The 215,891-nt window shown below is 72.1% G+C and carries 231 protein-coding genes, 8 tRNA genes and 19 pseudogenes (2 of these 258 cut by a window edge); 133 read left to right on the top strand and 125 right to left on the bottom strand.

Going from position 1 to position 215,891, the window contains the following annotated elements; genetic code table 11:
• The 6 genes and pseudogenes from P0R35_RS09365 to P0R35_RS09340 form a co-directional block, all read left to right on the top strand.
• A protein-coding gene (locus tag P0R35_RS09365; protein WP_284012231.1) for a DUF5611 family protein crosses the window boundary here: on the top strand, positions 1-18 show its end. The gene continues 363 nt to the left of window position 1, outside the view; only the last 18 of its 381 coding nucleotides appear in the window; its start codon lies beyond the left edge, outside the window; it ends in the stop codon at positions 16-18.
• Between the two features lie 226 nt (positions 19-244).
• Positions 245-691 carry a universal stress protein gene (locus tag P0R35_RS09360; RefSeq protein WP_284012230.1) on the top strand — a complete coding sequence of 149 codons (447 nt, stop codon included), beginning with the start codon at positions 245-247 and terminating at the stop codon, positions 689-691.
• A gap of 139 nt (positions 692-830) precedes the next feature.
• Complete coding sequence (locus P0R35_RS09355) at positions 831-1,790, top strand: ROK family protein (protein WP_284012229.1); 960 nt, start codon at positions 831-833, stop codon at positions 1,788-1,790.
• An 80-nt stretch (positions 1,791-1,870) separates the two neighbouring features.
• Positions 1,871-3,373: an LVIVD repeat-containing protein gene (locus P0R35_RS09350; RefSeq protein ID WP_284012228.1), complete on the top strand. Its 1,503-nt coding sequence runs from the start codon at positions 1,871-1,873 to the stop codon at positions 3,371-3,373.
• Positions 3,374-3,497: 124 nt separating this feature from the next.
• Positions 3,498-3,818, top strand: coding sequence for a NifU family protein (locus P0R35_RS09345; RefSeq protein WP_284012227.1), 321 nt, complete (start codon positions 3,498-3,500; stop codon positions 3,816-3,818).
• Positions 3,819-3,879: 61 nt separating this feature from the next.
• Positions 3,880-4,433: pseudogene (locus tag P0R35_RS09340) on the top strand (sugar O-acetyltransferase).
• 28 nt (positions 4,434-4,461) lie between these two features.
• On the opposite strand, the gene P0R35_RS09335 reads toward P0R35_RS09340, so the two are convergent.
• Together P0R35_RS09335 and P0R35_RS09330 are read right to left on the bottom strand one after the other, a co-directional pair.
• Positions 4,462-5,967 carry a ribonuclease FAU-1 family protein gene (locus P0R35_RS09335; RefSeq protein WP_284012226.1) on the bottom strand — a complete coding sequence of 502 codons (1,506 nt, stop codon included), beginning with the start codon at positions 5,965-5,967 and terminating at the stop codon, positions 4,462-4,464.
• A complete protein-coding gene (locus P0R35_RS09330; protein WP_284012225.1) occupies positions 5,964-6,338 on the bottom strand; it encodes a DUF7532 family protein in 375 nt (124 codons plus the stop codon). The genes P0R35_RS09335 and P0R35_RS09330 overlap by 4 nt, the downstream gene beginning before the upstream one ends.
• A gap of 131 nt (positions 6,339-6,469) precedes the next feature.
• Here P0R35_RS09330 and P0R35_RS09325 point away from each other — a divergent pair, with 131 nt between their 5' ends.
• Positions 6,470-7,489 (top strand): PrsW family intramembrane metalloprotease, encoded by a 1,020-nt coding sequence (locus tag P0R35_RS09325; protein WP_284012224.1) that lies wholly within the window; start codon positions 6,470-6,472, stop codon positions 7,487-7,489.
• A 22-nt stretch (positions 7,490-7,511) separates the two neighbouring features.
• Here P0R35_RS09325 and P0R35_RS09320 read toward each other — a convergent pair whose 3' ends face one another.
• Positions 7,512-7,868: a cell division protein SepF gene (locus P0R35_RS09320; protein ID WP_276239413.1), complete on the bottom strand. Its 357-nt coding sequence runs from the start codon at positions 7,866-7,868 to the stop codon at positions 7,512-7,514.
• 193 nt (positions 7,869-8,061) lie between these two features.
• Here P0R35_RS09320 and P0R35_RS09315 point away from each other — a divergent pair, with 193 nt between their 5' ends.
• Both P0R35_RS09315 and P0R35_RS09310 read left to right on the top strand, forming a co-directional pair.
• Positions 8,062-8,778: a DUF1028 domain-containing protein gene (locus P0R35_RS09315; RefSeq protein ID WP_284012223.1), complete on the top strand. Its 717-nt coding sequence runs from the start codon at positions 8,062-8,064 to the stop codon at positions 8,776-8,778.
• Positions 8,779-8,818: 40 nt separating this feature from the next.
• Positions 8,819-9,157, top strand: coding sequence for a DUF8070 family membrane protein (locus tag P0R35_RS09310; protein ID WP_284012222.1), 339 nt, complete (start codon positions 8,819-8,821; stop codon positions 9,155-9,157).
• 63 nt (positions 9,158-9,220) lie between these two features.
• Here P0R35_RS09310 and P0R35_RS09305 read toward each other — a convergent pair whose 3' ends face one another.
• Positions 9,221-9,715, bottom strand: a complete 495-nt coding sequence (locus P0R35_RS09305) for an RNA-binding protein (protein WP_284012221.1) — start codon at positions 9,713-9,715, stop codon at positions 9,221-9,223.
• 158 nt (positions 9,716-9,873) lie between these two features.
• Here P0R35_RS09305 and P0R35_RS09300 point away from each other — a divergent pair, with 158 nt between their 5' ends.
• Together P0R35_RS09300 and P0R35_RS09295 are read left to right on the top strand one after the other, a co-directional pair.
• Positions 9,874-10,203, top strand: a complete 330-nt coding sequence (locus P0R35_RS09300; RefSeq protein WP_284012220.1) for a DUF7562 family protein — start codon at positions 9,874-9,876, stop codon at positions 10,201-10,203.
• Between the two features lie 114 nt (positions 10,204-10,317).
• Complete coding sequence (locus tag P0R35_RS09295) at positions 10,318-11,646, top strand: RNB domain-containing ribonuclease (protein ID WP_284012219.1); 1,329 nt, start codon at positions 10,318-10,320, stop codon at positions 11,644-11,646.
• Positions 11,647-11,688: 42 nt separating this feature from the next.
• On the opposite strand, the gene P0R35_RS09290 is transcribed toward P0R35_RS09295, so the two are convergent.
• The 8 genes from P0R35_RS09290 to P0R35_RS09255 form a co-directional block, all read right to left on the bottom strand.
• Positions 11,689-11,874 carry a hypothetical protein gene (locus P0R35_RS09290; RefSeq protein ID WP_284012218.1) on the bottom strand — a complete coding sequence of 62 codons (186 nt, stop codon included), beginning with the start codon at positions 11,872-11,874 and terminating at the stop codon, positions 11,689-11,691.
• A gap of 269 nt (positions 11,875-12,143) precedes the next feature.
• A tRNA-Ala gene (locus tag P0R35_RS09285) sits at positions 12,144-12,215 on the bottom strand.
• Positions 12,216-12,278: 63 nt separating this feature from the next.
• A complete protein-coding gene (locus tag P0R35_RS09280) occupies positions 12,279-12,887 on the bottom strand; it encodes a rhomboid family intramembrane serine protease (protein WP_284012217.1) in 609 nt (202 codons plus the stop codon).
• Positions 12,888-13,013: 126 nt separating this feature from the next.
• Complete coding sequence (gene rpsJ / locus P0R35_RS09275) at positions 13,014-13,328, bottom strand: 30S ribosomal protein S10 (protein ID WP_277553849.1); 315 nt, start codon at positions 13,326-13,328, stop codon at positions 13,014-13,016.
• A complete protein-coding gene (gene tuf / locus P0R35_RS09270; protein ID WP_284012216.1) occupies positions 13,329-14,594 on the bottom strand; it encodes a translation elongation factor EF-1 subunit alpha in 1,266 nt (421 codons plus the stop codon). It abuts the gene before it with no gap.
• A gap of 252 nt (positions 14,595-14,846) precedes the next feature.
• Positions 14,847-15,821 carry a homoserine dehydrogenase gene (locus P0R35_RS09265; RefSeq protein WP_284012215.1) on the bottom strand — a complete coding sequence of 325 codons (975 nt, stop codon included), beginning with the start codon at positions 15,819-15,821 and terminating at the stop codon, positions 14,847-14,849.
• Positions 15,818-16,438: an amino acid-binding protein gene (locus tag P0R35_RS09260; RefSeq protein WP_284012214.1), complete on the bottom strand. Its 621-nt coding sequence runs from the start codon at positions 16,436-16,438 to the stop codon at positions 15,818-15,820. The genes P0R35_RS09265 and P0R35_RS09260 overlap by 4 nt, the downstream gene beginning before the upstream one ends.
• 386 nt (positions 16,439-16,824) lie before the next feature.
• Complete coding sequence (locus P0R35_RS09255; RefSeq protein ID WP_284012213.1) at positions 16,825-19,017, bottom strand: elongation factor EF-2; 2,193 nt, start codon at positions 19,015-19,017, stop codon at positions 16,825-16,827.
• Positions 19,018-19,181: 164 nt separating this feature from the next.
• On the opposite strand from P0R35_RS09255, the gene P0R35_RS09250 reads away from it, so the two are divergent.
• Positions 19,182-19,949 (top strand): DUF5781 family protein, encoded by a 768-nt coding sequence (locus P0R35_RS09250; protein WP_284012212.1) that lies wholly within the window; start codon positions 19,182-19,184, stop codon positions 19,947-19,949.
• Between the two features lie 54 nt (positions 19,950-20,003).
• Complete coding sequence (locus P0R35_RS09245) at positions 20,004-20,510, top strand: hypothetical protein (protein ID WP_284012211.1); 507 nt, start codon at positions 20,004-20,006, stop codon at positions 20,508-20,510.
• 41 nt (positions 20,511-20,551) lie between these two features.
• Here P0R35_RS09245 and P0R35_RS09240 read toward each other — a convergent pair whose 3' ends face one another.
• Positions 20,552-20,968 (bottom strand): hypothetical protein, encoded by a 417-nt coding sequence (locus tag P0R35_RS09240; protein WP_284012210.1) that lies wholly within the window; start codon positions 20,966-20,968, stop codon positions 20,552-20,554.
• 116 nt (positions 20,969-21,084) lie between these two features.
• The gene (locus P0R35_RS09235) at positions 21,085-21,711 is read right to left on the bottom strand and encodes a GNAT family N-acetyltransferase (RefSeq protein WP_284012209.1); all 627 of its coding nucleotides are present in this window, start codon (positions 21,709-21,711) and stop codon (positions 21,085-21,087) included.
• A gap of 119 nt (positions 21,712-21,830) precedes the next feature.
• Here P0R35_RS09235 and P0R35_RS09230 point away from each other — a divergent pair, with 119 nt between their 5' ends.
• The 5 genes from P0R35_RS09230 (at position 21,831) to P0R35_RS09210 (ending at position 24,213) form a co-directional block, all read left to right on the top strand.
• Complete coding sequence (locus tag P0R35_RS09230) at positions 21,831-22,550, top strand: ribulose-1,5-bisphosphate 5-phosphatase (protein ID WP_284012208.1); 720 nt, start codon at positions 21,831-21,833, stop codon at positions 22,548-22,550.
• The gene (locus P0R35_RS09225; RefSeq protein WP_284012207.1) at positions 22,547-23,209 is read left to right on the top strand and encodes a ribulose-1-phosphate aldolase; all 663 of its coding nucleotides are present in this window, start codon (positions 22,547-22,549) and stop codon (positions 23,207-23,209) included. The genes P0R35_RS09230 and P0R35_RS09225 overlap by 4 nt, the downstream gene beginning before the upstream one ends.
• 78 nt (positions 23,210-23,287) lie before the next feature.
• A complete protein-coding gene (locus P0R35_RS09220; protein ID WP_284012206.1) occupies positions 23,288-23,437 on the top strand; it encodes a hypothetical protein in 150 nt (49 codons plus the stop codon).
• A 49-nt stretch (positions 23,438-23,486) separates the two neighbouring features.
• Positions 23,487-23,816 carry a DUF7344 domain-containing protein gene (locus P0R35_RS09215; RefSeq protein ID WP_284012205.1) on the top strand — a complete coding sequence of 110 codons (330 nt, stop codon included), beginning with the start codon at positions 23,487-23,489 and terminating at the stop codon, positions 23,814-23,816.
• A gap of 103 nt (positions 23,817-23,919) precedes the next feature.
• Positions 23,920-24,213, top strand: a complete 294-nt coding sequence (locus P0R35_RS09210) for a hypothetical protein (protein ID WP_284012204.1) — start codon at positions 23,920-23,922, stop codon at positions 24,211-24,213.
• Positions 24,214-24,233: 20 nt separating this feature from the next.
• On the opposite strand, the gene P0R35_RS09205 is transcribed toward P0R35_RS09210, so the two are convergent.
• The 10 genes from P0R35_RS09205 to P0R35_RS09160 form a co-directional block, all read right to left on the bottom strand.
• The gene (locus P0R35_RS09205) at positions 24,234-24,956 is read right to left on the bottom strand and encodes a helix-turn-helix domain-containing protein (protein ID WP_284012203.1); all 723 of its coding nucleotides are present in this window, start codon (positions 24,954-24,956) and stop codon (positions 24,234-24,236) included.
• A gap of 126 nt (positions 24,957-25,082) precedes the next feature.
• Complete coding sequence (locus tag P0R35_RS09200; protein WP_284012202.1) at positions 25,083-25,721, bottom strand: 30S ribosomal protein S7; 639 nt, start codon at positions 25,719-25,721, stop codon at positions 25,083-25,085.
• A complete protein-coding gene (locus P0R35_RS09195) occupies positions 25,721-26,149 on the bottom strand; it encodes a 30S ribosomal protein S12 (protein WP_284012201.1) in 429 nt (142 codons plus the stop codon). Before P0R35_RS09195 ends, P0R35_RS09200 begins: the two co-directional genes overlap by 1 nt.
• 180 nt (positions 26,150-26,329) lie before the next feature.
• Positions 26,330-27,235, bottom strand: coding sequence for a mechanosensitive ion channel family protein (locus P0R35_RS09190; protein ID WP_284012200.1), 906 nt, complete (start codon positions 27,233-27,235; stop codon positions 26,330-26,332).
• Between the two features lie 88 nt (positions 27,236-27,323).
• Entirely contained in the window at positions 27,324-27,749 is a 426-nt protein-coding gene (locus tag P0R35_RS09185) for a NusA-like transcription termination signal-binding factor (protein ID WP_284012199.1), read from the bottom strand.
• A gap of 2 nt (positions 27,750-27,751) precedes the next feature.
• Positions 27,752-28,996, bottom strand: a complete 1,245-nt coding sequence (rpoA2, locus tag P0R35_RS09180; protein ID WP_284012198.1) for a DNA-directed RNA polymerase subunit A'' — start codon at positions 28,994-28,996, stop codon at positions 27,752-27,754.
• The gene (locus P0R35_RS09175) at positions 28,989-32,048 is read right to left on the bottom strand and encodes a DNA-directed RNA polymerase subunit A' (protein WP_284012197.1); all 3,060 of its coding nucleotides are present in this window, start codon (positions 32,046-32,048) and stop codon (positions 28,989-28,991) included. Before P0R35_RS09175 ends, rpoA2 begins: the two co-directional genes overlap by 8 nt.
• 2 nt (positions 32,049-32,050) lie before the next feature.
• Positions 32,051-33,877, bottom strand: a complete 1,827-nt coding sequence (gene rpoB / locus P0R35_RS09170) for a DNA-directed RNA polymerase subunit B (RefSeq protein ID WP_284012196.1) — start codon at positions 33,875-33,877, stop codon at positions 32,051-32,053.
• 3 nt (positions 33,878-33,880) lie between these two features.
• The gene (locus tag P0R35_RS09165; protein WP_284012195.1) at positions 33,881-35,446 is read right to left on the bottom strand and encodes a DNA-directed RNA polymerase subunit B''; all 1,566 of its coding nucleotides are present in this window, start codon (positions 35,444-35,446) and stop codon (positions 33,881-33,883) included.
• Positions 35,443-35,673: a DNA-directed RNA polymerase subunit H gene (locus tag P0R35_RS09160; RefSeq protein WP_284012194.1), complete on the bottom strand. Its 231-nt coding sequence runs from the start codon at positions 35,671-35,673 to the stop codon at positions 35,443-35,445. The genes P0R35_RS09165 and P0R35_RS09160 overlap by 4 nt, the downstream gene beginning before the upstream one ends.
• A 288-nt stretch (positions 35,674-35,961) precedes the next feature.
• On the opposite strand from P0R35_RS09160, the gene P0R35_RS09155 reads away from it, so the two are divergent.
• Positions 35,962-36,034, top strand: a tRNA-Asp gene (locus P0R35_RS09155).
• Between the two features lie 150 nt (positions 36,035-36,184).
• Positions 36,185-37,096: a GAF domain-containing protein gene (locus P0R35_RS09150; protein ID WP_284012193.1), complete on the top strand. Its 912-nt coding sequence runs from the start codon at positions 36,185-36,187 to the stop codon at positions 37,094-37,096.
• Positions 37,097-37,118: 22 nt separating this feature from the next.
• On the opposite strand, the gene P0R35_RS09145 is transcribed toward P0R35_RS09150, so the two are convergent.
• Positions 37,119-37,256 (bottom strand): hypothetical protein, encoded by a 138-nt coding sequence (locus P0R35_RS09145; RefSeq protein WP_284012192.1) that lies wholly within the window; start codon positions 37,254-37,256, stop codon positions 37,119-37,121.
• A 64-nt stretch (positions 37,257-37,320) separates the two neighbouring features.
• Positions 37,321-38,407, bottom strand: a pseudogene (locus tag P0R35_RS09140) (ATP-binding protein).
• A 167-nt stretch (positions 38,408-38,574) separates the two neighbouring features.
• Here P0R35_RS09140 and P0R35_RS09135 point away from each other — a divergent pair.
• Genes P0R35_RS09135 through P0R35_RS09125 form a run of 3 tightly spaced genes read left to right on the top strand, consistent with a single transcriptional unit; the run spans position 38,575 to position 39,920 of the window.
• Positions 38,575-39,015 carry a DUF7382 domain-containing protein gene (locus P0R35_RS09135; protein ID WP_284014592.1) on the top strand — a complete coding sequence of 147 codons (441 nt, stop codon included), beginning with the start codon at positions 38,575-38,577 and terminating at the stop codon, positions 39,013-39,015.
• Between the two features lie 57 nt (positions 39,016-39,072).
• A complete protein-coding gene (locus P0R35_RS09130; protein WP_284012191.1) occupies positions 39,073-39,612 on the top strand; it encodes a hypothetical protein in 540 nt (179 codons plus the stop codon).
• A 50-nt stretch (positions 39,613-39,662) separates the two neighbouring features.
• Positions 39,663-39,920, top strand: a complete 258-nt coding sequence (locus P0R35_RS09125; RefSeq protein WP_284012190.1) for a hypothetical protein — start codon at positions 39,663-39,665, stop codon at positions 39,918-39,920.
• A gap of 53 nt (positions 39,921-39,973) precedes the next feature.
• Here the strand turns inward: P0R35_RS09125 and P0R35_RS09120 are convergent, their stop codons facing one another.
• Positions 39,974-40,273, bottom strand: coding sequence for a HalOD1 output domain-containing protein (locus P0R35_RS09120; protein WP_284012189.1), 300 nt, complete (start codon positions 40,271-40,273; stop codon positions 39,974-39,976).
• 379 nt (positions 40,274-40,652) lie between these two features.
• Between P0R35_RS09120 and P0R35_RS09115 the strand changes: the two genes are divergently transcribed.
• Together P0R35_RS09115 and P0R35_RS09110 are read left to right on the top strand one after the other, a co-directional pair.
• Entirely contained in the window at positions 40,653-41,609 is a 957-nt protein-coding gene (locus P0R35_RS09115) for a VOC family protein (RefSeq protein WP_284012188.1), read from the top strand.
• The gene (locus P0R35_RS09110) at positions 41,609-42,280 is read left to right on the top strand and encodes an alpha/beta hydrolase (RefSeq protein ID WP_284012187.1); all 672 of its coding nucleotides are present in this window, start codon (positions 41,609-41,611) and stop codon (positions 42,278-42,280) included. Before P0R35_RS09115 ends, P0R35_RS09110 begins: the two co-directional genes overlap by 1 nt.
• A 28-nt stretch (positions 42,281-42,308) precedes the next feature.
• Here the strand turns inward: P0R35_RS09110 and P0R35_RS09105 are convergent, their stop codons facing one another.
• The 5 genes from P0R35_RS09105 to P0R35_RS09085 all read right to left on the bottom strand — a co-directional run bounded on the left by P0R35_RS09105 (position 42,309) and on the right by P0R35_RS09085 (position 46,736).
• On the bottom strand, positions 42,309-42,485 hold the full coding sequence (locus P0R35_RS09105; RefSeq protein WP_284012186.1) for a hypothetical protein: 177 nt from the start codon (positions 42,483-42,485) through the stop codon (positions 42,309-42,311).
• Positions 42,486-42,656: 171 nt separating this feature from the next.
• A complete protein-coding gene (locus P0R35_RS09100) occupies positions 42,657-43,064 on the bottom strand; it encodes an SHOCT domain-containing protein (RefSeq protein WP_284012185.1) in 408 nt (135 codons plus the stop codon).
• 59 nt (positions 43,065-43,123) lie between these two features.
• Positions 43,124-44,410 (bottom strand): phenylacetate--CoA ligase PaaK, encoded by a 1,287-nt coding sequence (gene paaK / locus P0R35_RS09095; RefSeq protein WP_284012184.1) that lies wholly within the window; start codon positions 44,408-44,410, stop codon positions 43,124-43,126.
• 72 nt (positions 44,411-44,482) lie between these two features.
• The gene (locus P0R35_RS09090; RefSeq protein ID WP_284012183.1) at positions 44,483-45,976 is read right to left on the bottom strand and encodes a TrkH family potassium uptake protein; all 1,494 of its coding nucleotides are present in this window, start codon (positions 45,974-45,976) and stop codon (positions 44,483-44,485) included.
• 121 nt (positions 45,977-46,097) lie between these two features.
• Positions 46,098-46,736, bottom strand: coding sequence for a helix-turn-helix domain-containing protein (locus tag P0R35_RS09085; RefSeq protein WP_284012182.1), 639 nt, complete (start codon positions 46,734-46,736; stop codon positions 46,098-46,100).
• An 84-nt stretch (positions 46,737-46,820) separates the two neighbouring features.
• Here P0R35_RS09085 and P0R35_RS09080 point away from each other — a divergent pair, with 84 nt between their 5' ends.
• The 6 genes and pseudogenes from P0R35_RS09080 to P0R35_RS09055 all read left to right on the top strand — a co-directional run bounded on the left by P0R35_RS09080 (position 46,821) and on the right by P0R35_RS09055 (position 49,912).
• Complete coding sequence (locus P0R35_RS09080; RefSeq protein ID WP_284012181.1) at positions 46,821-47,759, top strand: Phenylacetic acid catabolic protein; 939 nt, start codon at positions 46,821-46,823, stop codon at positions 47,757-47,759.
• A 2-nt stretch (positions 47,760-47,761) separates the two neighbouring features.
• Positions 47,762-48,103, top strand: coding sequence for a 1,2-phenylacetyl-CoA epoxidase subunit PaaB (gene paaB, locus P0R35_RS09075; protein ID WP_284012180.1), 342 nt, complete (start codon positions 47,762-47,764; stop codon positions 48,101-48,103).
• An 84-nt stretch (positions 48,104-48,187) separates the two neighbouring features.
• Positions 48,188-48,960 (top strand): annotated as a pseudogene (gene paaC / locus P0R35_RS09070) (1,2-phenylacetyl-CoA epoxidase subunit PaaC).
• Positions 48,961-49,401, top strand: coding sequence for a 1,2-phenylacetyl-CoA epoxidase subunit PaaD (paaD, locus tag P0R35_RS09065; RefSeq protein WP_284012178.1), 441 nt, complete (start codon positions 48,961-48,963; stop codon positions 49,399-49,401).
• Positions 49,401-49,583: a 1,2-phenylacetyl-CoA epoxidase subunit PaaE gene (paaE, locus tag P0R35_RS09060; RefSeq protein ID WP_284012177.1), complete on the top strand. Its 183-nt coding sequence runs from the start codon at positions 49,401-49,403 to the stop codon at positions 49,581-49,583. Before paaD ends, paaE begins: the two co-directional genes overlap by 1 nt.
• A gap of 71 nt (positions 49,584-49,654) precedes the next feature.
• Positions 49,655-49,912: a hypothetical protein gene (locus P0R35_RS09055; protein ID WP_284012176.1), complete on the top strand. Its 258-nt coding sequence runs from the start codon at positions 49,655-49,657 to the stop codon at positions 49,910-49,912.
• Between the two features lie 18 nt (positions 49,913-49,930).
• Here the strand turns inward: P0R35_RS09055 and P0R35_RS09050 are convergent, their stop codons facing one another.
• Complete coding sequence (locus P0R35_RS09050; RefSeq protein WP_284012175.1) at positions 49,931-50,110, bottom strand: hypothetical protein; 180 nt, start codon at positions 50,108-50,110, stop codon at positions 49,931-49,933.
• A 124-nt stretch (positions 50,111-50,234) separates the two neighbouring features.
• Here P0R35_RS09050 and P0R35_RS09045 point away from each other — a divergent pair, with 124 nt between their 5' ends.
• Entirely contained in the window at positions 50,235-50,978 is a 744-nt protein-coding gene (locus tag P0R35_RS09045; RefSeq protein ID WP_284012174.1) for a PHP-associated domain-containing protein, read from the top strand.
• A 4-nt stretch (positions 50,979-50,982) separates the two neighbouring features.
• Here P0R35_RS09045 and P0R35_RS09040 read toward each other — a convergent pair.
• Positions 50,983-51,469: pseudogene (locus tag P0R35_RS09040) on the bottom strand (MaoC family dehydratase).
• 151 nt (positions 51,470-51,620) lie between these two features.
• On the opposite strand from P0R35_RS09040, the gene P0R35_RS09035 reads away from it, so the two are divergent.
• On the top strand, positions 51,621-52,079 hold the full coding sequence (locus P0R35_RS09035; protein ID WP_284012173.1) for a hypothetical protein: 459 nt from the start codon (positions 51,621-51,623) through the stop codon (positions 52,077-52,079).
• Between the two features lie 91 nt (positions 52,080-52,170).
• Here the strand turns inward: P0R35_RS09035 and P0R35_RS09030 are convergent.
• Positions 52,171-52,571, bottom strand: a pseudogene (locus tag P0R35_RS09030) (DUF5788 family protein).
• Between the two features lie 183 nt (positions 52,572-52,754).
• Here P0R35_RS09030 and P0R35_RS09025 point away from each other — a divergent pair.
• The 5 genes from P0R35_RS09025 to P0R35_RS09005 all read left to right on the top strand — a co-directional run bounded on the left by P0R35_RS09025 (position 52,755) and on the right by P0R35_RS09005 (position 57,727).
• Entirely contained in the window at positions 52,755-53,987 is a 1,233-nt protein-coding gene (locus tag P0R35_RS09025) for a histidine kinase N-terminal 7TM domain-containing protein (protein WP_284012172.1), read from the top strand.
• Positions 53,984-54,541 carry an ATP-binding protein gene (locus P0R35_RS09020; RefSeq protein WP_284012171.1) on the top strand — a complete coding sequence of 186 codons (558 nt, stop codon included), beginning with the start codon at positions 53,984-53,986 and terminating at the stop codon, positions 54,539-54,541. The genes P0R35_RS09025 and P0R35_RS09020 overlap by 4 nt, the downstream gene beginning before the upstream one ends.
• Before the next feature lie 57 nt (positions 54,542-54,598).
• Entirely contained in the window at positions 54,599-55,603 is a 1,005-nt protein-coding gene (locus tag P0R35_RS09015) for a Gfo/Idh/MocA family protein (protein ID WP_284012170.1), read from the top strand.
• Between the two features lie 208 nt (positions 55,604-55,811).
• The gene (locus P0R35_RS09010; RefSeq protein WP_284012169.1) at positions 55,812-57,416 is read left to right on the top strand and encodes a PAS domain-containing protein; all 1,605 of its coding nucleotides are present in this window, start codon (positions 55,812-55,814) and stop codon (positions 57,414-57,416) included.
• The gene (locus tag P0R35_RS09005) at positions 57,350-57,727 is read left to right on the top strand and encodes an ATP-binding protein (protein ID WP_284012168.1); all 378 of its coding nucleotides are present in this window, start codon (positions 57,350-57,352) and stop codon (positions 57,725-57,727) included. The genes P0R35_RS09010 and P0R35_RS09005 overlap by 67 nt, the downstream gene beginning before the upstream one ends.
• Positions 57,728-57,734: 7 nt before the next feature.
• On the opposite strand, the gene P0R35_RS09000 is transcribed toward P0R35_RS09005, so the two are convergent.
• Positions 57,735-59,447, bottom strand: a complete 1,713-nt coding sequence (locus tag P0R35_RS09000; protein WP_284012167.1) for an alpha-amylase family glycosyl hydrolase — start codon at positions 59,445-59,447, stop codon at positions 57,735-57,737.
• Between the two features lie 67 nt (positions 59,448-59,514).
• Positions 59,515-60,286 (bottom strand): annotated as a pseudogene (locus tag P0R35_RS08995) (protein-L-isoaspartate O-methyltransferase family protein).
• Between the two features lie 131 nt (positions 60,287-60,417).
• On the opposite strand from P0R35_RS08995, the gene P0R35_RS08990 reads away from it, so the two are divergent.
• Positions 60,418-60,711: a MarR family transcriptional regulator gene (locus P0R35_RS08990; protein WP_284012166.1), complete on the top strand. Its 294-nt coding sequence runs from the start codon at positions 60,418-60,420 to the stop codon at positions 60,709-60,711.
• Between the two features lie 280 nt (positions 60,712-60,991).
• Here P0R35_RS08990 and P0R35_RS16840 read toward each other — a convergent pair whose 3' ends face one another.
• From P0R35_RS16840 to P0R35_RS08975, 5 genes and pseudogenes are all read right to left on the bottom strand, one after another.
• Positions 60,992-61,189 (bottom strand): hypothetical protein, encoded by a 198-nt coding sequence (locus P0R35_RS16840; RefSeq protein ID WP_490396513.1) that lies wholly within the window; start codon positions 61,187-61,189, stop codon positions 60,992-60,994.
• A 248-nt stretch (positions 61,190-61,437) separates the two neighbouring features.
• Positions 61,438-62,217: pseudogene (locus P0R35_RS16835) on the bottom strand (ATP-binding cassette domain-containing protein); the annotation flags it as partial.
• Positions 62,218-62,452: 235 nt separating this feature from the next.
• Positions 62,453-63,445, bottom strand: a pseudogene (locus tag P0R35_RS08980) (ABC transporter ATP-binding protein); the annotation flags it as partial.
• 240 nt (positions 63,446-63,685) lie between these two features.
• Positions 63,686-63,946: pseudogene (locus P0R35_RS16645) on the bottom strand (ABC transporter permease subunit); the annotation flags it as partial.
• A gap of 68 nt (positions 63,947-64,014) precedes the next feature.
• Entirely contained in the window at positions 64,015-64,644 is a 630-nt protein-coding gene (locus P0R35_RS08975) for a hypothetical protein (protein WP_284012164.1), read from the bottom strand.
• Between the two features lie 294 nt (positions 64,645-64,938).
• Here P0R35_RS08975 and P0R35_RS08970 point away from each other — a divergent pair, with 294 nt between their 5' ends.
• Together P0R35_RS08970 and P0R35_RS08965 are read left to right on the top strand one after the other, a co-directional pair.
• Positions 64,939-65,586: an ABC transporter permease family protein gene (locus P0R35_RS08970; RefSeq protein ID WP_284012163.1), complete on the top strand. Its 648-nt coding sequence runs from the start codon at positions 64,939-64,941 to the stop codon at positions 65,584-65,586.
• A complete protein-coding gene (locus P0R35_RS08965) occupies positions 65,532-65,891 on the top strand; it encodes an ABC transporter permease subunit (RefSeq protein WP_284014591.1) in 360 nt (119 codons plus the stop codon). The genes P0R35_RS08970 and P0R35_RS08965 overlap by 55 nt, the downstream gene beginning before the upstream one ends.
• Positions 65,892-65,956: 65 nt before the next feature.
• Here P0R35_RS08965 and P0R35_RS08960 read toward each other — a convergent pair whose 3' ends face one another.
• Both P0R35_RS08960 and P0R35_RS08955 read right to left on the bottom strand, forming a co-directional pair.
• Positions 65,957-66,880, bottom strand: coding sequence for an SAM-dependent methyltransferase (locus P0R35_RS08960; RefSeq protein WP_284012162.1), 924 nt, complete (start codon positions 66,878-66,880; stop codon positions 65,957-65,959).
• A gap of 105 nt (positions 66,881-66,985) precedes the next feature.
• A complete protein-coding gene (locus P0R35_RS08955; RefSeq protein ID WP_284012161.1) occupies positions 66,986-67,639 on the bottom strand; it encodes an HVO_0476 family zinc finger protein in 654 nt (217 codons plus the stop codon).
• A gap of 193 nt (positions 67,640-67,832) precedes the next feature.
• Here P0R35_RS08955 and P0R35_RS08950 point away from each other — a divergent pair.
• A pseudogene (locus P0R35_RS08950) lies at positions 67,833-68,728 on the top strand (ATP-grasp domain-containing protein).
• A gap of 30 nt (positions 68,729-68,758) precedes the next feature.
• Here the strand turns inward: P0R35_RS08950 and P0R35_RS08945 are convergent.
• Positions 68,759-69,142: an Hsp20/alpha crystallin family protein gene (locus P0R35_RS08945; RefSeq protein ID WP_284012160.1), complete on the bottom strand. Its 384-nt coding sequence runs from the start codon at positions 69,140-69,142 to the stop codon at positions 68,759-68,761.
• Positions 69,143-69,281: 139 nt separating this feature from the next.
• Here P0R35_RS08945 and gap point away from each other — a divergent pair, with 139 nt between their 5' ends.
• Positions 69,282-70,340 (top strand): type I glyceraldehyde-3-phosphate dehydrogenase, encoded by a 1,059-nt coding sequence (gene gap, locus P0R35_RS08940; RefSeq protein WP_284012159.1) that lies wholly within the window; start codon positions 69,282-69,284, stop codon positions 70,338-70,340.
• Positions 70,341-70,394: 54 nt separating this feature from the next.
• Here gap and P0R35_RS08935 read toward each other — a convergent pair whose 3' ends face one another.
• The gene (locus P0R35_RS08935; protein WP_284012158.1) at positions 70,395-72,101 is read right to left on the bottom strand and encodes a sensor histidine kinase; all 1,707 of its coding nucleotides are present in this window, start codon (positions 72,099-72,101) and stop codon (positions 70,395-70,397) included.
• A 150-nt stretch (positions 72,102-72,251) separates the two neighbouring features.
• Here P0R35_RS08935 and gcvT point away from each other — a divergent pair, with 150 nt between their 5' ends.
• The 3 genes from gcvT (at position 72,252) to P0R35_RS08920 (ending at position 74,948) form a co-directional block, all read left to right on the top strand.
• Positions 72,252-73,367 (top strand): glycine cleavage system aminomethyltransferase GcvT, encoded by a 1,116-nt coding sequence (gene gcvT, locus P0R35_RS08930; protein WP_284012157.1) that lies wholly within the window; start codon positions 72,252-72,254, stop codon positions 73,365-73,367.
• A gap of 114 nt (positions 73,368-73,481) precedes the next feature.
• Positions 73,482-73,856 (top strand): glycine cleavage system protein GcvH, encoded by a 375-nt coding sequence (gcvH, locus tag P0R35_RS08925; RefSeq protein WP_284012156.1) that lies wholly within the window; start codon positions 73,482-73,484, stop codon positions 73,854-73,856.
• 78 nt (positions 73,857-73,934) lie between these two features.
• Positions 73,935-74,948 (top strand): hypothetical protein, encoded by a 1,014-nt coding sequence (locus tag P0R35_RS08920; RefSeq protein WP_284012155.1) that lies wholly within the window; start codon positions 73,935-73,937, stop codon positions 74,946-74,948.
• Here P0R35_RS08920 and P0R35_RS08915 read toward each other — a convergent pair whose 3' ends face one another.
• Positions 74,949-75,152 carry a hypothetical protein gene (locus P0R35_RS08915; protein ID WP_284012154.1) on the bottom strand — a complete coding sequence of 68 codons (204 nt, stop codon included), beginning with the start codon at positions 75,150-75,152 and terminating at the stop codon, positions 74,949-74,951.
• Between the two features lie 197 nt (positions 75,153-75,349).
• Between P0R35_RS08915 and gcvPA the strand changes: the two genes are divergently transcribed.
• A complete protein-coding gene (gene gcvPA / locus P0R35_RS08910) occupies positions 75,350-76,690 on the top strand; it encodes an aminomethyl-transferring glycine dehydrogenase subunit GcvPA (protein ID WP_284012153.1) in 1,341 nt (446 codons plus the stop codon).
• A gap of 52 nt (positions 76,691-76,742) precedes the next feature.
• Complete coding sequence (gene gcvPB, locus P0R35_RS08905) at positions 76,743-78,257, top strand: aminomethyl-transferring glycine dehydrogenase subunit GcvPB (protein WP_284012152.1); 1,515 nt, start codon at positions 76,743-76,745, stop codon at positions 78,255-78,257.
• 10 nt (positions 78,258-78,267) lie between these two features.
• On the opposite strand, the gene P0R35_RS08900 is transcribed toward gcvPB, so the two are convergent.
• From P0R35_RS08900 to P0R35_RS08885, 4 genes are all read right to left on the bottom strand, one after another.
• A complete protein-coding gene (locus P0R35_RS08900) occupies positions 78,268-79,785 on the bottom strand; it encodes a carotenoid oxygenase family protein (protein ID WP_284012151.1) in 1,518 nt (505 codons plus the stop codon).
• Between the two features lie 124 nt (positions 79,786-79,909).
• Positions 79,910-80,350 carry a universal stress protein gene (locus P0R35_RS08895; protein WP_284012150.1) on the bottom strand — a complete coding sequence of 147 codons (441 nt, stop codon included), beginning with the start codon at positions 80,348-80,350 and terminating at the stop codon, positions 79,910-79,912.
• Between the two features lie 94 nt (positions 80,351-80,444).
• Positions 80,445-80,822 (bottom strand): fluoride efflux transporter FluC, encoded by a 378-nt coding sequence (locus P0R35_RS08890; protein ID WP_284012149.1) that lies wholly within the window; start codon positions 80,820-80,822, stop codon positions 80,445-80,447.
• Positions 80,819-81,214, bottom strand: a complete 396-nt coding sequence (locus tag P0R35_RS08885; RefSeq protein ID WP_284012148.1) for a fluoride efflux transporter FluC — start codon at positions 81,212-81,214, stop codon at positions 80,819-80,821. The genes P0R35_RS08890 and P0R35_RS08885 overlap by 4 nt, the downstream gene beginning before the upstream one ends.
• Positions 81,215-81,573: 359 nt before the next feature.
• Here P0R35_RS08885 and P0R35_RS08880 point away from each other — a divergent pair, with 359 nt between their 5' ends.
• From P0R35_RS08880 to P0R35_RS08870, 3 genes are all read left to right on the top strand, one after another.
• Positions 81,574-81,786 (top strand): hypothetical protein, encoded by a 213-nt coding sequence (locus P0R35_RS08880; protein WP_284012147.1) that lies wholly within the window; start codon positions 81,574-81,576, stop codon positions 81,784-81,786.
• Positions 81,783-82,826, top strand: a complete 1,044-nt coding sequence (gene aceA / locus P0R35_RS08875; RefSeq protein WP_284012146.1) for an isocitrate lyase — start codon at positions 81,783-81,785, stop codon at positions 82,824-82,826. The genes P0R35_RS08880 and aceA overlap by 4 nt, the downstream gene beginning before the upstream one ends.
• A gap of 111 nt (positions 82,827-82,937) precedes the next feature.
• Positions 82,938-83,567, top strand: a complete 630-nt coding sequence (locus tag P0R35_RS08870) for a DUF2391 family protein (RefSeq protein ID WP_284012145.1) — start codon at positions 82,938-82,940, stop codon at positions 83,565-83,567.
• Positions 83,568-83,582: 15 nt separating this feature from the next.
• Here P0R35_RS08870 and P0R35_RS08865 read toward each other — a convergent pair whose 3' ends face one another.
• A complete protein-coding gene (locus P0R35_RS08865) occupies positions 83,583-83,753 on the bottom strand; it encodes a DUF7838 family putative zinc beta-ribbon protein (RefSeq protein ID WP_284012144.1) in 171 nt (56 codons plus the stop codon).
• Between the two features lie 84 nt (positions 83,754-83,837).
• Here P0R35_RS08865 and P0R35_RS08860 point away from each other — a divergent pair, with 84 nt between their 5' ends.
• The 5 genes from P0R35_RS08860 to P0R35_RS08840 all read left to right on the top strand — a co-directional run bounded on the left by P0R35_RS08860 (position 83,838) and on the right by P0R35_RS08840 (position 87,363).
• On the top strand, positions 83,838-84,359 hold the full coding sequence (locus P0R35_RS08860) for an HPP family protein (protein ID WP_284012143.1): 522 nt from the start codon (positions 83,838-83,840) through the stop codon (positions 84,357-84,359).
• Between the two features lie 30 nt (positions 84,360-84,389).
• A complete protein-coding gene (locus P0R35_RS08855) occupies positions 84,390-84,776 on the top strand; it encodes an acyl-CoA thioesterase (RefSeq protein ID WP_284012142.1) in 387 nt (128 codons plus the stop codon).
• Entirely contained in the window at positions 84,773-86,005 is a 1,233-nt protein-coding gene (locus P0R35_RS08850) for an MFS transporter (protein WP_284012141.1), read from the top strand. Before P0R35_RS08855 ends, P0R35_RS08850 begins: the two co-directional genes overlap by 4 nt.
• 167 nt (positions 86,006-86,172) lie before the next feature.
• Entirely contained in the window at positions 86,173-86,367 is a 195-nt protein-coding gene (locus P0R35_RS08845; protein ID WP_222606984.1) for a cold-shock protein, read from the top strand.
• Between the two features lie 138 nt (positions 86,368-86,505).
• Entirely contained in the window at positions 86,506-87,363 is an 858-nt protein-coding gene (locus P0R35_RS08840; protein ID WP_284012140.1) for an extracellular solute-binding protein, read from the top strand.
• A 167-nt stretch (positions 87,364-87,530) separates the two neighbouring features.
• Here the strand turns inward: P0R35_RS08840 and P0R35_RS16640 are convergent.
• Both P0R35_RS16640 and P0R35_RS16635 read right to left on the bottom strand, forming a co-directional pair.
• A pseudogene (locus tag P0R35_RS16640) lies at positions 87,531-87,617 on the bottom strand (hypothetical protein); the annotation flags it as partial.
• A gap of 220 nt (positions 87,618-87,837) precedes the next feature.
• A pseudogene (locus P0R35_RS16635) lies at positions 87,838-88,506 on the bottom strand (putative sulfate exporter family transporter); the annotation flags it as partial.
• A gap of 234 nt (positions 88,507-88,740) precedes the next feature.
• Here P0R35_RS16635 and P0R35_RS08825 point away from each other — a divergent pair.
• Positions 88,741-88,983, top strand: a complete 243-nt coding sequence (locus tag P0R35_RS08825) for a glutaredoxin family protein (RefSeq protein ID WP_284012139.1) — start codon at positions 88,741-88,743, stop codon at positions 88,981-88,983.
• Between the two features lie 3 nt (positions 88,984-88,986).
• Positions 88,987-89,523 (top strand): cob(I)yrinic acid a,c-diamide adenosyltransferase, encoded by a 537-nt coding sequence (locus P0R35_RS08820; protein WP_284012138.1) that lies wholly within the window; start codon positions 88,987-88,989, stop codon positions 89,521-89,523.
• A gap of 31 nt (positions 89,524-89,554) precedes the next feature.
• Here P0R35_RS08820 and P0R35_RS08815 read toward each other — a convergent pair whose 3' ends face one another.
• Positions 89,555-90,448, bottom strand: coding sequence for an NmrA/HSCARG family protein (locus tag P0R35_RS08815; RefSeq protein ID WP_284012137.1), 894 nt, complete (start codon positions 90,446-90,448; stop codon positions 89,555-89,557).
• Between the two features lie 174 nt (positions 90,449-90,622).
• On the opposite strand from P0R35_RS08815, the gene P0R35_RS08810 reads away from it, so the two are divergent.
• Positions 90,623-90,889, top strand: a complete 267-nt coding sequence (locus P0R35_RS08810; protein ID WP_284012136.1) for a DUF7553 family protein — start codon at positions 90,623-90,625, stop codon at positions 90,887-90,889.
• A gap of 25 nt (positions 90,890-90,914) precedes the next feature.
• On the opposite strand, the gene P0R35_RS08805 is transcribed toward P0R35_RS08810, so the two are convergent.
• Positions 90,915-91,160, bottom strand: coding sequence for a DUF7120 family protein (locus P0R35_RS08805; RefSeq protein WP_284012135.1), 246 nt, complete (start codon positions 91,158-91,160; stop codon positions 90,915-90,917).
• A 102-nt stretch (positions 91,161-91,262) separates the two neighbouring features.
• Here P0R35_RS08805 and P0R35_RS08800 point away from each other — a divergent pair.
• From P0R35_RS08800 to P0R35_RS08790, 3 genes are all read left to right on the top strand, one after another.
• Positions 91,263-91,337 (top strand) — tRNA-Val (locus P0R35_RS08800).
• Between the two features lie 108 nt (positions 91,338-91,445).
• Positions 91,446-91,751, top strand: coding sequence for a DUF1330 domain-containing protein (locus P0R35_RS08795; RefSeq protein WP_284012134.1), 306 nt, complete (start codon positions 91,446-91,448; stop codon positions 91,749-91,751).
• Between the two features lie 49 nt (positions 91,752-91,800).
• Positions 91,801-92,523 (top strand): M48 family metallopeptidase, encoded by a 723-nt coding sequence (locus tag P0R35_RS08790; RefSeq protein ID WP_284012133.1) that lies wholly within the window; start codon positions 91,801-91,803, stop codon positions 92,521-92,523.
• Between the two features lie 27 nt (positions 92,524-92,550).
• Here the strand turns inward: P0R35_RS08790 and P0R35_RS08785 are convergent, their stop codons facing one another.
• Positions 92,551-92,913 carry a response regulator gene (locus tag P0R35_RS08785; protein WP_284012132.1) on the bottom strand — a complete coding sequence of 121 codons (363 nt, stop codon included), beginning with the start codon at positions 92,911-92,913 and terminating at the stop codon, positions 92,551-92,553.
• A gap of 101 nt (positions 92,914-93,014) precedes the next feature.
• On the opposite strand from P0R35_RS08785, the gene P0R35_RS08780 reads away from it, so the two are divergent.
• From P0R35_RS08780 to P0R35_RS08770, 3 genes are all read left to right on the top strand, one after another.
• On the top strand, positions 93,015-94,589 hold the full coding sequence (locus P0R35_RS08780) for a globin-coupled sensor protein (protein ID WP_284012131.1): 1,575 nt from the start codon (positions 93,015-93,017) through the stop codon (positions 94,587-94,589).
• Positions 94,590-94,660: 71 nt separating this feature from the next.
• The gene (nikR, locus tag P0R35_RS08775) at positions 94,661-95,080 is read left to right on the top strand and encodes a nickel-responsive transcriptional regulator NikR (RefSeq protein ID WP_284012130.1); all 420 of its coding nucleotides are present in this window, start codon (positions 94,661-94,663) and stop codon (positions 95,078-95,080) included.
• Between the two features lie 255 nt (positions 95,081-95,335).
• Entirely contained in the window at positions 95,336-96,478 is a 1,143-nt protein-coding gene (locus tag P0R35_RS08770; protein WP_284012129.1) for a CBS domain-containing protein, read from the top strand.
• Between the two features lie 62 nt (positions 96,479-96,540).
• Here the strand turns inward: P0R35_RS08770 and P0R35_RS08765 are convergent, their stop codons facing one another.
• The 4 genes and pseudogenes from P0R35_RS08765 to P0R35_RS08750 form a co-directional block, all read right to left on the bottom strand.
• Positions 96,541-97,377 carry a hypothetical protein gene (locus P0R35_RS08765; RefSeq protein ID WP_284012128.1) on the bottom strand — a complete coding sequence of 279 codons (837 nt, stop codon included), beginning with the start codon at positions 97,375-97,377 and terminating at the stop codon, positions 96,541-96,543.
• Positions 97,378-97,383: 6 nt separating this feature from the next.
• Complete coding sequence (locus tag P0R35_RS08760) at positions 97,384-98,451, bottom strand: actin-like salactin (RefSeq protein ID WP_284012127.1); 1,068 nt, start codon at positions 98,449-98,451, stop codon at positions 97,384-97,386.
• A 2-nt stretch (positions 98,452-98,453) separates the two neighbouring features.
• Positions 98,454-98,912, bottom strand: a complete 459-nt coding sequence (locus P0R35_RS08755) for a FlaD/FlaE family flagellar protein (protein WP_284012126.1) — start codon at positions 98,910-98,912, stop codon at positions 98,454-98,456.
• 147 nt (positions 98,913-99,059) lie between these two features.
• A pseudogene (locus tag P0R35_RS08750) lies at positions 99,060-99,820 on the bottom strand (alanyl-tRNA editing protein).
• Positions 99,821-99,999: 179 nt separating this feature from the next.
• On the opposite strand from P0R35_RS08750, the gene P0R35_RS08745 reads away from it, so the two are divergent.
• The gene (locus P0R35_RS08745; RefSeq protein ID WP_284012125.1) at positions 100,000-100,698 is read left to right on the top strand and encodes an HD domain-containing protein; all 699 of its coding nucleotides are present in this window, start codon (positions 100,000-100,002) and stop codon (positions 100,696-100,698) included.
• A gap of 47 nt (positions 100,699-100,745) precedes the next feature.
• On the opposite strand, the gene P0R35_RS08740 is transcribed toward P0R35_RS08745, so the two are convergent.
• The 6 genes from P0R35_RS08740 to P0R35_RS08715 all read right to left on the bottom strand — a co-directional run bounded on the left by P0R35_RS08740 (position 100,746) and on the right by P0R35_RS08715 (position 106,401).
• Positions 100,746-101,738 carry an NAD-dependent epimerase/dehydratase family protein gene (locus P0R35_RS08740; protein ID WP_284012124.1) on the bottom strand — a complete coding sequence of 331 codons (993 nt, stop codon included), beginning with the start codon at positions 101,736-101,738 and terminating at the stop codon, positions 100,746-100,748.
• A gap of 92 nt (positions 101,739-101,830) precedes the next feature.
• Positions 101,831-102,823: an NAD-dependent epimerase/dehydratase family protein gene (locus P0R35_RS08735; protein WP_284012123.1), complete on the bottom strand. Its 993-nt coding sequence runs from the start codon at positions 102,821-102,823 to the stop codon at positions 101,831-101,833.
• A 96-nt stretch (positions 102,824-102,919) separates the two neighbouring features.
• Positions 102,920-103,372, bottom strand: a complete 453-nt coding sequence (locus P0R35_RS08730; protein WP_284012122.1) for a DUF7313 family protein — start codon at positions 103,370-103,372, stop codon at positions 102,920-102,922.
• Positions 103,373-103,472: 100 nt separating this feature from the next.
• Complete coding sequence (locus P0R35_RS08725; protein WP_284012121.1) at positions 103,473-104,180, bottom strand: NAD(+)/NADH kinase; 708 nt, start codon at positions 104,178-104,180, stop codon at positions 103,473-103,475.
• A gap of 108 nt (positions 104,181-104,288) precedes the next feature.
• Positions 104,289-105,635 carry a M28 family peptidase gene (locus P0R35_RS08720; protein ID WP_284012120.1) on the bottom strand — a complete coding sequence of 449 codons (1,347 nt, stop codon included), beginning with the start codon at positions 105,633-105,635 and terminating at the stop codon, positions 104,289-104,291.
• Between the two features lie 124 nt (positions 105,636-105,759).
• On the bottom strand, positions 105,760-106,401 hold the full coding sequence (locus tag P0R35_RS08715) for a DUF420 domain-containing protein (protein WP_284012119.1): 642 nt from the start codon (positions 106,399-106,401) through the stop codon (positions 105,760-105,762).
• A 121-nt stretch (positions 106,402-106,522) separates the two neighbouring features.
• Here P0R35_RS08715 and P0R35_RS08710 point away from each other — a divergent pair, with 121 nt between their 5' ends.
• Both P0R35_RS08710 and P0R35_RS08705 read left to right on the top strand, forming a co-directional pair.
• Complete coding sequence (locus tag P0R35_RS08710; protein WP_284012118.1) at positions 106,523-107,038, top strand: NUDIX domain-containing protein; 516 nt, start codon at positions 106,523-106,525, stop codon at positions 107,036-107,038.
• A gap of 61 nt (positions 107,039-107,099) precedes the next feature.
• Positions 107,100-107,837 carry a M48 family metallopeptidase gene (locus tag P0R35_RS08705; RefSeq protein ID WP_284012117.1) on the top strand — a complete coding sequence of 246 codons (738 nt, stop codon included), beginning with the start codon at positions 107,100-107,102 and terminating at the stop codon, positions 107,835-107,837.
• A gap of 12 nt (positions 107,838-107,849) precedes the next feature.
• Here the strand turns inward: P0R35_RS08705 and P0R35_RS08700 are convergent, their stop codons facing one another.
• The 5 genes and pseudogenes from P0R35_RS08700 to P0R35_RS08680 all read right to left on the bottom strand — a co-directional run bounded on the left by P0R35_RS08700 (position 107,850) and on the right by P0R35_RS08680 (position 112,442).
• The gene (locus P0R35_RS08700) at positions 107,850-108,896 is read right to left on the bottom strand and encodes an NAD(P)-dependent glycerol-1-phosphate dehydrogenase (RefSeq protein WP_284012116.1); all 1,047 of its coding nucleotides are present in this window, start codon (positions 108,894-108,896) and stop codon (positions 107,850-107,852) included.
• 76 nt (positions 108,897-108,972) lie between these two features.
• Complete coding sequence (locus P0R35_RS08695) at positions 108,973-109,686, bottom strand: LysE family translocator (RefSeq protein WP_284012115.1); 714 nt, start codon at positions 109,684-109,686, stop codon at positions 108,973-108,975.
• 57 nt (positions 109,687-109,743) lie between these two features.
• On the bottom strand, positions 109,744-110,454 hold the full coding sequence (locus P0R35_RS08690; RefSeq protein ID WP_284012114.1) for a TMEM165/GDT1 family protein: 711 nt from the start codon (positions 110,452-110,454) through the stop codon (positions 109,744-109,746).
• Positions 110,451-111,167 (bottom strand): metal-dependent transcriptional regulator, encoded by a 717-nt coding sequence (locus tag P0R35_RS08685; RefSeq protein WP_284012113.1) that lies wholly within the window; start codon positions 111,165-111,167, stop codon positions 110,451-110,453. Before P0R35_RS08685 ends, P0R35_RS08690 begins: the two co-directional genes overlap by 4 nt.
• A gap of 85 nt (positions 111,168-111,252) precedes the next feature.
• Positions 111,253-112,442 (bottom strand): annotated as a pseudogene (locus tag P0R35_RS08680) (threonine synthase).
• 147 nt (positions 112,443-112,589) lie between these two features.
• On the opposite strand from P0R35_RS08680, the gene P0R35_RS08675 reads away from it, so the two are divergent.
• Positions 112,590-113,882 carry an NAD(P)/FAD-dependent oxidoreductase gene (locus tag P0R35_RS08675; protein WP_284012112.1) on the top strand — a complete coding sequence of 431 codons (1,293 nt, stop codon included), beginning with the start codon at positions 112,590-112,592 and terminating at the stop codon, positions 113,880-113,882.
• Between the two features lie 27 nt (positions 113,883-113,909).
• Here P0R35_RS08675 and pdhA read toward each other — a convergent pair whose 3' ends face one another.
• Both pdhA and P0R35_RS08665 read right to left on the bottom strand, forming a co-directional pair.
• Positions 113,910-115,043 (bottom strand): pyruvate dehydrogenase (acetyl-transferring) E1 component subunit alpha, encoded by a 1,134-nt coding sequence (pdhA, locus tag P0R35_RS08670; protein WP_284012111.1) that lies wholly within the window; start codon positions 115,041-115,043, stop codon positions 113,910-113,912.
• A gap of 109 nt (positions 115,044-115,152) precedes the next feature.
• Positions 115,153-116,193, bottom strand: a complete 1,041-nt coding sequence (locus tag P0R35_RS08665; RefSeq protein ID WP_284012110.1) for an NAD(P)-dependent alcohol dehydrogenase — start codon at positions 116,191-116,193, stop codon at positions 115,153-115,155.
• A 116-nt stretch (positions 116,194-116,309) separates the two neighbouring features.
• Here P0R35_RS08665 and P0R35_RS08660 point away from each other — a divergent pair, with 116 nt between their 5' ends.
• Both P0R35_RS08660 and P0R35_RS08655 read left to right on the top strand, forming a co-directional pair.
• On the top strand, positions 116,310-117,380 hold the full coding sequence (locus P0R35_RS08660) for an amidohydrolase family protein (protein ID WP_284012109.1): 1,071 nt from the start codon (positions 116,310-116,312) through the stop codon (positions 117,378-117,380).
• Positions 117,380-118,195, top strand: a complete 816-nt coding sequence (locus tag P0R35_RS08655) for a metal-sulfur cluster assembly factor (RefSeq protein WP_284012108.1) — start codon at positions 117,380-117,382, stop codon at positions 118,193-118,195. The genes P0R35_RS08660 and P0R35_RS08655 overlap by 1 nt, the downstream gene beginning before the upstream one ends.
• Positions 118,196-118,219: 24 nt before the next feature.
• On the opposite strand, the gene P0R35_RS08650 is transcribed toward P0R35_RS08655, so the two are convergent.
• Positions 118,220-118,438, bottom strand: a complete 219-nt coding sequence (locus P0R35_RS08650; protein ID WP_284012107.1) for a hypothetical protein — start codon at positions 118,436-118,438, stop codon at positions 118,220-118,222.
• Positions 118,439-118,480: 42 nt separating this feature from the next.
• Positions 118,481-119,230 carry a metallophosphoesterase gene (locus tag P0R35_RS08645; protein WP_284012106.1) on the bottom strand — a complete coding sequence of 250 codons (750 nt, stop codon included), beginning with the start codon at positions 119,228-119,230 and terminating at the stop codon, positions 118,481-118,483.
• 93 nt (positions 119,231-119,323) lie between these two features.
• Between P0R35_RS08645 and P0R35_RS08640 the strand changes: the two genes are divergently transcribed.
• Positions 119,324-120,748, top strand: a complete 1,425-nt coding sequence (locus P0R35_RS08640; protein WP_284012105.1) for a dihydrolipoyl dehydrogenase family protein — start codon at positions 119,324-119,326, stop codon at positions 120,746-120,748.
• A gap of 9 nt (positions 120,749-120,757) precedes the next feature.
• Here P0R35_RS08640 and P0R35_RS08635 read toward each other — a convergent pair whose 3' ends face one another.
• Positions 120,758-121,297, bottom strand: coding sequence for a phosphate-starvation-inducible PsiE family protein (locus P0R35_RS08635; protein ID WP_284012104.1), 540 nt, complete (start codon positions 121,295-121,297; stop codon positions 120,758-120,760).
• 115 nt (positions 121,298-121,412) lie between these two features.
• On the opposite strand from P0R35_RS08635, the gene P0R35_RS08630 reads away from it, so the two are divergent.
• Together P0R35_RS08630 and P0R35_RS08625 are read left to right on the top strand one after the other, a co-directional pair.
• Positions 121,413-121,922: a DUF6663 family protein gene (locus P0R35_RS08630; RefSeq protein WP_284012103.1), complete on the top strand. Its 510-nt coding sequence runs from the start codon at positions 121,413-121,415 to the stop codon at positions 121,920-121,922.
• The gene (locus P0R35_RS08625) at positions 121,910-122,296 is read left to right on the top strand and encodes a DUF6663 family protein (protein WP_284012102.1); all 387 of its coding nucleotides are present in this window, start codon (positions 121,910-121,912) and stop codon (positions 122,294-122,296) included. The genes P0R35_RS08630 and P0R35_RS08625 overlap by 13 nt, the downstream gene beginning before the upstream one ends.
• Before the next feature lie 39 nt (positions 122,297-122,335).
• Here the strand turns inward: P0R35_RS08625 and P0R35_RS08620 are convergent, their stop codons facing one another.
• From P0R35_RS08620 to P0R35_RS08600, 5 genes are all read right to left on the bottom strand, one after another.
• A complete protein-coding gene (locus tag P0R35_RS08620) occupies positions 122,336-123,307 on the bottom strand; it encodes a C-terminal binding protein (protein WP_284012101.1) in 972 nt (323 codons plus the stop codon).
• 75 nt (positions 123,308-123,382) lie between these two features.
• On the bottom strand, positions 123,383-124,231 hold the full coding sequence (locus P0R35_RS08615) for a hypothetical protein (protein WP_284012100.1): 849 nt from the start codon (positions 124,229-124,231) through the stop codon (positions 123,383-123,385).
• A gap of 109 nt (positions 124,232-124,340) precedes the next feature.
• Positions 124,341-124,772, bottom strand: coding sequence for an ester cyclase (locus tag P0R35_RS08610; protein ID WP_284012099.1), 432 nt, complete (start codon positions 124,770-124,772; stop codon positions 124,341-124,343).
• A gap of 75 nt (positions 124,773-124,847) precedes the next feature.
• Positions 124,848-124,951, bottom strand: a tRNA-Ile gene (locus P0R35_RS08605).
• 107 nt (positions 124,952-125,058) lie between these two features.
• A tRNA-Asn gene (locus P0R35_RS08600) sits at positions 125,059-125,131 on the bottom strand.
• 137 nt (positions 125,132-125,268) lie between these two features.
• Here P0R35_RS08600 and cca point away from each other — a divergent pair.
• Both cca and P0R35_RS08590 read left to right on the top strand, forming a co-directional pair.
• The gene (cca, locus tag P0R35_RS08595; protein ID WP_284012098.1) at positions 125,269-126,702 is read left to right on the top strand and encodes a CCA tRNA nucleotidyltransferase; all 1,434 of its coding nucleotides are present in this window, start codon (positions 125,269-125,271) and stop codon (positions 126,700-126,702) included.
• 67 nt (positions 126,703-126,769) lie between these two features.
• Positions 126,770-127,093, top strand: coding sequence for a DUF8000 family membrane protein (locus P0R35_RS08590; protein ID WP_284012097.1), 324 nt, complete (start codon positions 126,770-126,772; stop codon positions 127,091-127,093).
• 9 nt (positions 127,094-127,102) lie between these two features.
• Here the strand turns inward: P0R35_RS08590 and P0R35_RS08585 are convergent, their stop codons facing one another.
• From P0R35_RS08585 to P0R35_RS08570, 4 genes are all read right to left on the bottom strand, one after another.
• Positions 127,103-128,116: a histone deacetylase gene (locus P0R35_RS08585; protein WP_284012096.1), complete on the bottom strand. Its 1,014-nt coding sequence runs from the start codon at positions 128,114-128,116 to the stop codon at positions 127,103-127,105.
• A gap of 2 nt (positions 128,117-128,118) precedes the next feature.
• A complete protein-coding gene (locus tag P0R35_RS08580) occupies positions 128,119-128,553 on the bottom strand; it encodes a histone (RefSeq protein WP_284012095.1) in 435 nt (144 codons plus the stop codon).
• A gap of 151 nt (positions 128,554-128,704) precedes the next feature.
• The gene (locus P0R35_RS08575; protein WP_284012094.1) at positions 128,705-130,117 is read right to left on the bottom strand and encodes a single-stranded DNA binding protein; all 1,413 of its coding nucleotides are present in this window, start codon (positions 130,115-130,117) and stop codon (positions 128,705-128,707) included.
• 116 nt (positions 130,118-130,233) lie between these two features.
• Positions 130,234-130,797 (bottom strand): hypothetical protein, encoded by a 564-nt coding sequence (locus P0R35_RS08570; protein WP_284012093.1) that lies wholly within the window; start codon positions 130,795-130,797, stop codon positions 130,234-130,236.
• 130 nt (positions 130,798-130,927) lie between these two features.
• On the opposite strand from P0R35_RS08570, the gene P0R35_RS08565 reads away from it, so the two are divergent.
• Positions 130,928-131,000, top strand: a tRNA-Arg gene (locus P0R35_RS08565).
• A 46-nt stretch (positions 131,001-131,046) separates the two neighbouring features.
• Complete coding sequence (locus P0R35_RS08560; RefSeq protein WP_284012092.1) at positions 131,047-131,778, top strand: DUF309 domain-containing protein; 732 nt, start codon at positions 131,047-131,049, stop codon at positions 131,776-131,778.
• 19 nt (positions 131,779-131,797) lie between these two features.
• Here the strand turns inward: P0R35_RS08560 and azf are convergent, their stop codons facing one another.
• Positions 131,798-132,601, bottom strand: a complete 804-nt coding sequence (gene azf, locus P0R35_RS08555; protein WP_284012091.1) for an NAD-dependent glucose-6-phosphate dehydrogenase Azf — start codon at positions 132,599-132,601, stop codon at positions 131,798-131,800.
• A gap of 138 nt (positions 132,602-132,739) precedes the next feature.
• Between azf and P0R35_RS08550 the strand changes: the two genes are divergently transcribed.
• Positions 132,740-133,096: a dihydroneopterin aldolase family protein gene (locus P0R35_RS08550; RefSeq protein WP_284012090.1), complete on the top strand. Its 357-nt coding sequence runs from the start codon at positions 132,740-132,742 to the stop codon at positions 133,094-133,096.
• 118 nt (positions 133,097-133,214) lie between these two features.
• Positions 133,215-133,664 carry a DUF5790 family protein gene (locus P0R35_RS08545; protein ID WP_284012089.1) on the top strand — a complete coding sequence of 150 codons (450 nt, stop codon included), beginning with the start codon at positions 133,215-133,217 and terminating at the stop codon, positions 133,662-133,664.
• A gap of 56 nt (positions 133,665-133,720) precedes the next feature.
• Here P0R35_RS08545 and P0R35_RS08540 read toward each other — a convergent pair whose 3' ends face one another.
• Positions 133,721-134,485 (bottom strand): creatininase family protein, encoded by a 765-nt coding sequence (locus P0R35_RS08540; RefSeq protein ID WP_284012088.1) that lies wholly within the window; start codon positions 134,483-134,485, stop codon positions 133,721-133,723.
• A gap of 122 nt (positions 134,486-134,607) precedes the next feature.
• Here P0R35_RS08540 and P0R35_RS08535 point away from each other — a divergent pair, with 122 nt between their 5' ends.
• Positions 134,608-135,291 (top strand): methyltransferase domain-containing protein, encoded by a 684-nt coding sequence (locus tag P0R35_RS08535; RefSeq protein WP_284012087.1) that lies wholly within the window; start codon positions 134,608-134,610, stop codon positions 135,289-135,291.
• Positions 135,292-135,325: 34 nt separating this feature from the next.
• Here P0R35_RS08535 and P0R35_RS08530 read toward each other — a convergent pair whose 3' ends face one another.
• The 4 genes from P0R35_RS08530 to P0R35_RS08515 form a co-directional block, all read right to left on the bottom strand.
• Positions 135,326-135,460 (bottom strand): hypothetical protein, encoded by a 135-nt coding sequence (locus P0R35_RS08530; RefSeq protein ID WP_284012086.1) that lies wholly within the window; start codon positions 135,458-135,460, stop codon positions 135,326-135,328.
• A complete protein-coding gene (locus P0R35_RS08525) occupies positions 135,433-135,642 on the bottom strand; it encodes a hypothetical protein (protein ID WP_284012085.1) in 210 nt (69 codons plus the stop codon). The genes P0R35_RS08530 and P0R35_RS08525 overlap by 28 nt, the downstream gene beginning before the upstream one ends.
• The gene (locus P0R35_RS08520) at positions 135,624-135,809 is read right to left on the bottom strand and encodes a hypothetical protein (RefSeq protein WP_284012084.1); all 186 of its coding nucleotides are present in this window, start codon (positions 135,807-135,809) and stop codon (positions 135,624-135,626) included. The genes P0R35_RS08525 and P0R35_RS08520 overlap by 19 nt, the downstream gene beginning before the upstream one ends.
• Positions 135,810-135,891: 82 nt before the next feature.
• Positions 135,892-137,196: a DUF7096 domain-containing protein gene (locus P0R35_RS08515; protein WP_284012083.1), complete on the bottom strand. Its 1,305-nt coding sequence runs from the start codon at positions 137,194-137,196 to the stop codon at positions 135,892-135,894.
• A 159-nt stretch (positions 137,197-137,355) separates the two neighbouring features.
• Here P0R35_RS08515 and P0R35_RS16630 point away from each other — a divergent pair.
• The 7 genes and pseudogenes from P0R35_RS16630 to P0R35_RS08490 form a co-directional block, all read left to right on the top strand.
• A pseudogene (locus P0R35_RS16630) lies at positions 137,356-137,916 on the top strand (DUF7345 domain-containing protein); the annotation flags it as partial.
• A gap of 396 nt (positions 137,917-138,312) precedes the next feature.
• Positions 138,313-138,607 (top strand): annotated as a pseudogene (locus P0R35_RS16625) (helix-turn-helix transcriptional regulator); the annotation flags it as partial.
• Between the two features lie 113 nt (positions 138,608-138,720).
• Complete coding sequence (locus P0R35_RS08510) at positions 138,721-139,512, top strand: electron transfer flavoprotein subunit beta/FixA family protein (RefSeq protein ID WP_284014590.1); 792 nt, start codon at positions 138,721-138,723, stop codon at positions 139,510-139,512.
• Positions 139,509-140,461 (top strand): annotated as a pseudogene (locus tag P0R35_RS08505) (electron transfer flavoprotein subunit alpha/FixB family protein). The gene P0R35_RS08510 and the pseudogene P0R35_RS08505 overlap by 4 nt, the downstream one beginning before the upstream one ends.
• Before the next feature lie 77 nt (positions 140,462-140,538).
• On the top strand, positions 140,539-141,381 hold the full coding sequence (locus P0R35_RS08500; RefSeq protein WP_284012082.1) for a polyprenyl synthetase family protein: 843 nt from the start codon (positions 140,539-140,541) through the stop codon (positions 141,379-141,381).
• A 228-nt stretch (positions 141,382-141,609) separates the two neighbouring features.
• On the top strand, positions 141,610-142,362 hold the full coding sequence (locus tag P0R35_RS08495) for a hypothetical protein (RefSeq protein WP_284012081.1): 753 nt from the start codon (positions 141,610-141,612) through the stop codon (positions 142,360-142,362).
• A 198-nt stretch (positions 142,363-142,560) separates the two neighbouring features.
• Positions 142,561-142,806, top strand: coding sequence for a DUF8593 domain-containing protein (locus P0R35_RS08490; RefSeq protein WP_284012080.1), 246 nt, complete (start codon positions 142,561-142,563; stop codon positions 142,804-142,806).
• 195 nt (positions 142,807-143,001) lie between these two features.
• On the opposite strand, the gene P0R35_RS08485 is transcribed toward P0R35_RS08490, so the two are convergent.
• Positions 143,002-143,868, bottom strand: coding sequence for a 2-oxoacid:ferredoxin oxidoreductase subunit beta (locus tag P0R35_RS08485; protein WP_284012079.1), 867 nt, complete (start codon positions 143,866-143,868; stop codon positions 143,002-143,004).
• Entirely contained in the window at positions 143,865-145,634 is a 1,770-nt protein-coding gene (locus P0R35_RS08480; protein ID WP_284012078.1) for a 2-oxoacid:acceptor oxidoreductase subunit alpha, read from the bottom strand. Before P0R35_RS08480 ends, P0R35_RS08485 begins: the two co-directional genes overlap by 4 nt.
• Before the next feature lie 305 nt (positions 145,635-145,939).
• Between P0R35_RS08480 and P0R35_RS08475 the strand changes: the two genes are divergently transcribed.
• Positions 145,940-146,566 (top strand): FAD-dependent oxidoreductase, encoded by a 627-nt coding sequence (locus tag P0R35_RS08475; RefSeq protein WP_284012077.1) that lies wholly within the window; start codon positions 145,940-145,942, stop codon positions 146,564-146,566.
• 34 nt (positions 146,567-146,600) lie between these two features.
• Here P0R35_RS08475 and P0R35_RS08470 read toward each other — a convergent pair whose 3' ends face one another.
• Entirely contained in the window at positions 146,601-147,947 is a 1,347-nt protein-coding gene (locus P0R35_RS08470; RefSeq protein WP_284012076.1) for an alkaline phosphatase family protein, read from the bottom strand.
• 178 nt (positions 147,948-148,125) lie between these two features.
• Between P0R35_RS08470 and P0R35_RS08465 the strand changes: the two genes are divergently transcribed.
• A complete protein-coding gene (locus P0R35_RS08465; RefSeq protein ID WP_284012075.1) occupies positions 148,126-149,463 on the top strand; it encodes an MFS transporter in 1,338 nt (445 codons plus the stop codon).
• Between the two features lie 53 nt (positions 149,464-149,516).
• Here P0R35_RS08465 and P0R35_RS08460 read toward each other — a convergent pair whose 3' ends face one another.
• Entirely contained in the window at positions 149,517-149,951 is a 435-nt protein-coding gene (locus P0R35_RS08460) for a hypothetical protein (protein ID WP_284012074.1), read from the bottom strand.
• A 196-nt stretch (positions 149,952-150,147) separates the two neighbouring features.
• On the opposite strand from P0R35_RS08460, the gene P0R35_RS08455 reads away from it, so the two are divergent.
• Both P0R35_RS08455 and P0R35_RS08450 read left to right on the top strand, forming a co-directional pair.
• On the top strand, positions 150,148-150,414 hold the full coding sequence (locus P0R35_RS08455; RefSeq protein ID WP_284014589.1) for a DUF7536 family protein: 267 nt from the start codon (positions 150,148-150,150) through the stop codon (positions 150,412-150,414).
• A gap of 101 nt (positions 150,415-150,515) precedes the next feature.
• Positions 150,516-150,902: a hypothetical protein gene (locus tag P0R35_RS08450; RefSeq protein WP_284012073.1), complete on the top strand. Its 387-nt coding sequence runs from the start codon at positions 150,516-150,518 to the stop codon at positions 150,900-150,902.
• Positions 150,903-150,927: 25 nt separating this feature from the next.
• Here P0R35_RS08450 and P0R35_RS08445 read toward each other — a convergent pair whose 3' ends face one another.
• From P0R35_RS08445 to P0R35_RS08430, 4 genes are all read right to left on the bottom strand, one after another.
• On the bottom strand, positions 150,928-152,208 hold the full coding sequence (locus P0R35_RS08445) for a potassium channel family protein (protein WP_284012072.1): 1,281 nt from the start codon (positions 152,206-152,208) through the stop codon (positions 150,928-150,930).
• 65 nt (positions 152,209-152,273) lie between these two features.
• Entirely contained in the window at positions 152,274-152,729 is a 456-nt protein-coding gene (locus P0R35_RS08440) for a PaaI family thioesterase (protein WP_284012071.1), read from the bottom strand.
• Positions 152,730-152,790: 61 nt separating this feature from the next.
• Positions 152,791-153,492 carry a DUF502 domain-containing protein gene (locus tag P0R35_RS08435; RefSeq protein WP_284012070.1) on the bottom strand — a complete coding sequence of 234 codons (702 nt, stop codon included), beginning with the start codon at positions 153,490-153,492 and terminating at the stop codon, positions 152,791-152,793.
• 99 nt (positions 153,493-153,591) lie between these two features.
• Positions 153,592-154,431, bottom strand: a complete 840-nt coding sequence (locus P0R35_RS08430) for a proline dehydrogenase family protein (RefSeq protein ID WP_284012069.1) — start codon at positions 154,429-154,431, stop codon at positions 153,592-153,594.
• Between the two features lie 176 nt (positions 154,432-154,607).
• Between P0R35_RS08430 and P0R35_RS08425 the strand changes: the two genes are divergently transcribed.
• From P0R35_RS08425 to P0R35_RS08360, 14 genes are all read left to right on the top strand, one after another.
• A complete protein-coding gene (locus P0R35_RS08425; RefSeq protein ID WP_284012068.1) occupies positions 154,608-155,165 on the top strand; it encodes a CDP-2,3-bis-(O-geranylgeranyl)-sn-glycerol synthase in 558 nt (185 codons plus the stop codon).
• A gap of 102 nt (positions 155,166-155,267) precedes the next feature.
• Positions 155,268-155,780, top strand: coding sequence for a hypothetical protein (locus tag P0R35_RS08420; protein ID WP_284012067.1), 513 nt, complete (start codon positions 155,268-155,270; stop codon positions 155,778-155,780).
• A 69-nt stretch (positions 155,781-155,849) separates the two neighbouring features.
• Complete coding sequence (gene pyrE, locus P0R35_RS08415) at positions 155,850-156,392, top strand: orotate phosphoribosyltransferase (RefSeq protein ID WP_284012066.1); 543 nt, start codon at positions 155,850-155,852, stop codon at positions 156,390-156,392.
• Positions 156,393-156,510: 118 nt separating this feature from the next.
• Positions 156,511-157,224 carry a phosphoribosyltransferase family protein gene (locus tag P0R35_RS08410; protein WP_284012065.1) on the top strand — a complete coding sequence of 238 codons (714 nt, stop codon included), beginning with the start codon at positions 156,511-156,513 and terminating at the stop codon, positions 157,222-157,224.
• Positions 157,225-157,440: 216 nt separating this feature from the next.
• Positions 157,441-158,862, top strand: a complete 1,422-nt coding sequence (locus P0R35_RS08405; RefSeq protein WP_284012064.1) for an NCS2 family permease — start codon at positions 157,441-157,443, stop codon at positions 158,860-158,862.
• 110 nt (positions 158,863-158,972) lie between these two features.
• Positions 158,973-160,391 (top strand): aryl-sulfate sulfotransferase, encoded by a 1,419-nt coding sequence (locus tag P0R35_RS08400; protein WP_284012063.1) that lies wholly within the window; start codon positions 158,973-158,975, stop codon positions 160,389-160,391.
• 176 nt (positions 160,392-160,567) lie between these two features.
• Positions 160,568-160,900 (top strand): ATP synthase archaeal subunit H, encoded by a 333-nt coding sequence (ahaH, locus tag P0R35_RS08395; RefSeq protein WP_284012062.1) that lies wholly within the window; start codon positions 160,568-160,570, stop codon positions 160,898-160,900.
• A complete protein-coding gene (locus P0R35_RS08390) occupies positions 160,887-163,136 on the top strand; it encodes a V-type ATP synthase subunit I (protein ID WP_284012061.1) in 2,250 nt (749 codons plus the stop codon). Before ahaH ends, P0R35_RS08390 begins: the two co-directional genes overlap by 14 nt.
• Before the next feature lie 199 nt (positions 163,137-163,335).
• Positions 163,336-163,590, top strand: coding sequence for a F0F1 ATP synthase subunit C (locus P0R35_RS08385; protein ID WP_284012060.1), 255 nt, complete (start codon positions 163,336-163,338; stop codon positions 163,588-163,590).
• A 21-nt stretch (positions 163,591-163,611) separates the two neighbouring features.
• Positions 163,612-164,196, top strand: coding sequence for a V-type ATP synthase subunit E (locus P0R35_RS08380; RefSeq protein ID WP_284012059.1), 585 nt, complete (start codon positions 163,612-163,614; stop codon positions 164,194-164,196).
• The gene (locus P0R35_RS08375; RefSeq protein WP_284012058.1) at positions 164,189-165,241 is read left to right on the top strand and encodes a V-type ATP synthase subunit C; all 1,053 of its coding nucleotides are present in this window, start codon (positions 164,189-164,191) and stop codon (positions 165,239-165,241) included. The genes P0R35_RS08380 and P0R35_RS08375 overlap by 8 nt, the downstream gene beginning before the upstream one ends.
• Entirely contained in the window at positions 165,238-165,561 is a 324-nt protein-coding gene (locus P0R35_RS08370; RefSeq protein ID WP_284012057.1) for a V-type ATP synthase subunit F, read from the top strand. Before P0R35_RS08375 ends, P0R35_RS08370 begins: the two co-directional genes overlap by 4 nt.
• A gap of 2 nt (positions 165,562-165,563) precedes the next feature.
• Positions 165,564-167,327, top strand: a complete 1,764-nt coding sequence (locus tag P0R35_RS08365) for an ATP synthase subunit A (RefSeq protein WP_284012056.1) — start codon at positions 165,564-165,566, stop codon at positions 167,325-167,327.
• 3 nt (positions 167,328-167,330) lie between these two features.
• Positions 167,331-168,758: an ATP synthase subunit B gene (locus tag P0R35_RS08360; RefSeq protein ID WP_284012055.1), complete on the top strand. Its 1,428-nt coding sequence runs from the start codon at positions 167,331-167,333 to the stop codon at positions 168,756-168,758.
• Between the two features lie 65 nt (positions 168,759-168,823).
• Here the strand turns inward: P0R35_RS08360 and P0R35_RS08355 are convergent, their stop codons facing one another.
• Entirely contained in the window at positions 168,824-170,074 is a 1,251-nt protein-coding gene (locus P0R35_RS08355) for a 5'-nucleotidase C-terminal domain-containing protein (RefSeq protein WP_284012054.1), read from the bottom strand.
• Between the two features lie 97 nt (positions 170,075-170,171).
• Between P0R35_RS08355 and P0R35_RS08350 the strand changes: the two genes are divergently transcribed.
• The 3 genes from P0R35_RS08350 to P0R35_RS08340 all read left to right on the top strand — a co-directional run bounded on the left by P0R35_RS08350 (position 170,172) and on the right by P0R35_RS08340 (position 172,321).
• A complete protein-coding gene (locus P0R35_RS08350) occupies positions 170,172-170,891 on the top strand; it encodes a V-type ATP synthase subunit D (RefSeq protein WP_284012053.1) in 720 nt (239 codons plus the stop codon).
• 70 nt (positions 170,892-170,961) lie between these two features.
• Entirely contained in the window at positions 170,962-171,375 is a 414-nt protein-coding gene (locus P0R35_RS08345; protein WP_284012052.1) for a DUF6276 family protein, read from the top strand.
• 58 nt (positions 171,376-171,433) lie between these two features.
• Entirely contained in the window at positions 171,434-172,321 is an 888-nt protein-coding gene (locus P0R35_RS08340; protein ID WP_284012051.1) for a DMT family transporter, read from the top strand.
• Between the two features lie 57 nt (positions 172,322-172,378).
• Here P0R35_RS08340 and prf1 read toward each other — a convergent pair whose 3' ends face one another.
• Positions 172,379-173,644, bottom strand: coding sequence for a peptide chain release factor aRF-1 (gene prf1, locus P0R35_RS08335; protein WP_284012050.1), 1,266 nt, complete (start codon positions 173,642-173,644; stop codon positions 172,379-172,381).
• Positions 173,645-173,840: 196 nt separating this feature from the next.
• On the opposite strand from prf1, the gene P0R35_RS08330 reads away from it, so the two are divergent.
• Positions 173,841-175,127 (top strand): P-loop NTPase, encoded by a 1,287-nt coding sequence (locus P0R35_RS08330; protein ID WP_284012049.1) that lies wholly within the window; start codon positions 173,841-173,843, stop codon positions 175,125-175,127.
• Between the two features lie 47 nt (positions 175,128-175,174).
• Positions 175,175-175,321 carry a hypothetical protein gene (locus tag P0R35_RS08325; protein ID WP_284012048.1) on the top strand — a complete coding sequence of 49 codons (147 nt, stop codon included), beginning with the start codon at positions 175,175-175,177 and terminating at the stop codon, positions 175,319-175,321.
• Between the two features lie 45 nt (positions 175,322-175,366).
• Here the strand turns inward: P0R35_RS08325 and P0R35_RS08320 are convergent, their stop codons facing one another.
• Both P0R35_RS08320 and argS read right to left on the bottom strand, forming a co-directional pair.
• Positions 175,367-175,579: a hypothetical protein gene (locus tag P0R35_RS08320; RefSeq protein WP_284012047.1), complete on the bottom strand. Its 213-nt coding sequence runs from the start codon at positions 175,577-175,579 to the stop codon at positions 175,367-175,369.
• A 42-nt stretch (positions 175,580-175,621) separates the two neighbouring features.
• Positions 175,622-177,385, bottom strand: a complete 1,764-nt coding sequence (gene argS, locus P0R35_RS08315; RefSeq protein ID WP_284012046.1) for an arginine--tRNA ligase — start codon at positions 177,383-177,385, stop codon at positions 175,622-175,624.
• Between the two features lie 242 nt (positions 177,386-177,627).
• Here argS and P0R35_RS08310 point away from each other — a divergent pair.
• The 3 genes and pseudogenes from P0R35_RS08310 to P0R35_RS08300 all read left to right on the top strand — a co-directional run.
• Positions 177,628-178,326: pseudogene (locus P0R35_RS08310) on the top strand (DUF120 domain-containing protein); the annotation flags it as partial.
• A gap of 49 nt (positions 178,327-178,375) precedes the next feature.
• Positions 178,376-179,050, top strand: a complete 675-nt coding sequence (gene ribB, locus P0R35_RS08305) for a 3,4-dihydroxy-2-butanone-4-phosphate synthase (RefSeq protein ID WP_284012045.1) — start codon at positions 178,376-178,378, stop codon at positions 179,048-179,050.
• A 102-nt stretch (positions 179,051-179,152) separates the two neighbouring features.
• Positions 179,153-180,085, top strand: a complete 933-nt coding sequence (locus P0R35_RS08300) for a branched-chain amino acid transaminase (protein ID WP_284012044.1) — start codon at positions 179,153-179,155, stop codon at positions 180,083-180,085.
• Between the two features lie 66 nt (positions 180,086-180,151).
• On the opposite strand, the gene P0R35_RS08295 is transcribed toward P0R35_RS08300, so the two are convergent.
• From P0R35_RS08295 to P0R35_RS08275, 5 genes are all read right to left on the bottom strand, one after another.
• The gene (locus P0R35_RS08295; protein WP_284012043.1) at positions 180,152-181,165 is read right to left on the bottom strand and encodes a cupredoxin domain-containing protein; all 1,014 of its coding nucleotides are present in this window, start codon (positions 181,163-181,165) and stop codon (positions 180,152-180,154) included.
• Positions 181,166-181,388: 223 nt separating this feature from the next.
• Positions 181,389-182,453, bottom strand: a complete 1,065-nt coding sequence (meaB, locus tag P0R35_RS08290; protein WP_284012042.1) for a methylmalonyl Co-A mutase-associated GTPase MeaB — start codon at positions 182,451-182,453, stop codon at positions 181,389-181,391.
• A complete protein-coding gene (locus tag P0R35_RS08285; RefSeq protein ID WP_284012041.1) occupies positions 182,453-182,878 on the bottom strand; it encodes a cobalamin B12-binding domain-containing protein in 426 nt (141 codons plus the stop codon). Before P0R35_RS08285 ends, meaB begins: the two co-directional genes overlap by 1 nt.
• Before the next feature lie 86 nt (positions 182,879-182,964).
• Complete coding sequence (locus P0R35_RS08280; RefSeq protein WP_284012040.1) at positions 182,965-184,035, bottom strand: GAF domain-containing protein; 1,071 nt, start codon at positions 184,033-184,035, stop codon at positions 182,965-182,967.
• 229 nt (positions 184,036-184,264) lie between these two features.
• Positions 184,265-186,100 (bottom strand): S9 family peptidase, encoded by a 1,836-nt coding sequence (locus tag P0R35_RS08275; RefSeq protein ID WP_284012039.1) that lies wholly within the window; start codon positions 186,098-186,100, stop codon positions 184,265-184,267.
• A gap of 105 nt (positions 186,101-186,205) precedes the next feature.
• On the opposite strand from P0R35_RS08275, the gene P0R35_RS08270 reads away from it, so the two are divergent.
• Together P0R35_RS08270 and P0R35_RS08265 are read left to right on the top strand one after the other, a co-directional pair.
• Positions 186,206-187,267: a glycosyltransferase gene (locus P0R35_RS08270; protein WP_284012038.1), complete on the top strand. Its 1,062-nt coding sequence runs from the start codon at positions 186,206-186,208 to the stop codon at positions 187,265-187,267.
• 340 nt (positions 187,268-187,607) lie between these two features.
• Complete coding sequence (locus tag P0R35_RS08265; protein WP_321170455.1) at positions 187,608-187,988, top strand: plastocyanin/azurin family copper-binding protein; 381 nt, start codon at positions 187,608-187,610, stop codon at positions 187,986-187,988.
• 24 nt (positions 187,989-188,012) lie between these two features.
• Here P0R35_RS08265 and P0R35_RS08260 read toward each other — a convergent pair whose 3' ends face one another.
• The 5 genes from P0R35_RS08260 to P0R35_RS08240 all read right to left on the bottom strand — a co-directional run bounded on the left by P0R35_RS08260 (position 188,013) and on the right by P0R35_RS08240 (position 194,074).
• Positions 188,013-188,834: a pre-peptidase C-terminal domain-containing protein gene (locus tag P0R35_RS08260; protein ID WP_284012037.1), complete on the bottom strand. Its 822-nt coding sequence runs from the start codon at positions 188,832-188,834 to the stop codon at positions 188,013-188,015.
• 249 nt (positions 188,835-189,083) lie between these two features.
• The gene (pstB, locus tag P0R35_RS08255; protein ID WP_284012036.1) at positions 189,084-190,004 is read right to left on the bottom strand and encodes a phosphate ABC transporter ATP-binding protein PstB; all 921 of its coding nucleotides are present in this window, start codon (positions 190,002-190,004) and stop codon (positions 189,084-189,086) included.
• Positions 190,001-191,644 (bottom strand): phosphate ABC transporter permease PstA, encoded by a 1,644-nt coding sequence (pstA, locus tag P0R35_RS08250; RefSeq protein ID WP_284012035.1) that lies wholly within the window; start codon positions 191,642-191,644, stop codon positions 190,001-190,003. The genes pstB and pstA overlap by 4 nt, the downstream gene beginning before the upstream one ends.
• Positions 191,644-192,774: a phosphate ABC transporter permease subunit PstC gene (pstC, locus tag P0R35_RS08245; RefSeq protein ID WP_284012034.1), complete on the bottom strand. Its 1,131-nt coding sequence runs from the start codon at positions 192,772-192,774 to the stop codon at positions 191,644-191,646. Before pstC ends, pstA begins: the two co-directional genes overlap by 1 nt.
• A 91-nt stretch (positions 192,775-192,865) precedes the next feature.
• Positions 192,866-194,074 (bottom strand): PstS family phosphate ABC transporter substrate-binding protein, encoded by a 1,209-nt coding sequence (locus tag P0R35_RS08240; RefSeq protein WP_284012033.1) that lies wholly within the window; start codon positions 194,072-194,074, stop codon positions 192,866-192,868.
• Positions 194,075-194,291: 217 nt separating this feature from the next.
• Between P0R35_RS08240 and P0R35_RS08235 the strand changes: the two genes are divergently transcribed.
• Positions 194,292-195,263: a hypothetical protein gene (locus P0R35_RS08235; protein ID WP_284012032.1), complete on the top strand. Its 972-nt coding sequence runs from the start codon at positions 194,292-194,294 to the stop codon at positions 195,261-195,263.
• A gap of 288 nt (positions 195,264-195,551) precedes the next feature.
• Here P0R35_RS08235 and P0R35_RS08230 read toward each other — a convergent pair whose 3' ends face one another.
• On the bottom strand, positions 195,552-196,604 hold the full coding sequence (locus P0R35_RS08230) for a M42 family metallopeptidase (RefSeq protein ID WP_284012031.1): 1,053 nt from the start codon (positions 196,602-196,604) through the stop codon (positions 195,552-195,554).
• Positions 196,605-196,732: 128 nt separating this feature from the next.
• Here P0R35_RS08230 and P0R35_RS08225 point away from each other — a divergent pair, with 128 nt between their 5' ends.
• Positions 196,733-196,993: an MTH865 family protein gene (locus tag P0R35_RS08225; protein WP_284012030.1), complete on the top strand. Its 261-nt coding sequence runs from the start codon at positions 196,733-196,735 to the stop codon at positions 196,991-196,993.
• Between the two features lie 73 nt (positions 196,994-197,066).
• Here the strand turns inward: P0R35_RS08225 and P0R35_RS08220 are convergent, their stop codons facing one another.
• Positions 197,067-197,315: a DUF8075 family protein gene (locus P0R35_RS08220; protein ID WP_284012029.1), complete on the bottom strand. Its 249-nt coding sequence runs from the start codon at positions 197,313-197,315 to the stop codon at positions 197,067-197,069.
• A gap of 73 nt (positions 197,316-197,388) precedes the next feature.
• On the opposite strand from P0R35_RS08220, the gene P0R35_RS08215 reads away from it, so the two are divergent.
• On the top strand, positions 197,389-198,057 hold the full coding sequence (locus tag P0R35_RS08215; RefSeq protein ID WP_284012028.1) for a J domain-containing protein: 669 nt from the start codon (positions 197,389-197,391) through the stop codon (positions 198,055-198,057).
• Between the two features lie 18 nt (positions 198,058-198,075).
• On the opposite strand, the gene kdgK1 is transcribed toward P0R35_RS08215, so the two are convergent.
• Together kdgK1 and mutL are read right to left on the bottom strand one after the other, a co-directional pair.
• Complete coding sequence (gene kdgK1 / locus P0R35_RS08210; protein WP_284012027.1) at positions 198,076-199,029, bottom strand: bifunctional 2-dehydro-3-deoxygluconokinase/2-dehydro-3-deoxygalactonokinase; 954 nt, start codon at positions 199,027-199,029, stop codon at positions 198,076-198,078.
• A gap of 75 nt (positions 199,030-199,104) precedes the next feature.
• Positions 199,105-201,474, bottom strand: a complete 2,370-nt coding sequence (mutL, locus tag P0R35_RS08205; RefSeq protein ID WP_284012026.1) for a DNA mismatch repair endonuclease MutL — start codon at positions 201,472-201,474, stop codon at positions 199,105-199,107.
• A 96-nt stretch (positions 201,475-201,570) separates the two neighbouring features.
• Between mutL and P0R35_RS08200 the strand changes: the two genes are divergently transcribed.
• The 3 genes from P0R35_RS08200 to P0R35_RS08190 all read left to right on the top strand — a co-directional run bounded on the left by P0R35_RS08200 (position 201,571) and on the right by P0R35_RS08190 (position 202,940).
• Complete coding sequence (locus P0R35_RS08200) at positions 201,571-201,708, top strand: hypothetical protein (RefSeq protein WP_284012025.1); 138 nt, start codon at positions 201,571-201,573, stop codon at positions 201,706-201,708.
• 88 nt (positions 201,709-201,796) lie between these two features.
• Positions 201,797-202,426 carry a DUF7504 family protein gene (locus tag P0R35_RS08195; protein WP_284012024.1) on the top strand — a complete coding sequence of 210 codons (630 nt, stop codon included), beginning with the start codon at positions 201,797-201,799 and terminating at the stop codon, positions 202,424-202,426.
• 64 nt (positions 202,427-202,490) lie between these two features.
• The gene (locus tag P0R35_RS08190; RefSeq protein WP_284012023.1) at positions 202,491-202,940 is read left to right on the top strand and encodes a DUF6653 family protein; all 450 of its coding nucleotides are present in this window, start codon (positions 202,491-202,493) and stop codon (positions 202,938-202,940) included.
• Between the two features lie 9 nt (positions 202,941-202,949).
• On the opposite strand, the gene P0R35_RS08185 is transcribed toward P0R35_RS08190, so the two are convergent.
• Positions 202,950-203,897, bottom strand: a complete 948-nt coding sequence (locus tag P0R35_RS08185) for an aminopeptidase (RefSeq protein WP_284012022.1) — start codon at positions 203,895-203,897, stop codon at positions 202,950-202,952.
• A gap of 176 nt (positions 203,898-204,073) precedes the next feature.
• Here P0R35_RS08185 and P0R35_RS08180 point away from each other — a divergent pair, with 176 nt between their 5' ends.
• Positions 204,074-205,150, top strand: a complete 1,077-nt coding sequence (locus P0R35_RS08180) for a type II glyceraldehyde-3-phosphate dehydrogenase (protein ID WP_284012021.1) — start codon at positions 204,074-204,076, stop codon at positions 205,148-205,150.
• 79 nt (positions 205,151-205,229) lie between these two features.
• Here P0R35_RS08180 and P0R35_RS08175 read toward each other — a convergent pair whose 3' ends face one another.
• The gene (locus P0R35_RS08175; protein WP_284014588.1) at positions 205,230-205,721 is read right to left on the bottom strand and encodes a metallophosphoesterase; all 492 of its coding nucleotides are present in this window, start codon (positions 205,719-205,721) and stop codon (positions 205,230-205,232) included.
• A gap of 95 nt (positions 205,722-205,816) precedes the next feature.
• On the opposite strand from P0R35_RS08175, the gene P0R35_RS08170 reads away from it, so the two are divergent.
• Positions 205,817-206,131, top strand: coding sequence for a hypothetical protein (locus P0R35_RS08170; protein ID WP_284012020.1), 315 nt, complete (start codon positions 205,817-205,819; stop codon positions 206,129-206,131).
• Here P0R35_RS08170 and P0R35_RS08165 read toward each other — a convergent pair.
• The 4 genes from P0R35_RS08165 to P0R35_RS08150 form a co-directional block, all read right to left on the bottom strand.
• On the bottom strand, positions 206,096-207,325 hold the full coding sequence (locus tag P0R35_RS08165; RefSeq protein ID WP_284012019.1) for a phosphoglycerate kinase: 1,230 nt from the start codon (positions 207,323-207,325) through the stop codon (positions 206,096-206,098). The two genes, P0R35_RS08170 and P0R35_RS08165, sit on opposite strands and share 36 nt — an antisense overlap.
• Before the next feature lie 63 nt (positions 207,326-207,388).
• Positions 207,389-207,796, bottom strand: a complete 408-nt coding sequence (locus tag P0R35_RS08160) for a hypothetical protein (RefSeq protein WP_284012018.1) — start codon at positions 207,794-207,796, stop codon at positions 207,389-207,391.
• 81 nt (positions 207,797-207,877) lie between these two features.
• Positions 207,878-209,809 carry an ABC transporter ATP-binding protein gene (locus tag P0R35_RS08155; RefSeq protein WP_284012017.1) on the bottom strand — a complete coding sequence of 644 codons (1,932 nt, stop codon included), beginning with the start codon at positions 209,807-209,809 and terminating at the stop codon, positions 207,878-207,880.
• Positions 209,810-209,909: 100 nt separating this feature from the next.
• A complete protein-coding gene (locus P0R35_RS08150; protein ID WP_284012016.1) occupies positions 209,910-210,404 on the bottom strand; it encodes a DUF192 domain-containing protein in 495 nt (164 codons plus the stop codon).
• Between the two features lie 82 nt (positions 210,405-210,486).
• On the opposite strand from P0R35_RS08150, the gene P0R35_RS08145 reads away from it, so the two are divergent.
• The 4 genes from P0R35_RS08145 (at position 210,487) to P0R35_RS08130 (ending at position 212,224) form a co-directional block, all read left to right on the top strand.
• Positions 210,487-210,559 (top strand) — tRNA-Val (locus P0R35_RS08145).
• A 298-nt stretch (positions 210,560-210,857) separates the two neighbouring features.
• Positions 210,858-211,433 carry a hypothetical protein gene (locus tag P0R35_RS08140; protein WP_284012015.1) on the top strand — a complete coding sequence of 192 codons (576 nt, stop codon included), beginning with the start codon at positions 210,858-210,860 and terminating at the stop codon, positions 211,431-211,433.
• Positions 211,434-211,493: 60 nt separating this feature from the next.
• Positions 211,494-211,567: transfer RNA gene (locus P0R35_RS08135), tRNA-Phe, on the top strand.
• Between the two features lie 231 nt (positions 211,568-211,798).
• Entirely contained in the window at positions 211,799-212,224 is a 426-nt protein-coding gene (locus tag P0R35_RS08130) for a DoxX family protein (protein ID WP_284012014.1), read from the top strand.
• 27 nt (positions 212,225-212,251) lie between these two features.
• On the opposite strand, the gene P0R35_RS08125 is transcribed toward P0R35_RS08130, so the two are convergent.
• Complete coding sequence (locus P0R35_RS08125; RefSeq protein WP_284012013.1) at positions 212,252-213,169, bottom strand: polysaccharide deacetylase family protein; 918 nt, start codon at positions 213,167-213,169, stop codon at positions 212,252-212,254.
• A 288-nt stretch (positions 213,170-213,457) separates the two neighbouring features.
• Here P0R35_RS08125 and P0R35_RS08120 point away from each other — a divergent pair, with 288 nt between their 5' ends.
• The 5 genes and pseudogenes from P0R35_RS08120 to P0R35_RS08100 all read left to right on the top strand — a co-directional run.
• Positions 213,458-213,772 carry an EthD family reductase gene (locus P0R35_RS08120; RefSeq protein ID WP_284012012.1) on the top strand — a complete coding sequence of 105 codons (315 nt, stop codon included), beginning with the start codon at positions 213,458-213,460 and terminating at the stop codon, positions 213,770-213,772.
• A gap of 128 nt (positions 213,773-213,900) precedes the next feature.
• A complete protein-coding gene (locus P0R35_RS08115; protein ID WP_073307057.1) occupies positions 213,901-214,095 on the top strand; it encodes a cold-shock protein in 195 nt (64 codons plus the stop codon).
• A 173-nt stretch (positions 214,096-214,268) separates the two neighbouring features.
• A complete protein-coding gene (gene nucS, locus P0R35_RS08110) occupies positions 214,269-215,012 on the top strand; it encodes an endonuclease NucS (protein WP_284012010.1) in 744 nt (247 codons plus the stop codon).
• Positions 215,013-215,114: 102 nt separating this feature from the next.
• A complete protein-coding gene (locus P0R35_RS08105) occupies positions 215,115-215,645 on the top strand; it encodes a 50S ribosomal protein L16 (RefSeq protein ID WP_284012009.1) in 531 nt (176 codons plus the stop codon).
• A 175-nt stretch (positions 215,646-215,820) separates the two neighbouring features.
• Positions 215,821-215,891 (top strand): annotated as a pseudogene (locus tag P0R35_RS08100) (thiolase domain-containing protein); it runs 1,095 nt beyond the window's last position.

Genomic DNA, 215,891 nt, shown 5'->3' with positions numbered 1-215,891 from the left:
GACGCGCCCGACTACTGACCGCCGCTCACACCGACCCTTCTCCCGTGAGGGGCCGTCGCCGCGACGGATCCCCCCTCCGACCGGACGGCGACACCACCCGTCGCATCTCCCCGGCTCCAGCGCGTGGTCCGTGGTCACACTCCACCACACACCCGATGTCCGCCGGTATAGTCCGTGATAAACAGTTACTCGGGTTCGAGTAAATCCCCGTCACACTTTTGACCTCGGGGGGAGTACGGAAGGTATGAGCATCGAGACGATCCTCCTGACAGTGAAGCGCGACGACGGCGACCGCCTCGAGTACATGGTCGAGGAGGCGATCGGCCTCGCGACCCAGACGGGCGCGTCGATCGTCGTGGCCCACGCCTTCGAGACGCAGTCCGACGTCGACGACGCCCTGTCGGCGCTCGAGGGCGTCGACGGGACGCCCTCGGACGTGGCGCGGCGCCTCGGCAGCGTCAAGCGCGTCACGAAGGCGATCGAGGACGCCGGCGTCGAGTACGAGGTGGAGGGCGTCGTCGGCGACCCCGGCGAGGCCATCGCCGCGTTGGCCGAGCGCGTCGACGCCGACCGCGTGTTCGTCGGCGGCCGCAAGCGCTCGCCGACCGGGAAGGCGGTGTTCGGGTCGACCGCCCAGCAGATCCTGCTGTCGGCGCCGTGCCCCGTGACGTTCGTCCGCGAGGCGGAGTAACCCCGCCGCGCGGCTCCCCCGGAGCCGTTCGCGTTCCTCCGTTCCCTCCGTTCCCGCGCCCGCCGAGCGACGGCCGTCTCGCGGGCTCCCGTGTGAGAAAGCGGTATCCGTAAGTGGTGCCGCCGTCACACCGCGAACGATGGCCTACTACGTGGGCGTGGACCTGGGGGCCACGAACCTCCGCGGCGTCGTCGGCGACGACGAAGCCGACATCATCGCACGGGCCGAGACCGAGACGCCGCACACCTCCGGCATCGCGATCACCGAGGCCGTCCTCCGCGTCGTCCGCGAGGCGTGTGCGACGGCCGACGTCGCCCCCGGCGTCGTGGCGGCCGCCGGGATCGGCTCGATCGGCCCGCTCGATCTGGCCGCGGGGACCATCGACGGCCCCGCCAACATCCCCGACGTCGGCCGCGTCCCGCTTGTCGGCCCGCTGAGCGAACTGCTCGACACCGACCGGGTGTACCTCCACAACGACACCAACGCGGGCGTCATCGGCGAGCGCTTCCTCAGCGACCGCAACCCCGACGACATGGCGTACGTCACCATCTCCTCGGGGCTGGGCGCGGGCGTGTGCGTCGACGGCAACGTCCTCTCGGGGTGGGACGGCAACGCCGGCGAGGTCGGCCACATGGTCGTCGACCCCGACGGCGCGATGACGTGCGGCTGCGGCCGCGAGGGGCACTGGGAGGCGTACTGCTCGGGCAACAACATCCCGAAGTACGCCCGCCACCTCGCCGACGCCGAGGACGTCCACACGGACATGCCCGTCGACGCCCCCGACTTCTCCGCCGTCGACGTGTTCGAGGCCCACGGCGGTGACCCCCTCGCCGACCTCGTCGTCGACCGCGTCGCCGACTGGAACGTCGTCGGCTTCACCAACCTCGCGAACGCGTACGCGCCGTTGATGGTGCGCGTCGGCGGCGCCGTCGCGCTCAACAACCCCGACCTGATCCTCGACCCCGTCCGCGAGCGGCTGGAGGAGACGACGTTCGTCAACGTCCCCGACGTCCGGATCACGAACATGGGCGACGACGTCGTCGTCAAGGGCGCGCTCGCGTCCGCCATCACCGGCGGCACCGGCGAGCGGACCGCGTAGCCGGCTCACGGGACCGTCCCGTCGCCGCCGCCCTCCCACCCCGCCGCTACCCCTATCAGCGTCCGCGCCCAGATGCCCGTATGCGACGACGCCACGCCCTCCGCGTCGCCGGGGCCGCCCTCGGAGCGGGCGTCATCGGTCGCGCCGCCCCCGGCCGCGCGCGGTCGGCCGACGAGGGGTACGGGCCGCTCGGCTCCGTCGCCGTCGGGGGCACCCGCGAGGCCGTCGTCTCCGCCGACGGCGCGACGGCGTACCTCGCGCTCGGCGACGGCTACGCGACGGTCGACGTGTCGGACCCCGCCGCGCCCGCCGTCCTCACCGAGCGCCGCGACCTGCTCGCGGACCGCGCGGACGGGCCCCTCCGCCTGCTCAACGACGCGAAGGTGTCCGGCGACCGGCTCGTCGTCGTCGGCCCCGCCCACCCCGGCCGCGACGTCCCTCACGGCGTCCTGATCGTCGACGTGTCGGAGCCGGACGCCCCGGTCGAGGAGGGGTTCTACGGGACGGAATTCCCGATCCACAACTGCGCCCTCGACGGTCGCTACTGCTACCTCACCGGCAACGACGGCGAGACGAACCCGCTCGTCGTCGTCGACCTCGACGCGGGACGCGAGGTCGCGCGCTGGTCGATCGCCGACCGCGACGACGACTGGACCGACGTGCGGTCGGGGCTCCGGACGGTCCACGACGTGACCGTCCGCGACGGCACCGCCGCCCTCGCGTACTGGGACGCTGGCACGTACCTGCTCGACGTGTCCGACCCGACGGCGCCCGTGTTCCTCGGAAGCGTCGACCCCGGCGACCCCGCCGCCCTCGCGGACGCCCACCCGCGCGAGGGCGTGATCCCGCCGGGCAACCACCACTACTCGCTGCTCGCTCCGGGCGGCGACCTCCTCGCCGTCGGGCGCGAGACGTGGGCCGTCGAGTACGACGGCGCGGTGCTCGGCGGCCCCAGCGGCGTCGACCTGTACGACGTGTCCGACCCGACGGCCCCCGTCCGCCGCGCGACGGTGGCGCCGCCGGCCACCTCCGACCCGACGTTCGGCGGCCTGTGGACGACCGCGCACAACCTCGACCTCCGCGGGGACGTCCTCTACACCTCGTGGTACCAGGGCGGCGTGAAGCGCCACGACGTGTCCGACCCGAGCGACCCGGTCGAGGAGACGTGGTGGGCGGCGCCGGACCGCACGCGCTTTTGGACCGCCCGGCTCGCGGTCCCCGGCGAGTCGTTCGTCGCGTCCTCGATGGGCGTCCGCGGGGACGGCGGCGCGGACGCCGGGCTGTGGACCTTCCCGGACGCGCCGGGGCTCGGCGGCGACCGCTCGGCGATGACCGCGGCCGCGACCGGCTCGGCGGCGTCGACCGGGATGCAACGCCCGACGACCGAGCCGACGGCGCCCCCGACGGAGGGGCCGGCCGCCGCGACGGAGGCGTCGCCCCCGACGACGGCGACCGGCGAGTCGCGGACCGCGACGCCGGGGTTCGGCGCCGTCGGCGGGGTCGCCGGCCTCGCGGCCGGGGCGGTGCTGGCGGCGCGACGGGCACGACGGGCACGACGGACACGGCGCCGCGACGACGGGTGACCGCCGTCGCAGCCGGCCGTCGCCGGACGGATCCGTCTCGAACGACCGTGACGGAGTTTCTTCCGGGGGTGGGGGGTGTCGCGGAACCGCAAGCTTTCAACCCTCTCGTACCCAACCCCGTGGTATGAGCGACCTCGCGGAGCGCGTCGAGACGTGGATGGTCGGGCAGATGCCGATCATCCAGATGCACGGCGGGACGAGCGTCGTGCGCGAGGCCGACCCCGAGGAGGGGGTCGTTGTCGTCGAACTCGGCGGCACGTGCTCCGGCTGCGGCATCTCGGACATCACCGCACAGAACATCAAGCGCGACCTGATCATGGACTTCGACGAGGTGCAGGAGGTCCACGTGAAGGTGCCCGACACCGGCGACATGGGCTCCAGCACCGTTGAGGGCGGCCGCGGCGGCGACCTGCAGTTCTCCTCGGAGTCGGCCGACCACTTCTGACCGGGCGCTCCGCCCGGCCGCGGCGCGTGGTTCTTTCTCCCCCGGGCGCGAGGTCGGTGCCGTGCCGAGCGAACGCGAGCGCATGACCGCCGGCGAGCCGTACGACCCCCACGACCCCGAGCTCGTCGCCGACCGGCGGCGTGCCCGGCGGCTCACGGGCGCGTACGAGGACACCGCCCCCGGGGAGTCGGGCCGCCGCCGCGACCTCCTCGCGGAGCTGTTCGGCTCCCTCGGCGACGACGTCGCCGTCGAGCCGCCGTTCCGCTGCGACTACGGCTACAACGTCCACGTCGGCGACGCCTTCTACGCGAACTTCGACTGCGTCGTCCTCGACGTCGCGCCCGTCGAGTTCGGCGACCACTGCCAGTTGGGGCCGGGCGTCCACGTCTACACCGCCACCCACCCGCTCGACGCGGCGGCGCGCCGGGGGCGGGAGTCCGGCGAGCCGGTCACGGTCGGCGACGACGTCTGGGTCGGCGGGCGCGCCGTCCTGACGCCCGGCGTTGCCGTCGGCGACCGCGCCGTCGTCGGCGCCGGCGCGGTCGTCACCCGCGACGTGCCGGCGGACACGGTCGTCGGGGGAACCCGGCGCGAGCGATCCGGGAGCTGGAGTGAGTGGCCGGACGGCGACCGCCGGCGCCCGCTACAGCGCCCGCTCCAGCGCCGACGCCACGCTGCGGGCCTTCTCCGCGAGCTCCTCGGTGAGTTGGCCGCGCGCGACCGCCTCGTCGAGTTCGTCGTCGTCGACGCGCTCGACGCGGCCGTCGGCGTGTTTCACCACGTCGACGTGGAGGTCGACGTACCTGACCGTGTCCGGGAACACCTCGACGGGCGTGCAGACGTTCACGTACGTCCCCTTGCGCTCGCCGTCGGCGTTCCGGTAGACGGTCGGGTACCACCACCGCCCCTCCCGGACCGTCGTCGTCGCCACGTCGCCGGACTCGCGACGAACGTCCAGCGCGTCGTACGTGCCGCCCGCGCTCATCCGCCGTTCGAGCGTGAGCGACCCCTCGACGGGGTCGAGCGCCGTCACGTCGCCGCGGCCGAGGACGATGAGCCGGCCGTCGGGCTTCCCGTGGCCGATGGCGACGCGGTCGCCCTCGGTCGGCCCGAACTGGTCGGTGACGACGCCGAACGGGAAGTCGGTACCGCCGTCGTCTTCGTCGCCGTCGTCGCCGTCGTCGCCGTCGTCGCCGCGCCCGCCGAACGAACACAGCGCCTCGGCGAGGTCGACGCCGGCGGAGGCCGACCGGGAGGCCGCCTTCGTCCGGTGGTGGCCCGGCATCGTACCGGTCACCCGTCCGCGCACGCCGTCGAGGGCGAACCGACACGCACGGCCGAACCACACCCACGCGCCCGCCGTCGGCGACGCGAGCCGGCCGGGCTCCCCGGCCGGCTCGTCGAGGGCGTCGTCGAGCGTTCGCGCGCGGTCGCTCGCGCGCTCGAGCGCGGCCGACAGCGCGTCCATGTCCGCCTCGCGGGCGTCGCGCGACCACTCGATCCCCCAGCCGTCGGGGACGTCCGGCGAGAGGAGGTCGGTCATCCCGGCGAGTTCGCGGGCGTCGGCGTCGTCGGCGCCGCTCACGCGCACGCCGTCGCGCCCGGGGACGAGCGTCGCCAGCCCCGTCATCGCCCGGACCCGGGTGTCGAGCGTCGGGCGGTCGTCCGCCCACGGCGCCGTCGGATCCAGCACCTGCACGCGGACGAGGTCGTCCGCGGCGACGTGGTCGTCGGCGTTGCCGTACGGGAGGAACCCCTCCCCGCCGTCGCCGAGGTCGACGACCGCGCCGCTCCCCAGCGTCTCGGCGACGACGCCGTCGAACACCGCGCCGAGGGGGGCCGGGTCGTCCCACGCGAGCGCGTCGATGCCCACGCCGAGCAGGTGGTCCCGGAGGTCGCTCACGGCGTCGGGGTCGCCCGCGACGCCGACGCCCTGCCGGTCGTCGGTCGTGTCGACGCTCGCGTCGTGGTCGGCCGCCGGGAGGGCGGCGTCGAAGCGTCGCCGGATCGGCGGGCTCGCCTGCACGACCTCGTGGCCCGCGTCGAGGAACGACCGCGTCAGGGCCGTCGCGTAGATGCCGCGAACCCGGACGCTGTGTCCCCCGGCACGGTCGTCGGCCCCGCCCCCGTCGCCATCGGCGCCGCTCATAGCGCTTCGGGGTCGGTCGCGAACCTGACGCGGTCGTGGATCGACGGGCCGAGCGTCAGTTCCACCGTCTCGTCGTTCAACACGCGGCCGTCCTCGACGGGGACGCCCCAGCGGTCGAACTTCAGGTACCCCCGCAGGTCGGCGGCGTGGGTGTACACGTCGAGGTGGTCGACGGCGTGTTCGCGGACGCCGCCGTCCGAGTGGGCGGTGTCCATGTCGGAGTAGTACGTCCCGCCGCCCTCGAAGAAGTCGGCGAGGTCGGCCGCGGCGTCGTCGACCGCGTCGGCGACGCGCTCGGAGGCCGCCCGGAGGTCGTCGGTGTCGAGCCCGACCTCGCGGAGCGCGGCCTGTTCGCGCGGGTCGAAGTGCATACGCCGGCTTGGGGGGGCGGTGTGTCAAACGTACCGGTCGTGTGTGACGCGGCGTGTCCCGGCGGCGTCCCCGTCGCCGGTCCCCATCGGATAAGACACAAGTCGCAGGCGCGTGTCTCACCCGGCACACGATGGCCAAGAAGGAACGGACGGACCCCATCGAGGAGCGGGCGGACGCCTCGGTGGACCTGTACGACGTGGCGACCTGGGAGGAACGGACGTCGCTGGACGGACTCGCCGTCGCCATCTACCGGCTCCTCTCGGGCTCGGCGCGGGTGGCGGTGATCCTCACGGCGTTCGTCCTCCTCCTGGCGATCGGGGGGTTGTCGGCCGTGTCGACGCCGGGGATCGGCGTGTTGACCGTCCTGTCGGCGGTGCCGGCGCTGGCGCTGGCGGCGTACGTCTACCGCACGGACATCACGACCAGCGAGCCGCTGAGCATCCTCGTCGCGACGTTCCTGCTGGGCGTGCTCACGGCCAACTTCGCGGCGATCCTCAACTCCGTCGCCCAGCCGTACTTCCAGCCGATCGGGTTCCTCGGGACGGTGCTGTTCTTCTTCCTGATCGTCGGGCCGGTCGAGGAGACGGTGAAGCTGCTCGCGGTGCGGCTGTACGCCTACGGCCACGACAGCTTCGACTCGGTGCTCGACGGCGCGGTGTACGGGGCGATGGCCGGCCTCGGCTTCGCGTTCATCGAGAACGCGCTGTACATCTCGCGGGGGATCGAGGGGACGGGCGGGCTCGACCTCGGGCTGGGTCTCATCGGCGTCGGGGGCGGGATCACCTTCACCCGGGCGCTGGCGGGGCCGGGGCACGTCATCTACTCGGCGTTCGCGGGCTACTACCTCGGGTTGGCGAAGTTCAACCCCGAGAACCGCGGCCCGATCGTCGTGAAGGGGCTGCTCATCGCCGCGCTCATCCACGCGACGTACAACTCCACGGTGGGCATCGGCTCGGCCGTGGTCAACTCCGTCGTCGGTCTCCCGTCGCTGGCGTCGTCGTTCGTGTACATCGCGCTGTTCGACGGGCTGTTCGCGCTGGTGTTGCTGCGGAAGATCAACCGCTACCGCGCGGCCTACCGCGCGGCCCACGAGTCGGACACGTCGCCCGACGAGGCGCGCCGCTCGGAGCTGACGGAGTTCGACGCCTGAACGCGGGAGAACCGGGGTCGGCCTACTCGCCGAGCTTCTCGCGGCTGACCGTCACGCCCGTCGGCGTGATGATCAGCTGGTCGTCGCCCTTCTGGACGATGTCGCCGTCGACCTCGCCGACGACCTGGCGCAACTCGTCGATGATGCGCTCGACCGTCTGGTCGGTCGTGGAGTGGCGCGTGATGTCCGCGATGACGAAGTCGCCGTCGTAGACGGCGTCCTTGATGTCGATCACGTCGCGCTGGTCGGCGATCTCCGCGATGTGCACCTGCATCCCCGCGCCGCCGCGGGCGCTCTCGAAGTCGTCGAGGTCCAACTCGACGTAGTCCTCGGCGCTGTGGGTGCCGCCGCCGCCGAGGATCTTGCTCATGATGCCCATGTACACTTGTGAAAACCCTCCACCCATAAGTCTGTACGTCGGACACGCCGCACACGCGCGTCGGACGCGCGACGACGCCGCGCCGTTCCGCCGGCGTCGCCGACCGACACCGCGCCGCAGGGGCGCCCGCCCGCGGTCGGACGGCTTCCGGGACCCCCGGACTTTTGCGGCGACCGGCCCGACTCGCGCCCGAATGACCTTCAGCATCTGCGTCCGCGAGGAGTACACCGACGACGACGGCGAGCGACAGACCCGCTTCGGCGTCGCCGTCACCACCCGGCTGCCGGGCGTCGGCACCCTGTGCCCGTTCGCCTCGGAGCACGGCGCGGTGGCGACGCAGTCGCTCGTGAACGTCGAGTTGGGCCGCAAGGGGATCGCGTACCTCGACGACGGGCTCGCCGTCGAGGACGCGCTGCAGTCGCTGCTCAACGCCGACGACGGCGCCGCACAACGACAGCTCCACGGCGTCGACGCCGACGGGACGTTCACCTTCTCCGGCGAGGAGTGTCAGGGCTGGTACGGCCACACCGGCGGCGAGAACTACACCGTCGCGGGGAACCTCCTCGCCGGCGAGGCGGTGATCGAGGCGGTCGCGAGCACCTACGAGTCGGACGCCTTCGGCGACGCGCCGCTGGCCGAGCGACTGATCGACGCGCTCGAGGCGGGCCACGCCGAGGGCGGCGACAAGCGCGAGCACCTCCCGGTGCAGTCGGCGGCGCTGATCGTCGAGAACACCGAGGACGACCCGTTCGGCGCGTACTACGACGACCTCCGCGTCGACGCGACCGAGACGCCCGTGGCGGACCTCCGGGAGACGTACGAGACCGCCCGCCGCGGGCAGGAGATCCTCGAGGCGGAGTACGCCGAGGAGGCCGAGGACGACGTCGAGGGGGACGACGCCGGCGACTGACTCCCCCAAGGGATTTGGTCTTGCTCGCTCGTGTCGCCGTATGAACTGGCCGCTCGTCAGGCGCGGCGTGCTCCGCTACAGTGTGGTAGCCGCCGGCGGGGTCGTCGCGGCACTCGTCGCGGCGTTCGGTCCCTCCGTCGCCGTCGGGACGTTCGTCGCCGGGCTCGTGGCGCTGTTCTGGGCGACCGCGGGGGACGGGAACGTCCGCACGACGACGGCCGCCTCGAACGCGGACTCGATGGGCGTGACGGGAAGCGTCCGCGACGCGCGCGAGGACACCCCCGGCGCGCTCGACTCGGACGTCCGCGTGTTCTTCTTCGGCGTCGGCCTGCTCGTGTGCAGTCCGGTCGCCGTCGCCGTCGCCGTGGTTCTGCTGTGAGTCGGTCCGGGGCGGGGACGTGTCGCCGGTCGCGAGACGCGGCCGTGACGCGCCCCGTCGTCCTCAGACGGCGAACTCGAAGAGGTCGTCGCCGACGTGGTGGAGCGACTTCACGACCTTGCCGGCGTCGCCGACCATCTCGTCGCCGTCGACGAGCGCGCGGCCGACCCCGAGCACCTTCCCGTGGGTCTCCTCGGCGATCGCGACGAGGTCGCCCTCCCGGATGCCGTCGTCGGCCTCGACGATGCCCGGCCGCATCACGTCGGCGCCGTCGGAGACGAACGACACCGCGCCGGCGTCGACGGTGACGACGCCGCGCTCGGGCGGGTGGGCGTTCGCGCCGCTGACGGTGACGAACGGCTCGCGCCCGCCGTCGTCACCCTCGTAGTACAGCACGTCCGGGTCGCCGTCGACGAGCACGAGGTCGAACGGGGTGTCGGTCAACTCGACCAGCTCGAAGGAGTCGCCGGCGAGGTCGACCCCGAGGCGGTCGGCGAGCGCCTCGCGGATCTCCGAGACGGCGTCGCTGCGGAGGTGGTGCCGTGACTTGACCTGCATACTCCGTGGTGCGCGCGTGCGCCGGATAAATCGACCGCTCGGCGTCCCGACCGCTCCCGGACCGCCGCCGGCGGCGACCGGGGAGCATCGTGCTACGACACGACGCGAACGGCGGTCCCACGACAAACGCTAAGTCCGCCCGCGCCGCAGTACGTTCCATGTGGGGTTCCCGGCGGGACCGGGACCGGTCCGCCGTCGTCTGCATCGCCTGTGGGGAGTCGCTGGCCCGCGAGGACGCCCGGGAGTACGACAAGGAGGGCGACCGGTGGAGCCGACGCGACAAGGAGTTCGAGTACCTGTGTAAGGAGTGCTACCGCGAGCTGTCCCACCAGCCGCGCGGCGACCTCGAGGACCTCCTCGCGGACGTCGAAGCCGCCGCCGGCGGCGACTCCCAGGAGGCGTACGTCGCGGCCTACCAACACGAGGTCGTGCGCCGCTACGGCGACCCCGAGGCCGACGCCGAGGACACCGACCGCCAGAGCGACTGACCGCTTCTCGCGGGCGGAACGGCGCCGGAGCGCTCCCGCGGCGGCCGTCGCCTCGCGCCGGGCGGCGACGCGCCCCCCGAAACCCTCAGGTACCGCACTCCCGTACGCCGGCGCATGAGTGACGCACAGCAGGACGAGGAGCCGGACCCGGGCAGCGCCGAGGCGCAGGGGCCGGTGACGATCACCGAAGGGCTCGCGGACGCGCTGGCCGACAAGCGCGAGTCGCTGTTCGCCGAGTTCGAGATCCGCGACGAGTTCCCGCCGGCGGTGATGCGCGAGGCGAAGGACCGCACCGAGGGCGTCCAACAGGAGATCCGAGACGAGGTGGACGAGCGACGCGACCTCCGTGACCTGACGACGTGGACGACCGACCCCGCCGACGCGCAGGACTTCGACGACGCCATCTCCATCGAGGAGCACGACGACGAGTACCAGCTGTGGGTCCACATCGCCGACGTGAGCCACTACGTCCACCCCGACTCCGCGATGTGGGCCGAGGCCGTCGAGCGCGGCAACACGGTGTACCTCCCCGGCTACACCATCCACATGCTCCCGCCGATCCTCGCGGAGACGGTGTGCTCGCTGGTGCCCAACGAGGACCGCCTCGCCCACACCGTCGAGATGCACCTCGACAAGGAGACGCTGAGCTTCGACACGCTCGACATCTACAAGTCGGTGATCAACTCCGACGAGCGCCTCACCTACAAACAGTGCGAGCGCCGGCTCGAGGACCCCGAGGCCCCGCTGCACGAGAAGTGCACGCTCGCGTACGACGTGGCCGACCAGCTCCACGAACAGCGCAAGGCGGACGGCTCGCTCGTGCTCAACCCGAGCCGCGACCGCGCCCACACGATCATCGAGGAGTGCATGCTGAAGGCGAACAAGGCGGTCACCCACGAGCTGATGTGGAACCGCGGGGTCGAGGCGATGTACCGCGTCCACCCGCAGCCCACCCCCGAGCAGTGGAACAAGGCGCTCAAGGAGATCCAGGAACTCGACGGCGTCTCCATCCCCGGCGGCTCGTGGGACGACCCGCGCAAGGCGGTGAACGCCGCGCTCGAAGCGGCGCCCGGCCGCCAACTCAACAAGATCCAACGCGCCGTGCTGAAGGTGATGCCCCGCGCCAAGTACATGAACGACCCGTTCGGCGGCCACCACGCGCTCAACTTCGACATCTACGGCCACTTCACCAGCCCCATCCGCCGCCTCTCGGACCTCATCAACCACTGGATCGTCCACGAGAACGACGTGCCCGAGAACCTGATCGAGCTGTGTGACAGCGCCTCGGACAAACAGAAGGACGCCGAGACCGCCGAGCGGCTGTACAAGCAGTTCATGCAGGAGGTCGGCCTCGACCCGTACGCCGTGAACAACCGCGGCGTCGAGGTGATGGACGACCCCGAGGACGCCCAGTACGACCGCCCGGACACCGTCCCCGAGTAGCGACCGAGCGGCCGGCCGCTCGGCGCACGGCGCCGCGCTCGCCTACTGCTCCGCGACGACGACGAGGTTCGTCCGTCCGCCGCGGCGCTCGAGGTGGACCCGACAGTCGGTGCGGCGGACGAACGACTCGACCTCGTGGACGCTCGTCTCGCTCACGTCGATGCGCGCTCGCGTGCCTGTTTCGACCTCGACGCGTTCGGGATGGGCGACGACCGGACTCGTGCTCATACCTCGTCCCTGGACGGGAGGGGACTTGTACGCGAGCCACGCGGAGTGTAAGTGAAACCGGGGTACGGCGTCGACCCAACGCGAGCGGGCCGGGGCGGCGCCTCGGCGCTCGCCACGCGGCCGGTCCCGGACGCCGGTCGCACGCGTCCGTGCGAGGAGGTCCACCACCCGTGGTCTCCGTGCGTTCGCGGGACACGGCGACGACCGCAGTTGCTGGAAACCGACGACGGTCGTGTCGGCTCGACGGAACCGACACGGGAGAAGCGGGATGGACTCGCTGGGATTTGAACCCAGGGCCTCTTCCTTGCGAAGGAAGCGATCTACCACTGATCTACGAGCCCGCACTTTTCGAGAGTCCGGGACGCCACTTGAGGGTTCCGTTTCGCCCCGCCTCCGTGCGTTCTTCACACACGCAACAGCCGCAGACGGCCCGCGACGACGCCGAGGAGGAGCCCGACCAGGTGGGCGACCAGCGCGCTCCCGGCGGGGCTGAACGCGAGGGTCACGGCGAGCGCCGCGACACCCACCGCGACGACCACGACGCGCGGCGGGACGCCGAGCCGGGCCGCGACCCGGCCGAGCGCGTCGGCGGCGGGGTTGGCGGCGGCGACGTAGCCGACGAGCGCGAACGCGGCGCCGCTGATGCCGACGACGCCCGTCGGCGCCACGAGGCCGCCGATCCAGACCTGCGCGAGCCCCGCCAGCGCGCCGGTGCCGAGCACGAACGCGTGAAACCGGAGCCGGGTCGTCGCCGCGGCGACGGGCACGCCCGCGACGACGACTACGACCGCGTTCGAGAGGAGGTGGCCGACGCCGGCGTGGGCGTACACGCTCGTCGCGATCGTCCACGGGTGGGCGAGCGTCGGCGGCGACAGAACGAACAGGAACGCCGCGAGCGGCCGTGCGACCAGCCCGACGACCCAGAACACCGCCGACACCAGCGCCATCGCCACGAGCGTCTCGGCGACCGGGCGGAGGGAGCGAGACCGCGTCGAGGACCGGACGGCGGACATACCCACGCTGGGGGTCGCGTCGACAAAACCGTGCCGCCGCCCGACGGCGCAGACGCTCGCGAGGGCGAAAAACGTGAGAACGGTCGTCGGTGACGGGGGACCCGTACGGGTCCGGTGCGCCTCAGGTCAGTCCTCGAGGACGATCTCGATGGAGACGTCGTTCGGGACCTGGATCCGCATGAGCTGACGGAGCGCGCGTTCGTCGGCGTCGATGTCGATCAGCCGCTTGTGGACGCGCATCTCCCAGTGCTCCCACGTCGCCGTCCCCTCGCCGTCGGGGGACTTGCGCGACGGGACCTCCAGGGTCTTCGTCGGGAGCGGGATGGGGCCCGACAGCGCCACGCCGGTCTTGTCCGCGATCTCGCGGACGTCGGCGCAGATGTCGTCCAGGTCGTCGGGGCTCGTGCCCGCGAGTCGGACGCGCGCTTGCTGTCCGGGCATTTACCGCTCGTTGACGGAGAGCACCTTGCCGGCCGCGATGGTCTGACCCATGTCGCGGATGGCGAAGGAGCCCAGCTCCGGGATCTCGCTGGACGGCTCGATGCTGATGGGCTTCTGGGGGCGCACCGTCACGATGGCGGCGTCGCCCGACTTGATGAAGTCCGGGTTCTCCTCGGCGACCTCGCCCGAGGACGGGTCCAGCTTCTGGTCGATGGACTCGATCGTACACGCGACCTGCGCCGTGTGGGCGTGGAAGACCGGCGTGTACCCGGCCGTGATGACCGACGGGTGCTGCATGACGACGACCTGCGCCTGGAACGTCTCGGCGACCGACGGCGGGTCGTCGGCGGGGCCACAGACGTCGCCGCGGCGGATGTCGTCCTTGCCGACGCCGCGGACGTTGAAGCCGACGTTGTCGCCGGGGCCCGCGTAGTCGACCTCCTCGTGGTGCATCTCGATCGTCTTCACCTCGCCGCCCACGTCGGACGGCTGGAAGGAGACGTTGTCACCCGAGCGCATCTCGCCGGTCTCGAGGCGTCCGACGGGGACGGTCCCGATACCCGAGATGGTGTACACGTCCTGGATGGGCAGACGCAGCGGCGCGTCCGTCGGCGGCTCCGACTCCGGCAGGTTGTTGAGGGCCTCCAGGAGGATCTCGCCGTCGTACCACGACGTGTTGTCGGAGCGCTCGGCGATGTTGTCGCCCTCGAACGCCGAGATCGGGATGAAGCTCGCGTCCTCGGTGCCGAAGCGGACCTGCTTGAGGAGCTGCTTGACCTCGTCGACGACCTCCTTGTACGTGTCCTCGGAGTAGTCGACGACGTCCATCTTGTTGATGCCGACGATGAGCTCGTTGATACCCAGCGTGCGGGCCAGGAACACGTGCTCGCGGGTCTGGGGCGCGACGCCGTCGTCTGCCGCGACGACGAGCACCGCGTTGTCGGCCTGCGAGGCGCCCGTGATCATGTTCTTCACGAAGTCACGGTGGCCCGGGCAGTCGACGATGGTGAAGTAGTACTGGTCGGTGTCGAACTCCTGGTGGGCGATGTCGATGGTGACACCGCGCTCGCGCTCCTCGGCCAGGTTGTCCATGACGTAGGCGAACTCGAAGCCGCCCTTGCCCTTCTCTTCGGCCTCCTCTCGGTGCTGTTCGATCACGTGCTCGGGGACGCTCCCTGTCTCGAAGAGGAGCCGCCCGACGAGCGTGGACTTCCCGTGGTCGACGTGGCCGATGATGGCCAGGTTCTGGTGGGGTTTGTCGCTCATTGTGGAATCAAGCGCTGAGGCGCTCTGTAAGGACGTGTAACGTCCGAACGCCCTAAAACCATTTCGATACGGCAGGGAGGGCACCCCGACGCCCGCTTGCGATTAGGTCGTGTGTACCCCTCACGTGTGTGGTGGTTACACGGGTACTGACGGGTCCCCGTCGCTCCCCGATCTCGGCGTTCGATCCTGACGAGAACACTCGAAAACAACGCCCGCCGACCGGGCCCGCGACGGTCGGCGGCCACCGCGGGGTTACTCCAGTCGCGCCACGTCCGCCAGCACCGCACTCGCCGTCTCCTCGCCGCCGGCGCCGCGCCCGGAGATGGCGAGCCCGCCCGCGTACTCGTGGTCGATCTCGACGATGTTGCGCGTCCCCGTCACCGCGAGCGTGCCGTGCTCGGGGACGAGCCGCGGCCCGACGCTCACCCGGTCGCGGGTGGCTTCGCCGACGAGCCGGACGGTGCGCCCGTCCTCGGCGGCGAGATCGAGCGCGCTCCCGGGGATGTGCTCGATCCCCTCGACCTCGGCGTCCGCCAACGTCACCGCCGCGTCGCGCAGCTCCGCGAGCGAGTCGCAGTCGGCCTCGCGCAGCACGTTCGCGACGATGACGCACTTGAGCGCGGCGTCGGTCCCCTCGACGTCGAAGGAGGGGTCCGCCTCGGCGACGCCCAGGTCCTGCGCCTCCGCGAGGACGTGGTCGTAGTCGAGCCCCTCGGCGGCCATCCGCGACAGCACGAAGTTGGCCGTCCCGTTGAGGACGCCCCGCACCGCCGAGACGTGTTTCGCTCCGAGGTCGTCGACGGTCGCACACACCGGGATGGCGCCGCCGACGGTCGCCTCGAAGTACACGTCGCCCGCGGAGTCGGCCTCCAGTTCGCGCACGTCGGCGTACCGCTCGGCGACCGGGCCCTTGTTGGCGAGCACGACGTGGCGGTCGCGCTCCAGCGCCGCCCGGAGGTGCGAGAAGCCCGGCTCGGCGTCCCCGAGCGTCGTCGGCGTCGCCTCCACGAGCGCGTCGTACTCGGCCGCGAGCGCCTCGTCGGGCTCGGCGTCCCCGAGCGCGTCGCCGGCGTCCTTGCGCGCGAGCGCGGCGTCGGCGTCGACGCCGGCGGGGTCGACGACCGCCGACGAGGAGTCCGCCAGCGCCGTCACCTCGTGGCCGTACTCGCCGGCGAGTTCGGCGACCGACCGGCCGACCGCGCCGGCGCCGAGGACGGCCAGCCTCATGGCCGACCCTCCAGCGGGGCGATGACGTCGATGTCCTTCTCGGCGGCCACCTCGCGGACGGTCTCGACGACCGCGGGGATCTCCCCGGCGCGGGCGCGCAGCCGGAGTCGGGCGCTGGAGTGGGCCTCCGAGCCCGCCCCCGCCGGCGCCGACAGGTCGATGTCGGCGACCGACGCCCCCGAGCGGTTCTGGATGCTCTTGAGCGTGTCCGACAGGTCCGTGTCGACGAGGTGGCCGACGAGCACCAGCGTCACCTCGTCGCCGTACTCCTCGGCGTCGGCCTGGATCACGTTCACGCCGCGCTCGCGCAGGTCCTCGAGGATCGGCTCGAAGCGGGCGGGCGGACACTCGATGTCGACCTCCACGGGGATCCGGCCGCGCGGCGTGAGGCTCCCGCGCTCGTGGAAGATCGACAGCAGGTTCGCCCCGTTGTCGGCGATCGGCTCCAGCGCAGCGAGCAGCTGTCCCGGCTCGTCGACCAACTCGAGGCGGATCGTGTGCGCCTGCAGCGTCGTCTCGTGACCGCCGTCGGTCTCGGCGTCCTCGTCGTCGGCCGCCGCGTCGGCGTCGCGATCCACCGGCGGCTCGTCGGGGGCTGGCGTCGACTCCGACGGCATCTACCGCGCCCTCCGTTCCGCGCTCGGCTCCGGTGACGGCGCCCCGACCGGGTCGTCGCCCGCGGCCCGTGTCCCGGCGAGGGGTGTGGCGTCGACCCGAATAATTGTGATCGGCGTGCGGGGCTGGGTGGGCTGTCTGCAGCCGTCGCGCCGACCGTGGGTCGTGCCACTTGGCATACTGCATCCGTGTAGACGAGGAGGTGATAAGCCTTCTTCCGTGGCGATGCTTGCCAGTGTGTGAACGACCCTGTGAGATAGCCGACGATCCGTCGGCGGATCCGGCCCGTCGGCGAGGGTTCGACGGCGCCGGCGCGGTCGCTGGGCGGCGCGGCGTCGCGAGAACGGGAGGGACCGAGAGAGAACCGGCCGGGGGCGTCCCGGCTACCTCAGATGTAGTCGATCGACTGCGGCAGTTCGAGCTTCATGCCCTTGCGCTCGCGGATCTCCATGATCTTCTCGCGCTGGAGGTTGTCGACGAGCACGCGGAAGCCCGCGTTCTCCGTGTTCCAGGAGGCGCGGCCCTCGGTGGCCGAGCGGATGTCGCTGGAGAAGCCGATCATCTCCTCGACGGGCGCGATGCCCTCGATGACCATGAGGTCGCCCTCCTGGTACATGTCGTCGACGCGGCCGCGGCGGCCCTGGATCTCGCCGGAGGCGTCGCCCATGTGCTCGCTGGGCACGTCGATGCGGACGTCCTGGATCGGCTCCAGGAGGCGCACCTCGCCGTCGATGAGCGCGCGGTGGACGGCGTCGCGGACGGCGGGGATGACCTGCGCCGGACCGCGGTGGATGGTGTCCTCGTGCAGACGGGCGTCGTGCAGGCGCAGCAGCGCGCCCTGCACGGGCTCGGCGGCGAGGGGACCGTCGTCGAGCGCCTCCTCGAGGCCCTCGATGACCAGCTCCATCGTCTCGTTGAGGTGCTGGATACCCTTCGTGTCGTCGATGAGGATGTTCGTCCCGTGGATGTGCTCCACGTTCTGGGACGTGTCCTTGTCCATGCCGGCGTCCTGCAGCGCCTCGCGGCGCTCCAGTTCGGGCATGCTCATCGAGGCCTCGCCCAGCTGGATCGTCTCGACGATGTCGTCGGCGAGCGGCTCGACGGTGATGTAGAACTTGTTGTGGCGGTTCGGCGAGACGCCCTCGACCTCCCGGGACGCCTCCTGCGGCTGCTCGCGGTAGACGACGATCGGCTCACCGGTCTGCACCGGGATGCCCTGGTTCTTCTGGATCCGCTGGGTGATGACCTCGAGGTGGAGCTCGCCCTGCCCGGAGATGAGGTGCTCGCCCGTGTCCTCGTTGATCTCCACGCGGATCGTCGGGTCCTCCTTCGCGACCTGCTGGAGCGTCTTGATGAGCTTCGGCAGGTCGTCCATCGACTTCGCCTCGACGGACTTCGTGATGACGGGCTCGGAGATGTGCTCGATCGACTCGAACGGCGTCATCTCCTTGTCGGAGACCGTGGAGCCCGCGATGGCGTCCTTCAGGCCGGTGACGGCCGCGATGTTCCCGGCGGGGACGCCGCGGTCGAGCTCCTCGCGCTCGCCGCCCATGTAGATCCCGACCGACTGGACGCGGTTCTTGCCCGCGGTGCCGGAGACGTACAGCTCCTGCCCCTTGCGGAGCGTGCCGGAGAAGACGCGACCGGTCGCGATCTCGCCGGCGTGGGGGTCCATCCCGATGTCGGTCGCCATGAACACGATGTCGCCCTCGCGGTTGACCGTCCGCATGTCCTCGGCGATGTCGGACTCGTCGTCGCCGCGCCAGATGCGCGGGATACGGAACGGCTGCGCCTTGAGCGGGTTCGGGAAGTGCTCGGCGACCATGTCGAGCACGACGTTCGACAGCGGCGTGCGCTCGTGGAGCTCCTGCCGCTTGTGGTCCTGCTCCAGCTCGATGATGTCGGCGAACGACATGCCGGTGCGCTGCATCGACGGGAGCGAGACGCCCCACTTGTACAGCGCCGAGCCGAACCCGACGGTGCCCTCCTCGACGGAGACCGTCCAGTCCTCGGTGATGTCGTCCATCTCCTCGGTCATCCCGCGGATGAGCTCGTTGACGTCGGCGATGACGTCCTGGAGGCGCTTCTGCATCTCCTCGGGCCCCTCCTGGAGCTCGGAGATGAGGCGGTCGACCTTGTTGATGAACAGCGCCGGCTTGACGCCCTCGCGCAGCGCCTGCCGAACGACCGTCTCCGTCTGGGGCATCGCGCCCTCGACGGCGTCGACCACGACGAGCGCGCCGTCGACGGCGCGCATCGCGCGGGTCACGTCGCCGCCGAAGTCGACGTGGCCCGGCGTGTCGATGAGGTTGATGAGGTGGTTCTCGTCCTCGTACTCGTGGGTCATCGAGACGTTCGCCGCGTCGATGGTGATCCCACGCTCCTGTTCGTCCTCCTCGGTGTCCATCACGAGCTGCGTCGCCTCGTCCGCGTCGGCGATCATGCCCGCGCCGGCGAGCAGGTTGTCCGTCAGTGTCGTCTTTCCGTGGTCGACGTGAGCCGCGATGGCGATGTTCCGGATCTGCTCCGGCTCGTCCATCAGCTCCTCACATTCCTGTACGATTTTCTTTCGTCGGCCCATTACCGGCCGGTATTCTCCGCCCGGTCAAAAGGGTAGTGCTTTGCCGCCGCCGAAACCGCCGAATCCGGTGGCGACACTCCGTGGTACGCCGTCTCGTGGGTCGGATCGATCGCCACCGAACCGGCACAAGAGTCAAACCGATCCACACCGTGTCAACAGTACACATGGACATCCGAGTCCGCGGCGCCGTCCCCCCGGATCCGTTCCTCGGGGCGGCGTCGCTGTTCGAGACCGAACACGACCTCTCGCTCCCAGTCGAGGTCCGCGTCCGCGAGAACCCCGAGGAGCGGACGTGGGCCGGCCACTACGACGACCGCCACGTCCTCAACATCTCCCGGAAGGCGGCGACCTCCGCGATGGCGCGCGAACTCGCGCTCCACGAACTGTCGCACATGGCTCGCTACGAGGAGCCCCACCCGTCGCACCACCAGTCGACCGACGAGGCGCTGTTCCTCGCGCTGTCGGGCGCGTCCGTCGAACGCCGGAAGGTGCTCCACTGCTACCAGATCGCGAACCACATGAAGGACGTGTACGCCGACGACCTCACGCTCTCGGTCGGCCCGGGGGAGAAGCTGGTCACGTTCTTCGAGTCCCAACTCGCCGCGGCCGTCGCCGACCGCCCGCGCGACCACCCCCACCCGGAGTCGCGGCGGCTGACGCCCGGCTCGGACCCGGACATCACGGCGGTCAACGCCGCGTTCGCGCTGGCGATGTGCGAGCGCCACGGCCTCGTCGACGAGGGCCACCGCCTCCACGACCTCGTCCACGCGGCCGCCGACGACGCGCCCGGCGTCGACGTGGCGGCGTTCACGCGGCTGTTCCGGTCGCTGGCGCGCGACCCCTCCGAGTCGGAGTACCGCAAGTCGCTCGTCGACGCCGCCCGGCTGTACGCGGTCGACTCGACGGCGGACGGCCCCGCCGCGGCCGACTGAGCGGTCGCGTCGCTCCCCGCCAGCTACTTGTCCGCCGGCTGTGAAGTCGCGCGTATGGCCCCCGCCCCCTCCGCGGAGACCGACGACGGACCCGGCCGCGCGCCGTTCGCCCCGCGAACGCTGTTCGTCGACGGATCGGTCGCCGCGTTCGTCCTCACGGGACTGTACGCGCTGTTGTACGCCGTCCCCCTCCCCCCGTTCGGCGTCCCCGGCTACCTGTTGGTCGTCGCGTTCGACCGACTCGAGCAGGCGCTCCCGGGCGCCGGCTCCGCGGCGGCGTACGACGCGGGCTTCGCCGCGTTCCTCGCCGCCCTCGCCGTCGTCGCCGCGTTCGGGGCGTCGTGGGCGCGCTCGCGCGGCGCGGTCGCGGGGCGGTCCGTCGCCGCCGGCGCGGCCGTCTCCGTCGTCGGTGCCGTCGGTGCCGCCCTCTCCGTCGGGGTCTTCCTCCCGTTCGCGGCCGGCGACTACGCGCCGCTGCTGCTCGTGAGCGCGACGAGCGTCGCTCTCCTGTTCGGCGGGCGCTACCTCGCGGTCGGCCGGTTCGGCCGTCGCCCCGCCTGAGCGACCCCGCCCGACGGGCCGGGCGCGCGGCCGGCGGCGCCTCAGCCGACGACCAGCCAGCCGCCCGCGGCCGACGCCGTCAGCGTCGCGAGGAACCCGGCGAAGACGACGGTCGCGTCGACGCGCGCCTCGCCGGACGGCCGCCACTCGATACCCGCGGCCGGGAGCCACGCGGTCGCCGCGGCGACGCCGAAGGCGAACGGCAGCAACAGCGTGAGCGTGAGGCCGAACGCGCCGGTGCCGGCCGCGCTCTCGCCCGCGACGACGACCACGGCGGCGTACGCCACCGCCAGCCCGAGGTACACGCCCGCCGGGACGAACGGGTCCTCGCCGTCGGGGCCCGAGAGCCCGTCGACGGCGCGCCGACCCGTCCGCGTCAGCAAGAACGGCGCCCCGAGGGCCGCGCTCGCCAGCACCGCGGCGACGAGGGCGACGGCCGACATCGGCGTCTGCGACACATCCGGCGGGTCGACGATGCGGTATATAGCTCTCCTGACCCGTGTATCAACGCCGAGACCGCGGGTCCGGCCGGGGGCACTCCCCCGGTCGACCGACCGGGCCCGGGGTCGACGGCTCACCCGTCGTCAGGGAACCGGACGGCGGTGCGAGCGCCGTCGGCCTCGCGCCACTCCTCGCGTGCGATCGAGAACCGGTGGTGGTCCGCCGGTTCGTCGTACCGCCCCGCGTGGTTGCGAAGCAGCCCCTCGTAGCGCCCGCCGTGGCGGTCGACGTAGCGCTCCACCGCCCGGTACGATCGGTCGTTGTCGCCGTGGATCGGCACCGCCGCGACGCCGACGTCGAGCCGGTCGAACGCGACCCTCAGGAGCGCGTCGGCCCGCTCCCCCGAGTAGCGTCGCCCCCAGAAGGGCTTCCGCAGCCAGATCGCCGGCAACGCGAGGTCCTCGTCCCACCGACAGATCAGGCCCGCCGTCCCGGCGAACTCGCCGGCGCCGTCCTCGCCCTCCCGCGGCCGGATCGCCCACTCGGCGCGCTCGCGCTCCGCCCACTGTCGCTCGAACGCGGCGATCCGGTCCTCGGCGTCCCGGAGCGTCGCCAGCGGGGACCACGGGAGGTACTCGGTCTCCTCGTCGACGGTCGGGCTGCGGTCGGACGCGGCCTCGTACAGCGTCCGCGGGTCGACACGGTCGCGTGTGAGCCGTTCGAGCCGCAGGCGGTCCGTCTCGATGGTGTCGGGGAACACGTCCGCGGGTGTCGCGGCCGGCCCAAAGCCGTTGTCCCGGTTCGCGACCCGACCCCACGCTCCCCCGTTGCGCCGGCCCGGACGCCAACACCTATGCGGGGGCGTCCCGACCGGCCGGCATGACCGTCGACGCCGTGTTGTTCGACCTGGACGACACCCTCTACCCCTACGACCCGTGCAACGAGGCCGGCAGACGCGCCGCCTTCGAGACGTACCGCGACCGCGGGGGCGGTCTCGACGCCGACGCGTTCGAGGCGCGCCGCGCCCGCGCCCGCGCCGCGACCAAACGCGAGGTGCCCGCGACCGCCAGCAGCCACAACCGCCACATCTACTACGCGCGCGTCGTCGCCGACCTCCCCGGCCCGTTCGACGCCGGACTCGCGCGCGCCCTCGGCGACGCCTACTGGGACGCGTACCTCGACGAGATGCGGCCGTTCGACGACGCGCTCGACACGCTCGCGACGCTCCGCGAGGCCAACGTCGACGTGGCGGTCGTGACGAACCTCACGACCCGAGTGCAACTGCGGAAGCTCGCGCGCCTCGGCGTCGACCGTCACCTCGACGCGCTCGTCACCAGCGAGGAGGTCGGCCGCGAGAAGCCCGCCGCGCCCGTGTTCACGACGGCGCTCGCGCGCCTCGACCGCACGCCCTCCGAGGCGCTCGTCGTCGGCAACTCCCCCCGCAACGACATCGAGGGCGGCAACGCGCTCGGCATGGAGACGGCGCTGTTCAACGGCCCCGCGGACGCCACCGGCGGCGCCGGCGGCGACCCGGCGGGGCTCCGGACGCCCGACCACCGCCTCGACTCGCTGGCCGCCGTGACGGAGGTGGCGCTGTGACCGACCCCGCCCCCGGCGCGCGACCCGGCGTCCTGCGCGAGGCGCGCGAGGCGGTCGTCGACCACGCCCCGGCGCTCGCTCGACTGACGCCCGGCCGGACGGGCAACCTCAGCGTCCGCGACGGCGACCGCTTCGCCGTCACGCCCACCGGCGTCGCCTACGACGCGTTCGGGGTCGCGGACGTGCCGGTCGTCGACCTCGACGGCGAGCGCGTCGCCGGCCGGATGAAACCCTCCAGCGAGGTGCCGATGCACCGCCACATCTACCGCGGCTACGGCTCGGAGGCGATCGTCCACACCCACTCGCCGTGGGCGACGACGATGGCCGTGCTCCACCAGGAACTGCCGCCGATCCACTACATGATCGTCGCGGTCGGCAAGCGCGTCCCGGTCGCCGAGTACGCCCCGTACGGCACCGAGGCGCTGGCCGCGAACGTCGTCGCCGCGATGGAGGAGGCGGAGGCGACGGCGTCGTTCATCGAGAACCACGGCCTCGTGGTCACAGCCGGCGATATCGAGACGGCGCTGGAGCACACCACCCACGTCGAGGACCTCTCGCGGCTGTACCTCCAGTCGTCGGCGGTCGGGGAGCCGACGGAGCTCCCCGAGGCGGAACTCGACACCGCCATCGAGCAGTTCGAGGGGTACGGTCAGGACTGAGGCGGCCTCGGGGCCGACCGTTCCACGGCGCGCGAATCGTCGCCGAGGCTCATGGGTCCGGGCGTGGAATCCCCCGACATGCCGCCCGCGAGCGTCATCACCTGCGACGGCTGCGGCTTCGAGGCACCGACCGGCGACGACGCGTGGGAGCGCGTCGCCGACCCCACGCTCGGGACGCTCACGCGCTGTCCCGCGTGCGGCAGCACCGACGTCCACAACCGCGGGTGAGCGCGCCGCCCCGAAACGACAAAGTGGAATAGCGTGTAAACTCGGTATCATGTACGGGGATCGAAACGACTCGCCGCCCGGATACGATACGTGGTTCGAACTCCTCGCCGACGGCTTCCGTCGGCGGGTCCTGTTCGAGCTGTCGGATCGGTCCGCCGCTCCCTCCACGGTCACCGTCCCGGACGACGTGGTCCGCGAGGGCGAAGACGCCGAGACGGTACACCTCCACCTCAGTCACATCCACCTCCCGAAGCTCGCCGCCGCGGGCGTCATCGAGTGGGAGCCCGGATCGGGGACGGTCACCGCCGCCGAGGCGTTCGAGCAACTGCGCCCGCTCCTGCGGGCGGTCCGTGCACTCGAGGGGTTCGAGGGCGACTGACCCGATCGCGGTCGGGCGGCGGTCGGCGGGGGTGGGGGCGAGGACGACCTTCGCTTGGTGGACCAAGCAGTAGTGGTATGGCCGGACGGACCGTACGCGGCGCATGCGAGACGAGTGGTTCGGGCTGCTGGCGGACGGGTTCAGGCGCGACGTCCTCTTCGAGCTGCTCCGCCGCGGGGCGACGGCGTCGACGCCGGTGCCGGAGCGGTCGGTCGCCGCCTCCGACGCCGACCGCCTACGGCTGCGCCACGTCGACCTCCCGAAGCTCGCCGCGGCGGGCGTCGTCGACTGGGACGAGCGGACGGCGACGGTCGCGTGGGGCCCGAGCTTCGAGGAGTTCAGGCCGCTCCTCGAGGCCGTCCGGGCGGCGGACGACCCCGAACGCCGGCGTGCGTGACCCGCCCGGCGGCGGCGCGCTCACGGCGCGGCTCCCGACCCCGGCCCCGTCCCCGGTTCCGGGTCGTGCCCCACACCGTCGTCCGGCGGTCCGTCGGTCGTGACGGTGAGCACCGTGTGCTCGGTGAGCGAGACGATCGCCCGCCGTAGTCGCTCGGTCACTGCTTGATCGGAGACGCCGAACTCCTCGCCCAGCTCCCGCGTCGAGATGCGCCGCGGGATGGCGTAGTACCCCTCCCGCACGGCCGCCGAGAGGGTTCGCCGTTGTGCCTCGGTCAGGCCGTACCACGCGCTGCCGTCGAGCTTCGCGGGGTTGTACACCCGGCCCACGTCGAGCGGGATGCCCGCCTCCTGACACCGCGTCCGGAACCGGCCGAGCGCGTCGTGGCTCGGGAACCGGAGTTCGAACTCCCACGTCGCCGCCGTCGCGCCGGCGTTCAACACGGTGGCTTCGACCTCCCTGACGGCGGCGAACAGCCGGTCGGCGCCCGAGTCCCACGCGAGTTCGTACAGCGTGCGTCCCTCCCGCGACCCCACCCGGCGCACCGACGACACCGTCCCGTGGCGCGCCACCGCGGCCTCGAACGGCGCGGAGCCCCCGTCGTCGACCCAGAAGAACGGCACCGCGAGTTCGCCGAGCGGCACCATCGTCTCGAGGGCGACGGCGGCGTCGCCCGCCCGGCGGAGGATGCGTCCGAGTTCGAACGCGTCCGCGGGGACGCGCAGGTGGACGATGACGGTCATACGGTCCCGGAGGCGCGGCGACCGGATATACCGGACCCCTGCGCGCCGGCCACGCGGTCGCGTTCGGCGCGGCCGCGGCTGTGCGGGTGAGAACGGGGAGCGCCCACGAGGGGCGTGCCGGCGCCCTCAGCGGGCGGCGGCGGCGACGCGCTCGGTCTCCTCCTTCTGGGAGATCGAGTACGTCTGGACGTCGTAGCGGGCGGCGCCGATGAGCTGGTCCGCGAGCGCGTCGGCGGCGCTGGTCGTCGACTTGTAGCTGGAGCCCTGCACGCCCTGCGCGATGAACTTCAGGGACTGGTCGACGCGGCGCTGGGGCGCGACGTCGACGGCCTTCGGCACGGAGATCCCGCCGTACTTCAGGCGGACGGTCTCCTCGCGCGGCGCGGCGTTCTCGACGGCCTCGACGAGCGTCTGCACCGGGTTCTCATCGGTGCGCGAGTGGACGATGTCGAAGGCGTCGCGCACGATGCGCTGGGCCTGCTGCTTCTTGCCCGTGTTCTCCTCGGTCTGCATCAGGCGGTTGATGAGCCGCTCGACGAGCGAGACCTCGGACTTCTGGAACTGCTTGGAGGCGTGCCGGCCCATCGTGTGGGCGATGGGGGTCACGTTCATGTACTTCCGGGTGGACGGGTCGGAGTACTCGATCTCCGACACGTCCCACACGCCGAACAGGAGGGCGTTCTCGACGGCCTCCTCGGAGTCGGCGGGGGCGTCGGGGTCCGGTGCCTCGGCCTCGGCGTCGGCGTCTTGGTCTGCGTCGCTCATTATCGGACGGGCTTCTCCGCGTTGCCGCGGACGAGTTCGATCATCGAGACGCCGTTCACCTTCTCCACCTTGAAGTTGACAGCCGAGAGGTCGCCCATCGCGCGACCCTTCGCGCCGCCGATCCCCGCGATGGTGACCTCGTCGTGCTCGTCGATGAACGAGATCGCGCCGTCGCCGGGACAGAAGGCGGTGACCTGCTTGCCGTTCTTGATCAGCTGGACCCGGACGCACTTCCGGATCGCCGAGTTCGGCTGCTTCGCCTCGATACCGACCTTCTCCAGCACGATCCCGCGCGCCTGGGGGGCGCCCTCGAGGGGGTCGGACTTCTCGGACAGACCGCGTTCGCGTCGCGCGTACTCCGAGTCGGACCACCGCCGCTTCTGGCGGTCCTTCTTGAGCTTCCGCGCGGCGTATTTGCCGTTGGCCATCGTACTCCTGCGTTTTCTGTGGAGCTACGTAAGGGTTCCCTTTCGCGAACGGCGAGACGGCGTGAGAACGGAGTAGCGGTACCTCTCGCGGGATCTGAGGCGGTCTCGCGGATCGAGCGACGCCCGGAGCGAACGGGAGGGCGCCGATTCGGCCCGCTGCGCCCGTCGTTCGGGGCGGCCTCACTCCGGCCGCTCGGCCGCCTCACGCGGGGAGCCCTCGACGGTGACGCCGACGTCCCCAGTGAGTTCCCGCCCGGAGGGCGGCCCGAGCGTGATCCCGGCGTCGGCGAACGCGTCCATCACCCGGTCGCGAAACCGCGAGCGCACCCCGACGAGGTCGCCCCCGGCGGGGTCGTTCACGAGGAACTCCGCGCGCAGCGCCACCGTCCCCTCGGCGAGGTCGGCCACGCGGGCCACCGGCGCCGGGTCGGCGAGCGTCCGCGGCTCCGCCTCGGCGGCCTCGACGAGCAGCTCCCGCGCCCGGTCGACGTCGTCGTCGTACGCGAGGCGGACCGTCTCGGTCACGCGGAAGCGGTCGCGGCCGAACGGCCGGGTGATGGCGTTGCTCGTCAACTCGGTGTTCGGCACCGTCACCGTCTCGTAGTCGACCGTCCGGATCCGGGTGACGCGGAAGTCGACGGCCTCGACGGTGCCCTCGCCGCCGGGCCAGCGGATCCAGTCGCCGACGTTGAAGTCCGGGTCCGCGACGAGGAACAGCCCGCTCACGAGCGACCCGAGCACGTCGCGCCCGGCGGTGCCCACGGCGAACGTCAGCGCCGCGATCAGCAGCGCGGAGTCGGCGAACACCGCGCCGTAGCCGGCGGCGATCACCCCCGCGACGAGCGCGACCCCGGCCAACGCCACCGCGAGGTACGTCTCCGTCGCCGACTGGACGGTCGGGTTGTTGCGGTTGCGGGCGCGGACCGCGCGGACCGCCAGCGGGAACACGGTGGCACGGGCGAGGAGGTACACCGCGAGCGTGACCCCGAGGAACACGACCACGTCGAGCAGTTCGCCGCTGGAGTCGCGCAGCGCCGCCGGGATCGGAACGGGCGGGAGCCCCGACTGTGCGAGGAACAGGAGCACGCTCGCGTCGACTCGGGCGCGGTGGAAGAGCGTGACGGCGGGGCGGTCGGCCGCGACCGGCTCCCGTCCGTCGACCGTCGACGGCGGCCTACGCCAGTTGGACGTCGTCGACGTCGAAGTGCCGCTTGGCGAGCGTCCGGGCGGTCTCGATGTTGCGCCCGCCGGCGCCGATGGCGACGCCGCGGTCGGCCTCGACCACCTCGACGTACGCGACCGTGTCGCCCTGCCGGCTCACCGTCACGCCGCGCACCGCCGCCGGCGCGAGCGCGTTGGCGACGAACGCCTCGGGCGTGTCGGCGTCCTCGACCAGTTCGACGTCCGCGCCGAGGCGGTCCTCGACGCGGTCGACGGTCCGGCCGCCCGGACCGATCGCGTCGGCCATCTCCCCCGCGGGCACGAGGAAGACGAGTCGGTCGCCCCCCTCGAACACGAGGCAGTCGACCGGCGCGACGCCGACGAGGTCGTCGAACGCGCCGATGTAGCGGCGCGCCTCGTCGGTGATCTCGACGCGCACCGTCAGTCGTCCGCGGAGGTGGTGTCGGGCGCCGACCCCATCCGCAGGTCCACGTCGCCGGTGCCGATGGCGACCGGCTTGCCGACGATGACGTTCTCGATGACGCCGTTGAGGTCGTCCTTCTCGCCGTGGATCGCCGCGTCCAGCAGGTGGTTCACGGTCACCTCGAACGCCGCCCGCGCGAGCACGGACTCCTTCGACCCGGAGATGCCGTGGCGGCCGATGGACTCGACGGTGCCGCGGTTCGTCATGATGTCCGCCACGAGCATCAGGTGGCGGATGTTCACGTCGTCGAGCCCCTGCTCCTCCAGCGTCTCCATCGTCTCGTTGATGATGGTCTCGCGGGCCGCCTCGATGCCGAGGGTGCGGTGGATCTCGTGGATGTTGTTACACGTCGTGCGCGAGGCGTCGACGCCCTCGATCTCGAGGGCGTCGGCGAACGCCGACCCCTCGGTGTAGAGGACGTACTCCTCGTCGCCGGAGTCGACCTCCTCCTTCCGGATGACGACGCGGCTGACCTCCTCGATCCCCTTGAACACGATCTCGCGGAGCTGTTCGACCAACTGGAGCAGCTGGCGGTAGCTGGGCTCCTCGGGGCCGAACTCGATGGTCGTCCCCGTCAGGACCGTCTCGACGCCCAGCGAGTCCTGCACGATGTCCGAGACGACGCCCGCGACCTCCGTCGCGTCGTCGTACGTCGGCCACCGCTCCAGCAGCGTCTCCTCGTTGAGGTCGACGGTCACGCGCATGTCAGCGACGTTCGTGGACACGTCGCCCAGCGCGAGCACCTTCGTCGCCTCCAACTGCCAGACGACCTCGTGGGCCTTCTCGCGGTCGGTGGCGTGCTCCTCGTCGAGGTGGACGATCATGATCGGCGTGTCCGGGGTCTTGCGGGCGTCCACCAGCTCGATGAGCCGGGGGAGCCCCTGGGTCACGTCCATCTCCGCGACGCCCGCGTAGTGGAACGTGTTCATCGTCATCTGCGTCCCCGGCTCCCCGATCGACTGCGCCGACACCGTCCCGACGGGGTCGAGCGGGTCGACGCGGGTGTCGAGGTAGCGCGACTCGGCGGCCTGTGCGATCTCGTTGGCCTGCTCGGTCGTCACGCCGCCGCGGGCGTCGACGTTCTCGTAGATCTCGTCCCGCAGCCGCCGCGGCAGCTCGGTGTCCTCGACGACGAGGGCGATGTCCTCGGTCACCTGCTCGTGGCGGTCGACGAAGCGGTCGACTGAGCCGCCGTCAGTCATCGCTCACCCCCACGCCGCCCGCCTTGTCAAGGCCGGGGCCGGCGTACTCCGAGAGGTTCGTGGGCGCCTCGCGGCGGCCGAGGAACCGTTCCTTCTCCTCCTCGGAGCCGAACTCGGCGTCGACGATGCGGTCGGTGATGGAGCCGATGTCGATGGCGGACTCCTCGTTGGAGGACACCTTCACCGGCGAGGTGCCGTCCTCGCCGAACTCGAACTGGACGATGGTGCCGGAGGTGTCCCGCACCGTGCCGTCGTACTGCGCCTCCAGTTCGGACAGGGCGTTGATGAGCCGGCGCTGCAGGTAGCCGGACTTCGAGGTCCGGACCGCCGTGTCGACCAGCCCCTCGCGGCCGCCCATCGCGTGGAAGAAGAACTCCTCCGGCGTCAGGCCGGAGCGGTAGGAGTTCTCCACGAACCCGTGGGCCTCCGCCGAGAGGTCGTCGGCCTCGTAGTGGGCGAGCGTACGGTCCTCGTAGCCGCGGTTGATGCGCTCGCCGCGAACCGCCTGCTGACCGACGCAGCCGGTCATCTGGGTCAGGTTCAGCATCGACCCACGCGCGCCGGAGCGCGCCATGATGACCGCGGGGTTGTCGTCTTCGAAGTGGTCCTCGGCGATCTCGCCCGCGGAGTCGCGGGCCTTGCCGAGCGTCTGCATGATCTTCATCTCAAGCGTCTCGTCGATGGTGCGGCCGGGCAGGCTCTCGAGGTCGCCCGCCTCGTACGTCGAGATGAGTTCCTGGACGCGCTCGTACGCCGAGTCGATCGCCTCGTCGACCTGCTCGGTCGCCTCCGGCGGGATGGACTCGTCGTCGATCCCCAGCGAGAACCCGAAGTGCATGATGGCGCGCATCGCCAGCGACGCCACCTCGTTGATGAACACGCGGGCGCGCGTCTCGGAGTACACCTTCGTGAGCGTGTCGACGACCTCGCCGCCGAACGCGCCGACGGCGTCCTCGTCGATGGTGCCCTCGATCAGCTGGCCGTTCTCGATGATCACCGTGTCGCCCGTGGAGGACGTGAACTCGAGGCTCAGGTCGTCGGGCAGCAGCTCCGAGAAGACGGTGCGGCCGGTCCAGATCTCGCGGCCGGCCTCGTTGGTGCCGTCCGGCTCGGGCAGCTCGTCGACCGAGGTCGCACGCAGCAGGTCCAGCGCCTGCGTCTCGGTGAACTCGGGGTTCTCGTGGGTGAGCAGGTACGTCCCCGAGATGTGGTCCTGGATGGCGCCGATGATGTTCTCGCCGAAGCGCGGCGAGAGGATCTGCTCTTGCACCCGCATGAGGACGCGCGCCTCCGCGCGGGCCTCCTCGTTCTGGAGCGCGTGCATGTTCATCTCGTCGCCGTCGAAGTCCGCGTTGTACGGCGGGCAGACGACGGTGTTGAGCCGGAACGTCTTGTACGGCATGACCACGACCTCGTGGGCCATGATCGACATCCGGTGCAGCGAGGGCTGCCGGTTGAAGATCACGATGTCGCCGTCGACGAGGTGGCGGTTCACCTCCCAGCCGGGCTCGACCTTCTCGGCGAGCTCCTCGCAGTTCTTCTCGGTCACCTTCAGCCGGCGGCCGTCGGGCCGCTTCACGTAGTTGGCGCCGGGGTGGGCCTCGGGCCCGTTGCGGACGTACTGGCGGGCGCGGTCGATGTTGCGCTCGGAGACGTTCATCGTCTGGGTCATCTCCTCGGCGACCCGTTCGGGCACGCCGACCTCGTTCAGCGAGAGCGTCGGGTCCGGCGAGATGACGGTCCGCGCGGAGAAGTTCACGCGCTTCCCGGACAGCGAGCCGCGGAAGCGACCCTCCTTGCCCTTGAGGCGCTGGGACAGCGTCTTGAGGGGGCGGCCGGAACGGTGGCGCGCCGGCGGCGTGCCCGAGATCTCGTTGTCGATGAACGTGGTGACGTGGTACTGGAGCAGCTCCCACAGGTCCTCGATGATGAGCTGCGGGGCACCCGCCTCACGATTTTCCATGAACCGCTGGTTGATGCGGATGATGTCGACCAGCTTGTGGGTCAGGTCGTCCTCGGAGCGCTGGCCGTTGTCCAGCGTGATCGAGGGCCGGGTCGTGACCGGCGGCACCGGCAGCACGGTCAGGATCATCCACTCGGGGCGGGACTTCTGCGGGTGGATGCCGAGCGCCTCGAGGTCCTCGTCCGGGATGTCCTCGAACCAGTCGCGGATGTCGCTCGGCATGAGCTTGTCCAGGCTGGTGTCGATGAGGCGCTCGTCGTTACCGACGTTGAGGACGCGCTCGATGTGCTTGAGCAGCGTCGCGTCCCGGCGGTCGGGGCGCGTGCGGCCGCGGATGCCCTCGCCGGACATCAGCGACTGGATGTCGGCCGCCTCGACGGTCTCGACCTCGGGGTTGTCCGCGCGGCTCCCCATCGTGTCGTCGAGCCGGTCGCGCTCCTTGCGGAGCCGCTCGTTCACCTGCTCGGCCAGCTCCTCGGGCTTGACGACCTCCTCCTCGCCCTCCATCGCCGACGACAGGCGACGGTGGAGGTCCGACTGCGGCACCTCCAGTTCCTCGTAGTAGGTGGTCGGCTTCTCGTGTTTGATGTCGTACTGCGTCGTCGGCACCTCGCCCAGGTACGGGTCGGTGCTGGTACAGTAGCTACACTCGGAGCTCTTGCGGGCCTGCCGGACGGCCGCCTTCAGCACGTCCGTCGGGTCGCCGCCGAGGTCCTTCGTGCGCTGGAGCTTCTCCTCGAACTCCGCCTTCTCCTCGTCGCTGAGCGCGAGGCGGCCGCAGTTGCGGCACGTCGCGCGCAGCAGGCGGCGGATGAGCTTCGTGAAGCCGACGTGGATGACGGGCGCGGCCAGCTCGATGTGGCCGAAGTGGCCGTTACACGACCCCGAGTGCTTGCCGCAGGTGCGGCACTCCAGTCCGGGGTCGATGACGCCCAGCCGCGGGTCCATCAGCCCCATGTCGATGGGGTAGCCGTCGTCGTCGTACGTGTCCGCGGTGATGACCTTCGTCGCGGACATGTCCCGATACGTCTCCGGGTCCATCAGCCCGAAGTTGATGCCGCCGATCTCTTTGGGTGTCTGACCTGCCATTGTTAGACTGCGTCCTCCAGTTCCAGGGTCGGTCGAATGCCGAGCGCCTTCATCTCGTCGAGCAGCAGCTTGAACGCGTAGCTGATCTCGATCTCGTGGATGTCGTCCTCGTCGCCCGTGATGGGGTCGTAGATCCGACGCTGCTCCACGTCCTCAACCGCGACCATCCCCGTCTCCTCGGAGATGTACACCTTCTCCTTGTCCGAGGAGTCGAGGAGGCGCTCCTTCAGCGCCATCGCGGCGCCGTGTCCGATGAGCACCTCGCGCTCCATCTCCCCGACGCGGAGGCCACCCTCGCGGGCGCGCCCCTCGGTCGGCTGGCGGGTGAGCACCTGCACCGGCCCGCGCGAGCGGGCGTGCAGTTTGTTGCTCACCATGTGGTACAGCTTGTGGTAGAAGATGGTCCCGACGAAGATCTCCGCCTCGATCTTCTCGCCGGTGACGCCCGAGTACATGACCTCCTTCCCGGAGGACCGGTACCCGTGCTCCTCCAGCGACGAGCGGAGTTCGTCCTCGTTCTCGCCCTGGAACGCCGTCCCGTCGACGCGGCGGCCCTCCAGCGAGCCGACCTTGCCGCCGAGCATCTCCAGGACGTGGCCCACCGTCATGCGCGACGGGAGCGCGTGCGGGTTGAGCACCAGGTCGGGCACGAGGCCGTCCTCGGTGAACGGCATGTCCTCCTGCGGGGCCAGGTGGCCCACGACGCCCTTCTGGCCGTGGCGCGACGCGAACTTGTCCCCGAGTTCGGGGATCCGCTGGTCGCGCACGGACACCTTCGACAGCTTGGAGCCGTCCTCGCCCTCCATCAGCGTGACCGTGTCGACGACGCCGGACTCCCCGGAGCGCATCGTCACACTGGTCTCGCGCCGCTTCTGGGGGGAGAGGCCGCCCATGTCGTCCGGCTCCTCGAGGAACCGGGGCGGGCTCGTCTTCCCGAGCAGGACGGAGTTCTCGTCCACCTTCGTCTCGGGGTTGACGAGGCCGTCCTCGTCGAGGTGCGTGTACGCGTCCTCCCCGCGGGCGCCGCGCACGTCCTGCGACGGGATCTCGAAGCGGTCCTCCTGGCCGCCGGGGTAGCGGCGCTCCTCGCCCTCGTACGTGCGGAAGAAGTGCGAGCGCGACATCGCGCGGTCGACGCTCCCCTTGTTCATGACGAGCGCGTCCTCGATGTTGAACCCCTCGTAGGACATGACCGCGACGACGAAGTTCTGCGCCGCGGGGCGCTCGTCGAACCCGATCTGCTCGGTGGTCTGGGTCTTGACCATCGACAGCTGCGGGTAGTGCAGGAGGTGCTGGCGCGTGTCCGGCCGGATGCGGTAGTTGGCCGACGGCAGCCCGAGCGACTGCTTCATCATCCCCGCGCCCATCGTGATGCGCGGCGAGGCGTTGTGCTCGGGGTACGGGATCATCCCCGCGCCGATCCCGAAGATGAGCTGGGGGTCGATCTCCAGGTGGGTGGTGCGGGCGTTGACGTCCTCCTCGTCGGTCGCGACGTAGATGTCCTCCTCCTCCTCGGCGTCGATGAACTCGACGATGCCGTGTTCGACGAGGTCGTCGAACTCGATCTCGCCGTCCTCGAGCGCGTCGATCGTCTCGTCGTCGAGGAGCGGCTCCCCGTTCTCCACGACGATGAGCGGCCGCCGCGCGCGGCCGGCGTCGGCGTTGACGATGACCTCGTTCGTGCGGTCCTTGACCGAGACGTTCACCATGTCCGAGACGTCGCCGCGGCGGCGCGCCTCGCGGATCTGTGCGGCGAGCTGGTTCGGGTCCGGGTGGGTCCCGACCAGGCTGCCGTTGACGTAGACTTTCGCTTCTCGTGTGCTTGCCATGTGTTAGTCGTCCGCGGATGCGCGGTCAACGCCCTCGATGCCGGGGATCCCCTCGACACCCATGGACGCGAGTTCTCGCTTCAGTCCCTGTTCGTCCTCGATGTTCTGGGAGAGCTCCATCGCCTGCGCGAAGTTCTTCACCAGCCCACAGTTCGGGCCCTCGGGGGTCTCCGAGGGACAGATGCGACCCCACTGGGTCGCGTGCAGGTCGCGCGCCTCGAAGTGCGGCTGCGACCGCGACAGCGGCGAGCGGAGGCGACGCAGGTGCGACAGGACGCCCATGTAGTCCGTCCGGTCGACGAGCTGGGAGACGCCCGAGCGGCCGCCCACCCAGTTCCCCGTCGCGATCGGGTGTTCGAGGCGCTCGGTCAGCACGTCGGAGCGGACCACCGTGTTGACGGTGAGCTGCCGGTTGCGCATGTTGGCGCGCTCGAGCTGGTACTTCACGTCGCGCGCCAGCTTGTTGAGCGCCGTCCGGAACAGGTCCGTCATCAGGTCGCCGGAGACCTTGAGGCGCTTGTTGGCGTAGTGGTCCTTGTCGTCGGACTCGCGGCGCTGGAGCGCGAGTTCGAAGCACGCCTCCGCCATCCGGCAGAGGTAGTACGCCTTGTTGATGCGGACGTCCTCCTCGTCGACGCCCTCCTCGTGGAGGTGCGGCAGGAGGTAGCGGTCGATGACGTAGTTGGCCCGCTTCAGTTGGTAGTTCTTCCCCTGCCCGGAGGCGACGCGCTCGCCGAGGGTCTCGATGGCCTCCTCCTCGGTCTGGACCGACGCCTCCTCCAGGTTCTCCAGCATGAACTTCACGATCTCCGGGTCGTCGGAGACGCGGTGGACGATCTCCTCGTCGGACTCCAGCCCGAGCGCGCGCACGAGCGTGACGAAGTCGACGGAGCCGGACACCGAGGGGAACGAGACCTCGAGCAGCCCCTCGCGGTTGCGCTCACAGAGGACGAGCGCGCGGTAGCCGCGGCGCTGGGAGAACGTCTTGGCGACCTGGATCTCGTCGCCGTACTTCGAGTCGTACTCGGCGAGGATCTTGTTGGGCGCGAGGTCCTCGCTGGTCATGAGCACGCGCTCGGAGCCGTTGACGATGAAGTAGCCGCCGGGGTCGACGGGGTCCTCGCCGATCTCGACGAGTTCGTCGTCCGAGAAGCCGGAGATGTTGCACTTGTTGGAGCCGACCATGATCGGCATGCGGCCGACCTTCGTCTCCGTCTGGTCGACGACGGTCTCGGGCTCCTCCTCGCCGCCGCGGATGATCTTCATCTCCATGAAGACCGGGGCGGCGTAGGTGATGTTGCGGAGGCGCGCCTCCTGCGGGTAGAGCAGTTCCTCGGAGCCGTCGGCCTCGCGGACGCGGGGGGTCGTCATCCGCACGTCGCCGAGCTCGACGTAGACGGGCTCTTGGCCCTCCTTGTCGCCGATGTCCGTCTCGATGGTCTCCTTCTCGTCGACCACGCGCTGCATGCCGCGGTCGAGGAAGTTGTTGAACGAGCGGAAGTGGTGCTCCGCCAGTCGCTCCTGGGAGAAGTACTGTCGCGAGACGGCGCGTCGCTTCTCTCGGTTCATTCTACCACCAGTCGGTAGACGATCGCCGTGTCTGTCGTTCGGGAGTCCCGTTCGATCCGGATCACGTCGCCGGGTTCGGCGTCGCTGGGGAGCGCCGGGTCGGCGTGTTTGATCTTGGGGAGATCGGTGCGTTTGACGTCGAAGTCCGCGAGCACCTCCTCGACCGCGTCGTCGTCGTCGAGGAGCGTGTGCTCGGGCACGAGTTCGTGTTCGCTTACGTTTACCATGGCTGGATGAGGTTCGTAGTCGCGCGCGGCCGTGTTTGGGGAGAAGTCTTCACGAGATACTACGGCGGTCTATTCGACCCGTCCACATAACGCTTGTCAAACGCCGTGGGTACCGGTTGCTGGCCGCCCCACCGCCTGCAACGGTTCCACCGTTACGGCGGACACGTATGAACGTTACGGCGCACGGTATCGCGGGACACGGCGGCCCCGGATGAGAAGCCTTAATTATCTACCCGGGATACGATGAGATGCGCAGAGGCGAGGTGGAAACCCGCCGACGCGATGCACGCCCGGATGGTGTAGTGGCCCATCATACGACCCTGTCACGGTCGTGACGCGGGTTCAAATCCCGCTCCGGGCGCTTTCTGTTGCGACCGACCGCCGAGCCGCGGCCGTCGCGGCACACGGTTCCGGTCGCCCGCTCCCTCCGTCGCCACGGGCGGGTCCGGCGGCGGTCGTCCGGCGATCCGGCCAACAACCTCTTACGTCCCGCTGGCCCCCGGTGAGACGGATGACCGACCACCGACTCCTCCACGTGGACGCCGACGCCGACCGCCGCGATCGGGTCGCGGCCCGGCTGGCGGACGACGGGCCGTTCGTGACGGACCCGGAGCCGTGCGGGGAGGCGGCGGTCGACACGCTCGGCCACGAGTCGTACGACGGGCTCGTCGTCGGCCACCCGCTGCCCGACGGGACGGCGTCGTTCCTCGGCGTCGTCCGCGGGGGGTACCCCGACCTGCCCGTCGTCACGTACGGCGACGCCGACGCGTTCGACGCCCGGACGGTGCGCGCGCTGTTTCGCGCCGGCGCCACCGACCACCTCCCCGTCGCGGGGGCGGACGACCACGCGGCGCTCGCCGCCCGGCTGGAGACGGCGGTCGAGGCGTACCACGAGCGCCAGCGGAAGGACCGCGGGGCCGCGACCCTCCGACGGCTCGGCGACGCGATCGCCGGCGCGCCGACCGACGTGGACGCGGCGATCGACGGGGTGCTGGAGGCGGTTCGCGACACCTACGAGGTGGACTACGCCGGCTTGGCGCGGATCCGCGACGACGAGTTCCGGTTCGTGGCCGGCCGCGGTACGGCGACCCTGTGCGAGTCGCTGGCCGAGACGGTGCCGCTCGAGAACACGTACTGTGAGACCACCGTCGCCGAGGGGCGCACCGTCGCCTCGAACGCCGACGGGGGCATCGCCGACCGCGGCCGGCCCGCCATCGGCCGGCGGCTCGGGCTCCAGTGTTACCTCGGCACCCCGGTGTCCGTCGACGGCGACCTGTTCGGTACGCTGTGTGTCGTCGACCGGTCGCGCAGGCGGGGGTTCGCGGGCTGGGAGCGCACCGGGATCGAGGTGGCGGCACGCTGGATCGCCCGGGAACTCGAACACGACCGCGAGAAGGCACGACTCCGCCGGGAGCGCGACTGACGGGCGCCCTCGGGACGGCGCGTCAGGTGACGACGAGCACCAGTCCCACGAGGAACCCGGTCGCCATCACCAGCAGCAACACGACGAACAGCCCGAGCACCGGCTTCTCCACGGCGCCGGCGACGAGCCGTTCGCCGACCGACCGACCGTCGGCGCTCACTGGCGAGTCACGTCCATGGCCGCCGTTGGCGACGCCGAGAGTTAAACCCACGTCGACCGCGCCCTCAGTCCGGCCCGGCCGCGAGCGACTCCCGCGCCGCGTCCGACGCGCGGGCGCTCTCCCCGCGGTCGGGCGTCCGCCGTTCGCGGACGCCGACGGTCGTCGCCGCCCCCGTCGCGTCGTCGACGACGAGCGCCTCGCCCACGGCGTCGGGGAGTCGCGAGGCGAGGTCGTCGCCGAGCGCACGGGGTCTGGTCCCCGGAGCGCGTCGAGGTCGGCACGCCCGTGCAGCCGGTGGGCGACGAGCAGGTCGGCCTGCGAGACGGCGACGTCGGGGAGCGCCGCGGGACGCTGGGTGGCACACACCAGCGACACGCCCGGGGCGCGGCCGCGCGTGAGCAGCGTCGCGAGCGCGTCGCCGGCGACGCCGCCGAAGAAGGCGTGCGCCTCGTCGACGAACAGCCACGGCAGCCGGCGGATCGTCCCCCGGACGCGCGCGTCGTACAGCGCCCGCGCGACGGCCGCACACACCGCTGTCGCGGCCGCGGGCGGGAGCGCCGAACAGTCGAGCACCGTCGCGTCGCCGTCGGCGAGGTCGGCCGCCGTCAGCCCGTCCGGGTCGAACACGTCCCACCGCTCGGCGAGCGCGAGTTGGGCGTCGGCGCCCCGCCGCGCCGCCCGAGCGGCGTCGGCGTCCGCGACGTACTCCCGGGCGGCCGCGACCGTCGGCCGGTCGCGGTCGGCGACGGCCCGCCACACGAGCGACCCGACCGCGCCGGTCCGGTCGAGCCCGAACAGCCCGGGCCACGCCGCCGCCGGGAGCGCGTCCGGCCGGATCCGCGGCCGTCGGTGGACGGTCCCCCGCACTCGGCGAGCCCGCCGAGCACGCCCATCGGGTCGACGACGACCGGGGCGACCCCGCGGGCGGCGGCGACCCCTTCGGCCACGACCGCGAGGGTGTGGGTCTTCCCGCTCCCGCGCTTGCCGACGACCAGTCCCGCGTGGGGCCGGTCGGTGTCGAGGGCGACGCGGGCCCCGACGCTGCCGTCGTGCGCCCGGTACCGCCCCACCGGCGCACACCGCTCGGCGTCCTCGCCCGCCGCGGTCCCATCGTCGCAGCCGGTTCCGCTCTGTCTCCCGATGACGTGCACGGGGCGGGTGCCCCCGGCTCCGTACGAAAGGCCTCGGACGAAGGTTGAAGCCCGAGGCCGGGACCAGCCGGGGTGTGTCCACGGACCACCACTGTCCACGGCCGCGGGCCGTCCTCGCGGCGGCACGGGATCGGGTCGACTCGCGGCTCGCCGCAGAGCGCGCGTGGCTGGCGGCGCTGCGCCGCGACGAGCGCGCCATCGAGGGGTTGCCGGTTCGGCTCGTCGTCGCGCTCGTCGTCGGCGTCGCCAGCCTCAGCGTCATGCTCAACATGGTCTCCGGCGTGCAGGGGCTCGCCGTGACCGAACTCGACGTGCGCCCCGAGCCCGAGGTGACGACGCCGGGCGAACAGGAGCTCGCGCTGACGGTCGTGGGCCCCGACGGCGACCCCGTCGCCGGCGCCACGGTCGTCGTCTCCGGCGAGAGCGCGAGCCTCGACGGCGTCGCGACCGGTCGGACCGGTCCCGACGGCACCACGTCGGTGACGGTGGCGCCGAGCCTCGGGCCGAACCGCGAACAGGGGACGCTGTCGGTGACGATCAAGCCGCCCGCCGGCGGGCAGTACGCCGACCGTCGCGGCAACACGCGGGTGCTCGTCGTGGCGGCCTGACCCCCGGCACCGACGTGTTCCGAAACCGCCATGTCGGCGGCCGGACCACGTCACGGCGTGCCCTCCATCGCCACCCGCCTCGCAGACGGCGTCGGCGCGGCGCTCGCGAACCTCCCGCTCGCGCTCGTTCCCCTGGCGCTGGCCCTCACCGACGTGCAGAAGATCCGGGCCGTGTTGGCGTTCTCCGGGTTCCGGACCGGCGTCCGGTTCACCCTCCCCGCGTCGGTGCTCACGGTCTGGGGGTTCGTCTCCACCCCCGCCACCGGCGTGTCGGTGAACGCGGGCGTCCCGACCACGGGGCTGACGGACCCCGCGACCGTCGCCGCGGCCGCCGGCGGCCTCCTCGTGACGGCGGTGCTCTCGGCGGGCTACTTCGGGTCGGTCGCCGACGCGCTCGCCGGGCGGCGCTACCGCTTCGTCGAGCACGTCCGTCGGCACTTCCGGGCGTTCCTCGTCGTGACGGTCGCGCCGGTCGCGGTGTTCGCGCCGGCGGCGCTCCTCGTCGCCGCCGCCCCCGCGAGCGCGCCGGTCGTCCTCCTCCCCTGCTCGTCGTCGCCCTCGGCGCGGCGTACCTGCTGTTCGCGACGCCGTACCTGATCGTCCTCCGCGACACGGGCGCGCTGGCGGCGGCGCGGGCGTCCGTCGACTTGGCGCTCGCGGGCGGCGCCTACCTCCGGTACGCGGTCGGGTTCGTCGCCGCGGTCGCGGTCGTCTCCCCGCTGGTCACCGCGGTCGTCGTCTCGGTCCCGGTCGTCGGACTGGTCGTCGGCCTGCCCGCCGGCGCGGTCCTCGGACTGGCCGGGAACCTGGCGACGATGCGGTTCGTCGCCGACGCGGACGCGGAGACGACGGCGTTCGAAGAACGGAGCGCGGACGACGGCCCGACGGGTGCCGGCGACGAGTGACGGCGGCGAGCGACGGCGAGTCGGTCCGTCGCTCCTCGGAGTAGGTCGCCCGATCAGGCGGACTCGACGGGCGTCACCGTGATGTGGCCCCCGCTGCGGACACGGATCCGGTGATCGAGGTAGGTGAACTCGACGAGCGTGTCGTCGTCTCCCGAACAGATCCGGTCGAGGGCGTCGGGGTCGATCACCTCGAACAGCGGCGCGTGTCGGTCGGGCGCCGCGCTCCGGATCTCGGCGGTCGCCTCGATGACGGCGATGCTGGCGTCGACCCGCAACGGATCGAACGCGGCGACGTACTCGCCGGTGTCCGGGTCGTGCGTCACGTCGACGTCCTCGGCCGGGTCGCCGCTCACGGGCGCACACCCCCCCCTGGCGGTCGCACCGTCGCGGCGAAGCCACCGGGTCACCGCGGGGCGTCCCCGTCGAGGAGCCGACGGGTCGCGTCGATGGGCGGCCGCCCGTCGTCTCGTCGGGGGGAGTCGATCGCCCCCTCGTCCGGGTCGTCGAGGACCATATTCATCCGGTCGGCGGACCGCGGGTTTACTCTTTCGCAACAAACGAACGGAAGACCGGGAGTCGGAACTGGATGGACACAGAAATGACAGATAACACCCGCTAATCGACATGTCCGTTTACTTTCGTGCCTCGTTCCACAACGACGGCGAAACGACGACACGCGCTCGCCGGTGCCGAGAGGCCTAACACGGCGCGCGACGAACCCACGGCGTCCGAATGCTCACAGATACGCCGGGGATCCACCACGTCACCGCGATGGTCGGGGACGCGCAGGCGAACCTCGACTTCCTCGTCGGGACGCTCGGGCTCCGCCTCGTCAAACGGACGGTCAACCACGAGGACGTCCTCCGGTACCACCTGTACTACGGCAACGGCGCGGGCGACCTCGGCACGGTCTACACCTGCTTCCCCTACCCGAACGAACCGCCCGGCAGGCGCGGCAAACCCCAACTCACGGCGACGTCGTTCGCCGTCCCCGAGGGGTCGCTCGACTACTGGCGCGACCGGCTCGCGGACCGGGGCGTCGACGCGGAACGGGTCTCGCGCTTCGACGAGTCGGCCCTCCGGTTCGAGGACCCGGCGGGGACGCGCCTCGAACTCGTCGCCGCCGACCAGTCCGTCGCGCCGTGGGCGGGGGGGCCGGTCCCCGATCGCCACGCGGTCCGTGGCATCCACGGCGTGACCGCGCTCCCGACGAACCCGTTCGCGACGGCGAGCGTCCTCGACACGCTCGGCTTCGAGTACGCGGGCGAGGACGGCGACCGCGTCCGCTACCGGGCCGGCGGCGACCGCGCGACGGTCGTCGACCTCCTCGACCGCGAGGCGCCGTACGCCCGGGAGGGCGTCGGGAGCGTCCACCACGTCGCCGTGCGCGTCCCCGACCGCGACCAACTGCGCGAGTGGCACGACCTGTTCCGCGAGCGCGACGTTGACGTCTCCCGGATCCGCGACCGGCACTACTACCACGCGCTCTACGTGCGCGAGCCCGGCGGGATCCTGATCGAGCTGTCGACGGAGGGGCCGGGGTTCACGATCGACGAGGACCCGGCGACCGCCGGCGAGTCGCTCGTCCTCCCGCCGTGGGCCGAGGAGGACCGCGAGATGATCGAGGGACAGTTGCCGTCGCTGGCGCTCCCGGCCGCGGCCGCGGGCCGCGGGGACGACGACGGCTGATGTTCGGCGACGGCACGCTCCCGGACGACCTCCCCGGGCCGCACGCCGGCCGGCCGGTCGTGACCGCGGGCGCGCCGCGCGGCGGCGCACGGGCGGCGGTCGTCGCGCTCCACGGTCGCGGCGCCACGGCACAGGGGGTGCTCAACCTCCTCGACCCGCTCGCACGCCACGGCGTCGCGTTCGTCGCCCCCGCCGCCGAGCGTGGTCGGTGGTACCCGTACGCGGGCGACGAGCCGCGCGAGCGCAACGAGCCACACCTCGCCTCGGCGGTGGCGGTCGTCGACCGCGTCCTCGCTGAGACGCGCGAGACGCTCTCGCTCCCACCGGAGGCGGTGTTCCTCGTCGGGTTCTCGCAGGGGGCGTCGGTCGCCGCCGAGCACGCCGCCGATCGCGGCGGGGCCCACCCTATCGCGGTGCTCAGCGGCGGCCTCTTGGGGCCGAGCGTCGGCGCCGAGACCCGCACGGGCGATCTCACCGGAACGCCGACGCTGGTCGCGGGCGGCGCGGACGACGACCGCGTGCCGCCGGAACGGGTGCACGCGACGGCGGCGGCGTTGCGCGAACTGGGTGCGGACGTGACCGAGCGCGTGTACGACGGTGTCGGGCACGAGGTCACGGCCGACGAGTTCGCGTGGCTGAACGACCGGTTGGCGGCAGTCGTCGACGGGTGAGAACGGAGGGGGTGGCGACGCCGACCGGCTATCGCATCTCCTCGAGGGAGTGGACCGTGTCGGACATGAGGTACGCCTCCGGACAGTGGTCGTCGCAGATCTCGAGGGCGTCGAACGTCTCTCGCCCGTTGTCGAGCGTGATCCGGTAGGCGTGGCTCGAGACGGAAGTCGGCCGGTCGACGGGGTCGACGTCGGTGCGCGTCACACCGTCGTTTCCCGGTGGACGGGTATAACTGGCCCGATTCGGGCGCCAGAAGCCCGAACGCGCCGCTTTCTGGCGATCGTAGAAACGGCGAAATTCGCCGACTGGCTCTCGTCTGGCGATCCGACGGGGACGGTCGTCGACCGGTTGGTGTCACCGAACGCGCCGGATCGTTCAGCCCCGAGCGCGCTCGAGTTCCGCGAGCGTGTCGGGCGTCTCCAGCAGGCGGTCCAGCCGCTCCTCGAACTCGTCGTCGTCGATGGCTCCCTCGGCGTAGCGGCGTTTGAGCACGGCGAGCGGGTCCTCGCCGTCGTCCTCGGCGTGTCGTGTCGCCCGGTCGCTCCCGGCGCGGTCGCCGACCGACTCCGACTCGTCGGTCGATCCGGTGAACACGCCCTCCCAGAAGCGCCCCGCGTCGTCCCCGTCGAACAGGTCCAGGAACGCGAGCCACGCGATGCCGTAGAGGATCCAGAACCAGACCGTCGGCGCGCCGACCACGAGGCCGACGACGCCGACGACACCGAGGACGACCGCGACCACGTGTGCGAGTTTCGAGTCGAGGAGGCGATCGGCGTCGAGCATGGCTGCCCGACGACCGGGGCCCACATTACGCTACCGGACGCCCCGTCCGGCAGTCGGCCTCAGCGGTGGTCGAACACCCGCTGCACCTTCCCCGTCTCCGTGCGTTCGACCCCGCCCGGGTCGACGACGCGGACCTCGTCGGGGGTGATCCCCACGACGTTCCGGATCCGGTCGGCGATGCGCGACGCGAGCGTCGACGGGTCGACCGTCGCGTCCCCACGGCGCTCGACGGTGAGTTCGAACGTGTCGAGCGCGCCCTCGCGGCGGAGGTCGATCCGGTAGAAGGGGGCGACGGCGTCGAACTCCAGCACCACGTCCTCGATCTGGCTGGGGTACAGATTGACGCCCCGGACGATGATCAGGTCGTCCGCCCGTCCGGTGACGTTGTCCATGCGGACCATCGTCCGGCCGCACTCGCACCGCTCGGTCGTGAGCGTCGTCAGGTCGCCCGTCCGGTAGCGGAGCACGGGGACGGCCTCCTTCGTCAGCGTCGTGAGGACGAGTTCGCCCTCCTCGCCCTCGGGCAACGGCTCGCCCGTCCCGGGGTCGACCACTTCCGGGTGGAAGTGGTCCTCCCAGATGTGCAGGCCGTCCTGCGCGGCGACACACTCGTTGGAGACGCCGGGGCCGATGATCTCCGAGAGGCCGTAGATGTCGACGGCGGTGACGCCGAGTCGGTCCTCGATCTCCGCGCGCATCGGGTCGGTGCACGGCTCGGCGCCGACGATCACCGTCGACAGCGGCAGTTCGCGCACGTCGACGCCGCGCTCGGCGGCGCGCTCGGCGAGGTACAGCGCGTACGACGGCGTGCAGGTGAGGGCGTCGGATTCGAGGTCGACGAGGAGGTCGATCTGGCGGTCGGTCTGCCCGCCGCCGACGGGGATCACGGTCGCGCCGAGCTCCTCGACGCCGCCGTGGACGCCGAGGCCGCCCGTGAACAGGCCGTAGCCGTACGCGTTCTGCACGGTGTCGCCGGGGGCGACGCCCGCGGCCGTCAGCGACCGGGCCACCACCTCCCGCCACGTCGCGAGGTCGCCGTCCGTGTAGCCGACCACCTTCGGCTTCCCCGTCGTCCCCGAGGAGGCGTGGATCCGGCGGACCTCCCGGTCGGGGACCGCGAACAGGCCGTCGGGGTACTCCGCACGGAAGTCCTCCTTCGTCGTCGTCGGGAGCCGCCGGACGTCCTCGATCCCGTCGACGTCGTCCGGGTGGACCCCCGCCTCGTCCAGTCGCTCCCGGTAGAACGGCACGCGTTCGTACGCCCGACGGACCGTCTCGCGGAGTCGTTCGCCCTTCAGCGCCCGGAGCTCCTCGCGGCTCGCCGTCTCGACCTCGTTCCACGTCATCGTGTCACACGACGCGAACGGGGATCAAAGCAGTACCGCCGACGCCGGCCCCGGGGCCCGGTGTCCCCGGCGTCACGAGCGCCAGTAGCCCGGCGTGAGCAGGACGAGCACCGGCACGATCTCGATGCGGCCGATCCACATCAGGAACGTCATCAGGAGCTTCGTCGAGGCGGGGAACGGCTCGTAGCTGGCGAACGGCCCGGCGATGCCGAACGCCGGCCCGACGTTGAAGAACGTGGAGGCGGCGGCGCTCATCGCCTCGAACTCCGTGACCGCGACGCCGGACCGGGCGGCGTCGACGACGACGATCACCGTGGCGGCGATGAAGAACACGAGGCTGACGAGCGTGTACGCGTAGATGTCGCGGATCGAGTCCTCGCTCACGACCCGCCCGCTGAGTCGGACCGGCCGGACCACGTCGGGGTTGGAGGCGACGAACAGGTCGCGGCGGAACGACTTGAGCACGACCAGCCAGCGGAGCGTCTTCACCGAACAGGTGGTCGACCCCGCCATCCCGCCGATGAACATACAGACGAACAGCAGGTGCTTGGCGGCCGACGACCAGAGGTTGAAGTCGGTGCTGGCGTACCCGGTCGTCGTCACGATGGAGACGACCTGGAACGCCGCGTGGCGGGCGGTCGCCTCGCCGGTGGCGAACTGCGCGTCGACCGCGAGGACGGCCCCGACCGCGACGGCGAACAGCGCGAGGATGCCGACGTAGAAGCGGAACTCGTCGCTGCGGCGGAGGCGGTCGAAGTCGCCCGTGGTGACGAAGTAGATGAGCACGAAGTTCGTCGCGCCGGCGACCATGAACGGGATGGTCGCCCACTGGACCGCCGGCGAGAACGCCGCGAGGCTGTTGCCGCGCGGGGAGAACCCGCTCGTCGAGACGGCGGTGAACGCGTGGGCGACGGCGTCGTACAGCGTCATCTCGGGCGCGAGGCCGACGACGTGGAGGCCGTACAGCACCGCGACCATCAGCGCGGTCAGGCCGATGTACACCTGCCACAACAGCGCCGCAGTCTCGCGGATCCGGGGCGTGAGCTTCCGGACGTCTTGCGTCTGGGTCTCCGTCTCCATCAGCTGGGCGCCCCCGACCGACAGCTGCGACAGCAGCGCGATGGCGAGCACGAGGATCCCGAGCCCGCCGAGCCACTGGATGAGCGCGCGCCACATGAACACCGCCCGGGAGTGGGCAGCGAAGTCGACGACGACGGTCGCGCCGGTCGTCGTGACGCCGCTCATCGCCTCGAACAGCGCGTTCACCGGCGTCGCGAGCGTCCCGTTGCCCGCGAGGACGAACGGCACCGCACCCACGAGCGCGAACGACAGCCACGTGAGCGACACGAGCAGGAACGCCTCGCGCGCCCGGAGTTCGCGGTCGTCGGTTAGCCGCTCCAAGCCGAGCCCGACGACCGTGGTCCCGAGCATCGGCACGAGGAACGGCGCCAGCGCCGTCCCGTCGAGGACGGCGACGCCGAGCGGCAGCAGCATCGGCACCCACAGCCACTTGAGGAACGTGCCCAGCAGGCTCGCGCTGACGCGCCAGTCGATGCGGAGGGTCATCGGCGACCCACCCGCGGCTGGCCGGCGGTCGCGGTCGTCGCGTCGGGAGCGGGGTCGGGCACGCCGTGTCGGTGCCGACGAGGCGTGTCACCGCCGTAATGGCATCGGTCGCGGTGAGCGATCACTCCCCGAACAGCTCCCCGTACAGCGTCGCCTCCGCGCGCCGCAGGCGCTCCAAGAACGCGCTCTTCGACAGCCCCAGCGACTCGGCGACCTCCGCGGAACTCGCCTCCCGCGGCACCGCGAAGTAGCCCGCCGCGACCGCCGCGCGCAACGCCGCCGTCTGGGGCGGCGTCAGCCCGTACTGCTCGGTCACGGGCTCGGCCTCCTCGCGCAGCGGGTACGTCCGCGTCAACTGCACCCCGACGGTGTCCCCCGCGGTCTCCATCACGCCCCGGAGCACGTCGTGGCCGACGACGGCGCCCGTCACCGTCGCGTCGCCGTCGCGGTAGCGGACGTCCTCGACGAGCAGGCCGACCGAGACGAGTTCGTGGACGACGCAGGGGTGTTTCGAGAGACAGCGGTAGGTGTCGCGCTCGCCCGCGCGCGAGCGGTGGAGGTACCGGATCCGGTCGTCCGCGTCGAGGTGGGCCGCGAGGTCGTCGTCGCGGGGCGCGCCGAACCGGAGGAGGACGTTGCCGTCCGCGCGCAGTTGCGGCGGCTCCGCCCGCACGGGCGTCCGCGTCGCCGCCGTCGCCTCGGCGAGCGGGCAGTCGTCGCCGCTGACGCGCACCTCGACGACGAGACACTCCGCGATCATGCGGGGTGGTAGCGCGATCTACGTATAAAACCCGCGTATGAACGGGTGAACCGGTAAGGCGCACAACGCGAAGGATCGACCGTTATGGATATCGAGACGGTGAAGGAGCGCGCCGGGCCGCGCCAATTCGGGCCGAACGACGACATGCCCGAGGAGTACCGCAAGGCCGCGACGCGGATGATCCAGTTCCACGCGAACTCGGAGGTCATGGGCGGGTACCTCGACAAGGAGTTCACCCGCCACGCGCCCTCGCTCGACCGGAAGCTGGCGAACACCGCGAAGGTGCAAGACGAGATCGGGCACGCGCAGCTGCTGTACCGCGCGGCCGAGACCCTCGGCGTGAAGACGCGCGACGAGATGCTCGACGAACTGCAGAACGGTGAGGGGAAGTTCCTCAACTGCTTCCACTACCCGGTCGACTCGTGGTACGAGGCGCCGATGATCGACTTCTTCGTCGACGGCGGCGCGATGCGCCGACAGGCGACGCTCAAGTCCACGAGCTGGACGCCGTACGCCCACGCGATGGACAAGGTGTGCTTCGAGGAGGGGTTCCACGTGAAGCACGGCGAGTCGATCCTCCGCGAGCTGATGCGCGGGTCGAAGGCGACCCAGGAGCGCACGCAGGAGACGTTCGAGGAGTGGTGGCCACGGATCCTCCAGTTCTTCGGGCCGACGAACGACCAGTCCACGCACAACGACTTCGCGATGGACGTGGGGCTCAAGACCGTCACCAACGACGAACTCCGCAACTCGTTCCTCAACATGTACGTCCCGAAAGCCGAGAAGTACGGCCTCGAGATCCCCGAGTCCCCGCGCATCTTCGAGCGCGACGACGGGACGATGGCCGTCCGGGAGTCGGACCTCGACTGGGACGAGTTCTGGACCATCGCGAAGAACGACTCCGACGGGAGTCACGAACAGATCGGCTCGCGCGCCCGCCGGCAGGAGGCCGTCGCGTGGGTCCGCGACAGCCTCGACAACTGGGAGGGGAGCGCCGCGGGAACCCCGCAGGCGGCCGACTGACCATGATCTGGGAAGTGTTCAGACAGGAGAAGCCGGGCGACTACCACCGACACGTCGGCAACGTCCACGCGCCCGACCGCGACATGGCGAAGCTGTTCGCGCAGATCCAGCACGCCCGTCGGATGCAGACCAACTCGCTGTGGGTCGTCCCGCAGGAGGAGGTCGGTGAGGTCGACACCGAGGACGCCGCCTTCGGCGGCCGCACGGACAAGGCGTACCGCTGGGCGATGACGTACAACGACATCGACTCCTCGTTTGCCCAGGAGGTCGAGGACAGCGAGGCCGAACAGCGCGAGGCCGCGCGCAAGCGCCGCGAGCAACTGGAGTCGGAGGGGCAGCGATGAACGGCGACGCCGACGGGGTCACCGACGCGCCCGCCGCGGCCTCCCCTCGACCGCGGCGACCTCGCCCCCGACCAGCAGGTCGCGCTGGAGGAGAGCTCCTCTTCCGGCTGGCGGACGACGAGTTCGTGCACGCCGAGCGCCTCACCGAGTGGCAGATCTACGCGCCCACGCTGGAGTCGGACCTCGCGCTCGCCAACATCGCACAGGACGAGTTCGGCCACGCCCGCCTGTGGTACGACCTCCTGCAGGAGCTCGGCTACACCGAGGAGGAGTGCATCTGGCGGCGCGACCCGGACGACTGGACGCACGCGACGCTCGTCGAGTTGGCGTTCGCCGACGACGGCTGGGGCGACGCCGTCGTCCGCACGTACCTGTACGACACCGCCGAACGGCTCCGCCTGGAGGCGCTGGTCGACACGAGCTACGCCCCCCTCGCGGACCGCGTCGGCAAGGCGCTCGCCGAGGAGGACTACCACCGCGACCACGCCGTGAGCTGGCTCGAACGCCTCGCGAGCGACGACGACGCGCGGGCGCGCCTGCAGGCCGCCGTCGACGACCTGTTCCCCCACGCGCTGTCGCTGTTCGCCCCCGGCGCCCACGAGGACGACATCCGCGCGAACGGGTTCCGGCGGGCGTCGCTGGCCGACATGCGCGCGGAGTGGCTCGACACGGTCGTCCCGACGCTCGAGGGGTACGGCCTCGTCGTCCCCGAACCGGACGACGTGGAACGCCCCGCGGCCCGCGGCCGCGACCGCACCCACACCGACGACTGGGGCGACCTGCAGGCGGCGTTCACCGCGACCCACCGCGAGGTCGACTTCGACCGGCCCGCCCGGCTCCGGGGGGAGGAGGCGTAGATGCCCACCAGCATGCCGACGGACACGTCGGACGGCCCGCCCGCGGAGTCGGAGGCGTGCGCGTACACCGCCTACGAGGACGGCGAGGCGCCCGCCGAGTACCCGAAGACCGGCGCGGGCGCGACGGGCGCCGAGGCCGACGTGTGGGCGGCGCTGTACGAGGTCGAGGACCCCGAGATGCCCGTCAGCGTCGTCGATCTGGGGCTCATCTACGACGTGGCCGTCGACGAGGCGTCGGGCCTGTGCGAAGTGGAGATGACGCTCACGTACACGGGCTGTCCGGCGCGGGACATGATCCTGAACGACGTGCGCTGCGCCGCCGAGACGGCGCCGGGCGTCGACCGCGCGGACGTGCGGCTGCGCTACACGCCGGGGTGGACCGTGGCGATGGTGACCGACGCGGGCCGGGAGGCCCTGCGCGAGTTCGGGTTGAGCGTCTGATGCGCCGCAGCGCCCCCGACCCGAGCGTCGCCGCCGGCGTCGCCGGGAGCGACGACGACCCCGCCGAGTGCCCCTACTGCGGGTCGACGGACACCGAGCGCGAGCACCCGAAGGGGCCGGGACTGTGCCGCTCGATGCACTTCTGCAACGACTGTTCGGAGCCGTTCGAGCGGTTCGGGTAGGCGGCGGCCTCGCGAACCGTCCGGATACCCTCCCGAACCGTTATGACTCGTCGTAGAGAAGTCGAACAGGTATGTCCGTCGGCACTCCCGCTCGTCGTCTCCGCTACCCGCTCGCGCTCGTCGCCGTCGTCGCGGGCCTCCTCCTCCTCGAGTACCTCCTCGAGGTCACGCTGACCGGCTACGCGGCGACCGGCACGACGTGGCTGCCGACCGTGGGCACCATCGGTCAGACGATGGTCGCGTACACCCTCCCCGTGAGCCTCCTCGCGACGTTCGGAGTCCCGGTCGTGGCGTTCGTCTTTGGCGTCCGCTACGCTCGCGCCGCCTGAACGGCGACGGCGGGCGACTCACTCGTGGTGGTGGATCCACGCGCTCAGCTCGACGAACTCGCCGGACTCGCACACCGAACACGCGGTCGGCGGCTCGAAGGTGTGGCTGCCGCCGTCGTGGTGGATCGGCGTCCCCGCGTAGACCGCGTGGCAGTCTGCACAGACGTACTGTTTGACCGTCTCGGGTACGTGTGACATCCTCACACCTACGTGTCACCGAGGAATAGGGATTCCGACGGGTCCGGACGCGTCGGAACGCGCGCCGTCGCGCCGGCGTCCGCCGCCGCAACGCTTGGGACGCTGGAGCGGTAAGGCACCGACGATGAGCGAGCCGGCCGCCCTCCGGATCGACCCGCACGTCCACTCGGCGGCGTCGTACGACGGGCACGACCCGGTCGAACTCCTGTTGGAGCAGGCCAGCGAGATCGGGCTGGACGGCATCGTCGTCACCGACCACGACGAGATCGAGGCGTCGCTGCGGGCGGCCGCCCTCGCCCCCGACTACGGGCTCGTGGGGATCCCGGGCGTCGAGGTGTCGACGGCGGCGGGCCACCTGCTGGCGATCGGCGTCGAGGAGCGCCCGCCGCCCGGCCGGCCGTTCGACGAGACGGTCGCGACGGTCCGCGACGCGGGCGGCGCGGCGGTCGTCCCCCACCCCTTCCAGCGGACGCGCCACGGGGTTCGCCGGCGCCACATCGGCGACTGCGACGGGATCGAGGTGTACAACGCGTGGCTGTTCACGGGCTACCGGAACCGGCGCGCCCGGCGGTTCGCCGCGGCGCGCGGCCTCCCGGGCGTCGCCGCCAGCGACGCCCACCACGCGCGCTACATCGGCCGGGCGTTCACCGAGGTCGCCGTGCCCGGCGCGCGACGGGGTGCCGTCGACGGCGACGACGTGGTCGCGGCGCTGGCGGACGGCAACGGGTCGGTCCACGGGCGGCGCCAGCCAATCCCGCGGAGCGCACAGCACTACCTGTCGGGCGCGGGTCGGAAGGGGGCGTGGACGGCCGCGCGAGTCGGGCGTCGCGCCCCGGAGTTGGTGCAGGGGCTGCTGGGCGACGGCTGACGGCTCAGGCGTGCGGGTCGTCGGCCTCGGCGCGCGTCTTGATGAGGAACTTCATGTCGCCCTGGAGGACGACCGTGTCGTCCTGCTTCGTCACCTCGCAGTCGAGGACGACGAGGCCGGCGTCGTCGCGGCTGGAGAGGTCCTTCGTCTCGGTCACTTCCATCTCCATCGAGATGGTGTCGCCGATGAACACCGGGTTCGGGAGGTCCATGTAGTTCATCCCGAGGAACGCCAGCGCGGTTCGCTCGACGATGCCCGTCCGGTAGACGAACCCCGTCGCCTGCACGAACGTCATCGGGCCGTGGGCGATGCGCTCGCCGAAGGCGTTGTCCTCGGCGTACTCGGCGTTGGTGTGCAGCTAGCTCCGTCCAGTCGCCCGTCAGCGCCGAGTGCATCACGAAGTCCGACTCGGTGACGGTGCGCCCGACGGTGACGAACTCCTGACCGACCTCGAAGTCCTCGAAGTAGTGCGGCTCGTAGCTGTATGCCATATCGGAGGGACTCCGGATCGCGTGAAAGTCGTTTCGCGTGGTCGGGTGCCGCCCCCCCTCGGTGCGGCGCGCGACCCGCCGCGTTTGCCGGTGCTCTCGAACCGGGTGCTCTCCACCGGGCTTATGTGGAACACGGGACACGCACAGGCCTGTGAACCATCGGTCCCTACTCGTCTTGGGTGTTCTCCTCGTCCTCCTCGCCGGGTGCAGCGGCGTCCCCGTCGCGTCCTCCGACACGGCGACTCCCGAGTCCGACGCAGCCTGGAGCTACCGGATCGTCGTCGAGAACGGGTACGACACCCAACCGTACACGCTGACGGTCGCGACACCGACCGGCCAGACGGTGCTGAACGAGACGAGGTCGGTCGCCTCGGGCGACCGATGGGTCGCAACGACCCTGACGGAGGCCGAACACGGTGGCGAGACGTACGTGATCACGGTTCGACCGGAAGACGAGGACACGGTGGCGCGCTCGGAGTTCGACACGACGCCACGAGAGAAGGTGACGTACAGATCCGGCGCGAAGCTGTATCGGTTCGGCCCCGACGGGTCGGCGGTGCACCTCTGCGGCGGGAGCCCGGACTGCTACACGAACGTCACCACCGAGTAGCGGGGCACGTCAGCCGTCACCCGGCGGTGGATTGGACGAGCAGGAGGACTCCCCGACCCGAGTCGGTCGGTCCTCTCGGTCGGGTCGACCCTCACCGAAGCCGGTTCACCAGTCCCAGCCACTCCTCGTGCCCCTCGATCCGGCTGCGGCGCGCCTCCTCGCCGTAGCTCGCCTCGTCGAGACGCTCCAAGGCGTTGATCGCCCGGTCGAGGCCGATCACCGCGTCCGCTGCGCTTCCCCCTCCGCGACGGAGATGTCCCCCTCGGCGATGCGGCGTCGCCGCCGGATCCGTTCGCGCCGCAGGTGCCCGAGCAGGTCCGCGACCCGCTCGCGCTCGCCGTCCGGGATCGCGTCGAGGCTCCGGAGTTCGAACACGAGTCGCTTCAGCTCCACCGTCTCGCCGTCGACTTCGACCCGCTCGGGCATCCGTGCGCCGACCGTGCTCCCGCCCCGCAGCCGGTCGAGCAGTCGGCGCCGTTCGGATCCGTCCATCGCCGTTCGGTACCGAGCGTCGACACGTCAGTGTGGCGGCGGCGTCGGCGCCGCTCGCGGCCCCCGTCCGGGACCGGCGAAACGTCGCGCTCCCGACGTGTACCGCCTCGGAAGCCAATGTTCTTCCCTACGAAGCCGTAGACTGCAATAGCTTTGACCGGAGTGATCGGGAGTACGATCGTTGTGAGCACCGGCGCCGCCGGCGTCGGCTCCGCGGCGCTGGCGTGGTATCTCGACCGGCACCGCGGGTCGGCCGGCGCCGGCTGGCTGATGGCGACGCTCTCGGCGCAGGCGCTGTGGGCGCTCGCGTACGCCGTCGGCCTGCTCGCGACCGATCTCACGGTGCGAGCGTACGCGGAAGCCGTCGCGTGGGTCGGGATGGTGTGGCTCGGGCCGCTGTTCCTCGGGTTCGCGCTCGCGTACACGGGCCGGTCGGCGCTGCTCCGGTCCCGTGGGTTCCGGCTCCTGTTCGCGGTCCCGGCGTCGGCGTCGCTGCTCGCGCTCACGCACCCGCTCCACGACGTCCTGTGGCTGTTCTTCAGGCGGTCGCCGGAGTTCGGGATCACGACGGTCCGGTACGCGATCCAGCTCCCCGGGTACGCGGCCCTGCTGGTCGGCCTCGGGACCGCCGCCGTCGGCGTGCTCCTGTTGGTGGGAGCGATCCAGACGTACGGGCCGCTGTACCGTCGCGAGTCGACCGCGATCGCGCTCAGCACGCTGTTCCCGGCCACCGGCGTCGTCGTGTGGCTCGTCGGCGCCGGCCCGTGGCCCGCGGTGAACTTCGGGGCGCCGCTGCTGCTGTTCCACGTCGCCCTCGACGCGTACGCGTTCGTCGGGACGCGCCTCTTCGAGACGGCCCCGACGACGCAGCGGGCCGCAAAGCGCAGCGCCCTCGACGACCTGGCGGAGCCGCTGTTGGTCCTCGACACGGAGGCGGCCGTCGTGAACATGAACCGCCGGGCCGAGACCCTGTTCGACGTCGACGGGAGGGACGCGGTCCCGGTCCCGTTCGCCGACCTCGCGGGCGCGGACCTCGACGACGTCCGGGCGCGGGGGGAGCTCACGGTCGGCGGCCCCGACGGCGGGATCTTCGCCGTCTCGCACACGCCGCTGTCCGACCAGCGCGGCGACGACGTCGGCGGGCTGCTCGTCCTCTACGAGGTGACGGTCGAGCGGCGCCGCAAACAGCAGCTGTCCGTGCTCAACCGCATCCTCCGACACAACCTCCGGAACGAACTCACCGTCGCCCGGGGGGAACGCCCAGGCGATCCGGGCGAGCGCGGGCGACCCCGCCGTCCGGACGCAGGCGGGGGCGATCGTCGCGTCCAGCGACCGGCTGCTCGCGACCGCGCGGAAGGCGAAGCGGTTCGGCCGGATCCAGGGGGCGCGACCTCGACCTGTCGGTCGTCGAGGTGACCGACCTCATCAACGACGTGTGGCGGGAACTCTGCGAGTCGTACCCGCACGCCGACGTCGCCGCCGAGATCGAGACCGACCGGACCCGGGTCCGGACCGACGCGACGGTGCTCTCGATGGTGGTCTCGAACCTGATCGAGAACGCGATCGTCCACGCCGAGGACGCCGCGGACGGCCCCGCCCCCACGGTCGTCGTCCGGGTCACGGACGGCCCGGACGACCGGTCGGCCACCGTCGTCGAGGTCGCCGACGACAACCCCCCGATCGACGACGCGGAGATCGACGCGCTCCGCGCCGGCGACGAGACGGCGCTCGAACACGGCAGCGGGATCGGCCTGTGGATCGTCCACTGGTGCGTCACCGCGCTCAACGGGCGCATCGAGTTCGAGTACGACGACGGCAACGTCGTCCGGGTCACGCTCCCGACGCACGCGGCGGCCGACGAGCGCGCCGCGGTCGACGGCACGCGGACGCCGCACGGTCCCGAGGGGCCGCTCGTCGACGACGCGGTCGACGCGTCGTCGGACGGCGACCCCGCGGAGGCGGACGACTGACCGCCGCGGGCGTCCCGCGATGGCAACGCACATCCCGCCGCGGCCGAACCCGCCGGTATGTACGACGTGGGGATCGTCGGCTGTGGCGTCATCGGCACCCGGCTCGCGGAGTCGTTCGCCGACCACCCGGAGACGACCGTCGCGGCCGCCTGCGACGTCGACGCCGACCGCGCCGAGTCGTTCGCCGCCGAGCGCGACGCCGACGCCTACACCGACCACGGGACGATGCTGGCGACCGCGGACCTCGACGTGTTGTACGTCGGCGTCCCGCCGGTCCACCACCGCGAGATCGCCGCCGCCGGCCTCGACGCCGGCGTCGACGTGATCTGCGAGAAGCCGATCGCCGAGGACGCCGAGGCGGGCGCCGAACTCGCCGCGCTGGAGGCGGAGACGGACCTCGTGACCGCGGTGAACCTCCCGTTCCGCTACACGCCGGGGTTCGTCGAGCTGCGCGAGCGGGTCGCCGCCGGCGAGGTCGGCACCCCCCGGCGCGTCTCGCTGGACTTCCGGTTCCCCCGGTGGCCCCGCGAGTGGCAGGACGTCGACTGGCTCCGCTCGCGCGAGCAGGGCGGGCCGGTCCGCGAGGTGGGGACGCACTTCCTGTTCGGCGTGCGGGAGCTGTTCGGCGGCGTCGATCGCCTGAGCGCCGCGGTGCAGTACGCCGGCCCCGACGAGTGCGAGGAGTCGGTCGTCGGCTGGTTCGCCGCGGGCGGCGAGGGGAGCGCCGACGCCGGCGCGGTCGACACCGACGCGCCGGTCCACGGGACGATCGACCTGCTCACCGACCACGACCGCCCCGAGGAGAACGCCATCACGGTGACCGGGACGGACGGCGAGTTGGCGCTGACCGAGTGGTACCGGCTGGTCGCCGACCCCGGCACCGACGACGAACGGGAGCTGTGCGCCGACCGCGCGTCGACGACGCTGACGCTCGTCGACGAGTTCGTGACGGCGCTCGACGGCGGCGACGGCGACCTCGTCTCGTTCGCGGAGGCGACGGCCGTCCAGCGCGTCGTCGACGCGGTGTTCGCCTCCGACGGCGACCCCCTCCGGATCGAGTGACCGGGACGCGGTCGGCCGCCGCCGTCGCCGACCGGCGCGCGCGACGCCCCAGGCGCCGGACACCTCCCCCCCTGCTTATGTAGCCGACGCTCCCTCGATCCGGTATGTACACGTCCTCGCGGTCCGGCCGGCGGACACGGACCCGGCGAGCGACACCTCGGGGGGAAGCGGCGACCGGACCGCCGCCGGTCGGCGACGGGAGCCACGGATGACCGACGACGCGCCCGACGCCGCCGTCCTGCTCGTCGTCGACGACGCGGCCGTCCGCGCGGAGCTCCGCGAGCGGCTCGACGGCGAGGACGGGTTCGTCCCGCGGGTCGGGCCGGCGGCGGCCCCGTTCGACGCCGACTTCGACGTCTGTCTGCTCGACGCCGCCGGGCTCCGGGCCCACGCCGACGCGCTCGCCGCCGTCCGCGCGACGACGCGGGCGTACCTCCCGGCGGTGTTGGTCGTCCCGGCGGACGCCGGCGACCCGGAGGAGACGCTCGCCGCCCTGGGCGAGGCGGGCGAGGCGGTCGACGACCTGCTCGCCCACCCGGCCGGTGGCCCGGCGCTGGAGCGGCGGCTGCGGTCGCTGGCCCGCGCCAAGCGCCGCTCCGCGGAGGCGGCGGCGGGCCGCGACCGCCTCCGTCGCCTCGTGCGGTACCTGCCCGACGCCGTGTTCCGCTGCCGCGAGGGGACGGTGACGTACGCCAACCCCGTCGCCGAGTCGCTGTTGGGCGCGGAGCCGACGGGGTTGGCGGGGCGGTCGTTCGCCTCGCTGGTCCCGCCGGTCGACCGCGACGCCGTCACGTCGGCGCTCGCGTGTGCCGCCGACACCGGGCGCGGCGGCCCGGTGGAGACCGTGTTGGCACGCTCGGTCGCGCGCGACGCCGACGGCGGGGTCGCCGACGACCGCGACGGCGCCGACGCCGCCGACGCCGTCGGGACCGCACGCGAGCGTCCCGCGAGCGTCCCGGTGGAGGTGACCGCCATCGACGTGGGCGACGGCGAGGTGCAGGTCCTCGCGCGCGACCTGCGCGAGCGGCGCGAGCGGGAGGACCGCCTCGCGCTGTACCGGCGGGCGATGGACGAGGCGACCGTCGGCATCACCATCGCCGACCACACCGACGACGACGAGGTCCTCGTCTACGCGAACAACGAGTTCAAGCGCCTGACGGGGCTGTCCGGCGACGAACTCCTCGGGCGCAACCCCCGGTTCCTCCAGACGGACGCGACCGACGTGGAGCCGGTGGCCCGCCTCCGGCGCGCCATCGACGCCGGCGAGGAGGCGTCGGTCGTGCTGTTGAACCGCCGGGCGGACGGGCGGACGTGGTACAACGCCCTCGACGTCTCCCCGATCACCGACGCCGACGGGACGGTGACCCACTACCTCGGGTTCCAGCGCGACGTGAGCGAGCGCGTCACCCGCGACCAGCGACTCACGGTGTTGGACCGCGTCCTCCGACACAACATCCGCAACCGCCTCAACGTCGTCCTCGGCTACACCGACCACATCGAGGAGGTGCTCGCCGCCGTCGACGGCGCCGACGCGGACCCGGGCATCGACGTCGACGCGGTCCGGGCGGACGCCGACCACGTCCGGAAAGCGGCGGCGGACGCCCTCGCGCTGTCGGACAGCGCCCGGCGGTTCCGCGAGGACGTGGTCGACGCCGACCGGCCCGACCCGGTCGACGCGGCCGCCGTCGTCGAGGAGGCGGTCACCCGCGTGCTCGAGGGCGCGCCCCCGCGGACGTCCGGCTCGCGTTGCCCGACGAGGCCGTCTTCGTCGCCGGCGCGGCGCCGCTGTCGCTCGTCGCCGAGGAGCTGTTGACGAACCCGATCGAGCACCTCGAGGACCCGACGGTCGCGGTGTCGCTGACGGCCGAGGACGGCGAGGCGGTGTTACGCGTCGCCGACGACGGCCCGGGGATCACACACGACAGTCGGGCGCCGCTGCGGTACGCCTCGGAGACGCCGACCGAACACGGGCAAGGCGTCGGGCTGTGGCTCGTGCGGTGGACGGTCGACGCCGCCGGCGGCACCGTCGCCTACGAGGACGCCCCCGGTGGCGGCGCTCGCGTCGTCGCGCGGTTCCCGGCCGTCGACCCCGCCGAGCGCGACGACGCGGACGCCGCCGAGTGAGCCCGCGCTACCGCCGCTCGCCGCGCAGCCAGAGGTAGTCACAGCCGCCCAGCGTCACGCGCACGCCGTCGTCGACGAGGTCGTAGTCGGACGCGCCGAGCACGCGCTCGACGGCGTCCGGGGCGACGTCGACGTCGGCGACGACCTCGCGCGGCTCGTCGGCGAAGTTGTGGACCGCCAGCAGCGTCGTCCCGTCGTGGTCGAAGCGGTGGGCCCACACCTCCTTCGGGTCGACGTGGACGATCGAACAGTCGCCGCGCGCGACCTCCGGGCTCGCCGCCCGGGCCGCGGTGGCGTCGGCGACGCGCTCGAACAGCGACCCCTCGACGCCGCGCTGGCCGGCGGCGTCGGCCTGATACACGCCCGGCCAGCCGGTGCCGTCGACCGGGAGCACCAACTCCTCGGGGGCGGCCGTCGAGAAGCCCGCGTTCGGCTCGTCGCCGTCCCACCGCATCGGCGTGCGGACGGCCTGTCGCTCGGGCAGGTCGAGATCGGCGTGCATCCCGATCTCGTCGCCCGAGAAGAGGATCGGGGTCCCGGGCAGCGACAGCAGGAGGCTGTGGGCCATCGCGATCCGGTCGTGGTCGCCGTCGTACAGGTCCGCCAGCCGGAGGCGGTGGCCCCGGCCGAAGATCCACGAGTCGCGCCCGTCGCCGTGACCCTCGCGGAACTCCTCGCGGGCGTGTTCGAGCGCCTCGTGCGGGAGCTTCAGGAGGTTCCACTCGTCGTGGTTGCGCAGGAAGTTCGCCCACCAGACGTGGCCGTTCGGCTGGGCGTCGGGGATCTGCTCGAACATGCGGTACAGGGGCCACGTGTCGCCGACGCCGACGCCGTAGGTGACGTGGGAGTTGCCGACGAAGTTGAACAGCGCGTCGAACCCCTCGCCGCCCGCGAAGTAGAAGTCGAGCCGGTCGGGCTCGTCGTCGGCCTCCGCCAGCAGGACGGCGTCGTCCTTCACGGCGCGCGCCCGCCGCTTCAGCTCGCGGAACAGCCACTGCGGGTCGTCCAGCCGGTGGGCGTTGTGTCCCTTCGGCAGCACCATCGGGTGGGCGGCGTCGATGCGGAAGCCGTCGACGCCCCGCTCCAGCCAGAACTCCGCGATGGAGAACAGCTCCTCTTGGACGTCCGGGTTGGCGACGTTGAGGTCGGGCTGGTGGTTGTAGAACTGGTGGAAGTAGTGTTTGTCCGCGACCTCGTCGTAGCTCCAGACGCCGTCCTCGTACTCGGGGAAGATGTTGGACGTGTTGTACGCCTGCTCGACGTGGCTCGTCCACAGGTAGTAGTCGTGGTACTTCGACTCGGGGTCCTCGCGGGCGCGCTGGAACCACTCGTGCTCGGTCGAGGTGTGGTTGAGCACGAGGTCGGTGATCAGCCGGATCCCCCGCTCGTCCAGTTCCTCGACGAGCGCGTCGAACGCGTCGAGCGACCCGACGCGGTCGTCGACGCCGCGGTAGTCGGCGACGTCGTACCCGTTGTCGCGCAGCGGGCTCGGGTAGAACGGCCGGATCCACAGGCAGTCGACGCCCAACTCCTCGAGGTAGTCGAGGCGGTCGATCAGCCCGCGGAAGTCGCCCCAGCCGTCGCCGTCGCTGTCCTGGAACGTCTTGACGTCGAGGCTGTACACCACCGCGTCGCGGTACCAGTCGGGCCGTCCCCCGTCGGCGAGCACCGCCGCCGGATCGACGTCCGCGGCCCTCGTCGGGTCCCCGTCGGCATCCATGGTTGTCGGTCGTGGGTGGGGGCGTCGCTAAAAGCTCTCGAAGCGCGGTCGACGGCGGGGGCGCCCGTCAGCGATCCGTCCCGGTCAGGCGGTCGTCCCAGTCGATCCACTCGTGTTCCCACCCGGTCTTCGCGAAGTAGCCCTGGTCGGAGAACTCGGCGTCCTCGCGGTGGGTCCGGTTGCGCACGCCCGCGCCGGCCTGTTCGCCCTCGACCAACAGCGGCGACAGCGACACCGGGCCCGCGGTGTCGGCCTCGTGGAGCCGCCCGGCCTCGTCGGGCTCGAACGCGACGACCGTCTGGTCGGCGCCCCGTCCGCGCGGGAGGACCAGCCGGCCCCCGGAGCCGCTGGTCCGCGAGATCGCGCGGCGGCTCGACGGCCGCCGCCTCGACGAGCACGCGGTCGAACGGGGCGTACGCGGGGAGCCCGCGGGCGCCGTCGGCGCGGTCGACGAGCACCGCGCCGTGGCCGGCCGCCGAGAGGTTCTGCCGGGCGTCGTACACCATCCGCCGGGAGATGTCGACGGCGTGGACGTGTCTCGCGCCCACCACCTCCGCCAGCACCGCCGCGGTGTAGCCGACGCCGGCGCCGACGACGAGCGTCTCGTCGCCCGCGTCCGCCTCAAGCGCCGACAGCAGCCGCGCGACCGTCGCCGGCGCGAGCACGCGCGTCCCGCCCTGTTCGCCCGCCCGGTTCGCGTACGGCGCCTCGGCGACGAACTCCTCGCGGGGGACCGTCGCCATCGCCTCCCGAACCGCCGGCGCGACCGCGCGACCGAGCGTGTGCTCGACCGAGTCGAGCATGTCCTCGCGCAGCAGCGCCGGGTCGGGTCCGTCCATGGCCGACCGCACGACCTCACAGCTAATGAACCGCACGCTCGCCGCCCCGGACCGCGGCGTGGCGGTCGGTTGTGCGCGTCCGGTGCACACGATGCAGAGCGTCTTTGCGATGCCGGGAGTGGGCCCTACCGATGCCAACGGACCTGCGGTCGGCGGTGGCGGAGCTCCCGCCCAGCGCGAAGCTGGTGTTCGTCGTCCTCGAACGACACGAGCGACTCACACAGGCCGCGCTCGCCGAGGAGACGCTGCTGCCACAGCGGACCGTCCGCTACGCGCTCGAGGAGCTCCGCGAGGCGGACGTGCTCAGAGAGGAGCTGAACATCATGGACGCACGACAGCGCTTCTACTCCCTCGAGGACGGGGAGCGCGATCCCGACGAGCCGGAGATCGGGCTCGCCCACGAGCGGTCCGCGTCCGCCCGGTAGGTCCACCGCCCCCTCCTACGTCGTTTCCGCCCGCCGCCGAGCGGCGAGACGGCGACGCGCCGCCCGGACGACCGCGACGAGCACGACGACCGCGAGGAGGCCGGCGAACGCGAGGCGCGTCGACCGCGCGGCCGCGACGGTGCGGAGCCGGCTCGGCCGGTCCACCCGACGGTGCCGAACGCGCCCACGGCTCGAACACGGTCCGGACGCCCAGCGGGGCCGCCGGTCACGCCTCACGTCGCCCGCGCGCCCCGGCGCCGCCTGAGAAGGCGCCGCCCCCTCACCGGTCGGTGAGGTGACACGCGGCCGTCCCGACGCGGGAGCCCGTGTCGTCGCCGTCCTCGGTCCGGGCCCCCTCCGACCGGTCTACCGGCGTCCGTGCCGGCGCCTCGCCGAGACAGACCGACGGGAACGCCTCGCGCAGGCGCGCGAGCGCGGCGTCGTCGTCGCCGTCCGCCGCGAGCGCGAGCGCCGCCACGAGCGCCTCCCCTCCTCGCCGCCCGGGTCGGGGAGGCCGTACGCCTCCCGGAGCGCGCGTTCGCGGCCGTCCCCGGCGTCGGCCGACCGCGACCCGCCGACGTCCGCCGTGCCGTCCGCCAGCGCCGTCCGGAAGTCGACCACCGCGGCGAACTCCTCGCTCGAGAGCGCGCTCCCCGCCGGGGGGATCACCTCCGGACACCGCGTGTGGAACCGACAGCCGTCCGGCGGGTCGGACGGGTCCGGCACCGCCCCCGAGAGGGTGTTCTCGGGCCGGCCCGCGCGGGGGTCCGGCGTCGGGACTGCCGCGGCGAGCGCCCGGGTGTACGGGTGGGCGGGGTCGTCGAGCACCGCCGCGGTCGGTCCCGTCTCGACGATCTCGCCGGCGTACATGACCGCCACGCGGTCGCACGCCTCCCGGACCACGCTCATGTCGTGACTGATCAGGAGCAACGAGAGGCCGAACCGGCCGCGCAGCTCCGCGAGCAGGTCGAGGATCGCCGCCTGCACGCTCACGTCGAGGGCGGCGGTCGGTTCGTCGAGCACGACGAACTCGGGGTCGAGCGCGAGCGACCGGGCGACGGTGACGCGCCGCTTTTGCCCCCCGGACAGTTCGTGGGGGTAGCGGTCGCGCAGGTCCGGCGAGAGACCGACCCGCTCGAACAGCGTCGCGACGCGGTCGCGCCGGCGGTCGCGGGCGACCCCGCGGACCGCGAGCGGCTCGGCGGCCGACTCGCCGACGGGCATCCGCGGGTCGAGACTGTCGGCCGGGTCCTGGAACACCGTCGCGGTCCGCCGGCGGAGGTCGTCGATCGTGGCGTCGTCGACGTCCCCGGACACCTCGGTCCCGTCGAACCGGACCGTGCCGCCGGTCGGCTCCTCCAACCGGAGCAGGGTCTCCGCCACCGTCGACTTCCCGCACCCGGACTCCCCGACCAGCCCGAGCGCCTCCCCGCGACCGACCTCGAAGGAGACGCCGTCGACGGCGCGGACGGCGCCGGTCCGCCGCCGGAGCAATCCGGACCGCACGGGGTAGTGTTTCTCCAGTCCCTCGACCGCCACGAGCGGCTCCGACCCCGAGGGACCGGCCGGTCGGTCGCCGTCCGCGGGGGGTCCGTCGCCGTCGGTCGCTCGGGCGTCCCCGGTCGACCCGTCGTCGGCCGTCCCGCGTCGGCTCACCGGTCACCACCCCCGCGCCGGACCCCGCCCCGTCGCGCGCCGCGGGGGTCGCCGTCGGGTCGCCGTCGCCGGGGTCGCCGGCGCCACGGTCGAGGGCCGTGGGGTCGCGCACGCCGTCGTGGAACACACACGCGGCCTCGCCGCCGGCGACCGCGTCGTACACCGGCGGGTGGTCCCCGCCGCGGCACTCGGCGACCGCGTGGGGACACCGCGGGTGGAACCGGCACCCCTCGGGAGGGTCGATCAGGTCGGGGGGTTCGCCCCCGATCCGCTCGCCGTCGCGCCCGGGGAGCGACCCGAGGAGCGCCCGGGTGTACGGGTGGGCCGGCCGCTCGAACACCTGGGTCACGTCGCCGCGCTCCATCACGCGGCCGCCGTACATGACGACGACGCGGTCGGCGATCCCGGCGACGACGCCGAGGTCGTGCGTGACGAACAGCGTCGCGAGGTCCGCCTCGGCGCCGAGGTCCGCGAACAGGTCGAGGATCCGCGCCTGCACGGTCACGTCGAGCGCGGTCGTCGGCTCGTCGGCGATCAGGAGGTCCGGCTCGCCGGCCAACGCCATCGCGACGGCGACCCGCTGTTTCATCCCGCCGGAGAGCTGGTGGGGGTAGTCGTCCGCGCGGCCGCCGGCGTCGGGGAGCCCGACCCGGTCGAGCAGGTCGACGGCGCGGTCGTGGGCGGTCGCGCCGTCGACGCCGCGGTGGTAGCCGACGGCCTCGGCGACCTGGTCGCCGACCGTGTAGACGGGGTCGAGGGAGCGTTGCGGGTCCTGGAACACGTACGCGATCCGGTCCCCGCGGATCGACCGCAGCTCCCGTTCGGAGCGCTCGGTGAGGTCGCGGTCGTCGAACCGGACCTCGCCGCCGTCGACCTCGCCGGGCGCGTCCACGATCCCGCCGATCGACTCGCAGGTGACCGTCTTCCCCGACCCCGACTCGCCGACGAGGCACACCGTCTCGCCGGGGTGCACGTCGAAGGAGACGCCGTCGACGGCGCGGACGACGCCGTCGGGCGTGGGGAAGCGGGTCCGGAGGCCGCGCACCGACAACAGCGGTTCCCCGTCGTCGCGGCTCACGCGCCCACCCCCGCCTTCGGGTCGAGCACGTCGCGCAACGCCGACCCGAGCACCGACATCGCGGCCACCGTCGCCACGAGCGGGAGCGCGGCGAACAGGACGGGCCACCACAGCTCGGGGAACGCCGTGAAGCCGATCGCGATGGTCGACCCCCACGACTGCGCGAGGGGGGTTGGTGAACCCGAGGTAGGCGACGCCCGCCTCGACGAGCACGAGCATCGGCATCCTGTCGGCGACGGCCGCGACGACCGTCTCGGAGACGTTCGGGATCACGTGTCGGCGGACGATCCGGAGGTCGCTCGCGCCGGCGTCGCGGGCGGCCCGGACGTAGCCGGTGTCGACCCGCGAGCGTGCGGCCGACCGGACGAGCCGCGCGGTGCCGTCCCAGTCGAACAGCCCGAACACCACGACGATCGACACGAGGCTCCGGCTGAACGACTCCTGCACGAGCAACACGACGAACACCGCGGGCACGACCCGCTGGAGGTCGACGTACCGCATCAACAGGGCGTCGACGCGCCCGCCGTAGTAGGCGGCCGTGACGCCGACGACCACCGCGACCGGGACGATCAGCGCGGCGGCGACGAACGACACCTGCACGGCGACGCGCGCCCCCCCTCCACGATCAGGGTGACCAGCCCGTCCCCGTTGACCGTCGTCCCGAGCGGGAAGTACCACGTCCCGTGACAGAGGTCGCCCTCGAGCGTCCCCTGACAGTAGGGGATCGTCGGCGACATCTCGACGGTCGCCCACGCGGGCGGTTGGGACGGCGGCACGCCGTAGGTGATCTCCTCGGTCGACTCGACGCCGAGGGCGTCGATGGTCCACGCGCCGAACGTCGCGGCGTACCACACCACCAGCAGGTACGCCGCCGCCGCGAGTCCGACCGGTCTCCGGCGGAGACGCCGCCAGTAACGGCGGCGCAGGTCGGGGCGACGGGCGAGCGGGACCCCGACGTAACACGCCGCGACCGCCAGCGAGGCGTAGTACAGGTACTCGATGATCGACGTGGACACCCCCCAAAACGGGACGACGCCGTCGGGCGTCACCACCTCCTCCCAGACACCGGCGACCGCGAGCACGGTCAGGACGCCGGCCAGCGCCACCGTCCGGAGTCGGACCGGGAGGCGGTCGACGACCCGTCGGCCGTCCGTGTCGACCTCGAAGCGGTCCTCGACCGCGTCCGAGCCGTGGCTCACGGCGGTTCCCCCCCGCGGGAAACCGTCGGGTCGCGTCGGAAGGCAGTACTGGGTCGATCACGAGCGGAGGGCGCCCGCGAGGGAGTGGGAACCGTTCGCACGTCGCCTGCGTGATGGTCCGGGCGAATAATGGTACCGCCGGGGCGGGTGGGGGGCCGCGGTAGTATTATACGGCTGTCGTCTGCAGGGCCGTGGTATGCGGATCGACTCCCTCCCGCCGCGTGGCGCCCGGTTCCGGGCGCCGCCGGCGCAGTCGACCGACCCGTCGACGAGCCAGTCCCGGGGTGCCCCGGCGTGACCGCCCGTGCGTTCCTCGCGCGTCGGCTCGCGTGGGCGGGGTTCGTCGTCTGGGTCGTGGTCACCGTCGCCTTCCTCGCGCTCGCGGCCGCGCCCGACCACAACCTCAGCTTCATCCAGTGGGGCCTCCCGCCGGAGGAGGCCCGCGCGGTCGCCGAACAGTACCGCGAACGGATGCACTACGACGAGCCGCTGCACCGGCGGTACGGGCACTGGCTGTGGGAACTGGGCACGCTCCAGTTCGGCCGTTCGTACGTGCAGGACCGCCCGGTCGACGCCATCCTGGGTCCGGCGCTGGGCGTCACGCTCGCGTACCTCGTCCCGGGCGTCCTACTCGCCGGGGTATTCGGCGTCCTCGGCGGACTCGCCGCCTCGCTGTGGCGCGGCACCGTCGGCCGACTCGCGGAGGCGTTCGGCCACCTCGGCGCGGCGTTCCCGGCGTTCCTGCTCGCGGAGGCGATCGCGCTGGTCGCCGCCGAGCGCGCCGGCGTGGTCGCGGCTGGAACCCCGACGTGGGGCCGCTGGCGGGACCGAACGTCGCGGCGGTCGGGGTCGCGACCGCCGTCGTCGCGACGACGCTCGGGGCCGCGATCGTCCGGTACGCCTCCGCGGAGACCGCCGCGGTCGTCGGCACCGACTTCGTGAAACTCGTCCGGGCCAACGGTGCACCGCCGCGGCGGGTCGCCGCCCACGTGCTCCGCAACGCCGCGGCGCCGATCGTCGCGCTGTTCTCGATCCGGGTGCTCGGGGCGCTCCTGCTCGGCGTCTACCTCGTCGAGGCGGCGCTCGGGATGCCCGGGTTCGGCCTGGTGACGCTGGAGGCGATCCGCGACCGCGACGTCGCGGTCGTCCTCGCGGCGACGCTGATCACCTCCCTGCTCGGCGTCCTCGGGACGCTCGCCGAGGACGCCGTGACCGCGACGCTCGATCCGAGGGTGGGGTCGGAGTAGCCGCGCCACGGGGACGGGGACCCGTCCCGGTCGTCCGGGTCCGGGTCCCCGCCACGGCCGGCGAGTTACCCGTCGACGACGCCGACGGCGGCGTGGCGGTCCGTCCCGGGGATCGGGTCGACGCGGACGTCCGCGAGGCCGGCCTCGCTGAACCAGTGACGGACGGTGTCCGGCTCGTACGCCCCGCCGTGGCCCGCCGCCAGCGCCCGCGCCTCGACGGCGACGGCGTCGCCGGTGCCGTCGTCGAGGACGCCGGTCGCGACGAGCGCGCCGTCGCCGTCGAGGAGGTCGACCGCGACCGACAGCGTCGGGACGACCTCCGCGGGGTCCATCCCCGAGAGGCCGTCGCCGAGGAACGCCAGGTCGAACGAGCCGTCGAGCGTCGCGGGGATGCCGGCGTGGAAGCGGACGTCGTCGCCGTGGACGCGCCCGAGCAGGTCGATCGCCGACGGCGACTCCACCAGCGTGGCGTCGAGGCCGCGGGCGGCGAACTCGCGGGCGTACACGCCCGAGGCGCCACAGAGGTCGACGACCGCGTCGGCGTCCGGGCGCGCGCGGACGGCGGCCGTCACGCACGCGCGGACGACCGCGGGGTCGGTGGCGTAGTGGGCGCCCAGCGCGTTCGCCTCCCAGTCGCTGCGGCGCTCCGGCGGGACGCCGGTCTCCAGCGTCTCGGGGAGGCCGACCAGTTCGTCCAGCTCGTCGAGCGCGTGGGGCGTCGCCCCGATCGAGCGCACGTCCCGCTTGGCGAGCAGCCCGAGCGCGCGGTTCGTCGGCTCGTACTCGTCGCCGACCGCCTCGAAGAACCCCAGGTCCGCGAGCGCCTCGACGAGCCGGCGAGCCAACGGCTCGGCGACGTCGGTGGTCTCGGCGACCTGCGCCGGCGTCCCCGCCGTCGTCAACAGCGCCTCCAGCACCCCCGTCCGCCGCGCCGCCCACACGAGGAGCAACTCCTCGGCGTCGAGCCCGGTCCGCTCGTCGGTCGGCATCGTTCGTTCCCCGACCTTCGACTGGGTGGATAAAAGGGCATCCCTCGGCGGTCGGGCCGCCCGACCCGCGTCCGTCGGGGCGGGTCGCGAGCGGCCGTCGGCGGCCTACCAGGCCGACCAGGCGGCGGTCTTGGTGTCGCGGGCGTACACCCGCTTCACGTCCTTCGCGTACACCATGTCGCCGTCGTGGTCGAACTTCTCGTGGCGGTAGGTGTCGGCGGCCTCGTCGCGCACCTGCACGCCCTCGATCTCGATCTCGTCGTCGCCGAACGACTCGGTCTTCCCGACCGTGAACTCGTAGTCGCCGGGGACGTACACCTTCAGGCTCCGCGTCTCGTCGCGGCGGCCGTCCTTCGGGTGGACGGTGACGTTGACGCCGACGTTGTCGACGACGCGCGTCCAGACGGTCGCGGCGTGCTCGAGGTCGGACTCCTCGACGCGGCGGTCGCCCGACAGCTCGATCGAGGTGACGCGCACCTGCTGGATCGCTTCCGGGGTTTCGACGATGAACTCGTCGCCGGTGGCGACCGTCTCCTCGGGTTCGCCCGCGAGCGTCGTCGTGTACGACTCGCCGTCCTGCGAGACGACGACGTCGACGTCGACGGTCGTCGGCTCCGGCACCTCGACCTTGTGGGTGTGGCCGCACTGCGTACACTGCACCGTCGCGTGGCCGCCGGGTTTCAGCACCTCGTGGGGCGTCTCCTCGGCACAGCCCGGGCACTCCACGGGCACCTGCGAGGGAACGTCGGGATCGCTCATGGCAGCGACTACCTGCTCGGGCCGTAAGAAGCCTCGTTTCTCCGGATGCGCGTGTGGGAGCGTGTCGGGGTCGGCGCCGAACGGGGCCCCCGAGCGGGCCGCCGACGGCCCGGCGTCCGCCGGTCGCGGGCCGCCCCCGTCGGCGCCGCCGAGCCGAACGGCTATCCGCGCGGCCCCCTCGTGGCGACCGACGATGCCGTCGCCCCCCACCGACCCCGACCTCCGCCTCGCCGTGACGACGCGCGCGGAGACGTTCGACCGCCTCCGCGAGCGACTCGCGCCCCACGGCATCGCCGTCGACCACGTCCGACCCGACGAGCGCGTGCTCCGGGTCGACGCCGACCCCGACGGCGAGTTCGCCGGCTTCGACGTCGGCTGGGTGTACCCCTCGCGGCTGATGGAGGGCGCGGTGGTCGACACCCACCTCGACGTGCCGTGGGTGAACGGCCGCGAGGCGGTGCTCGCCTCGCGCAACAAGGCCGGGACGCTGGCGACGCTGGCGGCCGCCGGCCTCCCGGTGCCCGAGACGCGTGCGGTGTCGAACCCCGTCGACGACGGGGCGGTGCTGGCGGCCGCCGACGAGGTTGGCTACCCGGTCGTCGTGAAGCCCAACTCCGCGACGCGGGGCGTGGGCGTCGCCAAGGCGGCGGACCCCGACAGCCTGCTGGGCGTCACCGACTACCTCGACCTCGTCCACGACTACCGCGCGACCGGCGACAAGTCGTTCCTCGTGCAGGAGTTCCTCCCCGACGCCACCGACTACCGCGCGATGGTCGTCGACGGCGACTACGCCGGCGCCGTGGAGCGTCGGCTCCCCGACGGCGCGGTCGCCGAGGGGAACTGGAAACACAACGTCCACCGCGGCGCGGTCGCCGAGGGGTCGCCCTCGACGACGACGCCCGCGACCTGGCCGAGCGGGCGGCGCGCGCGCTCGACGTCCCGCTCGTGGGCGTGGACCTGCTGGCGTCGGACGGCCGGCTGGTCGTCTCGGAGACGAACGCGCGGCCGACCGTCGACGCCGCCGCGAAGTACCGCGACGGGTTCGACGCGTCGCTGGCGGCGCTGGTGCGTCGGACGGCCGAGCGGTAAGGGTCGCGAGAACGGGCGCTGCGCGGCGGACTACTCGACGTCGATGTCGGCCGACGGTTCGAGCACGTCGAACGTCACCTCGAGGACGCCGTTGTTGAACGACGCCGACGCGGAGTGTTCGTCGACGCGCGCGGGCAGGCGGACCCGTTCGTCGAAGCGGCGGTGGTCGCCCTCGGCGACGACGGTGAGCGTCGAGCCGTCGCACTGGAGGTCGATCCCCCCCTTGTCGACGCCCGGGAGGTCCGCGACGAGTCGGATCGTCGACCCCTCCTCGTACACCGACACGTGGGTCTCGTCGCCGAAGCCGGCGTCGCCGAACCCCGAACCGTTTCCGGGTGCGCCGGTCATTTCGCTCATCATCCGTTCGATCTCGTCGAAGATGTCGCCGAACGGATCGTCGCGGTTGTCACGCATTCTCAACCTTCCTTGTACGCTTTGCCGAATAAGCCTTCTCCCCCCGGCACACCGGCCGCTGGGTCGGGTCTCGCGCCCCGATTCGCGCCGCTCGGCCGCACCCACAAGCGATAAGTCGTCGGCCATCAGTTATTCGGATATGAGTAAATCGTACCTCGCGGCGGGCGACGACGTCGAGAACCCCGTGCGCGTCGGGCTCAACGGGTTCGGTCGGATCGGGCGCAACGTGTTCCGCGCGGTGATGGAGGACCCGCGCATCGAGCTGGTCGGCATCAACGACGTGATGGACGGCGAGGAGATGCGCTACCTCGCCGCCTACGACTCCGTGATGGGTCGCCTCGACGGCGTGAGCTACGACGCGGAGTCCCGCGAACTCGCCATCGGCGACACGGCGGTGCCGCTGTTCGACGAGCAGGACCCCGCCGACCTCCCGTGGGACGACCTCGGCGTCGACGTCGCGCTGGAGTGTACGGGCGTGTTCCGCACGAAGGGCGACGCCGAGAAGCACGTCGAGGCGGGCGCCGACGTGGCCGTCATCTCCGCGCCGCCGAAGGGCGAGGCGCCGGTCAAGCAGCTCGTGTACGGCGTCAACCACGAGGAGGAGTACGACGGCGAGACGGTCGTCTCGAACGCCTCCTGTACGACCAACTCCGTCACGCCGGTCGCGAAGGTGCTCGACGAGGAGTTCGGCATCGCCTCCGGGACGCTCACGACCGTCCACGCGTACACGGGGAGTCAGAACCTCGTCGACGGGCCGAAGGCGAAGACCCGCCGCGGCCGCGCGGCCGCCGAGAACATCGTCCCCACGTCGACGGGCGCCGCGAAGGCGGCCACCGAGATCCTCCCGCAGCTGCAGGGCAAGCTCGACGGGATGGCGATGCGCGTTCCCGTCCCGAACGGCTCGCTCACGGAGCTGGTCGTCGACCTGGAGGAGTCGCCGTCGGCCGACGAGATCAACGCGGCGTTCCGCGACGCCGCCGACTCGGGGCCGCTGGCGGGCGTGCTCGGCTACACGGACGACGAGGTCGTCAGCCGCGACATCCTCGGGCTGCCGTTCTCGTCGTACGTCGACCTGCGCTCGACGAACGTCGTCGGCGACGACGACGAGGGCGTCGCCAAGATCCTGACGTGGTACGACAACGAGTACGGCTTCTCGAACCGCCTGCTCGACGTCGCCGCGTACGTCGACGCCTACTGATCCCGGCCCCCGTCGCGACGGTCGCTTTTTCGACCGACTCGCCTCCCAGCGGCGCTACTCGCCGGCGACGGAGGCGCGCTCGGGGTCGGCGCCGTCCGCGCTCGTCGACGGCTCCCCGACGTCCGTGCACGCGTCGGTGACGACGACCCTGACGCCGCCGTCGTACGTCGCGTCGACGTCGGCGTCCCAGCCGTGGACCTGCGCGAGCGTGCGGACGTTCGGGAGCGCGATGCCGGCCTCGGCGTCGGGGACGGCGCCGCCGTACTCGAAGAACGACTCCGGCGACAGGTGCGGGTACTCGTTGCCGTCGTCGGCGACGGCGATGCCGTCCTCGCGCAGCGCGACGGTCACCCGCGAGGCGTCGTTGTGGACGGCGAACCGGAACGCGCTCGCCAGCAGCGACTCGAGCCGGTCGGGGTCGGCGTCGATCCGGCCGCCGCGCTCCACCTCGAGGACGACGCCGTCGGTCGGGAGCGACCGCCACGCACGCTCGACGGTCGGGTCGAACGCGGTCCACTCCGTGCCCTCGATGGTCCGCCCCTGGCGCGCGAGCGCGGCGAAGTCCTCGACCAGCATCCGCATGCGCTCGGCGGTCTCGGAGGCGGTCGACAGCGACTCGCGGGCCGCCGCCACGTCGCCGTCCTCGAGCTCGGTCCCCGCGATCTCGACGCGTCCGGCGACGATCTGGAGCGTGTTGAACAGTTCGTGGCGCATCGCCGCGGCGAACGACTCCAACTGCTCGTTCTGTCTGGCCAGCTCCTGGCGACGGCGTTCGGAGCCGGTCACGTCGCTCAACATGACGAGCCGTCCGACGCTGCCGTGCGCCCGGACGAACTCCGTCGTCGTCACGAGGTAGTACCGGTGGCCGTCGGCGGCGACGCGGTCCAACAGCCCCTCGCCGCCGTCGAGCTCCGCGGCGACCTCGGGGAGGACCTCCGCGATCGGCTCGCCGCGCGCGCCGCGCAGCGCCGGGAGCGTGTCGCGAGCGAGGTCGTTCGCCTCGCGCACGCGGTCGTCCTCGTCGAGGTAGATCAGCGCCTCGTCGACCCCGTCGGACAGCTGTACCGAGAGGAACCGGTCCTCGAACACGTACAGCGTGCCGACGGCGAAGACGGCGACGCCGACCGGCTCCATGCTGAGGTCCAGCAACACCGGGGTGACCATCTCGGTCAGGTCGAACGTGACCGGCAACGCCGTCGCGCCGACCAGCGCCCCGAGCGGGCGGGTGTCGAAGTCGGCCTCGAGGAACTGGTCGAACAGCATGAAGAAGCCGATCGCGACCAGCGAGTACGACAGGCCGGTGACGACCCAGTGGGCGAGCCCCTGCTGGACGGCGAGGTGCGGGAACGGCGTCGCGACGAACTCGGCGGTGAAGTACAGCTGGTGGAAGGGGTTGGTGACCTTGATCGCGACGACGGCGAGGTAGGCGCCGACGGCGACGCGCCGGTACGTCCGATCGCGGTGGAACGACCGGCCGGTGTAGGCCGAACAGAAGTACAGCCACCCGCCGATCGTCGTCAGGCCGACGACGAGGCCGGTCAGGTACAGCGCGTACTGCAGGTCGGCCGTCGGCGCGAGCAGGTACGCCAGTTGGGCGACCGCCCAGCCGCCGCTGGCGACCAACAGCGCCACCAGTCCCCGCCGCGTCTCGTCGTCGTCGACGGAGACAGCCCGACGGAGCGCGACGCCGCACCCGACGATCGCGACCGTGTACGCCGCCACGTAGACGGCGAGTGCCCCCGTTCCTCCGAGTCCGAACATCGTCGGACCCACCCGTTTGAGGTATTTAATATTGAGTTCTCCGGCTATCGATACTGAAACTCGTGTGAACCGACGCCGCGTGTGCCGCCGGCCGACGGCGGTCGGCGCCGAACGCCAAACCCTTACTCGGGGGCGACCGACCGGTCGGGTATGACGCTCCGGAAGCCGCCCCTCCGCGAGGCACACGCCGCGCGCGGCGCGAAGTTCACCGAGTTCGGCGGGTGGGACATGCCCGTCGAGTTCGACTCGATCCGCGCCGAGCACACGGCGGTGCGGGAGGCCGCGGGAGTCTTCGACGTCTCCCACATGGGCGAGATCGTCGTCGCCGGCCCCGACGCGGGGACGCTCGTGGACCGCCTGACGACGAACGACGTGGCCGCCCTCGACGTCGGCGACGCGCAGTACGCCGCGATCACCCGCGAGGACGGCGTGATGCTCGACGACACGGTCGTCTACCGCCTCCCCGACGAGGTGCGCGAGGACGGGGCCGTCCCCGCGTACCTGTTCGTCCCGAACGCCGGCCACGACGCCGAGTCCCACGAGCGGTGGGTCGCCCACCGCGACGAGCGGGCCCTCGACTGCGAGGTGCGCAACGTCACCGAGGACTGGGCCATGTTCGCGGTGCAGGGGCCCGACGCGCCCGGCCTCGTCGCCGACGCCGTCGACGCCGGCGGGCCGGACCTGCTGGACCTGTCGCGCTTCTCGGCGACGTACGCCCCGATCGCCGGGGCGGAGTGTTGGGTCGCCCGGACCGGGTACACCGGCGAGGACGGCTTCGAGGTGCTCTGTCCGTGGGACGCCGCCGAGGACGTGTGGGGCCTGTTCGCCGAGGACGCCGCGCCGTGCGGGCTCGGCGCCCGCGACACCCTCCGTATGGAGCGTGGGTTCCTGCTGTCTGGGCAGGACTTCCACCCCGAGGACGAGCCGCGCACGCCGTACGAAGCGGACATCGGCTTCGTCGTCGACCTCGACACCGACTTCGTCGGGCGCGACGCGCTCGCCGAGCAGGCGGAGACGGGCGTCGAGGAGACGTTCGTCGGGCTCGAACTGCTCGACCGCGGCGTCCCGCGCCACGGCTACGACGTCACCGACGAGAACGGCCACGTCGTCGGCGTCGTCACCTCCGGGACGATGAGCCCGAGCCTCGACAAGCCCATCGCGCTGGGGTACCTCCCGGTGGACCTCACCGACCCCGGCACCGAGGTGAACGTCGTCGTCCGCGGCCGCGAGAAGCGCGCCAAGGTCGTCACGGTCCCGTTCGAGTAGCGGCTCGGCCGGTGGTCGTCGCCGGCCCGCCCGCGCCGCCGTCGCCGGGGATCCGGCGGGTCGGTCGGATTCGCATACACCCAAGTACCCTCGCCGCACGGGTACCGATAGACGATGAGCTTCGACGTACCCGAGGGCCTGCATTACCGCGAGTCGCACGAGTGGATCGACCCGGAGACGGGCCGGGTCGGCATCACCGACTTCGCGCAGGACGAACTCGGCGACGTGGTGTTCGTGGAACTCCCGAGCGAGGGCGACGCCGTGGAGGCGGGCGCCGAGTTCGGCGTCATCGAGTCGATCAAGGCCGTCTCGGACCTGTACGCGCCCGCCTCGGGCGCGGTGACCGCGGTGAACGAGGCGCTGTTCGACGCGCCCGAGCTCGTCAACGACGACCCGTTCGGCGAGGGGTGGATGCTGCAGCTCGACGTCGACGAAGGCGACCTCGACGACCTGCTCACCGCCGAGGAGTACGCCGACCAGATCGCGTAGGCGACGCCGCCGCGCGAGACACACACGCCCGTTTTCGTCACCACAAAACTCTCACTCCCCTGTCCGGTAGTCGGCGGTATGCGACTCGACCGCCGTTCGTTCCTCGCGACGACGGCGACGCTGGCCGTGACAGCCGCCGGCGGCTGCACCGGCTGTGTCCCCGCACCGACCGCCTCCCTCCAGATGGTTCCCGAAGACGACGCCGGCCTCGCCGACCGGGCGCTGTGGAGGTTCGGCGCCGGCGACGGGGCCGACCCCGACCCGGAGAACCGCGACGCGCTCGCCCGCGAGGTCGTCGAGACCGGCTCGGCGACCGTCGAGGACACCGAGCCGCCGCTGCCCACCGACCGCCCGGTCGTCGTCGCGGGCGAGGGCGTGTACCGCTTCGCCGCCGAGCCCACCGACTCCCGCGAGATGCGCGCGTTCGGCGTGACGATGGACCCGATCCGCACCGAGGACGGCGAGGAGACGCCCGGCCCGGACGACAGCATCGCCTTCGCTGACCTCCCCGCGGTCGATCGGGAGGCGCTGGCGGCCGCCGGCTACGACGACCACCGACCGCCGGGCGTGATCACCACGCTCCGCTACCGCCCCGAGGCCGTCGAGGCGTCGGTGCTGGTCCCCGACCCGGAGTACGGGGCCGTCGTCTGGCCGGAGGGCCCCGCGACCGTCGAGGTGGACGAAGACGGCTCGTACACCGTCTACACCTACGAACTGACCGCCGACCGGGTCTCCTCGGCCGTGGCGTTCGGCGCCGACGTGCGCGAGCGGTTCGCGTGGTCGCTCGACGGACTCACCGACCCCCAGCGCGACATCGTCGAGACGGCCATCGCGGACACGCCCACTGGGGACACGTCCCACGAGCGCGCCGGCACCGGCTACCACCTCGACCACGACGAACGGCCCGGCGACGCCTTCCGCGCGCTCGTCGACCGCTTCCGCGCCCACGACCCCGTCCGCTTCGAGTGGGACGCCGAGCGCGACGAGTGGCGCGTGTCCGGCGACTACGTCGTCGAGTACGAGGGGAGCGTCTACTGGGCGGACCTGGCCGTCGACGAGTCGACGTTCACCGAGACGCCGACCGAGGGCTGATCACCGGCCCGCCCACCGCGCGAGGAGGAACCGCTCGGCGGCCTCGCGCCCGTGTTCGTCCACCCACGCCTCGGCGTCGGGCTTCGAGCAGCCGCGCGCCTCCATGACGCCGTGGACCAGATCCGCGTACGGGCGGGGCGTCACGTCGGCCTCGTCGTCCACGTCGAGCGGGTCGGTCTTCGGCGGGTCGACCGGGTCGGGCACGGGCGGTCGTCGGGGCGCGACGGACAAAAACGGCTCCGCGGAACGACTCACTCGCACGCGAGTGATCCCGCCGGACGAGGCGGCCACGCCGCCCGGGAACGAACGACTCTTGGTGGGCGCGCCGTAGGCACATCTATGGACAGACGTGGACACGGAACGCCCGCTTCCCCGCACGGACGTGGTGGGGTGGGGTCGCGATGAGCGGCCGCACCGCCGGGTCGAGCGGGTCGCCGTTCGCCCCCCACACCGCCGCCGAGACGGCGGCGATGCTCGAGGCCCTCGACGTCGACAGCGAGGCCGACCTGTTCGACATCCCCGACGAGGTCGCCTTCGACGGCGAGTTCGGCATCCCGCAGCGCGACGAGCGCACGGTGCGTGCGGACCTCCGCGAGACGTTCGCGCGCAACGACGACCTCACCGAGTTCCTCGGGCGCGGGCACTACGCACACTACGTCCCCGCGGTCGTCGACGACCTCGCCTCGCGCTCGGAGTTCCTCACGAGCTACACCCAGTACCAGCCCGAGATCGCACAGGGGTTCCTCCAGGCCCTGTTCGAGTACCAGTCGATGCTGGTGGAGCTGACGGGGCTGCCGGTCGCCAACTGCTCGATGTACGACGCCGCGACCGGGCTCGCGGAGGCCGCCCTCCTCGCCGAGCGCGTCCGCTCGACCTCCGGGACGACCGTCCTCGTCCCCGAGGCGCTCCGCGACGGGAAGCGGGCCACCCTCGACAACTACGTCGACGGCTCCGACCTGACGGTCGAGACGTACCCGTACGCGGACAACACGGTCGACCTCGACGCGCTCGCCGACCGCGTCGGCGACGACACCGTGTTCGTGTACGCGGAGACGCCGACCGTGACGGGCGCCATCGAGCCCGCGCTGGCGGCGGTCGGCGACCTCGCCCACGACGCCGACGCGCTGTTCTGCGTCGGCTCGGACCCCGTCGCCCTCTCGCTGTTGCAGGAGCCGGCGAGCGTCGGCGCCGACGTCGTCGTCGGCGAGGCCGACGTGCTCGGGCTCCCGACGAGCTACGGCATGGGGCTCGGTCTGTTCGCCTGCAAGGAGGACTACCTCCGGCAGGTGCCCGGCCGCCTCGTCGGCAAGAGCGAGGACGCCGCCGACCGCCGGGCGTTCACGCTCACCCTCCAGACGCGCGAACAGCACATCCGCAAGGAGCGCGCCACCTCCAACATCTGCACGAACCAGGCGTGGGTCGCGCTCCGGGCGGCGATGCACGCCGCCTCGCTGGGCCCCGAGGGGCTCGTCGCGCTGGCGGAGGACTGCGTCCGCAACGCCGCGTCGCTGGCGGCGGACCTGGACGCCGTCGAGGGCGTCGAGGCGCCGCTGGACGACCGCCACCACTTCCGGGAGTTCACCGTCGGCGTCGCCGACGCGCCCGGCGTCGCCGCCGACCTGCGCGAGGCGGGGTTCGCGGTCCACGTCCTCGACGACGGGACGCTGCAGGTGTGCGTGACCGACCTGAACGCCGACGCGGCCGACGACCTCGTCGCCGCGTTCGCGGAGGTGGTCCGGTGAACTCCGTCGGACCGCGTCCGACGTGCTCGCGCTCGCCACGGAGGTGGCTCGCGTGAACTTCGACCAGGCCCGCTTCGGCGACGACACCCGCAACGAGCCCCTGTTGTCGGAGAAGGACGCGACGGCGGTCGACCCCGGCGAGAACTCCGTGCTCCCGGACGACCTGACGCGCGACTCGCTGGAGCTGCCCCGGATCTCCGAGCCGGAACTGGCGCGCCACTACACCCGGCTGTCGCAGATGAACTGGAGCGTCGAGTTGGGCCCGTACCCCCTCGGCTCCTGTACGATGAAGTACAACCCCTCGTTCACCGACGCGGTCGCGGCCGACCCGAACGCGGCGGTCCACCCCGACCGCGACCCCGAGACGGTGCAGGGGACCCTCGAACTCCTCTACGGGCTGCAGGAGTACCTCGCGACCATCGGCGGGATGGACGCCGTCACCCTCCAGCCGCCCGCGGGCGCCGCCGGCGAGTTCACCGGCATCGCGGTCGCGAAGGCGTACCACCAGCACCACGGCACCGACAAGTCGGAGGTCATCATCCCCGCGTCCGCGCACGGCACCAACTTCGCCACCGCGGCGATGGCGGGCTACGACGTGGTCGAACTCCCCTCCGGCGACGACGGCCGCGTCGACGTGGAGGCGTTGGAGGCCGCCGTGAGCGAGGACACCGCGGCGCTGATGCTCACCAACCCCAACACGGTCGGGCTGTTCGAGCGCGACATCGCCCACATCGCGGACGTGGTCCACGACGCGGGCGGCCTGCTGTACTACGACGGCGCGAACCTCAACGCCCTGCTCGGTCGCGCTCGCCCGGGCGACATGGGGTTCGACATCATGCACTACAACGTCCACAAGACGTTCGCCACCCCCCACGGCGGCGGCGGGCCCGGTGCCGGGCCGGTCGGCGTCGTCGAGGAGTTGGCCGAGTTCCTCCCGCGCCCGCAGGTGCGGAAGGTCGGGGCGGACACGCCGGCCGCGGCCGCCGACGGCGGCGCGTTCGCGGACGCGGGCGACGCCGACGACGTGGACGACACGACCGAGGACGCGGACGGCCCCGAGTACGAGCTGTTCGACCCCGCCCGCTCCATCGGGAAGGTGCACGGCTTCTCGGGCAACTGGCTCGTGTTGATCCGGGCGTACGCGTACATCCGCCGCCTCGGCGACGAGGGGCTGCTCGACGCCTCCGCGAAGGCGACGCTGAACGCGAACTACCTCGCGAGCCTGCTCGACTTGGACGTGCCGTACGGCCCGTTCCACCACGAGTTCGCCGCGACCGCGGGCGAGCGCGACGCCGCCGACGTGGCGAAGGGGATGCTCGACTACGGCGTCCACCCGCCGACGACGAAGTGGCCCGAGTTCGTCGACGAGGCGATGCTCACCGAGCCGACCGAGGTGGAGAACAAGCGCTCGCTGGAGGACCTGGCGCACGCGTTCAACGAGGCGTTCGCCGACTCCGACGAGGAACTCCACGACGCGCCGCACAAGACGACCGCGCGCCGTGTCGACCAGACCTCGGCGGCGCGGGACCCGCGGCTGTCGTGGCACGCGCTGGAGGACGGGGAGTAGTCGAGAACGCTCACGTCGCCGGCTTCGCCCTCAACTCCGGGAAGTACCGCCCGTGGAAGTCGAACGGCACCGCATGCGGCAGCCGCGCCCGCGCCCGCTCGGTGAACGACTCGCCGTCCAACACGACCAGCGACGAGCGTTCCGCCCCCTCCTCCAGCGTCACCACGAGCACGACGCCGTCGTCCTCGGCGTCGCCCGCGGGGTTCGGCACGAAGATCGGCTCGCCGAAGTAGCCGCCGCCGTCGAACTCGACCACCTCGCCGGTCTCGGTGTCCAGCTTCAGCACGCGCCGCGCCCACTCGTTCACCGGCCGATCCGTACTCATCGCGTACACGTAGCGGTGCTCCTCGCACCACCGCGCGGGCGACACCGTCGGGAGGGCGGTGCCGCCCTCGTACAGCGGTTCCCGGGTCACCGAGGCGTCGCCGACGCCGTAGCGGCCGCGCCCGGTCGGGCTCCCGAGGTCGACGACGAAGCGGTCCACCCGCGCGCCGAGCGCGCCGAAACTCCCCGCCCGGAGTTCCTCGAGGTACAGCGAGTCGATGGTCGTCGCGTCCGGCACCGTCTCCAGGTCGAACACGATCTCGCGGCCGCCGCGGCGCTCGAAGGCGTTCACGTGGTGGAAGCCGAACACGGGGTCGGTGACGGGGTCGGCCACGACCTCGCCGGTCGTCCGGTCGAGGACGATCACCCGGGTGCCGCGGTCGGGCTGCCACTCGAACTGCTCGATGAACGGGCGCTGGCGCCCCGGCTTGAACAGGCGGAGCGGGTCGAGCCGGAGCGGGAACTCCGCGAGCACGACGAACCGCGGGGTGAGCGCGAACGAGTGGAGGTAAGCCGGCTCGTCGGTCGTCGCGGTGCCGACGTGGCGCCGCGTCCCGTCGGGGGCCGTCGCGGTGACGTGGTACCGGCTGGTCCGCCCGAACGCCGTCTCGACGTTCAGCAAGGTTCCGGTCGCCGGGTCGCGCTTGAGGTGGGCACACGCCAACTGGCCCGATGGGACGCCGTCGTCGTGGTCGTCGTGGCCGACGGCGTCGAGCGTGTTCGGGTCGAAGCGGACCCTGCGCGGCGACTCGGTGAGCGCGAGGTAGTCGTCGCCGATCCGCTCGGCGACGATGTTCGTGTTGTCGTACGGGTCGCGGAGGAACGTGGCGAGCCGCGAGCGGAGGGTCGTCTCGCCGGTGGCGAAGCCGCCGTCGAACTCGCCGGCGCGGGCGGCCTCGTAGGCGTCTGTTCGGAGGAAGCGGTTGCGGTAGTGGACCGCGTCGCCGCGGCCGCGGAGGCGACGCCCGAGGCCGCTCCCTCCGCCGGTGTCCCCGCCCGCGCGGTTGCCGGGGTCGAACGTGAAGCGGTACAGCATGGCGAGACCGTCGAACCAGTGGTCGACCGCGCTCCCGTCGGGGAAGGAGAACGCGCCGGGCCCGTTCCGCACGAGGCTCCCCGTGAGCCAGTCGGGGAGGGAGCCGTCGACCGGGATCGTCGTCGCCGTCTCCTCGTGAAGCGAGCCGAAGCCGGGGTGACCGTCCATCGATCGTGTCACGCGCCCGAGCGGCTAATCGGTACCGGCGGCCCGGACGAGCGCCGCGGCACGGCCGGGCGGACAGCCGCCGCCGACGGCGGGGGCCGCGAGCCCGCGTCGTGCGCCCACGGCGTCAGCGGACCACCGTCACCGGCACGGGCGAGCGGCGCGTCACGCGCTCGGCGACGCTCCCCATGAGCATCCGGCCGAGGCCCGTCCGGCCGTGGCTCCCCATCACCACCTGGTCGACGTCGTCGCCCTCGTCCTCGAGGTACCCGAGGATGCTCCGGGCGGGGCCGCCGATCAACTGGACGGTCTCGACGTCGACGCCGGCCTCGCGGACGCGCTCGGCCGCCTCCGCGAGCAGGTCGTCGCTCCGGGCGCGGGCCGACTTCTCCAGCTCCTTCGAGTAGAACGGCTCCAGCTCCTCCTCGTCGCCCGAGGAGATCCACCGCGTCGGGTCGACGACGTGGCAGAGGACGAGCGTCGCGTCGCCGTGGACGGCGACGGCGTGGTCGAGCGCCTTGGTGGAGTGGTCGGCGTCGTCGATCGGGACGAGGATCCGTCGTGGCATACCGGCGACGACACCCGGGGACCACTCGGAGGTTTCGGTCACGGGGCCGACGGGCGGCGACGTGGCGACCCGGCGGCAGTTCGGGCGCGTCGGCTCACGCCGCGGCCACGAGCGCCGCGGCGAGGCCTACAGCGCCCCCCGCGAGGACCGTGTTGGCGACGACGAAGGCGGCCGCGCGCGTCCGCTCCCCGCGGTCCCACAGCTGGACCGTCGCGACCGAGAACGACGAGAACGTGGTGAACGCGCCGCAGGCGCCGGTCCCGGCCAGCAGGAGCACGTCGCCGCCGACGGGGTGGAACACGAGGACGCCGAGCAGGAAGCTCCCGAGCACGTTCACGGTCAGGGTGCCGCGCGGGAACGAGCCGTCGCCCTCGACGGCCGACTCGACGCCGTAGCGGGCGAGCGCCCCGACGGCGCCCCCGGCGGCGACGAGCGCCGGGGCCGGGACGGCGCCGAGCGCGGCGGCGCTCACGGCCACACCTCCCGGTCGGATCGCGGGTCGAGCCGTGCGGCGAGCGCGCGCCCGACGAGCGCGGCGGCGACCGCGAGGGCGTAGCTCCCGACGAGGTACGTCGCGCCGACGAGCGGCGTCGCCCGCACGACCTCGACGACGAACGTGCTGTAGGTGGTGTACGAGGAGAGCACGCCCGTCGCCAGCAGCGTCCGCGTCCGGTCGCCCAGCCGGTCCGTGCGCAGCGCCTCGTACAGGAGAAACCCCAGCAGGAGGCTCCCCGAGACGTTCGCCGCGAGCGTCCCCCACGGCCCCGGGAGCGCGCCGCCGACGGCGTAGCGGGCGGTCGCGCCGACGGCGCCGCCGGCGGCGACGAGCGCGGGGACGACCAGCGAGTCGCGACGCGGTGCCATCGGTCACACCTCCGCCGGTCGCCGTATCGACGTGTCGGTTCGGCCCGCCGGCAGGTGTGGTACGGTGTGACAATTAAACGACCTTCGAGACACAAAACCGATTATAGAATATTATCATTATCTATCATTACATTTATTTGGTGTCACCGGCTCGAACCGGATGAGGCGACACAGCATGGGCGTACCCCACCACACATCCGCGGCAGCACAGCACGGAGCGACCACGACCGACGGCGGCCCGCTGACACCACCGATACCACCCACACGACCCACATGACGTTCGACCCGAACCCCGACACCGACATCGACGACATCGACCCGCGCGAACTGAGCCTGTTCGACACGGAGGCCGACGACCGATGAGCCGTCGCGCCCCCGCCCCGACGGAGCCCGCCGCCGGCACGCCCCGCACGCGGCCGACGCCGGAGACCGACGCGCCGCTGGTCCCCGACCTGACCCGGACGGGCCGCCCCGACCGTACCGCCACGCCGACCGACACCGCCAGCGACCGCGCCGGGCGCCGCCGTCGCCGCGACCCGTTCGAACTCGCGCTCATGGAGGACTCAGAATGACGCACCCCTCACAACTCGACCAGGACGTCTTCACGAAGGACATCGACAACCCGCAGGGCGCGAAGCTCCGGCGGATGCTGGACGAACAGGACTACGTGTTCGCGCCCGGCCTGTACCACGCGCTCGACGCCCGCCTCGCGGAGATGGCCGGGCTCGACGCCGCGTACATGTCCGGCTACTCGACGGTCCTCGGCCAGTTCGGCTTCCCGGACCTCGAGATGGTGACGATGACCGAGATGGTCGAGAACGCAAAGCGCATCGTCGAGGCGACGAACCTCCCGGTCATCGCCGACTGCGACACCGGCTACGGCGGCACGCACAACGTCCGGCGCGCCGTCCGCGAGTACGAGAAGGCCGGCGTCGCCGCGATCCACATCGAGGACCAGACGACGCCGAAGCGGTGCGGCCACATCGCGGGCAAGCAGATCGTCTCCCGCGAACAGGCGCGCTCGCGGTTCGAGGCGGCCGTCGACGCCACCCAAAGCGAGGACACGGTGATCATCGCCCGCACGGACGCCTACGGCTCCGCCAACGGCGACTGGGAGGAACACCTCGAGCGCGGCCGCATCTACGCCGACGCCGGCGTCGACCTCGTCTGGCCGGAGATGCCCGACCCCAGCCGCGAGGACGCCGTCGAGTACGCCGAGACCATCCACGAGACGCACCCCGATCTGGACCTCGCGTTCAACTACTCCTCGTCGTTCGAGTGGGGGGCCGAGGAGGACCCGCTCACCTTCCAGGAGCTGGGCGACCTCGGCTACAAGTACCAGTTCATCACGCTGTACGCCCTGCACTCGGGCGCCCACAGCGTGTACGAGGACATGCAGAACATCGCGGAGAACGCCGAACAGGCGCAGTTCGACCTCGAGGAGCGCTACATCGGCCACGAGACCGAGAGCCACCACGCGCTGTCCTTCGTCGACCGCTACCAGGACATCGAGACGCGGTTCGACCCCGAGGCGGAGGAGCGCATCGAGGAGTCGGCCGGCTTCGCCGAGGACCGCTCGGAGCCGATCACCTCCTCGAACGACGACGACTGATCGCCGAGGTCGAGCCGCCCGACGACGACCGAAGCGCGCGTCCGACACCCTCGTTCTTTCGCGGCCGCCGCCACCGTCGGAACTACGTGGCGACGGCGACAGGTCCGACCGATGAGCGAGCGCGACGCCGACGGCGACCGGGCGGACGACCCTCCGGCACCGCGGCCCGACGCCGACCCGCCCGGGGGCGGAGAGCCGCCCACGGTCGAAGCCCTGATCCAGTCGCTGGAGACGCTCGAGGAGGTCGTCGACGACACCGAGGAGCGCCGGAAGGTGCGCGAGGCGATGCGGGCCGCCCGCGGTCTCGCGACGCGCGAGCCGCCGTCGGTGTTCGGGCGGGTCGTCCGCGGGTTCGACCGGAGCGACCTCGCGGAGGCGCTGCTCGGGAGCGTGCTGTTCGGCATCCCGATGCTCGTGGAGGGCGGCACCACCGAGGTCGGCGCGGTGCTCGCGTCGCGGCCGCCGGCGCTGGTCGGGACGGCGGTCGTGACGGTCCTGCTGGTGATCGGGATCTTGTACGTCGCGGACTTCCAGGACGTGCGGGTGCACAAGCCCATCCTCGGGGTGGTGCCGCGCCGGCTCGTCGGCGTGCTCGGCGTCGCGTTCGTGACCGCCGTGGTCGGCCTGACGGCGTGGGGACGGGTCGACTGGGCGGCCCCCGCGGTCGCGCTCGGGAGCACGCTCGTCGCGACGCTCCCGATGGCGGTGGGCGCGGCGCTGGGCGATCTGCTGCCGGGATAAGCGAGTGCGGCCCGCCTACGCCTCGATGGCGGTGCTGATGTCGCCGTTGATCCGCGTCAGGCCGTAGTCGCAGTCGTTGCAGCGCCACTTCGTCTTCTCGCCGAGGTGGAGCGTCATCGCGGCGACGCGCCAGAAGTCGCAGTCCTCGCCGCACGCCGGACAGTAGAACTCCTGTTCCAGACTCATGTCCGTGCCTGTGTGGGCCGAGAATTTCAAGACACCGGTCCCGAACCGTCGGGTTCATCCGCCTCCCGTCCCCCACCGCCGTCCGTGCGACGACTCGCCGCCGGCGCCGCCGAGGCCGCCCACGCCGCCGCGCTGGTCGCGGTCGCGGGCGCGCTCGCGTGGGCGACCGGCCGGCCGCTCGTGTTCCCGAGCCTCGGCCCGTCGGCGTACCTCGTCGCCGTCGCCGAGCCGCGGCCGACCGCGCGGGAACTGCTCGGCGGCCACGCCGTCGGCGTCGTCGCGGGCCTGCTCGCGTACCACGGGCTCGCGGGCGGGGCGGTCATCACCGGCGCGGTCGCCGCGACGGCGCCGGCGGGTGCGCGCCTCGCCGCCAGCGCGGTCGCCTCGGTCGCGCTGACGACGCTCGGCATGGCGGTGACGGACACCGCCCACGCCCCCGCCTGCGCGACGACGCTCATCGTCGCGCTCGGCCTCCTCCCGACGCCGACGGACGCGGCCGTGATCGCCGCGGGCGTGGCGGCGCTGTTCTTGGCTTCCCGGGCGACCGCCGCCGTCGGGGCGGCGCTGGCGTCGCGGTCCCCGGCCGCCGTCGACGCGGAACGATAGCCCGAAACCCGACCCGACCGAGGGGCGAGTATGACCTTCGAGACGACGGTTCCCGTCCGATACCGCGACCTCGACCCGATGGGCCACGTGAACAACGCCGTGTACGCGACCTACCTCGAGGAGGTCCGCACGGCGTTCTTCCGCGAGGAGGTCGGGCTCGACCTCGCCGACTCTCGGGCGGTCCTGGCGTCCATCGACCTCGACTTCCGCGCGCCGATCGAGGGGACCGGCGAGGTCCGGGCCGTCCTCGACGTCGCCGCCGTCGGCGGCTCCAGCGTCACCTTCGCGTACGAACTGTACGCCGGCGGCCGTCTCGTCGCCGAGGGCGAGACCGTGCAGGTCGCCGTCGCCGACGGCGAGCCGACGCCGCTCCCCGACGACGTCCGCGACGCGGCCGAGCGCCACCGCGTCGAATGAGCGGGGACGACGGCGCCGGAGTCGCCGGAGCCGCGGACGATCCCGGAGCCGAGCCGCCCTCCGCCGGCGGGCGTCGCCTCGCGCTCGCGGCCATCGGCGGCGGCAACTTCAGCCAGTTGGGCGCGCGGATCCTCCTCGGCGCCGTCGTCCCGTTCGTCCTCGTCGACTACGGGACGACCGAGGCGACGCTGGGGCTCGCGCTCACGGCGATGTGGGCGACGTACGCGCTCGCCCAGTTCCCCAGCGGCGTCCTCGCGGACCGCGTGGGCGAGCGGCCGGTCGTCCTCGCGGGCGTCGCCGGCGCGGCCGTCGGCACGCTGCTGGTCGCGCTGTCGCCGACCGTCCTCGCGTTCGGCGCGGCGACGGTCGTGCTCGGGGCGGGCGCGGGGCTGTTCTTCGCGCCGGCGACCGCGCTCCTCTCGCGGCTGTACGACGAGCGCGGCGGCGCGCTCAGCGTGCTCACGGGCGCCGGCGCCGTCGCCGGCGCGGCGTTCCCCGCGGCCGGCGGCCTGCTCGCCGAGCGGTTCGGGTGGCAGGTCGCCGTCGGCGCCGGGGCGGCGGTGGCGCTCCCCGCGGCGGCCGCCACGCTCGTGTTCGTCCCCGCGCTCGCCCCCGCGAACCCCGACCGCGACCTCCGGGCGCTCGTGGACCCGGCCCGCGTCCGGGGGATCCTCGCGCGCCCGCCGCTGGCGTACACGACCGTCGTCGCGGTGCTGTGCGGCTTCACGTTCCAGGCCGTCTCCTCGTTCCTCGCGGCGTTCCTCGTCGCCCACCGCGGCCTCGCGCCGTCGACGGCGGCGGTCGCCTTCGGCGCGGTGTTCGCCATCAGCGCCGTCGCCCAGCCGGCCAACAGGGTCGTCTCCGACCGGTTCTCGCGGGACGCGGCCGTCGCGATCAGCGTCACCCTCGCGGGGACGGGCATCGCCGTCCTCGTGCTCGTCCCGGGGCTCGCCGGCACCGTCGCCGGCGTCGCGGTGTTGGGCGCGGGCGTCTCGTGGCCCGGCCCGATCCAGGCGCGGTTCATGGACCGCCTCGGCGACGCCGAACGCGGGTACGGCTTCGGCCTGCTGCGCACGGTCTACATGTTCCTCGCGGCCGCGGGGTCGGTCGTCACCGGCGCGGTCGCGAGCGCGGCCGGCTGGCCCGCCGCCTACGGCTTGGTGGTCGCGCTGCTCGCGACGTGTCTGTGTCTGCTCGGCGCGAACCGCGCGCTCGGTCTCGGGCTGTGACCGTCGCCGGGCGGGACGGGGGCACCGCCGACCGCGCCGACCGCCCACCGCGCCGCCCGCCGTGCCCGCCCCGCTCGCGCCACCCGTGTCACGACACGGCGCGCGAACCGTTCACGCACGGAATCGCGTGACGGAAGGGTTATCAAGTCCCTTCGACACTCACGGGTATGGCGAAAGGGAAGGTCGACTTCTTCAACGACACTGGCGGCTACGGTTTCATCGCGACTGACGACTCCGACGACGACGTGTTCGTCCACATGGACGACATCGAGGGCGGCGACCTCGAGGAGGGCGAAGAGCTGGAGTTCGACATCGAGACGGCCGAGAAGGGCCCGCGCGCGACGAACGTCACGCGCCTGTAAGGCACCCAACCACCGCGCCCTCGGGCGCGCCCCGCGGTTTTCGGTTCTTTCACGCCGCCGAGCCGCCGGTTCGGCGCGATCCCGAAACCCCGAACGGCTAGCAAACCGTCAAGACGTAGCCTCCCGTGGGTTCGTCCGATGACCGTCACCCGACGGGCCGTGCTGGCGGGGACCGGGGCTGTCGGGCTCGCCGGCGCGACCGGGTGTGTGGGACGGACGGACCGGGAGTCGGTCTCCGTGCTGGCCGCCGGGAGCCTCGCGCGGGCGTTCGACGAGCGGCTCCGGCCCCGCGTCGACGCGCCGCTGGAACTGGAGTTCCACGGGTCGGCGGTGTGCGCCCGGCTGGTCGCCGAGGGGCTGCGCGACCCCGACGTGCTCGTCCTCGCCGACCCGGCGCTGTTCGCCGGGCTGGCCGACCGCTACACGGCGTTCGCGACCAACGAGGTGGTCGTCGCGTACGACCCGGCGCGCCCGGGCGGCCGGGCCGTCCGCGACTCGGCGCGACCGTTCGACCCGTTCCTCGACCGCGACCTCCCGTGGGGCCGGACGGACCCCGACGCCGACCCGCTGGGCTACCGGACGGTGTTCGCGCTCCGCCTCGCCGCGTCGCTGTGGGGGCGCCCGTACGCGACGGCGCTGGACGCCGGGCGGGTGATCCCGGAGGCGGAACTGCTGGCCGTGTTCGCGGCGGGCGAACTCGACGCCGCCGTCGTCTACCGGAACATGGCGCTCGACCACGGCGTCGCGTACCGGCGACTGCCGCCGACGGTCAACCTCGGCTCGCCGGCACACGCCGCCGCCTACGCCGACCACCGCTACGAGCTCCCGGACGGGACGACCGTGGTCGGCGCGCCAGTCAGCTACGGGGCGGTCGCACGCCGGGACGACCCCGCCGTCGCCGCGGCGTTCCGGACGCTCGTCGCCGGCGAGTGGACCGGCGATGCGTTCGGCGTGCCGGCGACGTACCCCCGGGTCGAACCGGTCGCGAGCCGATAGTCGCCACCCCAGTCGGCCCCGGCCGGAACCGCGTCGTCAGAACAGTCCGCGCGCCACGACGAACGCGACGGCGCTGACCGCGAGGAACGCCGCGCCGACGACCGCGAGGGGCGCGCGCCGGCCGCGCGCATGCGCTCGACGCGGATGTCGAACCCGAGGCCGGCGAACGCGAGGAGGAACAGCGCGTCCGAGGCGACCGCCAGCGCCTCGCGGGCCGCCGCCGGGAGCACGCCCGCGTTCGCGAGCGCCGCCACCGCGAGGAACCCCACGAGGAACGTCGGGAGGCCGTCCCGGAGCGTACCGGCCCACCGCCGCGCGGTCGCCGTCGCCGCCGCCCGGTCGCCCGCCGAGCGCGCCGCGGGCTCCCCTCCCACCTCCGCCCCCGCCGGCGTCGACGCCGGCCGCGCGAACCGCGTAGCCGACGGCGACGACCCCGATGAGCGCGTTGCGCGCCAGCTTCGTGACCGTGGCCCACTCGCCGGCGACGGGGTCGTACGCGAAGCCGGCGGCGGTGACGGGGCCGGTCGAGAACATCGACAGCCCGGCCCACACCCCGAACACCCGCGGGTCGAGCGCGAACGCGGCCGCGACGGCGGGGTAGACGGCGAGCGTCGCGGCGTCGAACGCCAACACGGTCGCGGCCGCCAGCGCCACCTCGGACTCGTCGGCGTCGAGCGCGCCCGCGGCCGCCGCGACGGCGGAGACGCCACAGACGGCCGACCCGGCCGCGAGGAGCGACCCCGTCCGTTCCGGGAGCCCGGCGATCCGCGCCAGCAGTTCGACGAGGACGAGACCGACGGCGACCACCCCCACCACCGCGGCCAGCAGCGACGGGCCGGCCGCCGCGAGCGCGGCGACCGAGACGCTCGCCCCGAGGAGCACGATGCCCGCCTCGAGCAGCGGCGAGTGGAGCGCGACGCCCGGCTCGACCGCGTCGGGGACGCCGACCGTGTTCGCGACCACCGCGCCCGTCGCGACCGCGAACAGCAGCGCGGTGCCGGGCAGCCGGCCCGCGAGCACCGTCGCGACCCCGGCGACGGCGAGTAACGTCGCCACTCCCGGCAGGAGTCGCCGGAGCCGGACACGGACCGAGGGCCCGACGGCCGTGCGCGCCGTCGACGGCGCCTCCCCCGACCCGGTCATCCGGCGCTGGCGGCGGTCTCGACGGCGACGACGGCGGTCGCCGGCGCCGTCGGCGTCCCGCGGTCGACCGCCGCACACCGCTCGACGGGCGACGTCGGTGGCTGCACGGGGCACGCTCGCGGCGGCAGCGACTTCAGCGACTCGTTCCGCGTCACAGGATCCGGCGACCGTTGCTGGTTCCGCCGGGGCGCCACCGTGGCAAGCTACTTCGGTTTCGCGACCCACCGTCCGGGTATGTCCATCACGCTGTACGCGCTGGACGGCTGTCCGTGGTGCGAGAAGGTCCACGACGCCCTGCAGGAGCACGACGTCGAGTACGAGACGGTGTGGACGGAGGGGCTCCACTCGAAGCGCGACGAGGTCGCCCGCGTCAGCGGCCAGCGCGGCGTCCCCGTGCTGGTCGACACCGAACACGGCGTGACGATGAACGAGTCGGCGAACATCCTCGAGTACATCGAGCGCACGCTCGCGGCCTGACCGATGCCCATCTACACCGGCCGCGGCGACGAGGGGAAGACCGACCTCCGGGACATGTCCCGGGTGTCGAAGACCTCCCGCCGCATCGAGGCGTACGGCACCGTCGACGAGGCGAACGCCCTCATCGGGACGATCCGGCCGACGGGCTACGACGACGTCGACGAGATGCTCCACACGGTGCAGGACCACCTCCACGTGCTCCAGGCGGACTTCGCCAACCCCGACCCCGGGGAGGACGACCCCGTGGTGAAGCCGCGCCACACCCAACAGTTGGAGACGTGGATCGACGAGCTGGACGAGGAGTTGGAGCCGCTGACCCACTTCGTGCTCCCGTCCGGGAGCGAGGCGGGCGCGAAGCTCCACCACGCGCGGACGGTCGTCAGGCGCGCCGAGCGCCGCGCGGTCGACCTCGCGGACGACGAGCCGGTCAACGGCGAGGCGGTGGCGTACCTCAACCGACTGTCCGACGCGCTGTTCACGTTCGCGCGGGCGGTCAACGCCCGCGACGGCGTCCCCGAGGACGCGCCGGACTACGAGTAGTACGGGGCGCGACGGCGCGGCCGGACCGCGCCTATCGCGCCGTCGTCTCCGGCCGCGGGAGGAACGCCGTCTCGGCGAGACACGTCTCCAGGTCCCGCAGCTCGAAGCCGAGCGTCCCCTCGAGCGCCGGGACGTCGACGTCGTAGCCGGTCGACTCGAACCACGCGAACATGTCGGCCATCTCGTCGCCGGCGGCCTCGCGCAGCACCGCGACGTCGAGGTGGACCGGCTCGACGTCGATCCCGAGGTGGTCGCTCAACACCTCTGCCGTCTCGGCGACCGTGAGCGAGTCGCCCGCCAGCGTGAGCGTCTCGCCGACGAACCGCTCCGGGTCGGCGAACGCCGCGGCGGCCGCGCGGCCGATGTCGCGGGCGTCGACCATCGCGAGTTCGGTCCCCTCACCGAGCGCCAGCGAGATGGTCCCCGACAGGATCTCGTCGGCCTGGAGCGCGAGGTTCTGCATGAAGTACACCGGGCGCAGGACCGTCGCGTCGATCCCCGACTCGGCGATCAGCCGCTCGGTGTTGGCCTTGGACTCGAAGTGCGCGAGTCCGGTGTCGCCGTCGGCGGACCCGACGGAACTGAACACGAGGTGGTCGATGCCGGCGGCCTCGCAGGCGGCGACGACGTGGCCGCCCTGTGCGCGCTCGACGCCGACGCCGCCCTCGAAGAACGTCGTCACCGCGAACACGGCGTCGACGCCGTCCATCGCCGCGACCAGCGACGCCTCGTCGAGCATGTCGACGGGGACGACGCGGACGCCCCGGTCGCGCAGCGCCTCGGCGGCGTCGCTCGCGGGGTTGCGCGTCGCGCCGACGACCTCGAAGTCGCCGAACTCGCCCGAACCGAGGGCGTCGACGACCGCGCCGCCCTGCCGTCCGGTCGCGCCCAACACGAGCACCGTCGCTGTGGATGTCGTTTCCATACCCTCCCTATCGCGCGCTCACGGCATAACCTAGTCAGTACGACACGTCGTCGCGTCGTCGCGGCCCGCGGCTCCCCGGCCGCCGCCGGCGACCGCGCCCGCCGCGGCGACGGCGTGCGGTCGGGGACTCCCCTGCCCACAAACACTTTATTCGTCCTGCGGCAACCGACAGGTATGTCCAAGCACTTCGAGGACGCACGGTACTACCTGGGACGCGCCGCCGACCACGCCAAGGAGGGCGTCAAAGAGGAGCTGGAGCCCGTCGAGGACCGGGTGCGGACGCTCGTCGGCCGCGAGAAGGAACCGGAGCCGTCCCGGCTCGACCGGCTGGAGGCCGACCTGAAGGAGCTCTCGAAGAAGGCGGAGGGCGAGGCGAAGGAGGCGGTGCAGGACGCCCGCGAGCGCCTCCGGGCGTACCGGACCGACGAGTCCGCCGAGTGAGGGTCGCCGGCGGCCCGCGGGCGCCTCAGAACGTGGGTTCGTCGCCGGGGTCGTCGAGCGCGGCCGGGTCCTGCTGCTCGTCGATGGCGTCGGTGAAGAGGTCGCCGTCGGCCTCGCCGACCCGGGTGTCGTCCTCGACGTCGTACGCCTGTAGGCCGCGGGTGAGGAACTCCTCGATGGCCTCGTTGCGGTTCAGAAACTCCCCCTGCTCGGCGAGCCGCGAGATCTCGCTGTCGATGCGGTCGGGCAGGTCGACTTCGATCTTCGTCACGAACTCGCCTCCGTGGTGGGGCGGGATTAATCCTCGGGTCGGTGGGGGCGACCGGCTCGGACGGTAAGCCTTAAGCGTCCGACCGGGGTACGTCGGAGTGCCGGGTTGGTGGTCTAGTCCGGTTATGACGGCTCCTTCACACGGAGCAGGTCGGCGGTTCGAATCCGCCCCAACCCATCCTCTCGCGGCGCACCGACGACGAGCGACGCGGCCCGTGTCGACACGTATCCGGCCACCAGTCGGCCCCCAACGGTTTGTCGGCGCGCCGAGAACACGATCCCCGAGATGAGCGACGAGGCGTACGTGATCGCGGCGATCGACGTGGACGACTGGGAGGCGTACCGGAACGAGTACCTGCCGACGGCGCTGGAGCGGATCGAGGCACACGGCGGCGAGGTGTTGGTCGGCACTGACGAGGCCGAGGTCGTCGAGGGCGAGTGGGACGCCAACTGGACGGTCGTCGTCGAGTTCCCGTCGGCGGCGAACGCGCGGGGGTTCCTCTCGGACGACCGGTACGGCGAGGTGGTGCCGGTCCGGCACGCGGCCGCCGACAGCGACATGGTCCTCGCGCCGGGGTTCGACCCCGCCTGACCGGCGTCGACGGCGGGACTTTTGGCGGCCGGTGCCCGAACGACGAGCGATGTCCGCGCGCCCGCCCCGGACCGTCACGCTCGCCGGGGAGTCCGTCGCGTACGCGGTCAGGGAGAGCGACCGGGCCGAGCGGGCCCGGATCGACGTGGGCCTGGACGGCGTCACCGTCGTCGTCCCGGCGGGCGCGGCGGTCGACCCCGCGAGGCTCCTCCGCGACCACGCCGACTGGGTGGTCGAACACGCCCGCGAGGCGGCCGCCCGTCGCGAGCGCCTCCCGGACCGGCGGTTCGAGCCGGGGGCGACGTTCCCCCACCTCGGGGAGCCCCACGAGGTCGTCGTCGAGACGCGCTCGTACTCCGTCGTCGGTGAGGGGACGCTGCGGCTCGCGGCCCACCACGTCGCCGACACCTCCGTGGAGCGGGCGCTGGAGACGCTGTACCGGCGGCGTGCGCGTGCCCGGTTCGAACGGCTGGCCGAGGCACACGCGGCCGCGATGGGGGTCGACTACGACCGGATCGAGGTCCGGAACCAGCGCACGAAGTGGGGCAGCTGCTCGACGACCGGGACGATCAGCCTGAACTGGCGGCTCCAGCTCGCACCCCCCGAGATCGGCGAGTACGTCGTGATCCACGAACTGGCACACCGCCGCGAGATGAACCACTCGCCGGCGTTCTGGTCGGTGGTCGCCGAACACGACCCCGACTACGAGGCGCACCGCGCGTGGCTCGCCGAGCACGGGCTCCGCCTCGTGTTCTCGCCGGACGACTACTGAGGGAGTACCGAGGGGCGACCCGCGTGTTCACGCCGCCAGCGCGCTCTCGACTTCCGTCCGGAGGGTGTCCTCCTCGACCGGCTTCGTCACGTAGCCGTCGGCGCCGGCTTTCACCGCCTGTCTCATCTGGTCGCGCTGTTCGACGCTGGTACACATCACGACGCGCGTCTCCGGGTCGCGCTGTTTGATGTCGCTGGTCGCCTCGATGCCGTTCACCTCCGGCATCATGATGTCCATCGTGACCAGGTCCGGCTTCGTCTCCTCGAACAGTTCAACCGCCTCCGACCCGTTCTCCGCCTCGCCGACGACCTCGAAGTCGTCCTCGAGGATCCCGCGAATGAGCGTCCGCTGGAACCCCGAGTCGTCGACGATCAGGATCCGTCTGACCATGTGGGGTGGGACCGCCGCCCCGGGATAAGTGTTCACGCGGCGGAACCAGTCGTGAGATTCGGGGCGTTTGGATTAAACGTCGCATCGCTGGAGACGAACGTATGCGAGAGCGTGACGGGGCGGACGGGCGGGGGAGCGAACGAACCGACGGCGGCGTCGCGGATCCACGTGCGGGATCGGGACCGCCTGACGCGGGCCCGGACGCCGGCTACGCGGTGTCCGACGCGGACCGGCGCGGCGTCGACGGCGCCGGCCTCGCGGACCGACTCGGGATCGACGACGCGGAGATCCGGACGCGAAAGCGGTTCACGCGGCTGTCGGCGGCGGACGAGGAGACGCTGGCGTCGCTGGAGTCGACGATCGACGACGTGGCGCCGGCGTTGGTCGAGGAGTTCTACGACCACCTCACGGACAACGAGGAGATGCGCGAGATCCTCGGCAGCTCCAGCAAGGGGATCCGGGCGCTGAAGGGCTCGCAGGAGTCGTACCTCTCGGACCTGGGGGGCGGGGAGTACGGACGCGAGTACTTCGAGCGCCGCGCGCGGATCGGGAAGATCCACGACATGCTCGATCTGGGCCCGCGGGTGTACTTCGCGGGGTACAGCGTCTACTACGAGGGACTGGTCGACGCGCTGGCCGACGAGGCGCGCGCGGAGACGGACCTCGCGGCGGACTCGGCGGGCGAGGCGGCGCTGTCCCGCCTCGTCGACCGGCTCGTCCCCCTGTTGAAGCTCCTGTTGATCGACCAGCAGGTGGCGATGGACACGTACATCGACTCGTACGCCCGGCAGATGGAGTCGGAGATCGACCGGCGGCGCGAGCTGACGACCGAGGTGTCGGAGGAGGTGGCGTCGCCGCTGGCGGAGGTCGGCGACGCCGCCGGCGACGTCGCCGGGAACGCCGACGAACTGGCCGACCTCGCGGAGACGCAGGCCGACCGGATGGCCGAGGTGGAGGCGGAGGTCGGCACCCTCTCGGCGAGCGTCGAGGAGGTCGCCGCCAGCGCCGAGCAGGTGGCGGCCGTCTCCGGCGACGCGGAGACGCTCGCGGAGGAGGGCGTCGACGCCGCCGGCGAGGCGCGCGAGACGATGGAGGACATCGAGGCCGCCACCGACGAGGTGACGGACGAACTCGACGACCTCCGCGGCCGGGTCGGCGAGATCGACGAGGTGGTCTCCGTCATCGACGGGATCGCCGACCAGACGAACCTGCTCGCGCTCAACGCGAACATCGAGGCGGCCCGCGCCGGCGAGGCGGGCGACGGCTTCGCCGTCGTCGCCGACGAGGTCAAGAGCCTCGCCGAGGAGTCCCAACAGCGCGCCGGCGAGATCGAGTCGCTCGTCGACAACATCCAGTCCGGCGCCGAGGACACCGTCGAGAGCCTCGAACGCACCGAGGAGCGCATCGCCGACGGCGTCGCCCGCGTCGACGAGGCGATGGAGCGGCTCGACCGCATCGCCGAGGCGATCCGCGAGGCCGCCTCCGGCGTCGAGGAGGTCGCCAACGCCACCGACTCGCAGGCGACGACGACCGAGGAGGTCGCCTCGCTCGTCGAGGAGGCCAGCACCGAGGCCGCGGCCGTCCGGCGCAACGTCGAGGCGATCGCCACCGCCGCGGACGAACAGCGTGCCCGACTCGACCGGGTGAGCGGGTCCGTCGGCCGCCTCACCGAGTGAGGGCGGGCCGGCCCCGGACCGGGGTCGTTCGATACGGAAAGCTTAGTAACTGCACGCCCCTCGATTAATACATGGGCGTGGTCAGCGTCTCGATGCCGGACAGCCTCGTCGAGCGGATCGACGAGTTCACCGAGGAACACGGCTACACCGGCCGCAGCGAGTTCCTCCGGGAGGCCGCCCGCGACCTCCTCGGGGAGTTCGAGGACCGGAAGCTGGAGGACCGCGACCTCATGGGGGTCGTGACGGTGGTGTTCGACTACGAGGGGACCTCGGTCGAGGAGCGCATGATGCAGCTCCGCCACGAACACGAGGACATCGTCGCCTCGAACTTCCACAGCCACGTGGGCGACCACGACTGCATGGAACTGTTCATCCTCGAGGGGAACCTCGAACAGATCTCCGCGTTCGTCGGGAAGGTCCGCGCGACCACCGACACCAAGACCGTCGACTACTCCGTCACGCCGATCGGCGAGGCGGACGGCATCGTCTGAGGACACTCCCGCCGTCGACCGCCGAGGCGTTTTCTCCCCGGGCGGAGCCACTCGTTCCTGTGTGACGGCCGTGGCCGGCCCGCGTCCGCGGGACGTTCCGACAGGAAACCTGACAGGAGCGCGGGTCGACCCGGACCCCACCCCCGTCGTGTCGCACGGTTCTCGGCGGGACCGTGGGTGTCACAACACAGTACAAATCGCTGGGAGCCGAACCAAGCTTCAATAGCCGGGGGATCGTACTGCCGTGTTGGAGTTATGGATATCTCAGACATCGCCGTGCCGGAGTTCGTCGAGGTGGACGCTGACGAGCGGCTGGGGAAGGTCCGCGCCATCTTCGACCGTGAGAACCCGAAGGGTATCGTGGTGACCGAGGACGGCGAGTACGCGGGCGTCATGGGCGAGCGAGAGCTGATCAACTCGCGCGTCGACGACGACACCCGCGCGGCGGCGCTGATGAAGCCCGCCCCGGAGGTGTCCCGCACCGAGGACGTCCGCGAGGTCGCCCGACTGCTCGTGGAGGGGAACGTGAAGATCGCGCCCGTCTACGAGGGGGAGCGGCTGTACGGCATCGTCACCGTCGACGACATCCTCGCGGCGGTGCTCGACAACCTCGACGCGCTCACCGTCGACGACATCTACACCGAGGACGTGGTGACGGTCCCCGAGGACGCCCACGTCGGCAAGGCGATCAACCGGCTGCGCGAGAACGGCATCTCGCGGCTCCCCGTCGTCAACGAGAACGGTCGGCTGGAGGGGATCCTGACGACCCACGACATCGTCGACTTCGTCGTCCGGGACGACGAACGGCAGGGACGGGGCGACCGCAGCGGCGACATCGACCGGATGCTCGACCTGCCGGTGTACGACATGATGTCCTCGCCCGTGCTGACCGTGACGGCCGCGGAGTCGGTCCGCGACGCCGTCGAGCTGATGATGGACAACGACGTGAGCGGGCTCGTCGTCACGCCGCAGGACCGCGACGACCTCGTGAAGGGGGTGCTCACCAAGACGGACGTGCTGCGCGCGCTCACGTTCACCGAGGAGGAGGCGATGGACGTGCAGGTGACGAACGTCGGCCTGCTCGACACGCTCACCCGCGAGGACATCCGCAGCTCGATCGGGCAGGTCTCCGAGAAGTACCAGGAGATGCGCGTGCTCCACGCGCACGTCCGCTTCCACGAGCACAAGGAGAAGCTCCGCGGCACCCCGCTCATCCAGTGCCAGATCCGCCTGCGCACCACCCACGGGCAGGTGGCCGGCTCGGGCGAGGGGTACGGCTCGGAGCACGCCTTCCACGTCGCGCTCGACAAGCTGGAGCGGAACGTCCTCGAAGTGAAGGGCGTCACCGCCGACGAGCGCTACCGCGGGCAGTTGCTGCGCAAGCTCGGCGAGCTGTGAACGCCGGGTAGCCGTCCCGGCCCGACCGACCGCACGGCGACGCGCGACGGCCGCCCGTCGCGCTACCGTCCGAACACCCGTTTCAGCGTCCCGTCGTCCTCCGTCTCCAGCCCCGCGGCCGCGCGAAACCGCTCGACTGCGTCGCCGTCGGCGTCGGCCGCGGCGACGCGCAAGGTGTCGGCCTCGCCCTCCGTCTCGACGACGACCTCGCGGCCGCGTGTGTAGGCGTACACGCCCATGAGCGCCGCGCCCGCCAGCAGCGCGAGCGCGCCGCCGACGCGGAGGAGGTCGTCGACGAACGCGAGCATCGACAGGATCCCCCCGATCGTCGAGAGGAGGCCGCCGACGCCGGTGGCGCCGGCCGAGTCGGGCATCGTGGTCGACATCGCGTCGAAGGAGACGAGCGAGCCGCCGGCCACCATCGCCAGCCCGCCCACCACGCAGTAGGCGATGGGGCGGGCCAGCCAGTCGGTGCCGGTCGACGACAGCCGCACCGCGCGGACGTTCGCGCGGTGGACGCCGCGCAGCGTCGCGCGCTCGTCGTCGTCGGGGGCGTACGCGATGACGCGGTGGCTCGTCGCCACGAGGCGGCCGTCGGCGACCGGCAGCTCCGCCCGCGGCTCCTCGCCGGCGTACAGGAGGGCGGCGTCGACCGCGTCGACGGACGCCCGGGTCGCGGGCGCGGGCGCGTCCGCGTCGGCGGCGCGGCCGCTCGTCGGGGACGGGTCGTCGCGGGAATCGGGGTCGAGGTCGGCGGGGAGCGGCTCCGGCTCGGCGGGGGCGACGGCCGTGTCGGCGGGCTCGCCGAACGCCGCGCCGCCGTCGGCGGCGGGCTCCGGGTCGGTCGCCGGGTCGTCGGCCGCCGTCGCGTCGTCGCTACCGAACTCGAAGCTCCCCATACGACCTCACTGGTCGGCGAGCTTCTCGGCGATCCGACGGGCGCCCTCGGCCGCGGCGAGGTCGGGCTCGTCGGGGACGACGACGTTCACGTCGCGGTCCAACTCAGCCGACAGGCGGCGCTGGAACTCCTCGGGGAGGCCCGGGATGCACGCCATCCCGCCGGTGAGGGCGATGTCGTTGCCCAGCGAGAGCTGGTACACCTTCATGTAGTCGTTGGCGGGCTCCGGGAGGAACTCGTTGGCGACCTCGTCGACGGCGGCGTCGAGGTACCAGTCGAGCGCGTCGACGACGCTGTCGGCGATGGTGAACTCGTGGGAGCCGCCGCCGGGCTGTTGGATCACGTCCGAGAACGGCTCGAAGTCGCCGACGTCGCCGTGCTCCTCCTTGTACTCGCGGGCGGTCGTGAGGTCGACGTGGACGCGCCCCTGCGTCTCCTCCTCGACGTTGGCGACGATGCGGCGGTCGACGTCGTTGCCCGTCACCGAGCCGGTGGAGAAGGGCACGAGCTGGTCGCCGCGGCGGTACGCGCACGCCTCGAGGTTCGTGGAGCCCATGTTCACCGAGATGAACACGTCCGAGACCGCCTCGACGCCGTCGCCCATCGCGGGGATGGCGCCGCACAGCGACTCGGGGTACGCGCGCATGGTGTGGGCCCCGATGTCCGACGACTCGATGACCTCGGTGAGGTTCTCGAGGCCGGCGTCGTTCTCCATCGTCGGGATGGCGTACACGACCGCGGAGTCCTGCGGGACGCCGTTGGCCGAGAGCTGCTCGCGGAAGAAGCGGCTCGCGAGCTCGGCGCGGTCGTCGTCCTCGGGCAGGCCCGAGCGGAGCATGTACTCGACGCGGTCGGGGTACTCGGCGGCGGCCTGCTCCCCGAACAGGGCCTTCTCGTCGCCGGTGATCGCGTCCTCGTAGAGGGCCAGACACGTGAGCGTCCGGACGGTGGTCATCTCGTCGGCGTCGGCCTCCCGGTATCGGAGGACGGTCCGGGTGGAGCCGAGTTTGACGCCGATGGGGGTCGGATTGCTGGACTCGAAACTGTCGTCCGCTGAATCGGATTCTGCTGCCATAGTTATCGGAGCGCGGCGAGGCGGGCGACGAACAGGAGGCTCGTCCGATGGTGGCCGAAGTCGAGTCGGTCGCCCTCGACGCCGTCGAAGGCCTCGAGGTAGGCCGCGAGGGCCTCCTCGGTCGACTCGGTGAGCCACTCGACGTCCCGATACAGCGCGAGCGCCTCGCGGGCGCGTTCGCGCCCGCCGACGCCGACGAGGTAGCGTAACCAGTCGAGCACGAGCTGGGTCCCCACCACCGAGTCCGGTAGCTCCGGAAGGTAGGGTCTGCCCGCGCCGCCGGCCGCCGCCTGAAGGAGGAAGGCGTCTTCCACCTGCGCCGCCCGCACGCGCGCGTCCGCTCGACCGAGGAAGTCGCCCGGCTCCGTCCACCGGTCGGCTTCCTCGTCGGCGTGCGTCGGCGCCGCCGCTCCCGTCAACGCTCGCAACTCCTTCGGGTCGTAATCGCTCGGTCTGAGCATGTTCTTGGTCGCTCCGCACTCCCTGTGCCGCTATCGCTCCCTATCCGGGATCGTCGTATATACCTACTGACCCGAATATCAGGCGTGAAACCGATCGGCGCGCCCCGGGTACCGGCCCCGTCGCTTCCCGGCGGGACGCCCCCCGACTCACGGCGCCGCGAGGGCGAACTCGACGCGCTCTCGGTCGCCGCCCTGTGTCGTCCGCCCCGTCACCGTCACCGCCCCGACGTCGGCCGTGTTCCGGACGTGTGTGCCCGCGCAGGCCGTCCGGTCGAACGGGTCGTCCGGGTCGCCGATCTCGACGATCCGCAACTCGGCGATCGAGTCGGGAAGGAGGTCGATCCGCGTGCGTTGGGTGTCCAGTTCGGCCTCCGCGTCCGCGCGGGTCATCGTGTAGGTCGTCACCGGGAGCGCCTCGGCGACGAGGTCGTTCATCCGGTCTTCGACCAGCGCGAGGTCGGCGTCGGAGAACTTCGGATACTCGGCGTCGAGGCGCGCGCGGTCGGCGTACAGTTGGTTGCCGACGGTCCGCGCGCCGAACTCCTCGAGGAGGACCGCCGAGAGGAGGTGTTGGGCGGTGTGGTAGCGCATGTGCGCGGCCCGGCGGTCCCAGTCGATCCGCCCGCGGACCCGCGTTCCCGCGGGCGGGGCGGCGCCGTCGAGTCGGTGGTACACCGTGTCGGTCTTCTCCACGTCGACCACGTCGAACGTCCAGCCGTCGACGTCGTCGTCGCCGGCGGCCGACAGGCTGCCGCCGATGACGCGGAGCGTCCCGGTGTCGTTGGGCTGGCCGCCGCCGGTCGGGTAGAAGTGGGTCCGGTCGAGGACGACCCGGTCGTCGAGCGACCGCTCGACGGTCGCCTCGAACTCCTCACCGTGCTGTCGGCGAGATAGAGCTGCTCGGTCATCGGCGGAGATGGGCGGTCGGCGTACTTAGCGATTGGCTCCCCGTCGCCGGGGCGCCGCCGGCGACCCGCCGCGCGGGCCGGACCTGTCGTAACGACTAAGGACGAATCACGTCGTAATCATCCGTAATGAGAACATCGTCCGTCTCTTTGCGAACTGTCTCAAGCCGGGGGTGGGGGCCGTGGGCGTCGAGATAAAGGGCTCGCGCGTCTCCGACGAGGAGTTCGCCGACATGGAACACTTCGTCCGCGAGTACCTGGCCGCCTCCGTCGAGAGCGAGGACGACGGCGGTCGGATGCGGTGGTACCCGTGGCACTCGTCGGAGTACCGCTTCAACCACATCCTCAACGTCGTCGACATCGCGGGGCGCATCGCCGCCAAGGAGGGCGCCGACACCGACGTCGTGCGCGTGGCCGCCCTCTTCCACGACGTGTCGAAGCTCGAGGCCGACCAGGACGTCCACGCCGAGGAGGGCGCCCGCGTCGCCCGCCAGTACCTCGAGACGCACGGCGACTACCCGGAGTCGTTCGTCGCCGAGGTCTGCTCGTGTGTCGAGGACCACTCCTACCAGGGGCCGCTGTCGGACCTGTCGCTGGAGACGCGCTGTCTGATCGAGGCCGACCTGCTCGACAAGGTGGGCGCCAACGGCACCGCGCTCATGATCCTCCGGATGGGGTACGAGGCGCGCACCCACATGGACACCGCCGAGATGGTCCAGCGCGTCCTCGAACGCGGCCGCGAGCACGCCGCGCGCGTCGAGAGCGACACCGCCGAGTCCATCGCCCACGAGCGCATCAAGCGGGTGCAGTGGTTCCGCGAGTGGCTGGAGGACGAGGTGTCGCGCATGGAGCGGCACCGCGGCGAGTCGGACGGCCGCTGAGGCCGGCGCTCCGTCCCGGCCGCGGTCGCCCCGGCTCCCCGACCGTCTCAGACCGTGTCGAGCACGCCGAGCACGCGCTCCTCGGCGTCGCGCCCGGGGTCGTGTTCGCTCCCGTCGCGGTCGCTGTCGCGGTGGTCGGCGACGCTGCGCGCCATCGCCTCCGCCGGCGGCGTCGACTCCCAGCCGAGCGCCGCGAGCTTGTCCGTCGCGAGGACGTGCGGGTAGTCCCGGTAGAGGATGAAGTCCTCGGTCGACAGCCCCGCGGCCGCGAGTTCGCGCTCGCCGGCGTGGACGACCTCGCAGTCGGTGTCGGCGACGTCGGCGATCAGGTCGACCATCTCCTCCATCGTGACGAGCCGGCGGTCGCCGACGTTGTACGCCTCGCCCGGCTCGCCCTCCTCGGCGACGACGCGGAGCGCGCTCGCGACGTCCTCGACGTACGCGCGGTGCCAGAGGTTCTGCCCGTCGGCGGGGACGACCACGCGGTCGTGGGTCAGGACGCGGTCGATCCAGTAGTCGAGGCGCTCGGTGTAGTCGTGGGGACCGTACACGATGCACGGCCGGACGCTCATCGCGTTCACGCCGTCTGCGGCGGCCTCGAACACGATCCGGTCGCCCTCGGCCTTGCGCGGGCCGTAGGAGGCGTGGGAGTCGTCGGTCGCCTGATCGTCGGTGCAGTCGCACAGCGCCGTCTCGCCCTCGCGTTTGGGGATCTCCTCGACGCCGTACGCCGACCCCGAGGAGATGTACACGTAGCCGTCCACGTCCGCGAACACGTCCACCGCGACGCGGACGTCCTCGGGGTAGTAGGCGACGCAGTCGATCACGATGTCGGGCCGGACCGACAGCGCCGCGGCCTTCAGGTCCGTGTCGTCGCGCCGGTCGCCCTCGACGCGGTTCACGTCGTCGTGGTCGGCGAACGGGTTGTCGTGGGTGCCGCGGTTGAAGATCGTCACCTCGTAGCCGTTGTCGAGCAGGTCCTCGACGACGTGGCGCCCGATGAAGCGCGTGCCGCCGACGACGAGCGCGGTGTCTGCCATGTGCGGGGCGTCGCGCGCGGCGGTGGAAAAGGACGCGGTCGGCGGTTCGGTTGCCGGTAGGCGGCTGCGGCGCCCCGTCGGCTCCGGAACCGCTACTCGGTCAGCGCGTCGATCACGGCCGCCTCGGTCTCGCGGTCCAGCGCCTCGTCGGGCCCGGTGACGCCGGCGTCGGCGTGGGCGCGGGCCGTCTCGGCGACGGACTCCGCGGGCGGCGTCGATTCCCACCCGAGCGCCGCGAGCTTGTCCGTCGCGACGAGCATCGGGTCGGGCGTGTACAGCGGGAACGCCGCCGGCTCGACGTCGTGAGCGGCCAACTCGCGTTCGCTCGCGGTGACGACCTCGACCTCCGTGTCGAGCCCGTCGGCGATCAGCTCCAGCGACCGGCGCAGCGAGTACGCCGAGCGGCCGGCGGCGTTGTACGCCTCGCCCGGCTCGCCGTCCTCGGCGACGCGGAGGAGGGCGTCCGCGAGGTCCTTCACGTATACCCGGTGGAGGAGCGACCCGCCGTCGCCGGGGACGAGCACGCGGTCGTTGGCGGCGACCCGGTCCACCCAGTAGCCGAACCGCTCGGTGTAGTCGTGGGGCCCCTGTACGAGCATCGGGCGCACGGCCATCGCCTCGACGCCCTCGGCGGCGGCCGCGAAGACGGCGCGGTCGCACTCGGCCTTGCGCGGGCCGTACGTCTCCGCGGAGTCGTCGTCTTCCTGTGCGGGCTCGCACGGGTGGAGGGCGGTACGGTCCTCGCGCATCGGCACGTCGCCGGGGACGTACGCCGACCCCGAGGAGACGTACACGTAGCGGCAGTCGGCGAACACGTCGGTCGCCTCGCGCACCTCCTCGGGGTGGAGGCCGACGAAGTCGACGACGACGTCGGGGTCGCCGGCGTCGCGAGCGGCCACCAGGTCCGCCCGGACGGTGCGGTCGCCGGTGTAGTTGTCGACGCCGTCGCGGTCGGCGAACGGGTCGTCGTGGGTGCCGCGCGAGAACGTCGTCACCGCGTAGCCGGCGTCGCGGAACGCCTCGACGGTGTGGCGGCCGATGAAGCGCGTGCCGCCGACGAACAGCGCGGTGTCGGAGCGGGTCATACGAACGGGTGCGCGGGGGTGGGCAAAGCCGTTCGCCTCCCGGCGGTCGGCGGGGAGTCGGCGGACGGCGGACGGGGGTCGCGTCGCGGGGACGCCTCAGACGATGGCGTTCCAGACCGGCGCGACGACGAAGAACAGCGACTGGTAGCCGGCGTAGGCGACGACGAGCGCGGAGGCGGCGAGCGCGCTGTTGGGGCGGTCCATCTCCATGTCGTTGCGCGCCTCGACGCGGCGGGCCTCGTACTCGAAGAAGTCGGCGACGACCATCCCGAGCACGAGGACGGACAGCACCATCCCGCCGTGCGGCTCGACGATCATGAACGCGAACGACAGGACGATCAGGAGGAAGCTGACGACCTCGTGGGGGAGGTAGCGGCTCATCGCCTCGTCGTCGTCGCCCGCCTCGGCGGCGCGCACGTAGCTACGCTGGGCCAGGAAGCGCGTGCCGAGGTTGACGAACACGACCGCGAGGATGACGAACGGCAGCACCTCCGCCACGGACTCCAGCGCCCCGAGCGGGACGAGGAACTCCAGCGGTGACGGTAACATACCCGTGAATCCGTCCACGACTCATTAGAACCTTTCCAATCCCGGGCGGGGTCGCGGGCGCCGCGTGTCGGGCGCGGGTCGGGACGCGGGCGCCGCCGGCTCACCGCGGGGGCCCGATCCCGGGGACGCGCAGGAACGGGACGTGGCCGTCGACGACGACGCGGATGTCGGTCTCGGGCGGGACGAGGCCGGCGACCTCGCCGTCGAGGATCAGGCGCACGTCGCAGTCGTCGCGCTCGACGCGCAGCACCGCCTCGTCGTCGACGACCCACGTGTCGGTCATCGTCGCGAACGGGGAGACCGGGACCACCGAGAGGCCGGTGCCCGGTGCGATGACCGCCCCGCCGGCCGCGCGGGCGTAGCCGTTCGACCCCGCGGGGGTGGCGACGACGACGCCGTCCGACCGGAAGCGGTCGACCTCCTCGCCGGCGGCGTGAACGGCGTACTCGGAGATCCGCGCGGGCTCGGCGGTCATCAGCGTCGCGTCGAGCAGCGCCCGCTCGCGGCGGTCCGCGCCCACCTCGACGGCCAGCACGGCGTGCGGCACGGTCCACTCCTCGCCGGCCGCGACCGCCGCGACCGCCCCGCGGGCGTCGACCTTCGGGACGGAGTGGTGGCCCTCGCCCGCGGCGACCGGGAGGACCGGCGCGGCCGGCCCCGCCAGCGCCGTCCCGACGAGCGCCCGCTCGCCGAGGGTGACGACGAGGTCCGGGTCGGCGTCGCTCGCGACGACCGCGCCGCCGGCGGCCTCGACCGCCTCGCGGAGGGTGCCGTCGTCGCCGGAGAGCGCCGCGCGGAACTCGGTCATGGTGTCGGGGTAGTTCTGGGGGTGACTTAACGGGCGGGGTCTGATCCGTCCGGGGTCGCGACCGACGGCCGGCGGTCGCGTGCGGTCGCCGTCGGCCGGTCGGGCCGCCTACTCGACGACGGTCCCGTCGTCGTCGTACGGCCAGTCCCCGATCACCTTCATGCCCGTCGCCTTGTCCTCCGCCTCCAGCGCGGCCGCGATCTCGCTCGGCTCGCGCCGGGCCACCTCGGTGTCGGCGTCGGCGAGGTCGGCCACCAGCGCGGTCACCAGGATCGCCTGCTCGCGGAGGTTGCGCGGCTCCAACTTCTCCAGCGTGTCGGCCTCCGTGTGGCCCCAGCCGCGGCCGCGGCCCTCGGTCTCGCCGGCGACCATGAACCCGGGGACGCCGTGGACCACGAACGGCCAGTGGTCGCTGTGGGGCACCTGCGCCTCGCTCGTCGACACCGGGTGGTCGAAGCGCTCGGCGAGCCGGTCGCCGGCGGCGGTGAGGTCGTCGAACCCGTGGGTCGACAGCGACAGCGTCCGCCCGAACACGTTCGAGTCGACGTTGACGATCGCCTCGATCGCGTCGAGGTCCGCGCGCTCGGCTTCCACCGAGGAACCGACGAGGCCGACCTCCTCGGCGCCGTAGGCGACGAAGCGGACCCGCGTGTCCAGTTCGTCCTCCAGCGCCGCGAGCGCCGCGGCGACCTCGACGATCGTCGCGGTTCCGGCCCCGTTGTCCATCGCCCCCTCCGCGATGTCGTGGGCGTCGACGTGCGAGGAGACGAGCACCTCGTCGTCGGTGTCGGGCCCCAACTCGGCCATCGCGTTCCCGCTCGTCGTCTCGGGCGTCTCGCAGTCGACCGCGACTGTCACGTCGTCGCCGACGGCGCGCCGGGCGAGGCGGGCGCCGACCTCGGCGCTGACGCCGACGGCGGGGATGTCGCCGATGGGGTCGTCGTCGGTGCCGACGGAGCCGGTCGGCGGGAGCTGTCCCTCGACGTGGTTCGCGAACACGAACGCGGCGGCGCCGTGCTCGACGGCGTAGTAGTACTTCTCCGTGCGGTGGACGAACCGGTCCACGTCGTCGGGGGTGTCCGAGGACACCATCACCACCGTCCCCTCGACGTCGGTCCCCTCGAAGTCGGCGGGCATCCCGTAGCCGAGGTCGACGAACTCGCCGGCCGCCTCGCCGGCGGGCGAGCGCGGCAGCGCGATGCAGTGTTCCGGGCGGCCGTCGGCGTCGATCCCGGCCGTGCCGCGCACCCACCCCTGAACGTCGAACTCGTCGATGCGGGCGTCGCGACAGCCGGCGGCCGCGAGCGCGTCGCGCACGAGCTCCAGCCCCTCGCGCTCGCCGGGTTGGCCCGCCATGCGGTTGCCCACGTCGACGAGATCCTCGAGGAGGCTCCAGCCGACGTCGCTGGTGAAGGTGTCGCCGATCCAGTCGGTCCGCTCGGAGAGGTCGGTCACGGCCGTCCGGTCCGCGTGTCCGGGTAAAGCGCTTCGGGAGGCGGCCGGGCGGGCCGGGAGTCGGCGGCGCGGACGCGGCGACGCGGGCACGGCGCCGTCGCGCGCGGCCTCGGGGAATGCGTCGTTACCGCGCGACGCGGACGAACTCGTAGGCGTACACCCAGTTCAGCATGGCGTAGGTGACGACGCCGAGGGTGAGCGAGACGATCCACGTGCCGGCGGCCCACCGCCCGATCCGCTTGTGGGGCGTCTCGGTCCGGAGCTCCTCGGGGGTGTGGGTCCAGCCGAGCACGATGGCGTACAGGACGACCGGTACCGTCACGATCGAGAGGACGATGTGGACCGCCAGCATCGCGAGGTAGCCGATCTCGACGGCGCCGGCGTACGCCCCGAGGAACGCCGTCTCGCGGATGACGATGTGTTTCTCGCCGGGGCCGCCGCCCACCTTCGCGAGGTACATGACGAGGAACACCATGATCAGCCCGAACGAGGCGCTCATCGCGGCGGCGTGCTTGCGCACCTCGCCGATCCGGATCCAGCGCCACCCGAGCACGAGCAGCACCGTGGTGACGGTGTTGACCGCGGCGATCGCGTGACTCAGGAGGTTCACCTCGCCCTGCGTGAGCGACGGGAACACCGACTCGGGGACGACGCCCGCGAACGTGCCGACGACGAGCGCGTAGCCGACGACCGACACCACCGCGACCGTCGCCCGCGGGTACTCCTTCACCGTGCCGAGCGGGCCGCTCGCGTCCGCTGTTGCCATTGTCGACCCGTGGGGCCGGGCGGTATTGCCTCTTCGGGTTCGGGCGTCGACAGCGACGCCGGCCGACCCGGCGCGGCCCCCGACCGCGGGCTTCTTGACCCCCTCCGACCCATCGCCGCCAATGGTCACGGGGGAGTCGGGCGACGTGGTCGACGAGGCGATCGCACAGCTCCGGTCCGGGTGGGGGGAGTGCCCGGTCGAGGACGACCGGTGGGACGTGTCGACGCGGGCGTGGGACCGGACGCGCGAGCGGTTCGACGCCGGCACCGTCGGGGGCGCCGGCGCGTGGGTCCGCCGCGCGGACGGCGACGCGCTGGTCGTCAGACACGAGGGGGAGTCGACGTGGTCCGAGCCCGGCGGGAAACAGGAGCCCGGGGAGGCGCTGTCGACGACGGCCGCCCGCGAGACGCGCGAGGAGGCGGGCGTCGCGGTCACGATCACGGGGCTGGTGATGCTCCACCGGGTCGCCGTCCACGCGCCCGAGCGCGACCCGATCCGCCGGCTGATCGCCACCTTCGACGCCGACTACGCCGGCGGGGAGCCCCGCCCGCGCGAGGGGGAGATCGCGGAAGTGCGGTGGGTGTCCGACCACCCCGACAGCCTCCTGTACCCCGCGGTCGCGCAGTACCCGTTGTGACCGGGGCGCCGTCGGCCGCCCCCGGGGAAAAGCCTACACGCTCGCACGCGAACCCGACCGTGTGACCCTCCACTCGCGGCTCTCCACCGTGCTCTCGTGGGCGAGCGACTGGTGGGAGCTGTGGGCCCTCATCGCCGTCGGGCTCGTCGGCGTCCGCCTCGCTCCCCACGTCGTCGCCCGCTCGGAACGCCCCGGTTCGCTCCCGCCCGACGTCGCCCGCGCGGTCGAACGCGTCGGCGTCCCGCCCGACCGGGTGGGCGTCCTCCGGCGCGACGGCCGCGTCCTCGCGTACGCCGCCGGGCTCTCGGCGGGCCACGGCCGGGTGTTCGTCTCGACGGGGCTCCTCCGGGAGCTCGACGCCGCCGGCGTCGCCGCGGTCGTCCGCCACGAGTACGCCCACCTCAAGCGACGACACGTCCCCGTCCGGGTCGGCATCCCCTGTGTGTACGCCGTCGCGTGGGCGGTCGACGCGAGCCTGTACGGCCGCCAGGGGCTGCTCGTCGGCGCCGCCCTCGCGGTGCCGCTCGCGTACCTCTCGGTGCGCGTCGCCCGCTGGACCGAGTACGACGCCGACGCCGACGCCGCCCGCCGCGCGGGCCCGGCCTTCCGGGAGGCGCTCGCCCGCCTCGCCGCCGGCGGCCACGTCGGCCCGGCGACCCCCGCCGGCGGCCGGCTCCGACGGCTGCTCGCGTCGCTGTCGATGCACCCGCCGCTCGGCGAACGGCTCCGACGGCTGGAGAACGACGGGACGAGCGCCGGCGAGGGGCCGACTCCCCGACCGATGCACGGCGACGACTGAGGGCCGGGCGACTCAGATCACGCCGGTGAACGTCGCCACCTCGACGGCCGCCTCCTCGTTGACGCCGTCGCCGAGGATGGTGTAGCGGTCGCGGATGGTGTGGGCGGTGGTGAGCGCCTCGATCACCGTCTCGTCGTCGATGCCGAGGTCGGCCGCCGTCGTCGGCGCGTCGATGGCCTCGAGGGCGTTCCGGATCGAGCGCCACTGTCCCTGCGCGCCGCTGTGGAGGAACTCCGTCATGATCGAGCCGACGCCGACCTGGTGGCCGTGGAGCGCGGGCGACTCGGCGATCCGGTCGAGCTGGTGGGAGAACAGGTGCTCGGCGCCCGAGGCGGGCCGCGACGACCCCGCGATCGACATGGCGACGCCCGAGGAGACCAGCGCCTTGGAGACGACCCACGACGACTCCTCGAGCCCCCGCTTGATCGAGTCGGCGTTGTCGACGAGCATCTCCGCGGTCATCTCCGACAGCGCCGCGGCGTACTCGCTGTACTCGACGTTCTTCAGCCGGCGGGCGAGCCGCCAGTCCTTCACCGCGGTGTAGTTGGAGATGATGTCGGCGCAGCCGGCGGTGGTGAGCGCCCACGGCGCGTTCGCCATGATCTCGGTGTCGGCGATCACCGCCAGCGGCGGGTCGGCGGCGACCGAGTGGCGGGTGTCGCCCTCCGGGATGGAGGAGCGGCCCGAGACGATGCCGTCGTGGCTGGCGGCCGTCGGCACGGAGACGAAGCCGACGCCCAACTCGTCGGCGGCCATCTTCGCGAGGTCGATCGGCTTCCCGCCGCCGAGGGCGACGAGGAACGTCGCCCCGGCCGCCTCGGCCGCCTCGACGATCTCTCCGACCGCCGCGAAGCTCGCCGTGTCGACGGTGACCGTCTCGGCGCCGTCGAACTGCGCCCGGAGCCGGTCGCCCGCGAGGTCGTCGGGCGTCGGCGAGGTGACCAACAGGGGCGTGCCGCCCAGCGACAGCTCCGCGACGGCCGTCCCCACGTCGTCGAGGACGCCGTGGCCGACCAGGACGTTCCGCGGGAGCTTGATCCACGTCGACTTCGCGAACATGCCACGAGGTTTCGGACGAGGGACTAAATCCGTTGTCGTGTCCGGCGCGAGGCCGTCGCGGGCCGCCGGGCGCCCGTCAGCCGATCCGGCCCGCCAGCGCCGCCTCCGCCACGGGCACGAGCGTCCCGGCGGCGTCGGCGAGGAAGACGACGCCGAACCCGGCGAGCAGCAGCGCCGACAGCGCCGCGACCGCCGGCGCGAGCGCCTCGACCCGGCTCCGCGCCGCCACCAGCGCCCCGGGGAACCCGGTCACCCACAGCCCGATGCCGCCGAAGAAGCCGACGACGAGCGCGGGGCTCCCCGTCTCGACGACGAGCGTGCCGGCCAACTCCGCCACGTCGGCGGCGGCGAACACGTCGATCCGACCCGGTTCGAGCAGGCCGACGCCGACGGTGAGCCAGAACAGCACCTGGTAGGGGTTCGCCAGCGCCAACGCCAGCGCCTTCCGGAACCCCGCCGACTCGTCGGCCGCGAGGTCGGTGTCCGCGTCGAGGAACGAGCCGCCCACCTCGCGGGCGGCGCCGTAGGCGTAGTACAGCATGAGGAGGCCGCCGACGCCGACCATCGCGCCCTTCACCAGCGGGGCGCGGTTCAGGAAGCCGACCGCGCCGACCAGCGCGAGGACGAAGAAGACCGCGTCGGCGGTCGCCGCGCCGAGCCCCGCACGGACGCCCGCGCTCCAGCCGCGCAGGACGCTCTCCTCGGCGATGACGGCGTTCATCGGGCCCGGCGGCGCCGCCAGCGCGAGCCCGAACACGACGCCGGCGACGAGCGATGCGAGCACGGTCACTGGCTCCGATAGGGGGCCGCGGCCGTGAATAACGCGCCGATCCGTCGCGACCGTGGCCTACACCGCCGCGAGCACGGCGTCGGAGACGGCTCCCACCGCGGTCTCCCACACGGAGTATCCGGTGGTCAGCGCCAGCACCGTGTCGAGGCCGAAGAACGCGAACAGCGCCGCCCCCGCGAGGTGGGCCTTCCGCACGTCGAAGCGGTGGCTGAACCGGTGGAACAGGTAGGCGTTCGCCAGGCTCACCGGGAGGATCGCCGCCATCTCGCCGACCCAGATGGCCGAGGTGGCGCCGTACTGGGCGGCGAGGCCGATGGTGATCAGCTGCGTCTTGTCGCCGAACTCGCCGGCGGCCATCATCGCGAAGATGGAGAGGAAGCTCCCCAGCCGCCCGGAGAACTCGTGGCCCAGCAGCGTCACCGTGCCGTCGACGCTCGGCAGCACCCTGCCGCCGTCCGTCTCGACGGCGCGGTCGGCGGTCGCGCCCCCGCCGGCCGCGGGCGCCGACCGGACCAGCAGCACGGCGAACGCGAGGAACAGGGCGGCGGTGATCGCGTCGAGCACCGCCCCCGACAGCAGCTCCTGGAGCGCGGCGCCGAAGGCGATCTCCAGCGCCGTCCACCCGGCGAAGGCGCTGCCCGCGGCGGCGACGACGACCGCCGGCCGGTAGCGCGTCGAGAGGCCGGCGATGATGAACTGGACCTTCTCACCGGGGAGGACCGCGAGCTGTGAGACGGCCGCGACGACGACGATCTCCCAGTAGGTCACGCACCGCCCACCCCCGCGTCGGGCGCGGCGTCGTCGGCGCCGGCCGGCCGGACCCTGACGGCCGCGGCGACGGTCTCGGGGAGGCTCTGTTCGCGGTCGCCGCCCGCCGAGCCGTCGGGCACCGCGACCGTCACCATCCCGAACGGGGCGACGTCGCGGACCTCGACGGTCGTCCCGGGCGTGATGCCGGCGCGGTCGAGGTACTCCAGCTCCTCGTCGTCGCGGTCGCTCACGCGAGCGATGACGACGCGGTCGCCGACGGCGAACTCCGTGAGGGGCCGCGAGCCGTCGTCGGCCGGCGGTTCGAGGTCGGCGCCGGGGATCGGGTCGCCGTGCGGGTCGACCACCGGGTCGCCCAGCGCGGCCGCGACCCGCCGCTCGAACTCCTCGCTGATGTGGTGTTCGAGCGCGTCGGCCTCGTCGTGCACCTCGCTCCACGAGTAGTCGAGGTGCTCCGCGAGGTACGCCTCGATCAGGCGGTGGTGGCGGAGGACCTCCAGCGCGACGGTCCGCCCCTCGGCCGTCAGCTCGGCGCCTTTGTACTTCTCGCGCTCGACGAGGCCGCGCTCCTCGAGCGTCTCCAGCATGCTCGTCACCGTCGGCGGGGTCTTCCCGACCCGCTCGGCGATCGCCGAGGTCGACACCGGCGGGCCGTCCTCGGTCTGGAGCACGTAGATGGCCTTCAGGTAGTCCTCCATCACGTCGCTCAACATCTGGTCGACACGAATTAGACCGGTCTAACGGAAATAGTCACCGCCTCGAACCCGAGTGCGGGGTTCGGATCGGCGGCGACCGCGCTCAGATCCCCTTCCCCATCAGGTGGCTGCGGAGCACGTCCGGCGTCTTCACGCCGGCGTCGGGGTTGACGACGACGAGCGTGTCGTCGTCGGCCACGGCGTCCGCCTCCGCGAGCCGCCAGGCGCCCGCGAGGGCGACGCCGCCGGCGCCGCCCACCTCGACGACCTCCGTCCGCGCGACCGTGACGGCGCTCTCCAGCGCGTCGTCGTCCTCGACGGTGAGCGCGTCGCCGTCGACCCCGTCCAGCGCCGCGACCGCGAGGTCGCCGCCGGCGGGGTCCTCGATCTCGACCTCGCCGACGATGGTGTCGGGGCCGGTCCACGGCTCCACCGCGTCCGCGCCCGACTCGACCGCGGTCGCGATCGGCGCACAGCCGGCCGCTTGGACCGCGTACACGTCGGGGACCGCCTCGGCGAGGCCCAGCTCCACGAGGTCCCGGAGCCCCCGCACGACGCCCACGACGAGTTCGCCCGTGCTCGCCGGCAGGACGACCGCGTCCGGGAGTCCCGGCTCCCCGTCGCCGAACCGGTCGTCGAGCAGTTCGTACGCCAGCGTCTTCGCGCCGTCGTGGCGGTACGGCGTCGTGAACTCCTGGAGCGAGTGGTACTCCGCGGCGAGCTGGTCGTCGACCGCGGCGGCGGCGTCGCCGTAGCGGCCGCCGACGACGCGCATCTCGCCGCCGTGGACGTTCACCATCGCCTTGTTGGAGAAGGCGGTTCGCGAGGGGACGAAGGCGTACGACCGGAGGTCGGTCCGCCCGGCGTAGGCGGCGGCCGACTGGCCGGCGTTGCCGGCGGCCGCCAGCGCCAGCGGCTCGAGCCCGCGGTCCGCCGCGGCGGTCACCGCGGGACTCATCCCGCGGTCGTGGACCGTCCCCGTCGGGTTGCGCCCCTCGTCTTTGATGTACGCGGCGTCGACGCCGGCTCCTCGGCGAGCCGGTCGGTCCGCACCAGCGGCGTCCCGCCCTCGCCGGCCGTGATCGCCGCGTCGGCCGGGAACGGCAGCAGGTCGCCGAAGCGGTACTGGCCGGGAGCGTCGCGCGCGCCGAACGCCGCCGGGTCGACGGCGTCGAGGTCGTACGCCGGCGACAGCGGCGCGCCGCAGTCGGGGCAGCGGCCGTGTTCGTCGACGCCGAACGACGCCCCGCAGTCGGTACACGCCAGCCCGTCGAACGCGTCCGTCGTCTGCATTCGCCGACCGTTGGGACCGGTCGCGCAAGGATGTGCTGGTTTCGGCGGGTCGATCGCCGCGGTCGCCCGCCCCGCCAGCCCGCCGTCGGCCGGTCGCCGCCGGCCGCGACCGGACACGCCTTAGTGTCGCCCCCTCGAAGCCGTGGTATGTCCGATTCGCCGACCGTCGTCGTCGCCGGCGCGGGGCTCGCGGGGCTCGTCGCCGCGCGCCACCTCGCCGACGCGGGCGCCGACGTCACCGTGTACGAACGCCGCCCGGAGGTAGGCGGCCGCGTCCGCACCCGTCGCGAGGACGGGTTCACGCTCGACCGCGGCTTCCAGGTGCTGTTCACCGGCTACCCGGCCGTGCGTCGCGAACTCGACGTCGACGCGCTCGACCTGCGCGGCTTCCGCCCCGGCGCGGTGATCTGCTCGACCGACGAGGGGACCCGGAGCGTCCTCTCGGACCCGCTGCGGGACCCCCGCTCGCTCGTCGAGTCCGCGTTCAACCGCGAGGTGACGACCGCCGACAAACTCCGGACGCTCGCGCTCCGGCAGGACCTGACCGGCCGCGACGAGTCGTGGTTCTTCTCGGGGCGCGACACGAGCATCCGGGAGTACCTCCGCGAGTGGGGCTTCTCCGAGAAGTACGTCGAGAACTTCGTCGCGCCCTTTTACGGCGGGATCACGCTGGATCGCTCGCTGGCGACGTCGAAACACGTGTTCGCGTACACGTTCCGCGCGCTCTCGAACGGCCGGATCGGCGTGCCCAGCGAGGGCATGGGCGCGATCCCCGAGCAGTTGCGCGCGTCCGCGGAGGCCGCCGGCGCGGCGGTCGTCACCGGCGAGAGGGTCGAGGGCGTCGACCCCGTCGGCGGCGCGAGCGGCGACGTCACCGTCGAGACGACCGACCGCGCCGTCGACGCCGACGCCGCCGTCGTCGCGACCGACCCGAAGACGGCGCGGGAGCTGACCGACGTCGACGCGGTCCCGACGGAGGGCGTCCCCTCGACGACCCAGTACTACCGGCTCCCGGCGACGACGCCCGTCGAGACGGGGAAGAAGATCCTGCTCAACAGCGACGACCCGTCGCCGAACGTCGTCGTCCCGCTCACCGACGTCGCCCCGGAGTACGCCCCCGACGGCGAGCAGTTGCTGTGCGCGACGTTCCTCGGCGACGACGCGCGCTTTCGCGACGCCGACGCCCTCGCGGCCGACACCCGGGAGGCGCTCGGCGCGTGGTACCCGGAGCGCACCTTCGGCGCGCTGGAGGCGATCCACACCGACCGCATCGAGTTCGCGCAGTTCGCCCAGCCGCCGGGGGTCCACGAGTCGCTCCCCGACGCGCGCGACCCCGATGGGACGGTGTACCTCGCGGGCGACTACACGGAGTGGTCGTCGATCCAGGGTGCCATGGAGAGCGGACGGACCGCCGCGCGAGCGGTTCTGGCGGACCTGTAACGGGCTCGCGCGACCGTCGGCGGCGGGCTACTCCTCGCGCAGGAACGCGTCGCGCCCGTGGCGTTCGATCGCGGCGAGCAGGCCCTCCTTCTGTCGCTCCAACTCCGCAGGCGTCTCGGCGTACACGTCCGCGAACATGTCGGCCGGGTCGGCCTCCACCCCCTCCGCCTCGTCGATGACGGCGGCGACGCGGTCGTCGGCCTCCTCGCGGACCGCCTCGATCGCGTCGTCGTCGGCGATCCCCTCGTTGCGGAGGAACCCCTCCAGCCGCGGGATCGGGTCCCACGCGCGCCACGCCTCGCCCGCGTCGTCGTCGCGGTAGGCGCTCGGGTCGTCGGCGGTCGTGTGCGCGCCGAAGCGGTACTCCACCGTCTCGATGAGCGTCGGGCGGTGGTCGCCGTCCGTCTCGCCGCGGGCCTTCCGCGCGGCCTCGTTCACGACGCGGTACACCGCCAGCGGGTCCATCCCGTCGACCCGGACGCCCTCGAAGCCGTACGCCTCGGCCTTCTCGGCGAGCGTGGGGCTGGCGGTCTGCTCCTCGCGGGGGACCGAGATGGCCCACCCGTTGTTGTGACAGACGAACACGCTCGGCGCGTCGAACACGCCGGCGAAGTTGAGCGCCTCGTGGAAGTCGCCCTCGCTCGTGGCGCCGTCGCCGAAGTGGGCGCAGGCGACGCGGTCCTCGTCCCGGTAGTCGAACGCCATCGCCGCCCCGACGGCGTGCGGGAGGTGCGCGCCGATGCCGATGTTGAGCGGGAACACGTCGATGTCGGCGAGGCCGGCAGTGCCCGACTCGTGGCCCATCCAGTAGGCGAGGTAGTCGGCGGGGAACCCGCGGGCGATGACGGCGCCGTGCTCGCGGTACTGGTAGAACACCGGGTCGTCGCGGCGTAAGGCGTGGGTCGCGGCGACGGAACTGGCCTCCTGCCCCTCGATGGCGGCGTAGGTGCCGATCCGCCCCTGTCGCTGGAGGCTGACGGCGCGCTCGTCGAAGCGGCGCGCGGTCACCATGTCGCGGTAGACGGCCAGCAGCGCGTCGTCCGCGAGGTCGGGCACCTCGCCGCGCACCTCGCCGTCGGGGCCCAGCACGCGGTACACGTCGCCCATGGGGTCGGGGACGGCGTCGTCGTCCGGGGTCGCCCCGGCGTCGGCGTCGCTCATACCCGCCCATCAGCCCCCACCGAGGAATCGGTTGCGGCGATCGACGGCGCGTCGTCGCCCGCCGGGCGGCCGACCGGTCGGTCGACCGGCCGTGCCGTGTGGGGGGAGGTTACGGCGTGAGGACCGCTCGCCCCTCGATCTCGCCGTGTTCGAGGCGCTCGGCGACGGTGTTGATCTCGTCGAGGTCGTAGCGACTCGTCCGCAGCTCGACCATGCCGCGGTCGACGAGGGCGACGAGCTCCTGCAACTCGGTGTAGCGGCCCACCAGCGTCCCCTTGTAGCTGAACTCGCCGTCGACGAGCGCCTGTGCGGGCTCGTGGATGTGGCCGCCGTAGCCGACGATGTGGTGGTCGCCGCCGGCGGCGACGATGTCGGGCGCCAGCGCCGTGGTCTCGTCGCGCCCCACGAAGTCGACCACCTGCCGGGCACCGACCTCGTCGGTGAGGTCGGCGATCACGCTCGCCACGTCCTCCGTCGCGGGGTCGACCGTGTGGCGGGCGCCCAACTCCTCGGCCAGGTCGCGGGCGGACTCCTTCACGTCGAGCGCGACGATGTCGGCCGCGCTCATCGCGTCGAGACACTGCAGGCCGATGTGGCCGAGGCCGCCGACGCCGATGACGACCGCGGTGTCGCCCGGGTTCAGCTCCCGGACCGCCTTCTTCGTCGCGTGGTACGCCGTGATCCCCGCGTCGGCGTGGGGGGCGATGTCGGTCGTGTCGACGCCGCCCGGGAGCGGGATGACCGCGCGCTCGTTCGTGTGGAGGAACTCCGCGAAGCCGCCGTCGTGTGTGAGGCCCGGGAAGCGGACGTCCTCGCAGTACATGTCCTCCCCCTGCCGGCACGGGCGGCACGTGCCGCAGGTCATCACCGGGTGGCAGATCACGCTGTCGCCGACCGACACGGTGTTCACTTCCGACCCGACCTCGACGACGGTGCCGGCGTTCTCGTGGCCGAGCGTGAGCGGGAGTTCCTGCGGGACGTACTCCCGCCACATCCCCTCGACGATGTGGTTGTCCGTCTGGCACCAGCCCGCGCCCTCGACCTCGACGATCACGTCGTCGGACGCCTCGACCGTCGGTCGGTCCACCTCGTCGATCGTCAACGCGTGCGCCATGTCGTCGGTGTACTCGTGGAGTCTCGCGGCTCGCATGTGTGTAGTGCTACCACACATTACTGATAAAATTTCCTGTAGTTCCCGCCTCGTGAAATATATCAAATCATCGACTATGGTGTTTATGGTCCGACAGTCGTGCTAGCGCACCACAGATGTACGTGACAGACGAGGGGGAGGAGCTGTTCGTGATCGACTCGCACCTCCACCTGTGGGACGCGAGCGAGGAGAACGTCACCCACGAGGGGGGTGAGCAGTTCATCCAGTGCTTCTACGACTACCACACCGGGTTCACGCCCGAGGAGAAGCAGTGGTCGCTGGAGGAGTACCGGAAGTACGGCGCCGACCGGATGGCCCAGGACCTGTTCGGCAACGCGGCGGTCGACATGGGCATCTTCCAGCCGACGTACCTCAGCGACTTCTACGCGGACGGGTTCAACACCATCGAGGACAACGCCGAGTTGGCCGAGCGCTACCCCGAGCGGTTCGTGCTCAACGGCCGGTTCGACCCGCGCGACGGCGAGGCGGGGATGCGGGAGCTGGAGCGCCAGAAGGAGGAGTACGAGATCCAGGGGGTGAAGCTGTACACCGCCGAGTGGAACGGCGACTCGAAGGGGTGGCGCCTCGACAGCCAGGAGTCGTTCGAGTTCCTCGAGAAGTGCTCCGAACTCGGTATCGAGAACATCCACCCGCACAAGGGGCCGACGATCCGCCCGCTCAACCGCGACGCGTTCGACGTGGCCGACGTCGACGACGCCGCCACCTCGTTCCCGGAGCTGAACTTCGTCGTCGAGCACGTCGGCCTGCCGCGACTCGACGACTTCTGCTGGATCGCCGCCCAGGAGCCGAACGTGTACGGCGGCCTCGCGGTCGCGGCGCCGCTGGCGGTCCACCGCCCGCGCAAGTTCGGCGAGATCATGGGCGAACTCCTGTTCTGGCTCGGCGAGGACCGCCTGCTGTTCGGGTCGGACTACGCGCTGTGGAACCCCGACTGGCTGGTGGAGACGTTCATGGACGCCGAGCTGACCGACGAGCAGAAAGACGAGTACGGCGTCGAGTTCGGGGTCGACACGAAGCGGAAGATCCTCGGCGAGAACGCCGCGGAGCTGTACGATATCGACATCGAGGCCAAGAAGGAGGAGTTCCGCAGCGACCCGCTCACGCAGGAGTTCGGCCTCGCCGACCACTACGCCGGGGGGACCAGCGCGACCCCCGCCGACGACTGATGTCGCCGGACCGGTCCCGCGCCGAGGGGACGGCGGCGGCGACGCCCGCGGCGGTCCGCGAGCGGCTCGACCGCGTCACCGACCCCGAACTCGACACGTCCATCGTCGAACTGGACTACATCGAGGATATCCGCATCACCGCGGACGCCGACGCCGACGGCGACGCGGTGTTCGTCGCGTTCACGCTCCCGACGGCGTGGTGCTCGCCCGCCTTCGCGTGGATGATGGCCGGCGACGCCCGCGACGCGGTGGCGTCGCTCCCGGGGGTCGCGGAGGTGACGGTCGAGCTCCGCGAGCACATGCACGAACGGGAGATCAACCGCGGGATCAACGAGGGGCTCCCGTTCGGCGAGGCGTTCCCGGACGCCGACGGCGACGTGGCGCCGGTGCGCGCGGAGTTGGACCGGAAGGCGCGGATCGCCCGCCAGCACGACGCCACCGGGGCGCTGCTGGACGCGGGGCTCACCCACGACCAGATCGCCGACCTCGCCGTCGAGGCGGTCCGCGTCGACGAGGCGACCGACGGGACGGTGCCCGTGTGGCTGCGCGACGGCGCCGTCGCCGTCGCGGTCGACGCCGAACCGCTCGTCCGGTACCGCGAGAAGGCGGCCGCCACGGGGCTGCTCGACGACGAGCACCCCGAGCTGTTCCGCACGCCGGAGGGCGACCCGTTCGACGGCGAGGCGTTCGAGTTGGTGCGCCGGCGGACCCGTCTCGCCGGCGTCAACATGGGCGGGCAGGGGACGGTGTGTGACGCGCTCAACGACGCGCGCCACGCCGACGACCGGCCGCCGCTGTCGACGTTCTCCGACTGATCCGGGGGCGGCGGGCGGGGCCGCTCAGAACCCGATCAGGCCGTCCGGCCCCGGCGGCGGGCCGCCCGACGACCCGCTCCGGTCGCCGTCGCCCTCCGCTTCCGGTTCGCCGTGGCCCGCCTTCGCCAGCCCGTAGCGCCCGCGTCCGGCGAACTCGCGGGCGCTCCACCCGCACTCGGGGCACTCGCCGTCCGAGTGGTCGAAGTCGACGCCGCAGCCGAGGCACTCGTTGATCGCGGCCATCGGTACCGAGTGACACGCACGGCGGCAAAAGCGTTGCCCGGCTCACAGCATGCGGCGGAACCGGCCCAACGGCGGGAACTCCAAGGGGGCGTCGTCGCCCTCGTCGTCCGCCCCGCCGGCCGCGTCGTCGCCGGCGGCGCCGCGCGCGACGAGGGGGCGGAGCGCGTTCGCGTCGGTGACGAACGGCGACTGGAAGTCGCGGGCCGCCATCCCGTTCACCTCGACGCCGGCGGCGAGGCGGCTGAACGCCGGGAGCATCAACACGTCCGCGCCGCGGTAGGCGCGCTCGGCGTACAGGGCACACGGGTGCCGCTGCCCCTCGACGGCGATGGTCGGGTGGTCGTGGCCGACGACGTACAGGCCGGCGTCCTCGTCGCCCGGCGGCGCCTCGTGGCCGTGCCGGACGACCGCGGGCGCGCCGCGCACCCGGAGGTCGAGGTCGTAGGCGTCGTGGATCGGGCCGTCCCACGCGTCCGCGAGCACGGTGTCGTGGTTGCCGCGGACGAGCACCGGCCGCGCGCCGGCGTCGCGGCAGGCGTCGACGAGGGCGCTCAGCGAGTCGGCGACCGCCAGCGACACGCGGTCGAACCGGTGGAGCACGTCGCCCGCGAACACGACCGCCGCGGGCTCGAAGCGGTCGAGCAGCGCCCCCAGCCGCGCGGCGAGGTCGCTCGCCTCGCCGAGCGGGTACTCGACGGCCGACGCCTCCGCCCGGCCGACGTGGACGTCGGCGACGACGAGCGCGTCGGCGTCGCGGAGGTAGACGGCGCGGTCGCGGAACGCGGCGTTCACGGCGACTGCTACACGCTCGGGGGAGTTATCGCTGTTGTCACCGGCCGCGAGCCGGGCACACCTACTTGTCGCGGGCCGAGGAACCTTTCGCGAATGCACGTCGCGATCATCGGCGCGTACGGGAGCGCGGGCGTCGCCGCCGCCGAACGGCTCGCCGACCACACCGACCCCGCGGACCCGGCGGCGCCGCTGGACCGGCTCACCCTCCTCGACGACGGCGACCCCGGCGGGGGCCTCTGCATCCTCCGGGGCTGTATGCCCTCGAAGGACGTCCTCTCGGCGGCGGGCCACCGCTTCCGCGCGCGCCACGACGACCGCCTGCCCGGCGAGCCCGCCGGGATCGACCTCGACGCCGTCGTCGCCCGCAAGGACGAGCACGTCGCGTCGTTCGCGAGCCACCGGCGCTCGGCCGTCCACGGGCTCGCCGACCGCGACGGCGTCGCGTTCCGCCACGAGCGGGCCCGGTTCGTCGGACCGCGCGACCTCGCGCTGTCGGGCGGCGACCGGCTCGCCCCGGACTACGTCGTCGTCGCCACCGGCTCCGCGCCGCAGGTCCCCGACCTCCCGGGGCTCGACGCCGTCGACCCGCTCGACAGCGCGGCCGTGTTGGACGCCACGACCCTCCCCGAGTCGGGCGTCGTGATGGGGTTCGGCTACGTCGGCGTCGAACTGTCGGCGTACCTCGCGGAGGCCGGCGTCGACCTCACCGTGATCGAACACGACGCCCGGCCGCTGGACGACGCGCCGCCCGCGTTCGGCGACGACCTCCTCGACCTCTACCGGGAGGCGTTCGGGATCGAGGTGCTCACCGAGACTCACGAGCAGTCGGTCGAGGCCACCGCCGACGGCGGCGTCCACCTCCACACCGACCGCGACGACGACCACGCGACCGTCGAGGCGGACCGGCTGTTCCTGTTCACCGGCCGCCGGCCGAACCTCGACGGGCTCGGCCTCGACGCCGCGGGACTCGACCCCGGCGCGGACTGGGTCGACGCGACGATGCGCGCGGTCGACGACGACGCGGGCCGGACGTACGTCGTCGGCGACGCGAACGGGCGGGAGCCGCTGCTCCACGTCGCGAAAGAACAGGGCTTCCTCGCCGCGGACAACGTCCTCGCCGACATCGCCGGCGACGACCTCGCGTCGTACGACCCGATCACACACGAGGTGTTGTTCGCGGGCGCGGCGGAGTACCCGTACGCTCGCGTCGGCCACACCGCCGCCACGGCCCGCGAGGCCGGCCACGACGTGATCGAGGTGGAGCGCGAGGCCAGTCGGGACGGCGTGTTCAGGGTGAAGGGCGCCCCGGAGGGCCGCGCGCGCCTCGTCGTCGACGGCGCCGACGGCACCGTGCTGGGCTACCTCGGCCTCCACGTGCACGCCGACGTGATGGCGAAGACGATGCAGGTGCTCGTCGAGCGCGGCGCCGACGTGCGCGAGGTGCCCGACCGGGCGTACCACCCGACGACGCCGGAGATCCTCGACGGACTGTTCCGGGCCGCGAGCGAGGAGCTGTAGGCGCCCGCCTCACGCGTCGTTCGACGACGACCGACCCCCGTCCGCGGCGGCGCCCGTCCCGCCGGAACTCGGATCCGTGCGTCCCTCCGCGCTCGTGCCCCCGACCAGCGAGTCCGGCGTCACCGCGTCGCGGTCGACCCGTCTGACGACGAAGAACGCGGCGATCAACACCGCGAGCAGCAACGAGAACGCGCCCGCGGCGACGAAGGCGTCGTCGATGGTGGCGTACTCGTCGGGGCGAAACGAGATCACCTTCCGGGAGATGGCGATCAGTCCCGCCGCGATGACGATCCGGACGACCGGCTCGTTCCGGGAGAACGCGACCACCGTCTGGTGGATCTCGACGATGATCAGGAGGACCAGCACCGTGTCGATGATGTCGATCACCTGGTTCGGGTCGGTGAACTGGCCGCTCACGATGAGTTCGTACAGCACCAACAGGAGATCGAGGAACCCGATCGCGAACAGCACCATCAGGAAGTAGGCCGTCCCCACCTCCAGCAGTTTCATCCCCTGCTCGGACGGCTCGACGGCGTCCTCGATCTGCACACCCGTACCTGTGCCCGCGGCGACAAAACGCTACGGGCGGCCCGCAGCGGCTGCCGCGCCGTCCGGCTCGGGCGCGGAGCGACACGCGCTTACCCGACGAGCCGTATCCGTCGGTATGGACGACAGCGACGGCGCGGACGGGGGCGACGCGCCGGTCGACCCGTGGGCCGACGACGCGGACGACGACTGGGTCGCCGACGCGACGGCCGAGGAGCGGTCGGCCGACGGCGCCGCCGCGACCGCACGACCCGACGACGACGGACGGGCCGGGGCCCCGCGATCCGACGAGGACGGGGACGGCGGCGCTCCCGCCGCCGCCGCCGACGACGCGGCCGACGCCGGCCTCGGGGCGCGCCGCTACCGCGTGCTCGACCGCGCCGAGGACGCGCTGGTGTTCGTCGACCTCGACACGCCCGACCCCGGCCCCGGCCCGGCGCCCGACGAGGGGTTCGAGCCGGTGCGCGTCGCGGCCGCGCCCGCCGACGGCACCGACTCCGCCGACCTCGCGGACGCGCTGGACGCCCTCGAACCGGGGTACGTCGTCACGGCGCGGCTCCGGTGGCCGGACCCCGCCGACGGCGCCGACCCGAGCGAGGGAGCCCGCTCGCGCGGGTGGCGTCGCTGACGGTCGAGCGCGAGAGCCGCTACCGCTTCGCCGACGGCGTCGAGCCGATGTTCGAGGCGGCCCGCGAGACGTGGCAGGAGGCGGCCGCCGCCGGCGAGGGAATGGGCTCGCGCGTCACCCGCGACACCGACGGCGAGCCCAACGGCGCGCTGTACGTGTTCGGCGAGGCCGGCGCGCGCGACCTGCTCGGCGAGTTCCGCTCCGGGACGACGCCGCTGGAGCCGCTCGTCGACCGCGTGAACGACGACCTCGCGGACGGGGAGCCCCGCTCGGTGTTCGTGTTGCGTCCCGCGGAGGGGGGCTACGTCGTCGTGTACATCGCGTTCCGGGCGGACGGCGTGCTCGCGCGGACCGTGCGCGACACCTACTTCTGAGGGCGGCGGGGCGACCCGCCGGCCGGGCCTGTAAGGCGCCTACAGCCAGTCGGCTTCGGGGTCGACGAGCCCCGGCGGCTCCTCCCCGCGGAAGACGCCGGCGATGCCCCGGGCGAGGGACGCGTTGAGGTCGCGGTCCGCCTCCGCCGAGTACCAGCCCACGTGGGGCGTCACCACCACGTCCTCGCGGCCGAACAGCGGGTGGTCGGTCGACGGCGGCTCCTCGGCGAGCACGTCGAGGCCGGCGGCGGCGACGTCGCCCGCCTCGAGCGCCGCGAGCAGGTCGTCCTCGTCGACGACCCCCCCGCGGCCGGTGTTGACGACGACCCCGTGGGACGGGAGGCTGGTGAACGCGTCGCCGTCGACCATCCCCTCGGTCTCCTCGGTCAGCGGCGCGTGGACCGAGACGTGGTCGGCGCGGCGCCACAGTTCGTCCCCGTCGACACGCTCGACGTCGTACTCGCGGAACGCCGCGTCGTCGGCGTACGGGTCGGCCGCCACCACGTCGTCGACGAGCGGGGCGATCCGGTCGGCGAACCGGCGGGCGATGGGGCCGAACGAGACGACGCCGACGGTGCAGTCGGCGAGGCGGGCGATCGGGTACGGCGGCGCCCAGTCCCACGTGCCCGCGGCGGCGCGCTCGGCGTACGCCGGGACGCCCCGCGCCAGCGCCGTCAGGAGCGCGACCGCGTGGTCGGCCACCTCGTCGAGGCAGTAGTCGGGGACGTGGACCACCCGAACGCCGTGTTCGGCGGCGGCGGCCACGTCGACGCCGTCGAGGCCGACGGCGCCGCGGGCGACCACCTCGAGGTCGAGGTCCGCGAGGACGGCCGCCGGCACCGACGAGCCGACGTTCACGACGACCGCGTCGGCGTTCGCCGCGTGTCGCCGCAGTCGATCCGGCGTCGACAGGTCCGCGGTCTCGACGCGACAGCCGACGATGTCGGCGATGCGGTCGGGGTCGTACTTCGGGTCGTCGCTGACGACGACGAGTCTGTCGTCGGCGCTCACCGGTGAGCCTCCGTCATGCACGGAACGTCACGGGGCGGCGACATAAGCGGGCGGGCCGATCGACGGACGGGGCGGCTACCGGGACGCGGGCCGGCGGGCGGCCGCGTGGAGCGCCGCGGCCTCGCGGACGTGGGCGGCGAACGCGCCGGGGTCGCCGACGAGCCACCCGCCGTCGCGGACCGCGACGACGCCCTCGTCGTGGTCGGCCGGCAGCGTGCCCAGACCCACGCGGTACGTCGCGTCGAGGTAGAGGTACTCGCGGCCGGCGACCCGCAGGGTCGGGAGTCCGTCCGCCCCGACGGCGTCCGGGTCGACGCCGACGCCGACGTGGCCCGGGAGGAGGACGAGCGCGGGGTCGAGGTCGAACGGCGGAGCCGCCACCACCCCGGCCAACAGCGCCGCGTAGTCCTCGCAGTCGCCGACGTGGTCCACGAGCGTCTCCGCGACGTAGCGGGGGTAGCCGGCCTCGCCGACGCTCTCGGCGTCGGGCTCGTACGGGAGCCGCCGGACGAACCCGACGGCCGCACGCAGCCGTGCCAGGGGGTCGTCGACGCCGCCGGCGGTCAGCGCCGCCCCGAGCGACCCCGCGACCGCCGCCGCGAGGTCGTTGCCGAGGGCGGCCTCGAACGTCCCCACGAGGCTCCGGTCGGCCGCCCGCGCCGCCCGGTACCGCTCGCGGGGCACGTCGACGCGAACCGTCCGCGGCCGGCCCGCGACGCGGCGGCGGTAGCGCAGTCGGTACGTCCTCCCCGCGACGACCCGGCTGAACTCGGCTCCGCGGACGCTCCCGCGGGGCCGACGCGCGCCGGCCTCCGGTCGCTCGCGTTCGGTCCCGCCTGCGGGGCGGCCGACCGCACCCGCCGCGGCCGCGCCGAGGGCCGCCAACACGCTCCGTCGGGAGGGGTCGCGGCTGTCGCCGTTCATCGACGGGCGACGCTACCGGCGACGACGGAAAACCGCTTGCTAAGACCTCGCTATGCCCCTCCCGTGTGATCCGGTGTCGTACGTGACTCGCCGGGGGTGGCCGGCGGCGTTAGCGCTCCGCGCCGAGCTGCTCCAGCAGGCCGCGGCCGTCGCCGTAGATCCACATCTCGGCCACGCGGTCGCCCTCCGTGCGCATCATGGTGAGGCTCCGGGTGTCGATCCGGTTGCCGGTGCCGGGGACGCCCATGAACTCCCCCTCGTGGGTCCCGCTCCAGCGGTAGTGTCCGGCGGCGCGCTCGCCGTCGACGAGCAGCGCCTCCTCCGCCATCGAGAAGTCGGGGAAGGCGGCTCGCATCTCCCGGATCCGTGCCTTGTACGCCTCGGCGCCGTGGAGCTCCTGCCCCGACGCGAGGTGGTGACACACGAAGTCGTCGGTCACCACGTCGTCGAGCAGCCCGGTCGCGCCGGTGGTGTACGCGTCGACGAACGCGCCGCTGATCCGTTCGGCGATCTCCCGCTGTCGCTCCTGTGAACTCGACATGCGCCCTCGGGGGTTGGCTCGCCGACGGGGAATGCGTTGTTTCCGGTTCCTGTCCGGGTTGTCCGCCGCGGGAACTGGGCCCGGAGGGATTCGAACCCTCGACCGCCCGGTGACCCATCCGGCGGCCGGCGCCGACCGGAGTATGAGCCGGGTGCTATACCGAACTAAGCTACGGGCCCTCGCGTCCGGCGTAATCGGGCCGCCGGCAAGTAGTTTCCTCTCCGCGCCGGGTCGCGGCCGCGGGAGCGCCGAGCGCGCGGCTGGAGGCGGTGGGTGCGGCGAGAAGCGCCGAAGCCAGGACTCGAACCTGGGACCACCTCGTTAACAGCGAGGCGCTCTACCAGCTGAGCTACTTCGGCTCGCACCAGCAGGTAGCAGGGTGAATTTGAAAGTGCTTTCGTTTCGTGCCCGCCCGAGCGGGTGGTTCGCACACTCCGCCGTCCGGCGATCGCGGCCGACCGACACGCTCGTTACCCGGCCGCCGGAACGGGCGTGCATGCCCGACCCGGACGCCGCAGCCACCGACGACGCCGGGGACGACCTCGACGCGGTCCTCGACGCGGTCCGCGAACGGGTCACCCCCGACGAGGCCGAACGCGACCGCCTCGCCGCCGCCGCCGCGGCCCTCGCCGACCGCGCACGCGAGGCCGTCGCCGACCTCCCGGCGCCCGCGGACGGCGCCGACGTCCTCACGGTCGGCTCGACCGCCCGCGGCACGTGGCTGGCCGGCGACCGCGACATCGACCTGTTCGTCCGCTTCCCGACCGCCCTGTCCCGCGAAGACCTGGAACGGTACGGCCTCCGCGTCGGCCACGCCGTCCTCCCCGACGGCGAGGAGGAGTACGCCGAGCACCCGTACGTGGTCGGCACCCGCGACGGCTTCGACGTGGACCTGGTCCCGTGTTACGACGTCGACGCCGCCACCGACATCCGGTCGGCCGTCGACCGCACGCCGTTCCACAACGAGTACCTGACCGAGCGCCTCGACGACGACCTCGCCGGCGACGTGCGGGTGCTGAAGGCGTTCCTCAAGGGGATCGGCGTGTACGGGAGCGACCTCCGGACCCGCGGGTTCTCGGGGTACCTCACGGAACTGCTCGTGCTCGAACACGGCGGCGCGCGCGAGACGCTGGCGGCGGTCGCCGACTGGCACCCGCCGGTCCGGTTCGACCCCGCCGACCACGGCACCGCGGAGTTCGACGACCCGCTCGTCGTCGTCGACCCGACCGACCCCGAGCGCAACGTCGCGGCCGTCCTCTCGGGCGACAACCTCGCGCGGCTCCAACACCACGCGCGCGCTCTGCTCGCCGACCCGCGGACGGACCTCTTCTTCCCCGAGTCCCCGCCGCCGCTGGAGGCCGACGCGGTGCGGGCGCACGTCGAGCGCCGGGGGACCGCGCCCGTCGCCGTCGCCGTCGACGCGCCGGACCTCGTCGACGACCAGCTGTACCCGCAGCTCCGGCGCTCGCTCGCCGGCGTCGAACGGGAGCTGTCGGGCCTCGGCTTCGACGTGGTCCGGTCGGCGACGTTCGCGGCCGACCGCGACGCCGACGGGGCGGGCGACGCCCGGCGCGCCGTCCTCCTCGTCGAACTGGCCGCGCGGACGCTCCCGGCGGTCGAGCGCCACGAGGGCCCGCCCGTCCACGTCCGCGAGCACGCCGCGGGGTTCTACGGGAAGTACGCCGACGACCCCGAGGCGTACGGCCCGTTCGTCGCCGACGGCCGCTACGTCGTCGAGCGCGAGCGGCCGCCCGCCGAGCGCGACGCCGTCGCCGTGCTGGCGTCGGACCGGATCTTCGACGCCGCGCTCGGCGCGCGCGTGGAGTCGGCGCTCGAACGGGGGTACGACGTGCTCGCGGGGCCCGAGATCGCCGCCCTCGCCGACGAGTTCGGCGCGGACCTGCGCGAGTACTTCGAGCCCGCGGTCTGACGCGTCCGCGGCCGCGGGACTGCGAGCGAGCGAACACTTTTCGGTCCGAGGGCGGAACGGCCGGGCGGTGAAACGGAGTCTGGAGCCGTCCGGCGCTCGCCTCCGACTGCTCCTCTACGTCTCGCAGGCGGCCGCGCTCGCGGCGGCGGTCGTCGTCGTGGTCGCCGGCGCGGCGGGCCCCGTCGGCCTCCTCCTCGCCGCGCTGTTCGCGGCGACGGCCGTCGCGACGGCGGTCGCGCTACGGCGGGGTCAGGGGGACGACGGCCCGGCCGTCCTCGGGACCGCCGAGGACATCACGTACGACCCCGTCGCCGACCCCGGACAGGCGGCCAAACGACGGTGGGACCGGGCGGTTCGGCGGCTCCCGGGTCGGGACGACGAGCGGGACTGACGGCGCGGCTCACTCCAGGTCGAACCGCTCGCGCAGGTCGGCGACGACGGGTTCGGACTTCGACTCCGGCTCTTTGTCCGGCTCGATGGGCGGGCGCCCGTCGAACGTCTCGTGGACCATCGCCACCCCCTCGGAGAGCGTGTCGAGGCCGTAGCCGCCCTCCAACACGAAGCACAGCCCAGCCCCCGTCTCCTCGGCGAGCGTCCGCATCCGGTCGGTCATGAGCGCGTACCCCTCCGTGGAGACGCGCATCCGCGAGATGGGGTCGTGCCGGTGGGCGTCGAAGCCGGCCGAGACGATCACGAGATCCGCGCCGAAGCGCTCGGTGACCGGCGCGATCAACTCGTCGATGGCCAGCAGGAAGTCGGCGTCGCCCGCGCCCGCGGGCAGCGGGACGTTCAGCGTCGTTCCCTCGGCGCCGTCGGCCCCCGTCTCGCTGACGGCGCCGGTCCCCGGGTACAGCCCCTCCTCGTGGACGGAGCTGTAGAGGACGTCCGAGCGGTCGTAGAAGATGTCCTGCGTACCGTTGCCGTGGTGGACGTCCCAGTCGAAGATCGCGACGCGCTCGGCGTCGGCGTCGGGGTCGTCGATCACCGACTGGGCGGCGACGGCGGCGTTGTTGACGAAGCAGAAGCCCATGGCGTCGTCCTCGACGGCGTGGTGCCCCGGCGGGCGGCCGAGCGCGAACGGGGTGTTCCGGCCCGGCGCGCCCTCGAGCCCCTCCTCGGCGGCCCACTGCGCCTGCCCGGCGGCGGCGCGGGCGGCCGCCCAGGTGTTCGGCGAGGCGACCGTGTCGGGGTCCCAGTTGCCGCCGCCGGACTCGCAGAAGTCGACGACCTCGTCCACGTAGCCCGTGTCGTGGACGGCGTCGATGGCGTCGCGCGACGCCGGGTCGGCCTCGACGTACTCGACGCCGTGCTTCCGCTTGAGGCCCTCCTTGATCGCGCGGAGCCGGTCGGGGTTCTCCGGGTGGCGGTCGCCGGTGTCGTGGTCGAGACACGTGTCGCTGTAGCCGAACCGCATCGCTACCCCTCGAACAGCGCGAAGTACGTCTCGATGTCGTCGGCCTGTACCGTCCGGCGGTCGGCGTGGCGCGCCAACAGCGCGGCCGCCCGGGCGACGTTGTCGGCGTAGTCCTCGAGGACGTCCGCGAGCGCGACGCGAGCGTCCATCGACACCCGGTAGGAGTCGTCGATGTCGAGCCGCGCGATCCGGTCGACGGGCGCGATGGGGAGCGTCAGCGACGAGCGGTCGACCACCTGCTCGACGCCGAAGTCGCCCGGCATCAGCGTCTTGCGGCCGTCGGCGGCCGCCCGTTCGGCCGCGTCCGCGGCCAGCGACGCGCCGTGGCGCTGGACGCGGCCGGCCAACTCCTCGGCCGCGCCGGCGCTCACCCGGAGGTCACCCGCGTTCCGTCGGATGACGTCGTCGACGGGGGCGAACGGCAACTCGACAGTCATACACATACGCCGGACTGACGCGTGTATAACGGTTTCCTTTGTCGTGGTTTCTCGCCACACGGGGAGTCGCCACACGGCGCCGCGGCGCCGCCGAGCCCGACACGTCGCCCGCGCGGGCGCCGGTGCGGCCGCCGCGGTCGGCGCCGGCCGCTCAGAACACGTCGTCGGCGTCGATGGTGCCGTCGGACTCGACGCCCCGCACGGTCACTTCCTCGCCCAGTCGGAGCTTCGCGGACGTGTTCACCGACCGCGTCTGGGTGCCGTCGTCGAGCACGACCGGGTCGCCCGCCTGCACGACCGTCCCGGTGAACTCCACGACGCCGCCCTCGTCGGCGTCGCCGTCGGCGCCGTCGGCCTCGGCGGTCGCGGCCGCGGCCGTGCCGCCGGCGTCGAACGAGTCGAGCCCGCCCTGTCCGGCGTCGCGGTCGGCGGCGTCGCCGGCGGCCGAGGCACCGCCGGCCGCGTCCTCCAGCACGGAGACCGACGAGCGCCACCCCGCGGACGCCTCGAGGTCGTCTTGCCAGCCGTCCTGGATCTCGACGTCGGTGAAGACGACGCGGTCCGCGAGGTCGATGTCGCGGTCGGCCTTGTCGCCCCACAGCGCCACCCGGATCTCGCCGGTGTCGTCCTTGATGCGGACGTTGCGCACCTGCCCCTGCGAGCCGTCGTCGCGGTCGAAGGTGCGCTTCTCGCTGGTCTCGATGACGCCGCCGGCGATGTCGACGACGTCGTCCAGTTCGAGGTCGGCGATGTCGGTCGTCTCCGGCACGTACTCCACGTCCTCGTCGACCTCGTCGATGGCGCCACGGGAGCCGACGTGCAGTTCGAGCGAGCCGTCGCGCTCGCGGACGTAGCCGTCGACGATCTCGACGGACCGGCCGGCCTCGAGCTCCTCGACGCGGTCGGCCATCTCGTCCCACATGGTGACGCGGACGCGGCCGGTCTCGTCGCCGACGGTCATGTTCGACACCTTCCCCTCGGAGCCGTCGTCGCGGTCGAACGTGCGGACGGTGTCGACGTCGAGCACCTTCCCGAGCAGGTCCACGTCGGAGGCGCCCATCGTGAGGTCCTCGACGCGGTACTGCTCGACGGCCTCCACGTTCACCTCGGCGTCGTCGTCGGGCTCGACCTTGTCGACGGCGACCTCCAGCCCGCTGTACCCCTCCTTCGGACGGCCCATGATCCGGAGGACGTCGCCCGGCGAGAGGTGCTCTTTGGCGTCGACGGCGACGTTGTCCCACAGCGAGACGGTGATCCGGCCGGACTCGTCGGCCACCTCGACGTTGAGCACGTGGCCGTCCTCGTCCTCGCCGTCGCGCTCGAACGTGCGTACCTCGCCGACGGTCATCACCTTCGCGAGGAACTTCACCTCGTCCATCCCCGGCTCGATGTCCGCGACGCCGTTGACCTCCTCGTCGCGGAGTTCGTGGGCGATGAGCATGGCGGCGGTCTCCTCGTCGGCCAGCCCGCCCATGTCCTCGACCTTCTGCTCGACGGCGGCCTCGAACTCCTCGAAGGGGACGTCGGCGTCCAGGTCCTCGTAGACGTCCTCGATAGCGCCCATAATCGTGTTCTGTCTCAGGTCTGTCTCGCGCATAAGGGTTCCCGTTCGTCCGGATCCGGCCCCTCGTCGGTCGGTTTCGGCGGCCGGTCCGTGGTCGTCGTCCGGGGCTGGTCGGGTCACACGCCGGCTGGGTCGCCATCCCACTTGAGGCTCCGCCCTCGGCGGGTCGCCTCCGCCGCCGTCCGCACGCCGTCCATCGACTCGTGGACGACGACGACCCGCCCGGGGAGCCCCCCCTCGAACGTCACGGTCGCCTCGTACCCGCGATTCACGATCTGTTGGGTGCAGCTGTCGCCGCCCTCCCGGACGGTGGTCACGCGCACCCGGAGTTCGTCCGCGTCGGCCTCGTACGTCGCGCCGCCCAGCGCCGCCTGCATGCACCCGTTTCGCCCCCGGATCACGCCGGTGCAGGTGACGCTCGAGTCGCCGAACGTCACCGACGCCCGGTCGCCCGCGTCGGCCGCGTCGCCGGTCCGCTCGAACGACCGGTCGACGATCGCCGGCGCGGTTCCGCCGTCGCCGCTCCCGGGCGTGTCGGTGTCCGTGCCGTCGCCGGGCTCGTCGGTCGGGGTCCCGTCCCCGTTCTGTCCCCCCGCCCCGCCGTCCGCGCCCCCGGTACAGCCGGCGAGCACGAACGTCCCCGCGCCAGCGACCGCCGCGACGAACCGCCGTCTGTTCATGTTTCACGCCTCGCCGGCTGAACGCAAAAAGGCGGTGGAGGCACAACCGGGCGTTCGTGTCACGGTGGTCGGTGCCACGGGTCGATCGGATCGGAACCCCTTTACGTGGCGCTGGCTTCCGTCGATATGAGTCCGGGTAGGGTAGTGGACTATCCTCTTGGCTTGCGGAGCCAGGGACCGGAGTTCAAATCTCCGTCCGGACGTTCTCACTCTCTCACGACGGACAGCGGCGTCCGTGGCCACACGTCGATGCACCCCACCACACCACCGGTCGCGACCGACGGCGGCGCCCCCGACGAGGCGACGCGCCGCGCCGCGCTCCGGGCGGGGATCGCCCTCTACACCGCCGGCGAGTTCCACGCGGCCCACGACCCGTGGGAAGGGGTCTGGCTCGACCTCAAGGACGCCGTCCCCGACGCGACCGACGCGTCCGACACGGCCGAGGGCGACGCCGACGATGACGCGCTCGCTCGCGACGAGGCGCTGTTCCACGGACTGATCCAGTTCACGGCCGCACACCACCACGCCCGCACCCGCAACTGGTCGGGCGCCGCCGGCCTCGCGGCCAGCGCTCGGGAGTACCTCGCTCCCCTCCCCGACGGCTACCGCGGCGTCGACGTGGCCGCCGTGCGCGCCGCGCTCGCCCGCCTCGCGGCCGACCCCGAGCGCGTCGAGCGGGCGCCCGCGCCGCCGCTGTCCCACGAGGGCGAGCGGGTCGCGGCGACCGACCTGTCGCTCGACGCGGCCGCGACGGCCGCCGCGGCGCTCGCGGCGGAGTACGCCCTCGACGAGGCCGTCGTCGCGGACGCGGGGCGCTTCGCCCGCGCGGAGGCGGCCGCGGGGCGGTCGCGGTTCGCGGCGCTGCTGTTCGACCTGCTCCGGGTGGACACGCCGCAGGAACGGCGGCTCGTGTACGACCGGCTCGCGGGGCTGGTCGACCGGGAGCGCCGCAAGGAAGAGGACGTGGAGGGGCTGTTCTGAGCGTCGCCGCCGGGCGGGGCTACGCGGAGTCCGGTTCGGCTTCCTCCTTCGGCTCCCCGCCGAAGGTGTACGCCGCGGAGTTGTCCTGCGGGTCGTAGCCGAGCGCCTCGCGGGCCCGCTCGATGGAGTAGTACTTGCGGTCGTTGTCGGAGATGCCGTACACGATCTCGTACTCGTAGTCGGCCGCGAGACACCGGTCGAACAGGTGCGCACAGTCGCGGTGGGAGAGCCACATCGCCTGCCCGCGTTCGTACTCGCGGGGCGGGTGGCCCTTCGTGAGGTTGCCGATGCGGACGCACGCCACCGACAGGTCGTGGTGGTCGTGGTAGTACCGCCCGAGCGTCTCCCCGGTCGCCTTCGAGACGCCGTACAGGTTCGACGGCCGCGGGAGTTCCGAGCCGTTCAGGCGGAACTCGTCGTCCTTGCGGTACATGTCGGGGGTGCGGTCCTCCGTCTCGTAGGCGCCGACGGCGTGGTTCGAGGAGGCGAACACGAACCGGTCGACGCCGGCGTCGACGGCGGCCGCGAGCACCGTCCGCGTGCCGTCGATGTTGTTCGCGAGCACGGAGTCCCACGGCGCGTTCGGCCGCGGGTCGCCCGCGAGGTGGACCACCGCGCCGACGCCGTCGACGGCGCGGCGCACGGCCTCCTCGTCGGTGACGTCCGCGACCACGACGTCCTCGGTCGTGACGCCGGCCGGCAGTCGCTCCGCGGCGAGCGGCTCGCGGTCGAGCAGCCGCCAGTCGTACGCCTCGCCGATGCCGGCGAGGATCGCTCGCCCGACGCGACCGCCCGCGCCCGTGAGCAACACCGGATCGTCCATTCGGTCGGTGTTCCGGCGAGCGAGGGTAAGTAAGGTGCGGTTCCCGGGGTCGGCGTCGGCGACGTGACACGTTCCGGAGCCGTCGGTCGACGGGGGCGCGCCCGGTACGACTTTCCCCGCCCGCCCCGACCGGCGGGTATGGTCACCGACGCCCAGCAGGCGTGTTTCGAGGCCGGGATCAAGTTCGGCTCGCTGTACCACCAGTTCGCCGGCACGCCCGTCTCCCCGCGCAGCACCCGCTCGCTGGAGCGCGCCATCGCCGAGTCGATCGAGAACCAGCCGTTCTGCGAGTCCGTGACGGTCGCCATCGACGACGACGCCGTCGCCGCCGACGTCGGCCACGAGAACGGCTACACCGAGCTGTCGGGCCACCTGATGGAGGTGCAGATGCGGATCGTCTACGAGGGCGTCACCGCCCGCACCCGCATGGAGATGGAGGACGGCTACCCGCTGATGAAGCTCGTCGAGGTGGTCGACGCCGGCGCCGGGACCTAACGATCCGGCGACACGAGCGACGCGAACCGGGATTCCGCCCGGCACGGGAGGACTGCGACCGGATTTCACTTTCACTTTCGGGCGACCGTTTAAGAACGTCGGCGGAGAATCCGCGACCATGGCGCAGTCTACCTTCGACGACGACGACCTGTTCGGCGAGGCGGCCGACGAGATGCGCGCGGACGTGGAGGAGCACCTCGCGAGCGCGAAGGCGACGCTCCCGACGGCCGACGCCGTCTGGGAGACGGACGCGGACAACGTGCTCGGCGCGCTCAACGGCCTCCGGTCGGCGCTCGACACCGGCGACGCCGTCGAGGAGCTCCGGCAGGCGAAGAAGCAGTACGTGATGGGCGAGCGCGCCGGCGCGTTCGAGGACGACGAGGAGCTCGCCGACGAGATCGAGGCGCTCCAAGAGCTCGTCGAGACGCTGGAGGACGCCCACGAGCAGGTGGGCGAACTCGCCAGCCTCGTCCCGCAGCTCAAGAGCGACCTCGAGGACGCCCACGCCGGCGGCGTCGACGCCGAGGCCGACGCCGAGGCCGACGGCGAGGAGGAGGCGGAGGCGTAGTCTCCCGGGCCGTTCCCTCCTCGCCCGCCCGGTCCCGGTCCGTTCCGGGCCCCGCTCTACCGGTCCCGCGCGGCCACCGCGGCGGCGACGTCGACGAGCGCCGCGCTCGACCGCTCCACCAGTTCCTCGCCGAGCGCCGCCGTCCCCTCGCTCGGGTCCCCGACGACGCCGTTTTCGCTGAACTCGTCGCTGTCGTGCGCGAGGTTCACGCCCCGGACCCACTCCCCCCAGCGGTCGGCGCCGCCCGCCCGGGCCTCGGCCACGCGGTCCTCGCGGACGAGGTCGGGGGCGACGTGTCGCAGCGCCGCCGTCTCCAGCGGGCCGCCGTGGCCCATGCGGCCGGCGTGCTCGCCGACGGCGTCGAACCACGTGAACGACACCGCGTAGGCGTCGGTCGCGTCGTCACGGGAGACGCGGCGGGCGACCTCCGCGAGCGCCTCGACGTTGCCGCCGTGGCCGTTGACCAGCACGGTTCGGTCGACCCCGTGGACGGCGAGGCTCTCGACGGTCTCGCGGACGTACGCCCGGAAGGTGTCCGGCGAGACCCACAGCGTCCCGTCGAACGCCCGGTGTTCCTCGGCGACGCCGACGTGGACGGGCGGGGCGACGAGGAGGTCGCCCGCCGTCGCGCCGGCGTCGTCCGCTCCGTCGCCCCGCGCCTCCCACGTCGCCGCGGCCGCGTCGGCAACCGCCTGCGCGGTCAGCGAGTCCGTGCCGAGGGGCGCGTGCGGGCCGTGCTGTTCGGTGCTCCCGACCGGGAGCAGGGCGGCGGCGACGTCGGCGTCGCGGACCTCCGTCCACGTCGCGTCCGAGAGGTGCATACCGTGGCCTGTGCCCGCGACGACTTGTAGGCGGCTATGCCGGGGACGAACCGGGACGCGTCGGTCGCCTCCGGTCCCGGGTTCCGTGGGGGTTATGACCGGCGCGGTCCAACGCGCGGGTAATGGGTATCCTCGAGGACAAGGACAACGCGCGGCTGTTCTACAGGTACTTCTCGCGCGTCTACGACACGATCAACCCCTACATCTGGGACGACCGGATGCGCAATCAGGCGCTGGAGTGGTTCGACGCCGACCCCGACGACCGCGTGCTCGACGTCGGCGCGGGCACCGGCTTCGCCACCGAGGGGCTCCTCAACCACGTCGACGAGGTGTACGCCCTCGACCAGTCGCGCGGCCAGTTCGAGCAGGCGTTCCGCAAGTTCGGCAAACACGGGAAGGTCCACTTCCACATGGGCGACGCCGAGCGCCTCCCGTTCAAGGACGACACGTTCGACAAGCTGTGGTCGTCCGGGTCGATCGAGTACTGGCCCGACCCGGTCGCGGCGCTGCGGGAGTTCCGGCGCGTCACCAAGCCCGGCGGCACGGTCCTCGTCGTCGGGCCGGACTACCCGAAGCTGACGCCGTTCCAGAAGCTCGCCGACGCGATCATGCTGTTCTACGACGCCGAGGAGGCCGAGGCGATGTTCCGCGACGCCGGCTTCGAGGAGATGCGCCACTTCATCCAGCAGCGCCACCGCGGCACGCCGCGGGCGATCACGACCGTCGCGACGGTGCCGGCGGCCGACGCGACCGCGGCCGCCGAGACGACGGCGGCGACCGAGGAGCCGGCGGCCTCCGACGACTGACCGGCCGCCCCACGGCGGGCGCCGCCCGGTCGGGTCACCGGACGACCGCGCGCACGGTCGCCAGCCGGTGTTCGCCGACGTACAGCCGTGCCTCGACCGTCGCGTCCGCCTCCAGCCGCGGCGCGTTCGTGTCGGCGACGGTCAGGCTGGCCGACTCCCCGTGGTCCACCGCGCGTCGCCCGCGCGGTTGAACGGGCCGACCGGGCCGCTCCGGAACCCCCGCTGTGCGAAGAACGGCACGGCCGGCTGGTACCGCAGGCGCTCGCCGTCCACGAGGACGACGAGCCGGAGGTCGGTCACGTCGACGGCGTCGCCGCCGGCGTGGACGAACGTCAGCCGCGCCCCGTCCACGGAGAGGTCGACCGCCGCGGTCGTGGGGGCGCCGTCGGCGCGAGCCCCGCCGTCGCGGCGCCGACCGTCGCCGCCAGCGCGACCGCGACGAGGGCGAGCAGCGCGACGCCGACGGCGCCGGAGACGCCGCGGTCCGCGTACGAGGGAGTAGGGGCGGTGTGTCGCATCGGCTACCGACGGTGGCCGCGGTTCCGGTGATAAAGGCTCGTGCCGACACCGATGCGGGGAGGCTATCGGAGCCCCGCCGAGTCAGTCGTCCGTCGCGATCGACGCCGACGCGTTTCCGCCCCCGAACGTGTCGGCGACGGTCGTGGGCTCGACCGGGTCGACGCCGCGGAAGGAGACGTCCGTCGACCCGACTTCGACGACGGTGACGACGAACCCCGTCTGCGGCGAGACGGTCCAGAGGACGCCGTCGGCGCCGGTGGAACCGACCTCCGTGCTCGCCCCGTCGTCCGGTTGGATCTTCACGACCGCGTCGACCGGCTCCCCGGTCCGCGGGTCGACGACCTCGACGCGGAGCGGGCCGCCGGGGAAGGTCCTGTTCACGCGGAGCGTGAGGTCGAGCGTCCGCGTCACCGAGGGCCCGGTCTCGATGCCCGCCAACCGGACGCGCTGGTGTTCCATGAAGACGCGTTCGCTTCCGCCGTCGACGAACGCGGTCAGACTCCCGTTTCCGTACTGGAGGGACGAGATGTAGGTCCCGCCGGAGCCGATCGTCGCGACCCCTCCCTCGGCTGCCGCCGAGATCTCCGGATAGCTACGGACGGTTACGTTCTGCGCGGCCAGTTCGTCCACACCCCCCTGATCCCGATTCCGGAGGTCTTCGCGGAACGTCTCGCGTACGTACTCCCCGTCGGTTACCGTCGCCAACGTGACGCCGCTCTCCGTGGCTGCCACGTACACTCGGGTAGAGGCGCCCCGCTCGCCCGCGAGGGCGGCGGCCGTTCGCGATCGTACCGGCCCGTCGAACGTCCGGAGGTCGAACTCCAACTGCGTGACCCGGTCGTCTCCGAGGGTGAAGTCCGGTGTCTCCTCGGCGAGTCGGCCCAAGAGCTGGGCTCGGTCGTCGAGAACGACCGCTTCGGCCCGGAGCTCGGCGAGAGTAACGAGCAGCTGGCGCGCAGTGGTTTCGCCCGCGGAGTACGCGGCGATCGCGGTCCGGCGCTCGCTGTGGAGCGTGATCACGTCCTTCTCCACCTCGTTGAGGCCGTCGAGGATCCGGCGTTGCCGCTCGTCGCTCGTGTTGGCGCCCTCGATCCGATCACGAAGCGCGATCGTCTCGATCCGTCTCGCCGAGGCGTTCGCTCCGAAGTCGGTCGCCATCCCGGCGTCGATCGGGACGACGTCGACCTCGGCGGTGACGTCCTCGCTCCCGTTGAGCCCGAGCACGCGGAGGGTCCCGGTCGCGTTGTGCTCGCTCGTCGCCGCATTGGACTCCCCGGGGTCACCGGTCGCCGACACGCGATCGGCGTGACCGTGCGTCGCGGGGGTTCCGACGCCTACTGCGGCGAACATCAGGAGGGCCGCGAGGAGGACGGGGATAGCTCGCATCGACCTGTGATACCGACTCATCCGATAAAAAACCGCTCCACACGTCGAGTGCGAGGCTCCGTCGACGTGCGAGCAGGGGACCGGCGTCCTCGGATTACGTGGCACCGGCGCCCCCGATGGAAAGGGTTTTGCCAGAACACCAAGACTCGATTACATAGCATGCGGCACGTCGCCCTCCTCGCCGCGTTCGTGGTTCTCCTCTCGGCCGTCACGGGGCCGACGGTGGCTGTCGTAGCGGCGACACAGTCGGCTCCGGCGACGGCCCACGGTCCAGACGCGGCGCTGTCGCCGCCCGAGGCCGGGCCCGCGTCGGTCGCCGACCCCGGTCCCGAAGTCGAACAGGTCGGCGCGCTCGCGGTCGGCGCACCGACGACGAACTTCACCGTCGAACTCCGGTCGGACGCCTCCGCCCGCTGGACCGTCGAGACGCGGATCCCGCTGGAGACGGAGACCGACAGATCGGCGTTCCGCGAGTACGCACGGGCGTACGAGGACGGCACCGCCGACGGCGGGCCGTCGGCCGTCCTGTTCCGAAACGCCGCCGAGGCGGCCTCCGAAGCCACCGGCAGGGAGATGTCGGTCGGCCAGGTGAACCGGACGGCGACGCTGGCGAACGGCTCCGGGACGCTCGCGCTCCGGTTCACCTGGTCCGGCTTCCTCGCGACGGGCGAGAACGGCACGCTCGTCCTCGGCGACGCGTTCGCGACCCCCGGAAACGGGACGTGGCTCGGGTCGCTGTCGGCCTCACAGCAACTGGTCGTCGTTCCGCCGGCAAACTACGAGGTGAGCGACGTCTCCGACGGGTTCCGGCGGTCTATCAGCGACCGCCGGATCGTCGTCGAGGGCCCCCAGACGTTCTCGCAGGGCGACGTCCGGATCGCGTACTCGCCGGTCGGCGGTTCGGAGTTCCCGCTCGCGTGGGTGGTGGGCGGCGGCGCGGTACTCCTGGTCGTCGTCGCCGTCGTCGCCTACCGCCGCGGCGGCCTCCGGGCGGAGGTGCCCGGCCTCCCGACGCCGGCGTCCGAACCCGACGGCGGGGCCGACCCAGCCACGGCCGACGCCGGGGACGCCCCGTCGAACGGCGCCGACGACCCGGGGCCGACGACTCCCACGGTCGGCGCGGACGCCGGCGGCGCGGCCGCCGCGACGGAGTCCGGATCGACGGCGGCGTCAGCCGACGGGGCCAGCGAGGAGGACCTGGAACTCCTCTCCGACGAGGAACGCGTCGAACGCCTCCTCGAACGGAACGGCGGCCGGATGCGCCAGGGGGACATCGTCAGCGGCACCGGCTGGTCGGACGCGAAGGTCTCACAAGCTGCTGTCGGCGATGGACGACGAGGGCCGCATCGAGAAGCTCCGACTCGGCCGCGAGAACCTGATCTCGCTGGCCGACGAGGCGGACGGCGACGACGGCGACGACCCCCCGGGACGGACCCGGCCGCTGAGCCGCTCCCGCGCGCCCGGCGGGCGTCGCCGCCGGCGGTTCCGAAACCGTTTACCCCCGCCCCCGGCAAGGTTTGCGCGATGAAGATCCTCGTCACGGTCAAGGAGGTCGCGGAGGCGGCCGACGACTTCGCGATCGACGGGACGGACATCGGGGAGCAGTACCTCGAGTACGACCTCAACGAGTGGGACGACTACGCCGTCGAGGCGGCCGTCCAGCTCTCGGAGGCGCACGACGACGTGGAGACCGTCTCGGTCACCATCGGTCCCGAGCGCTCCGAGGAGACGATCCGGATGGCGCTCGCGAAGGGCGTCGACCGCGCGATCCGCGTGTGGGACGACGACGTCGCCGCGGCCGACCTCGACGTGGCCGCGAAGACGCGCCTCCTCGCGGCGGTTGTCGCCGACGAGGAGCCGGACCTCGTCCTCACGGGCGTGCAGGCGGCCGACGACGGGTTCGGCGCCACCGGCGTGTCGCTGGCCGACGAGATCGGGTTCGACTGGGCCGCCGTCGTCAACACGCTGGAGACGGCCGACGACCTCTCGATGGCGCACGTCCACCGCGAACTCGAAGGCGGCGTCGAGGAGCTGACCGACGTCGACTTCCCCGCCGTACTCACGGTCCAGACGGGCCTCAACGAGCCCCGCTACGCGAGTCTCCGCGGGATCCGGCAGGCGCAGAGCAAGGAGATCGCCGAGTACGGACTGGGCGACTTGGGGCTCGACGCCGGCGCGGTCGCCTCGCCGATCGAGCGCACCGCGATGTACGAGCCGGAGACGGAGTCCGACGCGACGTACTTCGACGGCCCAGCCGAGGAGCAGGCCGCGCAACTGGCTGACGTGCTCCGGAACAAGGGGGTGGTGTCGGAATGAGCGACGTCCTCGCGGTCGCCGACCACCGCCGCGGCGAGGTGCGCGACGTGAGCTTCGAGATCGTCCGCGCCGGTCGCGAGCTGGCGGCCGACCTCGGCGGCGACCTCCACCTCGCGGTGATCGCCGGCGACGTCGACGCCTTCGCGGACCGACTCTCGCTGGCGGGCGTCGACACGATCCACACCGTCGACGCGGGCGCGGAGTTCAACCACGACCTGTACGCCGGCGCGACCGCGGCGCTGTTCGAGGAGTTGGCGCCGACCGCGCTGCTCATGCCCAACTCGGTCAACGGACTCGACTACGCGCCGGCCGTGGCGAACCGCCTCGACCTCCCGCTGGTCGCCGACGCCGTGGGGCTGTCGTACGACGGCGGCCTCGAGGCGACCCGCGAGATGTACGGCTCGAAGGTCGCGACGACCGTCGCGGTCAGCGAGGAGCCGTTCGCGGTCACGGTCCGCGGCGGCGAGTGGGCGGCCGCCGAGGACGCCGCCGACGTCGCGGTCGAGCCGTTCGACTACGCGTTCGACGAGGCGACCTCCGGCGCCCGCGTGCAGGGGTTCCAGGAGGTCGGCGCCGGCGACGTCGACATCGCCGACGCGGAGTTCCTCGTCTCCGTCGGCCGCGGCATCGAGGAGGAGGAGAACCTCGAACTGATCGAGGGCTCGTCGAGGCGACCGGCGCGACGCTGTCCTCCTCGCGCCCCATCGTCGACAACGGCTGGCTCCCGAAGAACCGGCAGGTCGGCCAGTCCGGGAAGCAGGTGACGCCCGACGTGTACCTCGCGATCGGCATCTCCGGCGCCGTCCAGCACGTCGCCGGGATGAAGGGCGCCGAGACGATCATCGCGATCAACACCGACCCGAACGCGCCCATCTTCGACATCGCCGACTACGGTATCGTCGGCGACCTGTTCGACGTGGTCCCCGCGCTCATCGAGCAGTTCGAGTAGACGGCCCCCGGTTGCGGTCGCGGCTCCCGCTCCCGCATCCGGTACCCTCTTTTCCGCCCGGCCCCGTCTATCGGTCAATGGAGTATCTGGAGCGTCGGGTCGCCATGGCCGACGAACGCCTCGTCGAGGTGACCGGGGCGGTCGAACCCCCGGAACTCGGCGACGAGATCGAACACGTCGCGCTCGCGGGCGGCAAGCGCGTCCGGCCGACGGTGACGCTCCTCGCGTGCGAGGCCGCCGGCGGCGACCCCGAGGACGCGGTCGACTTCGCGGTCGGTGTCGAGCTCGTCCACAACGCCTCGCTGGTGATCGACGACATCATCGACCGCTCGGACGTCCGCCGCGGCACCCCCTCGGCGTGGGCGCAGTACGGCTACGGGCCCGCGATCGTCGCCTCCGACGGGATGCTCGGGGAGGCGTTCCACCTGTTCTCCGCGAACGAGCAGGCGATGCAGATCGTCGCCGAGGCGATGGTCGAGTTGGGCGAGGGCGAGGCGACCGAGCTGGTCGCGAAGCCGACGAACGAGGAGGAGTACATGACGCTCGCGCGCCGGAAGACGGGCGCGCTGTTCCGCGCGGCCGCCGAGCTGGGCGCCGTCGCCGCGGGCGCCGACGGCTTCACGATCGAGTCGTTCGGCGAGTACGCCGAGCGCGTCGGCGTCGCCTTCCAGATCCGCGACGACGTGCTCGACGCGACCGCCGACGCCGACGACCTCGGCAAGCCCACGGGCGTCGACGAGGCGGTCGACCGCCCCTCGCTGCTCCAGGTGACGGACCTCACGCCGGAGGAGGCCGACCGGCGCGCCCGCGACCAGTCGGAGCAGGCGCTGGAGGCGCTGGAGACCGCGGGCATCGGCGAGTCGGACGCGCGCGGCTACCTCCGGGACCTGGCGGAGTTCGTGGTCGTGCGGGAGCGATAGGCGGGCGGCGCGACCGGGGACGCCCCGCGGCCGTCGGGAGCCCTCCCCGCGGCGCCGGCGCGTGCGGGCAGCGGCGCCGGTCGACCGGTCGACACGGGCCGTCGGCGCCGTCCAGGCTGCCGGGGTGTCACGCAGCTACTACGTCGCGAGCGACGCTGTACCGCCCGATCGTCCGGGAACGACGAGTTCAAGTAACCCCGCGCTAAGTCCCGGCAACCCCGCCCTACCATGGCTGCCCCGCCGGCGATCGACGTCGACTCGGACCCCCGGGTGACCGGTGAGTTCGTCCGACAGCTCCCGGACGACGACGGGACGGTGACCCTCGTCGGCGTCGTCCACGACCACCCGGCGAGCGTCTACCGGGTTCGACACGTCCTCGCGGCCGTCGACCCGGAGGTGCTCGCGCTGGAACTCCCGCCGATCTCGCTGCCGCTGTTCGCACAGTACGCGGCGACCGAGGAGACGCCGCCCGCCCTCGGCGGCGAGATGAGCGCGGCGATCCAGGCCGCCGACGCGGCCACCGTCGTCGGCGTCGACCGACCGACGGGCGGCTTCTTCCGGCGGTTGGGCCGGACGCTGCTCCGGGAGCGGCCGCCGTTCGAGACGGTTCGAACGCTCGGCACTCGGATCGCCGGGACGACGACGCACGCGCTCGTCTGTCTGGCCGCCGCGGGCGTCGCCGCCGCCACCTCGGTTCGACTGGAGGTGGACGCCCCCACACCCCACGACGTCTCGTGGACGGACGCCCCCGCCGACCAAGCGAGCCACGAGCGCGAGCAGGTGGACCGCTGCCGTTCGTTCATGGACGCCTTCCGGACCGCGAGCCGGTCCCGGGCCTCCCGGATCGAGGACGCCGCCCGGGAGGCGTCGATGGCCGCACGGCTCCGGGACCTCCGCGGGGACGGAGCCGACGTCGTCGCCGTCGTCGGCATCGACCACGTCGAGCCGCTGGCGGACGGCTTGGACGACGCCCCCGAGTGACCCCGCGCGCCCCCGGCGGCGTCGCGGGTACGACGGCCGCGTCCGAACTCGGGATCCAACCGGGACCACCGGGCAGCGAACCGGTCGACTACCGGCCGAGTACGGTCGGCCGACTCCGGCGTAGCACGCCGTTGTTCGCGGTGTCGAGCGTGTACGATGGGAATAACAATCGCCGCACGACGTGTGCGTCCGAGCGCGATGGACCGAAATCACGTCACCGAAGAGGACGAAGGCAAAGCGGTCGTCGACTCCGGCGGCCGGAAGATCGGGATGATCACGGAAGTGAAGTCCGGAACCGCGTACGTGGACGCCGACCCCGGGATCGGCGACTCGATCCGATCGAAACTCGGCTGGGGCGCCGCGGACGAGGACGACTACCCCCTCGACGAGAGCCGCATCCACACGATCACCGACGACGAAGTCCGACTCACGGACAGTTTCTGAGCGCCGCCGCTGCGCGGCGTCGGTTTTTTCACGGACGGTCGCCGTCCAGCGTCGTCTCCGTCGGCTGCCGGCGCGGCGGACTACGGCCGGCCGGACGACGTCGGCGGCAGCGGTGACAGGGCTCCCCGGGGTCGCTGTCGACAATGTGACCGGACCCGGGAGCGAAGCGGTCGGGGGACCGCGACGCGGGGGCCGTCAGTAGAACTCGCGGACCAGATCCATCGCGCCCTCGGGGGCGCCGTCGTGGTCGATGTCGCTCATGTCGGCGTCGAGGCCGTGGGTCTCGCCGTACGGCACGGAGTCCTCGTCCCGGTAGAGAACGCCCATGTACTCCTTGCCGGAGTCGAGCACCTTCTCCTTGGCCGCCTCGCGGTCGGTCGGGTCGTAGTCCGTCTCCGCCAGGTCGACCAGCGAGTCGCGGAAGTAGTCGTACGTGTCGACGTCGTTGAACGTGACGCACGGCGAGAACACGTTGACGAAGCCGAAGCCGTCGTGCTCGATCGCCTGCTGGACGATCTCCTGGTGGCGCAGGGCGTCGCTGGAGAACGACTGGGCGATGAACGTCGCGCCCGAGGCGAGCGCGAGCGCGAGCGGGTTGACGGGGGGCTGCTGTGGGCCTTCGGGCGTCGTCGAGGTCTCGAAGTCCTCGCGCGAGGTCGGGGAGGCCTGCCCCTTCGTGAGCCCGTAGATGCGGTTGTCCATCACGACGTAGCTCATGTCGACGTTGCGACGGACGGCGTGGACGAAGTGGCCCGCGCCGATGGAGTAGCCGTCGCCGTCGCCGCCCGCGACCATCACTTCCAGGTCGGGGTTGGCCATCTTCACGCCCGCGCCGACCGGGAGCGCGCGGCCGTGGACGCCGTGGATGGCGTAGCTGTGCATGTACGTGCCGATCTTGCCCGAACAGCCGATGCCGGCGACCACGAACGTGTTGTCGGGGTCGTTGCCCGTCTCCGCGAGCGCCTTCATCATGCCGTTCATCGTCCCGAAGTCGCCGCAGCCGGGACACCACGTGGGCTGTTTGTCGGATTTGAAGTCCGTGAACCTGACCTGTGAACTCATGCTTCCACCTCCTGCCCCTCGCCGGCGAGGGTCTCCTTGATGTCGTTCGCGAGCTCGTCCGCCTTGAACTGCACGCCGTCGTACTTGTTGATCCGCTGCACGCGCCGGAGCGTGTCGTGTTCGACCACGTCGGCGAACTGCCCCGTGGCGTTACACTCGACGACGACGACCTGGTCGGCCGCCTCGAACTCCTCGGTGAGGTCGGCGCGCGGGAAGATGTACGGGCACGAGAGGATGCGCACGTCGACCTCGTCGTCGTCGAGGTACTCCAGCGCCTCCACGAGCGTCCCCTCGTTGGAGCCCCACGTCACGACCAGGTTGTCGGCGTCGGGGTTGCCGAACTCCCGCGGCGAGAAGTCCTCGCGCTCGCGGGCGGTCTCGACCTTCCGGGCGCGCTTGTCGACCTGTTTGACGCGCATCTCGGTGTCCTCGGTCCGGCGACCCTGCTCGTCGTGTTCGAGGCCGGTGGACATGTGCGCGCCGCCGGCGGTGCCGGGGAACGCGCGCGGCGAGACGCCGTCCTCGGTGATCTCGTGGGGCTTGAAGCCGCCGGACTCGGTCTGGTGGTCCTCGATCGTGTCCTCGTCGACGACCTTGCCGCGGTCGATCTCGACGGCGTCCATGTCGAACGCCTCCGGCTCGAACGTCTGTTCGGTGACCGCCATCGCGAGGTCGGCCGCGAGGTAGACGGGCGTCTGGTACTTCTCGGCGAGGTTGAACGCCTCGACGGTCTTCCAGAAGCACTCGTTGACCGTGGTCGGGGCGAGCACGAACCGCGGGATCTCGCCGTGGCCGCCGTACAGCATCATGTTGAGGTCGCCCTGCTCCTGCTTGGTCGGCATCCCGGTGGAGGGGCCCGAGCGCATCACGTCGACGACGACCAGCGGGGTCTCGGACGTGGCGACGAGGCCGAACGTCTCGGCCATCAGGTCGATGCCCGGGCCGGAGGTGGCGGTCATCGAGCGGGCGCCCGCGCGGGCGGCGCCGAGCGCGAGGTTGATCGCGGCGAGTTCGTCCTCCGCCTGGACGACGTGGCCGCCGAAGTGCTCGATGCGCCCCTTCAGGTACGTCATCACGTCCGTCGCGGGCGTGATGGGGTAGCCGGCGTAGTACTTACAGCCGGCGGCGATGGCGCCCATGCCGATCGCCTCGTCCCCGTTGAGGAGGACGTAGTCGTTGTCGGTCGTCTCCAGGTCGTAGTCGAGGTCGGCGTCGGGGTAGTTCTCCTGAACGTACTCCTGGCCGAGGCGGGCGGCCTGCTTGTTGTTCTCGACGATCGCTTGTCCCTTGTCGCCGAAGCGCTTCTTCAGCGAGGAGTCGAGGTGCTCGATGTCGAAGCTCGTCGCCTCACACGCCGCGCCCAGCGCGACGACGTTGCGCATGATGGCGCCGCCGGCGTCCTCCGCGAGCGACTTGAGCGGCACGTCGAGGTCGACCATCCCGTCGGGGATCTCGACGTCGGCCATGGTCGTGCGGTCGCCGTCGTAGATGATGACCGAGCCCTCGTGCAGTTCGTCCATGTTCTCCTCGATCGTGCGCGGCGTGAGCGCCACGAGGACGTCGAGGCGGTCGACGACGGATCGGACCTTCTCGGTGGACGTCCGGACCTTGTAGGCGGTGTACCCGCCGCGGATCCGGGAGGCGAAGTCCTTCGAGGTGAAGACGTGTCGACCCGCCCGGGAGAGCGCCTGCGCGAAGATCTTCCCGGTGGAGTCGATGCCATCGCCGGCCTCCCCGCCGATGGCCCAATTGAAGTCCGCTGGCATACTGGTCACCCCTTCCCACGGTCGGTGGAAAAGCCTTCTGAAAGGGGGGATGCGGCGGTTCCGGCCGATCGACGGACGAACGAACTCCGATCCGAAACTGCGTGAACCGAACGGTCGGAACACGCGTTCGAACCGTACGAACGATCGGTTCTGGGGCGGATCCTCGGGCGGCGAAGCGCCCGGCCGCCGGGGGCGACGAACGCCGTCCGCCACGCGTCCGTGGCGACTTCGACTGGCGACGTCGGTCGGCGCTCGCGTGCCCCGGAAGCGACAGCTTCGGGTACCCCGGCCGGGTACGGACGCCCATGGACGCAACAGTCGCGGTGCGGTCGGTCGCGGTGGTCGGCCCGGACACGGTCGCGGTGACGCTCGACTCCCCGGACGGCTTCGACGCCAAGCCCGGACAGTTCGTGCGCCTCACCGCCACGGTCGGCGGCGAGGAGGAGTCGCGCTTCTACACCGTCTCCTCGCCCGACACCGACGGGAGCTACGAGACGACCGTCGGGCTCGACGGCGGCGAGTTCTCGCAGTACCTCGCGGACCTGACGGCGGGCGACGAGATCGAGATGAGCGGCCCGTTCGGCGACGACTACTACGAGGGCGAGGCCCGCGCGGTCGTCCTCGCGGGCGGCCCCGGCGTCGGCCCCGCCGTCGCCATCGCGGAGGCGGCGCTCGCCGCGGGCAACGAGGCCGCGGTCGTCTACCGCGACGACGAGCCGGCCCACACGGAACGGCTCGACGCGCTCCGCGAGCGCGGCGCGAGCGTCGTCGTCACGGACGGCGACGCCGACGCGGCGGTCGCGGAGGCGGTCACGGGCGCCGACGGCGAGCAGGCGTTCGTGTACGGCTTCGCCGACTTCGTCGACGCGGCGGTCGCGGCGCTGGACGCCGCCGGCTACGGGGGCGAGGCGAAAGTGGAGAACTTCGGGTAGGCGGTCGCTACCGCGTCCGCGACCGGCCGCGCGCTCAGACGAGACAGCCGCCGTCGAAGTCGGCGCGCGCGTACTCGAGGTCGAGCAGGTCGAGGATGGTGGGCGCGATGTCGAGCAGGTCGGCGTCGACGATGTTCGCGTCGGGGTCGTCGACGAACAGGGTCGCGTTCTCGAACGAGTGCATCCCGTTGCGCGGCCCCGTCGAGAACACGCCGTCGTCGTGCGGCTTGAACTTCGCCTTCAGGTCGTAGCCGTGCGTCGGGATGATCACGAGGTCGGGCGCGATGGTGTCGTGGTCGCCGCGGAACGCCTCCTCCTTCTCGACGACGCGCTTGGCGACGGGCGTGCCGTCGGGCCCCTCCAGCGACTCGATGGCCGCCTTCAGCTCGTCGCGCACCTCCTCGTACGCCGACTGCGGCACCGAGCCGCGGGGCTCGCGCCCCTCGAGGTTGAGGTACAGACGGCCGGGGATGAGCGAGTACGCCCGCGCGTCGTCGGCGATGTCGGCGAGCTCCTCGTGGTCGTCGTCCTCGAAGGTGAGCCACCCCTCGTCCTGCAGCCACTGGTTGATGTCGACCTCCCAGTCCTGGACGGTGAAGCCGTGGTCGGAGGCGACGACGAGCGTCACGTCCTCGGGGAGCATCTCGCGGATCCGGCCCACGTAGTCGTCGACCTTCTCGTAGAAGGTCATGAACTCCTCGTAGTACTCGCCGTCGCGGGCGTAGTCCTCGAACAGGAAGTGGTTCACGCGGTCGGTCGTCATGAACACGCCGAAGAACAGGTCCCAGTCGTCCTGTTCGATGTAGTGTTCGAACGCCTCCATCCGCTTGTCGATGGTCTCGTGGCAGACGTCGAGGAACTCCGACTTGTCGTCCTTGTGCCCGAGCTTGGCGTTCGTGTCGATCCGGTAGCCGATGGACTCGAGGTACTCGCGCAGGTCGTCGGGCTGGGCGGCCTTGTCGACGCCCGGCGAGAGGAACCCCGACACCATCCGCTGGACGTTGCGCTGCGGCGGGAACGTCACGGGGACGTTCAGCACCGTCGCGTCGCGCCCGTTCTCGGCGACGCGGTCCCACAGGCGGGTCGCCTGCACGTCCCGTCCCATCGGGACGTACGTGTCGTAGCTCCCCACCTCACGGTCCTGGAACCCGTACACGCCCGTCTCGCCGGGGTTGACCCCGGTCGTGAGGGCGGGCCAGCAGGCGGACGACTCCGGCGGTACGATGGAGTCGATGGCGCCGGCGGACCCCTCCTCGGCGAGGGCGGCGAAGTTCGGGAACCGGTCCGGGTGGTCCTCCAGCAGCGAGTGTGGCACCCCGTCGATGCCGACGAAGGCGACGCGGGGATCGTCGTCCCCACGCAGCCGGTCGAACAGTCCCATAGGAGGGTCATCCGCGGGGCCGCGTAAAGTAATTCAGGTTTGTACGGGCCGCCGCGCCGCCGCCCGGGGTCGCCTCGACGCGGCGCCGACGCCTCCGCGATCGGCTCGGGACCGCTCCGGAGCGCTCCCGAACCGGCCGACGACACCGTTTTGCCGCAGCCATCCGCACCGGCGGACGATGGCCGACGCCGACGCGACGGAGGGAGGACCGACCGGGGGCGGCGAACCGGACCCGTTCGACGCGTTCCGACAGGTCGTCGCGCTCCCGGGCGACGTGTTGGTGCTCTCGGCGGCGATGTTCGCGTTCAGCCTCGGCTTCCAGGCGACCGGCCGCTACCTCCCGGAGTACCTCAGCGTGCTCGGCGCCTCCAGCCTCGCGATCGGCCTGTTCGGGAGCGTCGGCAACCTGATCTCGGCGGTGTTCCCGTACCCCGGGGGCGCGCTGTCGGACCGGCTCGGTTCGCGCACGTCGCTCACGCTGTTCGGGCTGGCCTCGACGCTCGGCTTCCTCGTGTGGTGGGCCGCCGACCCCGTCCGCGACGTGGCGGTCGGGCCGACGAACCTGGCGGTCGTGCTCGTGTTCTGCGGGCTGTTCCTGTCGCAGGCGTGGAAGTCGCTGGGCCTCGGGGCCACGTTCGCCGTCTTGAAACAGTCCGTCCCGCCCGACCGGCTCGCCTCCGGCTTCGCCGCGACGGAGACGTTCCGACGGACGGCGTTCCTGCTCGGGCCGCTGGTCGCCGCCGGCGTCCTCTCGGCGTACGCGTTCGCGGCGGGGTTCCGGCTGATCCTCCTGGGGGCGGCGGTGGCGGGCGCCGTCGGCACCGTCGCGCAGTACCGCCTGTACGACGCCGCCAACGACTCGCTGGGGAAGTCGTTCGACGGCGTCGCGACGGCGGTGTCGGACCTCCGGTCGCTGCCCGACACGCTCCGTCCGCTGTTGGTCGCCGACACGCTCGTCCGGTTCGCCAACGGGATGGTGTACGTGTTCTTCGTGATCGTCGTGGTCGAGCGCGGCGTCGGCGCGACGCTGCCGGTCGTCGGCGCGCTGTCGCCGGCGGCGTACTTCGGCGTCCTCCTCGGCGTGGAGATGGCGGTGGCGCTGGTCACGATGCTCCCGGTCGCGCGCCTCGCGCGACGGGTCGGGCTGAAGCCCGTCGTCGGCCTCGGCTTCGCGGTCTACGCGCTGTTCCCCGTCCTCCTGATCGTCGCGCCCGCGGACCCCGCGGCGTACGCGGCGCTGTTCGCGTTCTCCGGGCTGCGGTTCGCGGGGCTCCCCGCGCACAAGGCACTCATCGTCGGCCCGGCCGAGGCGGACGCCGGCGGGCGGGTGACGGGGACGTACTACCTCGTCCGCAACGTCGTCACCGTCCCGAGCGCGCTCGCGGGCGGGTGGCTGTACGCCCGCGACCCGACGCTCGCGTTCGGGCTGGCGACGGCCGTCGGGCTGGTCGGGGTCGCGTACTTCGCCGCGCGCGGCCGGGAGTTCGCCGCGTACGCGCCGGGCGGCTCCCGGTAGGGCGCGCCACGGCTCGGGCTATCCGAGAGCCCGCGCGCGGACCACAGGCGCGCTCACTCCCCGTCGCCGTCCGCCGCGAGTCCGACCACCGTCCCGACGAGCGCGTCGAGGCCGTCGAGTCCGGACCGCTTGCGGAGCACGGCGGCCGCCCCCTCGATCCGTTCGTCCGGCGCGGCGGAGAACACCACCACGGGCACCGTCTCGTCGACGGCCGCGACGGTCCCCGCCACGACGCCGGCGTCCGTGAGCGGCGGGCGGTGGTCCGTGACCACGCAGTCGACGCCCTCCGCGACCGCGGCCGCGACCTCGCCGCCGTACCCGGTGCCGCGGACGTGTGTCACCTCGACCGACGGGTACGCCGCCTCCACGTACTGCTCGGTCAGCGCGCCCACCCCGACGTCGCGCTCGACGTGGAGCACCCGCACCCGTTCGGGCGCGGCGCCCGCCGCGCCCCGTTCCCCCTCCTCTACCGTGGTATCTGCTGACATACCTCTCGATACGTCCGGGCGCGTCGGGTGTATTTAACATAGACGCATTGTACGTCCGTCGCGGCGGCGGAACCGGGGCGACGGGGCTTTGACTCGTCGGCACCAACCGGGGGTCGTGAGCGAGGAACGTCTCGACGCCGACGGCCGGGACGGCGGCCCCGCGGACCCCGCCGAGGCTCGTCCCGACCGGCCGCCGATGGCCGGCCTGCTCGACACCCTCTCGGTGAAGCGCAACGTCCTCGTCGGCGTGGCGGTCGGCGTCGCGCTGGCCGCGATCGTGTACCTCGTCAGGGCGCTGGAACTGCTGGGCCCGGTCGGCGGGACGCGAACGTACCCGGTGTTGGGCGCGGACGGCTTCTTCCTGCTGTTGGCGGTCGTCCTCGCGTCGGCTACGACCCTGTTGGTCGCCTCGGTGCTCACCGTCGTCTCCGCGGTCCGGGCGGTGCGCGCGTCGACGGAGTGAGGCCCGCCGCGGGACGCTCGCTCGACCCCGGGCGAGGGTCGTCCGCCGCCGGCCGGCCGGCGGCGGAACCTCGAAGTCCGTGGAGCCCGTGAACGCTATCGATGGCCGATATCGCGGCCGAACCGCTCGTCAGACTGATCCTGACGGGCGTGTTGTGCCTCGTGCCGACGCTCGCGTTCCTCGGGCTCCTCAGACTCCTCGACAGCCTCCGCAACGACGTCCTCGTGGAGCACACGATGCGGCTGGCCGCCGAGGAGGGGGCGACCGGAGGGTTCGGGGGGACGCGCTTCGACCCCGGCGCGGCGCTGTCGTCGGGGCGTCACGGCGTCGCCGACGACGGCGCGGACGCCGACTGGGGCGACCCGGGGACGCGACGGCGGCTGGTGCTGTGTGACGCGTGCGCGACGCTCCGGTCGCCGCAACCGGGGGCGTGCCCCACCTGCGGCGCCGTCATCGAGGAGCCGGCCGACCGCGAGCCGCCGGGGTGACGCCGGGACGCCCCCGTCGCCGCGGTCACTCCCGGTCGAACGGTTCGGCCGCGCCGGCGAGCGCCGAGAGCCGCTCGGCGCCGGCGCGGGTCCCCTTCGCGACGAGCACGTCGCCCGGGCGGAGCCGGGTGTCCGCGCGCGGCGAGACGACCCACTCGCCGTCGCCGTCCTCGTCCCCGCCGTCGCCGTCGCCGCCGGCAGGACGGTCCCCGTCGCCGCCGCGACGGATCGCGATGACGCGCATCCCCGTCGCCGTCTTCACCTCGCGGTCGCCGAGCGTCGCCCCGGCGAGGTCGCCGTCGGGGGCGACGACGAGCCTGACGATCACCTCGTCGGACTCCTCGACGGCCTCGGCGACGACGGGGTGGGTGTCGAGCCCCCTGAGCACGCCCTCGCCGATCTCGAGGGCGGCGTCGCTGATCACCTCCGTCGCCGACGCGAGGTGGACCAGCCCGCGGAGGCTCACCGGGTCGTCGACGCGGGCGGCCGCGCGGAGCGTCCACGCCTCGAAGCGCGACTTGAGGGCGTCCACCTCCGCCTCCAACTCGGCCACCTCCTCGGCGACGCCGCGGCTGTCGAACAGCACGGCGCCGTACGCCAGATCGACCGCGAGTTCGCTCATGTTCTTCATCAACACGATCGAGTCGACGGCGCGCTCGAGGTCCGCGTCCGCGGGGTCGGGCGCGGCGGGCGGCTCGTACGCCTCGCCGACGGCGGCCTCGTACACCTCCCGGAGCCCCTCCTCGAACCCGCGGAGGAACAGGGTGTCTCCCGCGCGCAGTTCCGTCTCCCGGTCGGGGTTGGTGATCCACCGCGCCTTGCCGGTCGCCTGGTCGCGCCGGACGGCGATGACGCGCACGCCGGTGTCGGTCTCCATGTTGATCCCGCCGAGCGTCCGGCCGGCGTAGCCGGAGTCGTCGACGACCGGGACGCGCACGAGCGTCTCGACGGCCTCCGGCAGCGCCGCCCGCATCGCGTCCGGGAGGCCGACGTCCTCCAACACGATCTTGGCGATGTCGCCGGCGGCGTCGCTGATCTTCTCGGCGGCGCCGACCATCCCCAACACGGGCGCCAGTTCCTCCACGTCCTCGGGCGACCGGGCGGCCATCATCACGCTCATGCGCGCCTGCAACTGGAGCACGTCCATCCGCGACTCCAGCGCCAGCACCTCGGCCGCGAGGTCGGGGTTGCCGTGCAGCACCGCGGAGAAGGAGAGGTCGATGAGGAGTTCGGCGGTGTCCTTCATCTCGGCCAACACGGCCTTGACGCTCACCGGCTCGTACTCGACTGGCTCGTCGCGGTGCATCGGTTCGGCCGGAGTTCGCGCGGCCGGCGGATAACAGTTCGCTCGGCGACGCCCGCGCCCGGCGGCTACTCGGCGTCGTGGAACAGCCGGTAGGAGGTGCGACCGACGGCGACGTCCTTCTCCTCGCCGTCGGGGGCGACGCTGGAGACGAGCGTGTCGGTGTACCCCATCGACCCGCCCGCCCGGAGCACCTCCGCCTCGACGCGGAGGTCGTTCGTCGCCGGGCGGAGGTACGTGACGTTCAGGTCCGTCGTCGCCAGCGACCCGGTCGTCGGGTCGTCGAACGTCGACCGGAGCGCGAACCCCGAGGCCGTGTCGACGAGCGTCGCCGCGATGCCGCCGTGGATGGAGCCGACGGGCGAGCCGGGGTTGACGAGCTTCTCGTGGTACGGGACGGACATGACGATGCGGCCGCGCTCCAGCTCCTCGACGGTGAGGTCGAGCCACGAGAGGAAGCCGTGGCTCTCGATGAACGCCTGCAGCAGCTCGACGTGGTCGGCGTCGATGGGGTCGTCGCTCATACGCTCGGGGGCGACGCCGGCCCACTTCACGGTTCGGTTCCCCGGTCGCGGCGCCCCCGGATCAGTCGTCGCCCGGGGTGCGCCCGATCTCGTCGACGGGCGTCTGTCCCGGGGGCGCCTCCCCGTTGCCGCCCTCGCCGAAGCCGGCCGAGAGGATCCGGGTGAGCGCCTCCTCGACCTTCTCGTCGGTCTCGTCGAGGTCGGCCGGCTCGACCTCCATCACGAACCCGGTGGTGATGTTGGGCGCCGTCGGCATGAACACGACCTCGCGGCCGTCCGAGGTGGTCTGGCCGGTCTTGAACGCGGTCATGCGCATCCCGTCCCACGGCTCCAGCTTCACGGGGGTCTGGAGGTCCTCCGTGCCTGTGAGGGCGGTCTCGACGGCGAGCTTCGAGGCGTTGTAGATGACCCGGAGCCCGGGCACGCGGTTGATCATGTCGTCGAGGAACCCCTCGACGAGCCGGCCGGAGGTGGTCCGCATCAGGTAGCCCGCGGAGAAGACGATGAGGACGAACACGACGAGCGCGACGAACACCTCGGCGAAGCGGTACAGCGCCGGGAGCAGCGGCTCGACGTACTCGGCGACCGGGGCGAACAGCGAACTCGGCGGGATCGACGGCGTCTGTCCCTCCGGCGGGCCGATCCGCGGGACGAACGGGAGGGTGGCGAGCGCGCTGTACAGCCAGTTCGCGACGAAGAGGATGACGAGAATGGGGGCGACGACGACGAGGCCGCTCGCGAAGTCGCGCTTCCACGTGGACATTCGGTGCTCACGACTCCGTGCGTGGCGGAGGCATATCAGCCCTTCTACACCGAGCAGTCGGCGGCGGCCGACGCCGGGCGCGAGCCCACCCGCGACCCGTCAGACCCCGGCGACCGCGCGCAGCGCGAACAGCAGGTTCTCCTTGCGCTCGCGCACCCGCCGGTAGAAGTACGAGACCCACTTGCCGCCGTACGGCGCGTACTGCCACACCTCGACCCCCTCGGCCGCGAGCCGGCGCTGTTCGTCCTCGCGCACGCCCATGAGCATCTGCACCTCGTAGTCGGCGTCGTACTCCGCCGACAGCTCCGCGGCCAGCGAGATCATCTTCGGGTCGTGGCTCCCGACGGCGATGCCGGCGTCGCGCTCCTTGAACAGGAACTCGAGATCCTCGCGGTACGCCTCGTTCACGTCCGCCTTGTCCGTGTAGGCGATCGACTCGGGCTCGTCGTACGCGCCCTTCACCAGCCGGATCTTCCCGGGCACGTCGACGAGGCGGTCGAGGTCCTCGCGCGTGCGCCGGAGGTTCGCCTGCACGCACAGCCCGACCCCGCCCTCGAACTCCCGGGCGAGGTCCTCGAACGTGTCGAGCGTCACGTCGGTCGTCTCGTGGTCCTCCATGTCGCACCAGACGAACACGCCGTGTTCGTCGCCAGCCTCGACGACCCGCCGGAGGTTCTCGCGGAACACGTCGTCGCCGACGTCGATGCCGAGTTGGGAGGGCTTGACGGAGACGCAGGCGTCGAGGTCGGTGGCGCCGATGTCGCGCAGTATCTCGACGTAGGTGTCGGCGTCGCCGTCGGCCGGCGCCCGCTCGTGGTAGTGTTCGCCGAGGAGGTTGAGGATCACGTTCACGCCGTCCTCGTTCGCCCGGCGGACGTGGTCGAACGCCGCGGCCGGCGTCTCCCCCGCGACGAACCGGCTCGCGATGGGTGGGATCATGTCGCTGGCACCGCTTGCCGGGCGGCGCTCTTGAGTGTTACCGGATCGCGGCGGCGGGACGCCGACGTCCGGCGGCGGGTCCGGCGCGACAACGCGCGACCGTCCGGGCGACGTGCCGACGCCCCTCGACGGCGAATCCCCGCGTTTAACACGCCGCCGCGAACACGGTCACGGCGATGGCAGGACTCGTGGGGGTCGTCGCGGGCGCGCTGTGGGCGATGCTGCCGGCGTACGTCCCGAACAACGCCGCGGTGCTCGCGGGCGGCGGCGCGCCCATCGACGGCGGCCGCACGTGGGGCGGGCGACGGGTCCTCGGCGACGGGAAGACGTGGCGCGGCACCGCCGTCGGCACCGTCGCCGGCGTCGCGCTCGCGTTCGCGCTGAACGCGGCGACGCCCGTGGTGGCCGACACCCTCGGGCTCGCGGCCGGCGTGCTCCCGACGTTCCCGCCGCTGGCGGCCCTGGGACTCGCGCTGGGCGCGATGCTGGGCGACATCGGCGCGTCGTTCCTCAAGCGTCGAACGGGGCGCGAGCGGGGCGCCTCCTTCCCCGGGCTCGACCAGCTGGACTTCGTGGTCGGCGCGCTCGCCGTCTCGCTGGCGCTGGCGCCCGACTGGACGCTCGCGACGTTCACCCCCGAACGCCTCCTCGTCGTCCTCGTCGCCACGCCCGTGCTCCACGTCGTCACGAACGTGATCGCATACCTGATCGGCGCGAAGAACGAGCCGTGGTGAGCGGCGCTCGTTTCGCCCGTCGCGCTCCTCGCCCCGTGGTCCCGAATCACTCCTGAGAATCGGCCCGACGCGGTTTTGTCCCCCTGCCGCGCTCGATGCGGTGTGAGCGAACCGGACGCCGCCAAGCCGGACGATCCTTTCGCCGAGGAGGACGAGGAGGAGCGGCTGACGGTCCGGGAGCATATCCGTGTCATGTTCCCGACTATCGCCATGGCGTTCCTCCTGTTCGCGGCCGCGAGCGTCGCCGGCATCGGCGGCGTCGTGGCGACGGGGCTCGGCGGCGAGCCGATCGACCGGCCGGAGGCGTTCGCGTTCGGCGTCGACGCGACCGGGAACGACACCGCGATCGTGATCCAACACCCCGGCGGGGTCGTCCCCTCGGAGGACCGCGTCGTCGTCGTCGACGAGGCGGGCACGAAGGTGCCGTGGACCGACCTCCGAACCGACGTCGGCGAGGCGCGCATCACCGGTCGGAGCGCCCTCGCGTGCCCGACGCAGGGCGCGACGTACCGCGTCGTCTTCGAGGGCCGCGCCGCCGACCACACCATCGACGCCTACGAGGTCGACGCGCCGGTGCCCGCCAGCGTCGTGGAGCGCTGCGAGGCCGCGAACTGACCGGGCGGCCGGCCGACCTCCCCGCGGCGGACCGATAGCCTTTCGCGGCGGGCCGCGCCTCCCACTCGTATGAGCGACACCGACGGCGAGGACGCGGACGCCGAACTGATCGCCGCCTTGCGCGACGCGGACGCCGTGCTGTTCGGGGAGTTCGAGCTCTCCCACGGCGGGACGAGCGACTACTACGTGGACAAGTACCGCTTCGAGACGGACCCGACGTGTCTCCGCCTCATCGCCGACGCCTACGCCGAGCGCGTGGGCGACGCGAAGCTCGCGGGCGTCGCGCTCGGCGCCGTCCCGCTCGTCGCCGCCACGAGCGTCGAGACCGGCTCCCCGTACGTCATCGTCCGCAAGGCCGCCAAGGAGTACGGCACCGGCAACCGCATCGAGGGCGAGCTGCGCGAGGGCGAGGAGGTCGTCGTGTTGGAGGACATCGCCACGACCGGGCAGTCCGCGCTCGACGCGGTCGAGGCGCTCCGCGACGCCGGCGCGACGGTGAACCGCGTGCTCGTCGTCGTCGACCGCGAGGAGGGCGCCCGGGAGTTGCTCGCCGAGCACGACGTCGAGTTGGAGTCGCTGCTGACGGCCTCGCGCCTGCTCGCGGACCGCTGACGGCCCCGCTCGGGTGCTCGGCGCCGGCTCGCTCCGCGTGTCACGCTTGCACAAGGATGCGGTTCGGGCGCGCTCTCCGTTCCGAAGTGTTCATACTTGCACGAACGAGCATAGGTGCATGAACAGGGCCGAGAAGGCCGCCCTGCAGTTGCAGGCGGTCGCCGTGTTGCGGACGCTGAAGGAGACGCGCACGTACGACGAACTCGCCGAGGTGACCGGCCTGCCGGCGGGCGACCTGAACCGCTACGTCAACGGCCACGTCCTCCCGGGCGCCGAGCGCGCCCAGGAGGTCGTCGGCGGCATCGGCCGCGAGACGCTCGCGGCGGAGTTGGAGGCGCGCATCGGGTTCGACGAGGAGGGGTACGTCGACAACTCCGGCGTCGTGTTCGACCAGCCGTTCCTCGATCTGGTCGCGCCCGTCGCCGCCGAGTCGTTCGCCTTCGACACGCCGGACGTGGTGTTGACGGCCGCGACCGACGGGATCACGCTGGGGGCGGCGATGGCGAGCCACTTCGACGCCCGCGTCGCCTACGCGAAGAAGTCGAAGGAGACCGCCGTCGAGGAGTTCATCGAGTCGCGCCAGCGCCTCGCCAGCGGGATCGAGTTGACGTACTACCTCCCCGCGGGCGCCATCGACGCCGGCGAGTCGGTGCTCGTCGTCGACGACCTGATCCGCTCGGGCGAGACGCAGGAACTCCTCCTCGACATCGCCCTCCAGGCGGACGCGAACGTGGCCGGCGTGTTCGCGCTCATCGCGGTCGGCACCGAGGGCACCGACCGCGCGGCGGAGATCACGGACGCGCCGGTCGGGGCGTTGACCGAGTTCGAGTAACCCGAGCCGCGAGCGGGACCCCGATCCGCGAGGGGACACGTGCCGCCCCTGCGACGCGCGGCGGCCGCCCGCGACTTCGTTGCACGCGAGCACGACCGAGGGATTTCGGGACGGATCGTTCTCCTGACGCGTTCGAGCCGACAAATACCCAAGTTCGTGAATATCTCGTCGGCAAAAAGCCGAATTCTTAAGTGAAGTATGCACAAGTGTGCCGCTATGGGGCTGCAACAACAGTTGGCGGAGTACTTCGAGTTCGAGGAACTCGGGACGGATCTCCGGACCGAAGTGGTCGCGGGGCTGTCCACGTTCCTCACGATGAGCTACATCGTGTTCGTGAACCCGAGCATCCTCGTCGGCGGCACCGAGGGGTCGCCCGTCGGCGTGAAGCCGGGGATCATCGTCGAGGGCGTCTCCTACGCACAGACCGTGCAGATGGTCGCCGTGGTGACGCTCATCGCGGCGGCCGTGGCGACGCTGATCATGGCGCTGTACGCCAAACGGCCGTTCGGGCAGGCGCCCGGCCTCGGCCTGAACGCGTTCTTCGCGTTCACGGTCGTCGGCGCGCTCGGCGTGCCGTGGGAGACGGCGCTGGCGGCCGTCGTCGTCGAGGGGCTCCTCTTCATCCTCCTCACGGCGGTGGGCGCGCGCAAGTACGTGATCAACGCCTTCCCGACGCCGGTGAAGCTCGCGGTCGGGACCGGTATCGGGCTGTTCCTCACGATCATCGGGCTGGAGGCGATGGGGATCGTCGTCGACGACCCGGCGACGCTGGTCACCCTCGGCGCGGTCGCGTCCGACCCCGTCGCCATCGTCTCGGTGGTCGGGCTGTTCCTCACGTTCGCGCTGTACGCCCGCGGGATCCGGGGCTCGATCGTGCTCGGCATCCTGTTCACGACCGTGATCGGCTACGTCGCCGCACAGGTCGGGCTCGGCTCTCCGGCCGCGCTCACCGGCCAACTCGGCGCGCAGGCGACCTACGACATCTCGCCGCTCGCGGGCGCGTTCGTGACGGGCCTGCAGGACGTCGACGCGCTGGCGTTCTCGCTGATCGTGTTCACGTTCTTCTTCGTCGACTTCTTCGACACCGCGGGCACGCTCGTCGGCGTCGGGCAGGTCGCGGGCTTCCTCGACGAGGACGGCGACCTACCCGAGATCGAGAAGCCGCTGATGGCCGACGCGGTCGGCACCACCGTCGGCGGGATGCTCGGCACGTCGACGGTGACGACGTACATCGAGTCCGCCGCCGGCGTCGAGGAGGGCGGTCGCTCCGGCATGACCGCGCTCGTGGTCGCGCTGCTGTTCCTCGTGTCGCTCGCGTTCGTCCCCATCGCCGCGGCCGTCCCGCTGTACGCCAGCCACATCGCGCTGGTCGTCATCGGGATCGTGATGCTGCGCAACGTCGTCGAGGTCGCGTGGGACGACATCACGGTCGCCATCCCCGCCGGGATGACGATCCTGATCATGCCGTTCACCTACTCCATCGCGTACGGCATCGCCGCGGGCATCGTCTCGTACCCGCTGGTGAAGCTGGCGGCCGGGCGCCGCGGAGAGATCCGCCCGGGCCACTGGGCGCTGGCCGGCGCGTTCGTCCTCTACTTCGTCGTCCGGACGGGCGGCGTGTTGACCGGCGCGGTCTGACCGGACCGAACGACACCGTCCCCGCCTCCCGCTCCTCCGTCGGACGGCGACTTCCCGCTCCCCGGTAGCGGAGCACAAGAGTTTCCACCCCGCACCCCGCCGTTCGGGGTATGGCTGACTCCCTCCCCGTCTCCCGACGGACCGCGGCACGCGCCCTCGTCGCGGTCGTCGTGCTGGGGCTGTTCGCCCCCGCGGCCACGCAGGCGATCGCGCCGGGCGACTCGGGCACGCCCGGCACCGTCGGCCTCGAGAAGGGCACCATCGCCTCGGAGCCCGATGGCTCCACCGTCGTCGCGATCCAGGGGTTCCACTTCCAGGGGCAGGGCGCCGAGAAGAAGCCCGCCCGGCTCGTGAGCGCCGCGCCGAACGGCTCCACCGAGTGGGTGTACGACGGCTCGAACCAGGACGCGCGGTGGTTCTACGACGTCGACCCGCTCCCGAACGGGAACCTCCTCGTGGTCGGCACCAACGCCGACGGCACGACCGTCGCCGAGTTGGACCCCGAGACCCGCGAGCCCGTCTGGACGGAGTTCCTTGACCTCCACGACACTCACGACGTGGACATGCTCCCCAACGGGAACCTCGTGATCGCGAACATGCGCCAGTGGGACGAGGCCGAGGGGGTCTCGAACGACCGGATCCTCGTGTACAACCGCACGACCGACGCGGTCGTGTGGGAGTGGGTGTTCCGGAACCACTACCCGAACGACACCGACGGCGGGTTCAACGAGGACTGGACCCACGTCAACGACGTCGACCGGATCGCCGAGGGGCAGTACCTCGTCTCCCCGCGCAACTTCGACCAGGCGATCGTGATCAACCGGTCCACGAAGGAGATCGACTACCGGCTCGGCAGCGACGGGAACCACGACGTCCTGGACGAACAGCACAACCCCGACTGGCTCGTCAGCGAGGAGGGGAACCCGACGGTGCTCGTCGCCGACTCCGAGAACGACCGCGTCGTCGAGTACGAGCGCACGGACGGCGAGTGGACGAAGACCTGGGAGGTGGGTACCGGCCAACTCGCGTGGCCCCGCGACGCCGACCGACTCCCCAACGGGAACACGCTGATCACCGACTCCCTCAACCACCGCGTGATCGAGGTGACGCCACGCGGGGAGATCGTCTGGGAGTACTACGCCACGTGGGGACCGTACGACGCCGAACGGATCGGCACCGGGGACGGCTCGAACGGGCCGACGATGGCCGACCAGGGCGTGACCGGGAGCTACCGGCTGTACGGGTCGGCCGGACTCATCGAGGGGACCGGCGACACGCTGACGTTCGCCGCCGCGGTGCAGAACACCTTCGCCGGCACGCCGCTGCGCGGGCCGGCCACCGAGTTCGCGGACACGTGGGCCGGCGTGACGCCGTGGGTCCGTCCGGTCTGGATGGGGTCGTGGGCGTTCGCCGGGGCGGTCGGCGGGCTGCTCGTCCTGCTCGGGTGGGCGGTCGCGGAGGCGGTGTCGGCCCGCGAGTCGATCCGTCGGGGCGTCCGGCGGGCGGCCGAGGACGTCCGGACGCGCTGAGGCGGGCGCCCCCGGTCGTCCCGCTCCGCCGGGCGACGCCGCCGGCAGCCGGCGGGGACGGATTCGCTCGACGCTGCGAACACCGTCGCAGTGCACCACTCGGCTCGGGTCGCTCGCCGACGCTTTCCGCAAACACCTTATATCGACGTGGCACAAGTCACAGACGACGAATATCCATGCCGAGACCCGAAGTTCTCGAACGCGTGAAGGAGGCCGAAGCCGACGCCGAGGAGACGATCGCCGAGGCGGAGGCCGCCCGCGAGGCGCGGATCTCGGAGGCCCGCTCGGAGGCCGACGAGATCGTCGCCGACGCCGAGGCGGAGGCCGAGCGCCTCGAGGCCGACCGCCTCGAGGAGGCACGCGAACAGATCGAGGAGAAGCGCGAGGAGATCATCGCGGAGGGCCGCCGCGAGCGGACCGAACTCGTCGACGAGGCGAGCGACCGGGTCGACGAGGTCGTCGAGTTCGCGGTGGAACGGTTCGAGGAGGCGGTACATGCTCAGGCCTGAGCGGATGAGCAAGGTCTCGGTGACGGGCTCCAAGGCGTACCTGGAGCCGGTCGTCGAGGCGGTCCACGGCCTGAACCTGCTCCACGTCACCGAGTACGGCGGCGGTTGGGAGGGGTTCGTGCAGGGGAACCCGCAGGAGGGCGCCGAGGACGCGGCCGAGAAGCTCGTCACGGTCCGGTCGCTGAAGTCGATCCTCGACGTCGACGACGGGGACGCCACGCCGGGTCGGTCGAGCGTCGTCGTCGACGACGACGAGCTCGCGACCGAACTCGAGGACCTCCGCGAGCAGGTCAACGACCTCGAGGACCGTCGCAACGATCTCCAGTCGCAGCTCCGGTCGACCGAGGAGCGCATCGAGGCGGTCGAGCCGTTCGCCGCGCTCGGCATCGACCTCGACCTCCTGCAGGGGTACGACTCCCTGCAGGTCGCCGTCGGCGAGGGCGACCGCGACGCCGTCGAGCGCGCGGTCGTCGACGCGCCCGCGGTCACGTCGTACGAGATCTTCGGCGACGACGTCCTCGCGGTGTTCGCCCGGACGGAGCACGACGACGGGGACGCGCTGGCCGACGCGCTGGTGAGCGCCGAGTTCGCCGCGCTGTCGGTGCCCGAGATCGACGAGGACGGCGTCTCGCCCCAGGAGTACGTGAGTTCGCTGGAGGCCGAGCGCAGTAACACCGCGACCGAACTCGAACGCGTCGAGGCCGAACTGACGGAGGTCGCGGACGACGCCGCCGACTTCCTGCTGCAGGCCGAGGAGACGCTCGCCGTCGCGGTCCAGAAGGCCGAGGCGCCGCTGTCGTACGCGACGACGCGCAACGCGTTCGTCGCCGAGGGGTGGATCCCGACCGAGCGCGTGACGGCGTTCAAGTCGACGCTGAAGGACGCGGTCGGCGGCCACGTCGAGGTCGAGGAGGTCGAGCGCGCCGAGTTCGGCTCCGACGGGGACGTGCAGGTCCGCGAGGACGTCCCGCCCGCCGTCGAGGAGGCTGGCCCGGAGACGGGCGTCGAGGCCGACGAGGAGGCCGGACAGGCGGACCGCCAGCGGGCGGTCGCGGATGGCGGCGGCAACGTCGTCATGCGGAAGGACGACCCGCCGGTCATCCAGAAGAACAGCAGCCTGGTCGCGCCGTTCGAGGTGCTCGTCCAGGCGGTCGGGCGCCCGAACTACCGCGAGTTCGACCCGACGATCATCCTGTTCCTGACGTTCCCGCTGTTCTTCGGGTTCATGATCGGGGACCTCGGCTACGGTCTCGTGTACGCGGGGATCGGGTACTACCTCTACTCGAACTTCGACTCGCCGGCGTTCAAGTCGATGGGCGGCGTGACGATCACCGCCGGGGTGTTCACCGCCCTGTTCGGGATCCTCTACGGGGAGTTCTTCGGCCTCCACCTGATCGCCACGTACCTCTGGGAGGGCGTCGTCGGCCTCTCGAGCGCGCCGCTCCACAAGGGGCTCCAGCCGGCGGACATCTACTGGGCGAACGCGTGGATCGTCGTGAGCGCGCTCGCGGCCGTCGTCCACCTGGACATCGGCTACGTGCTCAGCTTCCTCGAGGAGTACGAGTTCCACGGCTTCAAGGACGCCATGCTGGAGTCGGGCTCGTGGCTGCTGATGATGAACGGCTTCTGGGTGTTCATCCTCAGCGACGTCGCCTCGGGCGTGAAGCCGGGGTTCATCTACACCGTGTTCAACGGCGAGCCGTTCTCGCTCGGCTTCGCCGGCTTCTCCGCGACCGTCGGGTACGCGGGGCTGGCGGTGTTCGGCGTGGGCCTGGTGCTCATCTGGCTGTCCGGCGAGTGGGGCGAGGCCATCGAGGCCCTGTTCATGCAGGTGCTGGTCAACGGGCTGTCGTACGCCCGGCTGGCCGCGGTGCTGCTCGCGAAGGCGGGGATGGCGTTCGTCGTCAACCTCCTGTTCTTCGGGGCGTACACCGTCGACGGCGAGTTCCACTTCATGCTCAGCCACGACGCGGCGTACTACACGGCCGAGTACGGGAACGAGGCGACGTTCTCGATCATGTTCCCCGGGCTGATGCACGGGGGCGCGGCGTCGCTCGTCGGCGGCCTGGTCATCCTCGTGTTGGGCCACCTGTTGGTCCTCGCGCTGGGTGTCACGTCCGCCGGCCTGCAGGCCGTCCGCCTGGAGTACTACGAGTTCTTCTCGAAGTTCTTCGACGGCGGCGGCCGCGAGTACGTCCCGTTCGGGACGGAGCGGCAGTACACGGCCGACGAGTAACGCGGGCCGGCACGGACCGGCCTCACACGCGGGCGACACCCGCGTCACTCCTCGCCCCCCGAGTGGGGGTCGATGACACGGAGAGCGACCGCCGAAGCGACCGTTTTCGGTCGTCTCGTCGCTCGTTTTGGGAACCTTTATGCACTCTCTGGAACCAACCACGACCTGTCCGACGTTAGGCATCCGCCTACCAACTACCATGCTCGAAATCGCACCCCAACTCGCTAGTGTCGTACTGCAGGACGCCGCTCCCGCCATCCCCCCGCTGTCCGCCGCCGCGCTCGGCGTCGGTCTCGCCGCGTTCGGCGCGGGTTACGCGGAGCGTGGCATCGGGTCGGCCGCGATCGGCGCCGTCGCCGAGGACGAGGACCTGTTCGTGCAGGGCCTGATCTTCACGGTCCTGCCGGAGACCCTCGTCATTCTCGCTCTGGTCGCCATCTTCCTGGTCCAGTAAACCGCCTCCTCCCTTTCCACCATGAGTTTAGAGACAGTCGTCGAAGACATCGAGGCCGAGGCCAACGCGCGTGCGGAGGAAATCCGCGAAGCGGGCGAGGAGCGCGCGGCCGAGATCGTCGCCGAGGCTGAGGAGGAGGCCGACCGTATCGTGCAGGAACGAGAACAGCAGGTCGAGCGCCAGATCGACCAGGAGCGCGAGCAGACGCTCTCGGCCGCGAAGCTGGAGGCAAAACAGCAGCGCCTCGAGGCCCGCCGGGACGTGCTCGCCGACGTGCGCGAGCGCACCGAGGCGGCCATCGTCGACCTCGAGGGCGACGACCGCGAGGAGCTGACCCGGTCGCTGCTCGACGCCGCGGCGCCGGAGTTCGAGGACGACGAGTCCGTCGCCGTCCACGGCCGCGCCGACGACGAGGAGCTGCTGACGGAGATCCTCGCGGACTACGAGGGCTGGTCGTTCGCCGGCGATCGCGACTGCCTCGGCGGCGTCGTCGTCGAGAGCGAGGAGTCGCGCGTCCGGGTGAACAACACGTTCGACTCGGTCCTCGAGGAGGTCTGGGAGGACAACCTCAAGGAGCTGAGCGACCGACTCTTCGAAGATGAGTAAGAGCGCCGGCACGTCGAACCCCGAGTACGTCAACGCCCGCGTCCGGTCGCGGCGAGCGGGGCTGTACGAGGAGGACGACTACCGGAAACTGGTCCGCATGAGCCCGGCGGAGATCGCCCGGTTCATGGAGGAGTCGCCGGCGTACGAGGAGGAGATCAACCGGCTCGGGTCGCGGTTCTCGGGCGTGGACCTCATCGAGTACGCGCTGAACGCGAGCCTCGCCGAGGACTTCGAGGACATCCTCCACTGGTGTGAGGGCGAGCTGTACGGGCACGTCGCCCGCTACCTCCGGAAGTTCGACGCGTGGAACGTCAAGACCGTCCTGCGGGGCATCTACGCCGACACCGAGCGGGAGGCCGTCGACGACGACCTCATCCGCGCCGGCGAGTTCGACGGCAAGCTCCTCGACCGCCTGCTCGACGCGGGCGCCATCGACGAGGCCGTCGAGATGCTGTCGGGGACGGTGTTCGGCGACCCGCTCGCCGACGCGCTCGAGGACTACGAGTCGTCCGGCGTGCTGGTGCCGCTGGAGAACGCGGTCGACCGCGCGTACTACGAACTGCTGCGCACCGACGACCTGTCGGGCGAGGCGCTCGCGGAGTACCGCGAGTTCCTCGAGGCGGAGATCGACTTCCGGAACGCGATCAACGCGCTGCGGCTCGCGCGGTCGGGTGCGGACCTCGACCCCTCGGAGTACTTCATCGAGGGCGGGGTGTTGTTCACGGCGGCCGAGCTGAGCCAACTGGCGTCCAACACGGACGAACTGGTCGCCCGGATCCGCGAGTCGCGCTACGGCGACGCGCTCTCGGACGCGCTGTCGGAGCTCGAGGGGGCCGAGAGCCTCATCGGCTTCGAGCACGCGCTGGAGGCGGCGCTGCTGGAGTACGCAGACTCGCTGGGACTGATCCACCCGCTGTCGGTGACGCCGGTGGTGTCGTACGTGCTCGCGAAGGAGCGCGAGGTCGACAACATCCGGGCGATCGCCCGCGGCAAGGAGGCCGGCCTCGAGCCCGACGAGATCGAGGACGAACTGGTGATCCTATGAGTCAGGAGATAGCCGTCGTCGGCAGCCCCGAGTTCACCACCGGGTTCCGACTCGCCGGCGTCCGCAAGTGTGCGAACGTCCCGGACGACGAGAAGGACGAGCGCCTCGACGACGCCGTCGAGGACGCGCTGACCGACGACGACGTGGGCATCGTGGTGATGCTCGACGAGGACCTCGACCACCTCTCGCGGACGGTCCGCCGGGACGTGGAGGGGAGCGTCGAGCCCGTACTGGTCACGCTCGGCGGCGGCGCCGGGAGCGGCCTGCGCGAACAGATCAAGAGAGCCATCGGGATCGACCTGATGGACGAGGACGAGTGAATATGAGTCAGGCAAGCGAAACCGAGACGACCGACGGAACCGGACGCATCAAGAGCGTGAGCGGCCCGGTCGTGACAGCTGTCGACCTCGACGCCCGCATGAACGACGTCGTCTACGTCGGCGACGAAGGGCTGATGGGCGAGGTCATCGAGATCGAGGGCGACGTCACGACCATTCAGGTGTACGAGGAGACCTCCGGGATCGCCCCCGGCGAGCCCGTCGAGAACACGGGCGAACCCCTCACCGTGGACCTGGGGCCCGGCATGCTGGACGCCATCTACGACGGCGTGCAGCGCCCGCTCGACGTGTTGGAGGAGAAGATGGGCAGCGCGTTCCTCGACCGCGGTGTCGACGCGCCCGGCATCGACCTCGAGAAGGAGTGGGAGTTCACTCCCGAGGTCGAGGCCGGCGACAGCGTCGAGCCCGGCGACGTCGTGGGCGTCGTGCCCGAGACGGTCACCATCGACCACAAGGTCATGGTGCCGCCGGACTACGAGGGCGGCGTCGTCGAGAGCATCGAGGAGGGCTCCTTCAACGTGGAGGAGGCCGTCGTCACGCTCGAGAACGGCGAGGAAGTGACGATGCGCCAGGAGTGGCCGGTTCGCGAGAAGCGGCCGACCGTCGAGAAGCGGACGCCCCGCGAGCCGCTCGTGTCGGGCCAGCGCATCCTCGACGGCCTGTTCCCCATCGCGAAGGGCGGGACGGCCGCCATTCCGGGGCCGTTCGGCTCGGGGAAGACCGTCACCCAGCACAGCCTCGCCAAGTTCGCCGACGCCGACATCGTCGTCTACGTCGGCTGTGGCGAGCGCGGCAACGAGATGACCGAGGTCATCGAGGACTTCCCCGAGCTGGAGGACCCGAAGAACGGGAACTCCCTGATGGCCCGGACCTCGCTCATCGCGAACACCTCGAACATGCCCGTGGCCGCGCGCGAGTCGTGCGTGTACACCGGCATCACCATCGCGGAGTACTACCGCGACATGGGGTACGACGTGGCGCTGATGGCCGACTCCACCTCGCGGTGGGCGGAGGCCATGCGCGAGATCTCCTCGCGCCTCGAGGAGATGCCCGGCGAGGAGGGGTACCCCGCGTACCTCGCCGCGCGCCTCGCGGAGTTCTACGAGCGCGCCGGCTACTTCGAGAACCTCAACGGCACCGAGGGCTCCGTCTCCGCGATCGGCGCGGTTAGTCCCCCCGGCGGCGACTTCTCCGAGCCGGTCACCCAGAACACGCTGCGTATCGTGAAGACGTTCTGGGCGCTCGACGCCGACCTGGCCGAGCGTCGCCACTTCCCGGCGATCAACTGGAACGAGTCGTACTCGCTGTACCAGGAGCAGCTCGACCCCTGGTTCCAGGAGAACGTCGCGGAGGACTGGTCCGAGCGGCGGCAGTGGGCCGTCGACACGCTCGACGAGGAGGGCGAACTGCAGGAGATCGTCCAGCTCGTCGGGAAGGACGCCCTGCCGGAGGACCAGCAGCTGACCCTCGAGGTCGCGCGCTACCTGCGTGAGGGGTACCTCCAGCAGAACGCGTTCATCGACGTGGACATGTACTGTCCGCCCGAGAAGACGTACGCGATCCTCTCGACGATCCAGACGTACAACGACGAGGCGTTCGACGCGCTCGACGCCGGCGTCCCCATCGAGGACATCACGGCCATCGACGCGGCGCCGAAGCTCAACCGCATCGCCACGCAGGAGGACTGGGAGACGTACGTGGCGGAGCTGAAGGAGGAACTCACCGAGCAGCTGCGCTCGCTCTACTGAACCATGAAAGAGTACAAAACCATCACGGAAGTCAGCGGCCCGCTGGTGTACGCCGAGGTCGACGAGCCCATCGGCTACGACGAGATCGTCGAGATCGAGACGCCGAGCGGCGAGACGAAGCGCGGTCAGGTCCTCGAATCCGAGGAGGGCATCGTCGCCATCCAGGTGTTCGAGGGCACCACCGGCATCGACCGGAACGCCTCGGTTCGCTTCCTGGGCGAGACGCTGAAGATGCCCGTGACCGAGGACCTGCTCGGTCGCGTGCTCGACGGCTCCGGCAACCCGATCGACGGCGGCCCGGAGATCGTCCCGGACGAGCGCCGCGACATCGTCGGCGCCGCGATCAACCCGTACAGCCGCGAGTACCCCGAGGACTTCATCCAGACGGGCGTCTCGGCCATCGACGGGATGAACACGCTCGTGCGCGGCCAGAAGCTCCCGATCTTCTCGGGCTCGGGCCTGCCGCACAACGACCTCGCGCTCCAGATCGCCCGGCAGGCGACCGTGCCGGAGGAGGAGGGCGAGGGCGACGACGGGTCGGAGTTCGCGGTGATCTTCGGCGCGATGGGCATCACGCAGGAGGAGGCCAACGAGTTCATGGAGGACTTCGAGCGGACGGGCGCGCTGGAGCGCTCGGTCGTGTTCATGAACCTCGCGGACGACCCCGCCGTCGAGCGGACGGTCACGCCGCGCCTCGCACTCACCACCGCCGAGTACCTCGCGTTCGACAAGGGGTACCACGTGCTCGTCGTCCTGACGGACATGACGAACTACTGTGAGGCGCTGCGCGAGATCGGCGCGGCCCGCGAGGAGGTGCCCGGCCGGCGTGGCTACCCCGGGTACATGTACACCGACCTGGCGCAGCTGTACGAGCGCGCCGGTCGCCTCAAGGACCGCGACGGCTCGGTGACGCAGATCCCGATCCTCACGATGCCCGGCGACGACGACACCCACCCGATCCCCGACCTGACGGGGTACATCACGGAGGGGCAGATCATGATGGACCGCCCGCTGCACAGTCAGGGCGTCCAGCCGCCGGTGAACGTGCTGCCGAGCCTGTCGCGCCTGATGGACGACGGGATCGGCGAGGGGCTCACCCGCGCCGACCACGCCGACGTCTCCGACCAGATGTATGCGGCGTACGCGGAGGGCGAGGACCTGCGCGACCTCGTGAACATCGTCGGCCGCGAGGCGCTGTCCGAGCGCGACAACAAGTACCTCGACTTCGCCGACGCCTTCGAGTCGCAGTTCGTCGAGCAGGGGTTCGACACGGACCGCACCATCGACGAGACGCTCGAACTCGGCTGGGACCTGCTGTCGACGCTCCCGAAGACGGAGCTCAACCGCGTCGACGAGGAGCTCATCGAGGAGCACTACCGCGAGGACGCCGCGGCCGCCGGCGACGAGGCCGAGGAAGTCTCCGCCGACTGAGTTCGGACGCAGCCCGCGACTCGACCCCTTCTTTCGACCGCTCGCTCGCGTAGCGGTGGCGGCGCCTACTCGTCGCCGTCGAGCACCGCCGTCAGCCCGCCGGCGCGTGCGTGCGCGACGAGGTGGTCGTACTGGACCCCCCGGTCGTCCACGACCCGGTCGTCGGCGACCCCGGGGAGCAACTCCGTGACGGTCTCGTACGTCGTACACCCCACGCGGTACGTCTCCTCGTCGCGGACGGGCGTGCCGCCGACCGTGAGCGCGTCCGGGTCGGCGCCGGCCCACCGAACGGGGCCGTGGGTGTCGTCGAGCGGGCCGCGACAGGCGCGCAGGGCGGCTTTCAGGCGCTCGCCGCGGACGGCGACCGCGACGAGGTGCGAGTCGAACGGGACGGTGCCGACGAGGTGCCGTTCCCGTACCTCGGCGGGGAGCGGTTCCCGGACCGCCGCCGAGACGGCGAGGCCGGCGTCGGCGTCCGCCCGCGCTCGGTACGCGTCGGCGACGAACCGGACCACGGCGGACTCGTCGACGCCCGTCCCCGGCGACGCGACCGGGGCGTCGAGGCCGGTGTCGGCGTGGCGCTCCCGGTACGCCTCGGCGACGCGGTCGTCGGCGGGCGCCCCGGCGGTCGAGTCGACCGTGGCCGCCGGCGTCTCGCCGAGGTCGACGGTGACTACTTCGCGGCCGACGCCGGCGCTCCGAGCGACCAGCGTGCCCTCCACCCGGTCGACCGTTCGCTCGTGGTCGTGACCGCCGACCACGGCGTCGGCGTCGGTCGCCGCGGCGATGTCGGCGTCGAGCGCGCCGCAGTGCGAGAGGACGACCGTGTGGTCGACGCCGCGGTCGCGGAGGGCGGACAGCTCCCGGCGGGCGGCGGCGACGGGGTCGCCGAACGCGACGTCCCGGACGGCCCGACAGATGTCGGGGGTCTCGGGGTGACAGACCCCTACGACGCCGACGCGCTCGTCGCCCGCCGCCAGGACCGTGTGGGCGGGGAGGTCGAGCGCGGGGGCGTTCGCGGCGAGCCACTCGCCCGGCGTGGCGGCGACGAAGTCGGCGAGCGAGCCCAACCCCTCGTCGAAGTCGTGGTTGCCGGGGACGTGCACGTCGGGGGCGACGGCCCGGTGGAACGCGACCGCCTCGGCGCGCCCGTCGGCGACGACCGCCAGCGCCCCCATCGCGGTGGCGTCGCCGGCGTCGAGCAGGAGCGTGTCGTCGTCGCGAACGCCGAGCAGCCCCGCGAGCCGGCCGATCCGGTCGGGGTGGTCGAAGGCGGTCTCGACGTCGTGGAACGCGAGCAGGGAGGGCGGTGACACGGGCTCGACTGCGGCCCCCTGCGGGATAACCGTTGTCCGCTCGCGTGCCCGACTAACAAGCATTAACACCCTCGCCCCGCAACTTCCCTCCAAGACTATGGCGGACGACGTCAAGCCCACCCGGAAGAACCTCATGGAGATCGAGGACCGCATCGATCTGTCCGAGCGCGGTCACGACACGCTCGAGCAGAAACGCGACGGCCTCATCATGGAGTTCATGGACATCCTCGACCAGGCGCAGGACGTCCGCGACCAGTTGGAGGCCGACTACGAGACGGCCCAATCCAAGATCAACAAGGCACGCGCCATGGAGGGCGACGTGGCCGTCCGCGGCGCCGCCGCGGCGCTGAAGGAGCACCCCGAGATCACGACCCAGTCGAAGAACATCATGGGCGTGGTCGTCCCGCAGATCGAGTCGTCGAAGGTCCGGAAGAACCTCGACGAGCGCGGCTACGGCGTCCTCGGCTCCTCGGCCCGCATCGACGAGGCGGCCGACGCCTACGAGGAGCTGTTGGAGTCGATCATCCTCGCCGCGGAGGTCGAGACGGCGATGAAGAAGATGCTCGAGGAGATCGAGACGACCAAGCGCCGCGTCAACGCGCTGGAGTTCAAGCTGCTCCCCGAACTCCACGAGAACAAGGAGTACATCGAGCAGAAGCTCGAGGAGCAGGAGCGCGAGGAGATCTTCCGCCTCAAGAAGATCAAGGCCAAGAAGGAGGAAGAGGAGAAGGCCGCCGAGCGCGAGGCCGCCGCGAAGGCCGAGGCCGAAGCGGAGGCCGAGGCGCTGGAGGCCGGCGTCGCCGAGAGCGACGACTGAGCCGCCGCGCCCGGCCGCGCCGTCGTCCGTCCTACCCGAGATTTATGTTCTCCCACCCGTCACGCCGGGTGTGAACTGTCCACACTGTGACACCGAGACGGTCGTCTTCGCCGTCCCGCCCGACCTGCGCGACCACGCCCCCGACGGCGCGTCCGCCGCGAGCGTGTGTCCCCACTGCCTGACGGTCGCGCCGGCTTCCGACGCCGACCCCGCGGACGACCCGGCGTTCGAGCGCGTCCACGAGTCGTTCCCCGCCGGCGACGGCGGCGTCGCGTTCGCGCTGCTGCTCGGGACGCTCCCGTCCATCGCGCTGAACAAGACGGCCGCGCGCGCGTGCCGCGAGCGGGCCGAGCGCGAGGGCGTGGACACGGCCTTGGCGTTCGACCGGCTGGTCGAGGCGGTCCACGCCGCCGACGTCGTCCCGGAGTTCGACCTCGAGCGGCGGGTCCGGCAGCTCGACTCGCTGTTGGACGGGGCGGCCTGACCGGCGCCGAACCACCACACGTATGCCGGGGGTCGGCGTCCGACCCGGGTACGGACGGATGGACCGCGACACGCTCGGCACGCTGCTCGTCCTCTCGTCGGCCGCCGCCTTCGGGACGCTCGGCGTCCTCGGCGAGGTCGCCTTCCGCGAGGGGCTGTCGGTGCCGTCTGCGCTCGCGCTGCGGTTCGCCGTCGGCACCGCCGTCGTCTGGGCGGGGCTGGCGGTCGTCCGTCGCCTCGGGGACGGCGCCGGCCCCGCGCTCGGCTTGCCGCCCCGGGAGACGCTGACTGCGGTCGCGCTCGGCGCCGTCGGCTACGCGGGCGTCAGCTACGGCTTCTTCGTCGGGGTGCAGCGCATGACCGCCGGGCTCGCGGCGGTGCTGTTGTACACGTATCCGCTGTTCGTCGTCGCGCTCGCCGCGCGCGTCCTTGACGAGCGGGTCGGCGTTCGCACCGTCGCGGCGGCGTGTCTCTCGCTTTCGGGGGTGGCGCTCATCTCGTGGACCGGCGGCGCCGCCTTCGACCCGGTCGGCGCGGCCGCGACCGTCGCCGCGGCGGCGCTGTACGCCGTGTACATCGTCGTCTCGCGCGCGACGCTCGAGTCGACCGACGAGCGGGTGTTGACCGCCTACGTCGCGCCGGCGGCGGCCGTGTCGCTGGCGCTGGTCGCGGTCGCGACCGACGCCGTCACCGTGCCGACGACGGCGGTCGGGTGGGGCGCGGTCGTGGCGCTCGGCGTCGTCGCCACGGCGTTCGCCATCCTCGCGTTCTTCGCGGGGCTCGCGCGCGTCGGCGCCGGGCGGGCGGGCGTGCTGTCGACGGCCGAGCCGACCGTCGCGGTCGCGCTCGGCGCGGCGTTCCTCGGCGAGCCGGTCACGCCGGCGATGCTGCTGGGCGGCGTGTTGGTCGTGGTCGGCGTCACGCTGGTGCAGACCGTCGAGGAGTGAGGCCGAACGCGGGGACGGGGCGGGCGCGGCGGGGGTCCGGGTTCGGGCGTGGCGACCTCAGACGCCGGTGGCGTAGCGGAGGATGCCGGCGACGCCGCCGAAGGCGTCCATGAGCTGTTCGCCCTTCTCGAAGTCGGTGGAGATGAACTTCGTCTCGGTGCCGCGCTGGTCGGCGATGTTCATCAGGTGCTCGACGATGTCCTCGCGCTCACCGGCCTCGCTCGCGGCCACCGTCTCGCCGCACTCCTCGCACTCGTGGTCGCGCGTGTTGTGCCGGCGCTCGACGACCACGCGCTCCTCGTGGCCGTTCGGGCACTCGTAGGTGACGACGTCGTGGTGGAGGTCCTCCGAGAGGAGCAGGCGCTCGACCGACCCCATGATGAGGTTCTTGCGCGTCTGCTCGAACCCGTAGGTGGCCTGCCCGCCGGTGTGGAGCTTCTCGAAGAACTCCTCCATCTCGCGTTTGTCCTTGACGACCTCTTGGTCGGCGAGCACGTCGCTGGCGGCGTCGACGAGGTCGTACAGTCCCGACTCGTCGGTGTAGGCCACGTCGAACTTCCCGAGGACCAGATCCTGCAGTTCGTGGTGGAGGTAGTCGCCGTCGAGGAACTCGTCTTTCGTGGGGGAGGGGCCGCCCACGAGGATGCCCTCGATGTCGTGGCGCTTGTCGACCATCAGGTCGTCCGCCATCCCCGCGACCTCCTGGTAGAAGTTGTCGATGGCCTCCAGCCGCAGGCGGGCGAACCGCTGGGCCGACTGGCCACCCTTCCGCTGCTTGCCGGGGACCAGCGAGGAGGCCGACTTGACGGGCTCGACGCGCTTGCCCTTGAGCCAGCCGACGTTCGCCTCGCGGCGGTCGAGGACGATGAGCCCGAACAGGCCCTTGTCGGTCATCATGTCCTCGAGCGGCCCGGTGAGGAAGTTCGAGTCGCAGTGGTAGCGGAACGACTGGATCGGTTCCGGCGGCGACTCCAGCACCTTCGTCACCATCTCCGTCTGTCCGCCGCCGGAGTTCACCGCGCCCGAGAAGATCACGATGCCGTTGTCCGGCGGGTAGACGTCGTAGTAGCGGAGCCGGTCTTTGATGCTGGTGAGGGCGTCCTGGACGGCCGTCCGGGTCTGCTTGGACTTGATGTTGGACGCCTCGCTGTGCTCCTGGGTGACGTGGGCGACCACGTCCGAGATCTGCTTGTCGTCGGGGATGTAGATCGTGACGAGCTGGGTGCCCGAGCCCTCGAAGTCGTCGAGCTCGTCGAGGACCTTCCGGAACTCGTACTTCCGGCGGTCCTCGCTCGCCTGCTCCTCCTGGGCGTCGCTGCTCATTACGGGCTAGTTCGCCGGCCGCGGGGTAAGTACCTGTTGAATACCGGGGTGACACACCGCACACCCTCCCGAGACCGCCGGACGGCGCCGCCCTCGACGCGTGTCGCGGACGGCGGGGGCGGACGCGGGCCGTCAGACGGCCGGCCGACACGACGGGACCCACCTTTATCACCGGGGGACGCCGTACCCACGACAAATGCCGACGATCTACGCCGTCGCGAGCGTGAAAGGGGGGGTCGGGAAGACGACGACCGCCGCCAACCTCGCGGCCACGCTCGCGGCCGCGGGCTACGACACGGTCGCGGTCGACGCCGACCTCGGCTCGGCGAGCCTCGGCCCGACGCTGGGGGTCGAGCCGGGTGCGGTGACGCTCCACGACGTCCTCGCGGGCGACGCCGAGCCCCGGGAGGCGCTCCGGGAGGGCCCCCACGGGCTCGCAGTGCTCCCCGGCGGCGACAGCCTCGAGCACTTCCGGAAGGCCGACCCCGGCGAGATCGTGGACGTGCTGGAGGCGATCACCGCCGCGGACTACGTGATCGTCGACACCGGCGCCGGCCTCACCCACCAGACCGCGCTCCCGCTGCAGGTCGCCGACGGCGTCCTGCTCGTGTCGACGCCAACCCGCGACGGCCTCGTCAACACCCGCAAGACGCAGGACCTGACCGAGAAACTGGGCGGCACGGTGGTGGGCCTCGCGCTCAACGAGGCCGACGGCGACGAGGACACCGGCGACATCGACGTCCCCGTGTTGGGCGCGATCCCGGACGACCCGCTCGTCGCCGAGGCGCAGGCCGCGGGACTCCCGATCGCGGTCCACGCCCCCGACAGCGACGCCGCGGCCGCGTTCCGGTCGCTCGCCTCCTCGCTCACCGGCGAGCCGATCCGGCCGGCCCCGACGCCCGAGCACGCCGGAGCCGCGCCGGACGACCCCGAGTACGAGGCCGGCGCGACCGACGCCCCCGACGACACGCCGGAGGCGGCCGTCGACCTCCCCGACGTCGACGAGGCCGACACGGAGCCACCGGAGGGGAGCCCCGACGCGGACGAGGCCGACGAGGCGGACGTGGAAGCGGCCGCCGACGCCGCGGCCGACACCGCGGTCGACGACGGGGAAGCGACGGACGCGGAGCAGACGCCGGACGACGCGGAGCCGGCGGCGGTCGACGACGGGGCGCCGGACCCGGAGACCGACGACGCGGTGATCCTCGAGGACGACGCCGAGCCCGACGACGACGCCGAGGACGAGGCGGCCGCGGCCGCCCGGAGCACGGTGCTGGAGGACGACGAGTACGCGGCGTACCGCGACGAGCCGGCGACCGTCGAGGACGCCGAGAGCGGCGAGTCGGCCGAGATCGGCGAGGACGTGATCCCGTTCGCCCAGCAGAGCAAGGAGCGCACCGAGGAGGCCAAACGCGACGGCGACGACGAGGACGACGACGCCGACGACGACCAGGGCGGGTTCCTCGGTCGGCTGTTCCGGTAGACGAGCGGATCGGGAGTTTCTTTTCCGCGCCGCCGCCTCACCCGAGTATGAGCGAAGCAGGCAACGACTCGGTGCCGATCTGGTGGATCCTCGTCTTCATCGTCCTCGCGCTCGGGCTGGGCGCGGTCGCGGTGCTGTCGGTCGGCGGCAGTCTGATCACCCCCGCGGGCGCGCTGCTCCCGTTCGCGGCGTAGCGTCGACGGCCGCGCGGACGACGACGGGTCGACGACCAACGCGGCTCACGACTCCTCCTCCTCCCGTCTCGCGTCGAGGAAGCGGCGCGAGACGACGAACGCGACGCCGCCCGCGAACCCCGCGACGACGACGTCGGCCACGCCGGACGGGACGAGCAACGCCGTCGCGAGGAACACGACGACCCATATCGCGATCACGGCGAGCGGTTCCGCGACGGCGGCCGCCGACCCGGAGGGCTCGTAGTCGGTGTGGGACACGAAGGCCGGTGACCGCCCCGTCGAAAAAGGGGTTTCGCCGCGCTACATCGACTCGGGGGCGTCCACCCCGAGCACGTCGAGCGCGTTGGCGACCGTGTTGCGCGCGGCGGCGACGAGCGCGAGTCGGGCCTCCCGAGTCGTGTCGTCGTCGGCCGTCAACACCGGACACTCCCGGTAGAAGGCGTTGAACGTCTCCGCGAACTCGCGGGTGTAGGTGGCGACGCGGTGGGGTTCGAGGTCGTCGGCCGCCTCCTCGACGACCGCGGGGAACCGTGCGATCACGTGCAGCAGGTCGCGTTCCTCGGGCGTCGACAGCGCCGCCGGGTCGACCTCGGCGTCGGGGGCGAGCCCCTCGTCGCCCGCCTCGTCGACGATGCCGCAACAGCGCGCGTGGACGTACTGGACGTACGGCGCCGACTGCGCCTCGAAGTCGAGCGCGCGGTCCCACTCGAAGGTGATCGTCTTCGCGGGCTGTTTGCTGACGACGTCGTAGCGGACCGCGCCGATCCCCACCTGCCGGGCGATGCGCTCGACGTCCGCCTCGTCGAGGTCGTCGTCGCGGATGCGGTCGTCCATGCGGGACTCGACCTCCTCGCGGGCGCGGTCGATCGCCTCGTCGAGCAGGTCGTCGAGGTCGATGCCGGTGCCCGCGCGGGTGCTCATCCCCTCGCCGCCGGGGAGGTTCACCCACGAGTAGAACAGCTGCTCCAGCTGCTCGGTGTCGTGGCCGAGCAGTTCCAGCGCGTACCGGAGCTGGTCGAACGCGAGCTTGTGGTCCTCGCCGATGACGGTGACCGCGCGGTCGTAGTTGTCGAACTTCCACTCGTGGTGGGCGAGGTCGCGCGTCGTGTACAGCGTGGTGCCGTCCGAACGGAGGAACACGAGCAGTTTGTCGATGCCGAACTCCGAGAGGTCGAGTTGCCACGCGTCCTCCTCGTACACGGACTCGTCGAGGTCGCGCAGGCGGTCGACCACGTCGTCGGCGTCGCCGTTCCTGATGAACTGCGTCTCCTTCACGAACTCGTCGAACTCGGCGGGCAGCCGCGAGAGCGTCTCGCGCATCCCCGCCAGCACCGTGTCGACGACCTCGCCGACGCGCTCGTACGTCTCCTCGCTGCCGGTCTCGAGCCCCTGCATGATCGACTGGATCTCGGCCTCCGCGGCCTCGACCGCCTCGTCGGGCCCGTCATCGAGGAAGGCGTTCCCCTTCCGGTAGTAGCGCACGAGGTCGTAGTCGGGTTTGTCCCGCTCCGGCTCGGGCAGGTCGGCCTCGTCGAACGTCTCGTAGGCCCACGTGAACACGGCCATCTGTCGGCCGGCGTCGTTGACGTAGTAGTGGCGGTCGACGTCGTAGCCGGCGTAGTCGAGGGCGTTCGCGACGGCGTCGCCGATGATCGGGTTGCGCGCGCGCCCGACGTGGACCGGCCCCGTCGGGTTCGCGGAGGTGTGCTCGACGACGACCGACTCCCCGCGGTCGGGGAGGCGGCCGTACGCGGCGTCGCGGCCGGCGTCGAGGGTGTCCGCGAGGTACGCCTCGTCGGCGAAGAAGTTCACGTACGGACCGCTGGTGTCGACGCGCGCGAGGTACTCCGTGGCCGCGACGTCGACGGCGTCGGCGACCTCGGCGGCGACCTGCGGCGGCGCCGCGCCCGCCTCGCCCGCGAGCCGGAACGCCACGCTGGAGGCGAGCGTCGCCTCGACGCCGTCCGGGGGGTCCTCGATGCCGAGGTCGTCGGTCGGGTAGTCGAGGCCGGCGAGCGCGTCCGTCAGCGCCGCCGCCACGGCCGACCGGAACTGTCTGAACATGCGCGTCGCTTTCCCCGCCGCCGATAAATGGGTTTCCGAACCGCCTCGCGGTCGGCCCGGCGCCCGCGCGCCGCCCGGGTCACGCCGTCCCTCGGGCGCCGCGGCTCGCCGACACCGACGCCTTTTGGTACGCTCGGGACACAGAACCGGTAGGCGTCACGGGGACGTGACACACCGTCACGGATCCGTTACGCATCCCGGATTCGGTACGCTTTTGCGTCGCGGGCACGGAGTATCGGGCAATGAGTTCTACCACGACGGCCGTCGGCCACGACGAGGTGGCGGCGCTGAAGACGGTCGCCCTGCGCGGCGGGCTCCGCGAGCCCGTCAAGGTCTCCTGTGCGACGTTGGGCGAGCGGCTCGGGGCGTCCAGTCAGACCGCCTCCCGCCGGCTCCAGCGGCTCGAGGCCGCGGGGCTGCTCGACCGCGACGTCGTCGGCGACGGCCAGTGGGTGAGCGTCACCGGCGCGGGCGAACGCCGGCTGCGCGCCGAGTACGCCGACTACCGGCGGCTGTTCGAGGGGGAGGCGGGCCTCACCCTCGCCGGGACGGTCACCTCGGGGATGGGCGAGGGGAAACACTACATCAAGCTCCCGGGGTACCACGAGCAGTTCGTCGAGCGGCTGGGGTACGAGCCGTTCGCGGGCACGCTGAACGTCTCCCTGACGGAGGCAGCCGTCCGGGCCCGCGCGGGGCTTGACTCCGTCGAGGGCGTCCCCATCGACGGCTGGGAGGACGACGAGCGCACCTTCGGCCCGGCGACGTGTTACGCCGCGACGGTCGTCGCCGGCGAGGCGTCGTACGCGCCCGCCCACGTCATCGTCCCCGAGCGCACCCACCACGACGAGGACCAACTGGAACTGATCGCGCCGGCGAAGCTCCGCGAGGAGCTCTCGCTCGACGACGGCGACGACCTCACGGTCCGCGTCACCGACGCCGAGCGCGACGACGGGACGGCGCCGGTCGGCGCCGCCGGCACCGGGGGTCGGCGTGAGCCGACAGGCGGGCCACCTCGACCGCGCGCTGGCCGCGTTCCGCGCGGGCGAGCCCGTCCTGATCCACGACTTCGACGACCGCGAGGGGGAGACGGACCTCGTGTACCCCGCCGGCGCCGTCACCCCCGCGGCGGTCGCCCGGCTCCGCAACGACGCCGGCGGCCTCATCTGCGTCGCCGTCTCCGACCGCGTGGCCGACGCCGTCGGCCTCCCGTTCCTCGAGGACCAGATCGACCACCCGGCGGCCGCGAGCCACGACCTCGGCTACGACGACCGCTCGTCGTTCTCGCTGACGGTGAACCACCGCGACACGTTCACCGGGATCACGGACGACGACCGCGCCCGGACGATCACGGAACTGGCGTCGATGGCCTCCACGGTCGAGGCGGGCGTCGACTACGACGCCGACGACTTCGCCGCGGAGTTCCGCGCGCCCGGCCACGTCCACGTCCTGCGCGGCGCGGCGAACGGGCTCGACGACCGACTCGGCCACACGGAGTTGGGGCTGGCGATGGCCGCCGAGACGGACCGACCCGCCGCGGTCGTCGTCTGCGAGATGCTCGACGACGAGACGGGGCGCGCGCTGTCGACCGACGCCGCGCGAGCGTACGCCCGGCGCAACGGCTTCCCGTACGTCGAGGGCGAGGAACTGGTCGCGGCGCTGAGCTGAGCGTCGTCGGGCGGTTCACGACCGCCCGGCGGACGCGGCCGCCGCCGTCGCGCCCCCGGCCTTTCTGGGGTCTTTATTGTCCGGCAATTCCTGCGACAGCGTATGGCTGGGTTCGCGGAGATGGACGTCGACACCATCTGGCACAACGGCGAGTACGTCGACTGGGAGGACGCGACGACGCACGTCCTCACACACGGACTGCACTACGGCACGGGCGTCTTCGAGGGCGTGCGTGCGTACGACACCGAGGAGGGGACGGCGCTGTTCCGCTGGGAGGAGCACCTCGACCGCTTCTACGAGTCGACGAAGCCGTACGACATGGAGATCCCCTACTCGCGCGAGGAGCTCACGGAGGCGACGATGGAGGTCATCCGCCGCAACGACCTCGAGTCCGCCTACGTGCGCCCCATCGCCTACTACGGCTACCACAGCCTCGGCGTGTCGCCGGGCGACTGCCCGACCGACGTCGCGGTCGCCGCGTGGCCGTGGGGCGCGTATCTCGGCGAGGACGCGCTGGAGAACGGGATCAAGGCGATGGTGTCGTCGTGGCGCAAGCACTCCTCCTCGCAGATCCCGACCAACGCCAAGACGACGGGGCTGTACGTCAACTCCCTGCTGGCGGGCGAGGAGGCCCGCCGCAACGGCTACAAGGAGGCGATCGTCCTCAACAAGGAGGGCAACGTCGCGGAGGGCCCCGGCGAGAACATCTTCCTCGTGCGCGACGGCGAACTGTTCACGCCCGGGCTCTCGGAGTCCATCCTCGACGGCATCACGCGCAACACCGTGATCGAACTCGCCCGCGAGCGCGGCTACACCGTCCACGACAACGTCAGCATCTCGCGCGGCGAGCTGAACACCGCCGACGAACTGTTCTTCACCGGCTCCGCGGCGGAGGTCACGCCGATCCGGCAGGTCGACAACGTCGAGATCGGCAACGGCTCGCGCGGCCCGGTCACCGAGGAGCTCCAGACCGCGTTCTTCGACCTCGTGGAGCGTCGCACCGACGACCACGAGGAGTGGTTCACGTACGTCTGAGCGGCCCGCCGCGGCCCGTCCACGCCCCGGCGGCGCCCCGACGACTTCTTCGGCCGCGTCGACCCCTCACAGCGACGGTCCCGGTTCCTCCGACTCGGTCCCGGTCGCCGTCGGGGTCCCCGTCTCCGTCTCCGTCCCGTCCGGCGTCTCAGTCTCGGTCTCCGTCCCGTCCGGCGTCCCCGTCTCGGTCTCCGTCCCGTCCGGCGTCTCAGTCTCGGTCCCCTCCGTCTCCGTCCCCTCCGGCTCCCCGACCGACAGGTCCGCCCACCCGACCTCGCCGGCGTCGACCACGTTCGCGGGGTCGAGTTCCTCGCTCGCGAGGACCCGCCGGTCGTTCGGGAAGAGGTCCGCGTCGCCGTCGACGGCGAACGCGTCGTCGCTGAGGTCGTCGTCCGCCGGGTCGTACACGACGATCCGGGCGACCATCCCCAGCCCGAGGTGGGGGAAACAGAAGTAGTCGTACACGCCCGACTCCTCGAACCGGTACACCCACGACTGGTCCGGCGTCAGCGGCGGGGACGTGAACGGCTCGGACGCCGCGGGGACCCGGCGGGGGAGCGCGAGCGCGGGCTCCGCGAGTTCGGTGAACGCCGTCACCGTGTGGAGCCCCGCGCGGACGCGGAACTGGACGAGTCCTCCCGGCTCGACGGCCAGTCCGACCGGGTCGAAGTAGAACTCGGCGGGCACCTCCTCGAACGCCCCCGGCGCGTCGCCGGACGGCTCCGAGGGGAAGTCGGCGTGGACGCCCTCGCCGGACACCTCGCTCACGTCGACGACCCGTTCGACCGAGACCCCGTCCGACTCGTCGGCCGCCAGCGGATAGCCGAACGTCGGGTCCACCAGGTCGTCCAACACCGACTCGCTCCCGCCGCCGCCGTCGCCGCCGTCGCCGCCGTCGTCCCCGTCCGTCTCGTCGTCGTCCTCCTGTTGGGCCGTCGTCAGCCCCGCGCCGCCGACCCCCGCGACGACGGCGCCGGCGCCGCCGATCTTCAGGAGGCGCCGCCGCGAGGCGGAGCTGAGTCCCCCCTGTTCGTCGTTCGATGCGGTCGCCTCGTCGTCGCCATCGCGGTCGGTCACCATGCGACGGTCCGGACACGCGCCCGGGGTATTGCTACAGACCGCGTACTCGCGAGTACGGGGGTCTTGTCGGCACGGGCGCACGGCGGTCGCTGGAGGGTTGTACCGTCCCCGGAGATCGCGTCGCCGCGCGGCGTAACGGTGGATTACGCGGGCGGAGCGAGGCCGGACGCCGGGGAGAGCGTGTGCCCCCGGCGCCCGTCGAGCGCGGTTCGTAGCGTCCGTGCTACCGTAACTCCTCGTCGACGCAGTCGCGAACCGGCGCGACCAGCTCGTCGGCCACGCTGTACGGGTCCGTCTCCTTCGTGAGCACCTCGTCGGCGAGCGCGTCGATGCCGCCGCGGGCGTCGATCACCTCCTCCAGCAGGGCCGCCGTGTCCGCGCGGACCAACTGCCGGATCTCCTCGGCGTAGCGCCCCCGCGCCTTGTCGTCGATCCGTCCGGACTCGCGCAGCCACGCGGCGTGGGCGCCGAGCGTGTCGATCAGGGCGTCGACGCCCTCCCCGCTCGTCGCGACGGTCTGGACGACCTCGGGGTCCCACGCCTCCGCGTCGGGCTCGTCGACGGCGACCCGTGCCATCTCCTCGTCGTCGACGGGGCCGTGGTGGCCCGTGTGCAGCCCGGCGGCGGGGTTCTCGCGCATGTGGATCATCTCCTCCAACTCCGCGACGGTGCGCTCGGCGCCGTCCATGTCGGCTTTGTTGACGACGAACACGTCGCCGATCTCGAGGATGCCCGCCTTCAGCATCTGGACGTCGTCGCCCGACCCCGGCTGGACGAGCACGCACACCGTGTCGGCCGTCTTCACGATGTCGACCTCGTTTTGCCCGGCGCCGACCGTCTCGATGATCACCGTGTCCTTGCCGAACGCGTCGAGCGCCTTCACGGCGTCCGCGGTCGCCGTCGACAGCCCGCCGAGGGTGCCGCGGGCGGACATCGACCGGAAGAACACGTCCATGTCGCCGACGTTCGACGCCATGCGGATCCGGTCGCCCAGCACCGCCCCGCCGGTGTACGGCGAGGACGGGTCGACCGCGATGACGCCCACGGTGTCGCCGCGGTCGCGGTACGTCTTCGCCAGTTTGTCGACGAGCGTCGACTTGCCGGCGCCGGGGCTGCCGGTGATCCCGATCACGTCGGCGGTGCCCGTGTGGGCGTGCAGGCGCGAGACGATGTCGCGGTAGCCGGGCGACCGGTTCTCGATCTTCGTGATGACGCGCGCGAGCGCCCGGTGTTTGCCGTCCAGCAGCTCCGCGACCAGGTCGGGCTCCGTCGAGGCGGCGTCCGACATCACTCGCGGTCGTGGACGTTCTCGCGGACGAACTCGATGGTGTCGGCCATCGGCGTCCCCGGACCGAACACGGCCGCGACGCCCATGTCGAGCAGTTCCTCGCGGTCGTCGTCGGGGACGATCCCCCCAACGAGGATCAGGGTGTCCTCGAAGGCGTCGTACTCCTGGAGCCCCGACACGATCTTGGGGATGAGCGTGTTGTGGGCGCCAGAGAGGATGGAGATGCCGAGGACGTCGACGTCCTCCTGCACCGCCGCCTGGACGATCTCGTCGGGCGCGCGGTGGAGCCCCGAGTAGATCACCTCGAAGCCGGCGTCCCGAAACGCCCGCGAGATGACGTGCGCGCCGCGGTCGTGGCCGTCCAGGCCGACTTTGGCGATGAGGCAGCGGATCTGGCGTCCCTCCTCGCGCTCCTGGGTGCTCATGCCCCGACTACGGAAGCGCCGGTGTTGACTTTAACGGACGACCATGAGGGCGACGCGGGGTCGGCGCCCGGGGGGCACCCGGGGAGCTACGGGAACTCGACGTCCGTCACGTACAGCCCGAACGCCGCTGCGTCGAGCCCCGTCGTCGGCACCGGCACCCGTCCGACCGTCAGGTCCGCCGGTCCGTCGGTCGTCTCGCGTCGGATCCGACGGCGCACGACCGTCTCCTCGTCGAGGCGCTCGTCGAACAGCTCCCGCTCCACGGCGGTCGGGAACGCCTCCTCGACCGGCCGGCCGACGCCGTCGTCGCCGAACGCCCGCCGGTACGCCGAGTTGACCTCCCGCAACACGGGCGTCTCCCCGTCGGCGGACTCGACGTACACGGCCGGCGCGCGCAGTCCGTCGAAGAACGCGTGCAGGCGGTCGCGCTCGACGCGGAGGTCGGCCTCGCGTTCGAGCCGCGACAGCGCCTCGGCGGCGTGGGAGGCGACGATCTCGAGGAACTCGGCGTCCCGGCGGTCGAACGCGGCCGTCCGGTCGGTGGTCACCTGCAGGACGCCGTGTTCGCCGATCGGGACGCTCACCACCGAGTCGATCTCGGGCACCTCGCGCGCCTGGTCCGGGTCCTCGGCGTAGTCGTCGACGATCTGTGACTCTCCCGTCTCGAAGGTGCGGCCGACGACCCCGTCGTCGACGTCGATCTTCACCTCCGGCTCGCTCGGGAGCGTGTGGCCGTACGGGTAGAACACGTCGCCGTCCCGCATCGCGAGCACGACCCGGCCGTGGCCGAGGGCGTTCGTCACCGCTTCCACGACCGTGTCGCTCACCTCGCGGACGGACTGGCAGCCGGTCAGTTCCCGGGTGTACTCGTTGAGCGCCGAGAGCTTCGCGTTCGCCTCCGCGAGCGCGTCGCGCTCGCGTCGCCGCTCGACCCGCTTGGCGACGCGCGTCACGAGCGTCTCGACGCCGCCGTCGCTCGCGACGACCTCGTCGACGGGCACCGGCGGGATCTCCTCGCCGTAGACGACGACCGGCACCTCCCCCGCCGCCGCGACCAGCGCCTCGACCTGGTCGCTCGACATCCCGACACACACCACGCAGTCGATCGTCGGACCGAGCTCCCGGAGGTACTCCGTCGCGACGGCTCCGCGTTTCACTAACACCGTGAAATCGGAACCGCTCCGGATGGCGTCCCCGACCGCGGCGCCGTCCGACCCGTCGGCTCCTGCCGGCTGGGCTATCAGGACGCGTGCCTCCCGAGAGGACGGCATGATACAGTGAATACCCGCACGAATCACGTGCAGATAATTCATTCGTTCACTGTCTCGCCGATGGGAACCGGGTGACGGCCCGCGTCGACGGCGGGAGCCGCCGGGTCGCCGTCGTTCAGACGTGTTCGTTCAGGAACTCCACGATCGCGCGATACGCCTCGATGCGGTTGCTCAGCTTCGAGAACCCGTGGCCCTCGTCGTCGAAGATCAGCTTCCGCGTCGGGACGTGTTCGCTGGCCACCTCGACGATCTGCTCGGCCTCGCCGACCGGCACGCGCGGGTCGTTCGCGCCGTGGAGCACGAACAGCGGGGCGGCGATCTCGTCGGCGCGGTTGATCGGGGACACCGACTCGAGGAACTCGCGGTCCTCCTCGAGGCTGCCGTACTCGGCCTCGCGGAGTTCCCGGCGCCAGTCGCCGGTGTTCTCGAGGAACGTCACGAAGCTCGCGATGCCGACGACGTCGACGCCCGCCGCCCACAGGTCGGGGTACTCCGTCATCGCCGACAGCACCATGAACCCGCCGTAACTGCCGCCCATGGCGACGATCCGGTCGGGGTCGACGACCGGGTGGTCGTGGAGCCACTCGACGGCCGCCTCGATGTCGGCGACGGAGTCCATGCGCTTCTCCACGTCGTCGAGGTGCGCGTACGCCTTCCCGTAGCCGGAGGAGCCGCGGACGTTCGGCTCGAACACGGCGTAGCCGTTGTTGAGGAAGTACTGCTTGACGGCGTTGAACGAGGGGCGGCGCTGGCTCTCGGGGCCGCCGTGGATGTCGACGATGACGGGGGTGTCGCCGTCGCCGGCGTCGTCGGGCGTCGAGAAGAACGCGGGGATCTCCCGGCCGTCGAAGGTGGGGTAGTGGACCAACTCGGGTTCGACGAACGTCTCGGACGGGATGCCCGCGGTCGCGGCGTACGTCCACCGCTCCGCCGCGCCCGACTTCACGTCGACCTCGTACACGTTCGTGTTCACCGTGCTCCCGGTCACCGTCACCGCCGCCCGGTCGGCGTCGGGGCCGAACGAGAAGCCGCCGGCGACGCACTCGGGGAGCGACGGCTCGGCGAACGCGTCGATCCGGTCGGGGGCGGTGAACTCCCCGACGGTGATCTCGGTGTACCCCTCGACGTTGCGCGAGTACGCCACCCGGCGGCTCTCCTCGTCGACGACGACGCCGTCGACGTTCCACCCGTCGCCGTCCGCGACGACGGTGAGGTCCCCGGTCGCGTGGGCGTCGTCGCCGCCGGCGTCGGCGCCGAGGGCGATCCGCTCCAGCCGGAGGGTGTCGGAGGCGTGGTCGGTACAGACGTACACCGCGTCGCCGTCGGGCGCCCACTCGGGGCTCTGGAAGCGCGCCTCCGAGGTGTGGGGGGTGAGGTGGGTCGCGTCGCCGGTGGCGACGTCGAGCACGTACAGGTCGTGCTCGTAGCTCGCGTGCGCCTCGTGGACCAGCAGCCGGGAGTCGTCGGGCGACCAGCCCGCCAGCGAGAGCCAGCCGTCGCCCTCGTAGACCAGTTCGGCGTCGTCGCCCGCCTCGTCGCGCCCCTGTACGTACACGTCGAAGACGGCCTCGTCGCGGCGGTTCGAGGCGAACGCGATGCGCTCGCCGTCGTGGGACCAGCCGCCCCACCGGTGTTTCGCCTCCGGCATCGCCGTCCACTCCGTGACGACGCCGCTGTCGGGGTCGAGCCGGAACAGCTGTGCGCGCTCGTTGCCCCCCTCGTCCATCCCGAAGGCGAGCTCGCGCCGTTCGGGCGACCAGTCGACGAAGGTGACGCGCTCCTCGTAGAAGGTGTGCTGCTCGGGCCACGCCCCGGGCTCCTCGAGGCTCCACACCTGCGGCGTGCCGGTCGTGTCCATCAGGAACGCGAGCGTGCCGTCGTCGGCGACGGAGGCGCTGTGGGCCGAGCGGACGTTGAGGTACCGCTCGATGTCGTAGGTCGGATCCGTCATGGGGGTACCGTCCGCGGCTCGCGCCGAAAGCGTTCGGGTCGTCGCCGTCGTCGTTCGCGCGCTATCGCCTCCCTTTTAGTTCCCCCACGGATAGTCGGCGCACGAATGCGCGTCGCGGTCGTCTCGATGGACACGGTGTGGACGCGGGACCGTCCCGCGACCCGCCGGACGCGACGCGTCGCCCGCGGGCTCGCCGCCCGCGGCCACGAGGTCCACCACCTGTGTGCCCAGTGGTGGGGCGGCCACATCGACCAGTTCGCGGAGGAGGGCGTCGAGTACCACGCCCTCACCGAGGGCCCCGCTGCGGGGTCGTTCCGGTCGAAGCTCCCCTTCGCCCTCCGGAACGTCGACCCGGACGTCGTCCACGCCGTCTCGGTGCCGCCCGGCCACGCCACGACGGCGAAGACCGCCGCGAAAGTGCTCCGGGTGCCGGTCGTGCTCGACTGGTGGGAGCGCGACCCCGAGCGCGGCACGGACCGCCAGTACCGGAAGGCGGCGAACCGCGCGGACCGCGTGCTCACCCCCTCGGAGACGATCCGGACGGCCGTCCGCGAACACGGCGCCGGCGACGCCGACGTCCACGTGATCCCCGAGAGCATCGACGTCGACCTCGTGCGCTCGGCCGCGGTCGACGACCGCTTCGACGCCGTGTGGGCGCGCGATCTCGACGGGGACGCCAACGTCGGCGAGTTCCTCCTCGCGCTCGCGGAGCTGCGCGACCGCGACTGGACCGCCGCCGTCGTCGGCGACGGGCCCGCGCGCGCCGACGCCGAGCGCATGGCCGCCGACCTCCGGATCGACGACCGCGTGACGTTCCTCGGCGACCTCACGCCCGCGGAGTTCGTCCCCGTGCTCAAGGGGTCGCACGTGTTCGCACAGACCGCCACGTACGAGCCGTTCGCGACCGAACTCCTGTGGGCGCTCGCGTGCGGCTGTGTCGGGATCGTCGAGTACCAGGCCGGCTCCTCTGCCCACGAACTCGTCGAGGGGCTCGACCGCGGCCGGCTGGTGACGAGTCCGCAGGAACTGGCCGACGAGATCGTCGCCTGCGGCTCGCTCCCCGAGTGGGAGACGAACGAGGGGTTCGCCGGCTTCGACCACGACGAGGTGCTCTCGGAGTGGCTCGACTGTTACGAGGAGGTCGTCGACGGATACGGCTGGTTCTGACCGCCCCCGCCCTCGCGCCCCGCACTCCCGCGGTACGGCCGCCGTCGGCCCCCGCGCCGACCCGGCCCGCCGGCACGGCGGTACCCGCCCGCCCCGCGACGGCGACCCCGGATTCAATCGACGGATATAGGTTCGGGACAGGCCTACCGACGCCCATGGAAGACGACACGCTCAGCCGGCGGAACTTCCTGCGGGGGCGGCGGGCACGGCCGCCGCCGCGGGCGCGGTCGCCGCGGGCGCCGGGAACGCCGCCGCGCAGGCGACCGCCGACGGCTCCGGCACCGTCGAGGTCGGCGCCGGCAGCGACGGGCTCGCCTACACCCCCGGTACCAACGAGCCGCTGTACGTGACCCCCGGCACGACGGTCACCTTCGAGTGGGTGTCCGACGGCCACAACATCGTCGTCGACAGCCAGCCCTCCGGCGGCGGGTGGGAGGGTCACGAGCCGCTCGAGGACGAGGGGTTCAGCTACGAGTTCACGTTCGAGACGACCGGCGTGTACGAGTACTACTGTACGCCCCACCAGTCGCTCGGGATGGTCGGCACCGTCGAGGTCGTCGAACAGCTCCCGACGCCGACGGCGACGGCCGCGGGACCGCCCGAGGTGCCGGACTCCGCGAAGAGCCTCGGCATCGCCTCGTTCATCGCGATGGTCGCGACCCTGGGCCTCGCGTTCTTCTTCACGAAGTACGGCGGCGACTACGAGCCGCCCGAGGAGTAACGCCGCCCGTTCGGCGCCCGTCGTTCACCGCCCGCGAGCGGCGGTGACGGACGCGTTGCTGCCCCCGTCACCGCCGCCGCCCGACGCGACCGCGAGCGTCAGCTCGTACGGGCCGGTCGCGCCGTCGAAGCCGTACACCACGAGGTAGTACCGGCCGGTCTCGTCGGCGACCGTCGAGAGCCGCTCGGCGTCGGTCACGGAGTCGCTGACCGCGAGCAGCGTCCCGTTCGGCGACAACAGCGCGAAGTCGAGGTCGCCCGTCGCGTTGGAGAACGCGATCGACGCCGACAGCGCGTCGCCCGCCGCGAGGTCGACCGCGTAGAAGTCCAGGTCGTCCTCGGCGACGGTCAGGTCCGTGTAGGTGCCCGGCTCCAGCGCCGTCGCGTTGCCGGTGTCGTCGTTGGGCTCCAGCGCGTCGCCGCCGTCGGTCGCGTTCCCGGCGGTCCGGTCGACGGTGAGGTCGTACGCGCCGGTCGCGTTCTCGTACCCGTACACCACCAGGTAGTGGGCGCCCGCCTGGCCGGCGACGTACGACAGCGACTCCGTGTCGTTCGTCGAGACGCTCGCACCCAACAGGTCACCGTCGGGCGACAACAGGGCGAAGTCGAGGTCGCCCGCGGCGTTGGAGAACCCGATGGACGCCGTCAGCGCGTCGCCCGCCGCGAGCTCGACCGCGTAGACGTCCAAGTCGCCCTCGGTGATCGTCAGGTTCGCGTACGTCCCGGGCTCGATCGCCGTCGCGTTCGCGAGGTCGTCGTTCGGTTCGAACTCGCCGTCCTGTTGGGCGGCCGCGCCGCCGACCGCGACCGCCCCGGCCACGAGGAGGACCGCGGCCGCGATCGCCACCGCTACACCACGCCGCCTGCCGTGTCTGTGGGACATCCGGTTGCACCGCCGGAGTAGTCGGTTCACACGGACAAAAACGACGGAGACGGCTCCAGCACCGCGGGATCGGGCGTCGACCGCCGGCGGTGGACGGGTCGCTCGGAGAACAGCTTCGCGGTCGGGAACTCGGCGGGACGGCGCCGCGTCGCCGGCGGATCGGCCGACGGTCAGCGCCGACCGGAACGGCACCGGCGCAGCGCGAGTCGGGGGTTACCCGAACTTCCCGCTGATGTACTCCTCGACGCGCTGGGACTCCGGCTGCTCGAAGATCTTCTCGGTGTCGTCGTACTCGACCAGTTCGCCGCCGGTGAGGAACACCGCCGTCTGGTCGGAGATGCGCGCCGCCTGCTGCATGTTGTGCGTGACGATGACGACCGTGTAGTGTTCGGAGAGGTCGTCGATGAGGTCCTCGATCTTCGCGGTGGCGATGGGGTCGAGCGCGGACGCCGGCTCGTCCATCAGGATGACCTCGGGGTCGACCGACAGGCAGCGCGCGATACACAGGCGCTGCTGTTGCCCGCCCGAGAGGCCCAACGCGTTGTCGTCGAGGCGGTCGCTCACCTCGTCCCACAGCGCGGCGTCGCGCAGACACCGCTCGACGAGCTCGTCGCGCTCGTCCTCGTTCGAGCGTCCGAGCAGGCGCGCGAGCAGGCCGGTCTCGATGTCGCCGTGCTTGCGCGGCCCGTAGGAGATGTTCTCGGCGATCGACTTCGGGAACGGGTTCGGCGACTGGAACACCATGCCGACGCGCTTGCGCAGTTCGACGAGGTTGACGCCCTCCTGGTAGATCTCCTCGCCGTCGAGTTCGACGGAGCCGTCGATGCGCGCCGACTTGACGCGGTCGTTCATCCGGTTGAGACACCGGAGGAACGTCGACTTCCCGCACCCCGAGGGGCCGATGAGCGCCGTGACACTGTTCTCGGGGATGTCCATCGAGACGCCCTTGAGGGCGTGGTCGTCCCCGTAGTACACGTCGAGGTCCTCGACGGAGAGCTTCGCCTCGCCGGCGAACTGGTAGTCGCGCCACTCCTCGCGGACCTGTTCTTCGGTCTCGCCGGCGGTCGTCTCGGGCTCGCCGGTCGTGGTCGTGTTCTGCTGGCTTTCGGTCGGTGTCTGCGTTGTCTCGCTCATTGGTTGAGTTCCCTCCGGAAGTAGTACCTCGCCGCGATGCCGATCGCGTAGAACGACAACACGACGACGAGCAGTACGAGCGCCGTCGCCCACTTGAACTCGTCAGGGTTGGCGACGTTGCCGGACGCGCCGACGCCCGCCGTGATGAGGGCGTACAGCTGGTACGGGAGCGCCGAGGCGGCGTCCAGCAGGACCGGGTTCTCGACGAACGGCGGCGTCGAGGTGAACGCGAAGCCGCCGATGACGTCGGGTGTCTGGCTGCCGGGGACGAACACGCCGCCCGCCATCGTGAGCAGGATCGGCGCGGTCTCGCCGGCGATGCGCCCGACGCCGAGGATGATCCCCGTGACGACGCCGGGCAGGGCCGCCGGCAACACGACGCTGCGGATCGTCTGCCACTTCGTCACCCCGAGGGCGGCGCTGGCGTCCCGGTACTCGTCGGGGACCGACAGCATCGCCTCGCGGCTCGTGATGACGACCAGCGGCAGGAGCATGAACCCCAGCGTGAGCATCCCGGACAGCAGCGACTTCCCGTTGCCGAACCGCGGGATGAGGAACGCGAAGCCGAACAGCCCGAACACGATACTGGGGGTGCTCCACAGCCCGTTGGTGGCGACCTCGACGGCCTGTGTGAAGCGGCCGCGCTCGGCGTACTCGGTGAGGAACACCGCCGCGCCGACGCCCAGCGGCACCGCGAACAGCACCGCGCCGACGACGAGCCACACGGTGCCGACGATGGCCGGCAACACGCCGTTGAAGTCGTTGGTGAGGCCGACCCCGTTCATCACGAACGGGAGGTAGAACGGCCACTCCCACGAGATCGACTGCCCCAACAGGACGATCGTCGACTCCGGGCCGGCGCCGAGGCCGACGGCGAAGCCGTTGACGAGGCCGCTGATCCCCTTGAAGACGGTGAACGCCAACAGGAGGAACAGCACGCCGACGATCGACCCCGCGTTGAGGTACACGAGGGTGTACGCGCCCGTGTGTCGGCCGCGGGCGCCGAAGCCGCCGTACGCCTTCGCCGAGGCCCAGCCGGCCACCAGCGAACAGAACAGCGTCACGGTGGGGACGGTGAAGCCGCCGGTGAACGACGCCTTCTGCTCGAAGCCGAGGTCCCACACCCACTCCGGGCCGATGATGCCCGCCAGGAACACCAGTCCGGCCATCGCCGCGAGCGCGCCCGCGGGGACGGTCGAGCCGACGTCCTCGCGCGTGCCGACGCTCAGCGCGAACACGCCGCCGCCGACGGCGAGGGACGCGACGAGCCAGCCGGCGGTGCCGAGGCCGAGCGTCTGGGAGGCGACGAGCCCCGCGACGACGACCCAGGTGGCCGCGAACACGACGCCCGCGAGCATCCCCGCGCTCGCCTGCGGTTCCGTCTCGACGAACCCGAGGCGCGAGCCGACGCCGAACGCGACCGTCGCCGCGCCGAGCACGACGAGGCCGCCCCCGAGGAGCGTGACCACCGGGACGCCGGCGACGGCGTCGGTGAGGTCGACCGCCTGGAACAGCACCGCCAGCGAGACGACGAACAGCAGCGCGGAGAGCCCGACCGCCCCCGCGGCGACGAGCCCGGTGCCGCTGGCGTCGTCGCGGACGAGGGGGTTCCGGTTTCGGGTGTCCGTTTCGGCCGCCATCACTGCTCACCTCCGAGCTTGGAACGCATGCGTGCTTCGATGTACTGCGAGCCGATCGAGAGGAACAACACGGTGATGAACAGGATGACCCCGGCGACGAACAGCGCGCTCATCTGGAGGCCCTCCGCCTCGCCGTAGTTGCGCGCGATGAGCGACGTCAGCGTCTCCTGCCCGTAGAAGGCGTTGTACAACGGGTCGGTGAGCCGCGGGACGCCGCGGAGCATCACGGTCGCGGCCATCGTCTCGCCGATGGCGCGCCCGACGCCCAGCAGCACCGCCGCCGAGACGCCGGAGAACGCCGCCGGCAGCGTGATCGAAGTCATCGTCTGCCAGTCGGTCGTGCCCATCGCGAGCGAGCCGGACTTCATCGACTCGGGGACGCTCGCGAGCGCGTCCTCGGCGACGGAGACGACCGTCGGCAGCGCCATCAGGCCGACGACGATGCCGACGAACAGGTACGTCCCCTGCCCGAGGATCTGGAACTGGTCGGAGGCCCACGGGCTGAGGATTGTGAACCCGATGAACCCGTACACGATGGAGGGGATGCCGGCGAGGATCTCGACGCCGGGCTTGACCGCCTCGCGCACCGGCGCGGGGGCGATCTCGGAGATGAACAGCGCCGCGGCGATCCCGAGGGGGGCCGCGACCGCCGTCGCGATGAGCGTCACGAGCACCGTGCCGTGGATCATCGGGACCATCGAGTACCGGACCGGCGGGGTGACGGCCTCCCACTCCGGCTGGATGAACAGCCGGAGCCCGGGGACCGCGACCCCGAACACCGTCGCGGTCTCGTACTCGATCACCGGGACCGCCTCGCGGAAGATGAACGCGGTGATCAACAACAGTATCAGGATCGTCGAGACGGTCATCGCCAGCGCGAGGGTCTTGGCTGTCAGCTCCTGGTGCCGGAGCCAGCCGTACCCAGCGGTGACGACGAAGATCCCGAACGGGACGATCGTCAGCGACGAGACGAGTAGGAAGCCGACGAGCGACGCCAGCAGCGCGCCCGCCATGACACCGACGGTCGCGACGGCGGCCGGCTCCTCGTCCTCGAGGGAGTCTCGGATCCCGCGGAGGACGCGGGCCGCCTTCTCGACCCCCATCTCGGCTCTGTTGGTTGCTTGTGCCATCGTGCGTGTGTACAGGGTGGTTCGGACGTATGGAAATAAACGGCGTGGGATGACTGCGATACGGGGACCGCGCTGACAGGTCGGCGTCGGCTTACGCCTGGTCCGGCAGCTTCTCGAACTCGGACTCGATGTCGGCGGTCGGCAGCGGGATGTAGTTGTTGTCCTCGACGAACACCTGCTGACCGAAGTCGGTCAGGAACATGTTCATGAAGGCGGCCTCGCGCATGTCCGTCCCGCCGGGGGTGTCCTCCGTGATCTTCGTGTACTGGTGGAGGTCACGGTTGAGCGGGTACGCGGAGTCGAAGATGGTGTTCTCCGCGTCGCGGTCGGGCTCGTACAGCGTGCCCTCGAACTCGACGCCGATCGGCTGGACGGTGTCGCTGGTGAACGCCAGCGCCATGTAGGCGATGGCGCCGTCGTTCTGGGAGACGGCTTGCGCGACCTGCTGGTTCTGCCCGAAGCGGGTGTCGACTTCCATCTCCGCCTCGGCGTCGCCGAGCATGTTCAGGCGGAACGCGGTGTCGGTACCGGAGCCCTCGGCGCGACCGATGACGTAGATGTCCTGGTCCGGACCGCCGACGTCGCTCCAGTTGCTGATCTCGCCCTGGTAGATGCCGCGGATCTGGTCGGCGGTGAGCTGCGTGACGCCCGCGTCGTAGATGTCGGAGCTGACGACGACCGGCTGGCCGTCGCGACCGAGGACGTGGTCGACGACCTCCTCGTCGGCCTTCTCCTGGCTCCAGCCCAGCTCGGCCGTGATGGGACCCGAGGAGTTACCGATGTCGACGAGCCCGTCGACGACGGACTGACACCCGGTACCCGAGTGGCTCAGACCGATGGACGTCGCGAACGGCGGCGTCGCCTGCTCGCCCGACGGCTCGAAGCCGTAGAGGCTCGCGAAGTAGTCGGCGAGGCGCATGTCGGCGGCGCCGTCGGAGGCCAGCGCCTCCCAGCCGGGCACGGTGTTGCCCTCCTCCTCGTTGGTGCCCCAGTACTCGCCGTCCGAGGACGGCGGGTTGGAGTTCCAGTACGAGGAGCCCTTGTTGGCGATGGGGTAGACGGTCGAGGACCCCTCGGCCGTCAGCATCGAGGTGTCCATCCCGGACGAGCTGTCGCCGGAGGAACCGGAGTCGCCTCCGGAGTCGCCTCCGGAGCTACCGCCGCTGTCTCCGGAGCCGCCGCTCCCGCCTTCGCCGGAGGAACCGGAACAGCCGGCGAGGCCGGCCGCACCTGCCGCTCCGGAGGCGGCGAGGAACTTTCTCCGCGAAACGCGCTCGGTCTCCGCAGTATCCTGCGTCATCACCTGTACGGTGGCCTTTGCCCTAAAAAGCGGTTTATATTAGTAGTACCGCCGGGTCGGGTACCCCCCTGTGGCAACGTGTACAGTACGTACCCACAATACCGGTACGGACGGCTATATAGTAGCGCGACCCGTGCCCGCCACACAGTCTCTCCGGCCGACAGTTTCGCCCCCGTGACCGAAACTATATCGGCCGGGCGACGCTCCCGTCGACCGTATGCGAGACCCCGAGGACGCGGACAGAGCCGGACTCATCGGACTGTCGGTCGACGAGGCGGCCGACGTCGTCGCGGAGCGCGCGGACGTCGACCGCGAGCGCGCCCGGGCGACGCTCTCGACGGTCGCGGCGGACGGGACGGTGTCGGAGGCCGGCGTGCAGTCGGCGCTGGCGCACCTCGCCAAGGTGGTGTCGACGCCCGCCACCCGCGCGGAGTTCGCCGGACTCGACGCCGAGGACGCCCGCGAGGCCGCCGCGGACGCCGCCGACCTCCCCGTCGTCGCCGCCCGACTCGACGACTTCGACGCGCGCCTCGCGACGGTCGAGTCGGCCGTCGAGGAGCTCGACGCGGACCTGCAGGCGCTCGTGGAGCGCGCGGGCGACCCGGACGGGCCGGCCGTCACCGACGACGTGTTCGCGCTCGCGCGCGAGGCCGACCGGATCGGGAGCCGGGCGAACGAGCTCCAGGCGGCCGCCGACGAACTCGGGATGGACGCCGAGGAGTTCGAGCGCTGGATCGCCTCGCCGAGCGCCCGGCACGACGAGTTCGACGCCGACCTGGCGGAGCTGACCGGTGCGGTCGACCGACTGGAGGCGGACGCCGAGTCGCTGACCGACGATCCGGACGCCGACGTGTGGTTCGACTGCACGCTCCGTCGCCGCGCCCTCGCGCTCCAGGTTGCGGACCTCCGGGCGGAGGCGGCGGAGCTGGAGACGGTGGCCGAGCGCCTCGGCGACGACCCCGACACGGTCGCCGACCGCCTCTCGGCGACGCGCGACGACCTCGACGACCTCGACGCCCGGCTGGCGTCCGTCGCGGCGGACCTCGCGGCCGCCGAACGCGACGCGTGGCGCGACCGCTACGGCGACCGACTGAGCGCGTTCGAGGCGACCGTCGACGACGCCGACCCCCCGGTCGACTGGGGCGCCGTCCTGACGGCGCTGGAGACGGCCCGTACCGGCGATTCGTAACAGGCTACCGACAGTTCTCGCGCCGCGGCCGAGGCGGGCCCCTCACCGACGAGCCGCCGGGAATCGGGCGACGTAACCGCCCACGTGACGCCAACGGGACGCGATCCGGCAACGATCCGGCAGGTACTGTTCGACCATCGACACGTTCATCACCCGCTATCGAGCAGTGCCACCCGGGAGCCACACGGGGATGTCAGAGGCACACGACGGCCGCCGCTCCCGCCGGGTCGACCCCGACGGACGGGTCCCGACCCGTTCCCGCTGACCCGCGGCCCGTTCTTCGCGCGCCTACAGCGAGTAGTCGTGGCCGCCGTCCTCGCTCGCGAGGAACGCCGCCAGCAGGTCGATCGCCGCGCGGACGTCGTCGCCGTGGGCCGTCTCGGTGACGGTGTGGAGGTACCGCGTCGGGATCGAGATCGCGCCGACCGGCTTGGCGCCGTTGGCCGTCTGGAACGCCGCGGTGTCGGTGCCGCCCGCGGGGAGCACCTCGAGCTGGTGGGCGATCCCCTCGGCCTCGGCCACGTCGCGCAGTCGCCGGGTCACCTTCGGGTTCGTGATGACGGAGCCGTCCTTCAGCTTGATCGCTGCGCCGTCGCCGAGGCGCGTGACCTGCTTGTCCGCCTCGACGCCGTCGACGTCGGAGGCGATGGTGACGTCGAGCGCGACGGCGAGGTCCGGGTCGACGTCGACGCCGAGCGCCTGCGCGCCGCGGAGGCCGACCTCCTCTTGCACCGTCGCACAGAAGTGGACGGTCGCCTCGGGGTCGGTCAGTTCGCGGGCCGCCTCCAGCATCGCGAACAGGCAGACGCGGTCGTCGAGCGCCTTCCCGGTGACCGTGTCGCCCATCTCGACGGTGGTCTGCTCCATCGTCACGAGGTCGCCGACGGCGACGAGTTCCTCGACCTCGTCGCCCTCGCGGCCGAGGTCGATGACGACGTCCTCGACGGCGTCGTCCTTCTCGCGGTCCTCCGCCGAGAGCGTGTGGGGCGGCACCGAGCCGATGACGCCCGTGAGGTCGCCCTGTTGGGTGTGCACGCGCACGCGCTGGGCGCGCAGCACGCGCGGGTCCCAGCCGCCGAGCGCGTCGACCTTCAGGAAGCCGTCGTCGGTGACGTGCTTCACCATGAACCCGATCTCGTCCATGTGGGCGGCGACGGCCACCTCGTAGTCGCCGCTCCCCTCGACCGTCCCGATCACGTTACCCATCGAGTCGGTGCGGACCTCGTCGACGGCCTCGTCGAACACCGCACGGACGTGGTCGCGGACGCGGTCCTCGTAGCCGGGGACGCCGCTCGTTTCGGTCAACTCGCGCAGCAGGTCGAAGTCGAAGTCGAACGCCATACCGGCGCTTGGGGTCGGTCCCGATTAATCGCCGGGGTTCCGGCCCGGAGCGCCGCCCGCGGAAACTCTCCCGGAGTTCTCCGTGGTTCCGGAACGCTTTTGCGCTCGGTGCCCCGCGTTTGGCGCGTATGTCCGACGACGTCGAAGCCGACCTCCGCGCGCAGTTCGAAGAGGCATTCTCGGGCGCCGATTTCCCGGTGTCCAGCCAGATGGACCTCGTGCCGGCGCTCCCCAAGGGCCCGGGCACGAAGTTCGAGGCGGGCGACGTCTCCTTCACGGCGATGGAGCTGGCCGCGAAGCTCGGCTCCAGTCAGGACTTCCCGTACGACGACGTCGACTCGCTGGTCGACGACGTCATGCAGGGCCTGAAGGACAACGGGATGCTCTGAGCGCGGGCCACCGCCGACGACACTGATCGGTTCCTCCCTCCGTTCTCGCACTCCGCCAGCGTCGGCCACGCCGTCAGTCGCCGCGCCGCTCGCGGCCGTGTGCCTCGCACAGCACCACGCCGGCGCCGCTGTCCAGGTAGAACGCGTCGCCGGCCCGGATCGGCGCGCCACACACCGCGCAGCCGTCGCCGTGGGCGACGGCGTACTTCCCCACGTCGGTGCCCGTGCGGAGCCGTCCGGCCTCGCGCGCGGGCCGGGCGATCCCCTCGCCGACGGCGGTCAGGTCGTCCGTGTCGGCCTCCTCGAAGCGGATGATCGGCACGACCGCCCGAACGGGTCGCGGCGACTTCAACGCCCGGCGAGGGGTTCAAGAGCGGCCGACGCCAATCGCGGGTGTGTTCGGTGAGTGGATCGCCGCGCTCCCCGGGTGGCTCGTCTGGGGGGTCGTGTTCGGACTCGTCGCCTCGGTGGGGGTCGCGGCCGTGTTCCTCGCGGCCAACCGCTGGTTCCCCGACCCGCCCGCACGGAGCGGGGGTCCCGATCAGGGGTCGCTCCGGCGGAAGGCCGAGATCCGCGACTACCTCCGCAGCATCGACGAACGGTTCGCCGAGGACGTCGACCTCGACGGCACCCGCGTCGCCTTCTACCTGCCCGAGCGGCGGGTCGCGCTCACCTTCGACGTCCACGCGTACTTCGCGATCCGCGACGACGAGGACGGCGACGTCCACGTGATCCTCTGTGAACACGAGATGCCGGGCCGCCACCTCGGCCGCCGCCTCCCGTTCGAGGTGCCGGAGGTCGGCGTCGGTCCCGGCGCGGGCGCGGCCACCGCCGCGACCGCGGCCCCCGGTGGCGCGAACGCGGTCGTCTCGGCGTTCGACACGCTGGGGCTCCCGTCGACGGCCGACGAGGACCGCGTCGAGCGCGCCTACCGCGAGAAGGTGAAGGAGACGCACCCCGACCAAGGGGGGAGCCGCGAGGCGTTCGCCGAGGTGCGCGAGGCGTACGCGACCGCGCTCGACCACGCCGAGGAGTCGTCCGGGCGGGGCCGCGGGCGCGCGTAGCGCCCAGTTCGATCCGGTTTACCGCGAGATACCGCCGTCGCCCTCGTCGATCACGCGTTCGACTTCTTCGGGCGTGACCACCGCCAAGTCGCCGGCGATGGTGCGCTTGAGCGACGCGGTCGCGGCGCCCCACTCCAGCCCGGCGTCGACGTCGCCACCGAGCGCGCGCCGCGCGAGGAAGCCGCCGACGAACGCGTCGCCGGTGCCGATGGCGTCGAGCGTGTCCGCCTCGTACACGGGCTGTTCGAACACCTCGCCGTCGTGGAGCGCGAGCGCGCCGTGGTCGCCGCGGGTGATCACGACCGTCCCGAAGCCGTGGTCGGTCGCGAGCCCGTGGGCCACCTCGACGACCTCGCCGTCGCGGCCGAGCACCGCCTCGGCGTCGCGGCGGGCGACGAACAGCGTGTCGACGTGCTCGAACAGGTCCGTCAGCGTGTCGCGGGCCTCGGCGTGGCTCCACAGCTTGCTCCGGTAGTTGAGGTCGAAACTCGTCGTCGCGCCGGCCGCGCTCGCGCGCTCCAGCAGCGCCGCGGTCGTCGCCCGGGCGGGCTCCGAGAGCGCGGGCGTGATGCCCGTCGTGTGGAACATCGTCGCGTCGTCGAGCACGCCGACGGGGAGCTCCGCCGGCGCGACGGTCGTCACCGCCGAGTCGGCGCGGTCGTAGATGACGTTCGTCCCGCGCGGCTCGCCGCCGTGTTCGAGGTAGTAGGTGCCGAGGCGGGCGTCGTCGTCCCACGCGACGCCCGGGCGGACGCCGTGGGCGCGCAGTTCCCGGACGACGCGGCGCCCCAGCGGCGAGTCGGGGAGCTTCGAGAGCCACACCGAGTCGAGCCCGAGGGCGGCGCCGGCGACGGCGACGTTGCTCTCGGCGCCGCCGATGCGGGCGTCGAGCGTCTCCGTGGTCTCCAGTCGGGTCCCCTCCGGCGGGGAGAGCCGCAGCATCGTCTCCCCGAACGTGACGAGGTCTGTCATGCGCGTGGCGACGGCGCCGCCCCACAAGAAGGGTCTGGAACGCGGGAGGACCCCAACCGCCCGACAGCCGGCGGGCTACTCGGCGCGCCGGCCGCCGTGGCCCGGGTAGTCGCGCTCGAAGCGGTCCTCGATCTCCTCGCTGCCGAACTCGACGAGCACGGGCCGGCCGTGCGGACAGGCGTAGGGGTTCTCGCAGTCGTCGAGCGCGTCGAGCAGGTCGGTCACGCTCCCCTCCGTGAGCGAGGTGTTGCCGGTCACCGAGGGGTAACACGCGAGGTCGGCCAGCAGGGCGTCGGCCACCTCCGCGACCGGGCGGTCGCCGGCGGTCACCTCGTCGGCGAACGCCGCGAGCACGTCCCGCAGGAGGTCCGGGTCGAGCGTCGCGTCGAACACCGCCGGCACCGCCGTCACGGCGACGGCGTGGCTCGCGGCCCCGTCGCCGCCGTCGTCGGCCCCGCCCGCCTCGACGCGCTCGGCGCGGAAGCCGACCTCGGCGAGCGCCTCCCGGAACGTCTCGAACAGCTCCGACTCCCGGGCGGTCAGCTCCAACTCGACGGGCGCGGCGAGCGTCTGGGTCGGCGCGCCGTCGCCGACGGCCCGCTGGAGCCGCTCGTAGTTGACCCGCTCGTCGGCGGCGTGCTGGTCGACGAGCACGAGCCCCGCGTCCGTCTCGCAGACGACGTACGTGTCGGCGTACTGGCCGAGCACGCGCATCGGCGGCAGGCGGTCGCGCTCGACGCGCTCGTCGGTGGTGCCGCCGCCCAGCGTCGCCTGCGACGGCGCGCCCCACGTGCGGTCGCGCCCGACGGCGTCTCGCGACTCGCGCCGCTCGTCGCCGGCCTCCGCCGTCGGCTCGGCGCCGTCGGCTGCGTCGTCGACCGCGTCGCCGTCGGCCGCCTCGTCGACCGTGTCCGTGTCCGCGTCCTCGCGCTGCCACGCGCGCGGCGACGGCGCGCGCCCCGCCGTCGCGTCCGTCCGTCCCCGCTCGGGGTGGTCGGTCGGCCGGTCGGCGTCGCCGCCGATGTCGACGCTCCAGGCGGCGTCCGCCGCGGCCGCGTCGGAGGAGTCGTCGCCGCGTGCTGTGTCCGGGGGATCCGCGGAGTCCGCGGGGTCGTCGTCGGCTCCGGAGTCCGTCCCGGGACGCCGGTCGCGCTCGGGGTCAGGCTCCGGGTCGGCCGCGGCGTCGTCGGGGGAGACGCCGTCCGGCGGCGCGTCCGCCGGGTCGTCCGGGCTCGCCGCGTCGGAGCCGCCCCACGCGTCGAGCACCGACGACGTCGTCTCCGCGCCGGGGCCGGTCGCCCCCGAGTCGCCGTCGTCGGCCGCCGTCGCCCGGCGGTCGGCGGCCGCGCGCTCGTGGTCGGTTCCGGCGCCGCCGACCACCTCGGGGTCGACGGCCGCCTCGTCCGGCGCCGAGCGGCCGCGGGGCGCCGACGAGCGGATCAGCCCCGCGTCGAGCAGGGCCGCGCGGACCGCCTCCCTGACCGTCCCCGTCACGTCGGCGTCGTCGTCGAAGCGGACCTCGGTCTTGCGGGGGTGGACGTTCACGTCGACGGCGGGCGCGGGCACCTCGACGAACAGCACGGCGAAGGGGTAGCGGTCGGTCGCCAGCTGACCGCCGTAGGCGTCGACGACGGCGCCCCGGAGGTCGCCGTCGCGCACCCAGCGGTCGTTCACGTACGTGGTGAGGTACTCCCGGCCCGCGCGGGTCGTCTCCGGGTGCGAGACGAGCCCGTGGACCCGAACCGCCCCCGACTCGGACTCGTGGTCGACGTCGACCATCGACTCGGCGACCTCGCGACCGTACACCGCGAGGACGGCCGACCGGCGGTTCCCGTCGCCGGGGGAGGCGAACACCTCGCGGCCGTCGTGCTCCAGCGAGACGGCGACGTCCGGGTTGGCGAGCGCGTACGCCGAGACGACGCCGTTGACGCGGTCGAACTCCGTCGCCGGCGTCTTGAGGAACTTCCGGCGCGCGGGCGTCCGGCCGAACAGGTCGCGCACCTCGACGGTCGTGCCGACCGGACAGCCGGCCGGGCGGACGTCGCTCTCGTCGCCGTGGTCGACGACCAACTCGGCGCCGGTGTCGGCGTCGGGCGTTCGCGAGCGGACGGTCACCTCGGCGACGGCGCCGACGGAGTGGAGCGCCTCGCCGCGGAAGCCGAGCGTGGCGACGCCGGCGTCGAGGTCGGCCATCCCGTCGAGCTTGCTCGTGGCGTGTTTCGCGACGGCCATCGGCAGTTCCTCGGGGGCGATCCCCGCGCCGTCGTCGCGGACGCGGATCCCGTCGATACCGCCGTGCTCGACGGCGACGGCGACGCGGGAGGCGCCGGCGTCGAGGGCGTTCTCGACGAGTTCCTTCACGACGGAGGCGGGGCGCTCGACCACCTCGCCCGCGGCGATCTCGCGGACGGTGCGGTCGTCGAGCGCGCGTATCTCGCCGGTCATCGCACGGACGGAGGCGGCGGCGGCGTATCAATCCCGTGTTCGGACGGACGGCCGCGGCGGCACGAGACCGATGTCGCCGAGAGACGATCCGCCGACGTGGACTCCAACAGCCTCCCGATGGCGCCCGACCTCGGCGCGTTCCCCCGGATCGTCGGGGCCGTGGTCCTCGCGATCTTCGTCGGCGCGGTCGCGTTCCTCGCGCTCGCGGTGGCGGCGGGCGTGCTCGCGGCGTGAGCTTCTCCGGCGGGCCCGTCGAGTTACCGGTCGTGAGAACCCGGACGTTTGAATTAAGTACGGATCGGGGCACGTGAGCCGTAGACAGATGAGTGGGAGCGGGACGGACGAGGGAGTGGGAGCCCGGAGCGCGGGGGCGCGCGTCGACGACGAGGAGCCGACCGCGTCCGTCGACCGAGGACCGTCGTCGAAGGCCGAGTTGGTGCTGACGCCGCCGGGGCCGGACCGACGGACGATGCTGAAACAGCAGGCGGTGACGGGGTACGTCGACCACCCCACGGTCGTCGAGTTCACCTACGACACCGACCCGGTCGCGCTCCACGAGCGCTGGCGCGCCGACGTCGGCTCGCCGCCGTGTCACATGGTCGTGGACGCGTCCGGCACGGGCGAAGTGCCCGGCCCGCGGGTCGCCGCCGACGGCGGATCGTTCGCCGTCGAGGGCGCACACCCGCAGGACCTCACGGGGCTGTGTATGAAGTGGCAGGACGCGCTGGCGGAGGCGCGCAACCACGGCGACCTGTTCGTCTCGTTCGACTCCGTGACGGCGCTGCTCCAGTACGTCGACCTGCGCGAGGCGTACCGCTTCCTGCACATCCTCGTCGCCGGCGTCCACCGCGCCGACGCGCGCGCGCAGTTCTACCTCGACCCGAAGGCCCACGACGAGCAGACCGTCTCGACCGTCCAGGGGCTGTTCGACGCGGTCCGCCGCATCGGCTGAGCGGCGCGCGACGCGGTCGCGTCGGCGGACGCACACTTTTGTCGCCGGTGCCCGTCGCGGGAGCATGGACGCGAGCCGACGCTTCGCCGACCTCGACACCTTCTGGGAGCGCCACGCCAACCCCAAGAGCGGCTGGTCGCGGTTCCTCTCGGTGCCGCTGCTGCTGCTGGCGGCGTACACCCGCGACCGGCGCGTGCTCGCGCTCGCGCTCGGGTGGACGCTCGTCAACCCCGTCGCCTTCCCGCGGGTCGAGCGCGGCCCGGAGGTCGACCCGGCGTGGATGACCCGCGTCGTCGACGCCGAACGGGCGTGGCTCCGCGGCGAGACGTCGCCGGGCGCGTGGCACCGGCTGAACACGGTGTCCGGGCCGGTGACGGCGTACGCGCTGTACGCGGCGTACCGGCGGCGCCCGGGCCGCGCCGTCGCCGCCGGCGCCGTCTCGATGGCGCTGAAGCTCGCGTTCGTGTGGGGGCTGGAGCGCCGGTGGTCGGCCGACCCGCCGAACGGGGAGTGAGTCGTCGGACTACGGTTCGGGGAGGTCGACGACCTCCCCGTCGGCGTACACGGTCGGGTCGCGGACGATCCCGTCGAGGTGGAGCGGCGCGTCGGTGTCGCCGCCGATGCCGGCGTCGTCGCCGATGGCGATGTGGACCGTGCCGGCCGCCTTCTCGTCGAGCAGCACCGAGCCGACGAGGTCGGTGACGCCGACGTTCGTGCCGATGCCCAACTCCGCGAGGTTGTACGCGTCGCGACCGACCGACTCGGCGGCGGTCTCGACCTGTTCGCGCACGTCGTCGTCGGAGATGTCGGTGACGAAGCCGTCGGTCACCTCGAACCGCAGCTCTCGCCCCTCGAGCAGCCCGTGGGGCATCATCGTCCCGTCGACGACGTACGTGCCGTTCGCGGTCTCGGGGCTGACGAACACCTCGCCGGCGGGGAGGTTCGAGAACGACCCCGGCTCGCTCACGGCGCCGGTGTCCGCGAGGAACTCGCGGTCGCCCGGCTCGAAGGTGATGTCGGTGCCCGCCGCGGTGGTGACGCGGATCTCCTCGGCGTCGCCGACCTGCGCGAGCACGTCGTCGCAGTGGCGCGCGATGGCGTCGTAGTCGGCGTCGAGGCCGGTGACGAACACCTCGCGGGTGATGCCCGGGAGGGTGGCGCCGCGGGCGCCGGCGTCGCAGGCGGCGCCGCGGGCGCGGGTGTGGCTCAGGCTCTTGGTCGTCGGCGCGAGGAAGGCGTCGGCCTCGCGCATCGCCGCCGCCACGGGCGCGGGCGGCTCCTCGCCGTGTTGAGTCGCGGGCGGGTACCGAACGATCGACGCGTCGGCGGTCACCGCGCGGGCGACGTCGTACAGCGCCTCGCCGATCGTCTCGCGCTCGTCGTCGGTGACGACCGCGAGCGACTCGTCGCCGCCGAGGGCGAGGCACTGGTGGATCGCCGTTTCCGCGGCCGCACGGAGGTCGTCGTCCATACCTTCGCTCGGCCCCGCCGCGGTTTGGGCCTGTCGGAGCGTCGCAGCGCCCCGGCCGCCCCGGCTCCCGTGGAGCTCCCGATTCCGCCGATCTCCCGCTTCTTACTCGCTCTGTAGTTGTTTTCCGATTAACGATAGCGTAACGATTAACCCCCGGTACGAACGACCATCCGGCAATGATCCACGTGGGGGTCAACGGCTACGGCACCATCGGCAAGCGGGTCGCCGACGCGGTGGCCGCCCAGCCCGACATGAGACTGATCGGCGTCGCGAAGACCCGACCGAACTTCGAGGCCGAGGCGGCGGTCCGCAAGGGGTACCCGCTGTACGCGGCGATCCCGGAGCGGGCCGACCAGTTCCGCGACGCCGGCATCGACCTCGCGGGCGAGGTCGAGGACATGGTGATGACCGCCGACGTGGTCGTCGACACGACGCCCTCGGGCGTCGGCGCCGCCAACCGCGACCTGTACGAGCGCTACGACACCCCCGCGATCCTGCAGGGCGGGGAGGACGCCGACGCCGCCGACGTGAGCTTCAACGCCCGCGCGAACTTCGACGGCACGGCCGCCGCGGACGTCGACGTCGCCCGCGTCGTCTCGTGTAACACCACCGGTCTCTCGCGACTGCTCGCGCCGCTCGTCGAGGAGTACGGCGTCGAGAAGGCCCGCGTCACGCTCGTCCGCCGCGGCGGCGACCCCGGGCAGACGTCCCGCGGCCCGATCAACGACATCCTCCCGGACCCCGTCACGGTGCCCTCCCACCACGGCCCCGACGTGAACACGATCATCCCCGACGTGGACATCGACACGCTCGGGGTGAAGGTGCCCGCGACGCTGATGCACCTCCACTCGGTGAACGTCACGCTGGAGGCGGAGCCGACGGCCGACGAGGTGCGGGACCTGCTCGACGCGGAGTCGCGGCTGTTCCTCGTGCCCGAGAAGACGGGCATCGACGGCACGGGGAAGCTCAAGGAGTTCGCGATGGACACCGGCCGGCCGCGCGGCGACCTCTGGGAGAACTGCATCTGGGAGGAGTCGATCTCGACGGAGGGCTCGGACCTGTACCTGTTCCAGTCGATCCACCAGGAGTCGGACGTGATCCCCGAGAACATCGACGCCATCCGGGCGCTGCTCGACCGGGAGGACCGCGAGACGAGCATGGCGACGACCGACGAGACGCTCGGGGTGGGTCTGGAGTCGCTGTTCGACGGCCAGCGCCAGCGCGTGGTGCCGAAGCGCAACGGCGACGACTGACGCGGCGGGGTCGAGGGCGCGGCGCGGCCGAGCCCGCGGGCCCTCACGAGTACGCCGCCGGAACAGCTCGCCGGTCGACCTACTCCAACTCGTGTGTGGCGACCTTGTCGGTCGCCGTGTCGACCACCAACGCGGTGGGGCCCTCCTCACGGCCGGGGATCGGCACGCCCCCGGGGTTGAGACGGACGGCGGCGTCGCGCACCTCGTGCACGCGCTCGTGGGTGTGCCCGCGGCAGACGTAGTCGTACTCGCCGCTCGCGAGGAGGGCGTCGACGATCGGCTCGCTGGTGCCGTGGTAGACGGCGAACTCGGTGTCGGCAAGCGTCAGCGCGGCGAACTCGCCGTGGTACGTGCCGAACTCGTCGACCGTGTCCGCGAGCGCCCGCTCGCCGTCGTTGTTGCCGCGGACGGCGTGGAACGCCCAGTCGCCGTCGAACGGCGTCACCGAGAAGGGCACGACGACGTCGCCGCAGTGGACCACCGCGTCGACGCCGACTTCGGTGAACGCGTCGACGGCCGCGTCGACGTACTGTGCGTTGTCGTGGGTGTCGGAGACGACGCCGACCAAGATGGCTCGGCGTTCGCCCGCGCGGCGCTTCGAACCCACCGCCCACACCCGGCCGACCCACCGGGCGTTTCAAGCGGGACGGTCGTGGCGTCGGACGTATGGTCCTCGTTCGACACCCCCTCTACGTCGCCGTCGGCGCGACAGTGTCGGTCTACGGCATCGCGTACGCGCTCACCGGCGGCGGCTTCGAAGCCGCGGCGGTCGCGACGCTGCCCGGCGCGTGGCTCGCCGCCCACGGGCTGCTCAACGGCATCGCGCTCGCGACCGACGACGGCCGCCGACGAGCCCACGGCGACGAGGGGCCGGGCGACGAGGGGCCGGGCGAGGACGGCTCGGACAGCGACGGCGACGACCCCGACGACCGGGGAGCAGCCGCCTCAGCGTCCGACGTCGTCGCTCGCACTCCGTACTAGCAGCTCGACCGCGGGCAGCGGTTCGCCGGTGAGCGCGCGGATGTACGCGCCGCCGGCGATGGAGACGTGCGAGAAGTCGGCCTCGTCCATCCCGTACATCCCGATGGCGCGGGAGGTGTCGCCGCCGCCGACGACCGAGAAACAGTCCGTGTCGGCGATGGCCTCCAGCACGCCGACGGTGCCGACGCTGAAGCGCTCGTCCTCGAAGACGCCGAGCGCGCCCTTCACGAACACGGCCTCTGAGTCGCGGATCACGGGCTCGTAGTCGGCGACCGTGTCGGAGCCGACGTCGAGGAACGACTGGGTCTTCTCGACGACGTCGTCGACGGCGACCTCGGCGCGCTCGCCGTCGGCGTCCTCGTACGCCAGATCCGACGCGAGGGTCACCTGGTCGCGCCGCTGTTCCAACATCGACCGGATCGTCTCCTCGTTGGCGGCCCACTGCTCGTCGAACAGGTCGGTGTCGACGTCCTCGCCGACGGGGTACCCCGCCGCGCGGAGGAACAGTTCGCCGGCGACGCCGCCGAGGAGGAAGCGGTCGACCTTCTCGTCGAGCGCCTCCATCACGCCGATCACGTCGGTCGCCTTCGTCCCGCCGACGACCATCGTCACGTCGCCGTCGAACTCGCGCTCGGCGATGGCGGTGTTCGCCTCGTACTCCGTCTCCATCACGCGACCCGCGTAGCTCGGGAGCGTCAGGGGGAAGCCGACGAGCGAGGCGTGCTTGCGGTGGGCCGCCGAGTAGGCGTCGTTGACGTAGGCGTCGAACTCCGGGGCGAGCGTCCCGACGAAGTCGCTCGCGGCGTGGGCCTCCGGCTCCTTCTCGGGCAACTCGTCGTCGGTCATCCGGGTGTTCTCCAGCAGGAGCACGTCGCCCGCCTCGAGGCCGCGGATCGCCGCGAGGGCCTCGTCGCCGAAGGTGTCGGCGACGAAGTCGACGTCGACGCCGGCGTGTTCGGCGAGGATGTCGGCGTGTTGCTCCAGCGAGACGAACGTGTCCCGCCCGGGACGGCCTTGGTGGGCCATGAGGGCGACGCGGTGGCCGGCCGCGGCCAGCTCGGCGACGGTCCGGGCGTGGCGGGAGAAGCGGCGGTTGTCCTGCACGACGCCGTCCTCGACCGGGGAGTTGAGATCGAGGCGGACGAGGACGCGCTGCTCGGCGGGCAGGTCGTCGAGGGTGCGGAAGCTGCTCATCACGTCGTGGGTCGGGGCTCCGCTACTTAGGTGCTGATGACCGACGGCGACGCCCCGGAACGGTCACGGCCGCCCGCCCGCCCCGAGGACGGCGAAGCGACCCAACTCGCCGTCCACCTCGACGATCAGGTCCGGGAGGCGGGTGCCCCAGACCGGCGTGTCGAGCGGCGCCATCCGATACTCGTCGACGAGGTCGCCGTCGAGCGTGCCGGTGACGGTGTAGCGACCGACCGTGAGCGTCGGCCCGCCGCGCTCGTACCGCGTGTCGGCCGGCATCGTGACGGTGTCCCGGTACGCCTCCGCGCCGTCGGCGGCGACGACGGACAGCGCCACCTCGTGGTCGTCGTCGTCGTAGTTGTTCACGTACACGGTCGGTGTGTCGCGGAACAGGCCGGTGCGCCACAGACACCCGGAGAGGCCGGCGAGGCCGGCCGACGCGACTGCGGCGGCGAACGCTCGTCTGGAGGGCATCGTCCGGACGTCTCCGACCGCACGCAAGAAGCTTCGCCGTCGGCGGCGCCCGTCGCGTCCGCCGCGCGCGCCGCGGCCGTCTCAGTCGTCGCTCGCCTCGGCTTCGGTCCGCGAGGCCCGCCGCGCCGCGCGGTCGATGAACTCCTGCGGGAGCTCGTCGATCTCGCCCGCTTGGACGCCCCAGAGGTGGGCGTAGAGGCCGTCCTCGCCCAGCAGGTCGTCGTGGGTGCCGCGCTCGGCGATCCGGCCGTCCTCGAGCACGACGATCTGGTCGGCGTCCTTGATCGTCGACAGGCGGTGGGCGATGGCGAAGGTGGTGCGGTCCTCGGTGAGCCGGTCGATGGAGCGCTGGATCAGCATCTCCGTCTCCGTGTCGACGTCGGAGGTCGCCTCGTCGAGCACGAGGATCTCGGGGTCCTTCAGGATCGCGCGGGCGATGGAGAGCCGCTGGCGCTGGCCGCCGGACAGCTTCACGCCGCGCTCGCCGATCTCGGTGTCGTACCCCTCGGGGAGGTTCTGGATGAACTTGTGCGCCTCCGCGGCCTTCGCGGCCTCGACGATCTCGTCCTCGTCGGCGTCGAAGGTGCCGTACGCGATGTTGTCGCGGACCGTCCCGTAGAACATGAACGTGTCCTGGCTCACGTAGCCGAGCGACTGGCGCAGGCTCGGGATCGTCACGTCGCGGATGTCCTGCCCGTCGATCTCGATGCTCCCGTCGTCGACGTCGTACATCCGGAGGAGCAGTTTGAGCACGGTCGACTTGCCGGCGCCGGTCGGGCCGACGAGCGCGAGCGTCTCGCCGCCGGCGACGTCGAAGGAGATGTCGTCGACGATGACCTCCTCGTCGTCGTAGCCGAACGTCACGTCGTCGTACACCACCTCGCCGTCCTCGACCACGAGGTCCTCCGCCGCGGGGTCCTCGACGATGCGCGAGGGCGTGTCCATCAGGCCGAACAGGCGGGCGCTGGAGGCGCGGGCGCGCTGGTACATGTTGATGATCGAGCCGAACTGCGCCATCGGCCAGATGAACCGCTGGGTGTAGAGGATGAACGTGGCGAACGTCCCGGGGCGCAGTTCGGCGCCGCCGGTGAGCCACAGGGGAGCCAGCCCCAACACCCAGAAGCCGCCGACCGCGAAGGTGATGACGAAGCCGACGCCGGCGATCACCCGCAGCGCGGGGAAGAACTTGATCCGCGTGGTGATGGCGTCCCAGTTGGCGTCGTAGTAGTCGTAGGAGACGTCGTCGACGCGCTCGGACTCGAACCCCTCCGTGTTGAACGTCTTGATCACCTTGATGCCGCCGAGGTTGTTCTCCAGCCGGGAGTTGAGGTGGCCGACCGTCGAGCGGACGTCGGCGTACTTCGGCTGGATGACGTCGATGAACTTCCACGTCGTCACCGCGATGATCGGGACGGGGACCAGCGAGATGAGCGCGAGCCGCGGGTTCATCCAGAACATGATCCCCGCGATGCCGATCACCATCACCGACAGCCGGAACGCGGAGTTCATCCCGTCGTTGAGGAACCGCTCGAGGCGGTTCACGTCGTTCGACAGCACGGACATCATCTCGCCGGTCTGCTTCTCGGCGAAGAAGTCCATGTTCAGCCGCTGCATCTTGTCGTACGTGTCCGTCCGGATGTCGTGCTGGATGTTCTGCGCGAAGGAGTTCCAGCCGTAGTTCCGGACCCAGTGGAAGACCGACCCGCCGAAGAAGGCGAACGCGATGATCCCGACGCTGAACAGCAGTTGGTCCTGCTGGCCCGCGGGGATCAGGCTGTCCGGAACGAGCGGGAGTTCGAACTGGGAGTTCTGGAGGAAGATCGCGTCGATCGCCAGCCCGAGCAACAGCGGCGGGAGCAGGTCGAGGACCCGGGCGGCGACGCTGCCGAAGAAGCCGAGCCCGAAGTACCGGGTGTTCCGGGCCCCGTACTCCGCGAACAACCGTTTCATCGGGTTGTCAGTCTTCTCCCGGATGTCCTCGAAGGGGTCGTCCTCGTCCGAGGGGTGACTCATTACCTACTCACACCGACAGCAGCCCCCTAAACCGTTCGCTTCGAATCGAAACACCCGGTACCGGCTCGCGTCGCCCCGTCGCCGCGACGGTCCCGCCGACTCAGTAGTCGCCGGCGATCTCGACGGTGTCCCCCTCGCACACGCCGTTGTCGGTCGTCCAGCCGTACGGCACCTCGAGGACGTACTTCCCGACGCCGCGGTAGCGCTCGAGGTCGGAGCCGGACGTGCCCTCGGGCGGGAGCTCGGCGTGGTGGATCCGCGTGATCGTCCCGTTGGCGGCGACGAACACGATGTCGATGGGGAAGTCCATGTCGCGCATGACGTACGCCTGCTCCCCCTCCGACCCGTGGACGAACAGCATCCCCTCGTCGGGCCCGAGCGACGCGGTGTCCGACAGGCCGGTGTACCGCTTCGTGTACGTGTCGGCGACGCGGACGTCGACCGTGCCGAGCTCGCCCCCGTCGGCGTCGACGACCGTGACGGTCGTCCGGTCGTACTCGCCGTCGTTCGCGACGCTGGACAACGCACCGGTACACCCGGCGAGCGCGGTCAGCAACACGAGGAGGACGGCGACGCGCGGGCGGGACGCGGACATGGGTCAGCGAACGCGGTCCGGTCGGGAAAGCGTATCGGGGAAAGCGAAGGGTTATTCCGAACGACGGAGTTCGTTCGGGTACGGGCTCGTGGTCTAGTGGTTATGACGCTTCCCTTACAAGGAAGAGGCCGGTGGTTCAAATCCGCCCGAGCCCACTCGACCCGGCGAGCGACAGCCGACGGCGTTGGCCGTCGCACGGGTGATCCGGTTCTCGCGACCCGACGACCGCCACCGGGGGGTGCCGGGCGGCGTCCGCTCGCCCCCGGTTCCCACCCGGATCCGTCCCGGAGGGTTCGGTGCACGTTTCCGTTCGCCACGGGTACGCTCCGGTCGCCACCACGCTGTCACCCGGTTAATCCGCCTGTAGCCGCCTGAACGGCCGTGCGACCTTTTGCCCGTCGTCCCCGAACGGGCGGTCACGATGGACGAGCGTACCTCGGGAGGGGACCGACGATGAGTACGAAAGGGGCCGTCGCCGTGCTGGCGGTCGTCGCGGTGGTCGCGGTCGGCGGGGCCGCGGCGTTCGTCGCCGGCATCGGGCCGCTCGGCGACGCCGGCGGCGGGTCAGACACCGTCACCGAGACGCCGGCGTCCACCGGCACCGTCTACGACGCCGGGGGCGACTCGACCGCCGCCGGCGACGAGGGCACCGCCGCGAGCGGCGGCGACGACACCCGGTCGCTCCCGCCGTACACGTTCGCGGTCGAGTCGATCGAACAGTGCGGACAGACCTGTCGCGACGTGACCGTCCGGCTCGACAACAACCGCGACGAGACGGCGACCGGCGTCTCGGTGCACACGCGGATCTACGCCGGGAACTCCACCGCGCAGGACGACAGGATCTGGGAGGGGAGGCGGGACGTCGGCGCCCTCGACGCCGGCGCGTCGACGACGGAGACGAGCCGGATCGAACTCTCCTACGCCGAGGGCTTCCAAGTACAGCGGGCCGACGGTTGGATCACCATCGTCACGACCGTCGAGTCGGACGACGTCACGATCACGTTCAAGGAGCGGCGCGACGTGCGCTGACCGCCGGCCCGCGTGGCGATTCGAAACGCTTTTTCATACCGCCGGGGTTCTGTGAGACAGGCCGCCTTAGCTCAGACTGGGAGAGCACTCGACTGAAGATCGAGCTGTCCCCCGTTCAAATCGGGGAGGCGGCATCCCCGTTTTCCGCGAGGTCCGTTCCGCGAACCAGCTTCGCTCCGATACCGACTGGTCGATACGCATCGCCGGGCGACAGCACGGTCCGATGGCCGAACCGGTTCCGATGTATCCCTCTCGTGAGTTCGGGATCGACCACCACCACGGGGTGTATCGGACCGGACGGACCGGCGTGCGAACCCGAACTGCGTCGGAGACAAGTTCCTTATCGGACCCCTACGAGGACCCCGATGATGCCAGAATCTCCGTCCGCCCTCACACGCCTCAAACGTCCCCTGCTGTACGTGATGAGCGCCGCCTATATCGTCGCCGGGGTCGCGCACTTCCTCGCTCCGAAGCCGTTCGCTCACATCGTCCCGGACGAACTCCCCAAGCCCGTCGGGCTCGTGTACCTGTCCGGACTCGCGGAGGTCGCGCTCGGGCTCGGGGTGTTGCACCCTCGCACCCGATCGCGCGCGGCGCGAGGGATCGTCCTCCTGCTCGTGGCGGTGTTCCCGGCGAACGTCAACATGGCCGTCCGGGGGGAGGGACTGGAGACGGTCCCCGACCGGCTCTCGGGCGTCGCCCGTGCGGTCGCGTGGCTCCGCCTCCCCCTGCAGGCGGTCCTGATCGCGTGGGCGTGGTGGTACACGGACCCCCTCCCCGCCGAGGAGTAGCTTCGAGTCGTCGCCCCGCCGCCCCCGCTACCGGTGTGGGACGGTCGGTGCGTCCGTCGCGCCGCCGAGTGACTCCATCGTCCGGACGGCGAGGGCGTCGTCGGGCATCGACCCGAGGTACTCGAGGTAGTCCGAAACGACGTCCCACTGGTGCTCGTTGCTCAGGTCGTAGAGGTGACACCACAGGTGGAGCGGGACGCCCGTCTCGATGGCGCGCTCGGTGCTGCGCCGCAGGTAGCGACCGTGGAGCCGCTTCCGGACGGCCCGGGGGACGGGCCGGAACACGCGCGGGGCGGGCGACTGCCCGGACGGCAGCGACGCGGCCGTGAGCGAGGGGTACGTCGTGCAGTACGTCTCGAGGACGCCGTCGACGAGGGCGGGCTCCCACAGGGGATGCGGGCCCACGGTGAGTTCGCGGAGCCGCCTGAGGCGGCCGTCGCCGCTCGTCGGCACCGCGTACCGGGCGACGGCGATCCCGTGGTCGGCCAGCAGGTCGTTCGGCGGCCGCGAGTGGCGCGGGGGCACGATCGACCGGACGGGCGCCCCGAGGTCGTCGTGGAGCGAACGCACCGCAGCGAGCTCGTCCTCGACGACCGCGCGCGAGACCTGTCCGCACAGGACGTGCGAGAAGGTGTGCGTGCACAGTTCGTGGTCGACGTCGGCGTCGAGGACGGCCCGGGCGGCGTCGGGCGCGTAGAACAGCGGGTCGGTCTCGGCGTCGGTTCCGGGGTCGGCGTCGAACCAGCCCGCCTCGTGTGCACCCGGGTGCGTCCCGTCGCACTCGTCGAGGAGGAGGTGCCCGACGATGTTGAAGCTGATCGGGACGCCGCACTCGTCGGCCTTCTCCAGGAGCTTCCCGAGGTAGCGCCGCTCCGTGCTCCCGTCCGGGGAGAGGTGGTCGTCGTGGCCGAGGTCGTGCACGCCCCACCCGAGTTCGATCTCCATGCTGATCGTCAGGGCGGGCGTCGACCGGGGCGGCGGGCTGTCGTCGTCCCCTGCGGCCGGACGGCGACGTGCGGACGCGTTCGGTGGCAAGATATCAGGGGGACGGGCAGGGGGACGTATTGCTACGCGGGGCGTAACTCGGCGTATTCTCTCCGTACACGTGCGAGCGAGGACGGTCGGGGGAGCGCGCTCGCCGGGTTCGTCGGCCCGTGGCCCGATAGGAGCCGGCTACCGGCACGCGCCCGCCCCCGGGGCGTTTATGACGCGACTCGGCGAACCGCCGGGTCGATGACGAAACTCGCGATCACGCTCACCAGAGCGGCGGGGACGACCGTCGCGGAGTTCCGGGAGTACTACCGAGAGACGCACGCGCCGCTGGCCGCGGACCTGCCGGGGTTGGAGCGGTACACGGTGTCGTTCCCGGACGACCCCGAGTCGGCCGGCTACGACGCGCTCGCGGAGCTGTGGTTCCCGGACGCCGAGACGATGGCCGGGGCGTTCGGCTCGGAACTCGGGCGCGAGGTGACCGCGGACGCCGCGTCGTTCGCGGACATGGACGCCGCGGAACGCGTGGTGCTCGACGAGGAGGTCGTCGTCGAGTAGCCCCCCGTACACGGGGCGTCGGCGGGCGAGAGGCCCGCTCGCGGCCGCGATCGGGTCTCCGCGTGGATAGTTCACACACGCGTCCCCGACTCGGAAGGGTTATCCGTTCCCCTCCGCTCGTGTCGTGTATGGCAACTGGGAAGGTCGACTTCTTCAACGACACCGGCGGCTACGGATTCATCGAGACTGAGGACGCGGACGAGGACGTTTTCTTCCACATGGAGGACGTCGGCGGTCCGGACCTGGAGGAAGGTCAGGAGGTCGAGTTCGACATCGAGGAGGCCGAGAAGGGCCCCCGCGCGAAGAACCTGCAGCGCCTGTAAGGTTCCGACGACACGGACGCAGTCCGTGCCGCAGTTTTCACCGTTTTTCACACCGACGAGCCACGGCCGCGTCGACGACGACGCGACGGCGGGCTCGACAGCGACGGCGCCGTCGCGCTTATTCGCCCACGGGCCGGACCGGACGCCGTGAACACGACCGGGAGGGAGGCGCCGTGACCGCGACGACGCTCCACGACCCGTCCCACCGCGAGGCGCTGTGGGAGCTGGAGGCGGCGTTCGACAGGGGGGACCTCGTGACGCTGTTCGGCACCTGCAGCGTCGAGTACGACGGCCGGGCGTCGTCGTCGCTCGGGCCGGGGGCCCGGCTGGTGGTGCTCAAGCCGGACGGCTCGGCGCTGGTCCACACCGACGAGGGGCGGACCCCGGTCAACTGGCAGCCGCCGGGGAGCGAACACCGCGCGGCCGTCCGCGACGGGCGCCTCCGCGTGCGGAGCGTCCGCGAGTCGCCCGACGAACGGCTCGACGTCCGGTTCTCCGCGGTGGAGCACCTCGCGGCGTACGGCGTGACGGGCGGGCGTTCGGTGGAGGTGGTCGGGAGCGAGGCCGACCTCAAGGAGCGCGTACTCGCCGACCCCGCGGTGGTGGAGCCGGGGTTCGAGCCGCTCGCTACCGAACGCGAGACGGAGGCCGGCCCGGTCGACGTGTTCGGCCGCGACGCCGAGGGGCGCCCGGTGGTCGTCGAGCTGAAGCGACGGCGGGTCGGGCCGGACGCGGCCGGCCAGCTCGCGCGGTACGTCGCCGCGGTCGAACGCGAGGAGCCGGGCGGCACGACGGTCCGGGGCGTCCTCCTCGCGCCGTCGGTCACCGACCGGGCGCGCGACCTGCTCGCCGAGGAGGGACTCGAACACGTCGCGGCCGACCCGCCGGCGGACGGGCCGGGCGACGACGCCCCGTGACCCGGCGGTCGGCCGCCCCGGCCCGTGTGGACGCCCCGCACGCGCAGGGCGGCGAAACGTAGGCTTTAACCCCCGCACCGCCATCGTCTCGGACAAGTAACCATGTCCGACAAGCCGGCCTCTATGTACCGGAAGATCGACAAGCCGTCGTACACGCGGCGCGACTACGTCACCGGTATCCCTGGCTCGAAGATCGCACAGCACAACATGGGCGACCTGAAGACGGACCCGGACGACTACCCAGTCCACATCTCGCTGGTCACCGAGGAGGACGTCCAGATCCGCCACGGCTCGCTGGAGTCGGCGCGCCTGTCGGCCAACCGCCACCTCATCCGCGAGCTCGGCGAGGGCAACTACAAGATGGTCCTGCGCAAGTTCCCGCACCAGATCCTGCGCGAGAACAAGCAGGCGACCGGCGCGGGCGCGGACCGCGTCTCCGACGGCATGCGTCAGGCGTTCGGCAAGCCCGTCGGCACCGCCGCCCGCATGAAGGCCGGCGACACCATCTTCACGGCGTACGTCGACGTCGACCAGGCCGACGTGGTCAAGGAGGCGTACCGTCGCGCGTACAACAAGATGACCCCGCCGTGCCGCGTCGTCGTCGAGAAGGGCAAGGACCTTCTCGTCCGGTAGGTCCGACGGCTTCGCTCGGACCGCTTCCGTTCTCACGTCCGTCAGCGGCCGCGCCGTCCCCGCCCCGCGGGGAGCGGCAAGGTGCAACCCGGAGCCGAGTAAATTCGCACGGCAGCGACGCCGCAGACGCGAAACTCCGGCAGGCCTTTCACCGACCGGGGACCACCCGACGGGTATGACAGGAGTCCGAGTCGCGGGCGTCGGCCTCACCCCGTTCGGGGCACACGAGGGGCGGACCGGTCGCGA

The sequence above is a fragment of the Halobaculum litoreum genome (assembly GCF_030127125.1).
In the GTDB taxonomy this organism is placed as follows: domain Archaea; phylum Halobacteriota; class Halobacteria; order Halobacteriales; family Haloferacaceae; genus Halobaculum; species Halobaculum litoreum.
The sequence above is the reverse complement of the archived record's forward strand: the minus strand, read 5'-3'. Positions and strand labels throughout refer to the sequence as shown.

What these genes read in the sequence shown, in the direction of transcription:
- P0R35_RS08440 (WP_284012071.1), bottom strand. Translation starts at nt 152,729, where the DNA reads ATGAGCGACGACCCCATCGACGCCGACCACGTCGAGCTGCTGCAGGCG.
- P0R35_RS08815 (WP_284012137.1), bottom strand. Translation starts at nt 90,448, where the DNA reads ATGGAAACGACATCCACAGCGACGGTGCTCGTGTTGGGCGCGACCGGA.
- P0R35_RS09110 (WP_284012187.1), top strand. Translation starts at nt 41,609, where the DNA reads ATGTTCGGCGACGGCACGCTCCCGGACGACCTCCCCGGGCCGCACGCC.
- P0R35_RS09300 (WP_284012220.1), top strand. Translation starts at nt 9,874, where the DNA reads ATGTGGGGTTCCCGGCGGGACCGGGACCGGTCCGCCGTCGTCTGCATC.
- P0R35_RS08300 (WP_284012044.1), top strand. Translation starts at nt 179,153, where the DNA reads ATGGCTGGGTTCGCGGAGATGGACGTCGACACCATCTGGCACAACGGC.
- P0R35_RS09345 (WP_284012227.1), top strand. Translation starts at nt 3,498, where the DNA reads ATGAGCGACCTCGCGGAGCGCGTCGAGACGTGGATGGTCGGGCAGATG.
- P0R35_RS08685 (WP_284012113.1), bottom strand. Translation starts at nt 111,167, where the DNA reads ATGTTGAGCGACGTGATGGAGGACTACCTGAAGGCCATCTACGTGCTC.
- pstA (WP_284012035.1), bottom strand. Translation starts at nt 191,644, where the DNA reads ATGGCGGCCGAAACGGACACCCGAAACCGGAACCCCCTCGTCCGCGAC.
- pdhA (WP_284012111.1), bottom strand. Translation starts at nt 115,043, where the DNA reads ATGAGCGACGCCGACGCCGGGGCGACCCCGGACGACGACGCCGTCCCC.
- P0R35_RS08560 (WP_284012092.1), top strand. Translation starts at nt 131,047, where the DNA reads ATGCACCCCACCACACCACCGGTCGCGACCGACGGCGGCGCCCCCGAC.
- P0R35_RS09080 (WP_284012181.1), top strand. Translation starts at nt 46,821, where the DNA reads ATGGATATCGAGACGGTGAAGGAGCGCGCCGGGCCGCGCCAATTCGGG.
- P0R35_RS08880 (WP_284012147.1), top strand. Translation starts at nt 81,574, where the DNA reads ATGAGCCGTCGCGCCCCCGCCCCGACGGAGCCCGCCGCCGGCACGCCC.
- P0R35_RS08820 (WP_284012138.1), top strand. Translation starts at nt 88,987, where the DNA reads ATGCCCATCTACACCGGCCGCGGCGACGAGGGGAAGACCGACCTCCGG.
- P0R35_RS08575 (WP_284012094.1), bottom strand. Translation starts at nt 130,117, where the DNA reads ATGGGCGCTATCGAGGACGTCTACGAGGACCTGGACGCCGACGTCCCC.
- P0R35_RS08380 (WP_284012059.1), top strand. Translation starts at nt 163,612, where the DNA reads ATGAGTTTAGAGACAGTCGTCGAAGACATCGAGGCCGAGGCCAACGCG.
- P0R35_RS08710 (WP_284012118.1), top strand. Translation starts at nt 106,523, where the DNA reads ATGGTCACGGGGGAGTCGGGCGACGTGGTCGACGAGGCGATCGCACAG.
- P0R35_RS08140 (WP_284012015.1), top strand. Translation starts at nt 210,858, where the DNA reads ATGAGTACGAAAGGGGCCGTCGCCGTGCTGGCGGTCGTCGCGGTGGTC.
- P0R35_RS08870 (WP_284012145.1), top strand. Translation starts at nt 82,938, where the DNA reads ATGAGCGAGCGCGACGCCGACGGCGACCGGGCGGACGACCCTCCGGCA.
- P0R35_RS08125 (WP_284012013.1), bottom strand. Translation starts at nt 213,169, where the DNA reads ATGGAGATCGAACTCGGGTGGGGCGTGCACGACCTCGGCCACGACGAC.
- P0R35_RS08825 (WP_284012139.1), top strand. Translation starts at nt 88,741, where the DNA reads ATGTCCATCACGCTGTACGCGCTGGACGGCTGTCCGTGGTGCGAGAAG.
- P0R35_RS08160 (WP_284012018.1), bottom strand. Translation starts at nt 207,796, where the DNA reads ATGCCCTCCAGACGAGCGTTCGCCGCCGCAGTCGCGTCGGCCGGCCTC.
- P0R35_RS09280 (WP_284012217.1), bottom strand. Translation starts at nt 12,887, where the DNA reads ATGTCCGCCGTCCGGTCCTCGACGCGGTCTCGCTCCCTCCGCCCGGTC.
- paaE (WP_284012177.1), top strand. Translation starts at nt 49,401, where the DNA reads ATGCGCCGCAGCGCCCCCGACCCGAGCGTCGCCGCCGGCGTCGCCGGG.
- P0R35_RS09090 (WP_284012183.1), bottom strand. Translation starts at nt 45,976, where the DNA reads ATGACCCTCCGCATCGACTGGCGCGTCAGCGCGAGCCTGCTGGGCACG.
- P0R35_RS08895 (WP_284012150.1), bottom strand. Translation starts at nt 80,350, where the DNA reads ATGCCACGACGGATCCTCGTCCCGATCGACGACGCCGACCACTCCACC.
- rpoA2 (WP_284012198.1), bottom strand. Translation starts at nt 28,996, where the DNA reads ATGACTGACGGCGGCTCAGTCGACCGCTTCGTCGACCGCCACGAGCAG.
- P0R35_RS08190 (WP_284012023.1), top strand. Translation starts at nt 202,491, where the DNA reads ATGGACGCGAGCCGACGCTTCGCCGACCTCGACACCTTCTGGGAGCGC.
- P0R35_RS08780 (WP_284012131.1), top strand. Translation starts at nt 93,015, where the DNA reads ATGCGAGAGCGTGACGGGGCGGACGGGCGGGGGAGCGAACGAACCGAC.
- P0R35_RS08795 (WP_284012134.1), top strand. Translation starts at nt 91,446, where the DNA reads ATGAGCGACGAGGCGTACGTGATCGCGGCGATCGACGTGGACGACTGG.
- P0R35_RS09115 (WP_284012188.1), top strand. Translation starts at nt 40,653, where the DNA reads ATGCTCACAGATACGCCGGGGATCCACCACGTCACCGCGATGGTCGGG.
- P0R35_RS08150 (WP_284012016.1), bottom strand. Translation starts at nt 210,404, where the DNA reads ATGTCCGCGTCCCGCCCGCGCGTCGCCGTCCTCCTCGTGTTGCTGACC.
- P0R35_RS08535 (WP_284012087.1), top strand. Translation starts at nt 134,608, where the DNA reads ATGGGTATCCTCGAGGACAAGGACAACGCGCGGCTGTTCTACAGGTAC.
- P0R35_RS08485 (WP_284012079.1), bottom strand. Translation starts at nt 143,868, where the DNA reads ATGAGTTCACAGGTCAGGTTCACGGACTTCAAATCCGACAAACAGCCC.
- kdgK1 (WP_284012027.1), bottom strand. Translation starts at nt 199,029, where the DNA reads ATGACAGACCTCGTCACGTTCGGGGAGACGATGCTGCGGCTCTCCCCG.
- P0R35_RS09085 (WP_284012182.1), bottom strand. Translation starts at nt 46,736, where the DNA reads ATGATCGCGGAGTGTCTCGTCGTCGAGGTGCGCGTCAGCGGCGACGAC.
- P0R35_RS08495 (WP_284012081.1), top strand. Translation starts at nt 141,610, where the DNA reads ATGGCTGCCCCGCCGGCGATCGACGTCGACTCGGACCCCCGGGTGACC.
- nikR (WP_284012130.1), top strand. Translation starts at nt 94,661, where the DNA reads ATGGGCGTGGTCAGCGTCTCGATGCCGGACAGCCTCGTCGAGCGGATC.
- P0R35_RS08230 (WP_284012031.1), bottom strand. Translation starts at nt 196,604, where the DNA reads ATGGCGTTCGACTTCGACTTCGACCTGCTGCGCGAGTTGACCGAAACG.
- P0R35_RS08275 (WP_284012039.1), bottom strand. Translation starts at nt 186,100, where the DNA reads ATGACGGATCCGACCTACGACATCGAGCGGTACCTCAACGTCCGCTCG.
- P0R35_RS08470 (WP_284012076.1), bottom strand. Translation starts at nt 147,947, where the DNA reads ATGGGACTGTTCGACCGGCTGCGTGGGGACGACGATCCCCGCGTCGCC.
- P0R35_RS09350 (WP_284012228.1), top strand. Translation starts at nt 1,871, where the DNA reads ATGCGACGACGCCACGCCCTCCGCGTCGCCGGGGCCGCCCTCGGAGCG.
- P0R35_RS08730 (WP_284012122.1), bottom strand. Translation starts at nt 103,372, where the DNA reads ATGTTACCGTCACCGCTGGAGTTCCTCGTCCCGCTCGGGGCGCTGGAG.
- P0R35_RS08570 (WP_284012093.1), bottom strand. Translation starts at nt 130,797, where the DNA reads ATGAACAGACGGCGGTTCGTCGCGGCGGTCGCTGGCGCGGGGACGTTC.
- P0R35_RS08105 (WP_284012009.1), top strand. Translation starts at nt 215,115, where the DNA reads ATGTCCGACAAGCCGGCCTCTATGTACCGGAAGATCGACAAGCCGTCG.
- P0R35_RS08195 (WP_284012024.1), top strand. Translation starts at nt 201,797, where the DNA reads ATGAGTGGGAGCGGGACGGACGAGGGAGTGGGAGCCCGGAGCGCGGGG.
- P0R35_RS09360 (WP_284012230.1), top strand. Translation starts at nt 245, where the DNA reads ATGAGCATCGAGACGATCCTCCTGACAGTGAAGCGCGACGACGGCGAC.
- P0R35_RS08990 (WP_284012166.1), top strand. Translation starts at nt 60,418, where the DNA reads ATGCCAACGGACCTGCGGTCGGCGGTGGCGGAGCTCCCGCCCAGCGCG.
- P0R35_RS08285 (WP_284012041.1), bottom strand. Translation starts at nt 182,878, where the DNA reads ATGAGCACCCAGGAGCGCGAGGAGGGACGCCAGATCCGCTGCCTCATC.
- P0R35_RS09260 (WP_284012214.1), bottom strand. Translation starts at nt 16,438, where the DNA reads ATGCCGTCGGAGTCGACGCCAGCCCCCGACGAGCCGCCGGTGGATCGC.
- P0R35_RS08540 (WP_284012088.1), bottom strand. Translation starts at nt 134,485, where the DNA reads ATGCACCTCTCGGACGCGACGTGGACGGAGGTCCGCGACGCCGACGTC.
- P0R35_RS09305 (WP_284012221.1), bottom strand. Translation starts at nt 9,715, where the DNA reads ATGCAGGTCAAGTCACGGCACCACCTCCGCAGCGACGCCGTCTCGGAG.
- P0R35_RS08510 (WP_284014590.1), top strand. Translation starts at nt 138,721, where the DNA reads ATGAAGATCCTCGTCACGGTCAAGGAGGTCGCGGAGGCGGCCGACGAC.
- P0R35_RS09215 (WP_284012205.1), top strand. Translation starts at nt 23,487, where the DNA reads ATGTACGGGGATCGAAACGACTCGCCGCCCGGATACGATACGTGGTTC.
- P0R35_RS08665 (WP_284012110.1), bottom strand. Translation starts at nt 116,193, where the DNA reads ATGCGAGCCGCGAGACTCCACGAGTACACCGACGACATGGCGCACGCG.
- P0R35_RS09220 (WP_284012206.1), top strand. Translation starts at nt 23,288, where the DNA reads ATGCCGCCCGCGAGCGTCATCACCTGCGACGGCTGCGGCTTCGAGGCA.
- P0R35_RS08810 (WP_284012136.1), top strand. Translation starts at nt 90,623, where the DNA reads ATGTCCAAGCACTTCGAGGACGCACGGTACTACCTGGGACGCGCCGCC.
- P0R35_RS09335 (WP_284012226.1), bottom strand. Translation starts at nt 5,967, where the DNA reads ATGAGCGGCGCCGATGGCGACGGGGGCGGGGCCGACGACCGTGCCGGG.
- P0R35_RS08410 (WP_284012065.1), top strand. Translation starts at nt 156,511, where the DNA reads ATGAACAGGGCCGAGAAGGCCGCCCTGCAGTTGCAGGCGGTCGCCGTG.
- P0R35_RS08450 (WP_284012073.1), top strand. Translation starts at nt 150,516, where the DNA reads ATGGCCGATATCGCGGCCGAACCGCTCGTCAGACTGATCCTGACGGGC.
- P0R35_RS08475 (WP_284012077.1), top strand. Translation starts at nt 145,940, where the DNA reads ATGGACGCAACAGTCGCGGTGCGGTCGGTCGCGGTGGTCGGCCCGGAC.
- P0R35_RS08700 (WP_284012116.1), bottom strand. Translation starts at nt 108,896, where the DNA reads ATGTTCGCGAAGTCGACGTGGATCAAGCTCCCGCGGAACGTCCTGGTC.
- P0R35_RS08845 (WP_222606984.1), top strand. Translation starts at nt 86,173, where the DNA reads ATGGCGAAAGGGAAGGTCGACTTCTTCAACGACACTGGCGGCTACGGT.
- P0R35_RS08325 (WP_284012048.1), top strand. Translation starts at nt 175,175, where the DNA reads ATGAGCGAAGCAGGCAACGACTCGGTGCCGATCTGGTGGATCCTCGTC.
- P0R35_RS08385 (WP_284012060.1), top strand. Translation starts at nt 163,336, where the DNA reads ATGCTCGAAATCGCACCCCAACTCGCTAGTGTCGTACTGCAGGACGCC.
- rpsJ (WP_277553849.1), bottom strand. Translation starts at nt 13,328, where the DNA reads ATGCCCGGACAGCAAGCGCGCGTCCGACTCGCGGGCACGAGCCCCGAC.
- P0R35_RS08465 (WP_284012075.1), top strand. Translation starts at nt 148,126, where the DNA reads ATGGCCGACGCCGACGCGACGGAGGGAGGACCGACCGGGGGCGGCGAA.
- P0R35_RS08885 (WP_284012148.1), bottom strand. Translation starts at nt 81,214, where the DNA reads ATGGCACCGCGTCGCGACTCGCTGGTCGTCCCCGCGCTCGTCGCCGCC.
- P0R35_RS08955 (WP_284012161.1), bottom strand. Translation starts at nt 67,639, where the DNA reads ATGAGCGATCCCGACGTTCCCTCGCAGGTGCCCGTGGAGTGCCCGGGC.
- P0R35_RS09250 (WP_284012212.1), top strand. Translation starts at nt 19,182, where the DNA reads ATGGACATCCGAGTCCGCGGCGCCGTCCCCCCGGATCCGTTCCTCGGG.
- P0R35_RS08770 (WP_284012129.1), top strand. Translation starts at nt 95,336, where the DNA reads ATGGATATCTCAGACATCGCCGTGCCGGAGTTCGTCGAGGTGGACGCT.
- P0R35_RS08785 (WP_284012132.1), bottom strand. Translation starts at nt 92,913, where the DNA reads ATGGTCAGACGGATCCTGATCGTCGACGACTCGGGGTTCCAGCGGACG.
- P0R35_RS09100 (WP_284012185.1), bottom strand. Translation starts at nt 43,064, where the DNA reads ATGCTCGACGCCGATCGCCTCCTCGACTCGAAACTCGCACACGTGGTC.
- P0R35_RS08130 (WP_284012014.1), top strand. Translation starts at nt 211,799, where the DNA reads ATGATGCCAGAATCTCCGTCCGCCCTCACACGCCTCAAACGTCCCCTG.
- P0R35_RS09245 (WP_284012211.1), top strand. Translation starts at nt 20,004, where the DNA reads ATGGCCCCCGCCCCCTCCGCGGAGACCGACGACGGACCCGGCCGCGCG.
- P0R35_RS08365 (WP_284012056.1), top strand. Translation starts at nt 165,564, where the DNA reads ATGAGTCAGGCAAGCGAAACCGAGACGACCGACGGAACCGGACGCATC.
- P0R35_RS08515 (WP_284012083.1), bottom strand. Translation starts at nt 137,196, where the DNA reads ATGCGAGCTATCCCCGTCCTCCTCGCGGCCCTCCTGATGTTCGCCGCA.
- P0R35_RS08520 (WP_284012084.1), bottom strand. Translation starts at nt 135,809, where the DNA reads ATGCGACACACCGCCCCTACTCCCTCGTACGCGGACCGCGGCGTCTCC.
- P0R35_RS08960 (WP_284012162.1), bottom strand. Translation starts at nt 66,880, where the DNA reads ATGCCGACCGACGAGCGGACCGGGCTCGACGCCGAGGAGTTGCTCCTC.
- P0R35_RS09010 (WP_284012169.1), top strand. Translation starts at nt 55,812, where the DNA reads ATGACCGACGACGCGCCCGACGCCGCCGTCCTGCTCGTCGTCGACGAC.
- gap (WP_284012159.1), top strand. Translation starts at nt 69,282, where the DNA reads ATGAGTAAATCGTACCTCGCGGCGGGCGACGACGTCGAGAACCCCGTG.
- rpoB (WP_284012196.1), bottom strand. Translation starts at nt 33,877, where the DNA reads ATGGCAAGCACACGAGAAGCGAAAGTCTACGTCAACGGCAGCCTGGTC.
- P0R35_RS09315 (WP_284012223.1), top strand. Translation starts at nt 8,062, where the DNA reads ATGACCTTCAGCATCTGCGTCCGCGAGGAGTACACCGACGACGACGGC.
- P0R35_RS08170 (WP_284012020.1), top strand. Translation starts at nt 205,817, where the DNA reads ATGGTCCTCGTTCGACACCCCCTCTACGTCGCCGTCGGCGCGACAGTG.
- P0R35_RS08760 (WP_284012127.1), bottom strand. Translation starts at nt 98,451, where the DNA reads ATGGCAGCAGAATCCGATTCAGCGGACGACAGTTTCGAGTCCAGCAAT.
- P0R35_RS08375 (WP_284012058.1), top strand. Translation starts at nt 164,189, where the DNA reads ATGAGTAAGAGCGCCGGCACGTCGAACCCCGAGTACGTCAACGCCCGC.
- P0R35_RS08580 (WP_284012095.1), bottom strand. Translation starts at nt 128,553, where the DNA reads ATGACTGTCGAGTTGCCGTTCGCCCCCGTCGACGACGTCATCCGACGG.
- P0R35_RS08500 (WP_284012082.1), top strand. Translation starts at nt 140,539, where the DNA reads ATGGAGTATCTGGAGCGTCGGGTCGCCATGGCCGACGAACGCCTCGTC.
- P0R35_RS08235 (WP_284012032.1), top strand. Translation starts at nt 194,292, where the DNA reads ATGCGAGACCCCGAGGACGCGGACAGAGCCGGACTCATCGGACTGTCG.
- meaB (WP_284012042.1), bottom strand. Translation starts at nt 182,453, where the DNA reads ATGTCGGACGCCGCCTCGACGGAGCCCGACCTGGTCGCGGAGCTGCTG.
- azf (WP_284012091.1), bottom strand. Translation starts at nt 132,601, where the DNA reads ATGGACGATCCGGTGTTGCTCACGGGCGCGGGCGGTCGCGTCGGGCGA.
- P0R35_RS08920 (WP_284012155.1), top strand. Translation starts at nt 73,935, where the DNA reads ATGCGACTCGACCGCCGTTCGTTCCTCGCGACGACGGCGACGCTGGCC.
- P0R35_RS08715 (WP_284012119.1), bottom strand. Translation starts at nt 106,401, where the DNA reads ATGGCAACAGCGGACGCGAGCGGCCCGCTCGGCACGGTGAAGGAGTAC.
- prf1 (WP_284012050.1), bottom strand. Translation starts at nt 173,644, where the DNA reads ATGAGCAGCGACGCCCAGGAGGAGCAGGCGAGCGAGGACCGCCGGAAG.
- aceA (WP_284012146.1), top strand. Translation starts at nt 81,783, where the DNA reads ATGACGCACCCCTCACAACTCGACCAGGACGTCTTCACGAAGGACATC.
- P0R35_RS09320 (WP_276239413.1), bottom strand. Translation starts at nt 7,868, where the DNA reads ATGGGCATCATGAGCAAGATCCTCGGCGGCGGCGGCACCCACAGCGCC.
- P0R35_RS08945 (WP_284012160.1), bottom strand. Translation starts at nt 69,142, where the DNA reads ATGCGTGACAACCGCGACGATCCGTTCGGCGACATCTTCGACGAGATC.
- P0R35_RS08660 (WP_284012109.1), top strand. Translation starts at nt 116,310, where the DNA reads ATGTACGTGACAGACGAGGGGGAGGAGCTGTTCGTGATCGACTCGCAC.
- P0R35_RS08120 (WP_284012012.1), top strand. Translation starts at nt 213,458, where the DNA reads ATGACGAAACTCGCGATCACGCTCACCAGAGCGGCGGGGACGACCGTC.
- P0R35_RS08180 (WP_284012021.1), top strand. Translation starts at nt 204,074, where the DNA reads ATGATCCACGTGGGGGTCAACGGCTACGGCACCATCGGCAAGCGGGTC.
- P0R35_RS08650 (WP_284012107.1), bottom strand. Translation starts at nt 118,438, where the DNA reads ATGGCCGCGATCAACGAGTGCCTCGGCTGCGGCGTCGACTTCGACCAC.
- P0R35_RS08165 (WP_284012019.1), bottom strand. Translation starts at nt 207,325, where the DNA reads ATGAGCAGCTTCCGCACCCTCGACGACCTGCCCGCCGAGCAGCGCGTC.
- pstC (WP_284012034.1), bottom strand. Translation starts at nt 192,774, where the DNA reads ATGGCACAAGCAACCAACAGAGCCGAGATGGGGGTCGAGAAGGCGGCC.
- argS (WP_284012046.1), bottom strand. Translation starts at nt 177,385, where the DNA reads ATGTTCAGACAGTTCCGGTCGGCCGTGGCGGCGGCGCTGACGGACGCG.
- P0R35_RS08225 (WP_284012030.1), top strand. Translation starts at nt 196,733, where the DNA reads ATGTCCGACGACGTCGAAGCCGACCTCCGCGCGCAGTTCGAAGAGGCA.
- P0R35_RS08640 (WP_284012105.1), top strand. Translation starts at nt 119,324, where the DNA reads ATGCACGTCGCGATCATCGGCGCGTACGGGAGCGCGGGCGTCGCCGCC.
- P0R35_RS08725 (WP_284012121.1), bottom strand. Translation starts at nt 104,180, where the DNA reads ATGACCGAGTTCCGCGCGGCGCTCTCCGGCGACGACGGCACCCTCCGC.
- P0R35_RS09015 (WP_284012170.1), top strand. Translation starts at nt 54,599, where the DNA reads ATGTACGACGTGGGGATCGTCGGCTGTGGCGTCATCGGCACCCGGCTC.
- P0R35_RS08935 (WP_284012158.1), bottom strand. Translation starts at nt 72,101, where the DNA reads ATGTTCGGACTCGGAGGAACGGGGGCACTCGCCGTCTACGTGGCGGCG.
- P0R35_RS09195 (WP_284012201.1), bottom strand. Translation starts at nt 26,149, where the DNA reads ATGGCCAACGGCAAATACGCCGCGCGGAAGCTCAAGAAGGACCGCCAG.
- pyrE (WP_284012066.1), top strand. Translation starts at nt 155,850, where the DNA reads ATGAGCGACACCGACGGCGAGGACGCGGACGCCGAACTGATCGCCGCC.
- P0R35_RS08740 (WP_284012124.1), bottom strand. Translation starts at nt 101,738, where the DNA reads ATGGCAGACACCGCGCTCGTCGTCGGCGGCACGCGCTTCATCGGGCGC.
- P0R35_RS08550 (WP_284012090.1), top strand. Translation starts at nt 132,740, where the DNA reads ATGGTCACCGACGCCCAGCAGGCGTGTTTCGAGGCCGGGATCAAGTTC.
- P0R35_RS09045 (WP_284012174.1), top strand. Translation starts at nt 50,235, where the DNA reads ATGAGCGAGCCGGCCGCCCTCCGGATCGACCCGCACGTCCACTCGGCG.
- P0R35_RS08445 (WP_284012072.1), bottom strand. Translation starts at nt 152,208, where the DNA reads ATGCACCGCGACGAGCCAGTCGAGTACGAGCCGGTGAGCGTCAAGGCC.
- P0R35_RS09330 (WP_284012225.1), bottom strand. Translation starts at nt 6,338, where the DNA reads ATGCACTTCGACCCGCGCGAACAGGCCGCGCTCCGCGAGGTCGGGCTC.
- P0R35_RS08755 (WP_284012126.1), bottom strand. Translation starts at nt 98,912, where the DNA reads ATGCTCAGACCGAGCGATTACGACCCGAAGGAGTTGCGAGCGTTGACG.
- P0R35_RS08185 (WP_284012022.1), bottom strand. Translation starts at nt 203,897, where the DNA reads ATGGACGACGACCTCCGTGCGGCCGCGGAAACGGCGATCCACCAGTGC.
- P0R35_RS08850 (WP_284012141.1), top strand. Translation starts at nt 84,773, where the DNA reads ATGAGCGGGGACGACGGCGCCGGAGTCGCCGGAGCCGCGGACGATCCC.
- P0R35_RS09295 (WP_284012219.1), top strand. Translation starts at nt 10,318, where the DNA reads ATGAGTGACGCACAGCAGGACGAGGAGCCGGACCCGGGCAGCGCCGAG.
- P0R35_RS08765 (WP_284012128.1), bottom strand. Translation starts at nt 97,377, where the DNA reads ATGGGGAGCTTCGAGTTCGGTAGCGACGACGCGACGGCGGCCGACGAC.
- P0R35_RS08405 (WP_284012064.1), top strand. Translation starts at nt 157,441, where the DNA reads ATGGGGCTGCAACAACAGTTGGCGGAGTACTTCGAGTTCGAGGAACTC.
- gcvPA (WP_284012153.1), top strand. Translation starts at nt 75,350, where the DNA reads ATGAGCGGCCGCACCGCCGGGTCGAGCGGGTCGCCGTTCGCCCCCCAC.
- gcvH (WP_284012156.1), top strand. Translation starts at nt 73,482, where the DNA reads ATGAGCTTCGACGTACCCGAGGGCCTGCATTACCGCGAGTCGCACGAG.
- P0R35_RS08615 (WP_284012100.1), bottom strand. Translation starts at nt 124,231, where the DNA reads ATGAACGGCGACAGCCGCGACCCCTCCCGACGGAGCGTGTTGGCGGCC.
- P0R35_RS09175 (WP_284012197.1), bottom strand. Translation starts at nt 32,048, where the DNA reads ATGGCAGGTCAGACACCCAAAGAGATCGGCGGCATCAACTTCGGGCTG.
- paaK (WP_284012184.1), bottom strand. Translation starts at nt 44,410, where the DNA reads ATGACGTGGAACGAGGTCGAGACGGCGAGCCGCGAGGAGCTCCGGGCG.
- P0R35_RS08460 (WP_284012074.1), bottom strand. Translation starts at nt 149,951, where the DNA reads ATGTCAGCAGATACCACGGTAGAGGAGGGGGAACGGGGCGCGGCGGGC.
- P0R35_RS08480 (WP_284012078.1), bottom strand. Translation starts at nt 145,634, where the DNA reads ATGCCAGCGGACTTCAATTGGGCCATCGGCGGGGAGGCCGGCGATGGC.
- P0R35_RS09355 (WP_284012229.1), top strand. Translation starts at nt 831, where the DNA reads ATGGCCTACTACGTGGGCGTGGACCTGGGGGCCACGAACCTCCGCGGC.
- mutL (WP_284012026.1), bottom strand. Translation starts at nt 201,474, where the DNA reads ATGACCGGCGAGATACGCGCGCTCGACGACCGCACCGTCCGCGAGATC.
- P0R35_RS09205 (WP_284012203.1), bottom strand. Translation starts at nt 24,956, where the DNA reads ATGACCGTCATCGTCCACCTGCGCGTCCCCGCGGACGCGTTCGAACTC.
- P0R35_RS08240 (WP_284012033.1), bottom strand. Translation starts at nt 194,074, where the DNA reads ATGACGCAGGATACTGCGGAGACCGAGCGCGTTTCGCGGAGAAAGTTC.
- tuf (WP_284012216.1), bottom strand. Translation starts at nt 14,594, where the DNA reads ATGAGCGACAAACCCCACCAGAACCTGGCCATCATCGGCCACGTCGAC.
- P0R35_RS08490 (WP_284012080.1), top strand. Translation starts at nt 142,561, where the DNA reads ATGGACCGAAATCACGTCACCGAAGAGGACGAAGGCAAAGCGGTCGTC.
- cca (WP_284012098.1), top strand. Translation starts at nt 125,269, where the DNA reads ATGCCCGACCCGGACGCCGCAGCCACCGACGACGCCGGGGACGACCTC.
- P0R35_RS08350 (WP_284012053.1), top strand. Translation starts at nt 170,172, where the DNA reads ATGGCGGACGACGTCAAGCCCACCCGGAAGAACCTCATGGAGATCGAG.
- P0R35_RS08545 (WP_284012089.1), top strand. Translation starts at nt 133,215, where the DNA reads ATGGCGCAGTCTACCTTCGACGACGACGACCTGTTCGGCGAGGCGGCC.
- pstB (WP_284012036.1), bottom strand. Translation starts at nt 190,004, where the DNA reads ATGAGCGAGACAACGCAGACACCGACCGAAAGCCAGCAGAACACGACC.
- P0R35_RS09000 (WP_284012167.1), bottom strand. Translation starts at nt 59,447, where the DNA reads ATGGATGCCGACGGGGACCCGACGAGGGCCGCGGACGTCGATCCGGCG.
- P0R35_RS09265 (WP_284012215.1), bottom strand. Translation starts at nt 15,821, where the DNA reads ATGAGGCTGGCCGTCCTCGGCGCCGGCGCGGTCGGCCGGTCGGTCGCC.
- P0R35_RS09255 (WP_284012213.1), bottom strand. Translation starts at nt 19,017, where the DNA reads ATGGGCCGACGAAAGAAAATCGTACAGGAATGTGAGGAGCTGATGGAC.
- P0R35_RS09160 (WP_284012194.1), bottom strand. Translation starts at nt 35,673, where the DNA reads ATGGTAAACGTAAGCGAACACGAACTCGTGCCCGAGCACACGCTCCTC.
- paaD (WP_284012178.1), top strand. Translation starts at nt 48,961, where the DNA reads ATGCCCACCAGCATGCCGACGGACACGTCGGACGGCCCGCCCGCGGAG.
- P0R35_RS08430 (WP_284012069.1), bottom strand. Translation starts at nt 154,431, where the DNA reads ATGATCCCACCCATCGCGAGCCGGTTCGTCGCGGGGGAGACGCCGGCC.
- P0R35_RS09050 (WP_284012175.1), bottom strand. Translation starts at nt 50,110, where the DNA reads ATGTCACACGTACCCGAGACGGTCAAACAGTACGTCTGTGCAGACTGC.
- P0R35_RS09230 (WP_284012208.1), top strand. Translation starts at nt 21,831, where the DNA reads ATGACCGTCGACGCCGTGTTGTTCGACCTGGACGACACCCTCTACCCC.
- P0R35_RS08855 (WP_284012142.1), top strand. Translation starts at nt 84,390, where the DNA reads ATGACCTTCGAGACGACGGTTCCCGTCCGATACCGCGACCTCGACCCG.
- P0R35_RS08630 (WP_284012103.1), top strand. Translation starts at nt 121,413, where the DNA reads ATGGACGACAGCGACGGCGCGGACGGGGGCGACGCGCCGGTCGACCCG.
- P0R35_RS08865 (WP_284012144.1), bottom strand. Translation starts at nt 83,753, where the DNA reads ATGAGTCTGGAACAGGAGTTCTACTGTCCGGCGTGCGGCGAGGACTGC.
- P0R35_RS08840 (WP_284012140.1), top strand. Translation starts at nt 86,506, where the DNA reads ATGACCGTCACCCGACGGGCCGTGCTGGCGGGGACCGGGGCTGTCGGG.
- P0R35_RS09210 (WP_284012204.1), top strand. Translation starts at nt 23,920, where the DNA reads ATGCGAGACGAGTGGTTCGGGCTGCTGGCGGACGGGTTCAGGCGCGAC.
- ahaH (WP_284012062.1), top strand. Translation starts at nt 160,568, where the DNA reads ATGCCGAGACCCGAAGTTCTCGAACGCGTGAAGGAGGCCGAAGCCGAC.
- paaB (WP_284012180.1), top strand. Translation starts at nt 47,762, where the DNA reads ATGATCTGGGAAGTGTTCAGACAGGAGAAGCCGGGCGACTACCACCGA.
- P0R35_RS08400 (WP_284012063.1), top strand. Translation starts at nt 158,973, where the DNA reads ATGGCTGACTCCCTCCCCGTCTCCCGACGGACCGCGGCACGCGCCCTC.
- P0R35_RS09310 (WP_284012222.1), top strand. Translation starts at nt 8,819, where the DNA reads ATGAACTGGCCGCTCGTCAGGCGCGGCGTGCTCCGCTACAGTGTGGTA.
- P0R35_RS08340 (WP_284012051.1), top strand. Translation starts at nt 171,434, where the DNA reads ATGGACCGCGACACGCTCGGCACGCTGCTCGTCCTCTCGTCGGCCGCC.
- P0R35_RS08360 (WP_284012055.1), top strand. Translation starts at nt 167,331, where the DNA reads ATGAAAGAGTACAAAACCATCACGGAAGTCAGCGGCCCGCTGGTGTAC.
- P0R35_RS08390 (WP_284012061.1), top strand. Translation starts at nt 160,887, where the DNA reads ATGCTCAGGCCTGAGCGGATGAGCAAGGTCTCGGTGACGGGCTCCAAG.
- P0R35_RS08115 (WP_073307057.1), top strand. Translation starts at nt 213,901, where the DNA reads ATGGCAACTGGGAAGGTCGACTTCTTCAACGACACCGGCGGCTACGGA.
- P0R35_RS08425 (WP_284012068.1), top strand. Translation starts at nt 154,608, where the DNA reads ATGGCAGGACTCGTGGGGGTCGTCGCGGGCGCGCTGTGGGCGATGCTG.
- P0R35_RS08735 (WP_284012123.1), bottom strand. Translation starts at nt 102,823, where the DNA reads ATGACCCGCTCCGACACCGCGCTGTTCGTCGGCGGCACGCGCTTCATC.
- P0R35_RS08455 (WP_284014589.1), top strand. Translation starts at nt 150,148, where the DNA reads ATGGCCGGCCTGCTCGACACCCTCTCGGTGAAGCGCAACGTCCTCGTC.
- P0R35_RS09200 (WP_284012202.1), bottom strand. Translation starts at nt 25,721, where the DNA reads ATGAGCGACGCAGACCAAGACGCCGACGCCGAGGCCGAGGCACCGGAC.
- P0R35_RS08370 (WP_284012057.1), top strand. Translation starts at nt 165,238, where the DNA reads ATGAGTCAGGAGATAGCCGTCGTCGGCAGCCCCGAGTTCACCACCGGG.
- P0R35_RS08330 (WP_284012049.1), top strand. Translation starts at nt 173,841, where the DNA reads ATGCCGACGATCTACGCCGTCGCGAGCGTGAAAGGGGGGGTCGGGAAG.
- P0R35_RS09150 (WP_284012193.1), top strand. Translation starts at nt 36,185, where the DNA reads ATGACCGACCACCGACTCCTCCACGTGGACGCCGACGCCGACCGCCGC.
- P0R35_RS09055 (WP_284012176.1), top strand. Translation starts at nt 49,655, where the DNA reads ATGTCCGTCGGCACTCCCGCTCGTCGTCTCCGCTACCCGCTCGCGCTC.
- P0R35_RS08435 (WP_284012070.1), bottom strand. Translation starts at nt 153,492, where the DNA reads ATGTCCACGTGGAAGCGCGACTTCGCGAGCGGCCTCGTCGTCGTCGCC.
- P0R35_RS08585 (WP_284012096.1), bottom strand. Translation starts at nt 128,116, where the DNA reads ATGCGGTTCGGCTACAGCGACACGTGTCTCGACCACGACACCGGCGAC.
- P0R35_RS08675 (WP_284012112.1), top strand. Translation starts at nt 112,590, where the DNA reads ATGTCCGATTCGCCGACCGTCGTCGTCGCCGGCGCGGGGCTCGCGGGG.
- gcvT (WP_284012157.1), top strand. Translation starts at nt 72,252, where the DNA reads ATGACGCTCCGGAAGCCGCCCCTCCGCGAGGCACACGCCGCGCGCGGC.
- P0R35_RS08155 (WP_284012017.1), bottom strand. Translation starts at nt 209,809, where the DNA reads ATGAGTCACCCCTCGGACGAGGACGACCCCTTCGAGGACATCCGGGAG.
- P0R35_RS09290 (WP_284012218.1), bottom strand. Translation starts at nt 11,874, where the DNA reads ATGAGCACGAGTCCGGTCGTCGCCCATCCCGAACGCGTCGAGGTCGAA.
- P0R35_RS09165 (WP_284012195.1), bottom strand. Translation starts at nt 35,446, where the DNA reads ATGAACCGAGAGAAGCGACGCGCCGTCTCGCGACAGTACTTCTCCCAG.
- P0R35_RS08270 (WP_284012038.1), top strand. Translation starts at nt 186,206, where the DNA reads ATGCGCGTCGCGGTCGTCTCGATGGACACGGTGTGGACGCGGGACCGT.
- P0R35_RS08295 (WP_284012043.1), bottom strand. Translation starts at nt 181,165, where the DNA reads ATGGTGACCGACCGCGATGGCGACGACGAGGCGACCGCATCGAACGAC.
- P0R35_RS08655 (WP_284012108.1), top strand. Translation starts at nt 117,380, where the DNA reads ATGTCGCCGGACCGGTCCCGCGCCGAGGGGACGGCGGCGGCGACGCCC.
- P0R35_RS08610 (WP_284012099.1), bottom strand. Translation starts at nt 124,772, where the DNA reads ATGTCGAGTTCACAGGAGCGACAGCGGGAGATCGCCGAACGGATCAGC.
- P0R35_RS09325 (WP_284012224.1), top strand. Translation starts at nt 6,470, where the DNA reads ATGGCCAAGAAGGAACGGACGGACCCCATCGAGGAGCGGGCGGACGCC.
- P0R35_RS08900 (WP_284012151.1), bottom strand. Translation starts at nt 79,785, where the DNA reads ATGGACGGTCACCCCGGCTTCGGCTCGCTTCACGAGGAGACGGCGACG.
- P0R35_RS08790 (WP_284012133.1), top strand. Translation starts at nt 91,801, where the DNA reads ATGTCCGCGCGCCCGCCCCGGACCGTCACGCTCGCCGGGGAGTCCGTC.